This is a genomic window from Dyella japonica DSM 16301, assembly GCF_001010355.1.
GTDB lineage: Bacteria > Pseudomonadota > Gammaproteobacteria > Xanthomonadales > Rhodanobacteraceae > Dyella > Dyella japonica.
Map to the genome: position 1 here is coordinate 1 of NZ_JPLA01000001.1, position 198,983 is coordinate 198,983.

A 198,983-nucleotide genomic window follows, 5' to 3' on the forward strand; every position below is an offset into this window, starting at 1 on the left:
GCGCAGAACTCGCTCGATGCGATTGCCATCGGCACCCATGCAGTCGGTTACGGTCAGGGCTCGGTAGCACTGGGTACCGGTACGTATTCGATTGGCCAGGGTTCGACCGCCATCGGCGGCTGGATCGACACCAATGGCGACGGCAAGCTGCCGGGTCACGGCAGTGGCAACGAGGAAACCTGGGCCTATGGCAAGGGCTCCAATGCCTATGGTGCCGGCGCCGTGGCGTTTGGCGACTACGCCACATCGATGGGCACGCTCTCGTACGCAGGTGGTTCGCAGGACGCAGGTGATGGTGCGCTGAGCGGTTCGGTGGCGGTGGGCTACAAGTCGTCCGCCAAGGGCGATGGCACGGTGGCGATCGGTCGTGAATCGGTCACGCAATACGACGGTGCGACCGCGATCGGCTATGCCAGTGTCGGTTATGGCCAGGACAGCGTGGCGCTCGGTCACGGTGCCGTGGCGGCATACACCAACGATATGGCACTGGGCAGCAATGCCTGGGCGGGTGGCGGCTTCGGTTCGCGCAACATGGCGATCGGCGTGGGTGCGACCGCCGGCAATCCGGATACGGACGGCACCGATCCGACGCTGGACGTGAGCGATTCCATCGCCATTGGCGCCGGCTCGCTCGCCGACAAGAACCAGGCGCAGGCGATGGGCGTGAATGCGATTGCCGATGGTGTGCAGAGCGTGGCGATCGGCAACAACGCCTATGCCGCGAGTGATTACAGCACGGCGGTGGGTTCGGCGAGCTTTGCGCTTGGCACAGGTGCATCGGCGGTCGGCAGCGGCGCCACGGCGACGGGTCAGTTCAGCTCGGCGGTTGGCTACAACGCATCCGCTGTTGCGGACAACAGTGTGGCGCTGGGTTCCAACGCGATGGCCGACCGCGCCAATACGGTGTCGGTGGGCAGCGTAGGTGCAGAGCGGCAGATCACCAACGTTGCTGCAGGCACCGCCAGCACCGATGCGGTGAATGTCTCGCAGCTCAACCAGAGCATCGGTGCCGCCAACCAATACGTGGCATTCGGTCCGCACGATGGCCCTGGCGGCACGATCAACGGCGACTTCGCGCCGGCGTCCGCCTCGGGCATCGGCGCGGTGGCCGTGGGCATGAACTCCAACGCCAGCGGCGTGTTTGGATCGGCGTACGGCTTGATGGCCCGCGCCAACAATAGTGAGACGGTGTCGTTGGGCGACTTTACCGACGCCGAAGGCTTTGCCTCCTCGGCGATTGGCGGCAGCGCCAAGTCTGTGGGCAACTACTCGACCGCCGTGGGTTCGCACACCTCCACGCCAGGCAGAGACGCCACCGCCGTGGGTGCCGGCGCTACTGGCTTCGCTGACTTTGGCACGGCCATTGGCCAGGCCTCCAGCGTCGCCCTGGCGGCCACCAACGGCACAGCCATCGGCGCCAGCGCAAAGGTGAGGGCCACGGGCATCAACAGTGTTGCCCTGGGATCCAACTCGATTGCGGATCGCGCCAATGCCGTCTCGGTGGGTGCCGTCGGCAGCGAACGCCAGATCACCAACGTCGCGGCCGGCACGTCCGACACCGATGCTGTGAACGTGGCGCAGTTGCGCGACGCAGGTCTGGTCAGCAACACCGGCAGCACGCTGAGCGCAGTGACGTACGACGACACGGATCACTCGAAGATCACCCTCGGTGGTTCCAACGGCACCGTGCTGGGTCATGTCGCCGCGGGCGTGAATGCCGACGAGGCCGTCAATGTCGGGCAGCTCGGCTCGATCGCTTCCGTTATCGGCGGTGGTGTGGCGATGGGTAGCAACGGCATGATCACGGCGCCCAGCTTCATCGTGCAGGGCAATCCGTATTCGAACGTGGGCGATGCCTTGTCCGCACTCGACAAGAGCATGACGGGTGCACTCACCGACATCAGCACAATCAATACGCGTATTGATGGGCTGGCCAGCACACCGGCCGCGACCAGTGGCGGCAGCGTGCCGTCGGGCGACGGCGCCGGCCTGGCCGTCGGCAACGGCAGCCATGCGCAGGACACGCGTGACACCGCGCTTGGCACCAACGCCAAGATCGGTGCCGATGGCAGCGTGGCGATCGGCAACAACGCCACGGTATCGGCGGCAGCCACCAATGCCGTCGCGGTGGGTGCGGACGCCAATGTGACCGCCGCCTCCAGCACGGCAGTGGGCCAGGGCGCGAGCGCCACGGCGGCCAACGCGGTGGCGCTCGGCGCCAATTCGGTGGCCGATCGGGCCAACAGCGTGTCAGTGGGTAGTGCGGGCGCCGAGCGTCAGATCACCAATGTCGCCGCCGGCACATCGGCCACGGATGCGGTGAACAAGAACCAGCTCGACTCCGCGACCGCGCAAGCCATTGCCGCCGCCAAGACCTATGCGGACGCCGGTGACCAGACCACGCTGAGCAGTGCCAACGCGTACACCGACAGCAAGCTCAACAACCTGGTGACGAACGACAGCTTCAACTCGTTCAAGGATCAGGTGAACCAGCAGTTCCATCAGGTCAACACGCGAGTCGACCGCGTGGGCGCCATGGGTTCGGCGATGGCCGGCATGGCAGGTGCCATCGCCGCCGCGCAGAACACACCCAACCGCGTCAGTGCCGCCGCCGGTGGCTATAACGGGCAGGGCGCCCTGGCGGTGGGTTACTCGCACACGTTGCCGTCCAACGGCGCCGTGCTCGTCGGCGGCTCCATCGCAGGAGGCGGTGAATCGTCGGCCTCGGTCGGCGTCAGCTTCGGCTGGTAAGCCGGCTCGTTCCACGCACTTCATCGGCGCCACCCGACTTGCCCTGTCGGGTCGGGCGGGCGCCGATGACTTCCGGACCCATCGTCCACTTCATGCATTACCGGGGAGACACCATGTTCAAGTTCAAACCTTTCCAGACCTGCGCCCTTGCCGCGGCGCTCGCGCTGGCCCTGCCCATTGCCCATGCCGACACCGTGTCGGCCGATGTCGCCGCCAAGATCAACCTGCGTGTTTTGCAGGGACGTTCGCAGCAGACCTTTGATCGTTTCATCGTGACGTATCGCAACGGCACGACGGAAAATCTCAACGCTACGGCCGCCACGCAGAATGTCAGCGCCGCCGCCGCGCGCATGGGCAACGGCAAGGCCGCTTTGGCTGTCAGTCATCTGCGCAAGCTCGGCACGGGTGCGCACGTGATGCATACCTCGCGCAAGCTGAGCGCGACCGAGGCGTCGCAGTTCATGTCGCAGATCGCTGCCGATCCGTCGGTGGCCCATGTCGAGCCCGACGTGATGATGCGCCTCGTGCGCGATATCCCGGCGACCCAGGCCTTGGCCACCCAGACGTCCAAAACGCAGGCGGCGAAGGCGCAGGACCTGCTGTCCGGCGCGCCGAACGACGGCTACTACGCCAGCAATCAGTGGCACTTCCAGCCGCTCAGCAGTACCAACAAGGGTTCGGCGGATGTCGAAAAGGCGTGGACCGTTGCCGACGGCACCGGCGTTATCGTGGCCGTGATCGACACGGGCATCACCGCGCATCCGGATCTTGACGAATCGCTGGCTGATGCCGGCTATGACTTCATTTCCGATGCGCTGGTCTCGGGCCGTGCCGCCGATGGCCGCGCCGCCGGTGGCTGGGACCTGGGCGACTGGACCACGGGCAGCACGTATGCGGGCTGCCTGGATGCGGGCGACCCGGGCGAGGCCAGCAGCTGGCATGGTACGCACGTGTCCGGCACCATCGCCGAGCTGACCAACAACGGCACGGGCATGGCGGGTATCGCCCACGCGGCACGTGTGCTGCCCGTGCGTGCGCTCGGCCACTGCGGCGGCTATACCTCGGATATCTCCGACGCCATCACCTGGGCATCGGGCGGCCACGTGGATGGCGTGCCCGATAACCAGAACGTCGCGCAGGTGATCAGCATGAGCCTGGGTGGCCAGGGCGTCTGTGCCGCCGACGATGCGTTCGGTACGGCGATTGCCGGCGCCCTGTCGCGCGGCACCACCGTGGTGGTGGCGGCGGGCAACAGCAACGAAGACGCCAGCGGTTTCAGCCCTGCCAGCTGCCCGGGTGTGATCTCGGTGGCCTCCAACGGCATCACGGGCAAGCGCGCGTTCTACTCCAACTACGGCACAGGCGTGACCATCTCCGCACCGGGTGGCGGCATCTATGCCAACGATGCATCCAGCGGCACGCAGGCCAATCCGACCGGCTTCGTGTGGTCGAGCATCAATGCCGGCGCAACCGTGCCGACCACCGCCACTTACGGCGGCATGGCCGGCACTTCGCAGGCGACGCCACATGTCTCGGGCACGATCGCGATGATCCTCGCCGCGGAAAAGGATGCGGGCATCGCGGCTTCCACCCCGGCGCAGATCAAGACCATCCTGACGTCGAGCGCCCGTCCGTTCCCGGTGACCGAAGATCATCCGATCGGTGCCGGCATCCTGGACGCTTATGCGGCCGTTGAACTGGCTGTCGCCGGCTCGACCGGCGGTGGCGGCGACGGAAGCGCCACCACGCTCACTGCGAACACCACGCTGACGGGCCAGTCGGGCGCGGCCGGTACCTCGGCCGTCTATTCGATCGTGGTGCCGGCAGGCGCCAAGAACCTCAGCCTGCGCAGCTTCGGCGGCAGCGGTGACGTGACGATGTACGTCAAGGCCGGTGCAGCGCCGGCAACGAACGGCAGCGATGCGGACGTGACCTCGGCGCGTCCGGGCAATACCGAAACCGCCGTGATCGCCAAGCCTGCCACCACCACGTACTACATCCGCATCGTCGGCGTGGCGGCTTATAGCGGCCTGAGCCTGCTGGCTTCGTACTCGATGTAACCCCTGCGGACCATCGGGCGCGACCCGCTGGTCCGTGCATGTTGCGTCCGGCTGACAAGGAGGTCGGCCGCGGCGCTTTTTGAACCACCGTGAAGCGCATGACATCCACGACTTACGACACCCGTTTCGCGCCCGACCGTGCCTGGCGCATCGCCATCCTGGAGGACGACACGCAACTGAGAGAAGGCATCCTGGTTCCCGGCCTGCGCTATTTCGGCTTCGAGGTGACGGGCGTGGCGACAGCAGCGGAGCTCTATCGAGCGATGCTGGCCAAGGACATGGATATGGTAGTGCTCGACGTTGGCCTGCCCGGGGAAGACGGCATCAGCGTGCTGGCCAATCTGCGAGAGTTGTCCAATCTGGGCGTGGTGATGATTACCGCCGACGGCAATGCCAGTGGGCACGTGGCTGCGTTGGCACATGGCGCGGACGCCTTTCTGGCCAAGCCCGTCGACGTGGAAATCCTGGCTGCCACGCTACACAGCCTCGGGCGCCGGATGGCGATCGAGGAGAGGGATCTGCAGGCCGCCGCCCATTCCGGCAAGTGGCAACTGGACACCGAAGACTGGTGCCTGAGCACACCAGCGGGCAAGGCTGTGCCGCTCACCGCGCCGGAGCGATGCATACTGCGCATCCTCATGGCCAGCCGCGATCGCCCTGTATCGCGTGACGAGCTGATCGACGCCTTGCGGCGCGACGTCCACGACTTCGAACCCAAGCGCATCGAAATGATGATCCACCGTCTGCGACGCAAGGCGCAGGCGGCCTCGGGCGTGCAGTTTCCGCTGCTCACGCTGCGAGGGCATGGCTATCTTTTCCAGGAGCTCGTCGACCACTGAGCGCACCGGACAGGACCGCACGGGGCGATCAGGTGATCCGTCGTGCGGTGCCTGCGCATCGCGCAAGCATCAATGTTTAGAACGTTGATAGTACCTGCGCGATTTGTCGCGACTGCCGCAGTCCGCCATGTCACACCATCGACGCTGGCCGTTGCGTGTCTGGTCTTCGAACAGCCAGTCGCAGGAAGGGCAGAAGCGCAGGCGCTCATGCGTGCCGCTGGTCAGCAGTTCCGCCGCATCGAGCAGGATGGGCGACAGCGCCTCGGTCGCGCTGCGTGGCGCGGGCCAATGCCAGGTGAGCGTTTGGGGATCGATCAGGCGTGCCTGGTAGGCGTGGCCGGCCGCTTTGCCGATGGTGGCGATGGCGCTGGCCGTCGCCTGTTCGCCATGTGCCAGTGGCCGAAGTGCCGACGCCAGCATCCGTCGCGTCGCGTGCAAGGCGGACAGGTCGACCTCCTTGCTGCGCGGGAAGGGCAGGCCCACTGCGGCAAACCATCGCTTCGCATTCTCCGCCGACGACAGCCAGTCGTGCTCACGCTCCGTCTCAGGCCAGCTGACCGTATTGATGAAGTCGAGACTGGGGCGGCCACCTACCAGCTTGTAAGTGCCACCGTAGCTGCCGGGATCGAGGTTGAGTGCGTCCATGCATTCATATTACCAGCTATTTCGTTTTGACAGGTGATAATTGGCGGCGTATAAGTCTCACCATCATGAATGCATTGACTGGTAAGACGGATTCCGATGCACTGAGCCTGGCCGATCGCGTGCCTCCCTACGCATTCTTCGTCGGCAGCGCGATCTTTCACTATCTGGGCCCCTCGTTCGCCGTCCTGCTGTTTGCGCGGGTGCCGGTGGCGGGCGTGGCATGGCTGCGCATCGTGTCGGCGGCACTCGTGTTCGCCGTGTGGCGAAAGCCGTGGAAGGCATTCTTCGCCGCAACGCGCGGCGCGCAAGGGACTATGCTCGCGCTGGGCGGCGTTTTTGCCACCATGAACTATTGCTTCTATCGCGCCATCGCCGAACTCCCGCTGGGCACCGTCGCGGCGATCGAGTTCATGGGGCCGGTGGCGTTGGCGTTGATGGGGGCGCGTTCGCTGCGCAATCTTGCAGCGCTGGCGCTGACCGTCGCCGGCGTGTACCTGTTGACCGAGCTGCGTTTTGCAGGCTCGCCGCAGGCATTCCTCTGGGCCTTCGCCAATGCGCTGCTGTTCACCTTGTATATCGTGCTGGCGCACGCGGTCTCCCGTTCCGATCCCGCAACCAGTCCGATCGATCGCTTGGGGGCGTCGATGATCGTGGCGGGCTTGCTGATTTCGCCACTGGGGCTGAGCGAGGCCGCTTCGGCCCTGCTGGATCCGATCGCCTTGGCTGCCGGCTGTGCGGTGGGCATCAGCTCATCGGTGATTCCTTATGTGTTCGATCAACTGGCCATGCGGCGGCTGCCTCGATCGACGTACGCGCTGTTCGTGGCCTTGCTGCCGGCAACGGCTGTGATCATCGGGGTCATCGTGCTACGGCAGGTGCCCTCAGTGGTTGAACTGGCTGCCGTCGCGCTGGTGGTGGCCGGCGTGGCGCTGCATCGGCCTACGGCTTGAGCGGAGGCGCAGTGCAATACGTACAGCTTGGTCGCAGCGGATTGAAGGTGTCACGCCTGTGCCTTGGCGCCATGAGTTACGGCAGCCCGCAGGCGAAGGCATGGATCCTCGGTGAGGAGGAGGGCAGGCCCATCATCCAGCATGCATTGGAGCACGGCATCAATTTCTTCGATACCGCCGACATGTATTCCAGCGGCGAAAGCGAGCGCGTACTGGGTCGCGCCCTGCGGGACTTTGCCCGTCGTGAGGAGGTAGTAGTGGCGACCAAGGCTTACTATCCGACCGGTCCCGGACCGAACGACCGCGGCCTGTCGCGCAAGCACCTTTTCGACGCGATCGATGCCTCGCTGAAGCGCCTGGGCATGGACTACGTCGACCTCTACCAGATTCATCGCTGGGACGATGAGGTGCCGCTGGAGGAGACGCTCGAAGCGCTCAACGATATCGTGAGGTCGGGCAAGGTGCGCTATATCGGGGCGTCCAGCATGTACGCCTGGCAATTCCAGCGCGCGCTGATGACGTCGGAGCGGCATGGATGGGCCCGCTTTGTTTCCATGCAGAATCACTACAACCTCGCCTATCGCGAAGACGAGCGGGAGATGCTGCCACTGTGCCGTTTCGAGGGCGTCGGCGTGATGCCGTGGAGTCCCTTGGCACGCGGCTTCCTGGCGCGCTCGCGCAGCGAGGCGATGACGGTGCGCGCCACGCATGATGCCTTTGGGCAAAGTCTCTACTACAGCGAAGACGACTATTGTGTGGTCGATGCTGTGACAACGTTGGCCTCCGCGCGAGGCAGGCCGCAGGCGCAGGTGGCCCTCGCGTGGCTGCTGCGTCAGCCGGGCGTGACGGCGCCCATCGTGGGCGCCACACGCATGTCGCATCTGGAGCAGGCTATTGAGGCACTCTCATTGACGTTGACCGCGGATGAGTGCGCGCAACTGGAGGCCCCGTACCGCCCGCACAGCGTGCTCGGTCATGAGTAGACGTGGCAGCAAGTGCATTGACTCATGCATCCGCCTGCGCGCCGAAGCTCGGCGGTCGGTCCGCCAGCGCTGCGCCAAACGCCGGGTTGGGCTGGTCGCTCATCTGGAATAGCAAGGTGCCACCGGCAGTCAGCTCGGCATGCGTGATCCAGCTCTTGGTCCACGGCTTGCCGTTCCAGCTCACCGACTGGATATACGGACGGCCCTTGCCATTGCCCTGGGTCTGCACGATCAGTCGCTTGCCGCCAGCCAGCTGGACTTCGGCACGCTCCAGCAGCGGGCTGCCGAAGACGTAGTGCGTGCTCACCGGATCCACGGCGTACAGGCCGAGCGCGCTCATCACATACCAGGCGCTCATCTGGCCGCAATCCTCGTTGCCGGGCAGGCCGTCAGGGTCGGGCAGATACATCGTTTCCAGCAGCATGCGCACGCGCGCCTGGGTCTTGTGGTGGGCACCGGTGTACGCGTAGAGGTAGGGCATGTGGTGGCCCGGCTCATTGCCGAAGGCGAACTGGCCGACCATGCCGGCGATATCCGGCGGTGCGTCCGCCGGCAATTCGGAATCGGTGGTGAAGAGCTGGTCCAGTTTCTGCTCGAAGGCCCTGGCGCCACCGAACATCGCCATGTAGGTGTAGACGTCGTGCTGGTTGAGGAAGGTCGCCTGCCACGCATTGGATTCGGTGAAGTCGCGCCACTTCGCCGAATGCCCGATGGCGCGCGGATCGAACGGCTCCAGCCATTTGCCGTCGCTGCCGCGCGGACGCGCGAAGTTCACGGCCTTGTCGAACACGTTGCGGTAGTTCTGCGAACGCGCCTTGAGCGCAACGGCATCGTCGTGATGGCCGAGCTTCTCCGCGTAGTGCGCCATCACCCAGTCGTCGTACGCATACTCGAGCGTCTTGCTGACGGCTTCGCTTTCGACATCGCTGGGGATATAGCCGCGCTTGCGATACTCGGGCAGGCCGAAGTAGTCGTCCTCCATCGCCCGTTTGCGGAACACCGGCCAGGCGGCCGCATAGTCGATGCCGGTGAAGCCCTTGGCTTGCGCCTCGGCGATGACGACTGCCGAGTGGTAGCCAATCATGCAGACCGTCTCGATGCCCTGCAGCGGCCACACCGGCGGGCCGGCGGGGCTTTCCTGCGCCATGCGCACGAGGCCGTTGACGAGATCGGGCACGCGCTCGGGTTGGTATAGCGTGAACAGCGGATGCTCGGCGCGATAGGTATCCCACAGCGAGTAGGTGCTGTAGTTGTGCTGGCCCTTGGGCAATTGATGCACCTTCATGTCCATGCCGCGATAACGGCCGTCCACGTCGCTGAACAGCGTGGGCGCCAGCATGGTGTGATAAAGCGCGCTGTAGAAGGTGCGCCGGATATCGTCCGACGACGACTCGATGCGGATGCGGCTGAGTTCGCGCTCCCATGAGGCTTCCGCGGTAGCTTGCACGCCATCGAAATCCCAGGCGGGGATCTCGGTCATCAGGTTGCGCAGGGCGCCTTCGATATCGACGCCGGAGATGCCGACCTTGACCAGCAGCGGTGCGTCATCGAGCTTGTCGTAGAACAGCGCGGCCTTGAGGTTGGTGCCCTTGGCCTGCGTGGCGCCATCGGTCAGTGCGGTATCGTCGGCGTACAGCGTGCCGCGCTTGAACGGCCGCGAGACCTTCAGCGCGAAATAGATGTGGCGCCCGTTGGCCCACTGGTGCACGCGCCGCGCACCGACCAGGGTGTCATTGCCCACCAGTTTCAGTTCGGCGTCGGTGACGCTGGCCGGCTTCTTCGGGTCGTCGTGGAAGCCATGGGCGAAGTCCACCAGCAGATGCGCCTCGCCCGCTTGCTGGAAGGTGTAGCGATGGATGCCGGCGCGTTCCGTCGCGGTCAGCTCCGCGAGCACGTGGCTGTCCGTCAGTTGCACGCGGTAATAGCCCGGTCGTGCCTGCTCTCCGGTGTAGTGCGATCGATAGCCCTTGACGTGGGTCTTGTAGCCCTTGCGCTCGCCACCCTGGCCGGCGTGCACGCCGTCATAGCGCGAGTGGTAGTTGACGCCGTCGTAGTCGCGGTCGCCCGGCTGCAACAGCACGGGCCCCATGGCGGGCACCACCAGCACATCGAGCATGTCGGCGGCGCCCGTGCCCGACAGATGGGTATGCGAGAAACCCATGATCGAACCGTCGCCCTGGTGATAGCCCGAGCTGCCGTCCCATTGCGAGTCATTGGTGTCGGGGCTGAGCTGCATCATGCCGAACGGCATCGTGGCGCCGGGATAAGTGTGGCCGTGGCCGCCCGTACCCACGAACACGTCGACATGTTGCGACACGCTTTCAGCGAGCGCCGTCTTCTTGCCCGCGGCGGCCGGGAACGCCGGCAGCGCGTTGGCGCCACTACCAAGAACACCTAGTGCGGCCATGCCTTGCAGAAAACGACGACGGCTAACCATGATCTGACTCCTCAAAGCAAAACGTTGGCCGCGGGGTCGGCCGGATGGATGGTTGGGTGACTACGCCTTGCGCAGCACCTGCGGATGGCGATCGGCGAGCGTCACGATCAGCTCGCCGAACAAGGTGTTGGCCCAGGCAAACCACGAGCGCGTGAATTTGGCGGGATCGTCCTGGTCGAAGGCCTCATGCATGAAGCCGGTGCCGGCATGCGTGGCCTTGAGCCAGGCGACACACTGGGAAATTTCCGCCGCATCGTTGCTGGTGAAGGCGCGCAGCATGATCGACATCGGCCAGATCATGCGCAGCCCTTCGTGCGGACCGCCGATGCCCGACGCGGCACGCCCCTGGAAAAAGTAGGGGTTGCGCGTGCTCCACGCCTGCGAGCGCGTGCGCTGATAACGCGCATCGACCTGCGCGCAGGCGCCGAGATAGGGCAGGGCAAGCAGGCTGGGCACGTTGGCGTCATCCATGAACAGCTGGTTGCCGTAGCCATCGACTTCATACGCCCAGTAGTCGCCTTGCTCGCCATGGATGACGCCGTGCGTTTCGGCGGCGCGCTGGATTTCATCGGCCAGCGCGATGCACTCGCCAGCGGTGCTGTCGTCATGACGTATGGCGCGCAACATTTCGGCCAATTGGCGCAGGCTCGTTGCAGCGAACAGGTTGCCCGGGATGTTGAAGGGGTAGACCGTCGCATCGTCCGAGGGACGGAACATCGCGTGGATCATGCCGACCGGTCGCGTCGGGTTGCCGTAACCCTGCAGGAACTGCGATTCGCTGGGCGTCGGCGAGGTGCGCTGGAAGTGGTACGGTCCCGGGCCATCCTTGCGCTGCTGCTCGCGGAAGGTCCTGAGCACGATGCGCATGGCGGCGTGCCAGTCATCATCGAAGGGCGCCGTGTCGCCGGTGGCCTTCCAGTAGCCGTGCGCCAAGCGGATCGGGTAGCACAGCGAATCGATCTCCCATTTGCGCTCGGCCACGCCGGGACGCATGTCGGTGAGGTCGTGCTGCGCCCACTCCAGGTTCGACTTCGCGCCCGGGTCGGGCATGAAGGCATTGGCATAGGGATCGATGCTGATGCACAGCGCATGGCGATGGATCAGCCCGCGAAACAGCTGCTGCAAGGCCTTGTCCTGACTGGCCAGCTGCACATAGGGCCACACCTGCGCCGAGGAATCGCGCATCCACATGGCGTCGATGTCGCCGGTGACCACGAAGGTATCGGGCTTGCCGCGCAGCGTGCCCACCTGGACGGTGGTGTCGAGCGTGTTCGGGAAACAGTTCTCGAACAGCCACGCCAGTTCGGGATCGCCGATGCGCGCCTTGGTGGTGGCGATCAGCTTTTCAACGGCGGCGCTGGTGAACTTGCGTTGGCTCACCGGCGGACGCTTGCTTGCGAAGACAGTCTTGCTGGCGCCAGCCAGGACACTGTTCGACAGCAGGGCTGCTGCCGGCGCCATCGCCATCCATTTGAGCAGGTCGCGTCGCGTGGTCCTCATGGCTTGGCCTGCGCCTGCACGGCGTCGACCAGCGAGGTCAGCTTGAGCGCTGCCTTCAGTTGCGCCGCGCCCGCCGTACTCGTGATGGTGATGTCGATGTGCTCGCCAGGCAGCAAGTCAAACGCATTGTCGGAAAGCGTGGCGTCGATATTGCCGAAATCCAGCCAGACGCCACGCGCCAGCTGTTTGGCCCGAACGGTGACCACGAGGTCGTTGCCGGCCTGGTGCCAGTCTGCCGTGAGGCCGGGCTGAGCCAGCGCCAAGGTCTTTGCCAGTCCGAAATAGAGCAGGTGGTGGGCAATCACCTCGCCGTTCTCGATCACGTCGAAGGAGGCGACGCTGTGTGCCGGGCTCGCCCCGTGCAGCAGGTCCACATCGCTGAAGTCACCAACCGCAATGCTGCTGAGCGCGGCAGCGTCCACTGGCTTGCTGCTTTCGCTCAGGCGTTTGCCTGCCATGTCGTAGAGACGCGTGCGCAGCACAGCCTTGAACGGCGCCGTGCGATCGGAGACGAGATGGACCGTGGTGTGGCCGTCACGACGAATCGGCACCACATCCACCGGCGCGTAGAAGCGCCTGGCGTGGTACTGCAGCGCCTTCCAGCGACCGAAATAGTCGAGGCTGGACCAGGACGGGCCCGGCCACACATCGTTGAGCTGCCAGTAGAGCGAGCCCATGCTCTGCGGCCGCGCACTGCGCAGATGCTCGGCGGCCAACTCGATGCCCTCGGCCTGCATCAGCTGGCTGAGATAGACGAACGAAGCAAAGTCCCTCGGTTCGCCGTAGTTGCCGCGGATATAGAGCAGCAGGCGGTCGTTGCCATTGCCGTTGGCAAACTTCTGGTGCGCGCGCATCACCGGCGAGTTCGGCGTCATGTCGGCGGGCGTGGCGAAGCTTTCGATGGTGGCCATCACCGGGAACGACTGCAGGCCGTATTCGGACTGGAAGCGCGGCGCGACATCCAGGTAGTGCTCGATCGGCTCGGAGCCCGACCACACTTTCCAGTAGTGGTAGTCGCCATCGTTGAGCACGTTGGCTTCGCCATCGAAATCGGTGCTGGGCGAGCTGGCCCAGTACGGCACGTCGGCATCGTTGGCTTTCACCACCTCGCGCAGCGTGCTGCCGAAGAGTTCGCGCATGCCGTTTTCGATGCGCTGGCGCTCGTCGGTGCTGATGCTCTTCTTGAAATCCTCGCGATCAGGCCAGGACTCCCAGCCCGTCTGCACCTCGTTGTTGCCACACCACAGCACGATGCTGGGATGGTTGCGCAGGCGGCGCACCTGTTCCACCGCCTCGATCCGCGCGTTCTCGCGGAACGCCGGATCGTAAGGCGTGATCGCGCCGCCGAACATGAAGTCCTGCCAGATCATGATGCCCAGCTGGTCGGCCAGGTCGTAGAACGTATCGCTCTGGTAATAGCCGCCGCCCCACATGCGCAACATGTTCATGTTGGCGTCGCGGGTGGATGTCAGCAGCTTGCGCAGCTGCTCGGGCGTGGTGCGCTCGGGAAAGCTGTCGGTGGGGATGAGGTCGGCGCCCTTGGCAAAGATCGGCACGCCGTTGACCACGAAGGCGAAGCCGCGACCCCACTGATCACGGTCGCGGCGCAGCTCGACGCTGCGCAAACCGCTGCTGCGATCGGCGCTGGCGAGTGTGCTGTTGCCACGCTGCACGTCGACATGGAAGCGATAGAGATTCTGCTTGCCGTAGCCCAAGGGCCACCAGCGTTCGGGATGGTCGATGGCAAACGGCAGGCGCACAGTGTTGTCGCCTGCCGTGAGCGTGACATCCTGCGCCGTCTCGCCGTGGCTGCCATCCGGCGCCGTCCAGCTCAGTGCGATGTGCGCAGGACCAGGCTTGCCTGCCTGCAACGAGACTTCTGCCGCAAGGTCCGCCTTGTCCGCGTCTACGTGCGGCTGGGCGATGTGGAAATCCTCCAGGCGCGCATCGGTCCAGCTTTCCAGACGCACCGGCTGCCAGATGCCGAGCGTGACGAAACGCGGACCCCAATCCCAGCCGTACTGGTAGTTGGCCTTGCGCACATAGTTGGAGGTCTGCTTGCCCTTGGGCTCATCGCCAAAGGCCGAGTCGAATTCGCCAGGCAAGGCGTAAGGCTGCTTGAGCAACCAGGGCTGCAGCTTGGCGATAGGCGAATGCAGCTTGACCACCAGCGTATTGCTGCCGGCATGCAGCACGCCCTTCACCGGCACGCGCCAACGACGGAACATATTGCCTGCGCTCAGCAGCGGCTTGTCATTGACCGTGACGTCGGCAAACGTGTCCAAGCCATCGAACACCAGGTCGACGTGATCCTGCTTCAGCGTGGCGCCATCGACGTTGAAGGCGAGGCGATATTCCCAATCGGCCAGGCCGATCCACTGCAGCGTCGCTTCGTTGTCGCGATAGAACGGGTCAGCGATCTTGCCGGCCGTGAGCAGATCGGTCTGCACGCTGCCTGGTACGTGGGCGCTGGCCCACGCCGATGACTCCGGATGCTTGGCCGCCTGCGGCGTGCCCGGCAGCAGGCGAAACTGCCACCCTGCATCGAGCGGCGTCACTTGAGTGGCGTGGAGTTGGCTTGCACCAGCGAACAGGAGGCCGGCCAGCAGGCCGAGGGTAGGGCGGGTCAAAGGGGGCAAGGCAAAGCGCTCCGCATCGTCGTGGTTGGCACGTCGGCCGTCCGAACCGGCCGGCGTTGCAGGAAGGCGAGGCTTCCCGGCAACGGCATGGGGTGAGGGGTCAGTTGTCCAGCGAGGCCGTGGAACGATGATCCAGTTCGCCGGACACTTCGTTTGCCGCCTCGATCAGCAGCTTGGTGGTGGTCGCCATGGTCATCGAAGAGCCGCGCCGCTCGATGAAGGGGATGGTGATCGCGCAGATGGCCCGATCATGCTGCATCACCGGTGCGGAAATATCGGTCACGCCATCGACTACCTGGCTGGCGATGGTGGCAACACCGGCGGTGCGGATCTCGCGGATCGCTTTTTCGATCGGCGGACGTCGCAGCTGCGGTTCGTGCTCGATCATCATGCCGAACCAGCGCTCGCGCGTGGCGTCGTCCTGCCAGGCCAGCAGCACGTGGCCCGACGCGGAGTGGGAGATCGGGCGGCGATGACCCACGCGCACCACCAGGCCGATTTCACCCGGCGGATCGACGCGCGCGATGACAACGATCTGCTCCTGCGACGGGACCACCAGATGGCACGACTGGTCGATGTCATCCGAGAGTCGATGCATGATCGGCAGGGCGGTCTCCACCAGGCTCTTCACCGGCGGTTGTTCCATCCCTAAGCGGAACAGTCGCGGCGTGAGCGAGTAGCGGCCTTCGCCATCGGGGCGGCTGATGTAGTCGCGCTCTTCCAGCACCTGGAGCATGCGGAAGATCTCGCCGCGCGAACGGCCGACGCCTTCGGAGATCTCCGCGATGGTCAGCGGTGCGACGGCGCGCGCGAGCAGTTCAAGGATGTCCAATCCCTTGTCGAGGGCGGGCGCGCGATATTTGGGAGACTCTGCTGACATAAGCGTCCATGGTATTGAGTGGCTTGTCATGCAGACCATGGGCAGGTGTTTGAGGAGACCCCGCGCCCCGCCATGCTGCGCCGCAACTTGTGGTACATATAAACTATAAGTTCATATTTGCACAATTGTTGCGCCCTGGGCAGATGGGCGGACACTCGCCAACGGCCGGAGGATGACATCTATGCACCCACAAGCCGCGCCGAACACGGCGGGTGGTCGCTTTCGGGAGAGGGTCCCGCTTTTGCCCCTGGTCTTGATCGTAAGTCTTTTCTTTCTCTGGGGTGTGGCCAACAACCTCAACGATGTGTTGGTGGCGCAGTTCAAGAAGACCTTTACGCTGACAGACTTCCAGGCGGCGCTCGTGCAGGGCGCGTTCTACCTGGGGTACTTCGTCGTCGCGCTGCCCGCCGGTGCCTATATGCGGCGCTACGGCTACAAGTCGGCGGTGGTGCTGGGCCTGTGCCTGTATGGCGCGGGAGCCCTGCTGTTCTGGCCGGCCGCGGCGCTGGCGACGTATGGGATGTTTCTTGCGGCGCTGTTCGTGATCGCCTGCGGGCTGGCCTTTCTTGAAACCTCGGCCAACCCCTATGTCACCTTGCTCGGCCCTGCCTCATCGGCCGCCGCGCGCCTCAATCTGGCGCAGGCGTTCAATCCGCTGGGCTCGATCGCCGGCGTGCTGATCGGCCAGCAATTCATCTTTACCGGTGTGCAGCACACGCCCGCAGAACTCGCCGCGATGACTGCAGATGCGAGGGAGGCCTTCATGAAGAGTGAAGCCGCCGCCGTGCAGATGCCTTATCTGGTCATCGGCCTGGGCGTGATCTTCTGGGCCGTGTTGATCCTCATGACGCGATTTCCGGCAGTGGCCTTGCGCAAGGAGGGCGCCGCGATCGAGCGGGGCGTGCTGAGGCACTTGTTGCGTGACGGCAGGTTCCTGGGTGCCGTGGCTGCGCAGTTCTTCTATGTGGGCGCACAGGTTGCCGTCTTCAGCCATTTGATCCGCTATGCCGAGGCCGCGATGCCGGGCACGGCGGACAAGACGGCAGCGACCTACGTCACTGCCGGCCTGGTCTGCTTCATGGTGGGCCGTTTTGCAGGAGCGGTGCTGATGAAGCGCCTGAAGGCGGCGCGTGTACTGGCGGTATTCGCGCTGGCCAACGTGCTGCTGATGGCCATGGCAGCCCTGGCGCCGGGACGCGGGGGCGTTTATGCCGTGGTGGCGTCGAGCTTCTTCATGTCGGTGATGTATCCGACCATCTTCGCGCTGGGCGTGGAAGGCAGGAGCGACGATGAGCGCAAGTTCGGCGCGGCCCTGCTGGTGATGGCCATTGTTGGCGGCGCAGTGCTGACGGCGACCATGGGCGTGGTGTCGGACCGGATCGGCATCGCGCATGCCATGCTGGTTCCCGCCGTGTGTTTTGTGGCGATTTTCCTGTTCGCGCAACAGCATTGGCAGCGGGCCATGGCGAGCGTGCCGGCATGAGCTGGCAATGCCTGGCGCTGGACCTGCGCGACGATCCGGCGCTGATCGCCGAATACGAGCACTGGCATCGCCGTGAAAATATCTGGCCGGAGATTGTCGCCTCGATTCGCGCATCAGGCATCGAAGACATGCAGATCTTCCGCACCGGCACGCGCCTGGTGATGCTGATGCGGGTGGCGCTTGATTTCGATGCCCAGGCCAAGGCCCTTGCCGATGCGGCCAGCGAGCGTGTGCAGGCGTGGGAAGCGCTTATGTCGACGTTCCAGCAGCCGCTGCCCTGGGCGGGCGCAGGGCAGAAGTGGGTGCCGATGCAGCGGATCTTCGATCTGGCCGAATGCGTCGCCTGATCAGGCGTTGCGCCACAGGATGTCGCGCGAGATGCGCGAAGCGTCGCGCTGGCCGGTCAGCGCCATGGTGACACTCAGCTCGCGCCGGATCAGTTCGATCGCCTGCGCCACGCCTTGTTGCCCGTTGGCCCCCAGTCCGTAGAGAAAGGCCTTGCCGATCAGGCCGGCACGCGCACCCAGCGCCAAGGCCTTGATCAGATCCTGGCCGCTGGTGATGCCGCTATCGAACAGCACTTCGATACGGCCCGCGACAGCATCGACGATGGAGGGCAGCACGTCGATGGTGGCAGGGGCGCCATCCAGCTGCCGACCGCCGTGATTGGAAACCACGATGGCATCGACACCGTGCTCGACGGCCAGGCGCGCATCCTCGGGATCGAGGATGCCCTTGATGATCAGCTTGCCTGGCCACTCCTCGCGGATCCAGGCCAGGTCGTTCCAGTTCAAGGTCGGGTCGAACTGGTTGGCGATCCATTGCGCCAGCGTGGTCAGGCTGTCAGCACCTTGAATGCGTCCATCCAGATTGCCGAACGAGCGGCTCGGCGCCTTCAATACGCTCCACGCCCAGCGCGGCTTGCTGGCGATGTCGAAGATATTGCGCAGCGTCACCTTGGGCGGCACCGAAAGGCCATTCTTGATTTCGCGATGACGCTGGCCCTGCACGGTGAGATCGGCCGTCAGCATCAGGGCGGAGCACTCGGCGGCACGGGCGCGGCGGATCAGCTCGCGGGTGAAGCCGCGGTCGCGCATCACGTAGACCTGGAACCAGAACGGCGTATCGCAGGCGGCGCGCACCTGCTCGATCGAGCAGATGGACACGGTGCTCAGGCAGAACGGAATGCCCGCTTCGGCCGCCGCGCGCGCACCGAGGATCTCGCCGCTGCCATGCTGCAGCCCGGTCAGTCCGGTCGGTGCAATGGCCAGCGGCATGCTGACCGGTGAGCCGAGGATGGTGGTTCCCAGTGAACGGTGGTCCACGTTCTGCATCACGCGCTGACGCAGCTGCAGGCGCTCGAAGGCGCGCCGGTTTTCGCGCAGCGTCACTTCATCGTAGGAGCCGCGGTCGGCGTACTCGAAGAAGGCCCGTGGCACGCGCCGACGCGCGATCTCGCGGAGGTCGGCGATGTTCGTCACGGGCGTCTTCATGGTTTACCCCACCGCCGTCTTGGGCGCGTTCTTCCACACGATGCCGTCAGGGTAGAGATGGTCGCGGATCGAGGCTTCGTGCATGCGCGCGGAGAAACCCGGTGCCGTCGGCGCGAGGTAGCGCCCGGCCGCGATCGTCACCGGTTCCACGAAATGCTCGTGCAGATGGTCGACGAATTCGATCGCACGATCCTCCTTCTTGCCGGTGATGGCCACAAAGTCGGCCATGGCCAGGTGCTGCACCAGTTCGCACAATCCCACGCCGCCGGCATGAGGAAACACGCGCACGCCGAAATGAGCCGCCAACAACAGGATGGCGAGATTCTCGTTCACGCCGCCCACGCGCGCCGCATCGATCTGGATCAGGTCGACCGCCTGGGCCTGCAGCAGCTGCTTGAACAATACGCGATTCTGGCCGTGCTCGCCGGTGGAGATGGGGATGGGCGAGACGCCGCGACGGATCGCTGCATGGCCGAGCACGTCGTCGGGGTTGGTCGGCTCCTCGACCCAGGCCAGGCCGATGTCCTTCAGCGGCTTGAGCCACTCGATGGCCGTCTGGACGTCCCAGCGCTGGTTGGCGTCCACGGCGATGGCAATGTCCGGGCCCACCGCTTCGCGCGCCAGACGGCAGCGTCGCAGATCGTCCTCCATGCGCAGCCCGACCTTGAGCTTGATGGTGCGAAAGCCATCCGTCACGGCTTTCCTGGCGAGACGTTGCATCTTCTCGTCGGTATAGCCGAGCCAGCCGGGCGAGGTGGTGTAGGCAGGGTAGCCCTCGGTCTCCAACTGCGCGATGCGGGCCTGCTTGTGCGGCTCGGCCGCGCGCAGCATGGCCAGCGCCTGGTCAGGCGTCAGCGCATCCGTGAGGTAACGGAAATCGATTTGTGCGACCAGTTGCTCAGGCGTCATGTCGGCAATGAAGCGCCAGACCGGCTTGCGCGCCCTGCGCGCGGCCAGGTCCCATGCGGCATTGATTACCGCACCGATCGCCATATGCATCACGCCCTTCTCGGGGCCCAGCCAGCGCAGCTGGGAATCGCCAGTGAGCTGGCGTGCGAATGCGCCGAGATCATTGACGATGTCCTCGACTGCGCGGCCGACCACCATGGGCCGGAGCGCCGCCAGTGCGGTGGTCTGGATGTCGTTGCCGCGCCCGATGGTGAACACCAGCCCGTAACCGGCCAGGTCATCGGGGGCATCGGTCTTGAGCACGACGTAGGCGGCGGAGTAGTCGGGATCCGGATTCATGGCATCCGAGCCGTCGTGCGCCAGCGACGTCGGAAAACGCACGTCGAACGTTTCCAGGGCGGTAATTTTCACCATCGTGCCCGGCCTCCGGCGCCGGTGACTTGGTAAGAAGAAAGCAGGGACATCGTTCAGGCGCGCGTAGCGGGATAGGCGAGCACGTCTTGCCGCTGCCGGCCCAGTCCTTCGATGCCCAGTTCGATCACGTCGCCCGGCTTCAGATAGGTGGGCGGATGCAGGCCGAGGCCGACGCCAGCCGGCGTGCCCGTGCTGATCACGTCGCCCGGCATCAAGGTCATGTAGCGGCTGATGTAGCTCACCAGCTGCGCCACGCCGAACACCATCGTGCGCGTATTGCCGTTCTGGTAACGATGGCCATTCACCTCGAGCCAGAGCGCGAGCTTCTGCGGATCGGGGACTTCGTCCTTGGTGACCAGCCACGGACCGATCGGTCCGAAGGTGTCGCAGCTCTTGCCTTTGACCCACTGGCCGCCGTGCTCGAGCTGGAACTCGCGCTCGGACAGGTCGTTGATCACCGCATAGCCGGCAACATGATCGAGCGCTTCGTTGACGTCGACGTATCGCGTGACCTCGCCGATGATCACGCCCAGCTCGACCTCCCAGTCGGTTTTCACCGAGCCGCGGGGAATGACCACGGCATCATTCGCGCCGCCGATGGCGCTGGTGGCCTTCATGAAAAGCACGGGCTGCTCGGGTACGGGCGCATTCGTTTCAGCGGCGTGGTCGGCGTAGTTCATGCCCACGCAGATCATCTTGCCGACCTGCGCCACCGGCACGCCGTAGCGCGGCGCGCCCTCGACACGGGGCAGGGTGGACGGATCGATCGCCATCAGGCGGCGCAAGCCGTCGCGACCGAGCACGCCTGCAGAGATGTCGTCGATCACGCCCGACAGATCGCGCAGGCCGCCGTCGCGATCGATCAGTCCCGGCTTTTCCGCGCCGGGTTGCCCATAACGACAAAGTTTCATGCAGTGGCTTCCATCAGTTCGACCAGCCGCCATCCACGACGTGGATGGTGCCGGTGGTAAAGGAGGATTCGTCGGAGGCGAGATAGAGCGCGAGCGCGGCGATCTCTTCGGGCGTGCCGAGTCGCCCCATCGGCTGTCGCGAGGTAAAGCCCTGCCATGCGGCTTCCTCGTCGCCACCCAGGGCGCGCACGCGCTCGGCCAGCGACGGCGTCTTGACCGTGCCGGGGCAGATCGCATTGCAACGTATGCCGGCCGAGACGTAATCGGCAGCGATCGAGCGCGTCAGGCCAATCACTGCCGCCTTGGTCGCGCCGTAGGCAAAGCGATTGGGCACGCCCTTGATGCTCGAGGCGACCGAGGACATGTTGACGATGCTCCCGCCGCCGCGACTCAACATGCCGGGAAGCACCGCGCGGCACAGATGAAACATGCTGTCCACGTTGATCGCGAAGGAGCGGCGCCAGCTGGCATCGTCGGTATCTAGGATGGTGCCTGCGTGCACGTAGCCGGCGCAGTTGAACAGCACGTCGATGCGCTCAGTCGCACCCACCAGCGCCCGGATCGCGGCGGCGTCGGTGACATCGAGCATCTGCGTGCGGATCGAGGGATGGCTCGCGGCCAGCGAAGCGAGGCTGTCCTGCTGGATATCGGTGGCAAGCACGCTGGCGCCAGCCTCGGCAAAGGCGAGCGCGGTGGCGCGACCGATGCCCGCACCGGCGGCGGTGACCAGCGCATGCTTACCCGACAGTCGGCCGCTCATGCGCGACGCTCCGCGGCATTGAAGTGGCAGCAGGTGAACCAGGGTTTCATGGCGTAGTCCCCGAAGCGGTTGCCGGCTCACGGCTGGCGAGTGAATAGATCGTCGCGGCGTTGCCGCCAAACACGGCTGCCTCGTGGCGACGGGCGAATCGCCGCGTCAACTTTTGCGCGCAGTCCTTCCATTGCTGGTAACTCGCGTGCGTGGTGAGCACGGGCCAGTCGCTGCCCCACATCACGCGTTGGCCGCCGAAGCTTTCGAAGAGGTGCGCCACATAGGGCTCGATGGCGGCCATGTCGGTGTCCTGGCCAGTCAGGGTCAGCAGCCCCGACAATTTGCAGGCCACGTCAGGCACCTGGGCGACGCGCGCGATCGCGCCGGCCCACGAGGCGAATTGCCCATCGACGATGCCCGGCTTCGCGCCGTGGTCGACCACGGTGACCAGGCCCGAGTGCCGGGCCAACCGCTGGGACAAGGCGCGCAGATGTCGGCCATCGACCAGCGCATCGAACACCAGGCCGTGGTCGCGCAGGCAGTCGAAGGCGCGATCGAGCGAGGGTCGGGCGAGCCACTCGGTATCGGGAATGTCCTGCACCATGGGGCGGATGCCACGCAGCAGACCTTGTCCGCTCTCGACCAGGGCGGCGATGCGTTGCGCGGCATCGTCCGCTTCCATGTCGACCCAGCCGATGACGCCGAGCACGCCCTTGTTCTGCCGGGCGATCTCAAACAGGTAATGCGTTTCCCGCTCATCGGCTGCGGCCTGCACGAGGATGCAGGCGTCGGTCGTCACCTCAAGATCCGGCGGAAGAAATGCCCGCTGCAGTGCGGCCGGGGCCTGCGCCAACCAGCCGTATTCGAGCCGCGACGGATCCCAGTAGTGACGGTGCGCGTCGATGATCATGGCGTCGGCACACTCTTCTCGAGCAGGCCTTGTTCGATCAGCGATGCCCAGGTCGCATCGGGAACCGTGGCGCTGATGCGCGCGACGGCGTCATCAACCTCGGAGATCGAGCGCAGTCCGCACACCACCTTTGTCACTGCCGGGTGCGCGAGCGGAAACTGCAGCGCAGCCGCGCCGACGCGCGTGCCGGTGCGCGCGCACACATCGTAGAGTTGCTGCGCGCGCGCCTTGATGGCCGGCGATGCCGGTGCGTAGTCATAGGTATCGCCCGGACCGGCGTCCGCGCCGAGCAGGCCCGAGTTGTAAGGGCCGGCGATCAACACTGCGACGCCGTCAGCGGCAGCCCGCGCCATCACGGCTTGGCTGCGCGCCTGTTCGAACAAGGTATAGCGCCCCGCCAGCATGATGGCGTCCAGCGGAAAGCGATCCATCACCTCCAGGCAGACGGTCTCTTCGTTCACGCCCAGGCCGATGGCGCCCACCACGGCCTGGTCGCGCAACTCGACCATGGCCGGCAAGGCCTCATCCAGCGCTTGCTTCAATACCTGCGGATGACGCGAGCCATGGGTGAGCTCGCCGATGTCGTGCAGCAACAGCAGATCGATGCGATCGGTGCGTAGCCGGCGCAGGCTGCTCTCGAAGCTGCGCAGGATGCCATCGCGCGTGTAATCGAAATAGGCCCGGCGACCGTCGACTGCGAAGCCGTCGCTGCGGTCCTTGCGTTCTTCGTCGACATCGATGAGTCGGCCGACCTTGGTGGAGAGCGTAAAGCTGGAGCGTTCGACGCCTTGGAGTGCATCACCGATGCGCGTCTCGCTGAGGCCGTAGCCGTAATAGGGAGCGGTGTCGAAATGCCGAATGCCCCGGTCCCATGCGTGGGCGATGGCCTGATGGGCAGCCTCGTCGCCGACTCCCTCATACAGGTTGCCCGCCGGCGCCCCTCCAAAGGCGAGCGACGCGAGCCGGGCCTCGGCTTTGCCTGGCTGGCCGGAAAACCCCTGGTGTTCGTGCTGAACCGGCATCAAGACCCCCAAAACCCGCCTCCTGCAAGGCCGGATGACTACACGATCGGACGCCCGCCACCCGGGCGACGCCGCCTTTCGGTCATCGTACTACTTGTGCATAGATAAAAACTAGGTTTATATGTGAGCGGACGAGCAGGGCGGCAGACCTCGACTTGACGCGCTGGCGCGTCGCCGTTGGCCTGCTATTGAATCGATCGAAATCACCCGGTCTACTGGGTGGAGCAAGCACAGCATCGGGGTGGGTGATGACGCCGTTGTCGCATAAGGGGCTAGCGCCTTCGCAGATGGACCGCCTGCAGGAGATGGGCGGACCGATCGTCACGAGCGTCCTCGGACAGCAGGCACGCCCGGTGTCTCCCTTCCTTGCCGCGGATCTGGGCGGCACCCATGCACGCGTCGGCCTGGTCGTGCCCGATGCCGTGACGGGCAAGCCGGACATCGTTCTCTACAAGGTCTATCGCTGCGCCGAGCACGCCTCGCTGGTTGATATTCTCGGCAGCTTTTGCCGCGAGCACCGCGTGCAGCCGGATGCGTTGGTGTTGGCCTGTGCAGGATTCCTCGAGCATGGCGTGGTGATCAACGAGAGCCTGGCCTGGCCTGTGCTGCTGGACAGCCTATGCAGCGAAGGCGGGTTCGCAACCGTTGATGTGTTGAACGACTTCGAGGCGTTCGCGCATGCGGTGGGCCATTTCGACGAAGCGAGCAGCACCGCCATCGTGGATGGCGTCGCCAATCCCCATGGCGCCGTAGCCGTGATCGGTCCCGGCACTGGCCTGGGCGCCGCGCTCTGGTTGCCGGGCCGGCCGCCTCGCGTGCTGCACACCGAAGCCGGACATATGGAGCTGGCCGCGCGCCCCGGCATCGAACAGACCATCCGCGCACAGCTGGGACCCATCGACGGTTACGTGCCTTATGACCGCGTGCTCAGCGGGCCCGGTCTGCTGCGCCTCTATCGCGCCCTCGCTGCCGTGCAAGGCGTGCCGGCAACGCTCACGGAGCCCGGCGAGATCACCGCCATGGCACTGGCGGGCATGGACACGTTGGCCACGCAGACGGTCGATCAATTCTGTCGCTGGCTGGGCGCCTTCTGTGGCGACGTAGCGATCGCCTTCAACGCGAGCGGCGGCGTCTGCCTGGCTGGCGGCTTTCTTGCGCGGATCACCAACGTGCTTCGTTCCGGGCCGTTCACCGAGCGGTTCCTGGACAAGGGAGTGATGCGCTCGTTCTTGAACAACACGCCCGTCTTCGTCGTCGAGCACGGGCAGCTGGGCGTACTGGGCGCCGCGAACTGGCGCTTGGGTCACTGATACGGGGTTAGAGCAGGGGCGGGGGAATGACTTTGAGGTGGGGTTACGCGCTGGCGATGCTGTGCTCGATGCTGCTGTGGCCGGCCGCCGGCCATGCGCAGCTGCGCATCGACCTGGACCACGACTGGCGCTTCCGCACCGACGCGGCCGATGCCGGCGTCACCGCCGGCTGGCCGGGCGCCATGCCGGCCGAGACGCGGCAGGTGGACGTGCCGCACACCTGGAACATCGGCAAGGATGACGACTACGAAGGCGTCGCCTGGTACTTCAAGAATTTCACCGTGCCGGCGTCGATGCTGTCGTCCCACGTCGAACTGCATTTCGGCGCCACGTTCTATCGCAGCCGCGTCTGGGTCAATGGCGTGGAAGTGGGCGGGCACGAAGGTGGCCACACGGCGTACGCGCTGGACATCAGTCGGCAGCTACGCGCGGGAGAGAACCGGATCGCCGTGCGCCTGGACAACCGCCCCGGCGGGGCGACCATTCCCGGTTACGCGATGCGCCAGGCGGGCAGCGGCAGCGTGTGGTACGACTGGTGGCATTACGGCGGCATCGTGCGCGATGTGTGGCTCACCGTTTCCGACCACGCACTGATACGGCGACAACGCATTGCGAGCAAGCTTGGCGGCGATGCAGCCAGCGTCAGCAGCCAGGTGTACGTCGAGAACGTCGATGGCCATGACGGCAGCTACAGCGTCACCGCCAGCATCATTGATCCCGACGGCAGGACGGTGGCGCAGGCACGGCAGGACGTTTCGGCAAGGGCAGGGCAGCCTGCGACGGCGACGATTGCGGTCACGCTACCGCACCCACAGTTGTGGAACGTCGGCGACGCGCGGCTCTATCAATGGGTAACGCAACTGCACGCCGCCGACGGCACCGTGCTCGACTCGCGCAGCGACACGTTCGGGCTGCGCGAGATCGCCATTCGCGACCGCCGCCTCTACGTCAATGGCAAGCCGGTGCGGCTAAGCGGCGTCAGTCGCCACGAAGACTCGCCGTGGGAGGGATTGGCCGAATCGGCGGGAACGATAGACCGCGACTGGTCCGACATGGTCGCCCTGCATACGACGCTGACGCGCCCGGTGCACTATCCGCAGAACGATGAAGTGCTCGACTTCGCCGATCGGCACGGCATCCTGCTGGTGCCCGAAATCCCGGTGTGGCAGTTCAGCCAGGCGCAGCTGAAGAATCCCCGGTTGCTCGCCCTCGCCAAGAACATGATGCGCGAGATGATCGAGCAGGATGGCAATCACGCCAGCATCTTCGCCTGGAGCGTGTGCAACGAAAGCGATGCGTCCACGCCCGGCGGCCGGGCCTACGTGGACGCCATGGCTGCGCTGATTCGCGAGATCGATCCGGGCCGCCTGGTGAGCTTTGCCGATGCCGACATCAGCATCAAGCCATGGAAAGAGGCGCCGGTGATGCACGACGTCGACTTCATCATGGCCAATGCGTACTTCGGCTCGTGGAGCGGCTCGGGCAGCGACGTGGAACCCTGGCTGGATTTCATCGACCGCACCTATCCCGACAAGATGGTGATCATTTCCGAGTTCGGCTATCCCGGCGTTTTTTCGCACGACAGCGTGTCCGCCGACAAGGCGCGCGCCGAGAACCTGCTCCAGCAGATGGATGCCTTCCAGCGGCGCAGCTTCATCGCCGGCACGATCTTCTGGACCTACCAGGACTACAAGTCGCATCGCAATCTGTGGCCCGGCCAGACCGAAGGTTTTGTCGACCACGGGCTGGTCGATGCGTACCGCCAGCGCAGGCCGTCCTACGCTGTCTACGAAACGCGCAACGCGCCGCTGTCGGTGGCGACGCAGTGGCGGGTTGATGCTGGCGGGCTGCGCGGATTCCAGGCCACGGTAAGCGGCTACCCGGCTACGCACCTGCCTTCCTATCCCATGCTTGGCTATGTCGCCCACTGGCACGCCATCGACGATCGCGGCCACGAACTCGCGCACGGTGACGCAGTATTGCGTGACTTGTCGCAACCGATCCGATTTGAAGGTGCGTGGCCTGCCGTTGGCAAGGACGCGGCGGTACACCTTGCGGTGGACGTCATTCGACCCGACGGCGTGCGCGCCGGCGGTGTGTCCAGCGACTACCACCCGCTGGCCATCGGCAGCGCCCACTATCTTCCGAACAAGGACGACCAACCATGATGAAACCGGTCGCGCGTTGCGTGCTCGTCGCGGGCTGGTTGCTGGGCGCATCGGCGTGGGCACAGTCGGCCACGGCGCCCACGGCGGACAGCCTGTCGCCCGCAGCGCAGGATCAGGCCTGGCAGCAGGCCAGCGCCAAATTCGCGCCACAACGCAAGGCGATACTCGATCGCGTGGCCAAGGCGGAAGGCAAGGGGCCATTCCGCAGTGACTGGGCGTCCTTGCAGAACTACCGCTCGCCCGCCTGGTACGACGATGCCAAGTTCGGCATCTTCATTCATTGGGGCGTCTACTCGGTGCCCGCGTTCGGCAGCGAGTGGTATTCGCGCAACATGTACCAGCAGGGGACCAAGGAATTCGCCCATCACGTGGCCACGTACGGCCCGCAAGCAAAGTTCGGTTACAAGGACTTCGTGCCGATGTTCAAGGCCGAGCACTTCGATGCGAAGGCATGGGCGCAGCTGTTCCATGACGCCGGCGCGCATTATGTCGTGCCGGTGGCCGAGCATCACGACGGCTTTGCCATGTATGACTCTTCGCTATCGGACTGGACGGCGGTCAAGAAAGGCCCGAAGCGCGACGTGATCGGCGAACTGGAGCACGCCGTGCGAGGGCAGGGCATGCGTTTTGGCGTGTCCTCGCATCGCGCCGAGCACGACTGGTTCTTTGATGGCGGGCGCCGCTTCGATTCGGACGTCAACGATCCGCGCAATGCGGAACTGTACGGCCCGGCGGTGGCGCACCTGAGCAAAGAAGACGAGAACCTGGCGCAGGACTGGACTTACGTGTCCCAGGCGTGGCTGGACGACTGGCTCGCGCGCACCGTCGAACTCACCGACAAATACCATCCGGACCTGATCTACTTCGATTGGTGGATCGGCCATCCGACCTTCCGCAACACGCTGCCGACCCTGCTCTCGTACTACTACAACGAAGGCGCGAAGCGCGACGGCGTGGTGGTGAATTACAAGCTGGGCGACTTTGCCGAAGGCGCCGGTACGCTGGACGTCGAGCGCGGACAGCTGCAGGGCATTCATCCCACCCATTGGCAGACCGATACCTCGATCAGCAACGATTCCTGGGGCTATATCGAGCACGACACGTACAAGTCGCCGACCTTCATCATCCATCTGCTGGTGGATGTGGTGAGCAAGAACGGCAACCTGATGCTCAACGTCGGGCCGCGCGCCGACGGCACCATTCCCGATGGCGCGCAGGACACATTGCGCAGCATCGGCCGCTGGCTGAAGACCAATGGTGAGGCGATCTACGGCAGCAAGCCATGGCGCACGTTCGGCGAAGGCCCGACCGAAGTGGTGAGCGGCACCTTCCAGGACACCAAGACCAAGCCATACACCGCCGAGGATTTCCGCTTCACCACCGGCAACGGCAAGCTCTATGCGATCGAGCTGGATTGGCCCGGCAAGGCACTGGCCACGATTCATTCGATCAAGCCCGATGACAAGGTCACGCGCGTCGAGTCCGTGGCCGATGGCCAGGCCATCGCGTTTACGCAGGACGCCGACGGCCTGCATCTGCGGCTCCCTGCGCATCCGATCGGCAGCGATGCCTACGTCTATCGCATCACCTTCTCCAATCCCCGTTCACTCAAGGCTGCGCCATGAATCGTTGGATGTCCCTGGCCCTAACGCTGTGTCTTGCCTGTGCGTCGACCGGCGCCTTTGCGAAGGCGCCGACCGCGCTGTTCTATATGATCGAAATGCAGAAATCGATCAACTCGTTCGAGGCGCACGTCGACAAGGTCGACCTGCTGGTGCCCACCTGGTTTGGCGTGGACGGGAACGGCCTGGTATCGGGCGCACCCAACCTCTACGTGCTCAAGCTGGCCAAGGCGCATCGCGTGCCGGTGATGCCCATCATCTCTGCCGGTGGCGACCGCAAGAAGTTCCACGATCTGCTGGTCAACGAAACCGCCAAGAAGGCGATGATCGACGGCATGCTGGAGCAGGCGAAGCTTTACGGCTTCGTCGGCTTCCAGTTCGATTTTGAGAACATCGCCTGGACCGATCGCGACGCACTGACCCTGCTGACGCAGCAGACCGCCACGGCGCTGCACAAGCATGGTTTGAAGCTTTCCATGGCGGTCGTGCCGAACGCGCCGGGTTACTCGGGCCGCGGCCCCTTCGCCAAATGGATCTGGGAATACTGGAAAGGCGCGTACGATCTGAAGGCGCTGGGACAGGCGCTGGACCTGGTCTGCCTGATGACCTACGACCAGCACACCCGCTGGACCACGCCGGGGCCGGTCGCGGGCATGCCATGGGTGATGGCGAACCTCGAGTACGCCTTGAAGGTGGTGCCGAAGGAGAAGCTCTCGCTCGGCATTGGCCTGTATGGCTACCACTGGTTTGCCGGCGATCCGGTCGGTGCGGACGGCAAGGAGAGTTCGAACATCTCCGCGCAATACATCGACGCGGACGAATCGTTCCCGCTGGCCAAGCAGTTCAACGCCGCCATGCAGTGGGATCCGGTCGAGCACGAGTCGTGGTTCTATTTCTATCGCGACCAGATGCGCGAATGGGTGTTCCTGCCCGATGCGCACGCCTTCCGCGATCGCTACGACGTGGTCAAGCAATACGGCCTCGAAGGCTTCTGCGCGTGGGTGATTGGCGCCGAGGATCCCAACATCTGGGAGGCGCTGCCCGATGCGGTCCGCTAAGCGCGGCTTGCAGGGACCATTCGCATGGGCGTTGGCGTGCCTGCTAAGTCTGGCCATCGATGCCCGCGCGGCGGACACGCCGTCCATCATTCCGCTTCCTGCGCAGATGAGCGTGGAGCAGGGCAGTTACGCGATCAGTCCTGCCGCCGTCATCCATGTAGCAGCGGGTGATCGCGCGGCTGCCGATGCAGCCCACTACCTTGCGGATCTGCTGGTGCGGACACGCGGACTGTCGCTGCCGATCAAAGCGGATGCGACGTCGACCAGCCGGGGCGACATCGTGATTCGCAGCGATGCAGGCGCAAGCGTCTCGCAGCCGGAAGCTTATCTGCTCGACGTCGATGCGCAGGGCATGCGCATCACGGCACGGGACGCGGCAGGACTGTTCTACGGCGCGGTCAGCGCCTGGCAGCTGATGACGCCCGATGCGGCCAAAGGCGCCGTCTCGGTGCCTCTGCTGCATATCGTCGACTGGCCGAGATTTGCCTGGCGAGGACTGATGCTCGACTCGGCGCGCCATTTCCAGCAGCCGGCCGAGATCAAGCAGCTGCTTGATGCGATGGCGCAGCACAAGCTCAATGTCTTCCACTGGCATCTCACCGACGACCAGGGATGGCGGCTGGAGATCCGCCGCTATCCCAAGCTCACGCAGGTAGGCGCATGGCGTCAGCCGCCCGGCGATGGAGACACCAAGTACGGCGGCTACTACACCCAGGCCGACGTGAAGGATATCGTTGCCTACGCTGCCGCCCGCCACATCACGGTGGTGCCGGAGATCGACATGCCCGGCCACGCGCAGGCTGCCGTGGCGGCTTATCCGGATATCGGCGTGACCGGCGAGCGCCCCCCGGTTTCGATCAACTGGGGCGTCAACCCTTACCTGTTCAACGTCGACGAGCACACGATCCGCTTCCTGCACAACGTGCTGGACGAGGTCATGGAACTGTTTCCATCGACCTTCATCCACGTGGGCGGCGACGAAGCCATCAAGGATCAATGGCAGGCATCGGCTGCCGTGCAGGCGCGCATGCGCTCGCTGGGCATCAAGGACGAGAAGGCGCTGCAGAGCTGGTTCATCGAGCGCATGGGGCAGTACCTGGGGCAGCATGGACGTCGACTGATCGGCTGGGACGAAATCCTCGAAGGCGGCGTGCCGCCATCTGCTTCGGTGATGTCCTGGCGTGGCACGCAAGGCGCGATCGACGCGGCGCGACTGGGGCACGACGTGGTGCTGTCGCCGGCACCGACGCTGTACTTCGACAACCTGCAAAGTCATCGCGACGATGAGCCGTCCGGACGACTCGGCGTGCAGACGCTGGCCCGGGTCTATGCGTTTGAAGCCGTCTCGCCGGAGCTCACCGCCGAACAGGCCAGGCACGTACTGGGGGCGCAGGCCAACATCTGGACCGAGTACCTCACGGCACCCTGGCAGATCCAGCATGCGGCCTTCCCGCGTATGGACGCCCTCGCTGAAGCGGCCTGGACGCCTGCGACCGAGCGGCGCTTCGATGACTTCATGGCGAGGCTGCCCGCGCAGTTCGACCGCTATCGGAAAATGGGCATCTACTTTGCCGATAGCGCCTTCGCCGTCGAGATGCACGCGCAGCCATCGCCGCGCAACAGCGACAAAGTCACCGTGACGCTAGCTGCGCAGGAGCCGTCGGCCACCATCCGCTACACCATCGACGGCACCGTGCCGCAGGCGAGTTCGCCTGTCTACGCAGCACCGATCGAGGCGGCGCTGCCTGTCACCATCAGTGCGACGACGTTTGCGGTCAACGGACAGCCGCTCGCGCGCGTACGCACGCAGCGCTTCGACACGCGCACGCTGGCAAGCTACGACGGCAATGCGCTTGCGGCCTGTCCGAAGGGCGACCTGGGCCTGCGCGTGCCGCTGTTGCCCGATGCCACCGCGCCGGCGCCGGTCTACAACGTAGACGTGATGAACAGCTGCTGGCGCATGGCGAATGTGTCGCTGGACGACGTCGTGGCCATTTTTGTCGACGGCGCCTGGCTCGCCCGCAATTACGGGCTGGCGCATGACGCCTCGAAGGTGGTGGCTCGCGCATCGCACCGCGCCGCGGGCGAACTCGAAGTTCACCTCGATACATGCAGCGGCCCATTGGCGGCAAGCTTGCCCTTGCCGGCAGAAGCCTCGCCAGGCAGGACATACCGCGTTGCGGCCGCCGTGACGGCGCACGGTGGTACGCACGACCTGTGCATCCTGTCGACGGCGCCGATTCAAGGGCCGCTGGCCGGCGTCAGCCGCGTATCGTTCAACTATCCCGCGTCGCTGGGCGCAACGCAGTGATCCGGTGGAGCGGGCGCGCATGAGGCGGTTGCATCAGATCTTGGTGCTGACGAGCCTGCTGCTCGGCATATGGCCTGCGACACCCGCGCGGGCCGACGAGGCGACGGAGCGGGCCGCCAGCCTGGTGGCGCGCATGACGCCGGCCGAGAAGATCGCGCAGTTGCAGAGCGCCGCTCCGGCGATCCCACGCCTTGGTGTTCCCGCGTACGACTGGTGGAGCGAAGGCCTGCACGGTTTTGCGCGGCTTGGCGAGGCGACCGTCTTTCCGCAGGCCATTGGCCTTGCGGCCAGCTGGGACCCTGCGTTGCTTCACGCCGTAGGTGGCGTGGTTGCAGCGCAGGCGCGCAGCAAGTTTCTCGCGACGGGCCTGAAGGAAGATCATGGGCGCTACAACGGCCTGACCATCTGGTCGCCCAACATCAATATTTTCCGCGACCCACGCTGGGGGCGAGGGCAGGAAACCTATGGCGAAGATCCGCGCCTGACGGCAACACTTGCGGTGGCCTTCATCGAAGGGCTGCAAGGCGATGATCCGATGCATCCCACCGTCATCGCCACACCCAAGCACTTCGCCGTGCACAGCGGTCCGGAGCCTGGCCGACATGGCTTCGACGTAGATGTCTCCGCGCACGATCTTGAAGACACCTATCTGCCTGCATTCCGCGCCGCGATCGTCGAAGGTCGCGCGGGATCGATCATGTGCGCCTATAACGCGATCCATGGCGTACCCGTGTGCGCCTTGCCGTGGCTGCTCGGCGAACGCCTGCGCAAGGACTGGGGTTTCCAGGGCTACGTGGTGTCCGACTGCGATGCGGTGGACGACATGACGATGTTCCACCACTACCAGAAGGACAACGCCGGTTCGTCGGCCAGCGCCCTGCGCGCGGGCACGGATCTTGACTGCGGCTCGGCGTATGCGGGGCTTCGCGACGCACTGGCGGACGGCAGGATCAGCGAGCACGACCTTGATGTGGCTGCCACGCGCCTGTTCGCCGCGCGCTATCGGCTCGGCATGTTTGACCCATCCGCGCCAGCACCGCGGAATGCTCCCGATGCAGCGCGCGCGCTGGCGTTGCGTGCGGCTGGCGAATCCATCGTGCTGCTCAAGAATCGCGACAACATGCTGCCGCTGAAGCCCGGTGGCCGCATTGCCGTGGTCGGACCCAATGCCGATGCCTTGTCCGTGCTGGAGGCCAACTATCACGGCACGGCGCGGCAGCCCGTGACGCCGCTCGAAGGCATGCGCACGTTGTGGGGCGAACAAAACGTGCGTTACGCACAAGGTTCGACACTGGCCGATGGCGTGACCGTGCCCATTCCCGTGACGGCGCTGCGTAGTGATCGCGCCCACGGCTCGCCCGGTCTCAAGGGTGAGTACTTCCGAGGCACGCAGCTGACGGGCAAACCGGTGATGACGCGCTTCGACAGCAAGGTCGATCTGGATACGGACCACCTCTCGCCCTTGGACGGGGCCGCGGCATCCAAATATGCAGTGCGCTGGACGGGCCAACTGCTGCCGCCCGGCGCAGGCGACTACACACTGGCCGTGCGCGTGGATCGATGCTTCGATTGCCGCGGACACGATCCCGTCCATCTCTACCTGGACGGACATTTGATAGCCGGTACCGTCGGCAGCGAAGAGCCGCCCTCGGTGAAAGTCCATTTTGACGACACGCGTCCGCACGATCTGCGCCTGGAGTGGGAGCACAGCGGCGAGGACCAGGGCATCCACCTGGAATGGATCGCCCCTGCGGATGCGCAGCTCGCGGAGGCTGCCAAAGCGGCCACCGATGCCGACGTTGTGGTCGCCTTCGTGGGCTTGTCGCCGGGACTGGAGGGCGAGGAGCTGAAGGTCGATGTGCCAGGCTTCATGGGTGGCGACCGGACCGCCATCGATCTGCCTTCATCGCAGCAGCAGCTACTGGAAGCGGTCGCTGCCACCGGGAAGCCGCTGGTAGTCGTCTTGATGAGCGGCAGCGCCGTGGCCTTGAACTGGGCCAGCGAACATGCGGATGCCATCATTGCCGCGTGGTACCCGGGCGAGCAGGGTGGATTGGCGGTGGCGCAAACGCTCGCCGGCGTGATGAATCCCGCCGGGCGTCTCCCGGTGACCTTCTATCGCGACGTGCGCGATCTCCCGCCCTTCATCGATTACGGCATGAAGGGCCGCACCTACCGTTACTTCAAGGGCGAGCCACTTTATGCGTTCGGTGATGGCCTCAGTTACACCACCTTTGCCTATGACGCGCCGAAGCTGTCCACGCAGAGCCTCAAGGCCGGCGAATCTCTCGATGTCGCGGTGAACGTGCGCAACAGTGGCATGCGTGGCGGCGACGAAGTGGTGCAGCTCTATCTTGGATATCCCGATGCGCCCGATGCGCCGCTTCGGGCATTGGCGGGCTTCCAGCGCGTGTCCCTCGCCGCGGGCGAGCAGCGAACCGTGCGCTTCCACCTCGATGCGCGCGCCCTGAGCCTGGTGGATGCCGCTGGCGCACGTGCCGTCAGGGCAGGGCGCTACGCGGTGTTTGTGGGCGGCCACCAACCTTCAGCGGGTCAGCAGTCGGTAATGCTCACCATCGCAGGACACGCCGACGTGCCGCGTTGAGCATGCCCATGAATGGCATGAACAGCGCCAGCCGTTCAGTTCGATGGCAACGGGCCAGCGTCGAACACCTGGAATTCGCGGATGGATGCATCGCCGACGCTGGAGAGTATGTTCAGGCGCACGCGCTGCGCCGTGACCCGCGGAAAAACATCGATCTTCGTGTGACCGATGGCCTCGGCGCCGGCAACCGCATGCCACGCCTTGCCATCGAATACCTCGATGGCGTACTTGCGCACATGCTGACCGTCGTCCAGCCATTCCATGCTGAGCGTGCGATCGAAGCTCACCGGATGACCGAAGTCGACTTCGAGCGTGGCGTGCCGGGCGCCGGCGGGTGCGGACCAGAACGTATCCTTGTTGCCGTCCAGCGCCGCTTCGACGTTTTCGTCCGCGCCCACGTGATGACGCGCCAGGTTGCTGGCATCGCCGTAACGCGCGCGCAGCGCCTTGCCAAACGCGTCGAGGCGGGCGACGTCGGCGTCCGGCAGCCGGCCGTGGCGATCCGGCGCGATGCCCAGCATCAACTGGCCGCCGCGCCCGACGCTGTTTTCCCAAGTGTCGACCAGCTTGGCCACGCTCTTGAGCGTGGCTTCGTCGTTGGGATGCCAGAACCAGTGCAGGTCATGCAGGGGAGTGTCGACTTCCACCGGGCGCCAGCGCTGGTAGCCGTGGCGGTCGATGACGTTCCAGTTTTCGCCGCGGATATAGCCATCCTCCTGGCCCACCCAGCGAAGGTCGCCGTACTCGAACAAACCCATGTCGGCAAACACCATGGCGTTGGGCTGGTAGGTTCGCAGCGTTTCGATGTAACGCGGGAAATCGTAGACATGGCCGGCGCTGCCCGCGCCATCGAGCCACCATTCCACCAGCGGCCCATAGTGCTGGGCCAGCTCCTCCACCTGGGCGCGGTAATACACATCGTATTCCTGCGGCTGCTTGTAGCGCGGCTCATGCCGGTCCCACGGCGACAGGTACACGCCGAACTCCAGTCCCTCGGCACGGGCTGCATCGGACGCAAGACGAACCAGATCGCCCTTGCCATTCATCCATGGGCTGCTCTTCACCGAGTAGTCGCTCTGCGCAGTCGGAAACAAGGCAAAGCCGTCGTGGTGCTTGGCGACCATCACCATGTAGCGCGCTCCCGCTGCGCGACTGGCGCGCGCCCATTGCGCCGCATCGACATGGTCGGGATTGAACACCTTGGGGTCGGCCGTGCCGTCGCCCCACTCGCGGTCGAGAAACGTATTCGTGCCGAAATGCACGATCACGCCGAACTCCAGATCCTGCCAGTGAACCTGCTGGGGAGAAGGCTTGGTGTCCGCCGCGGTTTGCGCCGACGCTGCCTGCGAATAAAGGGAGAGCGCCAGGGCGGCGCCAAGGAAGGTTCGGACAAGTCGCTTCATGGGCCACCTTGGAGTCAAATCATTTAGACGTAAATACGTCTGTATGCAAGATTTCATTAGAGGACGGAAGACGCAGTCGTGTCAATAAAATATGGCGTCACGTTGCAGGCAGGATCGCTTGGATTTTGTCTCGCTTTCGCTTTGCTCCTCGCTATGCCGTTTCCTGCGGTAGCGGGTCAGTCGCCCGTTGTTTCGACGGAGTTCATTGCAACGCGCCCTCCGACCGCGCAATGCCATGCGGGCACCATCGTTGAAACGCCGACAGGGCTGGTTGCGGCATGGTTCGGCGGCAAGCAGGAGCGCGATCCTAGCGTCGGCATCTGGGTATCCCGACAACTTTCCGGCCGTTGGACAAATCCGCGCGAGATCGCCAACGGCAAGCAGCCGGATGGTTCGCGGCTGCCCGCATGGAATCCCGTGCTCTTCCAGGTGACTGCGGGCAGGCTGATGCTTTTCTACAAGCTCGGCCCGGACCCGCAGCACTGGTGGGGCATGTGGATGACCTCCGATGACGATGGCGCCACCTGGTCCGCACCACGGCGACTGGCGCACGGCATCCTCGGTCCGATCAAGAACAAGCCCATCGAACTGCCCAATGGCGACATCCTCAGCCCGTCCAGCACAGAACTGGGCGGCTGGCGGGTCCATGTCGAGCGATCGACGGACCATGGCCAAACCTGGACGGCCAGCAGCGATATCTCATCCAGCGGCATCGACGCGATCCAACCGAGTCTGCTGCGCAAGCAGGATGGCAGCATCGAGGCCATCGGCCGGACGCGGCAAGGACATTTGTTCTGGTCGCAGTCCCTCGATGGCGGTCGCCAGTGGTCACCGCTGCGCCTGCTGGACGTGGCCAACCCCAACTCGGGCATCGACGCCGTAGCGCTGGCAGATGGCCGATATCTGCTCGTCTACAACCCAGCCTCTCCTGGCCCGCAGTGGTGGGACGGGCGCGGAACACTGGCCGTGGCCATCAGCATCGACGGCCTGCACTGGCAGAGGGTGCTCACGCTCGAAGACAAGCCCGGCCAGGAGTACTCCTACCCGGCCGTGATCCAGGGGCGCGACGGACGGATCCATGTCCTATACACATGGCAGAGAACGCGCATGCGGCATGTAGTGATAGATCCTGCCTTGCTGCGCGCAGCGGTACTGCCGACCGGTAAGCCCGGCAAGTCGTCCGGCTCAAGCTCGAACCTTGAGCCTTTAAGCGGCCTCAATCAGACGGCCAAGTGAGACCCAGTCGTCGTAATGACAGCTCCGTGCAGGGTAGGGCGGACGAGCAGGAATCCCCGGGGAAAGAACCACTTAGATGGCAAGTTGCCGCCTGCAGCGCCGCTTTTTGTCAGCATTGTTGCAATGCAACTTGCATCGATCCAGATTCGGCTTATAAGTAAGTCAAATATGAACTACTAGTTCGTATATGAATCTCTTCTCGCAAGGGAGCGAGACGAGGAGCGGGGCAGGGATGGGGCGTGCGGGCAAGGGCTACGCGCGGCGACAAACGATACAGCCGTGCAGCATCCGCGATCTGCGTCACGGTGAACGAATTGGCCGATGCAGAGCAAGCGTCATGAATCGCTGTTGGCTGTCATTCACGCCCGGACATTGAAGAGGACACATGAGCAAGAGCTGTTCTTGCGCAGGAAGGACAGCGGCAACAACAGGCAGTGGATGGCATGCATCAAGCCGTCTCGCCGCCTGGTCATGGGCAGGATGCATTGAAGCGTCTGTTCCGGGATGGGGACCGCGTGAGCGGACCGGGACGGGCGAGTGAACACAGCGCACAAGAAGTGAATAGAGCTGCTGGGCGCAAAGCTCCACAGCAATCACACCATTGAAGCTTTACGGGGAGGGTTAACCATGAACAGAATCCGTTTGCGACGCAGCGTACTTGCCACTTCGATGGCGCTGGCGCTTTTCACGCCACTTGCTTTTGCACAGTCGACATCGGCCGGTAGCGATCAGTCGTCCTCGCAGCAGGCATCCGCGGATGCGAAGACATCCAGCAAGGCCGACAAGACCGTCGAATTGCAGGGTGTCACCGTCACCGGCTCGATGATTCCGCGCGCGCAAGTCGAGGGCCCGGCCCCCGTGGTTTCCATCACCGCGCAGGAGATTAAGGACCAGGGCTATACCACGCTGTGGGAGTTCCTTGATTCGTTGCCGCAGGTGGGTCAGCAGACTTCGGATCCGGCGTCCTGGGGTTCGAGCTCCGTCAATGCGCGCTCGGTCAACCTGCGCGGCGTCGGCCCCGGTTTCAGCCTGCTGTTGATCGATGGCCATCGCGTGGTGGATTACCCGCAGCCGCTCAACAAGCAGAGCAATTTCCAGAACTACAACAACCTTCCCATCGGCATGATCGACCATGTCGAAGTGCTGGCCTCCGGCGCCTCGTCGATCTACGGTTCGGATGCGGTGGCAGGCGTGATCAACGTGATCCTGAAGAAGAATTATCAGGGTGACGAACTGCAGATCACCGGCGGTGGCGCCACTCGCGGTGGCCGCGACTACGGCGACATCAATTTCTTCGGCGGCCATTCCGGCAGCAACTGGCACATCCTCTACAACCTCGAGCAGTCCAATCGCACGGCGCTGTGGGGCAAGGATCGTCCGTATCAGGATTCGGTGTCCGACGCCGGCTACGGTGCCTGGGGCCCGGCGTCGCGCATGTTCGGTTATCAGTACGACGCTGCCGGCGCCATCGCGCTCTCGGCAACGGATGCCAATGGCCACTACATCACGCCGCCGGCCGGCACCTGCTCGAAGTTCACCAACTCGCAGCTGAGTCAGTCGCATTCGGTCACCACCAACGGCACCCAGATCGCCAGCATCACCAACAACGGTTACTACTGTTCGCAGCCCGCGCTGTTCCAGAACTGGGTGCTGACGCCCGGCAGCCGCAGCCAGAACGGTTACCTGGCCGGTGAGTACGATTTCAGCAATGGCTTGCAGCTGTACGGTTCGGCCGCTCTCTACGACACCACCGGCATCTCCAACACCCAGTTGCCCGTGGAAGTGACCGGCCAGTTTTACGACCAGAGCACGGGGCAGGTGATCAACCAGGGCATTCGCCAGTTGACCGCGCAGGAGATGGGCACGGCGGCCAACACGCATGACCGCGAGCAGAACTGGAACCTGCAGGTGGGCCTGCGCGGCACGATGTTCGACAACCGGTTCAACTGGGATTTGAACCTCAATAGCCAGAAGTACACGGTGCGCGAAGACTATACGGGCATCAACGTCGCGGGCATGAACAACTTCTTCCTCGGCAAGCAGCAGGGCACCACCGCCGACGGCCTGCCGATCTACAACATGAACTGGCAGCAGTGGTGGAATCCGATCACGCCGCAGCAGTACGGCCAGTTCGCGGTCAACGGCGAAAACACCTCGTCCTCGTGGCTGGACCAGGCGCAGTTCCGCATCAACGGCGATCTGTTCAAGTTGCCGTGGGTGGACGAGTCGGTGGGTTGGGCGGCGGTGCTCGAAGCCGCGCACAACGGCTTCCTGCTTTCGCCCGATCCGCGCTCTGCTGATCCGACCACGTTCCAGAATCCGTTCGGCGCGTATCTCACCGGTGGCGGCACGCGCCAGCGCTTCTCGCTGGGCACCGAGTTCCGCGTGCCGATTCTCGATACCTTGACCTGGACCATTTCCGGCCGCGGCGACAAGTACAACGACGCCAGCATGGCCGACGTCGCCAAAACCTGGGGCACGGGCCTGGAGTACCGTCCGTACGAAGGCCTGCTGCTGCGCGGCAGCTACGGCACCAACTTCAAGGCGCCGGACATGCAGGCCATCTACCTGACCGGCTCGACCTCGCCGGTGGGTGATTACATCGACCCCCTGCAGTGCATCAACGCGATCAAGTCCGGCCAGTCCAACAGCACCTGGTGCAGCCTCGTGCAGCGCCCAACCTCGCAGTACTACAACTTGAACACCAACGGCAGCCGCCTGCTCGAGCCGCAGACCGGCCACTCCTGGACCTACGGTTTCGTGTGGCAGATCCCGGGCGTGCAGGGCTTGTCGGTGTCGGCCGACTACTGGCACATGGGCGTGGACAACGCGATCGAATATCTCGACAAGGACACCGTGCTGGTCGACGAAGCCGGTTGCCTTACCGGTCTGCAGGCCAACGGCACGTCGGCGCTTTCGCCGTATACGGCGCACGTGCCGGGTTCGGCGTATTGCCAGATGGTGACCCAGATGGTCCAGCGCAACGCCGCTGGCCAGATCATCTCGGAGGAGTCCGGCCCGATCAACGAAGCGTCGCTGTACGTCAGCGGCATCGATGCCTCGCTCGACTACAAGTTCCACACCGAGAACTACGGCAACTTCCGCGCCAACATCAACTACACCGACAACCTCTCGTACAAGCAGCGCGTGCTCGCGTCGGACCCGCTGCAGAACACCCGCTACAACAATGTGGCGAGCCGCATGACCTGGATCGCCGACTGGACCAAGGGCGACTGGAACGTGTCGATCTCCGGTGTGCGCGACGGCAGCATGCGCGCTCCGAACTACGCTGGTTGCGTGGTGCTTCCCAATGGCATCCAGCCGGGCATGGTCAACGTGCAGAACGGCAGCGAGTCGATCAGCACGGGCGTGTGCCAGGTCACCCAGGATGGCAATCCGGTCGCCGTGGATTCGGCCACGTATCGCGGCAGGACGCCGGTGTGGATCACCTGGAACACGGCGATCGGCTGGCAGATGAATCCGGACACGATGTTGAAGCTCACCGTTTCCAACATCTTCGACAAGGTCGGCGCGATCCCGTACTACGCCGGCGGCTTCGAGTTCGTCACGACCGGTCAGACCGCCGATGAATACAACGGCCGCGAGATCTTCCTCACGTTCGATTACAAGTTCAAGTAAGCCCGTGTTTCCCTGCCTGCTGCAGGCATGATTCTCCCCGCGTCTGACGGGCCGGCCTCGGCACTGCCGAGGTCGGCCCGCTCATGACCACGACGGCAGGGGAGGCGCATTCAAGATGACGGGCGCCTTCCGGTGTGGATCAAGGAGTAGGGCGTATGGCGTGGTGGAAGAAGGGCACTCGCGAAAGCCGTGCGGTCGTTTCACAGCGTGGCCACCGTTGGTTGGGCATGGCTTGCGCGCTATGCACGACAACCGCCGTCGCCGGCAATTCACCACCAGGTTTTGCGCCACCGGATGCAGTAACCATCGAACGACAATGGGAGGATGCGAACCGTCCGTTTGATGGCGCGCGCCAAGCCGTGCTTGCGCAAACACATAAAGCAGCCTGGCAAGGCCCCATGTCGCCGGACTGGAAAAGCCTCACCGCCTATCGCACGCCAGCGTGGTACCAGGATGCCAAGTTCGGCATCTTCATCCATTGGGGCGTGTACTCCGTCGCGGCGTACAAGGGCGAATGGTATCCACGCCATATGTACGAACGCAGCGGCGAGTACGCCAACTACTACCAGCATCAGGTCAGCACCTATGGAGCGATGCCGCAGGTCGGCTACAAGGATCTGATTCCACGCTTCAAGGCAGAGCATTTCGATCCGCAAGCGTGGGCAGCCTTATTCCACGCGGCAGGCGCACGTTACGTGGTTCCCGTGGCCGAACACCACGACGGCTTCGCCATGTACGACTCCAAGCTATCGGATTGGACGGCCGTCAAGATGGGACCGCATCGCGACGTGATCGGCGAGCTGGCCAAGGCGATCCGCGCGCAAGGCATGAAACTGGGCTTGTCGTCCCATCGCGCGGAACACGATTGGTTCTACGAATACGGCCGCAGCTTCGACTCGGACGTCAACGATCCCAAGTACGCCGCTCTGTACGGACCGGCACATCCGACCGAGTCGGCCAAGGGCGCCGATGGCAAGGACGTCGACTGGACCTTTGTTTCGGACGCCTATCTCAACGACTGGCTCGCACGCTCCTCCGAAATCGTGCAGGACTACCACCCGGATCTGATGTATTTCGATTGGTGGGTCGGTCAGCCGCGCTTCCGCGGCGCGCTCGCCGAATTTGCCGCCTTCTACTACAACCAGGCGGCGTCGCGTGACCAGGGCGTGGTGCTCAACTACAAGCTCGACAACATGATGCCCGGCACCGGCACCTTGAATATCGAGCGAGGGCAGGCCGCCGATATCCTCGCGCAACCATGGCAAACCGAAACCTCTGTCAGTCCCGACTCCTGGGGCTACGCCGAAGGCGACACCTACAAGTCACCCGACGAAATCGTGCAGCTGCTCGCCGACGTGGTGAGCAAGAACGGCAACCTGCTGTTGAACATCGGCCCCAAAGCCGATGGCACGATCCCCGACGAGGCCAAAAGCATCCTGCTGTCCGTGGGCCAATGGCTGAAGCTCAACGGCGAAGCCATCTACGGCTCCCGCCCATGGCAACACTTCGGCGAAGGCCCCACCCAAGTCGCCGCCGGCATCATGCAGGACACCAAGACCAAGCCGTACACCCCCGAAGACTTCCGCTTCACCACCCGCGACGGCCACCTCTATGCCATCGAGATGGAGTGGCCTGCGAATGGCCAGGTCGTGATTCACTCCATCACGCCAACCATGGCGGTTCGGAAAGTGACACTGTTGGCCACAGGTGCCGCGATCGCTTCCCAGCAGAAAGCGGACGGCTTGCATCTACAGGTGCCGAGCCAGCCTGCGGGCGTGCATGCGTATGTTTATCGCATTGACGCTCAGGCGGCTGGGCATCCGTAAGGCTTGGCAGAGCGACTGAGCTCGGACAAGATCAATAGATCTTGGATCTGATTAGAAAGGCGGCCAAGAGGCTGAGTGGCAACGGGAAACGCCTGGGGTGGCACGACCAGGCCGGGCCGCGAGGTAGTGTCTTCATTTCGCATGGCGCTGTCTGGTACACGATGCATTCTCTGCGAGCGACGGTCGGTCGGCCCAACCTGGCACACCCGGCCAGTCGCGCGCCAAAAGCGCAGACGACGATTTACGCCAAAGCGATTACGCCGCATGGATGAGGCCGCGAGTGAAGGGCATGCCCTGGACCGCGCCTGCGTACGACCAATTGCAGCCTCAGGGGGTGCCGGACCTGTTCTGCATCGCAGTGGATGACGGCCGCTGCACGTGCCACGCGGAACAGGGCACGAAATATGAGGTTGAGCCTGGCGTGTGTCGCGCTATCGCGCGTGATGGCGTCTACAACCCCTTCCGCAAGCCGCTGGAGCACGTCTCGCCGCGAACTGGGCGGCAAGGCGAGGACAAGGGGGAGGGCGCTACAAAGGAGCAGCCGACGGCTGTGGCTGGAGTGGGCGGCTACTGGCCTAAGCCGACGATCCCGCAGGACTACAGTCCGCCCGAACATCAAATCGCCACAGGGATGAACTAATGCCTATCGTTGTATTGCTGGCAGAACTTGGCCTCATCCCCGAGGCGGTAGCCTCGGTGGTCGGAGCAATCGCTGGCTGCTATGCCATCTTGCACGCGTGACGGGCGATGAGGACGGCATTGCAGGTAAGGCGATCCTGAGGGGAGGGGCTTCTTATCGCGCTCGATTCTAGCCCGAGACGAAAGGCAGAGCATGACGTATTATCTGGACCTAAATCAGGGGAGATTTACGTATGTCGCCGCTAAAGACAAGAGAGTGGATTCTTATTATTGCAATAATCGTCTGCGTGGAGGCGTTTATTGCCTATGTGAGCGAGATGCATCAGCGCTCGGTCTCAGCACTTAACTATGTAACCTTTGCGGCGACCATTGTATCGATCGTCCTCGCGGTCATTGCAATCCTCCTATCCGTAGTTACAACTTACGCCGACAAAAACACCTCTATTAGCCTCCGAGATAACGTGGATTCTCTCGGGAAGAAACTTGTCGTTCTGGATCAGATCTCCGAGAAAGTGGAGGGTCTTCGCAATGACAGCAAAGAGACCGCTCGACGCCTCGATAGCATTGAGAAGTCCCAACAAAGGGACTATGGAAAAGAGGTTGACGCGAACGTCCAGGGACCTGCTCCGAAGGCCGGGAAGGTTGGACTGAACTATCTGTTGGGCAACTCGACAACAAGCACGATCTATGCGTGCGCCTGCTTATATATCGCGCATAAGCACGCACCGCTAAAGGCAACGAGTTCTATTCCCACGGTGTTCGAGGAAGACTCGTCGATCAAGCACTTCGAGGGGAAGACGCTCGGAGAACTCTTGAAATACTACTCGCAGCCACTCTTCTACCTTTTGCTGATGCTTGAAATTTTGACACAGGACAGTGACGGAACAATTATTTTTCCTGGCGATTTCAAGGACATAGTGACTCGTCGACTGAAGCCTTTTTTGGATGATGATAATTTCGACAACATCCAGGAGGATGCGAAATATTTGCTGGACGAGCTCGCAAAGCTTTAGGTCGTGTAGGCGCACACGTTGGCCGGACGGCTTCTGCCGGACGCACGTCCGGATACGCTCTCGCAAAGAGTCGTCGGTCTAAACCCGCGTCATTAAGCCAACTTTGCGGGATCGCTGATCGAGCAGGCATCTGCCCGCCAAACCCGCTTTTGATACCCTGTCCGCAAGGGACAGGGGGGAAGGCAATGCGGAAGCTGGATATCGTCAATTACACGTTGGCCGTGCTGTTGCTGTTGGCAACGGTTCCTATGTATCGCTACCTCATCGAGAGATCGCACGAAGCCGATACTCAGCCAGCTGCATCACCTCGGCCCGCCGTCGCGGTTCATATGGCGCCTGCGAACCCTGTTGCGCGGACCTATCCGGCGCATCAAGGAGGCATTGATCGGGTGACGTGTGAGAACGGGCTTCTAGTCTGGCATCAGAATGATCGCTCTCAGGCTGTGCCGACGCCCCGGGGTGACGATCTGGCGCGCTGCGAAATTCAAGCTGAGCCTGCTCGCCATCGAAACTCCGAAGCCAGCGAGCAAACGCCCTGAGGTTCGTTGGTGTGATCTGGCTCTGGCGGAACGCCGCGCCGGGCGGAATTAGTCGGTTTTGGCGCATTCGCCAGCCCATCCAGGCGCCGGCGAAGTCGTGACGCGATTCGGTCTGATCCTGCAGCAGCTGGGCAATGTCGTGCAGGCTAACAATCCGGCCAGCGGGGGTGATGAACTGTTGTAAGTCGTTGTCGTAGTGCCACTTCAAGCGTTTTCGGCGTCGTGCCATGGGTGCTTTCCGTGCGTGGGGGCAAGCAGCCAAGCCAGCGTTGTGCCAATCGCCAGGCCCATCAGCAATTGCGCATAATGTATATTATGTCAAATATCAAATGTCCCGCCCTCAGCAAGCGAACGCGTCACTCGAATATCGCGACGTTCTGCCGGCTCAGCGCGATCGGCTTCCCCTCGGGGCTCCACAGGACGGCGCTTTGGTTCAAGTAACCGTCCCGTCCCGATTTCACGACAGCATCCATCAACCACAGTCCTTCGCGTGCGGGACCGCAGTCGTCGGTAAGCATCTCCAGCGTCCAACTGAGCGAACTGGCGTTGGTCGGTCGATTCACCAGCGAGAGGCCGGGCGATGGAATGGCGTCTGCGTAACCGATGATCTGGGCCTCACCCAACGCACCAGGTCCGGCATAGGGTTCATCGCGGAACCCGACGTATATCTGGGTCTTCGGCGCCGTCTCGCCCTTGAAGATGGTCACCCCATGCGACCAGCGCATCGTCATGTGCTTGACGAAGCGAGGCAGGACGCCTTCGATGTATGGCATCGATGCCCCTGCTTCCGCCGGCGGCGCGTCGGGCTTGGGCAATTGTATGTCGATCATCGAGTAACGCGATTGCCCGAAGGTGCCGATCACCAGACATGCCGTATGACCCCGATCGAGAATGCGCGCTTCCAAATGAATCACCGATTTGCCCGCGCGCAACACGTTCGCTTCGATGTGCACAGGCCCTGGTGGCACGGGAGCAACGAAGCTGGTCTGCAGTACGCGCAGCGGCACTGACAAGGGAATCAGTCCGCGCATCGCACGCACGGCGATGGCCGCCTGAAGGCCGCCAAAGATGGTGCGCCCCTGTGCCCATTGATCTGAAACGTCAGCGGTCCACATGCCCTCTATCGGTCGAACCGTGTCCAGCACCTGCGAATACAGCATGATGTCCTCATCACTCCAAAAGAAGAAATGGCGCTTTTAGGGCTTAGATGCGCACAAGCCCCAGAGCACGATAAGCACGGCGACCGTGATGGCCACCGAACCTCCAGCGATCAGTGCGGTGACCGCCATTTCACGCAATCGACTGGCCTGATGACCGGCACCGGCAATAGGCAGCGCTCGGCTCGCGCCCCACACGGCGGCGAGCAGAATGCTTGCGAAAATGGCATAGAGGCCGGCTGTGGCGGTGAATTGTGCGGTTCGCTGCGCGACTTCGGACAACACGAGGTGCTGCCACATCAATCCCATGGCCCACAGCGTCATGCCGCTTTGGAGGCCTGCAACGTGCACCGCCACACCCATGCGCGGATTGGCCAATACTGGAATGGCGAAGGCAACCAGCAGGCTGAGCAGGAACAGTACCGTGCCGGCAATCAACAGCTGTTGTGGAATCGGATTCATTGATGTTCTCCGGGAGACTGGAGCGATCGGTGTAGACGCGAGTGCGCGGACGGACTGCCGATTCATTGCGCGGGTCTAGTCCAAGATCATGCAGGTCTCGCTGCCATGGGAGAGCAACCTGCCGCGGTCGTCGAATAACCGGCCTTCACTCGTCGCGATCCTGCTTCCGCGATGAATCACCCTGCCCTCGCAACGAACGATGCCGCTCGACGGCATCACGGGGCGAACGAAGCTGATCTTCATTTCGACCGTCGTGTAGTTCTCGCCGACCTTCAACGTCGTGTGGATGCAATGAGCCATAGCTGCATCCAGGATCGTGGCCGCCCATCCGCCCTGGATGGTGCCCACTGGATTGAAGAAGCGGGCCGATGGTCTACCAGCGAAAACGACACGACCGTCCTCGACCTCGGCCAGATCCATATCCATGGCGGCGGCATAAGGTGCGCTTGGATGACGGCCCGACAGCATGCCGCGCAGGAACACCATACCGCCCTCAGCCAGCAGCACTTCGCGTGGAACCACGCCGACGTCGCGGCTCTCGTCGGGGAAACTGATCATCTTCATGCTCCAGCCGTTTGGGCTTGCTTGTTCATCGCGTCAACGCGGCAGTGATTTTCCATCCGCTCGCGTATGTACACAGTGACAGTTCATTGCGATTTGACAGGTACTGTTCGGAGGGAAAGCCGGTACAGACGATCATGCCAAGATCGATCAGACGGGAGCGCAAAAGGCCGGGTGTGACGCTCATCCTTATGCACCATCGCCGAACAGGCCGGAGCGAACATAGCGATCGCCCGTATCTGGCAAAATCGTCACGGCGGTCTTGCCGATCATCTCGGGTCGATTCAATACAACGCGGGAAGCGTGTATGGCAGCGCCCGAGGAAATGCCAGCAGAGATGCCTTCACGTCGCGCGAGAAGACGTGTTGTCGCGAGGGCGTCGTCATCTGAAACAGCGACAACCTCATCCACGATGCTCCGGTCAAACAGTGGCGGGACAAATCCGGCGCCGATGCCCGGTATGCGGTGTTGTCCCCCGGGGCCGCCGGACAACACCGTCGAGGTTGCCGGTTCCACGGCGACAATGTGCACGCCAGGCCGGCGCTCCTTCAACACACTTCCGACGCCCATGAGTGTGCCGCCCGTCCCCACGGTCGCGACGAAAATATCGATATTTCCCTCAGTATCAACCCAGATTTCCTCTGCCGTCGTCTGTCGATGCGTCGCGACGTTAACCGGGTTCATGAATTGATTGACCAGAAATGCGCGAGGTGTGTCGCGTTGCAACTGCTCGGCCAGACGAACGGCGTCGGCCATGAGAATGCCGGGCGTCAACCGAACGTCGACGCCAAGACGGCGCAGCACCACCACTCGCTCCTCCGACATCACTTCCGGCATGACAAGTATCAGGCGATAGCCTTTGACGGCGGCCACGCCGGCCAATGCCATGCCGGTGTTGCCAGCCGTAGCCTCGATCAATGTCGATCCAGGTGCGATCAGCCCTCGGGCCTCCGCGTCTTCGATTAGCGCCAGGCCGACGCGATCCTTGACGCTACCCCAGGGGTTTTGCATCTCAAGCTTTGCGAGTAGGCGACCGTTGATGCCCGCTGCGAGCCTGGGCAACTCGACCAGGGGCGTGCGGCCGATTGCGCGCGTTACATCGGGGTAAATCATGTGTGTTGCCTTTCGTCGACTTCCTTCTTGCCACTATTTTTCGCAGAAATGACTTCGACTCGGCAGTCACGGATCAGTACAATTCCACCAAACTGTACTGATCAAGGTCTAAGTACACATGGGCAGTCAGATCAAAGGGCCTACGCGCACCGAAACCGCCATGGCGGCGATCCGTCAACGCGTTGCTGCGGCACCAGGAACCCGCCTTCCGTCCATTCGAGGCCTTGCCGAGCAGCTCGAGGTTTCCAAATCCACGGTGGTAGAAGCTTATGACCGCCTGGTCGCCACCGGCGAGGTCGTCGCAAAGCCCGGCTCCGGCTTCTTTGCTGCTACCCGCACACGCCCGTTCCATTTGAAGGATGCCGGTCCTCAGTTTGACCGGGCGATCGATCCACTGTGGATAGCGCACCAGTCACTGGCCTCCCCTGCTCCAGCGTTGCTGCCCGGCAGCGGATGGCTGCCGGGTGATTGGCTACCCGACGACATGCTACGGAGCAGCATGCGCAGTGTTTCGCGTGAGCAGGGCGCCAACCTCACGAGATACAGCTCGCCAAAGGGATTCCTTCCCCTGCGCGAGCAGTTGGCGCGGCGCTTGAACGAACGCGGCATAGGCGCGGATCCCGGCACCATCTTGCTCACGGATTCGGCTACGCGCGCGATCGACACCATTTGTCGCTTTCTATTGCAACCCGGCGATACGGTGTTGATCGATGATCCTTGCTACTTCAACTTCCAGTCCACGTTGCAGGCGCAGCGTGTCCAGATGGTGGGCATTCCCTATACGGAGAGTGGACCCGATCTGGATCGCTTCGCTGCCGCGTGCATCGAGCATCGTCCCAAGCTCTATCTGACTACAGCGGTGCTGCACAACCCAACCGGCGCGAGCGTCAGCATCGGCACTGCGCATCGACTACTCAAGCTGGCCGAGGCGCACGACCTAGTCCTTGTAGAAGATGGCATCAGCGCGGACTTTGACAGTCGCCCCATGCCCGGATTGGCGGCACTCGACGGGCTTGACCGCGTGATCTACGTGGGCAGCTTTTCCAAGACGCTCTCCGCATCGCTGCGCTGCGGTTTCATTGCGGCGCGTAACGACTGGATCGAAGGGCTGACGAACCTCACGCTTGCCACGAGCTTCGGCACCAGCGACCTGTCCGCACAGATCACTTGCCGCCTGCTGACCAATGGACATTACCGACGTCACCTTGAGGCTTTGCGCCCTCGCCTCGCGCGAGCCATGGCCGTCACGACGACGCAGCTGGAAAAGCTTGGACTAGACCTTTGGACGCGCCCCGAGGCAGGTATGTTCCTGTGGGCTAAATTGCCCGGCGAACTGGACTCTGCGGAGATCGCCAAGTGCGCGCTTGAGAAAGGAATGATGCTCGCGCCCGGCAACGTCTTCAGCGTGTCACAGGGTGCGGGCCGTTACCTGCGTTTCAACGTCTCTCAATGCGCTGACAAGCGCGTTTTCGATGTGCTCGCCAGGTGCATGTCCAGGTCACCCGGGCGCGCTGGTCTGGATTGATCGACGCAGTGGCGAATTGCGGCAAGCAGAGCTTGGCAAGCAACATTCCTGCTGGCGAAATCGGATCGGTTAAATCTCTAGCGTGACCCGTCTGGTGCGCATCAGTCACTAGTGTGATCTCGTTTGCAGGCCTACTGCGCGGTGCCCTGCCTATCTACGCTGGCCCCTCGTCGTGAATCTGTGCCGAGCAACGTCCGGCGCTGCACGGGGACTTGCTGCCAGTCACTGGACTGGTTAGGCCTGGGCAATCGGCCCGTCTGTTTGGAGATGTCATGATGTTTTCCGTAGATAGCGCTTCGCACGTTGATGGCCATCGGTCCAACGAGTTGGTTCCGTCGCGTTACGCTTTGCAGATCGGCGAGATTGACGTGCTGGTAGTCAGCGATGGGGTGTTTCCGCTGCCGGCCACGACCTTGGCCACTAATGCAGACCCTGTCGCCCTGACGGCCTGGCTGGACGACCGGCTTCAGTCGCACGAGGTCTACAAGTGGCCGTTGAACGTGTTTGTGGTGCGCAGCGGCGACAGGACCATTCTCATCGATGCTGGCGTAGGCGCGGAGTTCCCGGATGCCCCGCAGGTCGGGCGATTGGCGATGCGACTGGACGCCGCCGGCATCGACCCTGCTTCCGTGACCGACGTGGTGATGACGCACTTGCATGTGGACCACGTTGGCGGCCTGCTCGCCGAAGGGCTGATGAGCAGGCTGGGGCCAGACGTGCCGATTCATCTGGCGGCTGCCGAGATCGAATTCTGGGCGTCGCCCGACTTCTCTCGCAATGCCTTCCCGCCGGGAATGCCGGATGTCCTTCGATCGGCCGCCAAGCGCTTCGTCGATAAGTACCGCAACCGACTGCGGCCGTTCGAGTCGGAATACGAAGTGGCGCCAGGGGTAGTAGTCCGTCGCACCGGAGGCCACACGCCTGGACACAGCGTGGTCCAACTGGCGTCCGGTGGCGCGCGGCTGGCGATCCTCGGTGATGCGGTATTCCCCGATCATTTCGAGCGTCCCGACTGGTACAACGCATTCGATCACGACCCCGAAGAGGCAGTCCGCGTCCGAATCCGTCTCTTGCGGGAACTGGCGGCGACCGGAGAGCCGCTCGTGGCCACTCACCTCCCCTTCCCATCCATCGGGCGGGTCGTGGCCAGTGGCGACGTGTTTCGTTGCGTACCGGGCAATTGGGAATACTGACCGCCCGACAGGCAGTTGCCCGAATGGGGTTCGGGCAGATGCCGATCTAATCGTCGAAGATCGTCACAACGGGCATGCGATGCATTGATGGCCGAGCCGACGGGAGCTGCACGCTGATGGCCCAACACGGTTGTTCGCCACTTGCTTGAAAAGGCTGCTAGTCGAGGCAGACTGCATCGCTCGATCAGCTCGCTCCTCTGCAGCTTCGAGCGGAACTAGATAAAAGCACCTCCAACCATTCAACGTCCAAGGACGTTCGAAGAGTGCCGGATTCCGGGAATATTCGTGGAGTCCGGCACTTCTCCCAAGGGCTTTCGCTCTGGGCAACCTACCCTAGTCGACCCGAACTCGCGGCGACCACGATCATCTTCCGAAAACCTTTAGCCCCGTGCATCTCGTGCCTCGCCCAGCTTGGTACGACGGTGTCCGGCCGTACGCGAGGTGACGTCATCAAAAAGGTAAGACTCGAGACTTTTACCGACGGCGTCTTTGCCGTGGTCATCACGCTCATGGTGCTCGAACTGAAAGTGCCCGCCTCACCGACCTGGAAGTCTCTCCTGGCAGAGGGCAGCGTATTTCTCTGCAACCTCATCAACTTCCTCTATGTCGGCATCTATTGGAGCAACCATCACCATGTGCTCGCCCTGATCAAGCGCATCAACGGAACCGTGATGTGGTCCAACCTGATCTTCCTCTGCTGCTTGTCGCTGTTCCCCTTCTCTATCAAGTGGCTTAACAACGCCACGCCCTGGCCCGCATGTGTCCCCACGGTCTTCTATGGATTCACTTTGTTGTTGACGATGTTTTCCTGGCAGTGCTTCTCTCGAACCTTGGTTGGCGCCAACAGCGGGTCGCGCTCGGACCTCCAGCGGGCCCTCGGGTGCGATCGAAAAATAAGGATATCCATAGGCACGCACATCGCGGCCATCGCGCTGGCCTTTCGTTGGCCCGGCGTGTCATGCGGCCTCTATGCCGTGGTCGCAGGAATCTGGTTCGTGTCCGACAGGCGAATCGGAGAAATTGCAGGGCGAGACTAGCGCCCGAGCGGCCCATGCTCGGCGCGACCAGGCCGGATTAGCCCCCTGCTACGTAAAACGATGTCACAAATGCATAGGCTGATCCGACTAGATCGCATGGTGCCCGCCAAGGTCTCCCTGCGCGCCGCCGCCCCATGTCAGGCAGGAATCCAGCAGGTAAGTCCCCTATGACTCTCCATTTTCATGACAAGCCGCAGGGCGATGCCGCAGACTCCCTGGCGTCCAGCTTTACGGCCAGCTACACCGGTGTCATTGCATTCATCGCCGTAGTCACCGAAGGGAGCTTCGCGCGTGCAGCCGACCGCCTGGGAGTTTGCCGCTCCGCGATCAGCCGAAATGTCCAGAAGCTTGAGGACCAACTCGACGCGAGACTCTTTCTTCGTACGACACGAAGCACGTCGCTGACGCGCGAGGGCGAGCTGTTCTATGCCAACTGTCATCCCGGGGTTCAGCGCATTACACAAGCCCTTGAGGACATGCGCGAGCTGCGCGCCGGGCCGCCGCGAGGACACCTGCGCATCAACGCTTCCACGGGGTTTGGCCGCCAGATCGTGGCGCCGCTGCTCGCGGGTTTTTGTGAGTGCTACCCAGAGATATCGCTGGATTTGCAGCTGGACGACCGACCTGCCGGCTTCACCGCGGATCGCGTTGATATCGCGATCAGAGACGGCCGGCCCGAGGACAGCGAGGTTGTCGCAAAGCGCCTTGTTCCCATGCAATTGCTAGTGTGTGCATCCCCGGCATACATCCAGCGATACGGCACGCCCAAGAACGTGGACGATCTGGCAAACCACATCTGCATCAACTTTCGAAATTCGTCGGGACGGGTTACCGACTGGGAATTCAACGTCGATGGCCAGCGGCGCAGGGTTTCACCGCCGTCAATCTGTACGTTCAACGATATGGGCTTGGTGCACCAGGGAGTCCGCGATGGCTTCGGCATCGCGCAACTTGCGGGCTTTCAAGTAGCCAGTGATCTGCGCAACGGTCAGCTCGTGACATGCCTTGAGTCAAGCGCGCCTGAAGATCGCGGGCACTACTTGTGCTATCAGAGCAGGCTACATCTGCCAGCTCGCATCCGGGTATTCATTGACTATGTCACCGAGGCAGTGCGCGCGCTGGACCTCAAGTAGGCCGCCCGCACCTACAACACCCTCCCTCGGAACGCGGGTGCGGATGACGGCTGCCGAGAGTAAGGAACTCGCCAGCCCCGAACCCGCCCAAACAGAGACGCAACCGATCGACCTGGTGGCACGCACCCCTGATCAGGCGATCAGGGGTGCGATGTCTTCGAACTTGCGAGCAATCCTGCCGATCTTGATGCTCCGCTGTGCCTTCAGATAGAAGGTCGGTCATCAGGTCGGGACACGACAAACTTCAAGCTCTGGCGCCGTCAAGAATGGTTCGAAGAAACGCGATCACCACTTCTGCGCGACCCGAGGCCACCAATTGCTCTGCAGTGAATTGACCCAGTTCTTCGATTGGCGTGTTGCGATACCACTCCATCACGGCAGCCGGACTCGACTCTACCTCGGCAGCTACCCGCAACACAGCAAAGGTCACGGGTATCAGTTGGAAAAATGCGCTGTAGCCGAGATCGCCGGCGGGCGAAATCAGTTGACCCGAAGGATTTATCGCATACGCCGCCATAACCAGCGATCGAAGCGAGGGCTCGGCGAGCGATGAATTCAAAGGCACTCCGGTCATGGCAACAAGCCTCCTCCAGCAAGGGTATTCGGATGGGTTCGGCCCTCAGCGGCCGCGAGCCAAGATCTATAGCTGATGGAAGGCGTCTGAAGACTCGCCTTCAGAGCATCAACAAGGCAGACGCCCCCGGATGCAATCGCGCGAAGTGATCTTCCTGCGCGTCATCACCGTGATCATGCCGATGTTTACGGCAGGCGTTCCATTGAAGACTCCAACCGTCATGGCAACGAAGGTGGGCTCTTGCCCAGGGCACAGCGTAGTTTTTCCAACTACCCGACGGTAGACCTGCTTAGGCGTTCGCAGTGTTGTTACGCGCGCACCAATAGCCAGCCGGACCGAGGTGTTCGTCCAAACAACCGCGTCGATCTCGGACAGCTCACGTTGGTTCTCGAATGGGAACACAGCATTACCTTGAGAAGACCTACCGTTTGCGGACGGCCTGGCTCAGCATGACAGTCAATTGCGCGATGAGCTCAATGAACTGTCAGCCATGATTCGGAAAGAGGCTTATGGAATTCAATTCAAATCGCGGTCGCGCACCGAACCATGGGCCTTTCATGGGGCCAAGGTTCCCCACGCGCATGCTCGCCAACGTCGCCATCCCGGATACACCCCTGGTATCTCGGGCTATCGAGTACGTTAGTGACCGGTCCGAACCCTACCTGTTCAATCACGTCATGCGTTCGTGGCTTTTTGCCGCCACCATTGCAGAGGTGCAAGGGGTGCCATACGACGCGGAGATCCTGGCGGTATCGGCACTCTTGCATGATCTTGGCCTGGTGGAAGCATTCAGCGGTCCTCTCCGATTCGAAGTCGAGGGCGCGAACGCCGCCCGCGCCTTTGCGCGAAAGGAAGGCCTGGACGAGCGACGCACCCAGGTGATCTGGGACAGTGTCGCGCTCAACTCCACGCCATCGATCGGGCTCCACAAAGAGGCAGAGGTCGCTCTTTGCACGATGGGCATCGGTGTCGACTGGGGTGGCGGCTGGTGCTATGACTTCATCGACGACATCAGGATGAAGTCGATCCTCGAAGCTTTTCCACGCCTAAGGATGAAAGAACGATTTACGCGGACCATCTGCGGAATCGTCGAGTGCCGACCCGAGACGACCTATGACAATTTCGCCCGCGATTTTGGCCTGCGTTTTGTCCCCGGCTACCACCCGCCCTCACTCGTGGACTCCCTGCTCAACTCTCCGTTCGAGGAGTAGAGCGCCCCTGCCCTGCGACGTGAGCCCGAAGGCCATTGACGCGCGCAAGGTGGCGCCGATGGTTGGTAGGCATTTCCGGGCAGTCGTTCGGTGATTGATGCGCCTTAGGCAACACCGTCATCACCCCGGTATGGCTAGCACGGCCCGCGGACTGAACCTACGCTTCGATCTACACGCGCAGCTGTTCTTCTTTTGACGTCCGTTTCCACGCCGGACTCCTGAAGCAGTTGCTCCAGCAAATCATGCACTGCTTGTCTGTCCTCACTGGAGCGCTCAGATGTTCTTCAAAACCGCATTCTTCGTAAAAAACATACCTGACTGGGAGAGGGCCATCCGGATCAGCCTCGCGATTACCTTCGCGATTGGAAGTGCTGCACTTCTCCCCTCACCCTGGGATTGGATCGGCGCCTTGACTTGCATTGGCTTCGGCATAACGGGTGTCGTGGGCTTCTGCCCAGCATGCGCGCTGGCTGGCCGGCGTCTCGCTCGGAGCCATAAGCGATTCGATGCTCGATGGTGACAGGCGACCGCGTCGCAGACGGCCTCGTGCCACTGCTCAGGCACTCGATCGTAGAGACAGGCTTGCTCAGCAGGCAATCAAAGCAGAACAAGGTCAACGAACGTAAACCGGGGCGTTAAATCGTCCGCAATCATCACGGTGTAAATCATGAATCAGTTCAACAAAGTCATCTGGGGCATGTCGCTTGTGGCCGCCTCCCTCGGGTCCGCCATGGCGTCCGACATTCCCCTTGAGCCGGCCACACAAAAATTCATCGACGGCCTGGCATCTGCAGGTGGACCACCGCTCTACACATTGACGCCTGAAGCGGCTCGCAAAGTCCTCGCCGGCGCGCAGGCATCCGTCCCCGTCAGCATGCCTGCCGCCGATGTGGTCCATCGCACGATTGCCGTAGGTCCCAAGGGTCGCACCAACATCGTGGTGGTCCGTCCGCAGGGCGCCAAGGGTGTATTGCCCGGCGTGCTCTATTTCCACGGCGGCGGCTGGGTTCTTGGCGACTTCAACACGCACGAGCGCCTGGTTCGTGAACTGGCCGTTGGCACTGGGGCAACCTTCGTTTTTGTGGAATATGACCGCTCACCGGAAGTGCACTACCCGGTTGCGATCGAAGAAGACTACGCCGCGCTCAAGTACGTCGCCGAACATGCGGGCGAATTCGACATTGATCCGTCGCGCCTCGCCATCGCCGGCGAAAGCGTAGGCGGCAATGCTGTTGCCGCCGTGGCGCTGCTCGCCAAGGAAAGAAAGGGACCCGCTCTGCGTGCACAGGCCATGTTCTATCCGGTGACCGATGCGAGCATGTCGACCGCATCGTATAGCCAGTTTGCCGAAGGTCCGTGGCTGACGGCCAAGGCGATGAAGTGGTTCTGGGATGCGTATCTACCCGACGTCGCGCTCAGGAGAGATATTCACGCCTCGCCTATCAATGCGTCCAAGGAACAGTTGAGCGGATTGCCGACCGCGCTGCTCCTGACGGACGAAAACGACGTGCTTCGTGATGAAGGTGAAGCCTATGCACGCCACTTGTCAGACGCTGGCGTGCGTGTGACAAGTGTCCGCTACAACGGCACAATTCATGACTTCATGCTGCTAAACCCGATCGCGAACACACCTGCATCGCGGGCAGCGATCCAACAAGGCGTGGACTTCCTCAAGCAAAACCTGAGCAAGTAGTACACCGGTTAAGTGGTCGATGCGTGCCACACGAGTGTTGGGGTGGCACGCATCGAGGATTGTCTTCGGGGATTGCCCGCTCATGGTCGAGACCTGAGGTGGGGGGAGCGGCAGGCGTCATGCCCTGGATGCCCTGCGATGAGTCGATCCATTCGTGAAGTGACAACGAAGGTACAGACCCTGCGGGCGATTGTCGGCCCATGCATCCCGCAACGCCCCTTCAAAGAGGTCTGCACGTCATTTCCACCCTGGTCCCGGCCCTAGACACCACCAACACCCCTGCGGGTGGGACAATGTCCCGCAGAAATTCGGATCGAAATACAAGGGGAAGCACGAAGGGCAGATCCAACTCTCCAGATAGTGGCTGCTATGAATCCCACCGACCGCGGAATGCTGTTTGGCTTTGGAGTCTTGCTTCTGGACTTCCTGGCGTGGCGCTTCCTGAAGCTCAGCCAGGAGTGGGCCCGTTTTGGGATACGACTGGGTCTGTTCTTGCTGCTCAGCTATGTTCTGTGGACCGCACGACTGAGTCCATTTCAGGTCGCTCCCTGGCCAGACCGAACCCTACGGCATCTCCTGGCACAAGCGGTCGAATTCCTCTGGTGGCTGCAACTGGCACAGATTTCGGCCGCCGTGCTTGGAAAAATCGTTCTTCCATCCGCACTGCAACGTGAGCGGTTGTTCCAGGACATACTGCGGGCAATCGTCTTCGTTGCCGCAGCAGTCGCTGCCGTGGCCTATGTTCTTGAGCTTCCGGTGGGCGGGCTGCTCGCCACCTCGGGCGCCATGGCCATCATCGTCGGCCTCGCCGTCCAGAGCACCTTGAGTGACGTATTTTCCGGCGTCGTGCTCAATGCGACCCAGCCGTTTCAAGTGGGCGACTCGGTAACCATCGGCGACACCCAGGGAAGTGTGATCGAAAGGACCTGGCGAGCCACCACGTTACTGAACAGTCGCGGCAATTACGTGCTGGTGCCAAACAGCGTGGCTGCCAAAGCCAATATCGTCAACTTGAGTCGCCCGCCTCAGATTCACGGCGTCACCGTGCGAATTCGTCTGTCGCCTGCCATTCGGCCTGCACTGGTGATTTCCGCCCTGGAAGACGCCATCAGCAGCACGACTGACGTCCTGGCTCATCCCGCACCCGTGGTCTCTGCGCTCGGGATACACAGAAAATTCACCGAATACGAAATCCTGGTCTACGTGGCGTCTGCCAACAAGAAGACGGGTGCGCAGAATCAGGTCATCGATCAGGTCCATCGGCATTTGAACGCCCATGGCATCTGCCTCGGGCAAGAACAGCAAGACGATGAGTTCACCGGCAACCCGGAGAGACTTCTACGCAATATCGAGATGTTCAAGTCGCTGAGCGCGGCACAGATCGAACAGTTGGCTGTTGCCTCTGTAAGGCAGGCGTTTTCCGCAGGAGAAATGATCTACGACGTCAGCGCTGATTGCCCGGATGACCAAAGAGCGCTCTGCATCGTGGCATCCGGAGTCGCCGTCCTGCTGGCGCCACGTGAGCAGGGCAACATCGAGCTGCGAAGATTGGCGCCGGGTGATGCCGTTGGCCGGTCCAGCATTCTTACGGGCGTTAGCTCCGGCATCAGGCTTCAGGCGCTGAGCGCGGTTTCGGTCATTCGGCTCAACAAGAACGCGGTCACTCCGCTGCTTCAAGAGTTTCCAGAGCTCGCCAAATCCATGCTCACCGACCTGCTCGCGTTTCAGGCGCAGGAGGCAAAACTGCTGAGGGAAAGCACCCATCAGGCAACCGAGAAGGAAGGGATATTCCAGAAGCTGATGGATGGCTTGCGGCGGCTGCATGGCGTCGCGCGCAAATAGCAGGCGATGTATCCACGTGAGGTCGCTGGTTGAGTCCCGTGGGTTACCCGTCCAGGTCGCAATGCCGGTCGCTTCGCTGGCTGCAACGCTTACAACGCCTGATCACTGCCCAGACGGAAGGCAATGGAGGCATCCGTCGCGATCGGTCGTGGGGAATCCATGGGCGTTTCAAAGTGTCCACCGAGCCGATTTCCGGAAGGGTCTTCCAACGTGCCTCGAATGACGAGTCGATAGCCACCCGGACGCCACGCCGAGTCTGGCGTGAACGCCCAGGTCGTTTCGCCTTTGCGCAATTCCGCCCTGCCTTCGACAAGTCGATCGCCGGCCCCGACCACGACCAGGTAATCAACATCGCGACCGTCGATCGGAGCATCGAGGGTGACGACGAGAGGCTGTCGTGAACCGGGAGTCACCTGCGATAGCCGCCACGCGGACGCGACCGGGCCGTTCGCGTCCACGGGGCCTACATGCCAATGCTGGATAGGTCGTCCGTCGAAAGTGAGGACCATGTCATCGCCCTCGCTCAGGATAGGGCCCCATTGTTCGCGCGCAACCAGACCAGTCTTCACGCGCCCAGGATGCAACAGGAGGGTCAGGATCTTTCCGTCGGGTGACCACAATTCCTGCGGCAGGAACGGTTCCCGCACCGATCGTCCATCGGCATGCACCAAGGCGATACGCGACAGCACTTCACCTTCGATCGGCGCCTCGAAAACAACCGACAGGCGCAGAAGATTGGCCGGAACCTCGGCGCCCGAGGGCTGGACGAGAACGACCTGCGGTGCTGGCTGCCCGGCCCTTGCGACCTGCCATGCCGCCGCAAGGGCCAGGGCCGAGAGCCATGGTCGCCAGCGCATGGCGTTAGTCCGAAGCCTTGATGAACTCAGGCAGCCCTTCATCCTTCAGCAGCATGTTGACGTACTGCTGCTGGGGCTTTTTGCCTTTGAAGCTGAAATCGGGAAACGTGTACTCGGAGATGTGGTCTGTCAATCGGAAGCTCAGGTCTTTGCCCATGGAGACCAGCTGCAGGGCATCGCGCTGGAGGTCACGACGAACGACCACGAACGACTTGTCGTCGAGATTGTCCAGGCGCATCACGCCAGCCAACGGGGCCTCCCCCACATTGAGCCCGGTGATCTGTCCGTACGGAACCTGCTTCTCAATGCCGGGGCGAGCGAGCGCTGCGTCCAGCTCGGACACTGGAATGACGTCGGCTATGCGGTTGTAGTTGACAAGCATGAGGAAGTCCTTGGCCTTCCCCTGCCCGGCACTCGTGAACGAGACCATATCGGCGGGTGTATTGCCGTAACCGAGTTCGGCCACCGTCTTGCCGCGCACGTGGGCGCCATCCTTCAGATCATCCAGCGGGATGATCACCAGTGGCGTGCACGTGTAGGCGGCAACGAGGTAGGGCTTCCCGCCAAGGTTCGCGAAACTCATCGCACGGATCGGCGCCCGCGTCTCGAGCTGATCGTGCCCGCCATGGAAAATCTCCAGCGATGTGATCGTCTGTTTGGCGTCGAACGGGTAATGGATCCGTCGCAACGTCGAGGCGAACTCCTGGTTCGACAGTCCTGCGACGAAAAGCTCTCCGTCATGCCACTTCATGTCGGTGACGGTATAGCTACGCTCAGGACTCTGCTTCCAGAATTTCTCGCTCGCCGTAGGGGCTTCGCGTAGCGCTATCGAGGTTGAATGCGCAGCCTTCAGGTCGACCTTGTGCGCCTTTTTGTCGCTAGTCACGAGAAACAGCGCCGGCGCCTTATCCGGACCGTAACTGATCGCGACGTAGACTTGGGCCGTTGTGGGACGAACCACCATGTCCTCGACGGTGACCTTTGCGCCGCCAACCTGCGGCGATAGCAGCGCCTCCAGGTCGAGGACATTGAACGTCGTCCCGACGGGCTGCGGCGACGCCGGCGCCAGCTCGATCGCATGAACCTCCGCGGCTTTCCAGTCGGCAACGAAGAGGATGTTGTCGGGCCCAGCCGCGAGTCTTGAGATCGACTTGACGTCTGCGGCGAATGCATGGACGGACAAGCCCAACATGCAGGCCATGGCAATAATTGAGCGACGCATAAAAACCCCCTCGACGCGACTGTGGAATGAAATTCCGGGTGAACCGAAGTCATCGCCCGTCTTGGCTTGCAAGCTCTGCAAGAGGTGGTCGGACAACTTGGTATCTTGCGCCGATGCTATGCAATCTCCAACGTTCGCCGCCAGGCGTGCTCAAGGAAACTCACTATTGATCAACTTGCACCAATGGCATTTCACGCGCCAGTAACGTACTGGTGTGGGGCGAGGCAATGGAAGAACCGGATCACCCGAAATTCATGCAGACGGCGAGCCTGCCGGTACATGAAAATGCCCAGCCACGATAGGCGATGTCTCTACGAGCCGAGTTGGCAACCGCGCCACGGACCTAAACATCATCAGTATTCACGTTGCCATCGTGCCATGCCGCCGCACCGCACGGCATGAACTTCCTCCACAGCCTAATCACTCCACCGTCGCGACATCTAAGACGCATGCAGCCAACTCGCAAGGACGCTCCTTCCGAAGTTCCTACACGATTGGCCGTGTGTATGCTCCGATAACAAGGGCGAAAATTTCGGACATTTCCGATTGTCTGACGTCAGCCGAGGCGTCGATACTGATGACCAGTTATCAGCGTGTTCCTAGGAAACGTCTGCACGTCTCGCCCTTCGCGAGCAAAGACTCAAGTTGAAGTCTTCATTGCACTCGTGAGCCTTTGATTGCTCGTCAGAGGCACTGGTGCAGGCCATCCTCAAACGTTCTCCTCTTCAAACCTTTTGTAATCGAAGCGGCATCACTTTCTGTTCGCGAGGTTCGTGCGGTGCATCCGTTTTCGGTTTTTGATCCACTCCGCCGGCACAGGTTGCTCCTGTGGGAAATGACAAAGCGTGACATTTCCGCCCGGTATAAAGGCTCTTATCTTGGAATGCTCTGGGCGGTGCTCATGCCGCTCGCCATGCTCAGCATCTATTCCTACGTATTTGGAACCGTGTTTAAGTCCCGGTGGAGCGCTGGCGATCCGCAGTTGCCGTTCCCGATCATCCTCTACTCCGGGCTTATCGTTTTCAACTTTCTTGCGGAGTGCGTGAATCGCGCGCCAACGCTCGTCACGCTCTCACCCAATCTCGTCAAGAAAACGGTCTTCCCTATCGTGATCCTGCCATGGATGGCGATGATTACCGCAACTATCAATTCCATCATCAGTGTCGCCATTCTGTTGGTGGGTGAATGGCTGCTTGTCGGACACGTGCCGGTCACCGCGCTGTTGTTCCCATTCGTATTGCTGCCTGTCGCGCTTGTCGCGCTCGGGACGGGCTGGTTTCTTTCGTCCCTCGGCGTTTATGTGCGTGATATCGCGCAACTGGTCGGGCTGTTGACGACCGCCCTGCTGTTCCTTACGCCAATCTTCTATCCACCCCTTGGGACGCCAGGTGCGCTTCGCGCATTCGCAGACTTCAATCCCCTCGCCACACAGGTGCAGTCCATGCGCGATGTCCTGCTTTGGGGGCAGCTTCCGAGTCTGACCAGTTTCGTGGTCGCCATGCTCGTAGGTTGGGCCGTGGCGTGGTTCGGGCTCGTGTGGTTCTCGAGAACCTCGGATGGTTTTGCCGATGTCCTTTGATCACGTCGTCCGCGTCGACCAGGCCAGCAAGTGCTTCCGCATTTACACGTCACCCTCCGATCGTCTGCGGCAGTATGGCGCGCGCTGGATGCAGCGGGCGCTGCCCAACATCGCGCAGCGTTGTCTTCCATCGGGCCTTGCGAACAAGACCTTTCATCGCGAGTTCTGGGCACTTCGAAATATTTCATTCGAACTGAAGCGCGGCGAAAGCGTAGGCATTCTCGGCATGAATGGCGCGGGCAAGTCAACGCTGCTGCAACTGGTGGCAGGCATCTTGAAGCCCACCTCCGGCCTCATTGAGACAAACGGGCGCCTCGCGGGCCTGTTTGAACTGGGGTCTGGTTTCAATCCTGAATTCACGGGGCGCGAGAACGTGTTTCTGAATGCGGCCATGCTCGGCTTTTCGCGCACGGAAGTGCTCGAGCGCTTTGCCGCCATCGAACAGTTCGCCGGCATCGGCGACTTTATCGACCGTCCTGTCAAAACCTATTCCAGCGGCATGATGGTGCGCCTCGCGTTCGCCGTGCAGGTCCAACTCGAACCCGATGTGCTGATCGTTGACGAAGCGCTTGCGGTCGGTGATGCGCTATTCCAGAAGCGCTGCTATGCGCGCATCGAGCGCTTTCTGGCAGACGGAGGCAGCCTGTTGTTCGTATCGCACGATCAGGAGTCGGTGCGCACGTTGACCGACCGGGCGTTGCTGCTAAGGGACGGAGCGACCGTCTGTGAGGGCACTTCGTCGGAGGTGGTGCTCGAATATCGCCGCCTGCTTCACGAAGCTGAAAATGAGCAAGCACGAAGCGTGCTGCAATACCTGTCGTCGGCGGCACGGGAGCGTGCTTCGGACATCGTCGCGACGCCAAAGTCGTCTGCCGAGCCTGCGGCAAAACCCGGCTCGACCCAAGCCAGCGCCGCGCTCGAACCAGGCGCACCGGCCCGCAGCCGAACGGGTGACATGTCGTTCGGCGACTTGGATGTAGAGATTCTGAGCACGGCAACGTTCGACGCGAAAGGTGCGCCCTGCGAACTGTTCTACCCAGGCGACGAGATCGATGTCAGGGTCCGCTACCGGGCCAACAAATCAGCCACGGGCTTGAACTTCGGCTTCCGGCTGCGCAACAAGGAAGGCGTAAAGCTGTATTCCGGCGGGACGTTCAACGAGGACCTGCTTGCATTGCCGGATAGTGCGACCCACCGAACCTGGGATCGAGCTTTCGAGGAAGGCGAAGTGATCGAGCTGTCGCAGCGCTTCGAGTGCCGTCTTGGCGAAGGCTACTACGAGATTCAGTCTTACGCGGCTGAGGAAAAAATGATGGCTCCAGGGCACCAGCGCATGCTGCACTGGGTCGACGAGAGCGCGTTCTTCCGCGTGTCGATGAACAGAGCCGAGCGCTGGTACGGCGGTGTCGCGGACATACGGCCGGTGTGCCGCGTGACTCTGGTGGCGAACCATCGTGACCAAAGCCAAGGAGAACAGTTTGCGAGACATTGATCTAGCTCGCCGTCTCCTGTTGGCGTTCGGAGCGACCCGATTTGTCATAGTCGGCAGGCTCCCGGACGCGAGTCGAGCCTTACTCAACGACGCGGGCAGCGAGCTGTGCGACGGGTGGATGAGCGCATCTATCGCGAGCGCGCCGACATGTCTCGTGTGCGTCGACTTGAGTGACGAGGCACTGTCCCTGGCCCTGTCCGACCCGGCGGCCGCCCAGGCGAGCGGCATCTATATCCAGCACCGCGCAACGCCACAGGCAAAGTCGCTCGATATGCTGGAGCGGCTCTGCTTCGAGCTGGGCTACCGCAAGCATCCGGCCTACCATCACCTGTTCGGCTATGCCGAACTGGAGTTGCAGTCGCCCGAGTTCGCCACGCTTTTGGAACCATTGGGCGGCGATACGCTGCCGCGCTTTCCGACGGCTCGGCTACTGGAAGAGCGCGATCTGCACATGGACATGTTGCGGGAAACCGGGCGCCGCGCGGATGCGCACATCATGCGCTACGAGTGGGCGTCACAGTTTATCCGCCCCAACGACACCGTGCTCGACGCGGCCTGCGGTCTGGGCTACGGAACGCACGTGATGCGGCACCGGTCGCGCGGTTCCCGCTTCTTCGCCATCGACGGCAGCAACTGGGCCATCGACTACGCGTCGGCCTGTTTCGCCAGGGCTGGCACGGAGTACATCGCGGGAATGTTGCCCGAGGCTCTGAGCCGCTTCGAGGACTCGTCCGTAGACGTCGTCGTTTCGTTCGAGACGCTCGAGCACGTGCCTGATCCGGCCGGCTTGCTCGCACAATTCAGGCGAGTCCTACGGCCGGGCGGCCGCGTCATCGTCAGCGTTCCGAACGACTGGAGCGACGAGACCGGCGAAGATCCCAATCCACACCATCTGCACGTCTACACCTGGCAACGTCTGCAGAGCGAGCTTGCGGCCGGCTATATCGTCGAGCACGCCGTCCGTCAGATCGCCAGTGGTTGCAAGCGCCTCGGCGCCGCCTGCGAATGGACCGAACGGCCGCGCACGCTCGAAGCTGTCGAGCCGGATGCCGCATCCGGGATCGAGGCCGAATGGTGGCTTGCTGTCGGCATGAAGTCGCCTGAAGAAGGGCTCGGCCTGCCCTATCGTGAAACCGTGCATGACGGTTTCGATGGCGCGACCCATCTCGTGGATTTCGGCGAGCACTACCAGAACCCGTGGTTGGTGCATGCCATGATCGAGATTCCATATCGTTTGCAACGTCCCGAAGAGCTGGGCAGGCTCGCCAGCGAATTGAGCCGCCGATGCCCGCGCGACTCGGCGGACAACGGCGCCGCGCTCGCCGTCATGAGCTATCGCGCTCTGGACGACCACGCGAGCGAAGAGGAACTGGTGGCGCTTGAGGCGCAGATCGGCGACTACCTCGCGCTGACTTCCGACAATCCTCATGTGCGGCGCTGGCAAGTATCGCTCGCCTATGCTCGTGCTCGCTTGCGCCTGCGGCGTGGCGAACGAGCAGCCGCTATCGAAGATTTCACCCGCGTCGCCCGCACCGAAGTTCGTTGGATCACACCGACACTTGGCACAAAAACGGTCGACGCTGCGTTCTGGCTCGGCCTGCTGTGGTGGCTGTCCAGCGAGCCGCAGAGCGCTCGACTGTGGTGGCAGCGTGGTCTTGAGTCGGCCTCTCAGTTGCTAGGTTGCGACTGGGTCGAGTTCTACGGCAATGCTAGCGCGCCACTCGTATTCCCGATGAACGATGCGGTCGAGATCTCCGACAGGGCTGCGGCATGTGCGCAAGCATTATCTATCACGCACAACCCGACGCCAGCGACGAGCGCCCTGCTTCATGCGATCAGCCAACAATCGCTGCGATCGGCGGTACGCCAGCAGAGCGCTGATTTGGCGTCATCGCGCGTAGAAGCAGGCAATCTGCGGAGCGAATTCGCGCGGGTGTGCCAGGAGCTTGAGGCGCAACGCGCGGACAAGGAGGGCATCGAAACCCTGTCCATCGATCGCCTCAGCCAGATCATTGCGCTCGAAACGCGCGTGGAGAAGACGGATGCCGCGCTCCGTCTCGTCGAGCGGATGTCGATCGAAAGGCTGGAAACGAACCGCGCGCTCGAAGCTCGCCTCAAGGAAACTGACGCGGCGCTCGATGGTGCGAAGGAGTTGACGTTGAAACGCCTCGAGGAGATGAAGGCGCTCGAATCGCGCCTTCAGGAGACCGACTCAGCGCTCGATGCTGCGAAAGAGCTGACAGTGCGACGTCTGGAGGAAATTAAGGCGCTAGAAACGCGCCTGAAAGAGACCGACGCAGCGCTCGATGGTACGAAAAAGCTGACTATGCAACGTGTCGGAGAATTTCAAGCGCTCGAAGCGCGCCTGGAGGCGACTGACGAAGCGCTCGATTGCGCGAAAGCGCTGACGGCGCAGCGGCTCGAGGAAATTCAGGAGCTCGAAGCGCGCTTGTTCGAGACCGACTCCGCGCTCAATGACACGAAAGAACTTTCACTGGAGCGGCTCGCCCGTATCCAGGAGCTAGAAGAGCGCATTAAGCGCACGGACGCCGGTTTGCGCGAGGCGCAGGCGCTCGGGATCGAACGGCTGAACCGCATTCATGAACTCGAGAGTCGACATGTCGCCGACGGCGAGCCTGCGTCGGCCGCGCCAGAACGTCACCAACCAGACGACTCCCTTAAGACCATGCCCACCATCATAGGGTGATCCGCTTTGAACGATCAGACAACGACCAAGAAGACCTGTGTTTTTACCAGCGCAGCATTGAACTACATTCCTAAAGTTCGGATGCTCTTCAAATCATTGCGTGAACTGCACCCGGAGTTCGAGCTGCACCTGGCGCTGTCCGACGTCCTCCCCGATGACGTTGACCTCAGCGTCGAGCCGTTCGACGAAGTTCATCCGCTGAACACGCTCGACATACCTGACGTCGATGGCTGGGCGTTCTGTCACAACATCGTCGAGCTGTCCACGGCGATCAAACCGTTTCTGCTCGAGAAGCTATTGCGTCGCGAGAATTGCGAGCGCGTCCTGTACTTCGATCCAGACATGGTGCTGTTCTCCCGCGTCGATGATCTGATCGATGCGCTTGGCGATGCAAACGTCATTCTAACCCCGCATCAGATCGAGCCGGAGTCGCGCTTGCGCGCCGTCATCGACAACGAAATATGCAGTTTGAAACACGGCATCTATAACCTTGGATTCGTGGGAGTCAAGGCGACAGATGAGGGCCTGCGTTTCGCTGACTGGTGGAAGCAGCGGATCTATCACTTCTGTCGCGCCGACATTGCGAACGGCCTCTTCACGGATCAGCGATGGATCGACCTGGTTCCGGCATTCTTCTCGGATGTCGCCATCATTCGCTCCCCCCGTCACAACGTCGCGCCCTGGAATCTCACGACACGCGACATCTCGGGCGATTTCGAGACCGGCTTCGCCGTCAATGGCGAAAAGCTTGGGTTCTATCATTTCACCGGCTTCGATAGTGGTGCGCATCGAATGATGGCTTCCATCAATGCCCGCCCGGGCTCGAACACCGGTGTGCTGATTGATTGGTACGAGCGCGAGACGGCCCTTCTCTCGGCCGATCCGCTCACCAATATCAAGTGGGCGTTCGGCTACTTTTCGAACGGCGAGAAGATCAACCCGGCGCATCGCCTGGTTTACCGCGAGCGCGTCGATTTGCAGTGCGCGTTCCCTAATCCTTTCGATGCGACGAACGGCGGCTACCACGGCTGGATCACCGCTCAGGGCCGGGTCGAATATCCTGGTATTGAGACTGGGTTGCCTGACCCGGCACTGCTGCAACTCAGGCAGCAATTGACAGCCGGCTTCCGTCCGAACCAAACGGAGCAATTTGACTGGCGTCGCGCACGCAACATGGCAGCGGATGCGATTTCCAGTCCGAAGCATGCGAGTCGCTACGCAAAGCGTGCGTGGGAAATCGTTCGGCAGGAAGGGCTGCGTGGCATTACTCGTCGCCTGGACTAGACCTTCCTTCGAGCTTAGTAGCGTAAGCCATAGACGTGCCGTTTCGTAAAAACCACACCGAGATCCGCTACGACCGGACCCGCCCGCCTGGCAATCGAGGCGTGCTGCTGTGGATTGGGCCAGAAAGGGATATCCAGACCTATGCCTTCATCAACTCTGCCAGACGTGCCTTCCGATGCCCAACTCATAGAGTTTCGATGGGCGGTGGATCATTTTGCGCTCACCGAGGAAGGCACACTGCTGTTCTTCGGCTGGGCCTTGCACGACAGGGAAGACATCATGTCGCTGACCATGATCCTGCGGTTCATGGACGGCACAGACCAGCGCTTCAACGTTGTCTACGGCACGGAGCGCACAGATGTCGCCAGCGCAATCGCTGACAACCCGCGGTCTCTGATGTGCGGCTACTACTTTTTTGGGCACGCGCGTAGCGCAGAGTTTCTTTCGATGTCGCTGGAAGTGCAGCTTGCCGACGGGTCACAAGCCCTGCTGCCGACAAACTGCGCGATGCCGCAATCCAAAAGCAAGACACGCGATGACCGCAGATCGCAACGCGTGCAGACGATGGCACGCCTAGTACGCCGGTCCTGGTTTTTTGCCCGATCGGGACGATTCGTCGACCTGGCTACCGTGGCGCGACGCTACCTGGCGGGAAAGCCACGCGTAATGGCAAACGGCATCGAGAGCATCGTCCAGACGCTCGCTAAACATTCACGTGCAGAACTGATCGTCGATCACGATCTTGGCGGCGGAGCGAATCACTTCAGACAATCGCTCACCGAGGAGCTCGTCTCCGCGGGGTGTGCGGTGCTGATTCTAACGTTCCATGTGCCGACGCTGCGCTATGGATTGGAGTGCCGCACACAGGATATGACAACACGCATTGCTATCGATCTCAATGAGTTCTTCGCAAAGCTACGCGAATTCCCATTAAGCCGAATTCACTACAACAACACCGTTTCCTTCACGAATCAGTTGGCGGTGATCGAGGCATTGTCGTCGGTTGGCATGACGGTGCCCGTGTCGTATTACATGCATGATTTCCATTCCGTCTGTCCGTCGCACTTCCTGCTCGATGTCGAAGGGCGATACTGCAGCGTGCCGGACGTGCACCGTTGCCAAAGCTGCCTGCCAAGGATGAGCGAAGGTCTTGTGTCGCTTTTCGCCGAGCGCGATATTCAACTTTGGCGCCGCCGCTGGTTGAGCTTTCTACTTAAGACCGACGAGATTGTCTTCTTCTCCAACTCCAGTAAGGAGCTATTGCTGCGTGCCTATCCACAATTGGGACGTCACTCGGCACTAAAACTCAAGCCGCACGACATTTCCGATTTCCCGTCCGCAACCGTGCAATTCGACCTCAAGGCGAAGTTGAATATCGGCGTCGTGGGACGAATCAATGCGCATAAAGGTGCGGCGATTGTCAATCAGATGGCGGCTGCGCTCGACGCGCGCGGCATGAAGGAGCAAATCACGGTATTCGGCGCGATTGACGGACGCCAAAGGTCGCCCTCGCTGGTTGTCACGGGATCATATCAACGCGGCAATCTCGCCAGCCTCCTGACCAAACACAACGTGAATATGATCGCGTTCACGTCGGTCTGGCCGGAGACGTTTTCCTTTGTCGTTGCAGAAGTCATGAGTTTGGGTTTGCCGATCATCTGCTTCGATCTCGGCGCGCCCGCTGAGCGCGTTAGTGCTTATCCCCTCGGCCGGGTCGTTCCATTTAGCGATGGCGCGACGCTGGTCGAAGCCACCGTCGCGTTTCGCGATGAGCTGCTGGAAAAAGCGGCAAAGTCGGAGCAAGGGGTGAGCCCGATCGTTGCGTCGACTCGCGGCGCTGAGCCGGCCGCCAGAGCGCGCCAGGACAAGCAAGCAGCCTCTGTGGCTCGGTCATAAGGCTAGCCAGGGAATCAAGCGCGACGAGCGTGGAAGGTCTTCCTGCACGTGTTGCAAGGAACACGGAACTACTGGCCTTCTCTGTTTTCTGCTGCCGCCGGCCAGCGTGGGCAGTGGACATCGAGCCTAAGTGGCGCAACTCTGCTTCAGGATGCTCGCCAACGACTCAATATTGCCGATCCAGGCGGAGAACAGACCGGCGTCCTCTTCCCACAGCTCCCGCAGTTCGCTGGACTTGGCGCATACGCGCAGGCATGCCTTCGAGCCGAGCTCGGCCAGAGCGGTGAAGTCGAGTGTGGCCAGGCCTTTGCGCCAGGCTATCCGGGCTTCGGTTTCGTCATCGTCCAGTGGTTGCCCGGTTTTCGCGGAGAGGATGACGGCGGCGGAAGCGAGAACCGCCTGGCCGGCCTCATAGTCCAGGTAGTCTGCGGCAAGCGCGGTCTTGAATGCTGCCTGCATGACGGGTCGTGGATCGGCCCTCGGAATCAGTTGTTCCTCGAGGAAATCCAACGCGGTGTCGTCGTCAAACACTCTCGCGGCCCAGGCACCCATCGGTCTCTCCTTACGTCAATAATTAGCTGAAACACCAAACCGCGACACGCTCATTCTTTCAGCTTGTGGCTGTCCTCGGCGGTCAGGTCCAGGCCGTACACCTCTCGCAGCTTCTGGATGTGCTGCAGCGTCTTCGTCGAAAATGGCTTCTTGTTTTCGAAAGCATGCAGGGCGATCCCTTCGATCAGGTCGCCCAGGGAGATGTCCATAGTTTCGGCGAGGCTCTTGAGCACCTTCAGGATTCGCTTTTCGATGCGTACGCCGGTCTGCACGCGGTCGATTTTCGTTTCATTGTTCATGGCGTGTTCGTTGGTCGCTCAAATTCAGGTTGGAAGCTGGCCAAGGATTTGCGGAACAAGAGGCTCCTTGGGCTCCGCTCCAGGAACGGCTTTTCCTTGTAATCCAAGCTTCGATAGAGGGCAACTGCAGGAATGAGATCCTGTCCTGTATCGAACTCGATGGCCTGGACGCCCTCCCCTGCCACGAAACGTTCCGCCTGCATCATCAGTGCACGCCCGATGCCTGAGCGGCGTGCTGACGGAACAATCCAAAGACGGTAGAGCCTGGCGGGTTCGGCATCCGCAGGAAGTCTCACCACGATCATGCCCAGTATCGAGAGTTCACGACACGCGAAGATCGCGTGGGCGTGCTGCAGGTCAGCGACAGTGAGTGAACCCTCTGGCTGGTCGTGGCCGCTCTCGCGAAGCTCGGCCGTCATGTAGGCACTGATGCGATGAAAGAGGCTGCAGTTCGCCGCCGTCTCGAGAAAGTCGATCGTGTCGTCCATCGAGGTAGCTCCACTTGGATTAGCGCGGTTGCGCAGCGGTGCGGGCCAGCATGCCGGTGATTGCGTCCCGCCACTCCGGCCCCTGTGCCGTGAAGAACTGCTCGAATTCGGCAAGATACCTGGGGTTCGCGCTTTTCAGCGGCGTGCGGCTACACCACACATGCACGTGCACGGTGGCTGGATCCTTCTGGCTCAGGGAAATGTCGTAGCGTGACACCCCGGTTTCGGGAATGAAGATGAGATAGCCGACTTTGCCCTGTACGGGCGCATAGTGGTCCATGACCCAGGTTGCCGTGCCCCACGGCGATTTCGTCTGGAAGACGGCGCCGACCTCCTGGCCGCCGCCCGTGGGGCGGATGAATTCAGGGCTCCAGTCGGGCGCCCACTCTCGCTCTTTGACGGGTCCAAAATACGGCGTGAGCGCCGCCACGGTTCCCGGCAGGTCGAACTCGAAGTCGCGTTCTGCATACATCTGCGCCGCTCCTGTCGAGGATGGCGCATGCAATGCGCCGTGCAATCCATGCGCACCAGGTGCGCCGTGACCACCCTGCGCACCGCTTTGCGAATGGGCCATGCCAACGCCCAAGCCGATGGCAAGAGACACGACCATGGAGCCGATCCACATGATCTTCACGTCCATTGGAAACCTCGCGTCCGGTCGGTAGCTTATAACGGTACCTTGGTACCACGGTAGATATTATGCCGCGACGGCCGACCGTGCAAGTGGCGGCCCTTTGCGGTCCCTGATTCATTGTCAGAACACTGGCTACCTTGTAGCTTGGGCACATGGCGCTGAAGCGGATGGACAACGTGGGCATCGTCGTCGAGGACCTCGACGCTGCGATTGCTTTCTTCCGCGAGCTCGGGCTCGATCTCGAAGGGCGGGCCACGATCGAAGGCGAATGGGCTGGGCGGGTCACCGGGCTGGAGGATCAGCGCGTCGAGATTGCCATGATGCGCACACCCGACGGCCACAGCCGGCTCGAGCTGTCCCGGTTTCTCGCGCCTCCTGTCGTCGCCGATCACCGGAACGCTCCGGTAAACGCACTAGGCTACTTGCGCGTGATGTTCGCCGTGGACGACGTCGACGGCACGCTTGAGAGGCTCCGCAAGTACGGCGCAGAGCTCGTAGGCGAAGTTGTCCAATATCAGGACACGTATCGGCTCTGCTATATCCGCGGTCCTGAAGGGCTGCTCATCGGACTAGCCCAAGAACTCGGCTGATAGCTTCGGCCGGTGAGTCAGCTCAACGCCTGCCAGGTGAGCGGACCGACGATGCCATCGGGCACCAGGCTGCGCGAACGTTGGAACGCACGCACCAGGGCCTCGGTGTGTGGACCAAAATAGCCGTCCGGATTAGCGCCGACTTTGCCCTGGATGAGCTTGACCAATTCGCCCACCGCACCGCGTCGCAAGGTTGGCCTTCCCTGCGCATGGCCAGCTTGACTGGGCTCGGCCGACGGTATCAGGGGACGCACCGGGAAACTGCCACTCATCACGCCGGCAACGGATTGGCGGAAGGCCGCCATATCGAAGGATGGATCGATTTTTCTGCCAGCCGGCAAGGCGTATTCCTTGTGGCCCGCACAGGCATCGGCTCCGCGCTGCAGCCTGGCAAGCAAGGCGGCCACGCCACGGCGAAAAGCGTCCAGCTGCACCGATGGCCACGGCTCGCCGGCACCTGAATTCTCCGCTTCGATGGCAATGAAACTTGAGTTTCCGGTGGTGCAGCCCTGCCACATGCCTTCACCGGCGTGATTGCAGCGGCCGGCTGCCACCACATAGAACGTGCCGTCCCGCCCCAGCCCCAGTTGCGCCAGCGGGCCGGCCAGATCCGGGCGTCCTTCGACCAAGGTGCGCAGTGTCGGCATATTGCCCGCCGTTGCGTTCGCCGTGTGGTGGCACATCACCCCTTCGACCTGCCCCATATCGCCGCGCCCACGCGTCTCCCAGCCGTCGACGATGGCTACTTTCAGGCCCGCATTGCGCAACACGGGTTGCAGCCAAAGCAGACTGTAGGTCATTGCGCCACGCCTCCCTGAGCGCAGGGAAGTTCCTGGTCCAGGGTCGGTGCCAGCGGGCTGGCACCGCAGCCATCGAGCTGAGGGCTCGTTGCGTCGTGCGCTGTGACCATCACTGGCGTTGCCACGACGCTGGCAAGTGGGTCGCTCGCGGGCGCCACGTCCTTGGCGGAGGGCTCCACCACGACATGCGTTTGCTCGTCTGAAGCAGCGGGTTTGAGGCTGCTCCTCAAGGTCATGATCTTGTTGAGCACGTCGAACCAGAACGGTGCGCCGAGCGTGACCGCAAAAGCCGTGAGCAGCCAACCCAGCGCCGGCGCCACGAAGGTGTGCCAGGCATATGCAGCGGGTCCGGCTGGGGGTTGCGCATGTCCGTTGGCAGGTTGCGCCCATCCAATCGGCAACGATGTCTGGGCGATGAGTTGCTGGATGGGGTCCGAGTCACCGGGTGTGCCATCCGAACTCCTGGCCGTCCTCTCGGCCTGGGCGACCAGCGCCTGGCGCACCGACGGGTTGCCATAGAGGTAGTCGGCCAGCGCGAGCGTGTTGATGTTGAAGCCGATCGCCAGGCCAAGCCCAAGCAGGAAAATGACCAGCTGACTTGCCCGCTTGTACATGCCGGAAATCCGGTCCATCGCGCTGTCGAACCACGCCTCGACATGCCGCACGGATGTCTCCAGGTCATCGCCTGCCGTGTTGACCGCCATGCTGACCACGCGTTGCAGGGTTGCATTCGGCAGGGTCGGGATGCCGGCGCGTATCGATGCCAGGGAGAGTTCCATGCTGTCCGCCAGCGTCGGGCCGGTGTCGCCCTTGCCGCTATTCGATGGTCCGCGCGCGGCCATGTCGAGCAAGGCCAGGGCGAAGTTACGCGAGGGAATATAGGACGGAAGGTTGTGCCCACGGCTGTACCAACGCGGATTCAAGGCCAGCGGCGCGATGGGATAGACGCCAAAGTAAAGCGGATCGATTAACGGGTGCTGATACAGCTGACGGGTCAGGCTGCCCGTATCCACGTCGCTCAACAGCTCGCGTATCCCACGCTCCAGATACGCCGCCCGCGTCTTGAGCCACGCCTCGATGCCTTCGCGGATCGTCGAGCACATCATGCTCAGGATGATGTAGATGAAGACGATGCCGATCGCCACATCGAGGATCGCGGAACCGAACATGAGTTACGCCCTCATCGCGTGCACATGGAGTCACGACCGATGGATCGAACCGCGCCATCGGCGCTTATGGTTTTCGCCGCCCATCCGCCCGCCGCTCCAACTGGCAGGCGACTACTTGGGCGCTTTTTTCCGCGTCGACTTCACCGCACTCTTGGCAGGGGTCTTCGCACTGGCCTTGGTCTTGGCTTTGCTTTTGACCTTGGTCGACGTGTTGGTGACGGCGAGTTCGCTCAGCGGTTTGGCAACGGGCGCCGTCGCGGGACTCGCCGCCGGAGCAGCACCGATCGCCGCCCCGGTGCTGTACGTCGGGCGCTGCAACAGCGCACATAGCGAATCGAAACGGCAACAGCACTCGGTGTACGAGCCGGCAGCCTGACTGATGCCCAGCGTCGCATAGTGGTGCATGCCACGAGACTTCAAGGCGCTGGGCTGGCCGTTGTTCTGGGGCCAGTCGAGGCTGCCATCGCCGGCTACGCGCGCGGGTATCAGCCAATAATCCCCCGTGGCGTAGACACCCCCTGCGGCGAAGGTGACTTCGATACCGTCCTCCAACGCGATCGCCGCACCCTCGATCAGCGGCACGCAGCCCTGCGCATTCACCCCGCTCTTTTGATCCCAGCGACGCATGAGCGGATGTTTCTGCGCGCTGTTGCTGACCGCATAAGCCGTCACCCCGTTGGGCGCAGCGAGGGTCACCAGGTGATGGGGTATATCGATCGCGGTGACCTGCAGCAGGGGGCTGGCCAGCTGGCCCAGCGTGTAGTCGTCGTCGACCAGCTCGACCCAGTCATTGACGGCGAGGCCCAGCCGCTGGTCGCGGCCAAGGCTCGCCACGGTCACGGCAATCAGGGCGCTGCCATCGGCTTGCGCAGTGGTGGCCGTCTGCAATACCGGGAAGATCACCGAGCCATTTTCGCGGGAAAATTTGAACGTGGCGCCACTCGCGCCGCCGACTGTACCTGCCAGGCCACCTTGGTGAACCTCCACGCGATAGAGCTGGTTCTCGCATCCGCGATAGCGAGCATCTGCCGCAATGACGCACGGATCGCTGTCCGACGGAGCCGGCCCCAGCTGGGCCTGCATGAGTGGCCATGCATAAGTGGCGCGGGCGCCCAGCACGCCGCCGATGGTCTGGCACAGATTGCCGCCATTGGCGGCGACCGCGGCAAACGACTGGCGTAGTGCATCGACCTGGGTGAGTTGGTTGTTGATCGCCGCTGATGCGCTGGCATCGTTGCCGGCCGCCTGCAGGCGCAGCTTGAGCGCGGCGGTGATGATGTCCAGCGGGCTGGCATCCAGTCCGAGCAGACGGACCTGCCAGATGGTCTGGGCGCGCGATGCCGTATCCACGCCATCCAGCGCCAGGTCAAGCAGCGACGGTGCCTCGATGGCCGACACATGGCGCTCCCACACATCGACCCATAAGGCGAAACTCGCCGGCGGCTGCGTCCAGCTGCCGGCGATGTCGAGCGGCGTGGGCGCATAGGGTTGGGCGCCCAAGGTGCAGTCGGCATCGTTCTCGCAAAGAATGCCATCGACGTAGAAATGCCCTGCCTTCAGCGGCCACCCCGAAAGACCGCCCTGGCCGGCCGTCACCTGGAAGCCGCTGCCGACGGCCCAGCACGGACCCACCAGGTCACGGATCAGCGTATGCAGTAGATGCAGCTGGATGCCGACCTGCTCGTTCCAATCCGCCTCCAGCAGCACCCTGCCCTGTTGCTGCAGCACGCGTGTCCGGTGTTGGGTCGGATCGAACGTGACGCGTGCGAAGTCACCTTTCATGGTCGATCTCCTAGCTCGCGTAGAGGATGCCGGCGTCGGTATTGGCCGGCACGTATTCCTGCAACCGCAGGGCGAGGTTGGCTTCCCGTTGCGGTTCGTACAGATCGTGATAGACGCCCATCGCCGAGCCATCCGATGCGCCGCTGCGGATCTCCTCGCAGCAGGCATCATGCAGGCGCACATAGTCGGGCCGTGCATAGCGGAGACTGCGCAGCAGCGGCACAACGCGAAGGATCCCTGAGGCGCGCTGAGTCTGCGGTACAGCCGCCGTCGCCAGATCGGGCTGGCAATGGAAGCGTTGAGGCGTGCGTGAGCCTGTCGGCACAAAGCAGAAGCGCATGCAGCCCAGCTGGCGGCGCAATACGCGCACCAGGCTCACGAAGATGCTGTCCTCGGCCAGCTGGATGCTGTGCGCCTGCACTTCGCCGATGACGGTGCAGCGCCGGATGCTGGCGTTCACATAGGCCACGGCCTCGTCGGGCGCGCCGATCGCCACGCGCTCGATGCCAGTCGCATCCAGGACGCTGTCGCACAACTGCAGCAGTGGCGGCTCGCCGCGGCGTGGCGGGCTGATCACGGAAATAGGCCCGATGATGCTGTGCTCCACGCGCAGCGACGCACGCGTGCCATCCAGTGTCACGCTCGGCTCGCCCGGACGCTTGGGATCGCATTCGCATTGCAGCGTCCAGCCAGGCACCAGGGTGCAATGGCGTATCACCAGTTCACACAGGTCCGGCGTTGGCGTGGCGCTTTCGGTGTCGTCACTTTCGGCGTGGACTTCGACGCCGCGACCGATGATCAGCAGTCCGTCCATCAGGAAGCGGCTGCCGGCAGCACCGCTGATGCTGAGCGCATCCTGCTGGTTGGCGCGGACATCGAGCAGGCGCAGCACGGGGCGCGTGCGATCGGCCGCGCGCAGCTGGATCGCTTCGCCAGCGGCCAATTGCAGGTCGAGGCTGCCGTCATACACGCCGCTCTCGGCCAGCTCGATCACCAGGGCACGAAGGCCCGGCGTCGCCGCCTTGGCAGTGGACCACGCGGCCAGCGCATCGCTGATGCTGGCGAAATGCCCTGGCGGGAGATTGCTCTGGATTCCGTCGCTGGTGGGCAGCACCGTATGCACGACGTAGCGCGTGGCGTTTTCCAGCTCAGGCGTGGTGCGCGCGTACTCGCCGCCGCCAAGGTTGGCCGCGAAACCGTACTGATAACTCACCCAGACACCATGCTTGGGGCGCGTATTGGCGGGAAACATCAGGCGGCCACGCTCGGGGTCGACCGCCACGCGCCCTTTTGGAATCTGGTAATGCCAGCCGGACAGGTCCGCCGGCATCAAGGCTTCGCGCGGCACTGGCAGGCCCTGCCCTTTGGATGGCCAATCCGGCGCATAGATGAGCACGCTCTTGCCATCGCCGTAGAGGGCCTCGGACACGCTGGCGTAGTCGGCGAGCGGTCCGCGCTCGGCAAAGCGGTAACGGCGCAAGGGCACCGGCAACTCGCTTTCCTGCGTCACTGTGGTCGCTGCCGCCGGACTCTCGGGGCGCTGAAACAGAGGCGTATCGTTGCCCAATACGCTGAAGGTGTAGCAGTGCGGCCCGATGTCTTCCACGCAATACGCTGCGGTCACCGTCACCGGATAGCTGCGCAGCCGGAACACGAACAAGCCCAGGTCGGGCACGCCATAGCGGCCGCGACGATGATGGCTGCTCATCCGCCTTATATCCACGCTGTGGGCCAGCGGATCGAAGGCGCCATTGGCCCAGCGGATCCGCTGCATCACGCCCGGATCGCGCACATTGGCCATACCGCCGCGGCTTCGATGCTGGTGATCGAGGTGTTGCATCCAACCCAGCAGCCGGTAGAACTCCACGGCCCGCGCGGGCCAGTCCGCGGCATCGCGCGCCAGGTCGTCGAGCAAGGCCAGTGTGCCCTTGCGGCGGCGTGCGTCTATCGTGTTCGCCACATCGGCGCGCGGAGCGAGTACGCGGCCCAGCTTCGCGGCCGGCGCGCCGTCCTCGCCCAGGGCTTGCGCCTCCGGCAACAAGCTGTAGCCGAGCAGGTCGCCGATGTAAGGCACGACCCAGTCATCGCAGGTCTCGATGAACCAGTTGTTGTACAGCCGCGTGATATCCGCCTCCAGCAGATTGACCTGGGTGGTCATGACGCGCAGGAAGTCCCTCAGCGGATAGCCGACCTGCGCGTCGCGCATGCGGTAGACGACAGGCATCAGATCGTAGAGGCGATCGGGGTTCGCGCTCATCACGAGGTCTCCTGCAGCAGCAAGGTGTCCGGCACATCGGCGAGGAAGTACGCAAGCTGGGCGGGCTTCAGCACGCCGTTGGCGTCGTAGCGCGCGCCCAGCACGGGCACAGAGGAGTTCACGCCACCCGTTGTCTGCGCCGCATTTCCTGACGATGACGTCGCCATTGTCGAACTGATGAAACCTACTCCGGCGGCGTTGTCGCCCTTGTCCGCGGTGTCGATGCCGAAGCCGGCCAGGATGGTGGCCTCGTCCAGACTGCCGAACGCATCCACGTCAACCCACGCCACCCCGCGTACGCCCTGCATGCAGGCTACGATTTCGCTGAGATAGATGCTCTGAGCCAGCTCGCGGCGCTCGAAGCCGAAACGCTCAAGCAGGCGCGCCCGCACCAGGGGCTCAACGGCATCCCAGGTGAAGTCGGCAAGCAACCCGATCTTTGCGCTGAGCGTCAACGCAAGCAGTTCGCGCACATTGAGACCGACCGACAGCGACGGATCGCCATAGCGCTGCATGGCCTGCAGCAGGTTTCCGTAGACATCGGAGGTTGCATCGATCGGCACATCGCCGGCACCAGCGATGGTGACCCACACCTGTGCGCCCAACTTCACCGCCGAGGCTTTGCCAATACCGCCAAAGGTGCGGGCGAAATCCGCATAGTCCGTCACGGAGACCAGGCGATCGAGCGCGAGCACGGCCAGCGGCACATTGCGCCGCGCCTGGTCGCGCGTTTCTGCATCCGCGCCGCCAGTCGCCGCCAGCGGATTGATCACGTCTTTCACGCCCAGCGGCTTGGTCGCCAGCAGGCTGATCTGGCCCGCATCGACGTTTCCGGGCGTGCCGATGCCGTTGCGGTAGGTGGCGACAAGATTTTCGACACCCGTAGGCACCCGCGCGCCGTGGACGCCGTCACCGAAAATCACGCTGGTCTTGCCGCCATCATCGGTTGAGGTGACGAAGCTGCGGTCGGCGGGTGCTGCGCCGGCCAGGCTTTCCACTTCGTGCCACTGCATGCCGTTGACGATCACCTTCAACGTGCTCTGCACGCCATCGACGGTCGGTGCGGAGACAAACGTCAGCGGCGCCTGTTTCAGCGCAAAGCTCGGCATCGCGACCGAGCCGTCGCCGTTGCCAAGCACTTCGTTGCGCGTCTCGCCGTTGGTGGCGTGGACCACGTTGGCATAGATGCTCACCGTGTTCCTCACGTACTGGTACGCCAGGCCCTTGTTGGCGAACACCAGGGTGCTGTGCACGGTATCGCCGGGAAGTTGGCTGCTGGCGCCCTGCTCGACGCCGGCGATCATCACCAGTTCGGCCGCGGTGACCGGGTTGGCGCCCGGTACATCGGCGCGCTGGCCCTGCACGATCACCCAGCGCCCCGCCTTGAAGCCATCGATGGCGCCGTCCAGCGTGAGTCGCGTGGCGCTGTCCGTCGGAACATTGGCTGGAACGACATTGCCGACCAGATCATTGATCGGTACGTCGGCCGGATTCAGCGCCTCGCTCTGCGCATAGACCTGGGTGCCGCGCAGCGTGGAGCTGTCGGTGTCATGGGAGATGTCCCACAGGGCCGTACCGGTATCGTTGGCGAGGGCGAGCGCCGTGGTCTTGCCGCTCATGCCGTAGTCGGTGCGTGGGTGCACTTTCACGTTGCGCACCCTGGCCACCACGGGCAGCGAGCCCGGATCATCGCTGGGCTTGCGGATCACCACGTAGCTATCTGCCTCGATGCTGTCGTAGGCGTTGTCCAGCTGCAGCACATCGGCGAGTTCGTGCTGGGTCGACGGCTTCCAATCCGGTGCGGGACCGGGCACGTATGGCAAGTCCTTCTTGGTCGCCGGGTTCTGATTGGCCTGCAGGCCGGTGGGCACGACGGCGTTGTAGCCAAACAGGCAGGCTGGCGTACGCAGGACATAGATGCCCGACAGCGCTGGCGACGGCGCACTCTGTGGCACGCCCGCCCAGCCAGCATAGAAGCTGCCGACCAGCCGGGCTTCGAAGTTGAGCAGCAATTGCGGCCGCGCGTCGCTGGCTGGCGCCAATGCGATTGCCGCACTTCGCGGCAGACGCAGACTGTTGACGGGCTGCACCTGGGGCGGCAGCTTCAAGGCCTGGTACAGCACGTTGATCAGCGTTCCGTACGTCGGCGATGGCGGTGGCGAATGCGTGCCGAACGCGTCATTCACCGCTTGCGTGAACGTAGCGACAGGCGGCGGCCCCGGAGGCGGCTGATCGTCCCCGAAGATCGCATGGGTCACCAGCTCGTGGTAACTCCCGCGGTTGTCGCCGCCGAGCAGGAGCATGCGGCGCACCCAGGTGATCGCGCTTTCCCACGTCGCATAGTTGGGATCGGATGTATACGCAGCCAAGCCGTCCAGCGCGATACCGGCCGCATCGATGATGGCCGTGGTGGCCGGATCAAGGGCCTGCAACGTGACCTTGGTGAGCTGGCTGGCCTGCTGCGGCTCCGCTGTCTTGACCACGCGCAAGGCTTGTTCGCCCGTGGCGAGGTCGCCGAACAGGAACAACAAACGATCGCCCTGCTTCAGATGCTGGTCGGTTCCGGTGATCCACAGCTGGTCCATGCTCGATATCACCGACACCGGAATGCTCTGCGTCGCCGCCGAGGCCGGTGCGCGGGCGCGGATGTCCTGCGGCCGGCTGAGGCGCGGCAGCAAGGCATTCCAATCGCTGCTTGCATCCAGTGCCTCGGCCGTTTCAAAGGTCTGCATCTGCTCGCCCGGCGCAGGCACCGACTGCGCCTTGGAGCCGGCGGGGATGGTGACCGGACCAGAGTTGCTATTGAGCGTATAGGCAAGATAAACACTCGCCGACACGCCTGGACGCAGCCGATAGTCGACCAGACGGCCCAGCTGCAACACCGAGCATCGCTCTGTCGCCGTGCGCAGATAGCCTTCGTTGGCGATGCGTTCCTGGTAGAAGCTGATGACATCCGCACCGATCGCCCACGCATCCAGCAAGGCCATCGAGGCGTCGCCGGGATCGCGCGTGCGCAGACCTTGCAGCGCAGGCAGGACAGCCGAGCTCAGGTCGATCTGCATCGTCGCCATGAAGTCGGCATAGGTGCCGACGCGGTAGCTCAGCGCATGCAAACCGGGACGGTTGTACAGCGGCAGCGGCGTGCGTGCCGGCTCGCCGCACCCGCAGGCACAGGCATGTTGACCACAGGCGCTGCAGCAGCTCATCGGCCACCTCGCATGGTGAAGGTAATGCTGCCGTGATCCGGATGGTCCGGATCGTTGTCGACTTGCGCGATTTCCATGCCCGCCAGATGCAATTCACCATCGGCTGGCACGTCGCCGGGCTGGCCGCCGTCCGCGCGCGTCAGGGTGATCACTTCCACGTGCGCCACGCCGGTGACCGCCTGCGCTTCGGCGAGCAAGGCACTTAGCAGCACGGGCTCGCCGAGCATCAGCCGATCCGGATGGAAGAATCCCGGCTGTCCGTCACTGCGAAGGCCGGCGCGGAAGCGATTGATCAGTTCGGCCTTGACGTGTGCCTGCAGGAAATCAGGCAAGACGCAGATCGACAGTTCGATGGTCAGCGGCACGTAGCGGGCGCCCAACACGGCCAGGTCGTGACCGATACGGCGATAAGGCCACAGCGCACGCTTGATCCCAACCGCCATCGCAGGATCGAGCACTTCCGTGCCCAGCGGATCGATCACCACATCCGCCTCGAACCAGCTGCCGGTCCAGGCGAGTTGGCAGGCGGCATCCTGCACGCCCGGCTGCTGGTCGGCAAACTGCGTGTAGTCGTCGGCGACGATCGCACGCAACGGTCTAGCGCGGAACGCGCCTGGCGCATATTGCTTCACTTCGCCCAGGGTTTCGGGAGCGGTGCCGCCGGCTGCCGCCAAGGGATTGCGTGGCACCACGCCTGATGGCGCCACGCCCGACTTCAGCGCAAACCAGACGATGCTGTCCCGGCCGACATTGCCTGCCGGCCCATTGCCGACGCGCACCAGTGCGCGGAAGAAATCGCCCGCGTCGGGCCGCTGCCCCAGTACGCCGTCGCCGAAGCGCAAGTGAGCGTCGCCGTCGTCATCCATCTCGACCACGTAGTGACGATCATCGGGACCGCTCGCCAGCAGATCCCGCTGCGCCTGCCACCCATAGGCATCCGCTGGTACGCCATCGACAAGCACCTCGGCCAGCGGGCCACCATAGACGCGCAACTGCGGCAACGCCTGGCGCGGGTCGCGCGCGAGCAGCTGGCACACCGGCGCATTCGGACCGGCAGGCAGCGGCTCGGCCCAGGTCAGCGGCGAGCCTTGCACGGTGTGGCCGGTATCACTCGGTGGCCGGGTCACGTCCTGCACGGCGCCCTCGCAGGTGCAACAGCCGTAGTGCGTGGCGCCGGGAATCAGCCAGCAGTCTTCGGTGAGTGTGCCGCACCGCGCGCAGGCATCCGGCACGGCGGCCAGTGCGGTATCCAGCCCCGGATAAGTCGAATCGTCCGCGCTGCCCGGCGGAACACAGAGCGCAGCGCACTGGCATTGCCCGGGTGCATGGTCGCCATGATCGACCAGCAGCACATTGCCGCGGGCCAGACTGACGTCGTGGACCCACGAACAATCCGGCGCCGGCATGCGCACGGACAGGCACAGGTCGAACGGCAAGGCATCGCAGCTGTCCCAGCTCACCTGCAGCAACAGCGTGCCATCGAGCGGATCGACCAGCTCCTGCACGGCGGTCAAGCGCACGGCATGACGATGCAAGGGATTCGCATCAGATGGATTGCCGGTGGCCGGACCCAGCACCTCTTCGAAGATCAGTAGATCGCCGACCTGCAACTTCAGTGCTCGCTGTGGCGCCGCGACCATCGCAACGCTACCGGAATCCTTGGGTGCCGCAGCTGCCACGGGCGCGACCGTCGCTGGCTGCCCATCAGACGAGGGCACGCCGGCTGGCGTCGGTGGCGCAGCGGGCGAAGGTGCAGGCACGGGTGGGCTGGACGGTGGCGGCAGCGCCGGCAGCGGTATCGATGAAGCATCGATCAGCACAGCCTGCGTGCTGCCCTTGGGCAGGCAGCACAACTCGCCACCCCAGGTGTAGAAGCGCATCGCGCTTTGCGCTGCCACGACGGTGATGGTGTCCTCGCCATCCAGTGCCATCGCCTCGAACACCATCGCGCCATTCGCCCGGGCGGCGGCCAGTTGCGTCGCATCGATGGCGCCGGCCGTGACACTGCCCTGCCCTGGCGGTGGCGCGAGCAGCAACAGGTTGTCCAACGCCAGGGTTGCCTCACCCGCTGCCAGCGACAGCGTCACCAAAGCTCTTGCATTGCAACCTTCGTGCATCCGGTAATCCACCAGACGCGCATGACGCCGCACCGAGATGCGACGCCTGGCGGTCTGCAGATAAGCCTCGGTGGCCACAGCATCCTGGTAGTAGCACAGGTAGTCGGCCACATAAGCCATCACCTCGACCATGGCGATGCCGATATCCGGCACATGGCGCTCCTGCCACGCCGGGATATTCAGCGCCATGCGATCCAGGAACAGTTGCCGGAAGCTCTGATAGTCACGCGCGAGGTAGTTGATCTCGGGCAACGGTATGGCTGGCTCCACGCATGGCGTTTGGGCGGCGCAATCCAGATCCCTGCCGCAGCCGAGGCGGAAGCGCAGTTCCGCGCAGGCATAGCGTGGATCGAAGCCGGGATAGGCGATCCAGCTTGCCGCATCCGCACCGGAGGCCGCATCCACCAGGCACAGGCAATACACACTGAAGTCGCCTTCGCGGTCCAGCACGACGCGCAGGCACACATCGTCGTGCATGTCGGGCTCGCTTTCCTCGCTGACGCTCAGGGCGTGCAGACCGACGATGCGGTCGCCGCCACTCACCCGTACATTGGCGACGCCAATATCCGCCGGCACGTCGCCGAATAAATGCACGCATAGGGTGACGCCATCATCCCCGACTTCGACGTAGTCGATGCCATTGAGATTTCCACCAAGGCGCACACGCTCACGCCGTGCATCCTCGGCGCACACCGGCAGCGATCGGCAACCGATGGGCGCGCGGCCTTCGGTGGATTCCACGGCGCTCATGACGCGCTCCGTGTATACGTGGCGCTGCGCGCGTCGCCTGTGGCGAGCACCACATAACTCAGCTCGACGGTCAGCGTGGCATCCGCGCTGGTGACTTCAAGCGTGTTAACCGTGATCACATCACCCAGGTAGCGCTGCAGCGCCGCCTGCAAGGCGAACTGCAAGGCGGCCGCCACCTCGGGACTATTGGGTGCGAACACCATCTGCAGCAGGCCGCTGCCGAAATCCGGGCGATTGACGCGCTCACCGGGGCTGGTGAACAGCAACTGCTCGATCATCTCCCTGACATGATCATCGTAGACCGCCGTTGCCGTGCGCCCGTGCCGGTCGAAGTGATAGGGGAAGTCGATGTAGATGGGCGTGACCATGGCCGCCTCACATCGCGCTTGCGCGCATCTGGCAGGCGACGATCAGCAGCGGCGTGCCGGTGGGCGCGCAGATCGCCTGGCTGTCCTGGCACAGCAGTGGCTGTCCGTTCGAGGTGACGCGTGTCGCCGAGCTCACGAACTGCGCGGTCACGCACGGCCCGTTCGCCGCGGGCGGCGGTGGCAGCGCGCAGCCGGCCACCATCCACGGACCGGTGATCGCCACGGTCGGCTGACCGCTGACGAGTACGCGTGGATTGGGCACCGTCGCCTGCGCCTGGCCGGCATGCGAGCAGAGGACGCTGGCGCCAATATGAAGCAGAAAGCCGGGCATCACGCATCTCTCCTAAGTGACGACGAGCGCGCCGTTGTTGATGGTGACGGTGGGGCCGGTGAGCACGATGGAGGCGCCCTTGCCGTTGGAAATGGTGATGCCGATGTCGTTGACCAGGATCATTGCGCCGGTCGTGCTGGTCAGCATGATCCCGCCCGTGGGTCCTGGCAGATCGCTGATGGCCAGGATGTTCTGCAGCGCCGATGCCAGCACGATGCTGGGGCTCGCCGGATTCCCCGCGAGCGCGAGCGCCGGCACCTCGGCGGCGCTGCCCCAGAAGCCGCCAGTCCACACCGGATAGTCAGGATCACCCTGCTCGAACTCGACCCACACGCCAGCGCCAATCTGCGGCACCACGAAGGTTCCGCTGGCCTTGCCGGCGATGGGCACGCAAGGCATCGCCCAGCTCGACGGCAGCAGGCCGGAGACATCCGGCACCATCACCTGGATGCGGGCCATCTGCTCCGGATCGACGTTCTGCAAAACCGTACCCCGGTACTTTCCGTAGTACTTGGTCATGGCGGCACCAGCGGCAAGGTGGAGATAAGTCCTTTGCGCGACAAGCTGAAACTCTGCTTGTACTCGCCTCGCTTGATCGTGTGCCGCACTTCGCTCACGTAGTGCAGCCCGTCAAACGCGGGCCCGACGCCGCGCACGCCGACCAGCTGGCGCGACTTGAGCACGCGCCCGTAGCGCGTGACGTCGAGCGAGCCATGCCCTGTGACGGTGTCGCCCGATTTGGCCGCCTCCGCCATGCCGAGCAGGAGCGCCCGCACCGGCGAGTACTTGGCGGTCTCGGGCAATGGACGGGTCTTCTGCGGTGGCGGGTCGATCAGGCCCAGCGGCGGATTGAGCGGCCCCACGTCGGGAATCGGCAGCGGGAGCGGCACCTTGGTCTGCAAGTTCTGCAGATAGACGATCGGCAAGGTGCGCGCATTGCCGTCGTAACTGAAACTGAGACTCTCGACATTGCCGATCGCATCCATGTCGCCGTTGAGCGCAGGCTGCGGCACGCCCACCTTGATCTTCGGCCCCCAGTACGCGGTGGTCATACCGGGCGCCGGGCCCGGATCGAGGTAGAACACATAGCCCACGCGCGATGCCAGAAGCCGGATGTACTCCAGATCGGTGCCTTGCTGTGTGGGGATATGCTCGGTGGGAATGGGCACATCGATGGCGACGCTTGGTATCACCAGCGGCACGATGCCCAGGAACGCGTACTTGGCCAGCAACAGCACCACGATGGCCTCGGCGGGCATGGCCGGATACGGCAGGCCATCGAGCCCCGAGAACTCCAGCTTCTGCATCACCGTGGTGAGATCGTCGCCACTCACCTGCAATTTGGCGTGACGCTGATCCGCGCCGGGCATCACCTGGGTCTTGGTGACCACGCCGTCGATCAGCACCTGCGGCATGCCATTGACCGTCACCACCACGATGACCCGCAACAGCGGCACCACGCCGCCGCCACTGAGCAGGAACAAGGTGTGCAGCGGCGATTGCACGCTGAGGGTGAATTCCAGCGTAAACGCACCCGCGGCCTCGTCCGGCTGCACCACTTCGACCTGGGTGAGCGCATCGAGCACGACCTGCGGCACCGGCACCGGTACTACCGGTCCTACCAGCAAGGTCAGGTGCACGCCCTTAAGCATGGGGTACTCCCGGGATGCCTTCGGGCAAGGTGATGGCGAGGCGCCGCCCGATGGTTTCGGTCAGCTCGTCCGGTCGCAGCGCGCGATTGGCATCGCACAGGCGCCAGAACTGTTCGGGATCGCCCAGGTAGTGGCCAGCGATATTGTCCAGTCGTTCGCCCTGCACCGCGCGATGCCACTGCAACAGGGAAAACTTTTCAGGCGCCGGCACCCAACGTCGCCTCAGATACGTCACCGGCGTGCCGTCGGCGCGCACAAACGTGCCCGTTGGCGTGAGCGCGTAACGACTGGTTGCTGGAAAGTTCGCAGCCATAAGTCCATCCGTCTTCCGCTTGCGTGGGAACACCACTCGTTCCAACTTGACCAACCACCACCTCTACCCTCACGGCACCCCGGTCAGGCCCAGCGCCGATAACTGACCCGCCGCCATGCCGGCCAGCCGCTCCTTCTGCTGCAGATAACTCATGAACAAGCCTTCCGCCTTGTGGCCGGTGGGCACGTCGTTCACCGACAACACGCGCATGCCCAGACTCACCTTCGCGCGTATCGGATTGAGTGAGGTGTCGAACGCCTCTTCGGTGATGCTCAGCTCCGTCACCCTTACCGGCAGGATGCGCGACCGGCTCCACACGAACAGCGCCAACGGCGTTTCCATCGGAATGATTTCCAGCGTGCCGATCTGCGCGAGCGTGTCGTTCAAGCTCAGCTGTGAGCTCGTCGGGTAGATCAAGGTTTCCAGCGCGGCGAGCTGGGAGAAGATGCCCGACTGCGTCGTCGTGCTGTTCTGGTCGGGAAACTCCAGCTGGTCCGTGGCGTCGATTTCCGCCTCGAGCTTGATCGACTCCACCGGCGGCCCCTTGAGCCGCAACACCTCGGAGCGGTCGCCACCGTCGGCGCTGATCGACTGCACCTGCAGCGTGCGCGTGATCGCATCGGGGTTGTACTGCAGCGCGATCACCCGCAGCAGCGCGGAGCTGTCCGGATCGATCAGCACGATGCCACCCTTGAGGATGCGCGGCGAGCCGGGGAAGCTGCTCACGACCGCCACCTCTCAATGTCGATGGTCGCCGTAGCATGCGAGCCGGTGATGGAGATTTCGATGATGATGCACATCGCCATGTCCCTAAGGCTTCTTCTTGCACACGGTGGCCTTCACCGTGCCGCCGTTGGCGCTCGCCGCGGCGTTGGACTGGTCAATGGTGAATCCGACGCAATCGGTCTTTTGCTCTGAGTAGCTCCGGATGCTGGTGCTGAAGGCGTCGGCAGCACTGAAGTACGTCGTCATGGCGCCCTTGAACGCGTTTTCGGTCATCCCCTTTCTGCCGGTGAAGGTGGGGAAGCGATGCGTCTCGAGGAAATCCTGGAAATCGACGCCGTGCTGACCTTCGTGGAATCCGAGCGAGGTGGTGCCGGCTGTCTTGTCGTCAACCGTGGTGCCGCGGCCGTAGCCGCTGGTTCCGCTCGCAGTGGCGCCCGGTCCGTAGGTCGTGCGGATGGTCGCCTCCGCCGGGCCAGGTCCGGTGAAGGTATCGATCTTGCCCTGCTTGCTGGTGAAGTGGATCCCGCCATGGGCGATGTCGATGGTAGTTTCGGCAGCGCCGGTCTTGGCGACGTCGGTGGTGGTGGTATCGGGCAGGAAGGTCACCACGACATTACCGACGGTGAAGTTGGTCGAACCGTCGGCACGCGCCTTGGTGCCGTAAGGCTGCGGCGAGGTGATGCCGGCGACTTGCTTGAAGCGCGGCCTTTCAGTCTTCTCCCCCAACACCTGTTCGCGGCAATAGTCGGCATTGTCTTCGCCCATGATGCGCGTGCACTCGAGCAGCTCGGTGGACTCGCGATAGGACAGCATGCCGTCGTGCCGGCGCCGCTCCTCGCCGCCCTGGCCACCGCCCAGGTCGGGCACGCGACGCAGAAAACCACGGCTGGCAGGGCTCGGCGCAAAGGCGCCTGGCATGCTCGCCGGCGGCACGAACCCTGGCTGCCGATCAATCATCGGCCATCGGTCTGCACCACCGCCTTCGACGATATGCGAGGCCACGCGGTCCGCCTCCTGTTCCAGCGGATCATCGACCGCGCCGATTTCCAGCTTGGCCTGCGCATTGACCGGCGCGCCCTCGCTGCCACCCTGCTGGCCGGCCATCGCCAGTGCGCGATTGGCGATGTCCTGCGTATCGGGTTCGACATTGGCCTGACCGGGCTCGTCGCAGAACGTGAACGTGCAGACGGCTGCGGACCTGCTGCCAACCAGCACACAGGCGCAGGTCTTGCCGTTTTCGCATTTGTAGATGCATACGCCGGGCGATACCGCGCCCGGCAGATTCGATGTCTTGGCGGAGTAGCAGTCGATCAGGCGACAGATGGACCCGCCGTACGCATACGGCGCCGGGCATGGCACGCCTTGCTCGCGGCAGCGCGTGATGACACCGGGAAACGGCGCCCGGCGCAGCTGCGCTGGGGCGGCGCTGCTTATGCCCATCGCGGGTTGGCCGCCGTGCTCGGCTGACGGGTGCAGTCCAGGGCGCTGCTGCAACACATGGGTCAGCTCGTGCGCGAGCAACAATTGTCCTGCTCGCGACGCCGGATCGTACTGCGACCTTCCAAACACAATGTGTTCGCCGACCGTATACGCGCGAGCCTCGACCGTCCGTGCCGACGCTTCCGCCCGCGCGTCCGCATGCACCCGCACCTGGCTCAGGTCATGGCCAAAGCGCGATTCAAAGTAGCCACGGACGCCGCTGGCCAGTGGCTGGCCGCCTTCGTTCAGTGCGGCGTGCACGTCCGGACCAGCCACGGCAACGTCGGCGCGGCCGCTGGGCTTGCGCTGCAGCTGCTGCTTCTTCTTGCACTGGTCGCATTCGCCCCCGCCGGCCTTCGCGCCGCAGGCGCATTTGCGCTGAAGCAGGTGAGCGCCGGCGGCGGATGGGCTGAAGGCCTTGCGCACGTGATTGAGCAGCTGCTGGGTCATCGTCAATCCTCAGGAACGCTTGGCATCGGTGGGCGTATGCAGCGCGTCCACGCCTTCGACATTCTCGAAATGCATGGAGTCCACGCCGCCGGGGTCCCATTGCGTGCCTTGGTCAAAGCCGTGTTTGGCCATCTCCTCGATGAAGTTCAGGTCGAAGCCGTGCAGTGGTGTGGGCGCTGCAGGTTTGCGCGCCGGTTTGGAGCCGGGTGGCGTCGTTGGCGCGCCGCCCGGGCTTGGCACGGGCACCGGTGTCGCAGCGGGCGCGGCATCGATATTGAAGAAGCCCCTCGAAAACAGCTGCACCAGCGATGGATTGCGCACCGCTCGATCGGCCTCTGCGTCGGCATCGCCAATCCCGAATACCAGGCGCGCGTCGAAGCCGGCGTCGCTCAGCCCGCGCTGCAGGTCTTCCAGGTGTTGCAGCCAGGTCCGTCGGCCCTTGGCCTTGTTTGCCTCGTCCAGCTTCGCGTCGGCCTGTGCTTGCTGCGTACCCGCCGTGACACGCTTGTTCGCGCCTGCGTTCACTGCCGCGATCGCACTGGTCTTTGCGGCATCCTCAGTTGCGCGTTGTGTCTGCAGGCGGGTGCGCTGGGTGTCGTTGCGTTCGCTCTTGATGCGTTTGTCGAGGCCAGCCTCGGCCTTGACGTGCTGGTCGAGCAACCGCCGCGCCTGGCTCAGTTCGCGATCGGCATCGGCCACGGCACGCTTCGCCGTTGCGCTGGCCTTGCCCAATTGATCCAGCGCGGCCCGATAGTCCTTGTCGGTATCCGTGACATGCGGCAGCTTGCTTACTTTGCGGATGTCCGCATCGGCCCGGTCGATCAGTCCATGCAATATCTCCCGCGTGCGGGTCACGATGGCGGCTCGCTTTGCCGATACATCGGCCGCTTCGGCGATCAGCCGTCCACGCTCGGTGGTGGTGTCCGGCGCCAGCATGGCGCGGATCAGGTCCGCCGCTGAGAGATCAAACGAGACGCCCGGGCCCGCCTTCTTCTTCGCCGCCTTGAGATGGGCGTCGAACGCCTTCTGCAGCTTTTGATAGTCCTTGTATCGCGTGCGCAGCGACTTCAGCTCGGCCAGATCGCTGTCCGGCAATTCGTGGGTGATCGCCTGATTGCCGGCCAGGTCTCGCTGCCCTTCGGCATGCAGCTGAGCGAGAAAGTCCTTGCGCACCTTGGCATCCTCGCCCAGCTCGCCCGTACCCATCTTGCGTATCGTGTCGCGTCGAGCCCTCCAAGCACCGGTGCTCTGGTGAAAGGTCGTGGCGTCGGTGGTGTACAACGCCTGGACGGCCACGAGCCGGTCATCCTTGATATGCGGATTGACGCCGGCGCGAAAGTCGATGGCATAACCCATCGCATGCACCATCATCCCCGGGAACGCCACCGCCGACTGCCGGATCAGGCTGCGCAAGGCGAAGCCGGTGCCCGACGACGGCATGTTCTTGGCGCCTATCACGGCCTGCACTGCTTCCAGCTTGGCCATCGTGTCCTTGTGCAGCGACAGCTTGGTGCCGTCGGCGAATTTGAACTGCACGATGTCCTTGAAGTGATCGACGGTATGGGGATGCGGTCCGAGGTAAAGCGAGCAGCGATAGAGAAATTTGCGCTGGTAGTCGATGTCGTTGCCCAGTTCGCTCTGCACCAGCGGCGAGGTCTGGGCGATCGCCGCCGTGACATCCTGACTGGTCGGATAGACCGTGGCCGTGTCTTCGATGGCCTCCGCTTCGTTGCTGGGCACCCGCGTGGGCAAGGTCGGTGGTGCGGCGGGAGTGGCGGGCGACGCCGACCCGGCGGAGCCGCTACCCGCGGCCAGACCGCCATCCGCCGAGGCATCAACCTGGCCAGCGTCGTCGGCGCTGCCGGCACCGGCGTCCACCGGCTGGCGTTGCAGCGCGAGCGGCATCGAACGTTGCTGCAACACATGCGTCAGTTCGTGCGCGAGCAGATGCCGGCCCGTATCACTGGCCGGCGCAAAACGACCTGGTCCGAACACGATATGCGAGCCCACGGTATAGGCCTGTGCTTGCCGCAGCGCTGCCGACGCCTCGGCGCGCGCGCCGGTGTGCACGCGCACGTGCGAGAAGTTGTGGCCGAAGCCCTGCTCCATCTCCTGGCGCAATGCCGCCGGTAGTGGCGCACCGCCATCCGCCGTCACGGCGGCGACATCGGCAGGCATGGCGGACATGGCGGGCGGCACGATGCGGGTGACCTCGGCCGCGCCTTCGCTCGATCGGCCCGCGTGCAGGCGGTCCGCCAGTCGATCGGCTTCGCGTTCATAGCGGTCAGCGTCACGCAATACCACAGGCTTTCGCTGCAGCATGGCCGGAGCCGGCGCGCAACGCGGACACGAACCCATGCCTCGCGAATGTGTGCCGCAAGCACAGCGACGCTGCCAACGCATGCCATCCGTGGGCGTCGACGCGGGCGACCACGATGACTTGGCCGCGATCGGGGCCTTGGCGGGCGTCATCGTGTGCCTCCCCGACCGACACCCAGGCCCTGCTGAATGCCCGAGGCGATGCGCGCGCCCAAGCCTTCGCCCGGATGGCTGGCCATCGGCAGCCTGCACGCAGGCAGTTCGGCCACCGCGCCGATACGTTGCAAGGCCTCGACTGTGCCGCCCTGCATCAGGCGCAACGACAATTCCCGCTCGATGCCTTCGCGCAGCGCGCGGGCCCCGCCCTCGCCGAGCAAGGCCTGATCGACTACCAGTCTGTCGATATGCAGGGTGATGCTCATGGCTGGCCTCCGGCACTTTCCAGCCAGCGGAAGTCGGCTTCGTTGATCGGCTTGTCGAGCTTGCGGAATTCCGCGCGCGCAGCCTCGAGGATCAACGGCATATTGATCTGCGCGCCGGTGGTGGCTGCACTGAACGCGGCGTTCAAGGCGATGCCCTGGATACTGCCGCCGGTAAGCGCGAGACGGGACAAGCGATCGATATCCAATGCCCCCGCTGCCGCCTTGGCCGGAAACACCGAGGCCCAGATCGCCTTGCGTTCGGCCGTGCCGGGAAACGGGAAATTCACCACGAAGCGGATGCGGCGCAGGAAGGCGCTGTCGAGCGCGTTTTTCATGTTGGTGGCGAGAATGGCCAGGCCGTGGAAGGATTCCAGTCGCTGCAGCAGATAGTTCACTTCGATATTGGCGTAGCGATCGTGGCTGTCCTTGACCTCGCTGCGCCGCCCGAACAAGGCATCGGCTTCATCGAAGAACAGGATCGCCCCGCCCTCCTCCGCCGCGTCGAACAGCTTGCGCAGGTTCTTCTCGGTTTCGCCGATGTACTTGCTCACCACCGCCGACAGATCGATGCGATACAGCGACAAGCCCAGTTCGTTCGCGATCACCTCGGCGGCCATGGTCTTGCCCGTGCCGCTTTCGCCGGCGAACAAGGCGCTGATGGACAGGCCGCGATTCATGCGCTCGCGGAAACCCCAGTCGTCGTAGACCGTGCTGCGCTGGGCCACCTGGTCGGCAATCTGGCGCAGCAGGCCCAACTCCGTCGCGGGCAGCTTGATGTCGTCCCAGCTCGCCTTCGGCTCGATCCGTTGGGCGAGCTGGTCAAGCGCGGGTCGCGTGCGCGCCAACGCGCCTTGCCACAGCGATGGACCCAGCGCGCCGGCATCCTGCGCGGTCGCTGCCAGCGCGGCATGCGCGACCTGTTCGATCTTGCCCAGGTTGAAATCGAAATGACCGGCCAGTTGCTGCGGGTGGCTGCCGGCCACCTCGCCCAGCAGGTGCTGCCACAGGCTGCGCTGTTCCACCGGCGTGGGTTTGGCCACGTCCGCGCTCAAGGTGTGCACGGCGCCGTTGTTCCAGGGCTCGCGTGTGTCGATGAAATTGAGCCCGCCCGCACGCATCAGGAAACGCTTGATCTGCGCCGACGCGGCATCGCCACGCTCGGTATCGGCGGCATCCACATACAAGGCGATCGGCAGCAGCAGGCTTTCGCGCTGCCACAGGCGCAGCAATGTCTCCTGCTCGGCGATCGCGCCGGGCATCAGCTCGGCCGATAGTCGATACGGATGCGCACCGAGCGCGGTGGCCACCGCATGGGCGATAGCCTGCTTGCTGGCACTGTCGCTGCCGATCAGCTGCACCGTGGGCAGCGCCTCGCCCGCGGCCACGTGATGCAGGTTGTCCACGATGCGGTCGGCCACCGCCTGTTGCGAAGGCGGCAAGTCGGCCGAAGACAACGGCACCAGCAAGGGCGCCAATCGGTCATCGAGATAGTTCATGCCCTTGACGAAGTTGACGATGCGCTCGTCGGCGCTCAAGGCGGCGCCGATCAGCGGCTGCGGACCCGGCTGGTGTATCTCCAGCAGACGCCAGTAGCGCAGCGGCCGCTCGGGCGACAAGGCATCCCAGGCGGGCTCGTCGAGCACGGCGAACGCCAGCGCAAACGTAGGCCAGGGTTTGCTCGCATCGTGCTGCGCCTGTGCGCACAAGGCGGGCATGCGCGTGTCCAGCTCCATGCCGACGCAGAGCAGCAGCAGCTCGCGCTCGAAGTCGCTCAGGCCAAGGCGCTGAGACAACAGCACCAGGGCGGGCACGGGTGCTTCGGCGGGAGCGGTGCGTCCATCTGCGCGGGGTTCGGCAGTCGCCGCGGCGACACCGTTCTGGCTGGATGCCTGGTTCGTGCCGGCGTCGGCATGCGGCGCAGCCTGATCAGTCGGCGTTGCCACGGGAGCTGCAGGATGCATGCGCGCCGCACGTGCGCCAAGCATCCGTCCCAGCCATGAAGCGTGCTTGCTTGGTGCCGCCGCCGTTGGCGGTGCACCGGTGACGGGCGCCGATGGCGCCGCCTGACCGGCGCTGCCGCTGGCCGTGCTCGCCGGCTGCATGGCGGCACGCTGCAGGCGATCACGCAACTCTGCCAGCGCAGTGGCGAGATATTGATCGTTGGCGGCGAGCCAGGCGGTGTAGTCGCTCATGACACCACCACCTGCTGATGATTGTCGAACACAGGCACGCTGCCGCTGAAATCCACCGGAATGCTGTCCGCGCCATCCACGCGCAGCCGTACCGTATAGGTGCCCTTGACCACGTTGGCCACGCTGAAACTGATCGACGTGGGTTGATGCAGATCGCCGGGATTGGTGATGCTCGACGGCGCCACCAACTGGTCGCCAAACAACAGGAACACACGCTGCCCATCGCGCACCCGCGGCAGACAATCAATGGTGAGGCTGATCGTGCCGGCCGAGGCAATCAGCGGGTTGACGCTGATCGTGGGCGCCAACGCCAGCGGCAGCTCGTTGCTCATGATGGCCGGCAACCCCGATGGCTGCAGCAACAACGCCACGGTGTAGATCCCGGGCGCCCAGCGCGATGGCGCATCCGGATCCTGCGACGGATCGGCAAGATGGACGCCCAACGTCCCCGGCGCACTACCCGCCACCGGCGCCACATCGACCGGCGCATCCAGGCGCAGGCTGCTGAAGCGCAGCAAGGCGTTCGCCGTGGTCAGCTGGCTGCCGCTCAGTACGATGTCGTCGCCCAGACGTGCGGCTGTCTGTTGATGCGCGAGCGTCAAAGCCGACAATACCGGCGCCGCGGACACCGAGCTGAAAACGCCTTGATCCTGCGCACCGCGCTTGAGCACCGGCAGGCTGGCCCTGGAGGGAGCCTGGCTGTCGATCAACACCACGGTGGCCTCGTAGGCCGACGACACCCGGTAGTTGGTCTGGAACGCGGTCCACAGCTTGGAGATCTCATCCACGCTTTGCGGCAGCGGCGTGAAACGGATGCGCTCGATCTGGTTGGCCAGATCGTTGTCGGGCAGCGCGTTGCGGATGTCATTGCCATCGAGCACCGGGCGATCGTGCAAGGTGCTCATGGCAGCGGCGAGCACGCGGTGGTTCACCGCGTCGGTATCGCTTTCGCCACGCCCCCACGCCGTGATGAGGTAGTGCAAATTCAGCGCCAGCGCCGGCTGCGCGGTTTCTCCGGGCCGCGTGCGGCCAGGCATGTCCAGGTTGCGCCACGCCGCGTTGAACACCACCTGGTAGAGGTACACGTTCAACTGCGCCTTGCTGATGCCCTTGCGCGCGACATCCAGCGGCTGCATGGTGACCTCGAGGTCGCTCAGGTCGCTGTCGAGCACGGGCATCTGCGACATCAGCAAGTTGCGCAAGGTGCGCGTGGCGGCGGCAATGGCGAGCACATTGCTCATGGCGATGCCTTGCCGCGCTGGCGCAGATAGTCATCCAGCGGGCTGGACCGCGGTGCGTCCTGGCGCGGCGCAGCCTTGGCAGGCGCCGGCGTCGCGCGTATCTCCAGCCGACCGATGCTCACGTGCACGGTCGGTTCGTGCGCTGCCGCTGGTTGCATCGCCTGCCCGGCTTGCGCAACCGGGGAGCGCGCGTGCGCGGTGGCAGGCGACGTGCGAAACACCGATGGCGTCGGCGTCAACAGGCTGCCTTCGTCGTGCACCGTGCGACGCTCCGTGGCGGGCAGCGCTTCCAGCATCAACTCCCGTTGGACGCGCGCGGGCGGAGCGGGTGGCTCCAGTGGCGCAGGCGCGGGCCGCGAAGATGAGAGTTGCGATACTTTAGGCACCTTCAGGTTGCTGCGCACGATCGGCGCAGCCACGGGCGGCTCATTGTCGAAGTCCTGCCGAACGGCTGAAGGTTGCTCGGGCTGCATGGCCGGGGGCACCTTCGCGACCTCCCGCATGGTGACCGTAGTCGGCGAAGCTGGGACATCCCGCCGTGTCACAGCCGGTTGTTCCGTCGATACCGCCTGACGCTCCGTCGGCGCCGCCTGCTCGCTGACCTCTTCCAGCCATCCCGTCGGCAAGCCCCGCTGCGGTTCGAACAGCGATGGCAGCCGCGGCGACAGCATGGACTCGCCGCCCAGCGCACGTGCGGTCACCCTGTCGAAGAAATCCTTCACGACACGCACTGCTCGAGATAGGCCTGGCGACGGCGCGGACTCATGGCGAGAATTTCCGCCTCGCTCCAGTGATACGAGCGCGCCAGCGTGTCGACGTCACGCAGCAGGCGCAAGGCCCAGGCATGCAGCTCCTGCCACAGGAAACGCGCCACATCGAACGCTGGCTCCCACTGCTGCCGGCAGTCGGGACAGGTGAATGCCAGCGACAGATCGGTCTGCGGATCGGCCTCGGCCATCGCACGGGCCAGAGCCAACTCCACGGCGTCCGATAGCGGCAAGGCATCCGCCTCGGATGCCTCATTGCCGGCGTCGATCACACAGCGCCGGATCAGCAGACGTCGTGCGCTGGCCGCGTCCTCGCTCGCCTGCATCGCAAGCAGGTCGCGGCTGTCTGGCAAGCGATAGCGAATCGGCTCCTCGCGCCCATCGACGTGCAACTCCCTGATCTCCCTTTCCTCGGTCATCGAGGTCCCGTCACTGGCCTGGGCTTCCTGCCGCAAGGCGTCCACATCCAGGTCCACCTCGGCGGTTGCGCCACACGCCGGGCAACAGGCCACGCCATGCATGCAGCGACCGAACAGACGCTTGCGCAGCTCCAGCAGCAGCGCATCGCGTCGCCCCAAAGGCAAGGCAAGCAAGGCCTGCGCGTCGAGATCCTCGCAGCTGGCATCGAGCAGCCACAGGCCGCGTGCGGCGGCGGAGGATTCCGCGCCGCGCTCCCACGCCTGCAGCAGCTCGCTGGCCGTCGGGGTGTGCATGGATCAGCCCGCCGGCACCGTGAAGCTGGGCTCGGTCGGCTCCTGCACACTGACATCGCGCTCCCAGCCCTCGTTTTCCAGCTTCAGATGCTGGATGGCCACGGCGTTCGCATTCGCATCCAGGTCCGGCAACGCCTGGTATTCGGAGACCCAGCAACGGAACAGCCGATAGGCGATCGCCAGCTGCCCGGCCTCGTTGTAGACCTCCAGGATCAGGTCCTTGCGAAAATCCTTCAGCGATACCTCGGCGCCCAGTCCCGCGCCGAAGTTCCACACTTTGTTCGCCCACTTTTCGAACTCAAGATCATGCGTGACGCCACGCTCGATCGTGATCGCCTCGAACTCGGTACGTCCCGGCGATTTGCGGCTGCTGCTGGGATCGCCTCCTTCGCGGTGCTTGACCACCTCGGTGGTGCGCTTGAGCCCGGAGACCTTGCTGACGCCCGCCACATAACGGCCGTCCCACTTCACCCTGAACTTGAAATTCTTGTAGGGGTCGAAGCGCTGCGCATTGACGCTGAACTGAGCCATGACATTGTCCTCAGGTCTGGATCTGGCCGGCCATCTGCTGCAGCTGGATGACCACGAATTCGGCGGGCTTGAGCGGCGCAAAACCGACCACGATGTTCACGATGCCGAGGTTGATGTCGTTCTGCGTGGTCGTCTCGCTATCGCATTTGACGAAATAGGCGTCGGTGGGCGTCTTGCCCTGGAAAGCCCCCTGGCGGAACAGGTTCTGCATGAAGGCGCCGACGTTGAGTCGAATCTGCGCCCACAGCGGATTGTCGTTGGGCTCGAACACCACCCACTGCGTGCCGCGGAACAGACTTTCCTCGATGTACAGCGCCAGTCTGCGGACCGGGATGTACTTGTAGTCGTCGGCAAGCAGGTCTGCACCGCGCAACGTTCGCGAGCCCCACACCACCGGGCCGCTCAGCGGAAAACTGCGCAGGCAGTTCACGCCGATGGGATTGAGCAGGCCGTTCTCATCATCGGTCAGTACGGTCGACAGGCCCTGCACGCCGTTGAGCGACGCATCGAGTCCAGCGGGCGCCTTCCACACCCCTCGCTGGCTGTCGGTGCGCGCCATGATGCCGGCGACGATGCCGCACGGCACGAAGGTATCGAGCTGGCTCTGCCGTGCCGGGTCTGATTCGATCACGCGCGGGAAGAACACCGCCGCATTGCGTGCCGATATCGAACTGAGATTGAGCGAGGGCAGATCGACCTTGCTCGCGCTGCTCCACGCCAACGGAGGATCCACGATCAGCATGGCCCGGCGGGCCACGCACAAAGCCAGGGCGTCCTGGTAGACCGCGCTCTCGGTTTCGCCACCGCGCACATCGGCGGGAATACACAGCAGATTGAACAGATCCGTCTTCTTCAGCGCATACATGCCGGTCTTGGCATTTTCGTCGCCGTCGTAGGTGGTCCGATCCAGCCCCGCACTGTCGACCGCCTGCCCCGTCACGCCGCTCGACGTGCCGTCCTGGTCCCACACCGTGCTGCCCTGTGGCGGATTGTTTGGCATGACCGCCGGTACGGCCGTCGCCGGCAGGCTGAGGCTGGCGGCAACGCGTATGAGCGAAGAATTGGCCAGCAATACGCGATCGACGCGACGCGGACTCTCCTTCACGCTGAGGTTGAGGAAGCTCTCCTGTGCGCCGGTGGTCATGTTGCGCACCGTCATGTTGAACAGGTCCGCCGCTGCCAGGCCATACTGGGCAGCCACATCGGGGGAGCCCTGGCTGTCGATGCGCACGCGCAGCTTATTGCCCCAGGTCCCCGCCGAGGCCGCCTCCAGCGGCAGGTTGGCGATGGCGAGCTGCGCCTTGGCCGTGCTGGCATCGCCTTTGTACAGACGCACGATGATCGCCTGCGAGCCGCCATTGAGATAGAAATCGCGAACCGCGTAGCCCATCGGATAGTTGGGATCGAGCGCGCCGAAATTCCGCTCGTAATCGCCGTAGCTGAAGATGGTCACCGGACCGTCGGGGTCCGTATCCGTGGCCCCTTGCGCGGCGCGTCCGATGAAGGCGGTAATCGAGGTGGCAACCCCGGTGATGGTGCGTACACCGCTGGGGATCTCTTCGACATAGACGCCCGGGTAACTCAGCGTGACAGGCATGGCTGTTTCCTCGTCAATGGCTTCGGTTCGAGCATCATTCCGGCGGCTTGCGGCCGGGATGATTGAGCGCGTAAAGCACGGCGCCATCAGGCAGGCGATCGCAGCGCAGCTCCCCACGCTCTACGAGTTCGCCTAGCGTTCGCTTGATGTGTTGCCGCTCCATCTCGTAACGCTGTTGCGGGAGCCACCAGCTGACGATGCCATCGAGGGTGTCGGCCGCGTTCGGATGACGTTGCAGATAGGTGAGCACGGCACTGGCCACTTCATTCCTGCCTGCATCGTCGCTGGCTTTCCTCTCGATCACTGGTGTCTCCACAGTCCGCCGTGAGCACGAGGCAAGTGGCATGCCACGCCTTGAACGCTGGCGAACGCGATCACATCGCGCTGTGGCGAGATCGGGCAAGCACGCTTCCCGGGTCATCTTTGACCCGGATGTCGTGGCGACTGGGTCTACCCGCACCCACGCGGACACCGGTGACGCCGCGAATGAACGCGCAAAACAGCAGCGTGCGGCGTCAACGTGATCCCGTGGCGGGAACGTGCGGCTACGGCTGCGCCCGGAAGCGCCGCGTATCGATGCCGTGCTTCTTGAGCAGCTTGCCCAGTTGCCGCCGCTCGGTGCCGGACAGGCGCGCCGCCGAGCTGACGTTGCCACTGGTGCATATCATCAGCCGCGTGAGGTAGCGGCGCTCGAAGGCGAGCATGGCATGGCCCTTCGCCACCAGATAGCGCATGTCCATCGGCTCCGCCGCGTGCGCATCGACCGCCTCGATCTCCTTGTCGCCGGTGATGTCGACCAGTTCGGCGATCGCCGACACGTCGACAACGGACTGATCCGTGCGCATGTACGCGCGCAGCGCCACGTTCTCGACCTCCCGCACATTGCCCGGCCACGGATAGGCGCAAAGCATCTGCATGGCCTCGTCAGTCCATGTCTTGCTCGGGCCATCGAGGCGCTGCGCCGCCAGCTTGAGGAAGTGCGCGGCGAGCAGCGGTATATCCCCTTCCCGCTCGCGCAACGGCGGCAGCCGGATGTACAGCGCGTTCAGGCGGTACTCCAGATCCTGCCGAAACTGGCCATCGGCCACGCACTGATGCAGGCTGCGATTGGTGGCCGCGATCACCCGCGCATTGGAAACGCGCGAGTTGCCGCCGCCGATCGGGCGGAACTCGTTGTTCTCCAGAAAACGCAGCAAGGTGACCTGGGCTTTGGGCGATAGTGCGTCGACTTCATCGAGAAACAAGCTGCCGCCGCGGGCATGATCGATCAGGCCGGGCTGTGCACTCTTGGCATCGGTATACGCGCCGCGTTCATGACCGAACAGCTCGTTCTCGATCAGGTTGTCGGGCAAGGCGCCGCAGTTCACCGGAACGAAGGGACAGTCGCGGCGACAACTTGCGTAGTGGATCTCGCGCGCCGCCAACTCCTTGCCCGTGCCGGTTTCGCCTTCGACCAGCACGGCCACGTCACATGCGGCATAGCGGCGAAATTGTTCGCAGGCAGTCAGAAACGCTGCGGATTGGCCGAGCATGGCACGCATCGTCACTTTCCCGGAACCCTGTTGGGGAAGGCCAGGCCAGCGCTATCCAAAGCAATCCACACCCTGAAAACTGCGGATGAGCGGCGGTACGTGCCGCAAATATAGGCGCGCGGGCGGAAGCCTCATATCTGCACTTGGTTATATTAAGCGAGACATCCATGGCTTTGTAGTGCTTGCAACCACGAAAACGCGATGTTGGATTTCATCGGTTATGACGCGGCAGCGGGCCGCCCGACGAGTGACATCGAACATCTACGCATAGCGTCGTAGGTAAATTCACCTAGCCTCGATGGCATATCGGGCGCACGCTGATGACATGAGCGCAAGAGCAAGCGTGATGCGTCACTTCAAACGCATCTGCGCTAGGGAAGCTTGAATTTGCGCGTGGCGCGCAGCGGCCAGATGGAAGTGAAACTGGCGCCGCCGGCCACGCGGAACGCCGCTGAAACGCCGTTCAGCAAGCCCAATCCCTCCAGCACATCTTTCGCGCGCCGAAACGAAAGTCGCGGGTCGGAGGCGAGCATGAAAAGATTGATCTCCTTCGGGCTGACGTCGTAGCCCTCCAGCTCGACGCCCTTGCCCAAGGCCTCCTTGAGCTTTGCCTCGATCGTCGCGAGGAAGGCTTCGTCGGCCAGGGATTTCCGCCAGAATTTGATGACAAGCTGATAGTCCATCGGTTGATTGTATGCCCGCACGCGCCGCTTCTGCCGAAATGAGCCGCGCGCCCAGGTGACAAGCCAGCCGGACAGCCAGGCGACCGGAATTTCTTGCCGCGAGTACACTGTGGCTATGCAGGCTGGCCAGTCACCGCGATTCCGGAGTGCACCGCCATGAACGCTTCCAGCGCCGTCGCGACCCGTGGCGCTTCCGTGACGCCCGAACCCTCAGGGACCGCTGCACGTCTGATTTACCGGCATACGCTGCCGATCCGGATCATGCACTGGATCAACGTGATCGCCTTGACGCTGATGCTGTTCAGCGGGCTGCAGATCTTCAACGCGCATCCGTATCTGTATTGGGGCAATCGATCCGACCAGGGCACGGCCTGGCTGGCAATGGATGCGCACCAGGATGCCGCCGGAAATCTCGTCGGCACCACGCGTATCGGCCAGCATCAAGTCAACAGCACCGGCGTACTCGGCGTATCCAAGGGCAGCGACGGGACACCCGTGGCGCGCGGCTTTCCATCCTGGCTGACGGTCCCCAGCGCCGGCTGGCTGGCGATGGGCAGGCGCTGGCATTTCTTCTTTGCGTGGGTGTTTGTGCTCAACGGGCTTTGCTATATCAGCTACTCGATCGCCAGGAGGCACCTGCAGCGCGACATGTGGCCCACGCGTGCGGACTGGCGCGGCATCGGCCGCTCCATCCTCGATCACATCCGTTTCAGGCACCCCCATGGCGCCGAGGCGCTGCGCTACAACATCCTGCAGCGGCTGGCGTACCTGACCGTGATCTTCATCTTCGGCGTTGGCATCGTGTTGATGGGACTGGCGATGTCGCCGCGCATGGATGCGGTGCTTTCGCCCTTGGTGGAAGCGGTGGGTGGACGCCAGTCGGCAAGGTCGATTCATTTCATCGTCGCCTGGGCGTTTGTCGCCTTCGTGCTGATTCATGTATTCGAGGTGCTGATCAGCGGCGTGTTCAACCAGCTGCGCGGAATGATCACGGGCTACTACAAGGTGGATGCGGTCGTACCCGAGCCAGTAGAGCCCGCCGTACCCGCCGATCCTGTCGTTGCCGAACCAGCGCCGATCGCGGAGGACCCTCGTCATGAGTGATCGCCGATCGTTTCTGCGCATGGCCGGCATGGGCGCTGTGGGCATCCTGCTGGCCGGTTGCGACCGTATCTCCCAGAGCGGCCTCGGCACCCGTGTGCTGGGCAGCGCCGAGGGCCTGAACCGTCGCGTGCAGGCGCTGCTCTCGCCTTCCAGCGCGATGGCGAAGGAATATTCCGAGGCGGACATCTCGCCGGTGTTCCATCCCAATGGCACCACGATGCCAGGCACGCCCGCCTATCAGGCCTTGATGGCGAACCAGTTCCGCGATTACAAACTGCAGGTGGACGGACTGGTCAGCCGTCCGGCGATGCTGTCGATCGCCGACCTCAAGGCGCTGGATGACCGCACCCAGATCACCCGGCACGATTGCGTGGAAGGCTGGAGCGCGATCGGCAAGTGGCGTGGCACCCTGCTCTCGGCCGTGCTCGACCACGTGGGCGTGAGCCCGCAGGCGGCCTTCGTCGTCTTTCATTGCTTCGATGAAATGGACGTGGATACGCCCTACTACGAGAGCGTGGACATCCGCGAAGCGAGGCACCCGCAGACCCTGCTCGCCTTCGAATTGAACGATCAGCCACTGCCGGTGCCCAATGGCGCACCCTTGCGCCTGCGCCTAGGCCGGCAGCTCGGCTACAAGCAGGCTAAGTACATCAGCCGCATCGAGCTGGTGAGCTCGTTCGAGGACATCGGCGACGGCAAGGGCGGCTACTGGGAAGACCAGGGCTACGAGTGGTACGCGGGCATCTGAAGCGCATACGACCACATCCGAACCTGCCCATCGAGCATGGACAGGTCCGGACCGCCGCATGACACTAACGCGGCGGCTATTACATCGGCGGCGCCGTACCGTTGAGCCCGACCGCGACCAATCCGGCTGCCACCGGATTGCCCGGCTTGCCGGCCACGAACACATGCGCACCCTTGACGATGGCACTCTTGTCGGCGGGAGCGAAGGTCACGATCGGCGTGCTCGCCGTCACCTTGATGGTCTTTTCACCCGAACCGTAATCGACCACCAGCGTGCGTGCGCCATCGCCCGCAGCCGTTTTCACCGTACCGTTGGTCATCGCCGACTGCATGACCGGCCTGCCGGACGCGTTGCTCTTGACGGTGCCATTGGTCATCGCCGACGACATCACGCTGCCGTTGGTCATGGCCGAGCCGCCGCCATGGGCCGGCAGATCCCAGGGATAATCACCCAGGCCCGTGCCCTTCATCGCCGGCGGAAACACCACCACCTCCAATGCGTTGGCAGCGCCGCCCTGCGGCACATTGGCCGAACCGATATACGAGCCGGGCTGGATCGCTTCCAGACTGCTCGGCACCACGCCGGTGATGCGGGTATCGGCCGCCATCGCGACATTTTGCGTGCCCGTCGCCGTCTGCACGGTAAAGCCGGTGGCCGTTACCTCAGTCACGGTGCCGCGCACATGCACGGCTTGCTCCGCGGCGATGGCAGGCACGGCGGCCGTCATGGCGATGGCCATGCCGGCCAGCCACAGTTTCTGTTTCAGGGTTCCATGTTTCATGACTAACAACCTCCAGTGGAAATAACGGATCAGGTGGTGATCACAGTTACTTCGCCACAGGTCGCCTGAAGGTTACTCGGCGATGTTGGGGCGGGATGTGAATGGCATGCGGTGCAGAGGCGCGCCGTTTGCACAAGGTTGACAGCCGGTTCACCGGCGACGTGAGACTGCTGTGCAATCACCAGCCGACTGCCGGGCCGCCGTGGCGCGCACCTTCAGACGTGCGGAAGCGGCGGCCAGACGTGGGAATGATCGTCATGTCACTACGCGACTACGCCCGCAAACGCCACTTCGACAAGACACCGGAGCCCCGGCCAGAGCAATCCGCCGGCAAGGCCAGGCGGGAGCTGTTTGTGGTGCAACTGCATCATGCGCGCCGACGCCACTACGACTTCCGCCTGCAGGTGGGCGACGTACTCAAGAGCTGGGCCTGCCCCAAGGGACCCAGCTACGACCCCAAGGTGAAACGGCTCGCCGTGGAGGTGGAAGATCACCCAGTGTCGTATGCGTCGTTCCAGGGCGATATTCCCGATGGCTACGGCGCCGGCCACGTTGACACTTTCGACACGGGCGTGTGGGCGACCTCGAGTGATGCCGAGGCGCAACTTGAGAAAGGACATCTGCGCTTCGAGCTGTTCGGCCAACGGCTCAAGGGCGGCTGGCATCTGGTTCGCGGTCATCGCCAGGAAAAGAAACCGGCGTGGTTCCTGATCAAGGACGATGACGCTTACGCGTCCAAGACGGAGGCGGACGATCTGCTCGACGCCACCATGGTTGCCAGCACCCGGCGGGCGGCCGGGAAAAGCGGCGGCGCGAAGGAAGTCGCGCAGAAGCTCTCGCACTCAGGGCGCAAGGCGCCCCCGGCCACACGCAAGCGACGCAGCTCGCCCGCCTCATGGGTCGCCAAGCTGGAAGGAGCCAGCAAGCGCGCCGCGCCCAAGGGCTACTTCAAGCCCGAACTCGCCACGCTGCGCGATGCGCCTCCTGCGGGCGATCACTGGTTGAACGAGGTGAAGTGGGATGGCTACCGCATTCTCACCTCGATCACTGCCGGCCAAGTCGAATGCTGGTCGCGCAACGCACTGCCCTGGACCGACAAGCTGCCCGAGATACGACAGGCCGTGGAATCGCTCGGACTTCAGTCGGCGCAGCTGGACGGTGAACTGATCGCGATCGTCGAGGGACGCTCCGACTTCAACGCCTTGCAGCAGACACTGTCGGGCGAGCGCGCATCGCCGCTGGTCTATGTGCTGTTCGACCTGCCCTATCTCGAAGGCTACGACCTCTCGCGCTCGCCCTTGATCCGCCGCAAGGAGGCCTTGCAGCGCCTGCTGCAGGACGGCCCACCCCAGCTTGCCTATAGCAGTCACCTCGTCGGTGGCGGCGAGGCCGCGTTCGAGAGCGCAAGCGCCCATCACCTCGAAGGCATCATGTGCAAACGCGTCGATTCGCCCTATCGTGGCGGGCGCGGCGACGACTGGGTCAAGGTGAAGCGCCTCGAGTCCGATGAGTTTGCCGTGGTGGGATATACGGCCGCCAAAGGATCGCGAAAAGGATTCGGTTCGCTGTTGATGGCCCGGCCCGCGCCTGCGGGCGAGTGGAGCTATGTCGGCCGCGTGGGCTCAGGCTTCACCGATGAGATGCTGCGTGAACTCAGCCGCTCGCTGGCACGCGCCGGCTCGCGCATGCCCACCATCAAGCATGCGGGCGAGGCGCCTCGCGATGCGCACTGGATCGCGCCGACCGCCGTCGCCGAGGTGTTCTATCGCGGCATCGGCAACCAGGGACTATTGCGACAACCCAGCCTCAAGGCGATGCGGCCGGACAAGTCGCCCAAGGATTTGCGCAGCAGCGACCGCACCGGCAAGCGCGGAGCACCAACGAACACGCGTAAACGCGGTACACAGAAGTCCGCCGATATCGTCATCACCCATCCCGATCGCGTGGCCTATCCGGGCGACGGCATCACCAAGCAGGACATCGTCGACTACTACACGGCCGTCATGCCGTGGTTCCTGCCCGGCGTCATCGACCGGCCGATGTCCGTGATTCGCTGGCCCGGCGGCATCGACAAGCCCAGCTTCTTCCAGAAGCACTTGCCCACGGGCGGCCTCAAACATGTGGGCTCGGTCCGCCTGAAAGAGGACACCGGCGCCTCCGTCGTCTACCTCTATCCGCAAAGCGCGGACTCGATCATCGAGCTGGTGCAATACAACGCAATCGAGTTCCATCCCTGGGGTGCGCATATTGACGATCCCGATGGCGCCGACCGCATCATCTTCGATCTGGATCCGGGCCCGGATGTCGAATGGACGCGCGTAAAAGCCGCGGCACGCCTGTTGAACAAGCTGCTGGATCAATTGGGCCTGGCGAGTTTCCTGCGCACCACCGGCGGCAAGGGACTGCACGTGGTGGTACCGCTGAAACCGGTCGTGCCATGGGACGAAGTGAAGACCTTCGCGCATGGCTTTGCGCAGGCGCTCGAATCGATGTATCCGCTCGAGTTCGTCTCGGTCAGCAGCAAGGCTCGACGCGCAGGCAGGATTTACGTGGACTATCTGCGCAACGGCCGCGGCGCCACCGCGGTGGCGTCCTATTCATTACGCGGCCGACCGGGTGCACCTGTCGCCATGCCGCTACGCTGGACCGAGCTGGGCCGCCTGAAAAGCGCCGCGCAATTCGACCTGCGCTCAGCCCTTGCGCGAGTGAAGCGACAACGTACCGACCCATGGGAAGGCATGGCCACGATCAGGCAGAGCCTGAAGACGGTGATGAAGGCGTTGGCGGCGAGATAGTCGATGCGCCATGTCCATCATGACGCACAGCCCATCATGCCGTCCTCAAGCGCTATCGTTTGCCGCCGACGCATTGAGTGCCGTCGCTACGGCGGCATCGCCATTGATGATGTCCTTCCATTGCAGTTCCGTGCCCTTGCGATGGCCGCGCGGCGTCAATTTCAAACCATTCGCATCGAGCACCAGGGTGTAGGTCTCGCCATCGATGGTGACTTCGCGGCGCAGGGTTTTGTCGAGAGGTGTCATGGAAGGCTCCGTGGGTTCTCGTTCGTGCCCGATGGTACTACCCCAGGCGCCCCATGGTTGTCGAGCGTGCAGCGCGTGTCGGCCACAGAACGTCGACAACATGGACACGTACAGCAGCGCAGCATCCATCGTTTCGCCAGCCAGCCCATGTCATGAAATTTTCACGTCGAGCTGCCCTGATCGTTTTGATCGTGGCCATGCTGGTCATACTTGCGGTGGGTTTCTTCCGCGCCGCGACGCACGAAGATTTGCAGCCAGAGCCTGCTCCTGCGACATCGGCGCAGCAGCCATAACAAGCCGCGATGGCAATTTACACGCCGTCGCAACGCACGATACGAAAGGATGCAGGCGCGATCCAACTGCGAGTCCGCACTACCCAGGCTGGATTCTCCGGCCGGGCAAGGACATCAAGGTTATTCGCACCGGGGCAGCGTCCATGCGGACCCACTGCCCCACTTCTTTTTACAGACCCCGGCACTCCTGTAGGAGCGCACTTGTGCGCGACCATGGGCTTACGTGGCGTTGCGGTCGCGCACGAGTGCGCTCCTACAAGGTTTTCGTGTCGGCTGCTCAGACTCGCTGCTGTCGACTGATGCGCTTGGCCTGCAGCCTTTCAATCATGCCGTCGACCTGCGACAACTCGGCAAGCACGGCGTCGCGGCGTTCGCTGACGCTCAGGCTGGGCGCGGGCTCCTGCAGGCCCATGCGCAGCAATTGAAGCGAGCCTGTGATGCGGTGGAGTACATCGCGCTGGGCTGCCGTATCGCCTGCCTCTACCGCCTGCTCGAATTTGGCGAGATCCGCCCGCCCCGCCTCAAGCAACCCGTGCAACAGCGTCTCGACTTGTTCTTCAGAACCGAAGATCGCGACCAGCTGGGTCACCGCGTCGTCACTGGCCTGATTTTGCCGGTCCACGACGTTCGCCAGGCTGCCGACCATGCTTTCGATCTTCTGCTGCAGCTCTTCCAGGCGAGCGGGCTTGGCGAGGAAGTCGTCCATGCCGGCCCGGCGACACTTGTCCACCTGCTCGGGCAGCGCACTGGCGGAGAGCGCGATGATGGGCAGATGCTTGCCCGTCTGGACCTCCGCCTCGCGTATGCGCTGCGACAGCGCGTAGCCATCGAGTACCGGCATGTGGCAATCGGTCAGCAGCAGGTCGTAGTGCGAAGCGCTCAAGGCGTCCCACGCACGCTGGCCATCCTCGGCCATGGTGCAGGCATAACCGAGCAGCTCCAGTTGTCGTTCGATCACGGCGCGATTGATGGGATGGTCTTCGGCCACCAGGATGCGCGCTGAGCGTGCCTCGCGGGGCGCGACGAAGCTTTGCTTGTCGCCGGCGGCGTCCAGGCCAAGCGCTGCGCGGCAAGCCTCCACCGCCGAGCGCCACAACAGTGGGCTGCCGCAAAGCATCATCTTGCCGCCTTCGCGATAGAACCCACGCGTATCGGTATCGGGTATCACATGGATGGCTGGCACGCCTTCCACGGTGATGCCTTGTTCGATAAGACGCGCATCGGCGATATAGACGTCCGCATCATCCTTGCCGAGTTCGGCAACGTCTTCCGCATCCGTCTCGATGACGCTGAAGCCCATGGCCGACAGCGCATTGGCCAACTCGCGCTCGAACATGCCGTCGCGCGTGCAGACCAAGGCCCGCTTGCCTTCGATGCCGGGAATGATGCTGGTGCCCTGTAGCACCGGCAGTACCACTTCGACGGTGGCACGCGTGCCCTCGCCTACCTTGCTTTCCAGTCGAACATCGCCGCCCATCATGCCCGCCAACCGGCGACAAATGCTCAAGCCCAGACCCGTGCCGCCGAAACGCCGGGTGGTCGACGCCTCCGCCTGGGTGAACGGCTGGAACAGGCGATTGAGCTGGTCGGGCGAGATGCCCATGCCGGTATCGGTGACGCTGAAGCGCAGGCGCTGTCCATCCTTGACCTCATCGAGCAGGTCGATGCGCAGCTTCACATGGCCCGAGGCGGTGAACTTGAGCGCATTGCTGATCAGGTTGTTGATGATCTGGCGAATCCGATTGGCGTCGCCCCGATATTCCGAAGCGAGGCGCCAGTCGAGCACGAGATAAAGACGCAGGTGTTTTTCCTGCGCACGTGCCGCGAAGGTGCCCACAGCACTGTCCGCCAGCAGGCGCAGGTCGAAGGCCTGTGGTTCGAGCTCGAGTTTTTCGGCTTCGATACGCGAGAAATCCAGGATGTCGTCGAGGATCTGCAGCAACGCCACCGCCGAATCCTGCGCCATCCCGACCATATGCGACTGCTCGGTGCTCAGCGGCGTCTTGGAGAGCAATTCCACCAGGCCCAGCACGCCGGCCATGGGCGTGCGTATTTCGTGACTCATCATGGCCAGGAAGGCGCCCTTGGCCGCCACCGCCGCTTCGGCCGTGGCCTTGGCTTCCACCAGTGCTCGCTCCTGTTCTTTTTCGACGGTGACGTCGGCGCAGTAGACGCTCCAGAAATAGCCGCCCTGCCCGCTGGGCTTGGGTTCGCCGCCCAGGGCGCGAATCCAGCGAGTCGCCCCGTTCACCCTGGTCCTGAACTCGACCACGCCCGAATGCTTCGATCGCAGGCTTTGATCCACCGACGCCTGCACCATCGCACGGTCTTCATCGACGGCCGACTCGAGCGGCCCCGCATGACCGGCGAGTATGTCTTCTCGTGACATGCCGAAGATCGCCATCGAGGGCCCGCTGACAGACTCGTACGTGCGACGGTCCACGGCATCCACGTGCAGGCGAATCACTACACCAGGCAGATTTTCGTTGGTGTCCACCAGGCGCTGCTCGGATGCGCGGGCGCGTGCTTCGGCATCGCGCATGCGCTTATAGGCGAACCCGATCAGGGCCACGATCGAACCGACCACCAGCAGGCCGATCAGCACCCAGTTCCACGGCACGCCGTAGCTGTAGTCGGCGCGCAGCCAACGCGTGCGTATGGCCTGCCGCTGGCTGTCCTTGACGCCCGCAATCACGCGGTCGATCAAACCCGCCAGGCGGGCATTGTCGCGGCTGACGCCAAAGGTGATGTCCTGGTCCAGTCCCGCCGGCGCCACCACGCGCAGCGTGGCGGCGTAGCGGTCGCGGATCAGCGCATCGATCGCGGGCAAGGTGCCGATATAGGCCGACACTTCGCCCTTTTCCACCAGTCGCAGGCCCGCTTCATTGCTGGCGACCGGCACCAGCTCGCTGCGCGGCAGCAGCATCTTGAGGCCGGCCAGCAGGCCCGCCTCCTCGCGGACGGCCACCTTCTTGCCGCGGAGATCTTCGGGCCCGGCGACCGCCGCTCCATGCAGCGGCGCCACAATGACTTCGGGAAACCGCTCGTAAGGCCGGCTGAATACCATGGCTCCCGCGTCGTAGTCGGCAGGCATGGCTGCAGCGACCAGATCCACTTCGTTGGCGGCGACGCGGCGCTGCAGTTCGTCCAGATCGCGGGCGGGCACCAGCTCGAAGCGCAAGCCCAGCTCTTTCTTGATCAGCGAGAGATAGTCTTCGGCCAGGCCGTCGAGCATGCCGTCCTTGTTGATGAAGCTATACGGATAGCGATCGGTTTCGTAACCCACGCGCAGCGTGCCCAGCCCGGCGAGCCATTGGCGATCGGCATCGGAGATCGAGGTGCTGCGCGGCAGCGGTTCGCTGAAATCCTCATCCATGCCCCATTGCTGGCGCAGGCTGGCGAGCTGGTTGGCCGGCACGGTGGCCTCGGCCTTGCGCAGGATGGAGGCGAGCAGCACGTGATCGCGAGGCACCGCCAGGGCGGCCTGCAGCGGCGGTATATCGGCAAGACGCTGGAGGATGGTGACGTCGTCGTGTTCGCGCTCAGTCAGCAACCAGCGTGTGCGTGCGGAGGAGCCGATGTATGCATCCGCCACGCCCTGGGCCACCATGTCCAGCGCCTCACGGCCGTCGTCGGTGAAGATGAGCGTGGCCTGCGGGAAATGATCCTTGATGATCTTCGTGTAGACGCGGGCGACGCGCTCCATCGCGATGCGCCCATGGATCACATCGGCCTCGGTACGAACCTTCATGTCGCCCTTGCGGGCAACCAGCACCAGGCTGGCTTCAACGTAGGGATTGAGGTATTCCAGGCGATCGCTGCGCCGATAAGGCTGACCCACCAGCAGGTCGAAGGGTATGGGCTTGCCCGAGTCGCTGAAGGTCACGGCATCCCAGTCCGTGAACGGACGAAACTGCAGCCTGAGCCCGACGCGGCCGGCGAGCAGCTTGGCGTATTCCACGCCGATGCCTTCCGCACCGCCCGCGACCCAGGCCTCGATGGGAAAGTGATTGCCGGCAAAGATGCCTACGTCGACCACGGGATGCTGCGCGATCCAGGCCAACTCCTCCGCGCTCAGCGCGACCCGGGTGTCCGGCTTGACCGGCACATCCGGCGGGACCTGCGTGGCGTGTGCCGCGAACGACAGCGATGCGCACAGCACGAACAGCGAGCACAGCACCCACCGCATGCATCCTCGCCACGACCCACTGCGGGTTAAGGCAATTGTGGTCAGGCCGTGAAAGCAATACATGTACGTGCCCAGCCTTGTCGATTCGATAAGTCAGATTAGGCGCACGCGATCGACAGCATCTATAAGAATAGTCTCAATTGCAGGCGGTGGCGGCAGTTAATTCCTAGACACCGCCTTGTAGGCCGATGCCTGGCACGCTCGGTATGGCTGCCGGCTTTCCACGCGTCTCCGTCACCGCCTTGCGACGCTTCAATTCAGACGTTTCGCACTCGTTTCGGCGGCAGCCAGCTTGGCGCCGCTACGCTACGCAAACCCTGGGAAACCTGAGGTATCGCCATGACTGCAGGTACGAAGACGCCGCTGGAACACGTCAACGATGTGCTGGCGCAGCTCAAAGAAATGCGTCACTACGCGAAGAACAATGTCGAATCCCTGACAGCGCAGTGGCTGCTGTTCGACGGCGAGCTGAAGAAGCTCAAGCAGGCCGGACCGATCGAGACTTTGATGACGCGCCAGAGCGAACTGCACGACGCGCTGAACGACCAGATTGCGGTGTTCGAGGATTTGGCCGCGACGCTGCAGCCTCCGCCGGAGGAGACCTGACCCCGCGGGATGTCGCACTCCTGCGTAAATGTCTCGGGCGACCTGTCGAATCCGCGCCCGGCCATTCGTCATGACAGTGAAGGCAGGCAATCCGCCCGCCACGAAGCCATCACGGGAGTCGACATGCCGCAGTATCTGGTTGCCATTCATCACCCCGACAACTACGACCCGTCGCTGGAAGACGAAGCGATGATCAACGACATCCATGCGCTCAACCGGGAGATGATCGCCGCGGGCGCCCGCTTGTTTGCCGGCGGCCTGGAGTCGCCCGGCAAGGCCCGCTCCCTGCGCAAGCAGGCCGGCGGCCAGGTGGTGGCAACCGATGGCCCGTACACCGAGGCCAAGGAGCACGTCGGCGGTTTCTGGATACTGGAAGCCGCCGATATCGATGAGGCGCAGGCATGGGGGCGCAAGGCCGTCATCGCCTGTCGCGCGCCGGTCGAGGTGCGGGCGTTTCTTCGTCACAGCTGACCACGTCGGCAACGGAGGTTTTCCATGGCGAAGCTAGTGTTCGGAATGAACCAGTCCCTCGATGGCTATGTCGACCACCAGGCGTTTGGGCCCAGCCCATCGCTGTTTCGTCACTTCGTCGAGCAAGTGCGCGAGCTGTCGGGCAGCGTGTACGGCCGTCGCATGTACGAGACCATGCGCTATTGGGATGATGACTCGCCCGACTGGAGCGCAGACGAACGCGACTTCGCGACGGCGTGGCGACGCCAGCCGAAATGGGTGGTGTCGCGCTCGCTCAAGTCAGTCGGCCCAAACGCCACCCTGGTCTCCGGTGATGTCGAAGCGGCGCTGCGTCAACTGAAAGCCGAACGCACTGGCGAGATCGAAGTGGCCGGACCGGAGCTGGCGCATAGCCTGACCGGACTTGGCCTGATCGACGAGTACCAACTCTATGTCCACCCGGTGGTGCTCGGTAGCGGCAAGCCACTGTTCGCGGGACCCCGACCACCGCTGCGACTGGTAGCCCATGAGGTCATCGACGGGAACGTGATTCGACTCACTTACGTTCCCGCCTAGCGGCGCAGCGCGACCCAGCGCTTCCTCGCAGGCGGGTGCTACGACGTAGGTAAAACTACTGGGTTCGCTTGATGGGTTTTACCGATGCAACCGGGAATGCTGCCGGCGCAAGCTGGGCACCTCGTTGACGCCAAGGGGTAGCTCATGACGCCGCGCATTCCCGCCTCGATCCTGACCACGGCCTTGACCGCAGCTGTTGCGACACTCGCGGCCTGCGGACGTCCGGAACCGGCGGTGACGACAGCGCCGCCGGCATCGCCCGCGGCGGCCTCCTCGGCTCCCATGACGAAAACGGTCGCCGGCCCGATGGCCGGCACGCGGATCACCGAGGCCTATGCCCGTTCCGTCGCTCGCAGCGTCTATGTGTGGGCCTGGCCGATGGTCAATGTCTATAACCGTCGCCTTGGATTTGCCGATCTCAAGGAGCCCGGTCGACTTGGCGGCGTGCTGCCGGCAGCGCCTCCGAACCGCCTGAGTATGCTGAACAACTATGTCGAGCCGACCGAGCGGGAGGTCGCCTGCCCCAATCAGGACGTCGTCTACGGCGGCGGCCCGGTCGCGCTCGACCTTGAACCCGTAGTGGTCCAGGTGCCCGATTTCGGCGAGCGGTTCTGGGTCTATCAGATCGTCGATATTCGTACCGACAGTTTCGTGGACCTGGGCAAGATGTACGGGACCAAGCCGGGCTTCTACCTGCTGGTCGGACCTGACTGGCATGGCACGGTGCCGAACGGCATCGCGCAGGTCTTTCGCGCCACGTCCAATACGGGCTTCCTCATACCGCGTGTCTTCATGGACGACACCGATGCCGATCGCGCGGCGATCCAGCCGCTGATCAGCCAGATCGACGTCTATCCGCTCTCGCAGTTCGACGGCAAGATGAAGCAGACCGACTGGAGCAAGACACCCTCGTTTCCCGCACCGCCGCCAGAACCCAATGGCGGCGAGTCGCCCAAGGTGATACCCGCCAAGTTCTTCGACGAGCTGCCGATGGTGTTGAAGGACGCGCAGCCCTTGCCCGGCGAGGGGGCGATCTATGCCCAGGCGCAGGCCCTGCTTGCAGCGGCCAAGGCCGATCCCGCCATCAAGGCGGCCATCGATGACGAGGCCGCCAAGACGGAGCAGGCCGTCATCGCGCCACTGCTGGAGTTCCGCAACTTCGGCATACCGCTGCCGCATCAGTGGACCACGGTGAGAAACGGCGCGAAGTTCGGCACCGACTACTTCACCCGCGCCGCGGTGGCGCGATCCAATATCTTCGTGAACAAGCCCAATGAGGCCACGTACTTCTATCAGGACCTGGACGATGCCGGCGCGCGCCTCAACGGCTCCAAGCGGTATACCGTGACGTTCGCCAAAGGCGAGCCGCCGGTGAAAGGGTTCTGGTCGCTCACTCTGTACGATGCGCAACACTTCTTCGCGCCCAATGCGATCCATCGCTTTTCGGTGGGCACCAAGAACAAGGACCTCAAGGTCAATGCCGATGGCAGCCTGACCATCTATGTCCAGGCCGACGAGCCGACCGATCCCGTGCAGCGCGCCAATTGGCTGCCCGCGCCCAAGGGCGGCGATTTCTCGCTCTACATCCGCACCTATTGGCCCGACGCGCCCGTACTCGATGGGCAGTGGACGCCACCGCCGGTCAAGGCGGGAAGCTAAGCATCTCGTGTTCGCCCCACACCAACATGGAATTGCCATGCACACGATGACCTCACGCACCGCGCTTATCATCGCCCTCCTCGGCACCGCATGCGTCAGCGCAGCTGAAGCACCGGCACCGACGAACGTCTTGCCTGTCACCGTGAACAATTTCGCCCGCGCCGAATCGGATACCTACCTCGCCTCCCTGGTCAAACGCGATGGCCTTGGCGTGTTTCATTCCGAACGCGAACCTGCCTCGATCGACAAACAGGACGTCATCCGCCTCAACCGCGACACGCTCTATACCTTCGGCGTCTTCGACCTGGATGCGGGCCCGGTCACCATCACCCTGCCCGACGCCGGCAAGCGCTTCATGTCGCTGCAGGTCATCAACGAAGACCACTACGTGCCTGCCGTGGATTACGGCGCCGGCAGCTACACCTTCGACAAGGAAAAGGTGGGCACGCGCTACATGGCTGTCGCCATCCGGACCCTGGTCGATCCCAACGACGCCAAGGATCTGCAGGCCGTCCATGCCTTGCAGGACGCCATCAAGGTATCCCAGGCCGGTCACGGCAGCTTCGATGTGCCTCACTGGGATCCGGTCAGCCAGAAGAAAATCCGCGACGCGCTGCTCGTACTGGCCGCCTCCACCGTTGGCTTCAAGAACGCCTTCGGCAAGAAGGGCGAAGTGGACCCGGTCGCGCACCTCATGGGAACTGCTGCCGGCTGGGGCGGCAACCCCGACAAGGACGCCACCTACCTGGGCGTCACGCCACCGAAGAACGACGGCAAGACCATCTACCACCTCACCGTCAAAGACGTACCGGTCGACGCCTTCTGGTCCATCAGCGTCTACAACGCCAAGGGCTTTTTTGAGAAGAACGCACTGAACGCGTACACACTCAACAACCTCACCGCCAAGCGCAGCGCCGACGGCTCCATCGCGATCCAGTTCGGTGGCTGCGACGGCAAGATTCCCAACTGCCTGCCCATCATGCCTGGCTGGAATTACACCGTCCGGCTGTACCGGCCACGGGAATCCATCCTCAGTGGCGCGTGGAAATTTCCGGAACCGACGACCTAGGCACCTGGCGATATACCGCACTGGCGTCGTGCGCACATTCCGTAGTGACACCAAACCACTTCCGTAAAAATCACTACATCATCCGTCGTATGCGGCTTTGAACTCCCTCGCCTGATCAGGGAGCCTGCTTCGCGTGCCCACGGCAACGCCGCCAGCACGCGCAAAGCACGACTTTTGATCGTGACATTGCCGAAGCACGCGCGAAGTCGACGCCACAGTGAACGACAAACCGACCTGCGCTGCAATGCAAGCCTCACCCGCGAAGCGTCTTTGGTCGACCTTACGTAGGTCGAACGGCAAATGTTGCCCGGCAAAAAAATCGAGGATGCTGGGACGTCATCGTGGAGTGTGTCGCTGGCCGCAGGGGCGATTGATGCGGCAAAGCATTCATCGTGAAACGACGGGGAGGACGGACCGTGGCCATGCTACTGATGAAGGACGCAACAGGGCCGGAGGTTGCGCAACTGCGCAAGAAGCTCGCCTCGGCATTGCAGGCGGATGCGGCGGCCTTCCCGGGCCTGGCCGTGGGCAGTACGTTCGATGCGCTCACCGATGCCGCGGTCCGGCGCTGGCAGTCCGGCATTGGCCTGGTCGCCGACGGCATCATCGGTCCGTACTGCCAGAGCGTGCTCGGCATGATCACGCTGCAGGCTACCGATGTACCGATCACACTCGATGCGGTGAAGCAGCTTTTCCCTGCCACCAAGGCGTCCAATATCGCCCGCAACCTGCCCTATGTTTCGGCCGCCTTGAATGTCGTTGGGCTGCGCGATCGCGCGATGATCTGCGCCGCGCTCGGCACCATTCGTGCGGAGACCGAAGGCTTCGTGCCGATCAGCGAATTCCCCTCGCACTTCAACACCACGCCGGGCATGCCAGCCTACAGCGCCTACGATGGACGCACCTCGCTCGGCAATACACAGCCCGGTGATGGCGCTCGCTACAAGGGCCGCGGCTTTGTGCAGCTGACAGGGCGAGCGAACTATCACACCTACGCGGCGCAGATCGGCCTGGATATCGAGAGCTTTCCGGACCTGGCCAACGCGCCGGAGCCCGCGGCCATGCTGCTGGCGGTCTTCCTCAACCACGCCGCTGACAAGATGCGCGCGGCGCTTGCATCGAACAACTACGCCGCAGCGCGCAAGCTGGTCAATGGCGGTACGTATGGACTGGACAAGTTCCGCAACGTGTTTCAGCTGGCCGAATCGGTCTGGCCGCTGGCTGCGCGCGCGGGACGCACGGCACGCGGACGCAAGGCCACTGCCGTCGCCGCGCCGGCCCGTCGCCAGTTCACGGCCAGCAAGGACCCCGTCGATCTGCGCGATCGTTCCTATACGCCCCCGCCGGTCAGCCTGCCCGACTGCTCGCCCAGCGACGAGTACGTGCAGAAACTTCTACCTGCCTATAGCAGCGCGGGCCTGATACTCGATCAGGGACAGGAAGGCGCATGCACCGGCTTCGGCCTGGCCTGCGTTGTCAACTATCTGCGTTGGCGCAAGGCCGGCATGCCGTCGAAGCTGGAATCGGTCAGCCCCCGCATGCTCTACAACTTCGCGCGCCGCTACGACGAATATGCCGGCGACAATTACGATGGATCGAGTTGCCGAGGCGCACTGAAAGGCTGGTTCTACCACGGCGTGTGCCTGGAGGATGACTGGCCCTACAAGGCCGAGGACACACAGCCGCCCAGCTTCGGTTACGCCGATCGCGCCACCGCCAACACGCTGGGCATCTACTACCGCATCGACCTGAAGACGATCACCGACCTGCAGGCCGCCATCCTCGAAGTGGGCGCCATCTACGTCTCGGCCAACACGCATGACGGCTGGCAGAACGTGCCGACCTCGCGCAAGAAGATCACCGGGCACGAGACCTTGCCCGTGATCGAGTTCGACGGACGCGCCTCGCAGACCGACGGCCACGCGTTCGCGCTGGTGGGATTCAATACGCGCGGCTTCGTCGTGCAGAACTCCTGGGGCAAGAGCTGGGGCTGCGGTGGCTTTGCGGTGCTCACCTATGCGGACTGGCTAGCCAATGGCATGGATGCATGGGTCGCCGCGATGGGCGTGCGCGGCCTGGTGTTCGGCCAGCGCGCAGCGGCCGTCCCTGGTGCAACAGGGCGCGCCGGCGCCGATCGCTCGGGCGCGTGGAACGAGGCGGATGCCTATGCGCACAGCGTCGTGCTCGGCAACGATGGACGCGTGACGCGCTACCTGACCCAGGATGCGTTGAATCGAGGCCTGCTTTACCAGGCGTGCACGCTGCCGGATCAGTGGTTCCGCCAACAGGCCTCTCCGACCAAGCGCCTGGTGATCTACGCGCACGGCGGACTCAACAGCGAGGCCGATGCGATCACGCGTGCGCGCATCATGGGTCCCTACCTGATCGGCAACGGCTGCTATCCGCTGTTCATGGTATGGAAGACCGGCATGCTCGAATCGATCGAGGACATCATTGCCGACCGCTTCCGGCCCGCGCCATCGCGCGTCGGCGGCGTCCGCGAAGCCCTGACCAACGTGACGGATGGCATCATCGAGCAAACCATCGGCCGGCCGTTCGCGCGTCCGATCTGGAGCGAGATGAAGGAAAACGCCGAAGGCGCCAGCCTGCCGACGCGCGGCGCGGATCTGCTGGTAACGGCACTGCAGAATCTTGAGCAGGCCTGGGGCGACAAGCTGGAGATCCATCTGATCGGCCACTCGGCCGGCTCCATCTTCCTTGGCTGGCTGGTCGACCTGCTGGCCGCGCGCGGACTCGATGCGCGGGCCACCTCCATCCACCTTTACGCGCCGGCCTGCACGGTGCAGTTCGCCAATCGGCACTACACGCCCCACGAAGACCTGATGAAATCGATGTATCTGGACATCCTGTCCGACGAGAACGAACGTGACGACGACGTGGCGGCGGTCTATCGCAAATCGCTGCTCTATATGGTTTCCGACGCGCTGGAGCAGGATGTGCGCACACCCATCCTTGGCCTCGCCAAGATCATGGACGCCAGCTACAGCGGCTGGGACGGCTCCTCAAGCACCGGCGAAGCGTTGGGCAACTGGCGCCAGGCTGCCAAGCAGAGCGGCCTGGACAAGCGCACAGACATCCTCGATGCCGACAAGGTCAAGACCAGCAGCTCCGGCACCACCATCAGCGCGAGCCATGGCAGCTTCGACAACAACATCGAGGTGGTCAGTCGCACGCTGGAGCGCATTACGGGCGGCAAGCTGGCCATGCCGGTGGATGATCTGCGCGGATTCTGAACACGAGTGTGAGACCGCGCACCGACCTCGACGGCTAGAGCAAGCCGTCGATGGGGAGCAAGCGTAGAAAGCTCACTTCGGCGCGCCGCTTGGTGCTCGCGCCAGGGTCGCGCTGATAGGCCACCGGCTTGCCATCGTCGTCGGCCAGCCAGATGAGCTGGTGGGAGGTCGACCCCATCTCTACCTGATAGGCGTTGGATGGCTGCGTCGCCGTCTGGAAGAAGTCGCTGATGGCTTTGGCCAATCCTGGCGAATCCACGATGACGCCCATTTCCGTGTTGAGCAGCTTCGAGCGCTGATCCATATTGAGCGAGCCGATGAAGACCTGGCGGCTGTCCACGACAATGGTCTTGGCGTGCAAGCTGATGCCCGACGACTGGCCCATCGAGGTGGAAGGCTGGCTCTGGCCGGATGATGGTTTGAGCTCATACAGTTGCACGCCGCCTTCGACCAGCGCCTTGCGCGAATGCACATAGCCCGCATGCGCCGCCGTTTCGTCGGTCGAGGCAAGCGAGTTGGTCAATATCTTGATGGACACGCCACTCTGCGCCAGGGAGACCAGGTGTTTTGTGCCGGCATCGCCGGGAATGAAGTAGGGCGTCGTCGCGATGATCTCGTGCTGGGCGCCATCCAGCATGGTCTTGAGCCGCGGACCGATGCGCAGCGCCGGCTCGTCGTGGGTGGCCTCGATCTTCTCCGGCTGATCGGCCACCAGCTCGGCATCGCCCCAGAACCACGCGCCGCGCTTGTCGGCGGTCGGCCCATCAGGCAATTCGTCCAGCACGGATTGCGCGTAGTCGGACTGCGCGAACGCACGCACGTCCTGTTGCAGCAGCTTGCGCGCTGCGACCAGCTGCTCGCCGGAACCGTCTGTCTTCTTGAGCTGGTTGAGCGGATAGGCGGCGTCACAGTTCCAATAGGCGTCGAACGCCTCGGACGCCTGCTGCACGACGGGACCGATGGCTACGACGTCGAGATCGCGAAAGTGCGTATCGCTACCCGCGTCGAAATAGGGATCGCCGATATTGCGCCCGCCAACGATGGCCACGTTGTTGTCGACGATGAAGGATTTGTTGTGCATGCGCCGATTGAGGCGCCGCCACTCCAGCATGAACTGGGTCGCGCGCGACAGCAGGCTGGGATCGCGCGTCTGAAACGGATTGAACAGCCGGATCTCGATATTGGGGTGAGAGTCCAGCGCTTCGAACAGATGATCCTTGTCGTCGAAGTTGTTGTCGTCGATGAGCATCCGCACGCGCACGCCGCGGTCAGCCGCCGCAAGCAGGTGCTGCATCATCAGATGCCCGGTCATGTCGTTGGCGAAAATGTAGTACTGCAGGTCGATCGAGTGCGCGGCGTGATCAGCCAGCGCCACCCGGCTGAGCAAGGCGTTGGTGCTCAAGGTCAGCAAGCGGAAGCCAGATTGTTGCTGATGCTTGTCTACTTCGGCGTGGGTGTACTGCGCTGACGCGGTATCGGTGGCGGGCGGCAGGTGATGCGTCTGCGCCTTGTCTGCACTGGGTGGCAGCGTGGAGCACGCCTGAAGGACGTGACAAAGAATGGTGAAGGACAACACGACGATCCAGCGATGCACACGCATATTTACATCCTCGGATCGGCCCGGCCGTCAACGGATCGTGGATCCGCCCGCATTCCACTTCCATCATTTAAGTAACATGGCGTAGCCCTATCCCTGCTGACTGCGGGCACGCTCAAGATCGTTGCGATGCACAGCCGTCGCTCTTCGTTCATAAAGGGCATTGACGCCCAGGCCTTCGACGTGTGCGTAATAGCTGCGAACCAGCCCGGCACAGGTCGCATCGCACGCCCTACTCATCGAGATGACGCCGTGAGACATCACCGATCGTTCGGCAATATCGTCATGGTGGTCGCACTGGTGCTCGCCTCAACCGGCGTGCACGCCGGACTGGACGCACAAGGCCAGCGCGAAGTGGCCGCCTTGCTTGGCTTTGTCGGCCAGAGCCACTGCGTCTTCATTCGCAACGGCAAGAGCTATAGCGCCGCCGATGCGAAGCAGCATCTTGAGCTCAAGCTCAACTACTTGCTGGAACGGGACAAAGTGAATTCCGCGGAGGAGTTCATCGACCGCGCAGGCACGCAAAGCAGCTTCAGCGGCCGGCCCTATCTGGTGAACTGCGGTGGCGCCGACCGGCCCTCGGCGGATTGGCTGAAAGAAGAACTTCAGTTGCTGCGAAAGACGCAGCCCTAGGCAGGGCCATCTCCCCCGACATGGTTGAAAGCAGGCGCGTCACGCGAGCCCGTCCTATTCGAACGGGCTCGCATCCACGAATACATCACCAACGCATGCGGAAGCCCAGCGTACCGTTCACGGCATGCGAGTCGCCAAAGTGCGACAGCCCAGTCTGCGCCTGCACTTCGCCGTACACCGAGTAGCGTCCGCCCGCCCAGTCGAGTGCGCCGCCCAGGCCGAAACCGCCCCACCAGCGTTCGTTGCGGGTGGAGAAGTCGGTGCCGGCCACGTTCACCTGCGCCGCGTCCTTGAAGTTGTCGTAGACGTTGGCGATGGCATACAGGTGCGTGACGACCGGACCTGAGTCGCCCGAATGCGTGCTCAGGTAGTCGATGGCCGTACCCGCACGCGCCGCAGCCGCGCTGCCGGCCTGCTGCGATACGCGTGCACCGAACGCGTCGTTGAAGCCGTCGAACGAGACCTTGCCCCAGGTCACCTGTGCCTGCGGCACGATCGACCATGCATCGCTCAGGTGGAAGCGCTGCCCCACTTCCACACCCGCCGCATAGCCGGCGGCCTTGTTGTCGTTCTCGGCCATGCCCAGCGTATTGGAGTGCAGGTCCGAATCCAGGTGCATCCAGCGCAACTGGCCGTCCACATAGAGGCCGTTGTTGGCGTACCAGGTGAGCGCCGCGCCCACGCCATAGGCGCGGGTGTTGATGCGGCCGTCGCCGTAGGCCGAACTCACGTCGGAGTTGTAGTGGTCGTAGTGCAGCGAGGCGCTGCCGACCAGCTTGCCCGAGCCGTTGTCGGCCAACGTCGCGTCCAGGCCCACTTCCGATTTCCAGTCGGAGATATCGTAGTTGGTGCCAGTGGTGCTGGACTCGGGCTTGATGGTGTGATCGCCGCCCTGAACGCGCGTCCACACGCCTTCGCCCGGCGTCATGGCGTCGCCGGACTGTCCATCCGCCCACTGGCGATCGCCGGTGCGCTGGACCAGCGTGTCGAGCGTGTTCGCCTGCTGCAGGATGCCGGCATAGGCTTCGTACAGCGGCACACCGGGCTGGTACAGCGGCGTCGCGCCACCCGTGCCCGTGCCTGGACCACCCGGATTGCCCGGATCCGACGGCGGATTGGTCAGGGCCGAGCGCAGGTACCAGTCGCCGTCCGCGGCGTCGACGCCGTTTTGATAGAGGCGATAGGCATAAGCGCCGGCGACCACGGCCTGCTGACCCTGGAATACGTAGTCGCCCCTCAAGGCAAACGTGCCGTTCGACGCACCTTGTACATCGATCAACTTGATGCCCTGCGTGGCGGCCGCGCCCGTGCCGCCCACATTGGTCACCTGCACCGTTGTCGTGCCCGAGGTGTTGCCGGTCACCACCAGCATGTCGGTGGCCGAGCCATCACCGCCCAGCGCGGTATTGAAGTTGAGCGTGCCACCCTGGCCGACGTAATCGCCCTGCACGGTCAAGGTGGTGCCCGGCGCATGGCCGAAGTTCACGGTGCCTGCGTTGGTGAGTGCGCCCGTGCTTTGCGCGAAGCCGGCAAGATCCAGCGTGGCGCCGCTCTGCACGGTCGTCGCAGAGGATGCATTGAATGCATTGGCCACGGCCGCACTCAACGTGCCGGCGGCGACGGTCGTGTCGCCGCTATAGGTGGACGTGCCGCCCAGCGTCAGCGTGCCGGTGCCGGTCTTGGTGAGACTGCCCGCGCCCTGGATGCCCTGGCTCAACTGCAGCGTGGTGCCGTCGTCGGTGTTGATGGTCGCCGCGCCGCCCAGACCGACGGTGCGATTGCTCTGGAAGCTGCCCGTGGTGTGCAGGGTCGCATCGTCGATGGAGAGACTGCCTGCGGCCAGACCGAGATTGCCATCGTTGGCGACCTGCAGCGTGCCGGCGTGCACGTCGGTGCCGCCGCTATAGGTGTTGGCGCCAGTGAGCACGAGCGTACCCAGATCGTCCTTCACCAGCATGCTGCCACCGGTGAGTGCAGCATCGATGGTGGCCGTCATGCTCGCGCCGGCCGCGGTGCCGTCACCCACGCGAATGGTGGACGCGCCGCCCGCAAGCTGGATGGCTCCGCCGGTGACGCGATAGCCATCCGACTGGAACTGCATGCCCGACGCACTGACCTGCCCGTTCGTGTTGTCCACCGTCACGGTGCCGCCGGTGCCGCCGAAGATCGCGAAGGAGCCGTTGGTGAACGGCGCATTGAGCGAACCGGTGGCGTCAGTCCAGTAGTCGTTGTCGGACAGGCGCCAAGTGCCAGTGCCACCGGTGATCGCGCCATCGTTCGCATGTCCAGGGCCGTCCCAGAAACTCAGCGTCAGGCCATCGGTGTTCACCAGGTTCACCTGGTTGGCGAGCGAGGTCTGCACGAACACGTTCGCTGACGGCGATGTGCCGATCGCCAGGCCATTGTCGGTCAGCGTGCCGTCGTAGTTGAACAGGCGATACACGCCCGCGCCGAACGTGCCGCCCGGTGTGGTGGACACATTGAGCGTGCCGTCCAGCGTGAGGTTGCCATGCACCACGGTGAGGTCGTTGAGGCTGCCACCCACCGTGCCGGCCTGACCCAGCTGATAGTCGACGACGGCGCCCGCATTCAGCGTGAGGTTGCCGTGGACCGTGAGCGTGCCTGGTGAATTGCCGGGGCTGAGCGTGCCGCCATTGGCTACCGTCACGTCGCCGCCGATGGTACCCGTGCCGCCCAGGGTGCCGCCGCTCTGCACCGTCGTTGCACCCGTGGCCGCCGACTGGTTGCCATCGATCAGCAGCGTGCCGCCCGATACCGTGGTGGCGCCGGTGTAGGTGTTGTTGCTGGTGAGCGTGGTGGTGCCCGCACCCATCTGCGTCACGCCACCGCTGCCGGAGATGGCGCCGCCGAACGTCTGGACGTCCGAACGATCGAACGCCAGGGTGCCGTTGTTGATCACGTCACCCGTGATCGAACCACTGGTGCCGCCCTCGCCCAGCTGCAACGTGCCGGCTGCGATGGTGGTGCCGCCGGTATAGGTGTTGGCACCCGCCAACACCAGCGTACCCAGATCGGACTTGGTCAGCCCGTTGCTACCGGTCAACACGGAGGCGATCGTCGCGGTCATGCCTGCACCAGCCGTGGTGCCGTCACCCACGCGGATCACCGGTGCGGAACCGACCAGCGCAATGGCGTCACCTTCCACGCGGTAACCATCGGTGGCGAACTGCATGCCGCTGGCGTTGACGGCGCCCAGGTTTGCGTCGACGGTCACTGTACCGGCGGCGCCGGCGAAGATCGCGAAGCTGCTGTCCTGGTACGGCGCATTGATGCTGCCGTCGATCAACGTCCAGTTGTCGTTGCCCGAGGCGTTCTGCCACACGCCGTCGCCACCCTGCACCTGGCCGTCGCCACGCCCGCCATTGCCGTCCCAGAAGTTCACCGACAAGCCGTTGGTGTTGACCAGGTTCACCTGCTGCGCGATCGAGGTCTGCAGGAAGTAATCCGGCGACGGCACCGAGCCGATGTTGAGACCATTGTCGGTAAGCGCACCGGTATAACCGATGATGCGGTAGATGCCCGGGTCGAACGTGCCACCCGAGGACACCGACACGTTGAGCGTGCCGTCCAGCGTGAGGTCGCCGTTGACCTGCAGCAGATCGTTGAGCGGACCGCCGACCACGTTCGCCTGGCCCAGGTTGACGTTGAGGTTGGACGTATCGCTCAGCGCCACGCTGCCCTTCACCGTCAGCGTGCCCGGCGCACTGCCCACGTCGCCCGGGCTGAGCGTTGCGCCATCGGCCACGGTCACGTCGCCGCCGATGATGCCCTTGCCGCCGAGCGTGCCGCCGCTGTCGACCGAAGTGACGCCCGTCGCCGCCGACTGGTCGCCGTTGATGATCAGACTGCCGGCGCGCACGGCCGTCGGACCGCTATAGCTGTTGGCCGCGCTTAGCACGGTGGTGCCGCTGCCTTGCTGCTCCAGTGCGCCGGTGCCGGAGATCGCGCCGGTGAAAGCGAGCGTGTCGGAACGATCGAACACCAGCGTGCCGTTGTTGGTCACGTTGCCGAGGATCGAACCCGTGGTGCCGCCGTTGCCAAGCTGCAACACGCCAGCAGAAATCGTCGTGCCGCCGGTGTAGTTGTTGTCTGCGGTGAATAGCAGCGTGCCGTTGTCGATCTTGGTCAACATGCCGGTTCCGCTGATGCCGCCGGTGAGCGTCAGATCAGCTGCCGTATCCAGCGTGCCGCCGCTGCCGCCGAGGTTCACGCTGCGGCCTGAGGTGAACGCCGCAGAGTTGGTCAGCGTGCCGCCATTGAACGACAGTCCACCGCCCGCATTGCCGAGGTTGGCGTCGCTGGACACCTTGAGGACGCCGCCGTTGATCGCCGTGCCACCGGCGTACGCGTTGGCGCCCGAGAGGGTCAACGTGCCGGGACCCATCTTGGTGAGTTCGCCGGCGCCGCCAATGATCTGGTTGACAATCAGAGCGGCGCCCTGGGTATCAAACGTCGCGCCGCCCTGGTTGATGGTCACGGGGTGCGAAAACACAGAGCTTTGCGTCGTACGCAGCGTGCCGCCGTCAAAACTGACCGCACTACCGGGCGCGCCGACGCCGTTGGTGCCCTGCACCTGCAGCACACCGCCATTGATGGCAGATCCTCCGGTGACGTTGTTGATGCTATTGATGATCAGCGTACCGAGGTCTTCCTTCACCAGCGTGCCGGCGCCATTCAATGGTGCAGTGATGGTGGCGGTCATGCCCGCGCCGGCGGCGGTTCCATCGCCCACGCGAACCACATCCTGGCCACTGACGAGCGTGATCGGGTCGCCGGTGACGGTGTAACCGTTCACCGCGAACTGCATACCGGAACTGGTGACCGTGCCAAGCGTGTTGTCCACCGTTACCGTGCCGGGCGCGCCCATGAAAATCGAAAACACACCGTCGGTGTACGACGCATTGACCTGGCCGGTCTGGCTGGTCCAGTTGTTGTTGCCGGCGCTGTTCTGCCAGACGCCGCTGCCGCCGTCGACGGTGTTGTTGGTGTGGCCGTTGGGGCCATCCCAGAAATTGAGCGTGAGACCGCCCGTGTTGACCAGGTTGACCTGGTTCGCCACCGAGGTCTGCACCTGATAGTTGCCGGTCGATGTGCCGCCCAGCGCCAGGCCCTGATCGTTGAGCGTGCCGTCGTAACTGATGATGCGATACAGGCCTGGGCCAAAGCTGCCGCCCGGCGTGGCGGACACATTGAGCGTACCGTCCAGGCTGAGGTTGCCATGCACCACGGTGAGATCGTTGAGCGCGCCGCCAACCACGTTGGACTGGCCGAACTGATAGTTCATGGTGGCGTTGGCGCCCAGCGTCAAGCCGCCGTTGATCGTGAGCGTACCGGCCGCGCCAGCATCGCCCGGGTTGAGCGCACCGCCATTCATCACGGTCACGCTGCCGCCGATGGTGCCGGCGCCACCCAGCGTGGCGCCGTTCTGCACGGTGGTCGCACCGGTAGCGGCGGACTGGTCGCCATCGATCAGCAGCGTGCCCGCCTGCACGTTCGTCGCACCCGTGTAGCTGTTCGCTCCCGTCAGCACGGCGGTGCCACTGCCGAGCTGGGTCACGCCGCCCGTGCCGGATACCAGGCCGCCGAACGTATAGACGTCCGAACGATTGAAGGCCAGCGTGCCGTTGTCGGCTACATTGCCAACAATGGTGCCGTTCGCACCGCCATTGCCCAACTGCAGCGTGCCCGCGCTGATCGCCGTACCGCCGGCATAGGTATTGGTAGCCGTCAGCACAGTGGTGCCCGTACCCGACTGCACCACATCGCCGGCGCCGGAGATGGTGCCGGCCAGGGTCATGGTGTCGGAACGATCAAAGCCCAGCGTGCCTGCCGTGTCGACGATGACGGTGGGGCTTGCAATGGAACCCGTGGTGCCGCCATTGCCGATCTGCAGCAGGCCGGCATTGACCACGGTGTTGCCGGTATACGTGTTGTTGCCGGTCAGCAGCCAGGTGCCTGCATCGTTCTTGCCCACGGTGGTGACGCCACCGGGGCCGTCGACGATGGTGCCGCCCATGGTGTTGTTGCCGGTGTTGGTGCCGCCCAGGCCCAGCGTGCGCGTACCGTTGCCGGCATACGCCGCCTGGCCGGTGTTGCTGAACACGATGGCGCCCGTGCCCGACGACTCGATCACGCTGGTGCCGGCCGACAAGGTAAACAGACGATCGGTGGTGTCGCCCGCGCCGGTGTAGCGCAGCGTCGCACCGTTGCCGATCACCAGGTTGGAAGCGGCATTGGACGAGTTGCCGATACTGCTGGCCTGACCGCCGTTGGTAAGGTGATCCACGCCAAGCACGCCGCCCGTGATGGTGGTAGCGCCGCCGTAGGTGCTGGCCGCGTTGCGCAGAATCCAGGTGCCGGTGCCGGTCTTGTTGACCGAGGTGTTGCCCGTGCCGTTGTTGGTGATCTGCAGCGCAACGCTGTTGTTGGCGGTACTGGTGCCGGTGAGCGTGACGGTCTGCGCCGAATTGGCGGCGCCACTGAACGCGACCGCGCCGGTATTGGTGAACTGCAGCGCGCCCGTACCGGATGCATCCAGTGCACTGGACGGCCCCAGCGTGAACAGGCGATCGGTGGTGTTGCCCGCGCCCAGGTATTGCAGCGTGCCATTGTTGAGCACGAGGTTGCTGGCGGCATTGCTCGATGCGCCGATGGAACTGGCCATGCCGCCGTCGGCAAGCACGTTCACCTGGAGCGTGCCGCCGGCGAGCAAGGTGCTGCCATCGGGCTTGAGGGTGCCGAGCGTGGTGGTGCCGGTATAGGTGCTGGCGCCACCACTGAGGTACTCGATGTTCGCACCCGTCTTGAGGAAGCTTCCCGTTCCCGAGATGGCGCCGAGATAGGTCGCCACGGCGGCCGAGCTTCCGTTGGTGACCGTCAGCGTGCCGCTGCCGAGGCTGATATTGCCGCCCGTGGTACCGCCGCCCGCCAGATAGCTCGCCTGGGTGTTGAAGCCATTGAGGTCGATCGACAGGCCAGCCACATTGTCCGTTACCAGGTAGCCGCTGCCGAACGCATTCGTGCTGCCAGCGCGCAGGATGCCGCCGCGCACGTAGGTGCCGACAATATTGCTGTTGGTGCCGCTGAGCACGAGCGTACCCGCGCCCTGTTTCTGGATTTGCCCATTGTTGATGATCGATCCGCTGATACCCAATGTCGTGCCGGCATTGCTGACGTTGAGTGCCGCGTTACCAGTGAGATTGATACCGCGGTCGATGTTGACGCTGGTGCCGGTGTAGGTCAGCGTGCCCGCTATGTTGAGGTTGCTTGGGGCATTGCTGGAGGCGCCGATGCCACTGGCCTGCCCACCGTTGGCGAGGCAGTCGGTGATGATCTGGCCAGACGAGATCGTGGTGGCGCCGGTGTAGCTGTTGCCGCAGCCGGTCATGGTTTCGGTGTGCCCAACCACCGTCACGCCACCCGGACCGCTGATCGCGCCCGTCCACGTACCATTGCCGTTGATGGTGAGGCCGCCACCGGCACTCATCGTGATATTGCCCGCACCGTTCAACCCGCCGACGCTTATCGGGAAGGTGGCCGTGTCCAGCGTGGCGCCAGCGGCGACAGTCATGACGCCAGTACCAAAGGCCGAGGCAGAGCCTGCGCGCAAGATGCCCGCATTGACGTTGGTACCACCGGTGTAAGTGTTGGCGCCAGACAGCACCAACGTGCCAGCACCATCCTTGTTCAACGCACCAGCGCCGACGACGGCGCCGCTATCGGTCAGCGTGGTGGCCGCCGAGTCGACGCTCACGTGACCCTGGCCACCGGCAAGCGTGAAGCCGCGATCGGTCGAGGTGGTGGCGCCCGTGTACTCCAGGCCGCCACCGGTCTGCAGTACCAGGCTGCTCGAAGCATTGCTGCCTGCACCGATGCCGCTGGCCACGCCGCCGTTGGCCAGCGTGCCGGTCGCCAGCAGACCGTTGCTGACCGTCACCGGGCCAATGAAATCGTTCGCGGCATTGGACAGCGTCAAGGTGCCGGCGCCGGTCTTGGTGAAGCCCGCATCGTCGGGACTGGTCACCATGCCGCTGAAAGTGAGGTTGGTGGTGCCGTCCACCTGGATCGTCCGCGACGGGCCGCCATCGACCAGGGTGAAGCCGCGATCGGTGCTGGCGGTCGCGCCGGTGTAGTGCAGCGTGCCGTTCTCCAGCACGAGGTTGGATGGATCATTGGTCGACGCACCGATGGCACTCGCCGCACCGCCATTGGCGACGCTGTTGAAGGCCAGCGTGGTACCGCTCACCGTGGTCGAGCCGGTGTAGGTATTGGCGCCGGTGAGCGACACCGTGCCCGTGCCCAGACCGTTCACGGCGAAGCTGGTGGCGCCGCCGTTGTCGACCACCGTGGAGCTGATGGTGAACGTGCCGGCAGCGTTCTGCAGCACACCCAGCGGGCTACCCGCGGCGCCGCCGGTGACCGAACCACCCTGGATCGTCTGGTTGGCGGTGCCCGCGGTCGGCGACACGATGATGCTGCCGTCCACGCTCAGCGTATTGCCCGCGCCGACGTTCACCGTGGATGCCGCCGCCGCGGCGACCTTCATGCCGCCCAGCGCGACATTGCCATTCACCGTGCCGGTATACGGCGTATTGGCGGCGCCGCCTTCATCGCTGACGATATCGCCGCTCAGCCAGGTGGCCGCATTGTCCTTGTCCGCGTAATTGGTGAACGCCGTGATGACGCCGCCGGTCACCTGCGCATAGTCCGACGAATTGACCGTGGCCCAGCCACCAAGTGCGCCGTCCGCATGCGTGGTGCTGATGGTGGTGCCGGTGTTGAAAGCGAAGTCGACCAGGCCGCTGCTGCGATTGATCGCGCCCAGCGAAATGCCCAGGCCGCCCGCGCCGGCAGTGGCGCTGATGCGGTTGTTGCCGCCGGTGATGTTCAGGCCGTTGAACGTCTGCGCGCTGGCCGCAGTCTTGCCCTTGATGGACAGCGTGCCGCCGTCAAGGTTGAGCGTCGAACTGCTGCTGACGATGTTGCTGGCCGGCGCGCCCGCGACGGAATAATCCAGCGCCAACGTGCCGCCGCCAATGGTGGTGGCGCCGGTGTAGGTGTTGGCGCCCGTGAGCGTCTGCGTACCCGCACCCAACTTGGTGAGGCTGCCCGTGCCGCCGATGCTGCCGGCATACGAGGTGCTGCCCGACGCGGCGTTGAGCGTGAGCGAGCCGCTGCCCAGATTCACATTGCCGCCGGTGCCTGCGAGCGACGGTGCGGTGATGGCCAGACTGTTGAGATCCAACAGACCGCCGTTGACGATCAGGCCCGTCGAAGCGCCGAAAGCATTCGTGCTACCGGCCGTCAGCGTGCCGGCCGTGACCGTGGTGGTACCTGCATACGTGTTGGCGCCGCTCAGCACCCAGCTGCCGCTGGTGTTGACTACCACGCTGCCGTTGCCGCTGAGGGTGCCGGAATCCGTATTGGTGCCGGTGTACGTGCCGCCCAGCGTGATCGAATTCGCGCCGGTGGTGCTGAAGGCGCCGATGCCGGTGAAGGAGAGCGCGCCCAGGCCGTTGTTGGCAATGGTGTTGGCGCCCAGGAAGGTGTACGTGCGATTGGTCGATGCCGCGCCGGCGCCGGTGTAGTACAGCTTGCCGTTGCTCAGGTTGACGTTGCCGATCGTGCCGACGCCCAGGGAGCTCGCGGTGCCGCCATCTGCCAGCGACGACGCGTACAGATTGATATTGGTGATGCCGACCGGGCCGCCGAAGGTATTGGCGCCCAACACGGTGATGTTTCGTCCCGCCGTGCCGGTGAAAAAAACCTCACCGGTGCCGCTATTGCTGATGACACCCCGCAGGATGAAATCACCATTGATCGCGCTGAAGGCCTGCGTGCTCGTGCCGCCACCGATGGCCATGTTGCCGCTCAGGTCCAGCACGTTGCCCACGACACCCTGGTTGATGAGCGATGTGCCGCCGTTGACGAATTGCCAGTCGCGATTGGATACGTCGCCGTCGCCGCTGTAGTACAGGCTGCCGTTGAGGCCGCCGCCGGACGCCACGGTGATGATGCCGTTCGCCTGCGTGGTCGGCGCGCCGAGCGAGCTGGCCTGACCCAGGTTGCCGACGGAGGTGAAACCGTAGCTGCCCCCGCTATTGAACGACGTGGTGCCGGTGTAATCGCTCGCGCTGTTGGACAACGTGACGCCACTGCCGATACGCAGGCCGCCCGCACCCGTAAAACGAACCGATCCGACGCCCGTACCCGTGATGCCGACATTGCCGCTGGTCAAGGTCACCACACGGGTGGCAGCCAACGCCGATGTCGCGTTGAGTTGCGTGCCGTCCGCCATGGTAATGCCATTGCTGGCGGCGCCGAGAGCTGCGTCACTGGCAAGTGACAGTTGCCCGCCATTGATGGTCACACCACCACTGAACGTATTGGCGCCAGTGAGTGTCAGCACCCCGCCTACGGTCTTGATGAGGCCCGCGTTGCCAGCGATCACCGAGTTGATCGTGGCTGCGCCTGAGATGGTCGGCGCGGTGCCGGCCAGCGTGAGCGTGCCGCCGGTCAGCGTGTAACCGGCAACACTAAACGTGACGTTGTTGACGGTGATGGGCCCGCCCAGCGTCACGGTGCCCGCGGTGCCGGCAAAGATGGCGTTGTCGAGGTTCCCGTTGTTCCACGTGGTGAAAGGGCCGGCCACGCCGTCGGCAGCGGCATTCCAGTTGGCCAACGTGGTATCCCAGACGCCCACGCCGCCGCTGCCGGCCGAACCGCCATTGACGTCCCAATACTTGTCGGCCGCCATCGTGGGCGCCGCATACAGCGAGGCCAGGCCCATCAGCACGCCGAGACGCAGTGTCCACGCACCGTTCGAAGTGCGGGTGGGTGATGACCGCTCATCGATCGTCGCCGATGCGGCGCATCCACGTCCCTTGCCGTGCTTGCCGGTGAGCTCGGAAGCCACCACCCAGGCGTTCTGCGCCTTGGACCAGACGATGCGGAATACACGGTTCATCACTTTCCCCTGTCGATGTGCAAACAGATGCAGTTGTTGTTGGCGATACGCTCGCCGCTGTCAGTCAGGCCGAATCCAGGCCTGTTCGTTGGCGCGCTGCGCGCCGGCAATCGGAAATCGGACGCACGCCCAGGTGCCGCGACAACGACAGGCGCGCATGCGCACGCCGACGCACGACGCAGCCATCGAGATTGAATCGATTCAAATCCATGGGAAACGTTGGTACTGGCATAGCCCCTGAGCCGGAGGGGGTTCTCCGGCCTATGGCCCGCTGACACGCGTGGATCGATCCCCTGTACCGTGCCTGCGGCGTCTTAAGGAAAGCTCGGCGCAAGCGTATGCAACCGATGCGACAGGAAATCGGCGTGGCGTCTCTTTTCGTTCGGCGCCACGTCTCATTTCAAACGATGACGTGGCCGGTGCTGCACACAGAACGCGGCAAGCGCGTCGGCAGATCTGTCGCTGTTTAGCGTTGCTCGCTCGCCCTGGCCTCGCTCGGCGTCACGCCAAAGCGCGCCCGAAAACTCCGCAGCAGCTGATTGCCGCTGGAAAAGCCGAGACCATAGGCAATTTCCGTGATGGAACGCGACGTGCCCAGCGCTCCCGTCAGTTCCCGATGCGCCGCGTCCAGCCGTATGTCGCGGAGGACTTTCGCCACGCCGCCATCGTTGGCGAATGCGCGGTAGAGATGAGCGCGGGATACGTTGAAACGTCGGCACAGCGTATCGGGCGACAACTCCAGCAGATGGACGTTGCTGGTGATGAATTCGATGATGCGTTGGCGCAATCCGGTGCCGAGCCGAAGATCGCCCGCCACTTCAGCCTGCACGTCACCTTTCAATGCGGCCGACAGCAAGGTGATGAGCGCTTCCTGCGCCGCCATGGCCTGCACCTGGGGCAACGACGTCGGGAGCGAACACAGGCCACGCAGCACGGCGGCGATCATGGGCGTCATCGCGCCGTTCGCCTTGAGCACGACGCCATGCAGGTTCCGCGAACCGATGGCCTGCTCCAGTGCCTGCCGCGGTAGTGCGATCGACGCCATCGAGGCCGGCCCCGTCGGGTCAACAGGCGCCTGCGCAAGATCGAAAATACCGATGTCGCCGACGTCGCCTTGCGACGAGTCCGTGGCCAGCAGTTGCAGAAGATAGTGATCGAGCCCACCCCGCGTCGCCGGACGGCGATCGCGATGGTGACGCTGACGATGGGATGGACCGGCGGCGCGCGAACTTACCGAACCGTTGAGCACGGAGCCGTCACGCGCCATGGGGGGCGCGATCTCAAACACGGGCCACGTCGAGTCGCGCAAGCCATCGCCGCACAGCTCCGCGTCAACCGCATCAACCGCCTCGACCGCAACAACCAACTCACCAGCCACAACGAATCGCCCCCTGTCGGCTTTCGATGGCGCCACCCAACCCATCCAGTGGACGGGTTGGTTTCGGCGCGCGATGCTAACAGGGAGGCGTTACATGCTTATGCAACAAGCATCACGGTTCGAGGGGCTGCAAGATCCTTCGCTCCGGCCTGCTCCGTCAACGCACTTTGCCGAATCCGCGAAACTGCCGCAGGGCGGCCCGGAAATAACCGGCATCCGCATCGGAAGCATCGGGCGCAAGCGACGGCAGCGCCGTCCACGGAAGCGTCGGATGCTGGTGATGCACGCGGTGCAGATGGTGATTCATCAGCACGGGATGCCAGATGGCTGGTGCGCGAAAATTGCGGGCGCGCGCTTCTTCGTCGAGCACGACATCGTAGTGCGGCAGGTTGTCGGCGACGGAGAGCCACAGTCCGCGCAGAAACATGGTGGCGGCAAGTGCAGGCCACCATGCGCCGTAGAGATAGAACGCGCCGGCGTGGAGTGCGACCGACAGCACCCAGTCACGACGTATCAGGGCGCGTCGTTCCGGATTTCCCGCAAACGCGACAAACAAGCGTTGGACTTCGCGGCCCGCAGGCTCTTCGCTGTGCAGCTTTTGGGCGACCAGTCGGCTGACCCAGGCGGCCGGCAGCAAGGTGAGCAGCGGCAAGGCAAGTTCCGCCAGGTACAGGCCGCCCAGCAGATGCGCGTAGTAGCCGATGCGGGCGAGCACCGGATGCGTCACGCCGTCATGCACGTCGGGCCGGTCAAAGGATTCGCGCGTATAGCGGTGATGCATCAGGTGACCGAAGCGCGCCGCGTCGAACGGCAGCATGAAGGCGATCGCCAACGCCCGCCCCGCCCACTCGTTGGGTCGTCGCCGGGGCAACAGATGCCCGTGGATCGCCTCATGGATCAGCCCCCAATGCATCGGGGTCAGCACCACCAACGGCAGCGCGATCCAGAGCATCGATGCCCCGTAGTGCCGCAAAAGCAATGGCCACGCAACAAATTGCATCAACATGGCGGCTGCGATGATGCCTAGCAGCGCCGAGTTGGCGCGAAGGTCGATGGGAACATGCCTGGACGTTCGTCGCTCGCTCGCCGCCTGAACGCCATCCAATCCTGCCGTCGCCTGTCGATCCATCTTCTACCCTTAAGTGCGCCATGGCCCCCGCCTAAGCTAGCGGCGCCTTTTGACATTCAGTGGTCGATCCGCAGCGATGGCAGGCGCTCCCTGGCAACACGTCGCCATCCTTCGCTATTGAAACCCAAATTCCTTGCAAAATCTCCGTTTGGGCTGAAGGGCGGATCGGTCGATATCTCACCTGCCGACCGGGGCGCGCCTGCCCTGCCCCGACGACGGCCGCTTCATCCGATCAGCGGCACACTACCGCTCTTGGCGTTCCCGCCCCGGTGCCGCTTACCGCCTAGTCGCGGCCACACCAAGGCCGCTTGCAGCCCAAGCCATCGGAGGTTCCCATGAGCACCCCTGCCGTCGAAACCCCGCAGCAGCGGGGCGTCGACATGAAATTCGAAATCGTCGTCATCCCCGTGTCGGATGTGGATCGCGCCAAGCGCTTTTATCTCAGTCTCGGCTGGCGGCTGGACGCCGATTTCGCCTCGGACGACGGCTACTTCCGCGTCCTCCAGTTCACCCCGCCGGGCTCCGGTTGCTCGGTCATTTTCGGCAAGAACGTGACGTCGGCCGCGCCAGGTTCCGCCCAGGGCCTGTACTTGATCGTCTCCGACGTCGAGACGGCGCGCAAGGAACTGGTCGATCGCGGCGTGGCGATCAGTGAGGTGTTCCACGGCGCTGGCGCCTATGCCGGCCAGGACGAGCCCTACCTGTTCGGACGCGTCCGCGTCAGCGGCCCGGACCCCGAGCGCAGCAGCTACCGCTCGTTCGCCTCGTTCCGCGACCCGGACGGCAATGGCTGGCTATTCCAGGAGATCACCCATCGACTGCCCGGTCGCGTGGACACCGGCGTGGCGACCTACACCTCGTCGGCCGAGCTCGCGGACGCGCTGCGACGCGCAGGCGCCGCACACGGTGAGCACGAGAAGCGCAACGGCGGCAAGCACGATGAGAACTGGCCGGACTGGTACGCCGAGTTCATGCTGAGCGAGCAGACCGGGAAAGAGCCACCCCTATGAGGATCGCGGTCTCGCCCGTCTGACGCGTCAGCGAGGCAAGCCAGCGGCTGTGCTTCGGCGCATCACCCACCCAGGGCGATGATCGCCATGGTCAGGCACACCCCGATCACCATCATGCCAAAGCCTGCCCGCCAGGCGCCCAGGCCCGCGTATTTGCCCAGGACGTAGCCACCGAAAAACAGCATGGCCAGGCTGAGCACGCGCGAGATCAGCAGTGCCTTGGGCACATCGTCGATCAGCATGAAAGGCAGCACGACGGGAAAGGTCGATAGCACGACGATGAAGAAGACGCGCGCGGCCCGCAGGAAATCGATGAAGTAGAGCCGGGGACGCTCCGGCAATGGTTCAAGGTTGACCAGCCTGCCCCGCAACGGCTCCAGGTCGGCGTCGGTCACCAGGATCTCGATAAACGAAGGCAGCTCGTTTCGAACCAGACCGATGCCGGTCGCCGCATCCGGTGCACTCTTCATGTCCAGCGCGAGGGTCAGCCGGTGACCGCGGCCGGTCAGCGTATGCAGGAGATACATCATGGCATCGGCCAGGCCCCAGGCGAGATTGCAACCCAGGGCGGCGCGCCACATGGTCGAGGGATCTTCGTGATCCGGGCCGACCGTCGACACGGCGCCGACAAAGGTCAACGCCATCAGCAGGCCAAAGCACATCTCCGACACGCGCTCCACCACATCCAGACCTGCGCCGGCGACCACGGATGGCTTAGGTGCTGTGGGGCTCTTCGCGTGGTTCATGTCGCACCTCCTCTAGGCGGGTCCATGCCTGGGCTATGCCGGGCGGGCACGTGAATCCGCAGCATGGAACTGCGATCGAAGTCCTGGCATACGCACCGGCCTCACCAAAAAGCCCGCGCGAACACCTCGATACGATGGCGGCTGAGATGGCCGCCCTATTTCTTCTTGATCAGTGCGAACAGCGGTGCCGAAAGCAGCAGGATGATGAGCGCCTTGCGCCCCAGTTCCGCACCCTGCCCCAGCACCACGCTCAGGCAATAGAGACAGGCCACGATGCCAACCACGATATAGAACTGCTGCCTGCCGGATGACATGTCGAGCTCGCGATTGAGTCGCCACATGGCCACGACGGAATAGAGGTACGGAAGCACCATCAGCACGACGGTGGCGTCGGTGATGTGGGAGAACTGCGTGGCCACGTCCGGCGAAGTGGTGATGAGCAACATCAAGGTCATCATCACGCCGGTCAGGACGAGGTTCTGAACCGGCATGCCCTGCTGGTTGGTCAAGGAAAAACGACGGGGAAACATGCCGTCGTGACCGGCCGCCTCGGCGGACTGGGCGGTAATGAGTATCCAGCCCACCAGGGACCCGGATGCCTTGAGGATGGCCGCCAGCGAAATGACGACGGCCGCCCAGGGGCCAAGCATCACCTGCGCCGCCTCCGCGAAGGGCGCACCAGAGATGCGCAGTTGCGCCCCGGGAATGATCCCCATCAGCACGGTGCAACAGGAAATATAGATCGCCGTCGAAATCAGCAGGCCGATGATGGTGGCCAACGGCACATTGCGTTTTGGATTCTCGATGACGCCCGCTGAAACGGCGGCGCTCTCCACGCCAAGAAACGCCCATAGCGCGATGGCGCCACTACGGCTGATCGCTGTCAGCGTCGGCACCTGCTCGGGATTCCAGCTCGCCACAAAAACATCGGGGCGGAACCAGAACCAACCGAGCAAGCCAACAAACGCAATCGGCAGGATACCGGCCAGCGTACTGACCGCCGTGAAGTGTCCCACCGCACGGGCATCGCGCGTGTTGAGCCACACAAACAGCCAGATCACGGCCGCGGTGCATGCGTTGGCAATCCACGGATTCTTCAGCACCGGGAAGAACACCGCCAGGTAGCCGGTCACCGAAACGGCGATGGCCACGTTGCCGATGACGTTCGCCACCCAATAAAGAAAGTTGGTCTGAAACGCCGGAAACGCGCCCATGTGATCACGCGCATAGGCATAAGGCCCACCTGCCTTGGGTTCGACCATGCCCAGGTGCGCAAAGACCAGGCCGAGGGCACTGGCGCCCAGGGCCGCCACGATCCAGCCGTAAATGGAAATGCTGCCCACATTGGCCAGGCTCGATGGCAACAGGAATAGACCGGTCCCCACCATATTGGCGACGACCAATGAGGAGGCCCCGAGTAGCCCCATTTTCTTGCCGCCACCTGTGCCCATAGGAGTACTCGCCTAGTAAGACCTCAGACACTGCAGGTAGTACTCCCCGTCTTCCACTTCGACGCCATGCGTGTCGTGGCCAAATCCCGGGAAGGTGTGATCCCAGCTCTGCAACGCCTTGAGGTAGCCCACATACGGGCCGTCGGCAGAACCGGCCACCTCGCCAGGCATCAGCATGGGAATGCCGGGCGGGTATGGCACCACGCTGGTGGCCAGCGTCCTGCCGGCAAGATCGGCCAGCGCCACGCGTTCGACCTGCACGCGCAGCAGCTGCTGATAGGCGTCTGCCGGCGACATGCGCACTTCCGGAAGACTCGAATACGCGTGCTGCAGATGCTGCGTCTGGCCCGTCCTCTTCATCTCCGCGAACATCTGGTCGCCCAGACCGCGCAAGCCCAGGCTGCCGTAACGATCCGGATGATTGGCCACCAGATCGGGCATCACCCGCTCCAGCGGCCGGTCTTCGTCGTAGTCGCGCTTGAAATCGAGGAAGGCCGTGATCAAGGTGCTCCATTTGGCCTTGGTGATGCCGATGGAGAACAGGAACAGCACGGCGAAGTCACTGGTCTTCTCCACCACGATGCCACGCGAGCCGAGGTAGGCCGTCAGCAGCGTCGCCGGGAAGCCGTGCTCGCCCAGCGTGCCGTCGTCCTGTACGCCAGGGGTCAGCACCGACACCTTGATCGGATCGAGCATGCAGTAGCCGTCTTCCAGATCGCCGAAGCCGTGCCAGTTGTCGCCCGGATGCAGCACCCATGCGTTGGCATCCTCGGCGAGCAATTCCGGCGCCGCATCGACAAAATCGATCTTCTTGCCGGTATTGAGGTCAGTGATCACTTCGGGATTCCAGGTGCGGAAGAACCACGAGCCCTTCTGCGCGAAGTCGCGATTCAAACGCCCCACGATCTGCCTGAAATGGATCGCCTCATCGATGCACTCGCGGGTCAGGCTCACGCCACCCAGGCCATCCATCATTGAGGCGGCCACTTCGTTCGACGCCATGATCGGGTAGAACGGCGAGGTGGAGCCGTGCATCATGAACGACTCGTTGAAGCGCGCGTGCGGGATGCTGCTGCGGCCGTCGCGTACGTGGATATACGACGCCTGCGAAAACGCGGCCAGCAATTTGTGCGTCGAGTGGGTGGTGAAGACTGTCGGCCCGTTCGGATCGTGCTCCGTGGCCGGGCCGTGCATGGCCAGACGTCCCGAGTAAAGCGGATTGAACCGGGCATAGCCGTACCAGGCCTCGTCGAAGTGCACGCGATCGACCCAGCTGCCGACTTCCTCAAGCACGCGGGCGGTGTTGTAGCAGAGGCCGTCATAGGTCGAATTGGTCACCACCACGAACACCGGCTGCTGATCGGCCAGGTTCTTCGACAACGGGTTGCCGGCCACCGCGCTGCGCACGCTGGCCTGCCTGAACTTGTCGGGATAGATCGGACCGATCAGTCCGTAACGATTGCGCGACGGCACCAGGTAGTGCGGTATGCCGCCGGTCATGGTCAGGCCGTGCTCGATCGACTTGTGGCAATTGCGGTCGCACAACACCACCTGATCGCGTCCCACGCAGGCCATGAAGATGATGCGGTTGGAGGTGGATGATCCGTTGGTGACGGTATAGCTGCGATGCGAGCCGAAAATGCGCGCGATGTACTTCTCGCTCTCGCCGATCGGCCCGGTATGGTCCAGCAGGGAGCCGATCTCGCCCACGCTGATGGACAGATCCGTGCGGAACACGTGCTCGCCATAGAAATCGTAGAACGCGCGACCGGTGGGATGCTTGAGGAAGGCGGTGCCACCGGTGTGGCCTGGCGTATGCCATGAGTATTCGTGCACTTCGTTGAAATTGGCCAGCGCCGCGGTCAGCGGGCCGAACAGGGTCCCGAGGTAGATCCGCATGGCGGCATGCACACGACCGCTGACAAAGGTTGCCGAGTCCTGCGACAGCCAGATCAGCTCGTTGATGGCCTGGACCGTCTCCACGCTCAACGTTTGCGCCTTCTCCGGCTCCGTCATGAGGAAGATCGGCACATTCTCGTTGCGCGCACGGATGCTGTTGATCAAGCCGATGGCCGCCGCATTATCCTTCTCCACACCCTCCGCATTGGGCAGCGACCAGTCGATCAGCATGGCGTGGATGGCCGCATCGGAGACGATGGAGGAGCGCGCGTCGTCGACGGTCGAGGCGGTGGTGGTCTCGATATTGCGATCGGCAAACTCCTGCTCCAGCGTGCGGCAGGCCCTGCCGCCGGCGCTGTCGGTACCGACTTTGGAGTGGACCAGCAACACGCGCAGCTTTTGACGCAGGTTACGACGCTCGAGCATGATGATTCTCCTGGTTGGCGGCATGCGAGTAGCCGCCGCCGTCTGGAACTTTCTGCGGGCCGTGATCGTTCGTCACCATCACGGTCCGACAATTCATTTTTTGCGCGCAGTCTTTGCCTGCTTGGCCGCAGCCGGTTTATCCAGCACGACCCGCACCCACATGTCGCCATTGGCATCGGCGTGCATGTTCTGCACTTCGCGCGCGAAACCGGGGAACTTGCGTCCATAGGCCTCCACGGCCTGCAGGAAGCGGAAGATCGGACCGCCTTTGGGATCCATGCGCTCGCCCGGCATCAGCACGGGTATGCCCGGCGGATACGGCACGATCATCAGGGCGGCGATGCGCCCAGGCATATCGGCAATGCGCACTTCTTCGGTGGTGCCATGAATCAGATGCTGATACGCCTCTGCCGGCGTCAACACCGGTTCGGAAAGCGTCTCGCCGGCCTTGTTCGCCATCGCCTGCAGATCCAGCTCGCTCATCGCCTCGTGCATCTCATCGCACAGCTGCGGCAGGGTCATCTCCCGATAGCGCTCGGGATAGGCATGCACCAGGTCGGGCAGTGCCTCTTCCAGCGTCGCATTGCGGTCATACAGCCGCTTGAAGGAGAGCAAGGTCTCCAGCAAGGTGCCCCACTTGCCCTGCGTGGTGCCCACCGAAAACAGCACCAACACCGTGTAGTCACCGGTCCGGGCAATCGCCTGCCGCCGCGCATCAAGGAACTTGGTCAGCACCGCGCCGGGGATGCCGCGCTTGGCCAGCTTGCCCTTGGCGTCCGTACCCGGGCACAGGATGGTGACCTTGGTCGGGTCGAGCATGCAGAAATCGTCCTTGACCACATCGTCGGGCAAGCCATGCCAGGCATCGCCCGCACGCAAGGTCCAGCACGCGGTCGACTCGGCCAGCACATCAAGCGGCGCCTCATGGAAGGCAACCTGCTTTCCCTTGATGGGCACGCGCGGCGGCTGGAACAGCGAGAAGAACCATTGACCCTCGTCCTTGAGCCGATGCTCGACCAGCGCGACCGTCCGGCGAAACGCCACCGCCAGGTCGACCGTCTCGCGCAGCAAGGCCGGCCCCGATGGCTCGTCCATCATGGCCGAGGCGATGTCCAGCGATGCGATCAGCGGATAGAACGGCGAGGTCGTGCCATGCATCATGAAGGCTTCCTTCACCGGCGCCATCGCCAGTTCGCCACGCTTGCTGTTGCTCACGTGGATATAGGACGCCATCGAAAAGGCAGGCAGCATCTTGTGCGTGGACTGCACGGCGAGCACGGTCGGGCGATTCTTGATGTCGCGCGGCACGCCCATGGCGAAACGATGCTTGTAGAGCGGATGGAATTTGCCGTAGGCATACCACGCTTCGTCGAAGTGCACGCGATGCACGCTGCTTGAAAGCAGCTCCACCACCTTGTCGACGTGGTAGAGCAGTCCGTCATAGGTTGGATTGGTGACGACCGCATAGACAGGCTCTTTCGACTTGGCGTTCGCCGCCAACGGCGAATCGGCGATCAGGCTCTGGATATGCGCATGGGTAAAACGCTTGGGCGGAATCAGGCCGATCATGCCGTAGCCGTTACGGCTGGGCTGGAAGTACACCGGCCGCGCGCCCGACAAGGTCATCGCGTGATTGAGTGATTTGTGGCAGTTGCGGTCGGCGATGACGATTTCGTCCTTGCCGATGCAGGCCTGCACCACGATGCGATTGGACGCCGAGGAACCGGCCAGTACATAGAACGTCCAGTCCGCGCCAAACACCCGCGCCGCCATGCGTTGCGAATCGGCCGGCGGCCCTTCGATGTCCAGCCATGACCCCAGCTCGGCATTGGAGATGCCGATGTCGGCGCGCATGATGTTCTCGCCGAAGAACTCGTGGAACTCCGCGCCGGCGGGATGTTTGAGATAGGCGGCGCCGCCCATGTGGCCCGGCGCGTCCCATTGGTAGGCGCCCTCTTCCGTCAGCTTCTTGAGTGCCTTGAAATAGGGGGGAAGCAGGCCGCTGTGATAGTCGTCGATGGCGAACTGCAGGCGGCGCGCGAAGAACTCAGGCGTCTCGCTGCCGACGTTCACGTATTCACGCACCTCCGAAACCAGGTTCATCGGCAAGTCGGGCGTCTCGATGCTGCGGGTCAGCAGAAAGATCGGCACCTTCAACGACTTTTCGCGCACGGCGCGCACGATCTTCATCGCCGACTCTTCCGCCATCGTCCCGGTTTCGCCCAGATCCCAGTCGATCGCCACGGCCGAATACGAGGGCTTGCCGCGCGCAATCGCCAGGCCGTCCTCTCCGCTCATGGCCTGCACGACCTGGATGCCGCGATCTTCGATGGCCTTACCCAGTCGAGACAAGGCCATCCGGAACGCGGATCCCTCATCCGGCAGATCGGTGGTGACAAAAAGTATCCAGGGATGATTCATCGACATGAGGTGCGTACTCCGGTGCCGTTCCAGCCTTGTCGATACCGCCGATCACCCGGCATCTGGCCAGGTCTCAGGGATTGAGGTCATACCGAAAAGTTGTCTGCAGACGCTGGCCCTGACCGCGCAGATCGGTCAGCGCAATGTTCTGGCCCCACAGGTATTCCACACCGAACATGGCCCGCTCGCTGAATTTCCAGGCCAGGTTGATGGAGCCGAACTTGGTGCTCTTGGGCTGGTCCGGATTGATCAGCATGTTCGATTGGGGACTGATCCGCAGATAGCCGTAGGCAAGACTGGAGGTCAGGTCTTCGCGCCAGGCATGCGTGTAGCCGGCGCCGTAGCCTCGGGCGCGGATCGCGCGCAGGTCGCCCTCGGTGGTGAAGGCAGCGTCCAGCCCCAGCCCTGAAATATCCTGCAGGAAGTTGGCGTAGCCCTTGCCGTAGCTGGCCCACCCTTGCACGCTGTCGTGTTCGAACAGCGCGGTGGTGCCGGTCAGCTGAGTCGCAAAGCCCGATGTGCTGCGAGTACGCGCCGTCGCGTTCTCCACGCGAAGATCACGGAAAATATTGGCCCACTGCAGATGCCAGCTGGGTGCCTGCCAGCGCAAGCCGAGCGTGATGTCCGGGCGGCGCGAATAGGTGTTGAAGCCCTCGATCACGCTGATATCCGCGTTGGGCTTCTCCAGCGACATCGGCAGAGTCAAGGCGCTCTCGCCACTCCGGTACAGCACGGGCGAAAAGCGGATCTGCGGCCCATATTTGAAGGTGAAGGAGTTCGGACCCTCGTAGTCGAGGGTATTGGGGAAGACATCGATATCGGTGAATGCCGAGATGTTGTAGCCGGCCAGCAGGGAGAAGCGATCGTTGTCCAGTTCGCCGTAGAAGGCCTGCAGGTTGTACGGCATGTCGCCGCTGCCGCTGCCGAAGAAGTTGTTCTTGTAGACGACCTTGAGCGTCCCGTAGTCGGTCTGCCGCTGGAAGTCCATGCGGAAGATGCTTTGCTTGGCGCTCATGTTGGAGCGCCGTCCACTGTCGTAGAGCGGCTGTCCACGTACCGGGATCGACGAGGGCACGAACAGATCCGCCGCGCCCATATAGGTGCTGTCGGCCATCGCATCAAGCTGCGCAACGAGATCGATCTTCAGCAGATTGCCCGTGTCGCCCAGTCGCACATAGCCCTCAGGCAGCGGCTCGTAGGCGCCGGCAATGGAAGAAGGTGGCCGGTAAGGCGGCGGCCCTGAAGGCGTGGCAGGCGGTTGAGCCGTCGCCGGGCTCGTCAGTGCCGGGGGAGCCGCCTTGGCTTGCGCGGCATTCGCTTCCTGGGTCTGCTCCTTCGCTTCAAGCTCCTCCAGGCGCGACTGCATCTTCTGCATCACTTGCTGCTGCGCCTGCATCTGTGCCTTGACCTGTTCGAGTTGCGCCTTGAGCTGCGCCGTCTCGGACGATTGCGCCATCGCCGCCGGACTGAAGGCGGCAAGACCGCCCAAGAGCAGTGGCGCGCAGCGAAGGGTCTGTTGCTGCATAAAGCCGAGAGATGGCCGAGTCATGCTGATGCCTCCAGTCAACCTAGTAGCACTGAACGGGAAGCTGGTGCCGGACACTTGGTCGGTATCCCAACGCTTCGATGACATCAGCTCAACCAAACAGAACAAGGTGACGCCGACGCATCGTTTGCGCCGGCGTGCTCTTCGCTTTACTCAGGTAACGCCGTATCGCGGAACCAGTCCTTCATCGACTGGTCGGGCTTGCCCATGTATTGCTCGTAGATCCCATTGATCTTTCCCGAGCGATAGAGTCGACTCAAGGCCTGGTCGACCAGCAGACGAAAATCCGGATCGTTGCGCGCCAGGGCCAACGACAATGGCTCATTGTCGAAGGTCCGGTTCAGCACGACGACCTCGCCTGTCGTGTCCTTCTTGGCCAGATCAAGCAGCACATTGCGTTCGGCAAAGAAGCCGTCGACCTTGCCGTCGAGTAACGCCTTGAGACCCGTATCAAGATCGGGCACCGAGGTAACGACGCTATTGACCTTGAGCTCGTCGCGCCGCTCCTTCAGCAGCTTTTCCGACAGCGAGCCCCCAATGACCGCGAAGTTGCGCTGCTGCAACACCGCCAGCATCGGCGAGCCACGCCATACCGGCCGCCCACCCGACTGCCCCGTCTCAAGCAGATCACGCAACGCGACCGGCGCGTCTTTGCGCAACATCACGCCGGTGCCGCCGGTCAGAATGGGAATGGAGAAACCGACGTCGGTCATGGCGCTCAACGACGGCGCGGACGGCCCGCACAGCAGATCGACCCGCCCTTCCGCCACGGACTTGAAACGGTCGGCCGCATCGACCGCCACGAATGCCGTGGCAATGTTGGGCGCATGCAAGGCCTCCTGCGTCGCCTCGACCACCTGGCGACACACGGCGATCGCATAGCCATCCGCGGACCCGGGCTTGTCCTCATAGGTGTACGGGCGAGCGTTGGCATAGTAGCCAATGGTGAACTTGCCGCTGGCACGGACGCGATCGAGCGTGGCGCTGCCCGGACTCGCGCTCTGCGCCAGTATCGCCGGCACCTGAACCACCAGCAGCCCGATCATCGCCCAGCGCAACAGGCTGCTACGCACAACCACTTTATTCATGCGCGACATGTCGTCTCTCCTGGAAAGCCTTGTTCCGCCTTGGCGAGTTATCCACGCAGGGGCTCTCCGGCAAAGGGGGCCGAAAAGCGAGGTGCCAGGAAGCCATAGATGGCGAAGGTAAGCGCCATCACGATGGTTGCGCCGAGCACGGCTTCCATACCGGATGCGTAAATGGCATAGGTGCTGTAAAGCATCGCCACAGTCACCACGAACGCATTGAGCCTGAAGGTACCTTGGGGAACCGACGCCTTGCGCATCATGATCATCAGCGCCGATAGCGCCAGGATGTACGGAATGACGTTGGTCACGACGGCAAGGTTGACCAGCACCGCGAACTGCTCGCCCAGACTCGGCGATGCGGTGGACAGCGCCATCAGGCTCTGCACCACGCCCATCACGATCATGCCGATGACCGGCGCCGTCATCTTGTTGGTCTTGGCGAAGAAGGTCGGGAACATGCGCCCTTCGGCCGCCGTCTTTGCCGTCTGCGCGATGGTGAACTGCCAACCCAGCAGTGAACCAAGGCAGGCAAGGATGGCCAGCGCACGGATGATCGCGCCCACGGTCGGGTTGAACATCTGCGAGTAAGCCAGCGCAAACGGCCCGGTGGACTTGGCCAGTTCCGCATTGGGCACGATGCCCTGGATCACGGTGGTGGAGAGGATGTAGATCACCGCGGCGCCAAGCGTGCCGAGCATGCAGGCCATGGGCACGTCGCGCTTTGGATTCTCGACGGCATCGGAGTTCTGCGCGGCCGATTCCATGCCAAGGAAAGCCCACAGGGTCAGCGCGATGCTCGAGTCCATGCCCTTGAAGAAACTCAGGCCTTGAGGATTCCACGCGGCAGCAAACGTCGAACCCTTGAACCAGAACCAGCCGATGATCGACAGGCCCGCGACCGGAACGATGACGCCCCAGACGGTGATCGAGCCAATCTTGCCGGTGACGCTCGGGCCGCCGAAGTTCGCCAGTGTCGTCAGCCAGATCAGTCCGATCACGCTGATGCAGGTGGCCATGGGCGTCGACGACAGCGACGGGAAGAAGGCCGCGAGATAACCCACCGCGGAGATGGCAATGGCCACGTTGCCGATGGCCAGCGAGAGGAAATAAAGAAAGAACGTGAGGAAGTAGCCACCCTTCCCATACGCCTCTTCGGCGTAGGCCGCCATGCCGCCAGCGCGCTGGCTAAGCAGGCCCGCCTGCGCGAAACCGTAGGCGATGGCCATGGATCCCACTGCCGTGACAGCCCACGACGTCAAGGAAATCGCACCGACCTGGGCCATGTTCGCGGGGAGCATGATGATGCCTGAACCCATCATGTTGACCGCCACCAGCACGGTCAGCTGCATCATGCTCATCTTCTTCGTGCTGCCGTTCATCACCGCCTCCCGATTCCGAATTTCGGAGTTAGCGCGACCTGCTACGCAAGCACCAGCAGCCGACCGAGACGACCGGCGATCTATCGATGAATTACCCCGACCCTGTGCAGACAAAACTCAAGCAATAGAAAAATCTTCGATCGATACTGGTCCACCATCAATCAAAGCAGCGTGAATCGTCGCAAATAATCACGCATGAAGCTTTGGAAGGCTATATGGCCAAATACCTAATCATTGGACAATTTCCAGCGAGCGAATCGAAGCCAAAAATACTGAGTAAGAAATACCTACTTTCTATGGGTAGTTTTAATGACTTCGACGCCGGCGCAGTCGCCATGGACGGCGGCTCTTCTTGTTCAGCCTGGCCTTGTTCTGATTGATGATGTCGAGCACCGAAGCGGTCATCACCGCCGTGGACAAGCCAAACATCAGGATGCCGTTGGCCGCCTCCAGCGGGCCGAGCATGCGCCAGCGCGGCGACATGACGACATCGCCATAACCCAGCGTGACGAAGTTGACCCCGGAGTGGTAAAGCGCCGTCTTGAAATCGTCGAACTCGCCCAACAGCATGAACAGCACGGCCCAGATCAAGGCCTCGGCGAAATAGGCCAGCGTCAGCAGCAGCAGCACGGTGTACAGCAGCATCACGTTGACGCTTGGCGTTTCGTGCTCGCGATGGGCATGCTTGAATCGGGCGTACTGACGCAGGCTGATGTTGAGGAAGAACGCCTGCAGCAGCAGGCAGATCAACATCACGGGCAGGCCGACCATCAGATTAATCAGCACCGGTGACCTCCTCCGTGTGGCGGCAGTGGCAGACGAAAGTACGAGGCGAGCGGGCTGGCTCAGACCTGCGTCGGCACCTCGGGTTCGTCACCTTGCGGCTGCTGCTCCACCCATTGCCAGAACAGCTGATATCCGACCGCCAGCGCCACCGGGCCGATAAACAGACCGATGATGCCGCCCGTGACCATGCCGCCCAGCGCACCAATCAACACCACCGGCATCGGCACATCGACACCGCGGCCGAGCAGCAGGGGTTTGAGCACGTTGTCGGCCAGGCCGGCGATGAACACATAGACCGCGAACACGATGGTGCCCACGGTCGCGCCTTCCGTCGCAAACACGTAAGCGATGGCGGGCACGGTGATCAAGGTGGCCGGCAGCTGCATGATGCCGAGCAGTAGCACCGCAAGGGCCAGCAGGCCCGCGCCAGGCAGGCCAATCAGCACAAAGCCGACACCCACCAGCAGCATCTGAATGAAGGCGATGCCGATCACACCCTGCGCCACGGCGCGAATGGTCGCCGTGCACAGACGGGTGATCTGCGGCCCACGGCCCGAGCTGAAGATGCGCGAGGCGATCTTGATCGCGCTGCGGTGCCCGCTCTCACCAAACGCCATCAGGATGCCCGCGATGATCAGGGCAGCAATGAACATCAGAAAACCCAGGCCGGCGTTGGCGAGCTTGCCCAACAGCCCGAGGCTGAAGTCCTTGAGCTGCGGCGCGAGCTTCTGCGCCAGGCCAGTCAGGTCGGTGGCCGCTTGCAGCCAGAAGCCGTAAAGCCGTTTCCCGATCAGCGGCCAGCTGGCGACCGACTCCGACGGCGAGGGAATCCGTACCTTGCCCTCCTTGACCACATCAAGCGACTTCTCCACCGACTCGGTGATCGAAGTCCCCAACAGGTAGACCGGCACCATCAGGATGACGATGGCGACGAAGATGATCAGCGTCGCGGTGCGCCCATCGCGATTGCCCAGTCGTGTCCTGAGTTTTCGCTGCAAGGGATAGAGGGTGATGGCAAGGATCACCGACCACAGCATCAGATGGAGGAAGGGGCTGAAAATTTCGAAGCAGAAGATCACCAGCGCCGCGATCAGGCCGGCGCGGATCAGCACGTCGAGCAGCCCGCGGGAAAAGGCTCTTTCGTACATGGGTCTTAGCAACATGGATTAGCCCCTTCAACGGTGGGAACTGCTCTATCCCTGTGCGACTGTGACCTGGGCTGCAACGTGAACTCGACGGACCCGACCCTGCCTGCTAGCTCGTCCATTCGCCGTTGGTGACAATGGTGGGCGGAAGCTCGGCCAAGGCCTCCGCAGGACCTTCAAGCTGCCAGATGTGTACGCAGCAGCTCCATCCGTAGTCCTCTGAAACATGACTTAGCGCGGGGCGCCACCTTGAGAACCATGCGTCTACCGCGGCGACTTCGTCGCGATCATCCACGACCACGATGATGTTGGCTCTAGGCATCGCATCCACCCGCGTCGTAACAACGCGCCGACTGCTCAGGCAAACCGACGGCACCGAACACCGACATCTGCTGCAAGTCGAATCGATGCATGGCGTTGCAAGGCATGGCGGGCCTGACCAACATGGCGTTGGCGTATCCGATTCAAAGAGCCCCATCAGCAACAACAAGCGCCGTGGTGCGCTTAAGAGAAAGAAGGAAGTGCGCTACATCCCCAGGCAACATCACGCAAAAATACTCACGATGATGTTGTCTTGATCTAATAAAACTATCTGCGTTCAACGAGCGTGAACACAAGACTGCCGGTTTCCGCCTGGATTCGATAGCTGGCAAAACTACTTAATCATTACTACGCACGGCCTGCCGCTGCGACCATCACGCGATCCGCATGCACTGACATTCCCGAACGAGCGGAACCATCTCGATCAGACCTGGGTGGCAACGTCGCGCCAGGTCAGGAGGAGCTCATGGGCCCCATTGATCGCAAATTGCACGCCGATGCACACCAGGAGAAAGCCCATGATGCGGCTCAATGCATCGACACCGCCCTCCCCGAGCAGGCGCAGGATGGTGGTGGCGCCGCGCAGGCAAGCCCAGAACTCCAGGGTAAACAGCACGGCAACCGTAAGGACGGCCAGATGCACTGAATACGAATAGTTGCGCGTGGGAATGGTGGAGGCAGCGCTGATGATGAAGGCGATGGTGCCGGGCCCCGTCGTGCACGGCATCGTCAATGGCACGAACGAGATATCGCGCATCTGGGTGGAAGGCGTGTCAGCCGAGAATTTTTCCTGGACACCCTCCTCCGTCATCCGCTCAGGCGGAAACAGCATGCCGAAGCCGATGTAGGAGACGATCAGGCCGCCGGCAAGCCGCAGGCCGGGAATGGAGATGCCAAACAGGCGCATCACCACGGCGCCCGCATAGAAGCAGACCAGCAGCACGATGAATACGTAGATGGCAGCGCGCAGTACCTGCCGATTGCGCTCCGCATCCGGATAGCGCGCGGTCAGCGCCAGCAGCACCGTGGCGCTGGTCACCGGATTGGCGATGGTCGTCAGGCCCAACAGTCCCACCGCGACGTCGTTGAGAAATCCTTGCATGGATGGCCATCTAAGCGGGCGGATTTTAGACCAGTCCTTATCCCCTTCTGCCGATGATGGGAGCGTGACCGGCAAACGAAATGAAGATCTACTCACGCCGACTGCGTGTTTCCACCTAATCATTTCATCGAATGGACGAGTGACGTTGTTTTTCCTACTTTATTAACGCCAATCAGGCGAATATTGCATAAACGTGATGAGACCCAATGAGATGGAAATGTCGGGCGAATCGACGATTCGCCTCCTTGATAAGACATCAACGCGAGGGAACTCCCATGATCAAGTTTCCGAGTCTGTGCGTACTAGGCGTGGCACTCCTGGCGGCAGGGTGTGTGTCTCAGCAGAAATATGATGAGTCCCAGCAGAAGAACGCCGAGCTGGAAGCGCAATATCAGCAGCTCAATGCGAGCATGGGTAGCGAGATTCAATCCCGCGACGTGCACATCTCTCGCATGCAGGACGCCATCAAGGTTTCGCTCAACGATCAGCTGCTGTTCCCCTCGGGCGGATGGGAGATATCCGAGCAGGCCAAGACCAGCATCGCCAAGGTGGCCAAGATTCTTGCTCCTCATCAGAAGAACAAGATCAATGTGAGCGGCTACACCGACAGCACGCCCATTGGCCCGGAACTGGCGAAGCAAGGCGTCACGACCAATCTGATCCTGTCCCAGAAGCGCGCTGACAACGTGCAGCAATTCATGATCTCGCAGGGTGTCAACCCGAGCCTGGTATCGGCCAAGGGTTATGGCGAAGAGCACCCCGTCGCATCCAACGACACGCCAGAAGGCAAGGCACAGAATCGTCGTGTGGAGCTCACCGTGGCCAGCCCAGGCACCAGCAACTGAGCATGCATGGATCGCTTGGGCCATTGCATGGCCCAAGCGATCGGGAACTGCCGCTGGCGCTGACTCTACTGCCGCACTCTTATCACGACGGGTTGACGGTGACCGCCAAGGCTTCGGCATAGGTGATGCGCACCATGTCGCCGACTTTCAGCTTGGACAGTCGGGCCTGGCGTGCCGGATCCTTCACTTCGATCACACGGGTTTTGCCATCGGCGCCCGTCAAGGTCACCGTGTGCTTCTTCAGGTCGACGGCCGTGAGTTTTGCCGTCACCGTCACCGCCTGCTCGGCCGTGCCGCCCGGCTTGCTGCTCTTCTCGTCACGGGTGATGCCGCCTTCGACTTCGGTACCCGCTTGCGCGCTGTCCGCCGGTAGCAATTCAAGCGCAACGGCGTGCTGATAGGTCATGGTGATCTTGTCGCCCACCTTGATCTGATCGAACCGCTTGGCCGCCGGCCCCACCTCGACCGTGTCTTCCTTGCCTGCGGCCGTTCGAAGGGTGACCAGGCGAGCCTGATAGTCGATCTGCGTCACGGTAGCCGTCACGGTCTCGGTTTCATTCGCCAGCTCGTGTGCCGTTGCCGTCACCGGCGGTGCCTGGGTAGATGCCTGGGCATGTACTGACAGGATCGGCACACCGGCCACAACGACAGCCAGGAGCAAGGAACGGGTAAAGTCTAAGGTATTCATGGAGCGATCCCTCTGTCGGCGACCAATGGAAGTGTGTCTGCCATGAGAGCGCCCTCGCCACAGGATGGCTCTCACCCTGCCGTTCTCAGCTGGCCACGCAATACTTCACCCTGCCCCGTGCGTGTGGCGTGCATAGGCTCTTACAAGCATGAGCTGCCATGGCCAGTATCTCCAGTGGCTAATTACCGATTATTTCCCCTGTATAAACACGCAGACTAAAAATGCACACGCATTAGTTCGCTAATTGCCCACGATCTAATTAGCGCGTAGATCTACTTAGGCCTTAAGTGCAACAAGTTTTTGCTGGGCATGGCCAATTAATTGCGCCAATATATTTCGTCGAATAGAGCCGAGGGGTCATCATGAGTGGCCGTTCCGATTCTCTTTTTGCCCGTGCCAAGCTGGTGACGGGGATCGTTTTGGCAACCAGCGCGACCTCGTTTTTTGCGACGCCGGCATTTGCCCAATCGGAAGATTATTGGGACGGAAACTGGCACGGCAGCATCACGCCGTACGGCTGGCTGCCTGGCGTGTCCGGCGAGACGCGATACCAACTTCCCAGCGGCCCGGACGTCACCGTCAAGAACAAGAGCGATCCCTTGAGCAGCCTTAGCGGAGCGCTACTGCTCGAAGGCGACATTCGCAAGGGGAACTGGGGCCTGTTCGGCGACATCGACTGGATCAAGTTTTCCAACGAGAAAGGCCGCTTCACTTCGCTTGGAGGTGAGCGCTTCGGGGCAGATGCCGGCCTCGATACACGCTGGGGCATGAAGGGTGGACTGATTACGCTGGCCGGGCTGTATACGTTAGGCCACGGCGCACTGGGTTATGCAGACCTGTTGTTCGGTGCGCGTTATGTGTGGCTGAAAGGCAACATCAGCTGGAATCTCAACGTGGTCAACAACCAGGATGCCTTGATCCTGCAAGGCAGCGGCCACTTGCACAATCAGACGCATGCCGGCAACGCCATTATCGGCGTGCGTGGCCGCTGGACGCCGTTTGCCGGCACCGGCTGGTACTTTCCGTACTACGCCGACGTCGGCACGGGTGATTCGGACAACACCTACCAGCTGAACATCGGCGTGGGCTACGCATTCCACTGGGGTGATATCGCGATCAGTTACCGCGATATCAAATACGAGCAGGGCGGCAGCGACAAGTTCCTCAAGGAGGCGAGAATCAGCGGGCCAAGCTTCAACTACACCTGGCACTTCTGACATCCGGAATGACAGGGGATCTTCTCCGGCAACCCGCCGAAAGGCACTGATGGATCGATGTCGCGTCACCTGACTGACTTCGAGCAGCGAAGTCCTGGAACGAAACGCGATCCAACCGTTGACTAGCGCCAGGCAAACGGCGATCGGTAATGCTGAACTTCAGCGCGAGGACTGTGTCGATCACTCCCTCACCAGGGTGACAGCCCCCCCCCCCCGCTGCGAGACCCGGCATTCGCTTGAATTCCTCAATCCATGAGGCTGTAGCAGGGAGATGTGCCACCATGACTGAGAACACTTCATTTCCGACAAGCGACACGCCGTCGCTGCGGGTGCTGCTGGCGGACGCAGACCAGGGCATCGCCGAGGAGATGGCCGGCGTACTGACGCCGATTCCCGGTTCCTTCGAGATCGCCCACGACGGAGTTTCCTTGGTCAAACGCGCACTCACGGGCGCCATCGACCTGATCGTTTCCGATATCTCGCTGCCACTGCTCAGTGGCTTGCAGGCCTTGCAGCAGTTGCGCGAGAAGGGATCCACCGTGCACTTCATCCTTCTTTCCGCGCACAGTGAGCCCGCCATCACGCGCGAAGCGCTGCTTTCGGGCTGCAACGGCTATGTGATCAAGCAACTCGCCAACGAGGAGCTTTGCCGCGCCGTAGAGGCCGTAGTGCATGGCTATCAGTACCTGAGCCCGAGCGCCCTCACCGCCATCATGCTGGCTCCGCCACCCGCCCACCGGCTCTCGCGCCGGCAAGGACAGATCATCAATTGCGTCGCCGATGGATTCCGTACGTCGGAAATCGCCTCGTCGCTGGGCATATCGCCGCGCACGGTGGAGAGTCATCGACAGGCCTTGCTGCGCCTGTTCGGCGTACACAACAGCATTGCCCTGATCCGTGAGGCGGAGAAACAAGGCCTCGTGCGACAAGGAATGGCCAGGCGCATGGCCGACGTCACCATGGATCCCGCGCTGAGCTGATTGGCGTACAACCCGCAGGTCCACGCCTGGATGGCGTCCCTGACACTGAGACTGGGAGTGATGATGTGAAGCCGTACATCGCACTTGGCGCGTGCATGGTTGCACTGATGCCTGGCTGCTCGACCGTGAGCGTCAACGATCAGTGGCGAGACCCCTCCTTTGCAGGGCCGCCGTTATCCAACGTGCTGGTCGTTGGCATCACCCGAAGCGACACCATGAAGCGCGTCTTCGAGGACGTGTTCTCCCAGCAACTGCAGGCAGCCGGCATCCGTGCGGAACGCAGTTATGCCCGGCTTCCGCAGGGAGCCACACAGCTGAGTCTCAGTGACCTCAAAACCACCGGCATCGATGGCGTTCTGACCACGCGCGTCGAGCGCGTCGAGCAAAAGGTCAACGTGACGCCGAGCGGCCCGAGCTATGGCGGGTTCTATGGATGGTATGGATCGGCCTGGGCATCCACCCCCGACGTACATCAATACGAAGTGGTCACGCTCGAGACCAGCGTATGGGACGTCAAGAGCGAGAAGCTCGTATGGACAGTGACCACGCAGGGCGTGCGAACGAACGATCTCACCCAGGCCACCAAGGACCTGGCCAGTACGCTGATTCCGAAGTTGAAGAGCGAGGGCGTACTCCGCTGACTGCTCGCAAGCGCGTCTGAGATACCACTCACCATTGGGGCCGGCTTGCTCTTGACTGGACTCAGGTCCAGCTGCGCTATCATGCCTGGGTCATGCGCGCCCGCTTTCACATCAGTCGCCGTCGCCGCCTCCTTTGGACAGGCGTGGTGCTGTTTTGCCTGCTGTTTCAGCAGCTCGCCATGGCTGCCTATGTCTGCACGCTGCCGTCCAAGCCCGCCGATACGGTGATGACGGGAGATTGCGCGGCCATGGGCATGGGCTCTGCGGGAAAGACCTCGCTCCAGCATCAAAGCCCGGATGCGCGCTGCGCCGAACACTGTGCAGGTAGCGCGACTTCGGCGCATGACCTGCGGCTGCCCGACGTGCCGCCGCTGCTGCTGCCGATGGTGTCCCCAACACTGCTGGGCACCATCGCGCATGCGCCCGAGCAGGCACGGCTGCCTGATGCCGCGCTGCTTCACCCCGATCCGCCGCCCACCTTGCGGTTCTGCTCCCTGTTGATTTAGCCCTCGATCGCTGACCACGAGTCGGCCATGCCTGCGCGCATGGCCCGTACGGTTTTGTGATCGGAGCTAAGCATGTTTTCGCATCAAACCATGACGCGCGCCTGCGTGGCGCGCCCTTGGCTGTGCCTCTTATGGGCCGCCATGATTTTTTTCGTCCCTCCCGCCAGGGCGGACGACGCTGCCCTGACGCTGGACGCGGCAACGCGTCTAGCCATGGCGCAGGCGCCACTTCTGCAGGCACGTCTTGCCCAGCAGGATGCGGCCCGGGAAGAAGCCGGGCGGGCCGGTGCCCTGCCCGACCCCCAACTCTCCGTTGGCATCGACAACCTGGCCATCGAAGGGACAGGTGCATTCACGGCCGGTGGCGACACCATGACCATGCGCACGCTGGGCCTCACCCAGGTGCTGCCGTCGCGCGCCAAGCGGCAAGCGCAACGCGACCTCGCAGGCGCAAATGTCGAACAAGCCGGATCGACCTCCGTGATGACCCGGCTCGCGATCGAGCAACAGGTCGCCGCCGCCTGGATCGGCGCATGGGGGGCTCACCATGAAGTCCAGATGCTGCAAGCCATGCGGCATGAATGGGCGATTGACGTCGCGGTGGCCGAAGCGCGCTTGCGCGGAGGTACCGGCTCTGCCGCCGACGTGCTGGCCATGCGCATGGACGCACTCGATCTGGAGAACCGCATCGACGATGCCGACTCACGCGAAGCTCAGTCACGAGCGGCCTTGGCGCGATGGCTGGGCAAGTCGGTGAACGAACCGCTGGCAGACGCACCCGACTTCACCGTGCTTGCCCACGACCAATCCTCCCTGCTCGCTCGCCTGGACGATCAAGGCAACCTGCTCGATTGGCCCGCTCGCGAACACGCCGCGGAGGCCGCGCTGGCGGTGGCCAAGGCAGAGAAGCATCCCGAGTGGAGCGTGGGACTGAGCTATGGATCCCGTGTTCGCGGCCTGTCCGACATGGTGTCGCTGCAGGTCGGCGTGAGCCTGCCCTTGTTCACGCGCAATCGCCAGGACCGCGGCATCAGCGCGCGTGCCGCCGATCTCGATGCGGTTCGCGCCGAGCACGACGATGCGCGGCGACAGCAGGCCGCCTCCGTGCAGGCAGCCTGGGCGCAATGGGATGCACTGGGACGGCAAGTGCGTCGCCATCTCGACCAACTGCTGCCGCAGGCGAACGATCGTGCCGCACTCGCTCTGGCGGCCTATCGCGGTGGCGGCGATATCCAACCCTTGCTCGACGCGCGCCGCGACGAGATCTCACACCACACCGACTTCGCCCGCATGCTCACCGACTACGGGCGCGCATGGGCCGCGTTGACCTATCTGCTTCCCGAGGGAGATACCCCATGAAACGCGCCATGCTGATCTCCTTCATGCTCGCGGCACTGCTGGTTACCGCACTCATCGCCTATTGGGCAGGCAACCAGCGCCATGCGCCAGCGGCATCGTCCGCAGCCACAGGATCCAACGCGCCCGAAGCCCATGCCAAGGTCCTGTATTGGTACGACCCGATGACGCCGCAGCAGCATTCCGATAAACCGGGGTTGTCGTCGATGGGCATGCAAATGGTGCCCAAATATGCCGACAGCGGTGCCGACGCGAACACCGTTCATATCGACTCGGCAACCGTACAGAACCTGGGCGTGCGCACAGCAACCGTGGAGCGTCGCGTGCTGCCCGCGACCATCGAAGTGCCCGGAACAGTCAGCTGGGATCTACGCCAGGCGACCGTCGTCAGTGCTCGCGTGGACGGAGTGGTCGGCAAACTGTACGTGCGTGCTCCGTATACGAACGTCGCGGCCGGCGCGCCGTTGGTGGGCCTGCTCGCACCGCAGTGGAGCAGCGCCGTGGCCGAATCCCAGGCCTTGCAACAGGTGCAATCGGCGGAGGCCAAAGCCTTGCGCGGCGCCTCGCAACAGCGACTGCAGGCGCTTGGCCTGTCGCCCGCAGACGGCGGCGCGCTCGGCCGCGGCGGCTTGATCACTCTGCATGCGCCGCAGGCCGGCGTGCTCAGCACGCTCGATGTGCGCGACGGGCAGCGGGTCAATGCCGGGCAGACGCTGATGACGATCAATGGCCTGTCCACGGTATGGATCGATGCGGCGTTGCCGCAGGCGGTGGCCGGTACGGTGCATGCGGATACCCCGGTTTCTGTTCGCGTCGATGCCCTGCCCGAGCGGGTGTTCCGCGGCCAGGTGGAAACGCTGCTACCCGATCTGGACATGGCCACCCGCACGCAGCGCGCACGCATCGTGCTTGCCAACCCGGACGGCGCATTGAGTCCCGGCATGTACGCGACGGTGCAGCTCGCGCCCCTGACAGGCAAAGCCTTGCCGGTGGTGCCGGACAGTGCACTGATTTCGACCGGCGACAACACCCGGGTCATCGTTGCCGAAGATGGCGGACGCTTCCGTGCCGTCGCGGTTCGCACCGGGCGCTCGGCAGGCGGTTACATCGAGATCCTTGACGGCCTCGATGGCGGCGAGAAGGTGGTGGTGTCGGGCCAGTTCCTGATCGATTCGGAAGCCAGCCTGTCCGGAGCGTTGGAACGTCTGAACGATTCTTCTGCGCAACCCGCACCCGCGAGCAGCGCAGCGTTGCCGGGCATGCCCATGCCGGGAGATCACCCATGATCGCCACACTCATCCGTGCCGCGATCGCGCACCGTGCATTCGTGCTGTTGGCCGCGCTGGTCCTGGCGGTGGGCGGTGTGTTCGCGGCCATCCATACGCCCATCGATGCCCTGCCCGATCTGTCCGACACCCAGGTGATCATCCGCACCAATTGGCCTGGCCAGTCGCCCCAGGTGGTCGAAGATCAGGTCACCTACCCGCTCGCCACGACCATGCTGTCGGTGCCTGGCGCGAAGACGGTCCGCGGCTACTCGTTCTTCGGCGACTCCTACGTTTACGTCCTGTTTGATGACAGCACGGATCTGTTCTGGGCACGCTCGCGCGTCCTGGAGTACCTGAGCCAGGTACGCGATCGCCTGCCCGCTGGCGTAAGTCCCTCGCTGGGTCCGGACGCCACCGGGCTGGGATGGATCTATGAGTACGCGCTGATCGATCGCACGGGACAGCACGATATCGGTCAGTTGCGCGCGCTGCAGGATTGGTTTTTGCGCTACCAGCTCAAGACCGTACCCGATGTTGCTGAAGTGGCCAGCCTGGGCGGCATGGAACAAGCCTGGCAGGTCGTGCCCGATCCACAGGCACTGGCCGCACGCCAGCTCACCGTCACGGCATTGGTCGAAGCCATCCGCGCCGCCAATGGTGCGAACGGCGGCTCGGTGATCGAGCAAGGTGAAGCCGAATTCATGGTGCGTAGCGAAGGCTATCTGCGCAACCGCGAGGACTTCGAGCGCGTACCCATCACCGTCAATACCAACGGCGTGCCAGTCCTGCTGCGTGATGTCGCCAGAGTGCAACGCGGCCCTGGCTTTCGGCGTGGCATCGCCGAACTGGATGGCCAGGGCGAGGTGGCCGGCGGCGTCGTTGTGCTGCGCACGGGCAAGAATGCCAAGACCGCGATCGCAGCCGTCAAAGCCAAGCTTGCCGAATTGAAGCGCAGCCTGCCAGCCGGCGTGGAGATGGTGCCGACCTACGATCGCTCCGAACTGATCGATGCGGCTGTCGAAAATCTGTGGGGCAAGCTGCTGGAGGAGTTCCTGGTCGTCGCCCTTGTCTGCGCCTTGTTCCTCGGTCATTTGCGCTCGGCCCTGGTGGCGGTGATCACGCTGCCGCTCGGTGTGCTGACGGCCTTTATCGTGATGCAATGGCAAGGCGTCTCGGCCAACCTGATGTCACTCGGCGGTATCGCCATCGCGATCGGCGCAATGGTCGATGCAGCTGTCGTGATGATTGAAAACACCCACAAGCACCTTGAGCATTGGAGGGAGGCGCACGATGGGCAGGAACCCCTGGGCGCAGCACGCTGGTCGCTGGTGGCAGAGTCGGCGGCGGAAGTCGGGCCCGCGTTGTTCATCAGCCTCCTGATCATCGCGCTGTCCTTCGTGCCGGTGTTCGCACTGCAGGGCCAGGAAGGCAAGCTATTCAAGCCGCTCGCCTTCACCAAGACCTACGCGATGGCGGCGGCTGCCGGGCTCGCCATCACCCTGGTGCCCGTGCTGATGGGGTATCTCGTGCGTGGCCGCATCCGTGCCGAACGCGACAATCCGCTCAATCGAGGCCTTATCGCGCTCTACCGCCCCATTCTGGAAACCGTACTGCGCTATCCGAAGACCACACTCGCGGCAGCCGGCATCCTGCTGCTGAGCGCCGCCATTCCCTTCAACCGGCTGGGCAGCGAATTCATGCCACCCATGGACGAAGGCACGCTGCTGTACATGCCCACGGCACTGCCGAGCCTGTCGGCCGGCAAAGCGGCGCAGCTGCTGCAGCTCACGGACCGCATGATCAAGACGGTGCCGGAGGTCGATCACGTGTTCGGCAAGGCCGGGCGTGCGGAGACCGCCACCGATCCGGCACCGCTGGAGATGTTCGAAACCACCATCACCTTCAAACCGAAGAGCCAATGGCGTCCAGGCATGACCATGGACAAGCTCAAGATCGAACTGGACAAGGCGGTGCGCGTGCCCGGATTGACGAACCTGTTCGTGCCGCCGATCCGCAACCGCATCGACATGCTCGCCACCGGCATCAAGAGTCCCATCGGCATCAAGGTGCTTGGCGCCGATCCCTCTGTCTTGCAAACCGTCGCCGATCGGATTGAAGCCGTCGCGAAGCACGTACCAGGCGTCAGCTCGGCCATCGGCGAGCGTGCCGACGGTGGCCGCTATGTCGATGTGCATATTCGCCCCGATGATGCGGCCCGCTACGGACTCACCCAGCAGCAGGTACAGGAACTGATTGCCACGCTGGTGGGCGGCGATCCGATCGGACAGACCGTCCAGGGACGAGAGCGCTATCCGATCGTGGTCCGCTACCCGCGCATCGCGCGCGATTCGGTCGCCGCCTTGCGCCAGTTGCCGATCGTCGCCGCCAGCGGCGCGCAACTGACCCTCAGCCAGGTCGCCGATGTCAGCCTGGACGCAGGACCGCCGATGCTCAAAAGCGAGAACGGCCAACTGGCCACCTACGTCTATGTCGATACCACCGATCGGGATCTCGGCGCCGTCGTGGCCGACCTGCAACGCACCGTGGCACGGCAAGTGACCTTGCCTCCAGGCATCACGGTGGCATGGTCCGGACAGTTCGAATATCTGGCCAGCGCGATGGAGCGCCTGAAACTGGTGGTGCCGATCGCGCTGCTGATCATCTTCGGGCTGATCTATGCCGTCTTTCATCGGGCCAGCGAAGCGCTGATGATCATGCTGAGCGTGCCGCTGGCCCTGGTTGGCGGGCTGTGGCTGATCCTGCTGCTCGGACACGCCGTATCGGTGGCGACGGTGATCGGTTTTATCGCCCTGGCCGGCGTTGCCGCCGAGTTTGGCGTGGTGATGCTGCTGTATCTGCGTCATGCGTGGGAACAGCACCTCGCGCTCAACCCGCATGCCGGACCCACCGAACTCGACGAGGCGATACGCGAAGGCGCCGTGCAGCGCGTGCGGCCAAAAGCGATGACCGTCGCCGTCATCCTTGCCGGCCTATTTCCTATTCTGCTCGGTCACGGCGCCGGCTCCGAAGTCATGCAGCGCATCGCCGCACCGATGGTCGGCGGCATGCTCACCGCGCCGCTACTGTCCATGCTCGTCATCCCCGCCGCGTTTCGTCTCTTGGTCCTGCATCGACTGCGCAAGACCAACCAGGCGAGCGTTGCACTCGCTCCCAACCAAGGAACCACTCCATGAAAAAGTACATGCTCGCTTTCGCGCTCATCGGCACGCTGGCTGTCGCGCCCGGTTTCGCCGCGGCACAAGCCATGGACCCAGACATGCCCGGCATGCAGCACGACGCGAACACCGCCGACGCGCAAGGGACCGGTATCGTCAAGGCGATCGACACCAGCAAGAACACCGTCACGCTACAGCATCAGGCGATCGCCTCGATCGGTTGGCCGGCCATGGCCATGGCCTTCAAGGTGGCCTCGCCGGAGCTGCTGAAGACCGTCAAGATCGGCGACAAGGTGCAGTTCTCGCTGCGTCCGGCAGGCATGGACAGCACGGTGACAGCGATCAAGTCCATGCAGCCCTGAGAACATCAGCTCAATGGCAGCAGGAACCTTCCTGCTGCTTCGGTGGACAGGGTGCCGTGCCGTAAGAACAGAACACGCAACAGTCGCCTGGCTTGGGGCGCAAGACTGCGCCGCAGCCCGAACAGTCGTAGAAAAACCAGCAATAGTCGGTGGGCATCGTCTCCTCGGAGCGATGCCCGCAATGCGGGCAAGTCACCGTGCTCTGCAAGACAAGTGTCTGCCTGGTATCCATGTTCATGACCCGGGCGTGATCAACCTCGAGCGGAACTGTGGCCACGCCGAGGTCAGTACGTCAATCCCGGTCCGCACAAACAGCAAGGCCAGCAGCGCACCGAATACCAGGTCGAGCCACGCCCAGCCGGTCCAGGCGATTAGCGCGGTCGTCAACAAGACGCCAGCGTTGCCGATCACGTCGTTGCGCGAGCACAGCCAGACCGAGCGCATATTGATGTCGTCGCTACGGAAGCGCGTCAGCAGCAAGAGGCAAGTCGCGTTGGCCATGAGCGCAATACCTGCAGCGATGGCCATCACCGTCGGCAGGGGCTCGGCACCGGCGATCAGCTTGTGCACGACTTCCACCAGAACGACAGTAGCAAAGGCGAGCTGGATGCCGCCCTTTACCATGGCAGCCCCGGCGCGGGCACGCAGCGACCGGCCCAGTACGACGAGGCTCAGTCCATAGACCAGGGCATCGCCCAGGCTATCCAGCGAATCGCCTTGCAGCGCCGTCGAGTCCGCCCAGAAGCCTGCACCAAACTCGCCCAGGAAGATCGCCACATTGATGGCCAGCACGATCCACAGGATCCGGCGCTGTGCCACCGATTGGGCAAGCGCCTTGCCGGTGGATTCGCAATCGCAGCAGGCCATGGTCTGGAACTCCTCAGGACAATGGCCTAGCCTAAAGTCCGTAGCTGCTACGGAGTCAAGCCATGCGCATCAGCGATCTGGCCAAACGAACGGGTTGTCACCTCGAGACAGTGCGGTACTACGAGCGCATAGGTTTGCTGCCGGAGCCTGATCGTTCGATCGCCGGCTATCGCCAGTACGGTGAGACAGATGTCGATCGGCTCCATTTCATCGTGCGCAGCCGGGCCCTGGGCTTTCATCTGGACGAAATCAAAAGCCTGCTGACGCTTGCCTCCGAGTCGAACCTGTCGTGCCGTGAAGTGGATGCGCTGGCACGCAATCATCTTGCTCAGGTCGAGGCCAAACAGAGGGAGTTGGCGGCGCTCGCCAAAGAGCTGCATCACATGATCGACACCTGCCACAAGGACACCCGCGAGACCTGCACGATACTGCGCGGCCTGTCGAGTCACCTCGCCGCCTAGGCGATGCGCTTGCGCGCTCGCGTGGAGCCCGTTCCGGCCTTGGCCTTGGATGACGGCGCACAGGACTGATCGCTCGCAGCGCAGCAGTGATCGGTGAGATACCCGACCAGGTCGCCCATGACCTCGAGGATCGGCGAGTAGTAGATGAATCGCCCGTCCTGCCGGCTCGCGATCAGCCCAGCATGGACGAGTTCCTTCAGGTGGAACGAGAGCGTGGCGTTGGCCAGCCCCAACCGTTCGGCGATCGCGCTGGCCGCCAGGCCATCGGGCGCATGCTCCACGAGCAGGCGATACACGGCCAACCGCGACTCCTGGGCGAGCGCGGACAGCACGGTGATGGCTTGTTTGGTCTGCATGGCGAGTCGGGGACTTCGGTCGGGAACCTTCAGTGTAAGAGCAATGCTGGTGTCACTGCCTGCTCAGGCCGTACGCGCTTCGTACCAGTGTTTGCTCACCGTCACGATACGAACCACCGACAACATCACCGGCACTTCGATCAGGACGCCGACCACGGTGGCCAGCGCCGCCCCAGAGTGGACACCAAACAGACCCACGGCTGTGGCCACAGCAAGCTCAAAAAAGTTGCTCGCGCCGATCAGCGCGGACGGCGCCGCGACGCAATGCGGTACGCCGAGCCTGCGATTGAGCAGATAGGCCAGGCCGGAGTTGAAATACACCTGGATCAGGATCGGCACCGCGAGCATGGCGATGATCATCGGCTGCGCGAGGATCTGCTGTCCCTGGAAACCAAACAGCAACACCAAGGTGAGCAGCAAGGCAGACAGTGAAATCGGCCCCAGCCTTGCGAGCAGGCGTTCGAGCGCGCCCTGCCCGCCATTGGCCAGCACGAAGCGGCGCAGCACGACACTGATCAGTACCGGAACCACGATATAGAGCACCACCGACAGCATCAGCGTGTTCCACGGCACGGTGATTGCCGAGATGCCAAGCAGCAGCCCAACGATCGGTGCAAACGCGAACACCATGATGGCGTCGTTCACCGCGACCTGGCTCAAGGTGAAATTTGGCTCACCGCCGCACAGATTGCTCCATACGAAGACCATCGCCGTGCACGGCGCGGCGGCAAGCAGAATCAGGCCGGCCACATACGAGTCGAGCTGGTCCGCCGGAAGCCACGCCGCAAACACGTGGCGAATGAAAATCCACCCCAGCAAGGCCATCGAGAACGGCTTGACCGCCCAGTTGATGAAGAGCGTGACGCCGATGCCCTTCCATTGGCGCCGCACGCCGCCCATCGCACTGAAGTCGATCTTCAGCAGCATCGGGATGATCATCAGCCAGATCAGTCCCGCCACCGGCAGGTTGACCTTGGCCACTTCCATCTGCCCCAGTGCTTCGAACGTGCCGGGCAGCGCGTGCCCGAGCAAGGTGCCGGCCACGATGCACAGCGCCACCCACAAGGTCAGGTAGCGCTCGAAGAAACCGATACGGGTGACTTTCGACGGCGGCGCGGCATCCATGGCAGTGGCTGCCTCGTTCATGCGACATCCTCGCTGTCGTCTTCGCCGGTGAGCGCGCCGATGCCGTCAAGCGCCCACTTGAGGTCTTCCGGGCTCATCGTCTCAACAGGAAGATTCAGCAACGCCATGAGGCGGTACGTGATCAGCATATGCGCCTTGCGGAAGGCTTCATTGATCGCCACGGGACTGCCCTTGACCGCAGCCGGATCGGGCAACCCCCAATGCGAGCGCACAAAGTCGCCAAACAGCACCGGGCACGGCTCGCTTGCCGCGCTGTCGCAGACGGTGATCACGATATCCAGCGGCGGCGCGCCCTCGCCCACGAAGCGATCCCATGACTTGCTGCTCAGCCCGTCGATGGGGATGCCCGCCGTCGCCAGCTCTTCCAGCGCATACGGATTGACCTTGCCGGTCGGCTGGCTGCCGGCGCTATACGCCTCGAACCGCCCCTTGCCCAAATGATTGAGCGTGGCCTCCGACAAGATGCTGCGGGCCGAATTGCCGGTACAAATGAAGAGAACGCGACAAGGATGCATGGCGCTGTGAATCCAGGTGGGATGGGCTGCGTTGATTGTAATTCTATATTTCCATAATGATGGAATCGTTACGTTGACGCAACTGGCTGGGAGACATCCCGCAGCGCGACTGCGCCTTCCGCACGCGAAATCTACGCTGCAATCTTGTGCGCGTAATACGGCCGCGCCCGATCGTCCAGGATCGCGTAGAGCGCCTCGAGATTGTTCGGGTCGGGACTGAGCCAGGCATCGATGTGCTCGGGCTTGATGGGAATGATGCAGCGGTCGTGACCCGCGGCAGCCACTTCCGGTGGCGGTTCGTCGGTGATCGCGGCAAACGAGAACAGGTCGATGCCGTGATCCGCACCCATGGAGATGTTCCACAGGCAGGCGACCAGCATGTCCTGCGGCGGCTGCGGATCGAATTCGAGCTTCACGCTCTCCTCCTTCTCGCCAGGCGCCAGCTCCCTGCCCTCCACCTTGTGTCGCGCAACGCTTTCGTAGAAGCGCGTGACGATCATGATGCCGTGGCGATAGCCGAACAGCTTGCCCCATGACTCCTCGAGCTTGTCCCGGCGCGCGTTGTACGTGCCTGGAAACCTGCGCTCGGTGGCATCGTTCCAGCCTGGCAGGCGACACTGGTAGCGCATGGGCACCACCAGGCGCTGGCCATCGCGCTCGATCATCACAGGGCCATAGCCGCCCGGATAGATCAGGGAGTCCTTGTCCTGCATCTCCTTGCGCTCGAGGTCTTCCAGGTTTCGACGCGTCGCCTTGATCTTGTTGGTGGCGATACGCTGATCCTCGGCGGCCTTCTTGGTGGGCTTGGGCCCCGCCAGGATGGCCTGGGCATTGAGCAGCCGCTCAGTCTGCTGGGTCAGCTCCGCCTGCAGCTTCTCCGCCCACTCCCGGTCACCCTCCGCCACGAGCTTGGCCAGCTCAAATCCCTCCTCGCCTCGCGGTTTGCGGAAAGGCTCGCGCATCGCCTTGGGGAGTTTGTTCCAGCCGCCATCCTTGCGCTTCTCCCAGAACAGCTCGACGAAGCGCTTCAGGCTGATTACGGCGCCGAATTCGCGGACAAACTTGTCGTAGTCGGCTTCGATTTGCGCGGAGTAGCACATGGCTTAGAGCTTACAACTGCCATGTATGGGGCACGTAAAGGCGTCGTCTCGCTTTTCGTGCCCGTCGCTGCTGCCCTTCGGATTCTGGTTACGCTGCCACAGCTTCCGCCCGGACCACGCGGGCAGACACGGCCGCGGCATCGAGCGCCGCACGCGTAAGCTGCCGAAAAATCGCACCGAGCGCGTCCATGCCCGGATTGCCCTTGGCGGACAGCATGCGGTGCAGGCTCTTTGATGGCGTACCCGTGGCCTTGGCCAGCCCTTCGAAGCCCATCAGGCCATGGGTGAGATCACGCATAAGCAAGCGGGCTGCCTCGGTCTCGCCGTTAAGCAGCATGGACGTTGCTTCGTCCAACAGGGCGCAGGCAAAAGCGGGGTCGCTTTGAATGCGGTTGGCGATGGTCTCGCGATAATCGACAGTCAGTGCCATGACATAGCGCCTCCGCGCCGAATCAGATTGTGGGTACTACTTTCTTTGACTTCGGTGCACCAGCAGCCCTCTTCCCCGTCACCCTCTTCTCGGTCTTGTATTCGGTTACCAGCGCACGGGCCATCGCGATCGCCTTTTGCTGATCCCCTTTGTCACTACCGGCCAGGAGGACAATCAGTTTCTCGCCATCCTGATGGACATAGATGCGAATACCGGGGCCCCAATCCAGGCGCCACTCGGCCAGCCCACCACCAAGACCTTTCAAGCCTGACGTATGTCCGGTTGCCAAACGGGCAATCACGGCCGCGACCTTCGCAGCCGGCACGGCCGCCAATGCATCGAAAAACTGGCGGTAATGGTTTCTCCCGTGCTTATCGATGAACTCCTTAACCTGTGGCACAAGGCGATCCTTTCCTTGTCGCATCAAGGTAACATATACGTTACCAATGATTCAAGATTGGCAGCACCACTCTTGCCCGTCCCATCGCCGGAAATCACCGCCGGCGCGGCGACGAATGTGGCGTCGCGATCTACTTCGCCTGGCTGCGCATTCGATTCACCCCCGGATTTCCGCGCGTGATAGGCGAAGCAGGCAATTCAAGGCTCGGATGGCACACTCGAAGCTCAATCTTTCAATGGTCACCAAGCCAGCGCGACTGGCGAACGACTTGAAAGCGCGTAGGCCACTCGCCGCCATCTCGAGTTCGACAACGGCGTCAGGTTCATTGCCATCGCCATCTATCGGTTCGAGAAGTGCACCTGAGCTGGTTTCCGGGAATCCTCGCGCAAGCGGGGCCGAGCCATCGCTGACTCGACCCCATCGGTGTTGCTGACGTCGCCGGAAACAGCGTTACGGCTTGATGCCCATGTTTGCCAGGCTTGGGTGCAGGTCAACCACCGGACTCAGGCTTTCCAGCAGCGAACCCAGGTGCAGGATCGTGGATTCCGCAAACCACGGCGCCACCAGCTGCACGCCGATCGGCAGTCCATCCTTGCTCATGCCAAAGGGCATCGACATACCCGGCAGCCCTGTCACACTCAGGGGTGCGGTTGCATCCATCACGTGCAGCGAAGAGACGGTCTGACCATTGATGACGAACTCCGCCGCGTCGTGGGCATGCGCCGGCACCGGCGTGACGGGACACAGCAGCGCATCATAGCGAGCGAAGTACTGAGCGAAGCCGTCGCGCATCGTCTCGATCTGCTGCTCAGCGATGACGAAATCCTCGATCGACGTGTCGGGCGTGTCGAACACGCCTTGGACATGCTTGTAGATCAGCTCTTCGTGCCCCGCCGTCGCCTTCCTGAAGGCGGGTTTGGTTTCCATCGCCTGAAGCTTCCAAAGAAGTTCGAGAGCGTTGATCTGCTCCAGCACGGGTATGCGCACTTCTTCCACGATCACGCCCGCGCTCTTCAGTGCCTCCGCCGCCATCACGACGGTTGCCGCAACATCGTTGTCGATCGCACCAAAGCCCGGCTCGACCAGCCAGCCGACGCGCAGCTCGCGGTGCGGCACCGCGCCAACGCCTGCGTCGAGGCTGAAGGGGCTGGTGGAGAATCCATCTGCGCCGTCCGGACCGGCCAGCAGTGCATAGGCCAGTGCAATATCGCGAACCGAGCGGGCCATCGGGCCGGCGTGCCAGAAGCGGCGCGGGACGCGCGGCCAGACACCGGTCATCGGGATACGCCCATGCGTCGCCTTGAGACCGATGACGCCAGTCAACGCAGCCGGACCGCGCACCGAGATCGCAACGTCCGTGGCAAGACCGATGGGCGACATGCCCGCCGCGATCGCCGCCGACTCGCCGCCACTGGATCCACCAGGGGTGCGATCAGGGTTCCATGGGTTGAGCGTGCGGCCCGAGAGCAAGTTGTCGCTCTCGATCCAGTAGGAGAATTCAGGGAGATTGGTCTTGGCCAGCAGAATGCCGCCCGCCTGCTTCATCCGTGCAATACCGGTCGCATCCGTGTCGGGGACGCGGCCCTTGAAGATCGGCGAGCCCAGTTGGGTGAGCACGCCGGCCGTATCGAAGGAATCCTTCGCCGTGAAGGGTACGCCATGCAGCGGACCCAGCTTTTCGCCCGCCAGTACGGCAATTTCGGCGTCCTTCGCGGCCTTCATCGCGTCGTCCGCCATGGTGACGATGGCATTGATCTTGGGATTGGTTTGGTGGATGCGGTCGATGTGCGCCTGCATGACCTCGACCGGTGAAACCTCCATGGTACGGATCAGCTCGGCGAGCCTGGTGGCATCCTGGTAGATAAGTTCGGTGCTCATAGGGGGGGATCTCGACATGTTGGACAGGGGATCAACAAGGTTAGAGAGCCGGCCTACCTAACGCTTGTTAGGTTGAAGGATAAGCATCATACTAAGCGCCCGTCAACCACTTTTCTTGCGGCCAGGTTTGGCCCTGGCTCAAGCGCTTGAGAGAATGGATCGTGAGAAGCACAACGACATCACCAAGCCTGCGCGATGGCCGCGCGGCTCAAGTCATCGAGGATAGATTTGTGGATAGTCAGGCAGGCATCAGCTCCAGGGACAAGATCCTCGACGTTGCGACGAAGATCGCGCAGGCGCATGGCTATGGCGGACTGAACCTGCGCACGCTTGCCGAAGAAGTCGGCATCAAGGCCGCGAGTCTGTATCACCACTTCCCGAGCAAGGCCGAGCTTGCAGCCGCCGTTGCCAAGCGCTACTGGGAAGACGCGGCCGCCGCGCTGGAGGTGCTGTCGTCAAAGACGCCCGACCCGGCCGATCGCCTGCGACGGTTTCCAGGAACCTTTCGAAAGTCACTGGAAAACGACAATCGCATCTGCCTGTGCAGCTTCATGACGGCCGAGTTCGACGACCTGCCCGACACCGTCAAGAAGGAAGTCGAGGCTTTCACCGACGTCAACGTTGCGTGGCTCAGCAAGACACTGGTCGCAGCGGGAATCGTGGGCACGAAGGACGCCAAGAAACGCGCCCATGCGATATTCGCTGCGGTAGCGGGCGCTCAGCTGATGGCGCGCGGCCGCTCCGATATCAAGCTCTTCGATGCCCTGATCAAGAACTACCAGACGGCAGGACTCTTGCCGTCGTAAGAGCGCCCTCGCCTGCCGAACCTGCGGGATCGACGAGGGCCATCAGCGACATGACATGCGGCGCGACTTATCAAACGCTAGAAAGGAATCCAAGCAAGTGGCGAAAATAGACCTCCTGGTCGTCCCACATGCACAGATGGCTGCCGTTGGGGCATAGCGCGAAGACCGCATGGGGCATGCTGATCGACGCGCTGACCGATGGCGGATCCAGGCAAGCCAGAGGCTAATGCGATCGGCAAGGCGCCAGATCGAAACCTATGCGTTGCCACGGCGGACTGAACCCCTCGCCCACTGATAGGCCTTTCCGTTCGGATAGGAAACCAGCTCCAGTTGCATGCCCCACGGACTGAGGAAATAAATCCAGGTTTCGCCAGCCGACGGTCCTTGCGTCATCACCGTCGGCTCGCCCATGACGGTCAGGCCGATCTGGTGCAGATAGGCCACCGCCGCATCCATGTCATCGACATAGAAGGCCAGATGGTGGCCGCCGATATCCGAGTTGCGGGGCGGCGTCTTGTGCTGGGTTTCGCTAGTGGCATAGCCGAAGATCTCCAGATTCGTATTGCCGGCGGTCATCATCACGATCTTGTCGATGACGGCATCGGCGGCAACGTTGAGATGGACGGCCATCCAGTCGTCGTTCGCTGCGAACGGGCCGAATTCATAGGCGACCTCGCAGCCGAAATGATCGCGGAAGAACGACACCGCTTCGTCGAGGTTGGGTACGGTAAAACCGACGTGATCCACTTTCTTGATGCCAGGAATGCTCATGTCTTTCTCGCGATAGTTGGATGCAGAGGACTTTGATCACTCTCCCCACACGCCACCGTCGTTGGCGTAAACACTTGGCAACGCGACAAGTCACCCGTATACGCCTGGGATGTTCTAAGTCGAGCGATGAAAGGAATGGCCAACAGCGCCAGGACGGCCATCGCCGTGGCCAGATAGCCAACCGCTGGCAGGCCCCAGTGCGGAATGACCAGGCCGCCGATCATGGCGCCCAACCCGATGCCGGCGTTGGCCGCGGAAACGTTGAGCGTGCCGGCCAACGCCTGGGCGTGCGAAGCCACGCGCATCACACGCACCTGGCAGATTGGAAACAGGGCCGTATAGGCAATACCCCAAAACACGAACGGCAGGTCAAACCAACCGCGCGCGCCTGCAAGCGACACGCTCGCCGCCATGCCGATGCCCAGGATCACCACGAAAAAGGCCGTGGCGCCAAGCGGACTGCGATCCACCGCGCGCCCGCCGAGCCAGTTGCCGATCAGGCCGATCGCGCCAAATCCCATCAGCCACCAGCCGACCTGCCCAGGCGCGATGCCGACCAGGGTTTCCAGCGTGTCCGCCAGGTACGTATAGGCGGTGAACATCGCCGTGAAGATCAGCACCGACAGACCGACATGGGCGACAAAGCGCGGATCCCTGAGAATGCGCGCCTGTTCGACGAGTCGCATGCGCCGCGGCAGCGCCAGCGTCGGCATGAAGGCCGCGATCAACATGGCCATCAACAGCGACAGGCCTGCCAATAGCGCAAAGGCGACACGCCAGCCAAAAGCGTGCGCGGCCAGCGTGCCCAGCGGTATGCCAAACAACAGCGCCGCCGAAATGCCCAGATACACCATCGACACCGCACGCCCGGCGCGCAGCGGTCCGGCAAGTTGTCCGGCAGTCTCGCTGGCCGTTCCCCAGAACACCGGGAGCAAAAGTGCAGCGATAAATCGCGCCAACGCGAGCACCCAGATATTCGGCGCCATGGCAGCGAGTGCATTGGACACGGCAAAGATCAGCAGGATGATCACGAACAGACGCTTGCGCTCGACATGCGACAGCAGGCCCGTCAGCAGCGGGCCGAACAGCATCACCGTGAACGCAAACAACGTCACCAGCTGCCCGGCGGCAGAGATCGAGATGCGCAGTTCATGCGCCAGCGCCGGCAGCAGTCCAACGATCAGAAACTCGGTCGTGACGATGACAAAGGCAGCGACCGCCAGGATGGCAATGGGCGCTGCACCACGCCCGGTCGGCGTGGCTGTTGGCAGAGATGGCATGAACGTCATCAGGCGTAGCAAGGGTTGGACTAGCTTATTGCGGATGCCGCATCTCTATAGCGGTATTATTTCCAGTGATTCTGGAATACATGTCCATAATGTGAGCGCAACATGACTCCCTCCGAGCGACTCAAAGGGCTTGAGGCCTTCGTCTTTACGGCGGACTCCGGCAGCTTCACCGCGGCAGCCGAGCGGTTGAACCTGACCAATTCAGCGGTCGGCAAAAGCGTGGCGCGACTGGAGGCGCGACTGGGCGTCCGCCTGTTTGAACGTTCCACGCGAACGCTGTCCCTCACCGACGCGGGCGCCGCGTACTACCGCACGTGCGCACGCGTGCTTACCGACCTCGCAGAAGCAGAGTCGATACTCGCCGCACAACGTGTGGAGCCCATCGGCCATCTGCGCCTGGATCTGCCTGCCGCCTTCGGGCGCATGAAGGTGTTGCCGCTGCTGTTGCCATTCTTCGCGCAGCATCCCAACCTGCGCCCGCATCTTTCGTTCACGGATCGCTTCGTGGATATCGTGGATGAAGGTATCGATGTGGCCGTGCGCATCGGTGGCGCGAATATCTGGCCTGATGCGCTGGGCCATCAATACCTGGGCGCCGAACGACTGAGCCTTTGCGCCTCGCCCGCGTACATTCAACGGCACGGCTCGCCGCAGTCGGCGGCGGAACTCCATCAGCACGACGCCGTCGTCTATGGTCGCGCCGATGGCAGCACCATCCCCTGGCTGATCGCGCAGGACGCCGGCCCGCCGGAACAATGGACGGTGGAAGCGACGATGGCGCTCGGTAGCGGCGAAGCCGTCGTCAGCGCCGTCAAAGCCGGCTGCGGCATCGCTCAGCTGGCCACCTGGCTGGTACGGGACGAACTGCAGGAAGGCACGCTGGTGAAGCTACTTCCGCAGCTCGAAGTGCAAGGCCTGCCGCTCAATCTCGTATGGCCACGCAGCCGTCAGTTGCAGCCCAAGGTCGATGCGATCCTCAAGCTGCTCACTGCCAAGTTGCGTATCGATTGAGTTCAACGCGCCCTGTACGGCGAACGTCTCACGCCAAGTCGATCAACCCGTGGCCGCCCTGCAGACGGGAAAATCGGTATAGCCCTTCTCACCGTCGCGTGTGTAGAAGTCCGAGCGCTCGGCCTCGGCCAGCGGCCAGTCATGCCTGAGGCGTTCAACCAGATCCGGGTTCGCGATGTATGGGCGGCCAAACGCTATGAGATCGACCAGGCCGCCATCCAGCGCGGCCTGCGCCGTTGTCCCGTCGAATCCGCCACACCAGATCAGACTACCGGAGAAACTCTCGCGCACTTTGCGCATCAGTGCGTCACTCAGATGCGGCTGATCAAAGTTGCCATCCTGTGCGTTGCCCGAGGGCATCAGCTGGTAAACCATGTGCAGATAAGCGATGCCGCGCCGGCTCAGCTCGCTGGACAGGTACAGCAAGGTTTCCTCGACCCGCGGATCAGCCGGCATGCTGCCATACCGACCGAACGGCGATAGCCGCACACCCACCCTGCCCGCGCCCAGAATCCGTATCGCGGCGTCTACCACTTCCAGTAACAGCCGGGTGCGATTCTGAGGTGACTGGCCGCCGTACTGATCCGTGCGTGTGTTCAACACCGAATTCATGAACTGATCGAACAGATAGCCGTTGGCGCCATGGATTTCCACGCCATCGAATCCCGCGCTCAATGCATTGCCGAACGCCGCCGCAAACTCGTCGACCACCACCGCCGTCTCCGCCGTCTGGATCTGCCGCGGCGTACTGGCGCGCAGGAAGGTGAGCCTGCCGCTGGCATCGTGGATAAACACATCCGATTCGCTTGCGCGCTCGGCAGTCGCACCCCAGGGGGCCTCGCCGTTGGGCAGCATCGAGGTATGCGCCAGGCGGCCGACGTGCCAGGTCTGGAGGAAAATCGTCCCGCCATGTCGGTGGACTTCGTCGGTGACCAGACGCCATCCGCGCACCTGCTCCTGCGTGTAAATGCCTGGCGTCCACGCGTATCCTTTCGTATGCAGGGACACGTCGGCGGCCTCTGTGACGATCAAACCGGCGCCCGCGCGCTGGCCGTAATAAGTGGCCATCATGGCGTTGGGCACATCGCCCGGGGATGTCCGGGTCCGGGTCATTGGTGCCATCACAGTGCGGTTTTTCATCACGATTTGATCGCCCAGCGCGTGGCTTTCGAACAACGTAGTCATTAGCGTTTCCTCGATAGGAAGATCCAATGCACGTACGTTAGGACGCTTGAATTCGACTATCTACACACCAATTGGTGCGCATCATGACCATCATCAAACGTCTACCCGGATTACCCATTGAACGTGCGCTCGGCGTCATTTCCGGACGCTGGAAAGCGGTGATCATCCACGTGCTGTTGCGCGGCCCGAAGCGCACCTGTGAACTTGAACAGCAAATTCCATCGCTGACTCAGAAAGTACTGATACAGCAGTTGCGCGCGCTGGAAGAACACGGCCTGGTTTATCGAAAGGTGAGCGCCGACGACACACGCTGCGTCGATTACGGGCTGACACCGCTGGGCTTGAGCCTCGAACCACTGATCGTGCAATTGCAGAAGTGGGGTGAGCACCACGCTGAGGCGCTGGGCGACACCGAGCGATTGCTGCCCTGCGAAGCGGTGGTTCGTCCGGTCCCGAAGACGGCAAAGAAATGAGCCCTTCGAAACCGCGATCGAGGCATGTCGGAAGCAGACGCCCGTGGCTCAAAGCCACATGCTGGCCACTCAGAACACCAGCCTCGCCCCGAACATCCACGTCCGCGCCGGCGCCGGCTCGTAATAGCGACCATTGCCGTCGTTGACGATGACCGACCCGACATAGCGATGATCGGCAAAGTTGTTCACGCGGGCGCTCAGTTGCATGCGTGCTGACTCCCCCAGCGGGAAGGCGTAAGTCACGTCGGCGTCGGCGATGACGTAGCCGGCTGCGCGCGCGGTGCCGAAGTCGTTTGCCGTCGTCGGGCCCGCAGCGGTGAGCGTAAGGCCCTGACTCCAATGCGCGTCGCCATCATGACGCAGCAGCAAGGAGCCGTAGTCTTCCGGCACGCCCGGCATGCGGCTGCCGGCGTGCACCGGCACGTTTGGCGCGAGGCATGGCGTGGCGGTGCAGGTAAGGAAGCTGCTGCGGAACTGTGCCTGCAGGTGCGTATAGCCGGCGACCAGATGCCAGGATGGAGCGATTTCGCCGTCCATCGACAACTCGACGCCCTGCCGCCTGGCCTCCGGCACGTTGCGATAAGTCGTGCGTCCATTAACGCTGGCATCGATCGCCAACTCGTCGCGCGTGTCGGCGCGGAACAGCGCCGCGTTGAAGAACAGCATCTGCGTCGCCTGCCATTTCGCGCCCAGCTCGATGTTGTGGCTGTGTGCAGGCCGCAGGTTGAAGGCTAGGCCTGGCTGGCCGTCGCTGCGATAACCCAGCTCGTTGTAGCTGGGCGTTTCGAAGCCTTCGCCGTAGCTGGCGTAGAGCCGAAGGTCGTCACCTGGACGCCATTGCAGGGCGACCACCGGCGTCGTGGCCGCATAGTTCACGTTGCCGCTGTCATCGGGATTGGATGGTGTTACGTAGTAGTCGTGCGCACTGAAGCGCACGTCGTCATGGCGCAGTCCCAGCATCAACGCCCAGGCAGGCTCGAAGTGCCAGTACCACTGCGCGTACGCATCGACGTTGTTGACGTTGTCGTCCTCGTCGCGACGCAGCGCGCCTTTCACGCCCAGCGTGTCGCCCACGAAATTCTCGTAACCAAGGCGATGTTGCCGCTGGTAATCGCCACCGCCGCCAAGCACGAATTCGTAGTCGCCGCCCAGCCAGTCGCCGCGATGCGTCCAGCGCAGGTCCGCGCCGCCATAGTGCGTGTCCGGCTGCACGACGCCGCCGGGCTGCAACGGATTGGCTTGAGTGGCGACGGGAATGGACTGGTACTGGGTGATTTCTCGCTGACCGTAGTACACCATCGCGCGCCATTGGCCGTCGTCGCCGGAAGGCCGTTCGTAGATCAGACCTAGCTGATCCTGGCGGGTGCTCTTGCGCGTGTCGAACTGCTCGGCCACGGGCGATGCCTGCCGCGGATCCGCCTGCAGCTGCGCCTTGGTGAGGCCCATGGGGTCCTGCGCCACGGGTTGATCCAGATGGTTCATCACCAGCGTGAGTGTCCGCCCCTGCCCCAGGTCAAAGCCCAGGCGCGCATGCGCCGTCTGGCGGTTGACGCGGCTGTGGTCGCGGTAGCCGCCGGAGAGCAGCTGCGAAGCGGCGACGTTGTAATCCATCGCGCCGACGGTGCCGCGCGTATCGGCGAGATAGCGGAAGCTGTCGTTGCTGCCGGCGTAGACACCCAGCGTCGTCTGCGGCGTGGCCGTGCCTGGTGCACTCCACAGCTGCACCACGCCGCCCGCGGCATTGCCGTAGAGCACGGAGTACGGGCCACGCAATACCTCCACGCGATCGGCCACGTCAAAATCGAAATGCGATACCTGTCCCTGCCCGTCCGGCAAGGTGGCAGGAATACCGTCGACATAAAGGCGAATGCTGCGCACGCCAAAGGTGCTGCGCGAGCCGAAGCCACGGATGGAGATCTGCTCGTCCTGCGCGTAGTTCTGCCGATCGCGCGCCAGGATGCCCGGCACGCCCACCAGCATCTCGGAAAGATTGATGCCGGGATTGCCGACCTGCGCCGGCGCCACCTTGACAACGCTGAGCGCCGCGGGAACATCCAGCGGCGGCATGTCGAGGCGACTGGCATTGACCTGCACGGCCGGCAGCGTCGCCTGCTGTGCGCTGGTCATCCACGGCCAAGACGTCATGCACGCTGCGCCGATCATCAGGTGGACACGCCGCAACTGCATCGCCCCTCCCGTGGCATCGAAGGCAGCAGACTATCATCACGAAAGCCTGTCGATGGATGCAAGTGACAAATATGTCATTCGCGACATGCACCACATCCACCTATGCTGGGGCATGCTTGTGCGTGGCCATGCCATCTGGACGTCCGTTTGATGTCCCATGACTCTTACATGACAGTGCTCCCGCCCTATCCCCGAGGAACGACATGAACGGCTCAAGGCCCGCCCCCAAGTCACGCCGCGTCAGAGCGCTCATGGCCATGGCTGCGCTGATCGGCATGGTTTCCATGCCTTCGCTGGCCCAGCAGGACGTGGCGCGTTTCCACAATGCGCCCGCCGCCACGGACAAGACGCCGAACCCCTACGCCGGCAAGGCGGACGCGGTCAACGACGGCAAGACGCTGTACGGCTCGTATTGCGCGGCCTGCCACGGCGTGGCTGCGCAGGGCAACGGCAACGTACCGCCACTGGCGAGCACGACGGTCAAGAAGGCTCCGCCAGGTGCAGTGTTCTGGTTCATCACGCACGGCGACGTGGCCAACGGCATGCCCGCGTGGGATTCGCTGAGCGAAGAGCAGCGCTGGAAGATCGTGACGTACCTCGATTCGCTGGAACCGGGCAAGCCCGCCGCCGGCGCACCGACGGCAGTGGCCTCCATGACGCCCGGCAACTGGCCCGCGCCAACGCCGCCATTCACCGATTTCCGTTACGAATCCCCGGGCACCAGCCGCAAGATCACCGCGGCCGATCTGCCCCAGCCCTACGCCACCAAGTCGGCCGGCAACGCACCGCAACTGGTGGCTCGCCCGGCTGATGTGTGGCCCAAGGCGCCACCGGGCTTCAAGGTGGAACTGTTCGCCACGGGGCTGGACAATCCACGCCTGCTGCGTACCGCGCCCAATGGCGACATCTTCGTGGCCGAGACCAAGGCCGGCCGCATCACGCTGTTCCGCGGCATCACCGCCGATGGCCATCCCAAGGAAACGCACGTCTACGCCACCGGCCTCAACCAGCCGTTCGGCATCACGTTCTATCCGGCCGTCCATCCGCAATGGATCTATGTGGGCAACACGGATGCCGTCGTGCGTTTCGCGTACAAGGACGGCGATGTGCAGGCACCCGGCAAGCCCGAGCACATCGCAGACCTGCCGCACAGCGATGGCGGGCACTCCACACGCGATATCGCCTTCTCGCCGGATGGCACGCGCATGTACGTGTCGGTCGGTTCGAAATCCAACGTGGACGATACCGATACCACGCCGGAAGAAAAGAACCGCGCGGACATCCTGGTGTTCAAGCCCGATGGTTCGGACATGCACATCTACGCCAGCGGCATCCGCAATGCGGTGGGGCTCGCGGTCGATCCCAAGAGCGGCGAGTTGTGGTGCTCGGTCAACGAGCGCGATGGCCTGGGCGACAACCTCGTGCCCGACTACATCACCCACGTGCAGGAAGGCGGATTCTACGGCTGGCCGTGGTGGTACATCGGCAACCATCAGGACCCGCGCAACGCCGGCAAGCATCCGGAACTGGCCAGCAAAGCCATCGTCCCCGACGTGCTGCTTCACCCGCACAACGCCTCGCTGCAACTCACCTTCTACGACGGCACGCAGTTTCCCGAGGCCTATCGCGGCGACATCTTCGCCGCGGAGCACGGCTCATGGAACCGTTCCGCACGCGTCGGCTATGAAGTGATCCGCGTGCCACGCCACGGCACCGCGCGCGCCAGCGGCGACTACGAAGACTTCCTCACCGGCTTCGTGCTACCCAGCGGCCAGGCCTGGGGCCGCCCTGTCGGCATCACCACGGCCGGCGATGGCTCGCTGCTGGTCAGTGACGATGGGTCAAATGTGATCTGGCGGGTGAGTTACGTGGGCGGCTGAGAGGAGCAACCTGTTACGCGCACGTTGCGGCGACCCGCAGTGGCAGGGTTGTCGATGTCCCTTTGGCTCGATAGCGGACCATACAAATCCCCCTGCTTCGCTTCTATAAACATGCGAACCACACGCAACGATAACGTCGTGACAAGGGAGTCACGCTCGCGGTGCTATTGAACGACGTTCACCGCCCGAGATGCAGGGGACAAACCACGCGAGGAGGTATCAGCGATGCCTACAATCACCACACCGGACGGCGTAGAGATCTTCTATAAGGACTGGGGATCCGGTCAGCCTATCGTCTTCAGCCATGGGTGGCCCCTGTCAGCCGACGACTGGGATGCCCAGATGACGTTTTTCCTTCAGCACGGCTACCGCGTGATCGCCCATGACCGGCGCGGGCACGGTCGGTCCGATCAAGTCGGCACCGGCAACGACATGGACCACTGGGTCGCCGACCTCGCTGCACTGACCGGGCACCTCGGCCTCCGCGACGCGATCCACATCGGGCACTCCACCGGTGGCGGCGAGGTGGCTCGCTACGTCGCGCGGCATCAGGACCGGGTCGCCAAGGCAGTGCTGGTGGCCTCGTTGACGCCCAACATGGTGAAAACCGACGCGAACCCTGCCGGTCAGCCGCAGGAGTTTTTCGACGCGGTTAGGGCAGGAATGCTTGGCAATCGATCGGAGTTTTACCGGGCAGTCCCGGAGGGTCCTTTCTACGGATTCAACCGTCCGGGCGCCAAGCCGTCTGAGCCGGTGATCGCGAATTGGTGGCGCCAGGGCATGGCCGGCAGCGCCCAGGCTCATTACGAGACCGTCTCCTCCTGGCTGGAGGATTACACCGAAGACCTGAAGAAGATCACCGTGCCGGTCCTGGTCATGCATGGCGAAGACGACCAGATCGTTCCGTTCGCCAGCGCGGTACCTCGCGCGGTCAACCTGCTCTCGAACGGTAAGCTCAAGACATACCCTGGCTACCCGCATGGCATGCTGACCACCCACGCTGACGTCCTCAACCCGGACCTTCTCGCGTTTATCAAATCCTGAAGGGACGCCGGCACGACCAGAACTGGGCAATTCGAGTGGCGCGCTCCAAAGGGTGCGCCACTCAATCTCTCGAGGCCGCCGCTGTAAGGAGCAACGACGACTGCACTTTACGGCTTCCAGTCCACCTTGTATTCCTCAAGATAGGCGTCGACGGCGGCGCCTATGGTGGGATATGGGGTGCCGAAGCGCTCCAGCAGCGAGAAGCGCTCCATTTTTTCCTTGACGGGATCTTTGATCTCGGCGAAGCGCAGTTCGATGCCAGATTCGCGCAGCGACCGTTCCAGCTCGGCAAGCATGTCCGCTGAGGTCACGTCGATGCTGGTGACCGGCTCTGCGGCGACGATGATTCGTCGTACCTGTGTTGGCGAATGCGCCACCGCCTCCAACAGGCGCTGATGGAACAGCTCGGCATTGGCGAAGAACAGCGGCGCGTCCCAGCGAAACAGCACGAGCCCCGGAATACGACGCGCGGCAGGATAGCGTTTGATATCGTGATAGCCCCTGATGCCGTCAACTCGGCCCATCACGGCATAGTGCGGGCGCCAGCCGTCCCAGAGAAATTCCATGATCGCTATGGCGATCGCGATGCCGATGCCGGGAATGACTCCCAAGACGGCGACACCGACGAAGCAAGCCATCGAAAGCCAGAATTCCCACGGCTGGATGCGAAGGATGCGGCGCAGGTCGTCAAACTCGAACAAGCCGATCGCCGCGGCGATCACCACCGCCGCCAGAGCGCTGCTGGGCAAGTATTCCAGCAGGTTCGGCGCCAGTAGCAGCAAGAGCGCCACCGCCAAGGCGCCGACCACACCCGCGAGCTGAGTCTTTGCGCCTGCGGCTTCGGCAACCGGTGTGCGCGACGAGCTGCTGCTGATCGCAAATCCCTGGAAAAGCCCAGCCGCCAGGTTGGCGGCACCCAGGCCGATCATTTCCTGATTGGGATCGACGACGGCACGGGTCTTGGCTGCATACGTGCGCGACAGCACACTGGTGTCAGCGAACGCCACCATCGCCACGGCGCAGCCGCCGATCAGCACCTGGCCAAGGTCAGCCACACCGATCCATGGCAGGGCGAACGATGGCAGGCCCTGTGGGAGTGGACCAAGCACCTTGATTCCCGCGCTCTCTGCCAGGCCAAACCAACCGACCACGATCGTGGCGGCGACCACAGCGATCAGGAGTCCGGGGATTCGCTTCCAGCGCTTGAGCAAGAGGATCATCGCCAGGGTGCCGATACCAACGAAGAACGCCACCCAATTGGCTCGACCTTCAACAATCGCCCGGACAATCCGCACGACGTTGCGCAGCGGCCCGGCGCTTTCGACGGAAAAGCCCAGCAACTTGGGTAGCTGACTGATGAGCACCGTGAGCGCAATCCCGTTCATATAGCCGTAACGGATCGGCTTGGACAGCAACTCGGTGACAAATCCCATGCGCGCAATGCCGATCAAAATGCACACCAGCCCAGACACGATCGCCATCAGGCTGGCAACGGCCACGGCACGTGCCGGGTCGCCTGCAGACAGCGGAAGCACCACTGCCAGAATCACCGCGGCGAGTGACGAATCGGGCCCCAGCACCAGAATTCGGCTCGGACCGAACAGCGCATAGACGAGCAACGGGACGATGGTGGCATACAGGCCATTGATGCCCGGAACACCTGAAGCCACGGCGTAGGCAATGCCGACCGGGACAAGCATGGTGGTCAGCACGAGGCCGGCCATCAAGTCGTGCGCCAGCCAAGCCGCTTGGTATTGGCGGGCGATTTGCACTCCGGGTAACCAACGCAGCCAGCCGCTCATGCTTGGTCCTTTGCCGATTGGGGTGGGTCGTAGGTGCGCATTGAACGATCGCCAGCTGCCGTCAGTAGTGTTCCTTTACGTACTTGATGGGGTAGTCCGGTTCGACGTAGTCGCCGATCTTCTGCCGTTTCGGGAACTTGATTTTTTCGAGCGGCACCTCTTTATAGGGCACTCGGTCGAGCAAGTGCCGGATGATGTTGAGACGTCCACGGCGCTTGTCGTCTGTGCGCGCCACGTACCACGGCGCATACGGGGTGTCGGTCGCGGCAAACATGTCATCGCGGGCTCGCGAATAGTCGTACCAACGGCCATACGACTTCAGGTCCATCGGCGAGAGCTTCCAGAGCTTGCGTCCATCGTTCGCTCGCTCCTTCAGTCGCCGGGTTTGCTCCGCTTCGCTGACTTCCAGCCAATACTTCAGAAGGACCACGCCCGACTCGACGATCGCCTTCTCCATCAGCGGCGCCACCTGCAGGAATCTGCGCACCTTGGCTTCCGGCGTGAACTCCATCACGCGCTCGACGCCGGCGCGGTTGTACCAGCTGCGATCGAAGATAACGACCTCCCCTGCTGCCGGCATGTGGGCCATGTAGCGTTGCATGTACATCTGGCTTTTCTCGCGATCCGTCGGCGCGGGCAAGGCCACCACCCGGAACACCCGAGGACTGACCCGCTCCGTCAGGGCCTTGATCGCGCCCCCCTTCCCCGCCGTATCACGCCCTTCAAATACCACACAAACCTTGAGCCCTTTGGCGACAACCCACAGCTGCAGTTTGACCAGCTCGACGTGCAACTTCTCGAGCTCCGCCTCGTACTCCTTCCGCTTCATCTTTTCCGGCGCCGCGCCGGCTGCTTTGTCTTCTTTGTCGCCCTTCATGTCGTTTGCTCCCATGTGGGTCGTGATCGCCTGCAGTGATCTCAACCGCTCAACCGCCACTTAGTGATTGAGGTACACGCTCCTCGCTGGGGAATTTCCAACAACATCAGCAACACATGGACCATCGAGCTCGGGCACGCGAGTAACGGACATCTATCCCGACGGCTGTGATGTGCCGTCTCCGCGACAATCTTCCGCGACACATAGCCAAGGTTGAGATGATGTCAGTCCAAGCGGAACAAACATCGCCCTGACCTAAGCCATGAACATCCGTGATCGCGTGGCCCGCAGTCGGATACCAAGCGCGCGCTTTATTGCCCGCCTTTCTCATTCTCGGTGGCTTTGATGATGATCTCGCCATAGAGCTGGACGATCCTCGCACCCAGGGTATGGAACTCCGGATTACGCACAACGAACTTCTCCGCCTCTTGAGCATCTCTGAGCGCCTTCTTCAGAAATTCGAGTTCGGAGTCACTTAGGCGTTCGCCGCTGTCGATTCGCTTCTTTATCTCGAGCGTTCGAGGCAGCCGGAACTTGACGAGCCGTTCGAGCAATGCCTGGATGGTACCCGCGTCATCTGCCTGGTCGGACATCAGGGGTCTCCTGCCTGCGAGCGAAGCCTAATTCTACTCTTCCACGCCGTGTCGCTTCGCCACCACGAAACCTTCATCGAGCGATGCAAGGCCGCGCGCCTGAAAATGGCTGTGACCACCCATGGCGCCGGAAATTGACGGCCGACCGTTGAGCACCGAAGAAGTGCCCGCCCCATCTACAAGGGCGCTGGCGACGGACACATTCAATGCTTGACTACGCAAAGCCAGACCAAGGGAAGTGCCTGTGCGCTTCGGTTTGTAGGCCGCGATTGACCCTCGCAGAACATCTTAAGTAGTTCTACTTACGCATAGGGCGTGAGTCTGCAGCTGCAGTCCGCTATCGAAAGCGGACCTTAGCCCAACGTTGCGGCCGCCCCCGATGAAGGGGATGGGATAGACGAGGGCTTCCAAAACAAGAAGTAGGCAGCAGGCACGAAGTAGAAGACCATCCAGTGACCGGAAAAGCCGCGCACCTCATTTGCCTTGAAGGCAGCGAATTGGGTAGCGGTGATCTCCCTGATCAGCTTTCCATGCTCCATCAGAACGTAACGTCCATTCTCAGCGACGGGATTGCCCCCACCCGTGTTGAGCATGAAGACCGCGAAATTGATCATCGCGTAGACAAAGATCACGCCACCGAGTGCAGCCACCCACCGAGGCAATCCCTTCGCCATGGCGAATAAAGATTTGTTGCCGGCGAAGTCTTTCCGGCTGAGCAAAACAAACGGCAGAAAAACGACAAAGATCCCGCCGTGGAGAAACCACACAGCAGGCATGGACGACGCAACATCGATACCCATCAGTGCCTGCAAATGCACCACAAGCGAGGCCAGGAACCCAACCAATGCCAGGCTACCCAGCGCGTATCGCAAAACCTTCATGGATCTGATCCGTCTGTCTTCGCATCGGTTGATGCGCCCCTTTTCTCGCCCGGAAAGCTGACGAGCCCCTTGTCTGAATAACAGTAGCTACGTCCCTAGGCAGGCACAACAACGTCGGCTGTGGAATCCGGGCCGGGATCGGCAACCACCGCCCAAGCCCAAGTGCGGCACAGTGCACAAACGGCCGTCCAGCTGGCTTGCTGAAACCACGCCTGCGTGGCTGAATGGCCGGGTCGACAGGGGGTTCGCATGTTTTTGCGCAGCATCGCTTCGCGGCTGTCTCTCTGGGTGCTCGCCGGCTCCGTATTGGTGCTGACGATTGCCGGCGGCGTGCTGTTCTACCGGGTGAGCGGGCAGATCCTCGAGAAAGCGCATGGCGAAGCGACAGCACTCGCCAACGAGGCGGGCAACCGGATCGAACAGCGCCTGGCTCGCGTGGCCGACACGGCGCAAACCCTGGCCGTGGTGGTGGGCGCCCATCCGGATGGCGCCGATCTCACGCTGCGCGGCGCTCTCGCACGCAATGCCGACCTTTCCGGACTGGCCGCAGCCTTCGTGCCCGCGGCCGGCAATCCACCCGAGTCGCCCTTCATCAGCCGCCAGGATGATGGCTCCCTGGATCGGCGCGACCTGCGCAAGGACATCAACCCGTACTGGCAGGCGAACTGGTTTCTGGCAGGCCTGAGCTGCTCGCAGGGTTGCTGGCAACGCCATTTCCATTCGCAGTCGCGCCAACGCGAGATGATCAACTACTCCGTCGCCATCAGTGCGGATGGCCGTCCGACGGGCTTGATCAATGCCGACGTCTCCCTGGATTGGCTCAGCCGCACCTTGAAGGAGTTGGGCAAGCCGGCGGGCGCGTATGCCTTCGTCCTGGACGAAAGCGGTACGTATCTTGCCCACGACAACCCTGCCCTGGTCGGCCAGCGCGGCCAGGCCAATTTGCTGGAGGCGCTGGCCACTCATCAGGCCAGCCACGTACGGCTCGCCGTTGCGCAGAACCCGCAGGCGCAAGGCAAACCGGTGTGGATCTACTTCGTGCCGATCGAGGGCACCCACTGGCGCTTCGGCCTCGCCATGCCGGAGAGCAAGATCTACGCCGGCGTGCGGCAGGCGTTCGTCCAGGCGCTATTGCTGGGCTTGCTCGCCCTGCTTGCCCTGGCGGTGATCACGCTGGCGGTGACGCGACGCATCCTGACCCCGCTGGGCACGCTGACGTCGCGCGCCGAGCAGGTGGCGCGCGGCGCACTGGCCTTCGAATTGCCCCCTGCCCGCTTCCCGGACGAAGTCGGCCGCCTCACCCAGGCCTTCGACCGCATGCGCACGGAGCTGGCATTGCATATCGCCGAGCTGACCCGCAATGCGAAGGAACAGCAGCGCCTGGCCAGCGAACTGGATATCGCACACCAGATCCAGACCGCGCTGCTGCCGGGCGAGCACTACCTGGACGCGCACTGCGAGAACTTCGAGCTGCACGCACTGCTTCGACCGGCCCGCGCCGTGGGCGGCGACCTCTACAGTTACTTCATGCTCAATGAGCGGCGCTTCTGTGTGATGGTGGGCGATGTGTCCGACAAGGGCATACCCGCCGCGCTATTCATGGCGCGCACCATCACGCTCGCCAAGGCGCTGGCGCCAAGGGCGCGATCACCGCAGCACTTGCTCTCGATGCTCAACGTCGAACTCTGCCGGAACAACGACAGCTGCATGTTCGTGAGCCTGCTGTGCGGCATGCTGGATACGGCGACCGGCGAACTGGTGATGGCCAGCGCAGGACACGAGCCGCCCGTGCTCTGCGACGCCGATGGCGTCCGCCTGATCGAGCTGGACACCGGTGCCGCGCTCGGCCTTGATGAGGAGGCCCGCTATCCGCCTCGGACGCTGCGGCTGCATGCCGATCAGACGCTGCTGCTCTATACGGATGGCATCACCGAAGCGACCGACACCGGTCAGCAGCTATTCGGCGTCGAACGCTTGCTGGCATGCCTGGGGCGCTCCCCGACAGGCTCCGCCGCCGAACTTGCTGCTGGCCTGCTGGCTGAGGTGGACCGCTTTGCAGAAGGCGCAGGGCAAGCCGACGACATCACCGTGCTCGCCCTGAACTGGCATCATGCCCTGGCCGACGGGAACGCACTCATGCTCGACCTGACCATCCATGCCTCGATGGACGATGTCTTCGACACGCTTGATCGCTGCGACGCCTCGCTGCGCGATCAAGGCGTGTCGCCCGCGGTCCGCGATGACGTTCGGCTGGTGCTCGAGGAACTCATGGTCAACATGGTGGAGCATGGTCACGCGGGCGGCACCGACCGCAAGATCGAACTGCATATGCGCCTGGGTGATGACGCTGTATTGATCGATCTGCACCATGATGGACACCCCTTCGATCCACTGCAGGTGCCCACGCCCGCGCTTACCGGCGACCTGGCCGACGCCGACGAGATCGGCGGCCTGGGCATCCACCTGGTGCGTGCCATGGCGAGCGAACTGAGCTACAGCCATGACGAGCATGGCAACCACTTGCAGCTACGCTTTCTCCACCCCGCACGACCGGAGCCAGACCATGACGTTTAGCTTGAACGTTGAGAACGAGTCGCCCAGCCGAACGACACTGCATCTCCATGGCCGGCTCGACGCCCAGACCTTCAATGAATTTGATCTGGCCATGCTGGACGTACTTCCGGGCCTGCCCGAGGGCGGCACCGTCGTGCTGGATCTTTCCGCACTGGCATACATCAGCAGCGCCGGCCTGCGCAGCATCGCCAAGATCCGTCGAACGATGCGCGCGCGCAACGGGCACACCCTGCTGCTCAATCCCCAGCCGCAGGTACGCAAGGTCTTCGACATTGTCAAAGCGGTGCCGTTGAACGAGGTGTTTGCGAACGCGCAGGAGCTCGATGAGTACCTCGATCACATGCAGCGCCAGATTACGGGCGACGAGCCGGCGAGCCATTCGTGAAGGGGCGGATGCCAGGGAGGCGTCGCGTGGAGTGATTTGTGCGCAGGTCGGTTATGGGTCGAAAGTGGATACCTCTACCGTCATGCACGCCCATGCATCGAGCAGGTCCTACTCGATGCCTTGGGTCGAACGCGAACATCCATGACTAATCGCAGGCTACCTGCCCCTTGTCAGCGTCAATGAAACGCGCGTTGCCCAGCACGACCTGAAAGACGGGTTCCGGCCACGACTCGAACGAAGATCCGCCAGCCATCACCGGGCAACTGGATGTCTTCAGAAGCTTGTCGCTATCCAATGGCATCATCCCCATGTTGAATTTGAGCGATTGACTGAAAGGGTTGGTCACCTTCAGCAACATGCTTCCGTCATCGGACTGATGAAGAGTCACGATGAGCGTCTTCTCAGGATGCGTGACTGCTTCGACAACCCGGAAGTCAGTCAGCCGATCGTTGGTCTTGTCGGCCTCGATATACAGAGTCTGCCCAGCAAGTATCGCCAGCCAATGGGGCTGCACCGCCCCTGGCATGACGTCGAAAGTGCGATCGAACATCGCACCATCCTTTTGCTTCAGCAACACGTGAACGTTGTGCTGGCAAACGGTTTCCCTGCACATCTCTTCCATCGTCTTTTGATTATTGGCCTGCGCAGAGAGCGACGGCTCGCCGGCAATGGCACTGCTGAAAGCCATCCAAAGACCGACCGCAATGACCAGCATTGAAAAACGCATGACGCTCCTTTGTTTTCTGAGATAGCGCACCCAGTCACCGCCGGGAACGCGTCATAAAGTCCGCTCCAAGGCGAAGGCGGACATTAGAACGTTGTGCGAACTACCCGCACTTGCTCGACGCCCAGCCGCCGCTCGTCAAGCCCACCCTGTATTGAACACGGCGCCCTTCGGACAGAAACGTGACTGCGCTTAACACGCCATTCCTGCAAAACCACATTTCACGAGGTGCACCGCTCCCTGGCACGTCTTCTCGCCACCCGCTAGCGACCAGGTGATCCCGGTAGAACTGCGCAATCTCGTTCGGGTCACCATCGACGACATAGTTCTGTTCCGCCGTTGCAATGGTTACCCGGTCAACCAGCTTCGGACCGCCTACAAGCACGCTGCCTGGCGGTATCGGAAGAGACTTCAAGGTCGCCTCCAAGACACCCACCGGGTTCCGGGCGTAACTGGAAGCACCTGTCCGCGCTTGCCAAAACATGTAGAAGGCAACCGCGCATACCGTCGCGAGAACCAGTCTGCCGATGAGTGGACTCACGTTTCTGTTCAACCGCATCCCCTACCTGGCTAGCCAGAACTTTGTACCCGATTGTCGGCTCTGGGTCGAAAGCGGACTTCAGCTAACCAACCATGGCCTCGTGCAAGAAGGTCGCAGGCACATAGACAAGCGCCGCTACGCCGATCAGGCCGGCAGTCAGAACTACTCGTCTCAGCCGCTTTATTGTCGACTCAATATCCGCTGGAACCGGATTGCGAAATAGTGGCTTCCAGTTAAGGGGTCCAATGCCGTAGAACGCCACATCCAGACTGGATGTATAAAGCGCCCCAGCAAACTCGGGATGGGCTTTGGAAATGCCCTTCCAGGCCCTCCCTGCGACCAGCATCAAGTACCACCGGCTCAGAATCGCCGCGAAAGCCAGCGTCACGGCAGCAGTCAAGTTCATCGTCCCCTCCATTGCCTCCTGCCGTCCCCGCTTTCGTTGGCTTTAGCGTCCGCCGTGGGTCGAAAGCAGACATACTCGTTCATTCCCGGATGCTACAAGACAACCTCGCGATCGGTATTTTTACTGATCCAAATAGCGTGGATCTACGCTTGTCTGGGCAGTAGCTGCCTCGGAAGATGTCCTCTCTTACGCGGGGCCTCTAGGGCCAGGGGGCATCCATGGATCGTCGCCAGTTCGTGAAATCCGCAGCTGCCGGCACGCTTGTGTCGGTCACCGGTTTGTCCCTGGCGGAAACCGCCTCGGCATCAGCCACTGCTTCCAAGTCAGTCACGCAGAGCATCTCCATGCCAGCCACGACCACCGAGCGCGAGCCGCTGGGCGGGCAGCCGCCGCCTGGATCGAAGCCATCCGTCAGCGACTTCGATGCGCAGATCAAATATCACCGTGCCTTTGAAGCCGTGCTGTGGAACATGCCGGCGATCGCCATCTATTCGTTCCGCCGGGCGGCGTTCGACAGCCTCGGCTTGAAAGACAACGACGTCATCGTCTATTCGGCGCCAGCCACGCCGAAGCTGGAGGCGATCACGGCCAACTCCACCACGCCCTACATCGCGGCCTATACGGATCTGCGCAAGGGACCCGTGGTGCTGGAGGTCCCCGCGGCCGGGCCCGACGGAAGCCTGTATGGGCAGGTGGTCGATGCATGGCAATTCACCATTGCCGACGTCGGACCCGCCGGTTTGGATCAGGGCAAGGGCGGCAAGTACCTGTTCACGCCGCCGGGCTACAAGGACGCCATCCCATCCGGTTTCATCCATGTCCCCTCGCCCAACTATCGCATCGCCTTCGCGTTCCGCTCCGTGCCGGCCGAAGGTAAAACCGCCACCGATGCGTACAAGTACGCCCAGCGGCTACGCATGCACTACCTGTCCGAGGACAAGAACCCGCCGAAGCAACGTTTCGTCGACCCCATCGACGAGCGCTACCCGACGCTGCCGTTCTACGACGAGCGCCACTTCCAGGACATGCACGAGATCATGAGCGTGGAGCCTGTGCACGAACAGGACAAAGTCATGATGGGCATGCTGGTGTCGCTGGGCATCGAACAGGGCAAGCCTTTCAACCCGGACGAGAAAACCAAGGGCATCCTGCGGCAAGCCGCCATCGACGCGTGGTACTACCTGCAATACTGGTACGACACACAGGTCTTCAAGAAAGCCTTCTGGCCGGATCGCCATTACGTTGCCTTGTTGCAGGCGGACGCCAACAAGCGATTCACCTTCGTCTATGACGATCGCATCGACCTGATCGAGCGGGCCGCCGAATACTTCTGGTGCACCTATATGCCCAAGGTGCTGGCGGATGTTCCCGCCACGCAATACCTGATGGCGGTGGCCGACAAGAACGGCAAGCTGCTGGAGGCGGGCAAGCTCTACAAGGTCGACGTGCCCAAGGACATGCCGATCAAGCAGTTCTGGGCGCTCACGGTGTATGACCGCGCCACCTTCTCCTTCATCTATACCGACTCCAATCGCACCACCTTGTCCTCGTACGACCTGGACAAGATGAAGAAGAACGCCGACGGCAGCGTAACGATTTACGTGGGCCCCAAGGCGCCTGCCGGCCTTGAAACGAACTGGCTACCCACCCGCGGCAAACGCCCACTGCCGGCGATGCGCCTGTACGGCGTCACCGAGGCGCTCAACAACAAGACTTTCAAGATGCCGGACTTCGAGGAGGTGGTGTGATGTTCGCGACGCCCTTATCCAAACGCCTGCACGTCCTTTCGTCTGCGCTGTTGATGGTGTTGGCCGCCCCGCTGGCTGGCGCTCAGACGCAAACTGGCAGTGCATCGCACGATGCCTTGGTCAATGCCAAGTTCGAGGGCGACTACCCCACCAAGGAGACTGCCGACACCTTGCGCGACGAGTTGTTCTTCCAGCGCGCCGTGCAGGTGTACCTGTGGTCGCTGCCGGCCGTGAACATCTACGCCATGAAGGAAGGCTCGGAGAAGACCTATGGCGCGGGCTACAACGTGCTGCCCATCTGGAAGGAACGCCTCAACGCCAAGACCAAGGTCACCACGCCCAACTCCGACTGCATCTACGCAATGGGTTACGTGAACCTCAAGGACGGGCCGATCGTGGTGGAGGTGTCGCCCAAGAACCAGGGCATCTTCGACGATTTCTATCAGCGCCCGCTCACCGGTCCCACCATCGACGGGAAAGCCTATCTCGGTGACTTCGGCTTCGCCGGTCCCGACGGCGGCAAGGGCGGCAAGTACCTGCTAGTGCCGTGGGACTACAAGGGCGACACGCCGGCCGGTTACTACGTCTACCGTTCGCGCACCAACAACGTGCTGGTGTTCTTCCGCGGCTTCTTCACCGACCCGAAGAATCTCGGACCCACCAACGAGCTTATCGAACAAAGCCGCATTTACCCGCTCAACAACAAGAGCGGCGCGAAGGCGATGAAATTCCCCGACGGCTCAAAGACGCCAGCCTTCATGCTGTTCCCGCATGACGGGACGTACTTCGACATGCTCAAGCGCTTTGTCGACGACGAGACCGTCGATCCGGCCGACATGGACTGGCGCGGCATGATGGCCGCCATCGGCATCATCAAGGGTCAACCGTTCCAGCCAACGGAACATCAGCGCCAACTGCTCGACAAAGCTGCCCGTACCGCCTTCAACATGAGCAAGGTGGAAATCTGGCACGACCTGATCGACCAGCCTCTGGCCCGTTACTACCCGGATCGGCAGTGGCAGAACGTGTTCGCCGGACAGAACCCGCAATTCCAGGCGAGCGGCTCCTTTACCAACCTGGTGCAACGCGACGCCTATTTCACCACCGCTTATGCCACCAGTCCCGGCATGGTGGTGGACATGGTCGAGCGCGGCGCCAAATATCCGTCGACATGGCGCGATGCCGAAGGCAACTTCCTGCGAGGCGATCACACCTATCAGCTCCACTTGCCGCCCAATGTGCCCGCGGCGAACTTCTGGTCGGTGACGGTCTACGACCCGATCAACGCCTCCGGCCTCGAAAACGGCCAGCCGCTGCCCTCGCTCAATTCCATGGACAAGCCGGTGCAGAACGCCGACGGCACCTACGACCTCTACTTCGGACCCAAAGCACCCGCAGGCAAGGAGCGCAACTGGGTACGCACGCTGCCGAACAAGGGTTACTTCATCATCCTGCGGCTCTACAGCCCGAAACAGGCGTTCTTCGACAAGACGTGGAAGCCCGATGATGTAAAGAAGATCAGTGATTGAAGGCCGACACGTTACCTAGCCTGCCAAGGTCACGGCATACAAGCTAAGTGATCCATCAAGCCCAGTCGCACCTCATGCGGTGCCGGCTGGGCTTTCGGTATCCGGCCTCGATGACCGGAACATCAGTCCGCCCTATTCCGGCACGCTGACCACCGGTACGAAGCCGCCGAAGATCATGCGCTTGCCGTCGAAGGGCATCTCGCCGGCGCCTGGCATGCGCGGATCTTCCATGAGTTTCGCCATGCCGGCATCGCGGGTGGCCTTGTCGGGCCATTCCACCCACGAGAACACCACGGCTTCGTCCTGCTTCGCCTGCACGGCCCGGCGAAAATCGGTGACCTTGCCTTCGGGCACGTCGTCAGCCCAGCACTCCACCACCCGGATCGCGCCGAACTCCACGAAAATGGGGTCGAACGTAGCGGCGTGATCGATGAATTGCTGGCGGTTGGCATTGGGTACGGCGATCACGAAACCATCGATATAGGACATAACCATCTCCTCCTAGGAAAGGGCGGCCAGCGTGGTCGCCTTCATGTTCGCGACGAACGAGTGCCCGCGGGATCGACACGGGGCCCTATGCGGCTCCCATCCAGGCAACGCCCGGCACTCGACGGACTGTCGAAGGATAGGCCAGGCTGCCTGGCGCTGGTCCACCTTGGGGCGCAAGCAGGCAGTCCCCGTACCCCGGCAGTAAGTAGAACTACGGCCTCCCCCTCGGCTCTACTACGGATGCGCATAAAAACCTGCCGAGGCAAGCTCGCGCGAGTCTGGATGGGCAACCGAGAGGAAGCCATGAACATGCGCGTATTTTTGAGGGCGAGCCGGGTCTTCGGTTATCGGTGGCGGTGCGCTTTGGTCGCCGCCGCGCTCATGTTCTTTTGCGGACTCCCCTGGGCACAGGAAGCCGCCTCCGTGACGCCATCCAACGGCTCCACGCTTCCATTCCCCCAGCCCGCATCGAAGAGCTTCGCCGCCCCGACGCTTCAGGACTCCAAGCTCGTACCGTTTCCGAAAGTGAATCACCTGCCTCAGGGGGCACCCAATATCGTCATCATTCTGATGGACGACGTCGGTTTCGGGCTGCCCGACACGTTCGGCGGGCCCATCCACACCCCGACACTGACGCGCCTGGCAAACGAAGGCATCAGCTATAACGAGTTCCACACCACGTCCATCTGCTCACCCACGCGTGCGTCGCTGATGACGGGGCGAAACCATCACCATGTTGACTCCGGCACCATCGCCGAACGCGCCGTCAACTGGGACGGCTATACCGGCGTGATACCCCGCAGCACCGCCACCGTGGCCCGGGTGCTGGGCTATTACGGCTACAACACGGCGGCCTTCGGCAAGTGGCACAACACGCCAGCCGTGGAAACCACGGCCATGGGCCCTTTCACGCTCTGGCCTACCGGTGACGGCATCGGTTTCGACTATTTCTACGGCTTCCTGGGTGGCGAGACGTCCCAGTGGGAGCCGCGGCTGGTTGAGAACCTCAACCCTATCGAGCCACCTCGCGATGAGCACTATCACCTCAGCTCGGATCTCGCCGACAAGGCCATTGCATGGATGGACAAGCACGCGGCCTACGCACCCGACAAACCGTTCCTGCTGTATTGGGCGCCCGGTGCGTCGCACGGGCCGCATCACATCTTCAAGGAGTGGGCGGACAAGTACCAAGGCAAGTTCGATCAGGGCTGGGACGTGCTGCGCCAGGAGACCTTCGAACGCCAGAAGAAGATGGGCTGGATTCCCTCCAATGCCGTGCTGACGCCACGCGACAAGACTATGGAAGGCTGGGACAGCATCCCGGCATCGCAGAAGCGATTCCAGGCGCGACTCATGGAAGTGTTCGCAGGCTTTACCGAGCACGCTGATGCGCAGGCAGGCCGGGTGATCGATGAGCTCGATCGCCTGGGTATCCGCAACAACACCATCATCTTCTACGTCTTCGGCGACAACGGCTCAAGCGCCGAGGGTCAGCACGGAACCATCAGCGAACTGCTGGCACAGAACGGCATCCCCACCACCATCGACGAGCAGCTCGCCGCACTGGACAAGCTCGGCGGCGTCGATGTGCTGGGAGGCCCCAAGGTCGACAACATGTATCACGCCGGATGGGCTTGGGCTGGCGATACGCCGTTCAAGGGAACCAAGCTGATGGGCTCGTATTTCGGCGGGACGCGCAATCCGCTGGTGATCGACTGGCCCGGGCACATCAAGCACGACAGCCACCCTCGTGCGCAGTTCCATCACGTGAACGACATCGTTCCCACCATCTACGACATTTTGCATATCACCCCGCCGCAGGTTGTCGATGGCTTCAAACAGGAGCCCCTCGATGGCGTAAGCATGGTGTCCACCTTCAATGATCCGAACGCCTCGGACAACAAGCACACGCAGTACTTCGACAACAACGGCAGCCGGGGCATTTATCACGACGGTTGGTTCGCCGGCACGTTTGGTCCCTTCATTCCATGGGAGGCGGCCGCTTCCGCTCCCAGGATCAAAGCATGGGATGCGAACAAAGACGTGTGGGAGCTGTATGACCTGAGCAACGACTACTCGCAGGCCAACGACCTGGCGACCAAGAACCCGCAAAAGCTTGCTGAGATGAAGGCGCTCTTTCTCGAGGAAGCAAAGAAGAACAAAGTCTTTCCCATCGGCGCCGACCTTTGGCTGCGCATCCATCCGGCGGACAGGGTCGCCCCACCCTATTCCCACTGGAAATTCAACGCCTACACCACGCGCATGCCGGAGTTCGCGGCGCCCGGCCTTGGCCGGCAAAGCAATCGCGTCGTGGTGGATCTGGACGCAGGCTCAAACGCAAGCGGCGTGCTTTACGCCCTGGGCGGCATCTCAGGAGGCCTCACCCTGTTCATGGACAAAGGGCGACTGGTCTATGAGTACAACATGATGGAAGTCGAGCGCACGTCGGTGCGTTCCAGCAGCGCCATCGGCGCAGGCAAGCACGAGATCACCGTCGACACGAACATTGCCAGACCCGGCGGCAAAGCCGATGTCGTGTTGACCGTTGATGGCAAGGAGGTCGCACGCACCACCGTCAAGCGCACGGTACCGGTGGCCTTTACCGCAACCGAAACGTTCGACGTCGGCACGGACCTGGGATCACCCGTGTCGCTGGAGTATTTCGACAGGCGGCCGTTCTCGTTCGACGGCAAGATACTCAACGTGGACGTCAGTTTGAAATAGAACGCCGCGTCGTTTGCGGCGCCCGTGTTTGGCCGGAGGCGGACATGGGTCCGTCATATCACCGCGCTAAAGGGCCTTTGTGCCCGCCATCACTGAGCCGTGACTTGGCAGATGCCATTCGCGCGATTCTTTCCAGTGTATGAAACACCCACCGATCCATCGGGGTTGTTGTTGATGGACACCACGGTGCCGGTCGCCTCGTCGCGTGCCTCGAAATAGTTCTCGTTGAACTTCTTCAACTTGGCTTCTTTGCCATTGATGTAGACGGGGCCGCCGCGATCCGCGTGCACGGCGATATGGCCGGGGCACGTGGCATTGACCAGCTGCAAGCCACCACTGGGCGCCGCCGAAGTGGACGCGCCAGTGTCCTTGGCGAACACCCCGCGACATCCACGCTCGACCCACACCGCGTGCTTGGACAAACCCCATGAAACGCCCTCGGTGCAGGGCGAGTTGCTGAGCTGCTTGACCAGGCGGACGGCGCCCTCGGTGTCCATCGGACACTCCGTGCGCTTGCTACCTTGAGACTCGCACGTCACCTCCTGAGCGAAGGCAGCACTGGCGCTCAACATGGACAGTGCAAGGACACATAGACGAATACCACGCATCACGGCTCTCCTCTCTACTGCTATGAGTCGACTCTCCCAGGGACGCGTAGCTGGGCACGGGCTTCGGCTCGCGGGCCGGACGCCCTTCACTCGCCTATCGACGACGCTACTTTCTGGAGAGACGCTTGCAAGAAGTTACGCCTATTGAGGATGCGTCCAAACGTTCTGCTTGGCGACCGCAGATCTACGGGCGACGCACTCCGTAAAATTTCGACGTGCCATGGAAGGTCAACATGCAAATGCGATGTCCGCTCAAGGTCAAAAGCATCCGCTATCGCTGCTCGATAGGTGGCAGCTCACCCAGCTTCCACGGGTCACACTGCTGCCACTGTTGTGGACGGGATGGCCAGCCGCAAGCTGGCTATTTGCCGGCCCCTCTCACCTCCTCTTCGCCGAGACACCCGTAATGTTACGCAGTTGCGCCACGGTGAAGTCGTTGCCGCGCGCTCGCCATACCCGACTACCCACGAGGAAGATGAAATGATCAAGGTGGTGCAGGCGTTTGATCGCCAACTGATGACTGAGCTGCCCAGCGATGACGCAAAGGCCTTGGAGGCGAAGCTTGCCACCGCGTACCGCTTGTTCAAGGACCGATCCAGTTGGCTCAAGCCGTATGAACGTATAGACATTCTGCACAAGCTCGCGACGCTGATGGAGGGCAAGCGCGAGCATTTTGGCAAGCAGATCGCACGGGAAGGCGGCAAGCCTTACGCCGATGCGCTGGTGGAAACCGATCGGGCCATCGATGGTGTCCGAAACGCCGCGGAGATCCTTCGAACCCGTGCGGGTCGTGAGATTCCCATGGGGATCACCAAGTCCAGCGACCGTCGCCGGGCGTGGACGATTGAGGAGCCCATTGGGGTGGTCGCCGCCATTTCAGCCTTCAACCATCCGCTGAATCTGATTGTTCACCAGGTGGCGCCAGCGATCGCGACCGGCTGCCCCGTCATCGTCAAGCCGGCCACAACCACGCCACTCAACTGTCTGGAACTCGTCCAGCTGGTGCACGAGGCAGGCATGCCGGAAGGCTGGGTGCAAACCTTCCTGCCCGAGGAGCGCGACCTCGCCGAAGCGCTCGCCACGGATACACGCGTGGCCTTCCTCAGCTTCATCGGCTCGGCGCGGGTCGGCTGGTACCTACGCTCGAAGCTCGCTCCCGGCGCCCGTTGCGCGCTGGAGCACGGTGGCGTGGCTCCGGTGATCGTCGACAGGAGCGCCGATCTGGACAAGATCATCGAGCCCATTGCCAAGGGCGGCTACTACCACGCCGGGCAGGTTTGCGTCTCCGTCCAGCGCATCTACGTCCATGAGGACATCCAGCAGGAATTTCTCGATCGATTCGCGCGCCGGGTGACGTCCTTGAATGTCGGTGATCCGGTGCTGCCGCAAACGGAGGTGGGACCGCTTATCCTGCCTGCTGAATCCGATCGCGTGCAAAGCTGGATCGACGAAGCAGTGGCGGCCGGCAGTCGCTTGATTGGAGGCGGCCGCGTCAGCGAAACAACGTTGAAGCCAGCCATCCTGGTTGATCCGCCGAAAGACGCCAAGGTATCCACGCTCGAAGTGTTCGGCCCGCTTACCTGCGTCTATCCGTTCGGCACTCTTGATGAGGCCATTACAGCCGCGAACTCCCTGCCCGTCGCGTTCCAATCGAGCATCTTCACGCGGGAACTCGCCCCCGCCTTCGAAGCCGCCGAACGCCTGGATGCATCGGCCGTGATGATCAACGACCACACGGCCTTCCGCGTCGACTGGATGCCGTTCGCCGGCCGCCATGTATCGGGACACGGCATCGGTGGCATTCCGTACACCATGCACGAGATGACGGCCGAGAAGATGATCGTCTTCAAGAGCTAGATGGCACGTGTGGCCGACGCGATCCTTGACGGTCTAAAAGAGCTGCAACAAGTGACGTCTCGCACCCGACTACCGAAGTGAAGCTGCCCTTCCCGAACCGCCAGCCTTCGGACCGATCGTTTCGAGAAGGGCTGCAACTCTACTTGTCTTCGGAAATCGTCAAGCCGCCTATGCTCACGCCCAGATCGATACCTTGACCCGCACCCGATAGCGCGAGGGAAACTTCGCCCTTGGTGAGCACCTGTGCCGTGCCCGATTTCACGGCGCCCGCACTGGCATCGGCCTGCGCGTAAGTGCCGAGCACATCGCTGATCTTCTTGATATCGCTGAAATTGCCGATGCCATTGTCAATGCGCGATTTGCCGGCCGTCAGTCCGCCACCATGACTTTCGATCTTGACCTTCATGGTTTGACCGTCGGTGCAGGTAACCACACCTTGACCGCTGGTGTGCTTGTAGATCACGGACCAACCGGACAGGCTGAACCGCATGGTGCATTCCAGGGCAGCGGCACTGGCGATCTGCGAGAGCGCTAGCGCGCACAGCACCAGGGATGTCTGAACGAGGCGTCGACCTTTCATAGGATGACTCCGTGACTGAGGGTGAAAGTTCCAGCGATCAAGCGCATGTCGGATGAGGTGACACCCAAGCCCTGATGGCGATGACCGGGATGAGGATCATCGGTTTTCCACGGCCCATACGACCGCAGCTCATCGTCCCGCAAAGGCGTGCCTGAGCAAACCGTAGTTTTACGGAAAGTCGCAGGCGTGGTGACTCTACTGGCGGCCAGGCCGACTGGTCGTCTGCTCAATGCCATATCGCATGGCGGCTTTGAGCGTCTCCATGCTGATGTCGCGCAGCGCTTTGAACTTGATGCAGTACCCGGTGATCTTGGCCTTGCCAAGATCCTTCCCATAGGCCTGCGCCAGGTACTGCTTGTCTTCGATGCCAAGAATGTAGACGGAAATGCCGGCGGTATTGGCGCTGATGCCGATCTGGTAGAACTCCCGGGTGTCTCCGTTGGCGTATCGCATCGTCTGGGTTCCATACCCTACGTTCGGGTTGGAGACGGTTTTGCCCGAAGCATCCTTGCCGTCCATGAACCACAACTTGCACTTCGGCATGAGGCCAAGGATGGCGCGGTGCAACTCCCTCATATCGGTGCGCTTGGGCTCGGGCTGGGCAGCGAAATAATCGTTGATCTGTTCGTCAATGCTCATACGGCCTCCTGCGTGACCGATCTACGTCAATTGCCTCGCCCAGCAACGTGTTTGAACGCGTTGGCCATCCCCTCTGCGCGGCGCCGCCTTTATCAAGCCATTTCCTATTGAAATCGAATTATGGCGCCCGCCCCCTTGAACTCGTCGCTGACCGCGCCCTCCCTGTCGATACAACGAACCCCATTAGCGCGCCGCAATATATTGCTATCTATCACGCAATTACTTGCGCTTGATGGTATATCTTGAGCGCCCGGGGGCGGGGTGGCGCGCTTGGCGTGCTGGGAAACCAGGGGTGTTGTGGGGAGCAGACGTATGCAGCTCAAGGACGCTGCCCGCATCGCTGGGAAATAAGGCCGTGCATGAAAGCTGGCCGGAGCACCCGTCTGCCCGGGTTTGGTCTCCAACAAAACGTTTCAAGGAGGAATAGATGAAACAGTGGCTTTTTCTGGTGGCGGCCTGCGTGCTGCTTGCATCTTGCAGTTCGCGCCCACTGTCCGAAACGGAGTGTCAGTCGATCGGCGAAAAGGAGATCGAATTCGCCGTTGCCCGAGTTTCGCCCGATGATGCGGACGACCTGCGAGAACATCTGCGGCAAAATATGGATGGCGGTAACGCCAGATGCATGGCGGGCAAAACGTATCGGCGCAGCGATTACAAATGCATGATGAAGGCGAACGATCCGGAAAGCATCGGCAAATGCATATCAGTCGTGAGCAAGCGGATGGGCCATTGAGCGCGACGTGCTCGCGTAAAAGCCGCTGATAGAACTTCGTGGGGCTGGCAGTTTGCCTGAAACTGCCAGCCTCTCTCAGGTGGTGGCCCATCGGGCCCAGCTATCCAGATCCAACTCGCGATGCCGCAGGACGCCCGCGAGGCAACCGAACGGTCGTACCGAGGCACTCACCAAGAGATTCGACACCGGCCGGCGCG

The 198,983-nt window shown here is 63.1% G+C and carries 154 protein-coding genes; 65 read left to right on the plus strand and 89 right to left on the minus strand.

Translation table 11 applies throughout. The features are described 5' to 3' along the window. The 3 genes from Y882_RS00005 to Y882_RS00015 form a co-directional block, all read left to right on the plus strand. The coding region (locus Y882_RS00005; protein WP_046969817.1) for a YadA family autotransporter adhesin at positions 1-2,751 on the plus strand (2,751 nt) is incomplete at its 5' end. Positions 2,752-2,864: 113 nt separating this feature from the next. Beyond that, positions 2,865-4,811: a S8 family peptidase gene (locus tag Y882_RS00010; RefSeq protein WP_046969818.1), complete on the plus strand. Its 1,947-nt coding sequence runs from the start codon at positions 2,865-2,867 to the stop codon at positions 4,809-4,811. A 98-nt stretch (positions 4,812-4,909) separates the two neighbouring features. Next, positions 4,910-5,650, plus strand: a complete 741-nt coding sequence (locus Y882_RS00015; protein WP_046969819.1) for a response regulator transcription factor — start codon at positions 4,910-4,912, stop codon at positions 5,648-5,650. A 69-nt stretch (positions 5,651-5,719) separates the two neighbouring features. Here Y882_RS00015 and Y882_RS00020 read toward each other — a convergent pair whose 3' ends face one another. Next, a complete protein-coding gene (locus Y882_RS00020; protein ID WP_046969820.1) occupies positions 5,720-6,295 on the minus strand; it encodes a CGNR zinc finger domain-containing protein in 576 nt (191 codons plus the stop codon). A gap of 65 nt (positions 6,296-6,360) precedes the next feature. On the opposite strand from Y882_RS00020, the gene Y882_RS00025 reads away from it, so the two are divergent. Continuing rightward, complete coding sequence (locus Y882_RS00025) at positions 6,361-7,245, plus strand: EamA family transporter (protein WP_046969821.1); 885 nt, start codon at positions 6,361-6,363, stop codon at positions 7,243-7,245. A gap of 11 nt (positions 7,246-7,256) precedes the next feature. Next, positions 7,257-8,228 (plus strand): aldo/keto reductase, encoded by a 972-nt coding sequence (locus Y882_RS00030; RefSeq protein WP_046969822.1) that lies wholly within the window; start codon positions 7,257-7,259, stop codon positions 8,226-8,228. A gap of 22 nt (positions 8,229-8,250) precedes the next feature. Here Y882_RS00030 and Y882_RS00035 read toward each other — a convergent pair whose 3' ends face one another. The 4 genes from Y882_RS00035 to Y882_RS00050 all read right to left on the minus strand — a co-directional run bounded on the left by Y882_RS00035 (position 8,251) and on the right by Y882_RS00050 (position 15,684). Next, positions 8,251-10,665, minus strand: coding sequence for a GH92 family glycosyl hydrolase (locus tag Y882_RS00035; RefSeq protein WP_046969823.1), 2,415 nt, complete (start codon positions 10,663-10,665; stop codon positions 8,251-8,253). A gap of 60 nt (positions 10,666-10,725) precedes the next feature. Further along, the gene (locus Y882_RS00040; protein ID WP_046969824.1) at positions 10,726-12,165 is read right to left on the minus strand and encodes a glycoside hydrolase family 125 protein; all 1,440 of its coding nucleotides are present in this window, start codon (positions 12,163-12,165) and stop codon (positions 10,726-10,728) included. Continuing rightward, positions 12,162-14,804 (minus strand): beta-mannosidase, encoded by a 2,643-nt coding sequence (locus Y882_RS00045; protein WP_082120853.1) that lies wholly within the window; start codon positions 14,802-14,804, stop codon positions 12,162-12,164. Before Y882_RS00045 ends, Y882_RS00040 begins: the two co-directional genes overlap by 4 nt. 100 nt (positions 14,805-14,904) lie before the next feature. Continuing rightward, on the minus strand, positions 14,905-15,684 hold the full coding sequence (locus Y882_RS00050; RefSeq protein WP_046969825.1) for an IclR family transcriptional regulator: 780 nt from the start codon (positions 15,682-15,684) through the stop codon (positions 14,905-14,907). A 181-nt stretch (positions 15,685-15,865) separates the two neighbouring features. On the opposite strand from Y882_RS00050, the gene fucP reads away from it, so the two are divergent. Beyond that, positions 15,866-17,167 carry an L-fucose:H+ symporter permease gene (fucP, locus tag Y882_RS00055; RefSeq protein ID WP_046969826.1) on the plus strand — a complete coding sequence of 434 codons (1,302 nt, stop codon included), beginning with the start codon at positions 15,866-15,868 and terminating at the stop codon, positions 17,165-17,167. Further along, positions 17,164-17,514 carry an L-rhamnose mutarotase gene (locus tag Y882_RS00060; RefSeq protein ID WP_046969827.1) on the plus strand — a complete coding sequence of 117 codons (351 nt, stop codon included), beginning with the start codon at positions 17,164-17,166 and terminating at the stop codon, positions 17,512-17,514. The genes fucP and Y882_RS00060 overlap by 4 nt, the downstream gene beginning before the upstream one ends. On the opposite strand, the gene Y882_RS00065 is transcribed toward Y882_RS00060, so the two are convergent. From Y882_RS00065 to Y882_RS00090, 6 genes are read right to left on the minus strand one after another with little or no spacing between them, the layout of a single operon-like run. After that, complete coding sequence (locus Y882_RS00065) at positions 17,515-18,660, minus strand: alpha-hydroxy acid oxidase (protein ID WP_046969828.1); 1,146 nt, start codon at positions 18,658-18,660, stop codon at positions 17,515-17,517. Positions 18,661-18,663: 3 nt separating this feature from the next. Continuing rightward, positions 18,664-19,983, minus strand: coding sequence for an enolase C-terminal domain-like protein (locus Y882_RS00070; protein WP_046969829.1), 1,320 nt, complete (start codon positions 19,981-19,983; stop codon positions 18,664-18,666). A 53-nt stretch (positions 19,984-20,036) separates the two neighbouring features. Next, the gene (locus Y882_RS00075) at positions 20,037-20,894 is read right to left on the minus strand and encodes a fumarylacetoacetate hydrolase family protein (protein ID WP_046969830.1); all 858 of its coding nucleotides are present in this window, start codon (positions 20,892-20,894) and stop codon (positions 20,037-20,039) included. Positions 20,895-20,907: 13 nt separating this feature from the next. Beyond that, positions 20,908-21,654, minus strand: coding sequence for an SDR family oxidoreductase (locus tag Y882_RS00080; protein WP_046969831.1), 747 nt, complete (start codon positions 21,652-21,654; stop codon positions 20,908-20,910). Between the two features lie 46 nt (positions 21,655-21,700). Continuing rightward, positions 21,701-22,555: an amidohydrolase family protein gene (locus Y882_RS00085; protein WP_046969832.1), complete on the minus strand. Its 855-nt coding sequence runs from the start codon at positions 22,553-22,555 to the stop codon at positions 21,701-21,703. Then, positions 22,552-23,577, minus strand: a complete 1,026-nt coding sequence (locus Y882_RS00090) for an aldo/keto reductase (protein ID WP_046969833.1) — start codon at positions 23,575-23,577, stop codon at positions 22,552-22,554. The genes Y882_RS00085 and Y882_RS00090 overlap by 4 nt, the downstream gene beginning before the upstream one ends. 353 nt (positions 23,578-23,930) lie before the next feature. Here Y882_RS00090 and Y882_RS00095 point away from each other — a divergent pair, with 353 nt between their 5' ends. Genes Y882_RS00095 through Y882_RS00120 form a run of 6 tightly spaced genes read left to right on the plus strand, consistent with a single transcriptional unit; the run spans position 23,931 to position 34,651 of the window. After that, positions 23,931-24,887, plus strand: a complete 957-nt coding sequence (locus tag Y882_RS00095; protein ID WP_162207374.1) for a glucokinase — start codon at positions 23,931-23,933, stop codon at positions 24,885-24,887. Positions 24,888-24,913: 26 nt separating this feature from the next. Then, positions 24,914-27,055: a glycoside hydrolase family 2 protein gene (locus Y882_RS00100; RefSeq protein WP_082120855.1), complete on the plus strand. Its 2,142-nt coding sequence runs from the start codon at positions 24,914-24,916 to the stop codon at positions 27,053-27,055. Further along, positions 27,055-28,680 carry an alpha-L-fucosidase gene (locus Y882_RS00105; protein WP_425479373.1) on the plus strand — a complete coding sequence of 542 codons (1,626 nt, stop codon included), beginning with the start codon at positions 27,055-27,057 and terminating at the stop codon, positions 28,678-28,680. The genes Y882_RS00100 and Y882_RS00105 overlap by 1 nt, the downstream gene beginning before the upstream one ends. Beyond that, complete coding sequence (locus Y882_RS00110; protein WP_046969836.1) at positions 28,677-29,735, plus strand: glycosyl hydrolase family 18 protein; 1,059 nt, start codon at positions 28,677-28,679, stop codon at positions 29,733-29,735. The genes Y882_RS00105 and Y882_RS00110 overlap by 4 nt, the downstream gene beginning before the upstream one ends. Beyond that, positions 29,722-32,046: a family 20 glycosylhydrolase gene (locus tag Y882_RS00115; protein ID WP_052949509.1), complete on the plus strand. Its 2,325-nt coding sequence runs from the start codon at positions 29,722-29,724 to the stop codon at positions 32,044-32,046. Before Y882_RS00110 ends, Y882_RS00115 begins: the two co-directional genes overlap by 14 nt. Before the next feature lie 19 nt (positions 32,047-32,065). After that, positions 32,066-34,651: a glycoside hydrolase family 3 C-terminal domain-containing protein gene (locus tag Y882_RS00120; RefSeq protein ID WP_046969838.1), complete on the plus strand. Its 2,586-nt coding sequence runs from the start codon at positions 32,066-32,068 to the stop codon at positions 34,649-34,651. A 35-nt stretch (positions 34,652-34,686) separates the two neighbouring features. Here Y882_RS00120 and Y882_RS00125 read toward each other — a convergent pair whose 3' ends face one another. Next, positions 34,687-36,054 carry an alpha-L-fucosidase gene (locus tag Y882_RS00125; RefSeq protein WP_046969839.1) on the minus strand — a complete coding sequence of 456 codons (1,368 nt, stop codon included), beginning with the start codon at positions 36,052-36,054 and terminating at the stop codon, positions 34,687-34,689. 153 nt (positions 36,055-36,207) lie between these two features. Between Y882_RS00125 and Y882_RS00130 the strand changes: the two genes are divergently transcribed. The 5 genes from Y882_RS00130 to Y882_RS00150 all read left to right on the plus strand — a co-directional run bounded on the left by Y882_RS00130 (position 36,208) and on the right by Y882_RS00150 (position 44,407). After that, the gene (locus tag Y882_RS00130) at positions 36,208-37,290 is read left to right on the plus strand and encodes a sialidase family protein (RefSeq protein ID WP_046969840.1); all 1,083 of its coding nucleotides are present in this window, start codon (positions 36,208-36,210) and stop codon (positions 37,288-37,290) included. 627 nt (positions 37,291-37,917) lie between these two features. Beyond that, on the plus strand, positions 37,918-40,929 hold the full coding sequence (locus Y882_RS00135; RefSeq protein WP_046969841.1) for a TonB-dependent receptor plug domain-containing protein: 3,012 nt from the start codon (positions 37,918-37,920) through the stop codon (positions 40,927-40,929). 227 nt (positions 40,930-41,156) lie between these two features. Then, positions 41,157-42,755 carry an alpha-L-fucosidase gene (locus Y882_RS00140; protein ID WP_046969938.1) on the plus strand — a complete coding sequence of 533 codons (1,599 nt, stop codon included), beginning with the start codon at positions 41,157-41,159 and terminating at the stop codon, positions 42,753-42,755. Between the two features lie 289 nt (positions 42,756-43,044). Next, the gene (locus tag Y882_RS00145) at positions 43,045-43,395 is read left to right on the plus strand and encodes a hypothetical protein (protein ID WP_156171261.1); all 351 of its coding nucleotides are present in this window, start codon (positions 43,045-43,047) and stop codon (positions 43,393-43,395) included. Positions 43,396-43,627: 232 nt separating this feature from the next. Continuing rightward, entirely contained in the window at positions 43,628-44,407 is a 780-nt protein-coding gene (locus Y882_RS00150) for a hypothetical protein (RefSeq protein WP_046969843.1), read from the plus strand. Positions 44,408-44,668: 261 nt separating this feature from the next. Here the strand turns inward: Y882_RS00150 and Y882_RS19870 are convergent, their stop codons facing one another. The 5 genes from Y882_RS19870 to cysK form a co-directional block, all read right to left on the minus strand. After that, positions 44,669-45,175 carry a hypothetical protein gene (locus tag Y882_RS19870; RefSeq protein ID WP_156171263.1) on the minus strand — a complete coding sequence of 169 codons (507 nt, stop codon included), beginning with the start codon at positions 45,173-45,175 and terminating at the stop codon, positions 44,669-44,671. Positions 45,176-45,302: 127 nt separating this feature from the next. Then, positions 45,303-46,106 carry an acyl-CoA thioesterase gene (locus Y882_RS00155; RefSeq protein WP_046969844.1) on the minus strand — a complete coding sequence of 268 codons (804 nt, stop codon included), beginning with the start codon at positions 46,104-46,106 and terminating at the stop codon, positions 45,303-45,305. Positions 46,107-46,142: 36 nt separating this feature from the next. After that, positions 46,143-46,565, minus strand: coding sequence for a hypothetical protein (locus tag Y882_RS00160; protein WP_046969845.1), 423 nt, complete (start codon positions 46,563-46,565; stop codon positions 46,143-46,145). A 75-nt stretch (positions 46,566-46,640) separates the two neighbouring features. Beyond that, positions 46,641-47,129, minus strand: coding sequence for a PaaI family thioesterase (locus Y882_RS00165; protein WP_046969846.1), 489 nt, complete (start codon positions 47,127-47,129; stop codon positions 46,641-46,643). Between the two features lie 186 nt (positions 47,130-47,315). Continuing rightward, positions 47,316-48,239 carry a cysteine synthase A gene (gene cysK, locus Y882_RS00170; RefSeq protein ID WP_046969847.1) on the minus strand — a complete coding sequence of 308 codons (924 nt, stop codon included), beginning with the start codon at positions 48,237-48,239 and terminating at the stop codon, positions 47,316-47,318. Between the two features lie 118 nt (positions 48,240-48,357). Between cysK and Y882_RS00175 the strand changes: the two genes are divergently transcribed. The 4 genes from Y882_RS00175 (at position 48,358) to Y882_RS00190 (ending at position 53,127) form a co-directional block, all read left to right on the plus strand. Continuing rightward, positions 48,358-49,764, plus strand: a complete 1,407-nt coding sequence (locus Y882_RS00175; RefSeq protein WP_046969848.1) for an aminotransferase-like domain-containing protein — start codon at positions 48,358-48,360, stop codon at positions 49,762-49,764. A 272-nt stretch (positions 49,765-50,036) separates the two neighbouring features. Further along, positions 50,037-50,957 carry an MBL fold metallo-hydrolase gene (locus Y882_RS00180; RefSeq protein WP_156171265.1) on the plus strand — a complete coding sequence of 307 codons (921 nt, stop codon included), beginning with the start codon at positions 50,037-50,039 and terminating at the stop codon, positions 50,955-50,957. 422 nt (positions 50,958-51,379) lie between these two features. Beyond that, the gene (locus tag Y882_RS00185) at positions 51,380-51,994 is read left to right on the plus strand and encodes a TMEM175 family protein (RefSeq protein WP_244466125.1); all 615 of its coding nucleotides are present in this window, start codon (positions 51,380-51,382) and stop codon (positions 51,992-51,994) included. A 167-nt stretch (positions 51,995-52,161) separates the two neighbouring features. Then, on the plus strand, positions 52,162-53,127 hold the full coding sequence (locus Y882_RS00190) for a LysR family transcriptional regulator (RefSeq protein ID WP_046969849.1): 966 nt from the start codon (positions 52,162-52,164) through the stop codon (positions 53,125-53,127). Between the two features lie 244 nt (positions 53,128-53,371). Here the strand turns inward: Y882_RS00190 and Y882_RS00195 are convergent, their stop codons facing one another. Continuing rightward, positions 53,372-53,701: a hypothetical protein gene (locus Y882_RS00195; protein WP_046969850.1), complete on the minus strand. Its 330-nt coding sequence runs from the start codon at positions 53,699-53,701 to the stop codon at positions 53,372-53,374. Between the two features lie 581 nt (positions 53,702-54,282). Between Y882_RS00195 and Y882_RS00200 the strand changes: the two genes are divergently transcribed. From Y882_RS00200 to Y882_RS00210, 4 genes are all read left to right on the plus strand, one after another. Then, positions 54,283-54,912 carry an HD domain-containing protein gene (locus Y882_RS00200; RefSeq protein WP_244466127.1) on the plus strand — a complete coding sequence of 210 codons (630 nt, stop codon included), beginning with the start codon at positions 54,283-54,285 and terminating at the stop codon, positions 54,910-54,912. 277 nt (positions 54,913-55,189) lie between these two features. Beyond that, positions 55,190-55,432, plus strand: coding sequence for a YgaP family membrane protein (locus Y882_RS20935; protein ID WP_082120858.1), 243 nt, complete (start codon positions 55,190-55,192; stop codon positions 55,430-55,432). A gap of 147 nt (positions 55,433-55,579) precedes the next feature. Next, on the plus strand, positions 55,580-56,605 hold the full coding sequence (locus Y882_RS00205; protein WP_046969851.1) for an alpha/beta hydrolase: 1,026 nt from the start codon (positions 55,580-55,582) through the stop codon (positions 56,603-56,605). A gap of 369 nt (positions 56,606-56,974) precedes the next feature. Beyond that, the gene (locus Y882_RS00210; RefSeq protein ID WP_046969852.1) at positions 56,975-58,447 is read left to right on the plus strand and encodes a mechanosensitive ion channel family protein; all 1,473 of its coding nucleotides are present in this window, start codon (positions 56,975-56,977) and stop codon (positions 58,445-58,447) included. An 89-nt stretch (positions 58,448-58,536) separates the two neighbouring features. Here the strand turns inward: Y882_RS00210 and Y882_RS00215 are convergent, their stop codons facing one another. Together Y882_RS00215 and Y882_RS00220 are read right to left on the minus strand one after the other, a co-directional pair. Beyond that, the gene (locus Y882_RS00215; RefSeq protein WP_046969853.1) at positions 58,537-59,304 is read right to left on the minus strand and encodes a hypothetical protein; all 768 of its coding nucleotides are present in this window, start codon (positions 59,302-59,304) and stop codon (positions 58,537-58,539) included. 4 nt (positions 59,305-59,308) lie between these two features. Then, positions 59,309-60,622, minus strand: coding sequence for a hypothetical protein (locus tag Y882_RS00220; protein ID WP_211259091.1), 1,314 nt, complete (start codon positions 60,620-60,622; stop codon positions 59,309-59,311). A gap of 739 nt (positions 60,623-61,361) precedes the next feature. On the opposite strand from Y882_RS00220, the gene Y882_RS00225 reads away from it, so the two are divergent. The 5 genes from Y882_RS00225 to Y882_RS00245 all read left to right on the plus strand — a co-directional run bounded on the left by Y882_RS00225 (position 61,362) and on the right by Y882_RS00245 (position 69,484). Beyond that, the gene (locus Y882_RS00225) at positions 61,362-62,105 is read left to right on the plus strand and encodes an ABC transporter permease (RefSeq protein ID WP_082120859.1); all 744 of its coding nucleotides are present in this window, start codon (positions 61,362-61,364) and stop codon (positions 62,103-62,105) included. Then, positions 62,095-63,597 carry an ABC transporter ATP-binding protein gene (locus Y882_RS00230; protein ID WP_046969855.1) on the plus strand — a complete coding sequence of 501 codons (1,503 nt, stop codon included), beginning with the start codon at positions 62,095-62,097 and terminating at the stop codon, positions 63,595-63,597. Before Y882_RS00225 ends, Y882_RS00230 begins: the two co-directional genes overlap by 11 nt. Beyond that, positions 63,560-66,304 (plus strand): class I SAM-dependent methyltransferase, encoded by a 2,745-nt coding sequence (locus tag Y882_RS18665; protein WP_156171267.1) that lies wholly within the window; start codon positions 63,560-63,562, stop codon positions 66,302-66,304. The genes Y882_RS00230 and Y882_RS18665 overlap by 38 nt, the downstream gene beginning before the upstream one ends. Before the next feature lie 6 nt (positions 66,305-66,310). After that, positions 66,311-67,588 (plus strand): hypothetical protein, encoded by a 1,278-nt coding sequence (locus Y882_RS00240; RefSeq protein WP_211259092.1) that lies wholly within the window; start codon positions 66,311-66,313, stop codon positions 67,586-67,588. Positions 67,589-67,729: 141 nt separating this feature from the next. Beyond that, positions 67,730-69,484, plus strand: a complete 1,755-nt coding sequence (locus Y882_RS00245; RefSeq protein WP_082120861.1) for a glycosyltransferase — start codon at positions 67,730-67,732, stop codon at positions 69,482-69,484. Between the two features lie 126 nt (positions 69,485-69,610). Here the strand turns inward: Y882_RS00245 and Y882_RS00250 are convergent, their stop codons facing one another. Genes Y882_RS00250 through Y882_RS00265 form a run of 4 tightly spaced genes read right to left on the minus strand, consistent with a single transcriptional unit; the run spans position 69,611 to position 71,463 of the window. Further along, positions 69,611-70,036 (minus strand): DUF4259 domain-containing protein, encoded by a 426-nt coding sequence (locus Y882_RS00250; protein ID WP_046969858.1) that lies wholly within the window; start codon positions 70,034-70,036, stop codon positions 69,611-69,613. A 50-nt stretch (positions 70,037-70,086) separates the two neighbouring features. Continuing rightward, the gene (locus tag Y882_RS00255) at positions 70,087-70,335 is read right to left on the minus strand and encodes a hypothetical protein (protein WP_046969859.1); all 249 of its coding nucleotides are present in this window, start codon (positions 70,333-70,335) and stop codon (positions 70,087-70,089) included. Further along, on the minus strand, positions 70,332-70,823 hold the full coding sequence (locus Y882_RS18670; RefSeq protein ID WP_052949520.1) for a GNAT family N-acetyltransferase: 492 nt from the start codon (positions 70,821-70,823) through the stop codon (positions 70,332-70,334). Before Y882_RS18670 ends, Y882_RS00255 begins: the two co-directional genes overlap by 4 nt. A 19-nt stretch (positions 70,824-70,842) precedes the next feature. Continuing rightward, on the minus strand, positions 70,843-71,463 hold the full coding sequence (locus tag Y882_RS00265; protein ID WP_046969860.1) for a hypothetical protein: 621 nt from the start codon (positions 71,461-71,463) through the stop codon (positions 70,843-70,845). A 146-nt stretch (positions 71,464-71,609) separates the two neighbouring features. On the opposite strand from Y882_RS00265, the gene Y882_RS00270 reads away from it, so the two are divergent. Beyond that, positions 71,610-72,047, plus strand: coding sequence for a VOC family protein (locus Y882_RS00270; protein WP_046969861.1), 438 nt, complete (start codon positions 71,610-71,612; stop codon positions 72,045-72,047). A gap of 17 nt (positions 72,048-72,064) precedes the next feature. Here the strand turns inward: Y882_RS00270 and Y882_RS00275 are convergent, their stop codons facing one another. The 24 genes from Y882_RS00275 to Y882_RS00390 all read right to left on the minus strand — a co-directional run bounded on the left by Y882_RS00275 (position 72,065) and on the right by Y882_RS00390 (position 101,444). Further along, positions 72,065-72,847 carry a peptidoglycan recognition protein family protein gene (locus Y882_RS00275; RefSeq protein WP_046969862.1) on the minus strand — a complete coding sequence of 261 codons (783 nt, stop codon included), beginning with the start codon at positions 72,845-72,847 and terminating at the stop codon, positions 72,065-72,067. Next, a complete protein-coding gene (locus tag Y882_RS00280; protein ID WP_046969863.1) occupies positions 72,844-74,016 on the minus strand; it encodes a hypothetical protein in 1,173 nt (390 codons plus the stop codon). Before Y882_RS00280 ends, Y882_RS00275 begins: the two co-directional genes overlap by 4 nt. A gap of 111 nt (positions 74,017-74,127) precedes the next feature. Beyond that, the gene (locus Y882_RS00285) at positions 74,128-75,798 is read right to left on the minus strand and encodes a DUF6519 domain-containing protein (protein ID WP_156171269.1); all 1,671 of its coding nucleotides are present in this window, start codon (positions 75,796-75,798) and stop codon (positions 74,128-74,130) included. Positions 75,799-75,808: 10 nt separating this feature from the next. After that, on the minus strand, positions 75,809-78,055 hold the full coding sequence (locus Y882_RS00290) for a hypothetical protein (protein WP_046969864.1): 2,247 nt from the start codon (positions 78,053-78,055) through the stop codon (positions 75,809-75,811). Next, a complete protein-coding gene (locus tag Y882_RS00295) occupies positions 78,055-81,261 on the minus strand; it encodes a putative baseplate assembly protein (protein WP_046969865.1) in 3,207 nt (1,068 codons plus the stop codon). The genes Y882_RS00290 and Y882_RS00295 overlap by 1 nt, the downstream gene beginning before the upstream one ends. After that, positions 81,258-84,128 carry a putative baseplate assembly protein gene (locus Y882_RS00300; protein ID WP_046969866.1) on the minus strand — a complete coding sequence of 957 codons (2,871 nt, stop codon included), beginning with the start codon at positions 84,126-84,128 and terminating at the stop codon, positions 81,258-81,260. Before Y882_RS00300 ends, Y882_RS00295 begins: the two co-directional genes overlap by 4 nt. After that, positions 84,125-84,496, minus strand: coding sequence for a GPW/gp25 family protein (locus Y882_RS00305; RefSeq protein WP_244466129.1), 372 nt, complete (start codon positions 84,494-84,496; stop codon positions 84,125-84,127). Before Y882_RS00305 ends, Y882_RS00300 begins: the two co-directional genes overlap by 4 nt. Positions 84,497-84,503: 7 nt before the next feature. After that, positions 84,504-84,827 carry a hypothetical protein gene (locus tag Y882_RS00310; RefSeq protein ID WP_046969867.1) on the minus strand — a complete coding sequence of 108 codons (324 nt, stop codon included), beginning with the start codon at positions 84,825-84,827 and terminating at the stop codon, positions 84,504-84,506. A 12-nt stretch (positions 84,828-84,839) separates the two neighbouring features. Next, positions 84,840-85,346 (minus strand): phage baseplate assembly protein V, encoded by a 507-nt coding sequence (locus Y882_RS00315; RefSeq protein WP_046969868.1) that lies wholly within the window; start codon positions 85,344-85,346, stop codon positions 84,840-84,842. After that, on the minus strand, positions 85,343-86,479 hold the full coding sequence (locus Y882_RS00320) for a hypothetical protein (RefSeq protein ID WP_046969869.1): 1,137 nt from the start codon (positions 86,477-86,479) through the stop codon (positions 85,343-85,345). Before Y882_RS00320 ends, Y882_RS00315 begins: the two co-directional genes overlap by 4 nt. Next, positions 86,472-86,792, minus strand: a complete 321-nt coding sequence (locus Y882_RS00325) for a LysM peptidoglycan-binding domain-containing protein (protein WP_046969870.1) — start codon at positions 86,790-86,792, stop codon at positions 86,472-86,474. Before Y882_RS00325 ends, Y882_RS00320 begins: the two co-directional genes overlap by 8 nt. A gap of 69 nt (positions 86,793-86,861) precedes the next feature. Further along, the gene (locus Y882_RS00330; RefSeq protein ID WP_046969947.1) at positions 86,862-87,518 is read right to left on the minus strand and encodes a hypothetical protein; all 657 of its coding nucleotides are present in this window, start codon (positions 87,516-87,518) and stop codon (positions 86,862-86,864) included. Between the two features lie 84 nt (positions 87,519-87,602). Next, positions 87,603-89,447 (minus strand): eCIS core domain-containing protein, encoded by a 1,845-nt coding sequence (locus tag Y882_RS18675; protein ID WP_052949522.1) that lies wholly within the window; start codon positions 89,445-89,447, stop codon positions 87,603-87,605. A 9-nt stretch (positions 89,448-89,456) separates the two neighbouring features. Continuing rightward, positions 89,457-91,769 (minus strand): eCIS core domain-containing protein, encoded by a 2,313-nt coding sequence (locus Y882_RS18680; protein ID WP_052949524.1) that lies wholly within the window; start codon positions 91,767-91,769, stop codon positions 89,457-89,459. A gap of 146 nt (positions 91,770-91,915) precedes the next feature. Continuing rightward, positions 91,916-92,188: a hypothetical protein gene (locus Y882_RS00345; RefSeq protein WP_046969871.1), complete on the minus strand. Its 273-nt coding sequence runs from the start codon at positions 92,186-92,188 to the stop codon at positions 91,916-91,918. Beyond that, a complete protein-coding gene (locus tag Y882_RS00350; RefSeq protein ID WP_046969872.1) occupies positions 92,185-94,380 on the minus strand; it encodes an ATP-binding protein in 2,196 nt (731 codons plus the stop codon). Before Y882_RS00350 ends, Y882_RS00345 begins: the two co-directional genes overlap by 4 nt. Further along, positions 94,377-95,621 (minus strand): Pvc16 family protein, encoded by a 1,245-nt coding sequence (locus tag Y882_RS00355; RefSeq protein WP_046969873.1) that lies wholly within the window; start codon positions 95,619-95,621, stop codon positions 94,377-94,379. The genes Y882_RS00350 and Y882_RS00355 overlap by 4 nt, the downstream gene beginning before the upstream one ends. Beyond that, the gene (locus Y882_RS00360) at positions 95,618-96,343 is read right to left on the minus strand and encodes a hypothetical protein (RefSeq protein WP_156171271.1); all 726 of its coding nucleotides are present in this window, start codon (positions 96,341-96,343) and stop codon (positions 95,618-95,620) included. Before Y882_RS00360 ends, Y882_RS00355 begins: the two co-directional genes overlap by 4 nt. Then, complete coding sequence (locus Y882_RS00365) at positions 96,340-97,101, minus strand: T4 family baseplate hub assembly chaperone (protein WP_046969875.1); 762 nt, start codon at positions 97,099-97,101, stop codon at positions 96,340-96,342. Before Y882_RS00365 ends, Y882_RS00360 begins: the two co-directional genes overlap by 4 nt. Positions 97,102-97,104: 3 nt before the next feature. Further along, complete coding sequence (locus tag Y882_RS00370) at positions 97,105-97,632, minus strand: phage tail protein (RefSeq protein WP_046969876.1); 528 nt, start codon at positions 97,630-97,632, stop codon at positions 97,105-97,107. Between the two features lie 10 nt (positions 97,633-97,642). Beyond that, entirely contained in the window at positions 97,643-99,229 is a 1,587-nt protein-coding gene (locus tag Y882_RS00375) for a phage tail sheath family protein (RefSeq protein ID WP_046969877.1), read from the minus strand. Between the two features lie 34 nt (positions 99,230-99,263). Continuing rightward, positions 99,264-99,533, minus strand: coding sequence for a hypothetical protein (locus Y882_RS00380; RefSeq protein ID WP_244466132.1), 270 nt, complete (start codon positions 99,531-99,533; stop codon positions 99,264-99,266). A gap of 241 nt (positions 99,534-99,774) precedes the next feature. Beyond that, positions 99,775-100,770 (minus strand): sigma 54-interacting transcriptional regulator, encoded by a 996-nt coding sequence (locus tag Y882_RS00385; protein ID WP_046969878.1) that lies wholly within the window; start codon positions 100,768-100,770, stop codon positions 99,775-99,777. A gap of 362 nt (positions 100,771-101,132) precedes the next feature. Continuing rightward, complete coding sequence (locus tag Y882_RS00390) at positions 101,133-101,444, minus strand: hypothetical protein (RefSeq protein WP_156171273.1); 312 nt, start codon at positions 101,442-101,444, stop codon at positions 101,133-101,135. Between the two features lie 156 nt (positions 101,445-101,600). On the opposite strand from Y882_RS00390, the gene Y882_RS00395 reads away from it, so the two are divergent. Together Y882_RS00395 and Y882_RS00400 are read left to right on the plus strand one after the other, a co-directional pair. Continuing rightward, complete coding sequence (locus Y882_RS00395; RefSeq protein WP_082120862.1) at positions 101,601-102,548, plus strand: cytochrome b/b6 domain-containing protein; 948 nt, start codon at positions 101,601-101,603, stop codon at positions 102,546-102,548. After that, a complete protein-coding gene (locus tag Y882_RS00400) occupies positions 102,541-103,296 on the plus strand; it encodes a molybdopterin-dependent oxidoreductase (protein ID WP_046969880.1) in 756 nt (251 codons plus the stop codon). The genes Y882_RS00395 and Y882_RS00400 overlap by 8 nt, the downstream gene beginning before the upstream one ends. A gap of 79 nt (positions 103,297-103,375) precedes the next feature. Here the strand turns inward: Y882_RS00400 and Y882_RS00405 are convergent, their stop codons facing one another. Further along, complete coding sequence (locus Y882_RS00405) at positions 103,376-104,077, minus strand: hypothetical protein (protein WP_052949526.1); 702 nt, start codon at positions 104,075-104,077, stop codon at positions 103,376-103,378. Positions 104,078-104,334: 257 nt separating this feature from the next. On the opposite strand from Y882_RS00405, the gene ligD reads away from it, so the two are divergent. After that, on the plus strand, positions 104,335-106,872 hold the full coding sequence (ligD, locus tag Y882_RS00410) for a DNA ligase D (RefSeq protein ID WP_046969953.1): 2,538 nt from the start codon (positions 104,335-104,337) through the stop codon (positions 106,870-106,872). Positions 106,873-106,917: 45 nt separating this feature from the next. On the opposite strand, the gene Y882_RS00415 is transcribed toward ligD, so the two are convergent. Continuing rightward, the gene (locus tag Y882_RS00415) at positions 106,918-107,118 is read right to left on the minus strand and encodes a hypothetical protein (protein ID WP_046969881.1); all 201 of its coding nucleotides are present in this window, start codon (positions 107,116-107,118) and stop codon (positions 106,918-106,920) included. Positions 107,119-107,688: 570 nt separating this feature from the next. Further along, positions 107,689-111,600, minus strand: coding sequence for an ATP-binding protein (locus Y882_RS00420; RefSeq protein ID WP_046969882.1), 3,912 nt, complete (start codon positions 111,598-111,600; stop codon positions 107,689-107,691). Between the two features lie 339 nt (positions 111,601-111,939). Here Y882_RS00420 and Y882_RS00425 point away from each other — a divergent pair, with 339 nt between their 5' ends. The 6 genes from Y882_RS00425 to Y882_RS00450 all read left to right on the plus strand — a co-directional run bounded on the left by Y882_RS00425 (position 111,940) and on the right by Y882_RS00450 (position 119,214). Then, a complete protein-coding gene (locus Y882_RS00425; RefSeq protein ID WP_052949528.1) occupies positions 111,940-112,206 on the plus strand; it encodes a hypothetical protein in 267 nt (88 codons plus the stop codon). Between the two features lie 123 nt (positions 112,207-112,329). Further along, positions 112,330-112,677, plus strand: a complete 348-nt coding sequence (locus Y882_RS00430) for a YciI family protein (protein ID WP_046969954.1) — start codon at positions 112,330-112,332, stop codon at positions 112,675-112,677. Positions 112,678-112,701: 24 nt separating this feature from the next. Continuing rightward, on the plus strand, positions 112,702-113,232 hold the full coding sequence (locus tag Y882_RS00435) for a dihydrofolate reductase family protein (protein ID WP_046969884.1): 531 nt from the start codon (positions 112,702-112,704) through the stop codon (positions 113,230-113,232). Between the two features lie 144 nt (positions 113,233-113,376). After that, positions 113,377-114,891 (plus strand): DUF1254 domain-containing protein, encoded by a 1,515-nt coding sequence (locus Y882_RS00440; protein WP_082120864.1) that lies wholly within the window; start codon positions 113,377-113,379, stop codon positions 114,889-114,891. Between the two features lie 37 nt (positions 114,892-114,928). Continuing rightward, entirely contained in the window at positions 114,929-115,960 is a 1,032-nt protein-coding gene (locus Y882_RS00445) for a DUF1254 domain-containing protein (protein WP_156171278.1), read from the plus strand. Positions 115,961-116,382: 422 nt separating this feature from the next. Then, a complete protein-coding gene (locus tag Y882_RS00450; RefSeq protein ID WP_046969885.1) occupies positions 116,383-119,214 on the plus strand; it encodes a C1 family peptidase in 2,832 nt (943 codons plus the stop codon). Between the two features lie 34 nt (positions 119,215-119,248). Here Y882_RS00450 and Y882_RS00455 read toward each other — a convergent pair whose 3' ends face one another. Then, positions 119,249-120,814 (minus strand): phospholipase D family protein, encoded by a 1,566-nt coding sequence (locus Y882_RS00455; RefSeq protein ID WP_046969886.1) that lies wholly within the window; start codon positions 120,812-120,814, stop codon positions 119,249-119,251. 249 nt (positions 120,815-121,063) lie between these two features. On the opposite strand from Y882_RS00455, the gene Y882_RS00460 reads away from it, so the two are divergent. Next, entirely contained in the window at positions 121,064-121,444 is a 381-nt protein-coding gene (locus tag Y882_RS00460) for a YfeK family protein (protein ID WP_156171279.1), read from the plus strand. 85 nt (positions 121,445-121,529) lie between these two features. Here Y882_RS00460 and Y882_RS19880 read toward each other — a convergent pair whose 3' ends face one another. The 3 genes from Y882_RS19880 to Y882_RS00475 all read right to left on the minus strand — a co-directional run bounded on the left by Y882_RS19880 (position 121,530) and on the right by Y882_RS00475 (position 134,761). Further along, positions 121,530-132,431, minus strand: coding sequence for an autotransporter-associated beta strand repeat-containing protein (locus tag Y882_RS19880; RefSeq protein ID WP_052949531.1), 10,902 nt, complete (start codon positions 132,429-132,431; stop codon positions 121,530-121,532). 466 nt (positions 132,432-132,897) lie between these two features. Continuing rightward, positions 132,898-133,854: a helix-turn-helix domain-containing protein gene (locus Y882_RS00470; protein WP_082120865.1), complete on the minus strand. Its 957-nt coding sequence runs from the start codon at positions 133,852-133,854 to the stop codon at positions 132,898-132,900. Between the two features lie 112 nt (positions 133,855-133,966). Continuing rightward, positions 133,967-134,761, minus strand: a complete 795-nt coding sequence (locus tag Y882_RS00475; RefSeq protein ID WP_052949535.1) for a fatty acid desaturase — start codon at positions 134,759-134,761, stop codon at positions 133,967-133,969. Positions 134,762-135,273: 512 nt separating this feature from the next. Here Y882_RS00475 and Y882_RS00480 point away from each other — a divergent pair. After that, a complete protein-coding gene (locus tag Y882_RS00480) occupies positions 135,274-135,948 on the plus strand; it encodes a VOC family protein (RefSeq protein ID WP_046969888.1) in 675 nt (224 codons plus the stop codon). 62 nt (positions 135,949-136,010) lie between these two features. On the opposite strand, the gene Y882_RS00485 is transcribed toward Y882_RS00480, so the two are convergent. The 10 genes from Y882_RS00485 to Y882_RS00530 form a co-directional block, all read right to left on the minus strand. Further along, positions 136,011-136,694, minus strand: a complete 684-nt coding sequence (locus tag Y882_RS00485) for a VIT1/CCC1 transporter family protein (RefSeq protein WP_046969889.1) — start codon at positions 136,692-136,694, stop codon at positions 136,011-136,013. A gap of 155 nt (positions 136,695-136,849) precedes the next feature. Next, a complete protein-coding gene (locus Y882_RS00490; RefSeq protein WP_162207375.1) occupies positions 136,850-138,121 on the minus strand; it encodes an amino acid permease in 1,272 nt (423 codons plus the stop codon). A 36-nt stretch (positions 138,122-138,157) separates the two neighbouring features. Further along, entirely contained in the window at positions 138,158-140,470 is a 2,313-nt protein-coding gene (locus Y882_RS00495) for an Orn/Lys/Arg family decarboxylase (protein ID WP_046969891.1), read from the minus strand. Positions 140,471-140,563: 93 nt separating this feature from the next. After that, entirely contained in the window at positions 140,564-142,897 is a 2,334-nt protein-coding gene (locus Y882_RS00500; RefSeq protein WP_046969892.1) for an Orn/Lys/Arg family decarboxylase, read from the minus strand. Positions 142,898-142,964: 67 nt separating this feature from the next. Continuing rightward, complete coding sequence (locus Y882_RS00505; RefSeq protein ID WP_156171281.1) at positions 142,965-144,440, minus strand: DcaP family trimeric outer membrane transporter; 1,476 nt, start codon at positions 144,438-144,440, stop codon at positions 142,965-142,967. Between the two features lie 146 nt (positions 144,441-144,586). Further along, positions 144,587-145,534 (minus strand): transporter substrate-binding domain-containing protein, encoded by a 948-nt coding sequence (locus tag Y882_RS00510; protein ID WP_052949538.1) that lies wholly within the window; start codon positions 145,532-145,534, stop codon positions 144,587-144,589. Between the two features lie 38 nt (positions 145,535-145,572). After that, entirely contained in the window at positions 145,573-146,904 is a 1,332-nt protein-coding gene (gene potE / locus Y882_RS00515; RefSeq protein WP_046969894.1) for a putrescine-ornithine antiporter, read from the minus strand. A 306-nt stretch (positions 146,905-147,210) separates the two neighbouring features. Further along, positions 147,211-147,690 carry a potassium channel family protein gene (locus Y882_RS00520; protein WP_046969895.1) on the minus strand — a complete coding sequence of 160 codons (480 nt, stop codon included), beginning with the start codon at positions 147,688-147,690 and terminating at the stop codon, positions 147,211-147,213. Positions 147,691-147,749: 59 nt separating this feature from the next. After that, positions 147,750-148,853: an AI-2E family transporter gene (locus Y882_RS00525; RefSeq protein ID WP_046969896.1), complete on the minus strand. Its 1,104-nt coding sequence runs from the start codon at positions 148,851-148,853 to the stop codon at positions 147,750-147,752. A 727-nt stretch (positions 148,854-149,580) separates the two neighbouring features. After that, on the minus strand, positions 149,581-150,258 hold the full coding sequence (locus tag Y882_RS00530) for a MarC family NAAT transporter (protein ID WP_046969897.1): 678 nt from the start codon (positions 150,256-150,258) through the stop codon (positions 149,581-149,583). A 275-nt stretch (positions 150,259-150,533) separates the two neighbouring features. On the opposite strand from Y882_RS00530, the gene Y882_RS00535 reads away from it, so the two are divergent. Beyond that, the gene (locus Y882_RS00535) at positions 150,534-151,103 is read left to right on the plus strand and encodes an OmpA/MotB family protein (protein WP_052949540.1); all 570 of its coding nucleotides are present in this window, start codon (positions 150,534-150,536) and stop codon (positions 151,101-151,103) included. An 82-nt stretch (positions 151,104-151,185) separates the two neighbouring features. Here the strand turns inward: Y882_RS00535 and Y882_RS00540 are convergent, their stop codons facing one another. After that, entirely contained in the window at positions 151,186-151,791 is a 606-nt protein-coding gene (locus tag Y882_RS00540) for a hypothetical protein (protein ID WP_156171283.1), read from the minus strand. 362 nt (positions 151,792-152,153) lie between these two features. Here Y882_RS00540 and Y882_RS00545 point away from each other — a divergent pair, with 362 nt between their 5' ends. The 8 genes from Y882_RS00545 to Y882_RS00580 all read left to right on the plus strand — a co-directional run bounded on the left by Y882_RS00545 (position 152,154) and on the right by Y882_RS00580 (position 161,297). Further along, a complete protein-coding gene (locus Y882_RS00545) occupies positions 152,154-153,008 on the plus strand; it encodes a hypothetical protein (RefSeq protein WP_046969898.1) in 855 nt (284 codons plus the stop codon). A 281-nt stretch (positions 153,009-153,289) separates the two neighbouring features. Further along, positions 153,290-153,988, plus strand: a complete 699-nt coding sequence (locus tag Y882_RS00550; protein ID WP_046969899.1) for a response regulator — start codon at positions 153,290-153,292, stop codon at positions 153,986-153,988. Positions 153,989-154,053: 65 nt separating this feature from the next. Next, on the plus strand, positions 154,054-154,629 hold the full coding sequence (locus tag Y882_RS00555; RefSeq protein ID WP_046969900.1) for a DUF4136 domain-containing protein: 576 nt from the start codon (positions 154,054-154,056) through the stop codon (positions 154,627-154,629). A gap of 92 nt (positions 154,630-154,721) precedes the next feature. Then, the gene (locus Y882_RS00560; RefSeq protein ID WP_046969901.1) at positions 154,722-155,135 is read left to right on the plus strand and encodes a hypothetical protein; all 414 of its coding nucleotides are present in this window, start codon (positions 154,722-154,724) and stop codon (positions 155,133-155,135) included. A 141-nt stretch (positions 155,136-155,276) separates the two neighbouring features. Next, complete coding sequence (locus tag Y882_RS00565; protein WP_244466134.1) at positions 155,277-156,494, plus strand: TolC family protein; 1,218 nt, start codon at positions 155,277-155,279, stop codon at positions 156,492-156,494. After that, positions 156,491-157,777, plus strand: a complete 1,287-nt coding sequence (locus Y882_RS00570; RefSeq protein WP_046969903.1) for an efflux RND transporter periplasmic adaptor subunit — start codon at positions 156,491-156,493, stop codon at positions 157,775-157,777. The genes Y882_RS00565 and Y882_RS00570 overlap by 4 nt, the downstream gene beginning before the upstream one ends. After that, on the plus strand, positions 157,774-160,953 hold the full coding sequence (locus Y882_RS00575; RefSeq protein ID WP_046969904.1) for an efflux RND transporter permease subunit: 3,180 nt from the start codon (positions 157,774-157,776) through the stop codon (positions 160,951-160,953). Before Y882_RS00570 ends, Y882_RS00575 begins: the two co-directional genes overlap by 4 nt. Beyond that, on the plus strand, positions 160,950-161,297 hold the full coding sequence (locus tag Y882_RS00580; RefSeq protein ID WP_046969905.1) for a copper-binding protein: 348 nt from the start codon (positions 160,950-160,952) through the stop codon (positions 161,295-161,297). Before Y882_RS00575 ends, Y882_RS00580 begins: the two co-directional genes overlap by 4 nt. Positions 161,298-161,307: 10 nt before the next feature. Here the strand turns inward: Y882_RS00580 and Y882_RS20705 are convergent, their stop codons facing one another. Then, positions 161,308-161,535, minus strand: a complete 228-nt coding sequence (locus tag Y882_RS20705; protein WP_484488289.1) for a GDCCVxC domain-containing (seleno)protein — start codon at positions 161,533-161,535, stop codon at positions 161,308-161,310. After that, entirely contained in the window at positions 161,532-162,164 is a 633-nt protein-coding gene (locus tag Y882_RS00585; protein WP_046969906.1) for a cation efflux transmembrane domain-containing protein, read from the minus strand. Before Y882_RS00585 ends, Y882_RS20705 begins: the two co-directional genes overlap by 4 nt. A 62-nt stretch (positions 162,165-162,226) precedes the next feature. On the opposite strand from Y882_RS00585, the gene Y882_RS00590 reads away from it, so the two are divergent. Continuing rightward, positions 162,227-162,625: a MerR family transcriptional regulator gene (locus tag Y882_RS00590; RefSeq protein WP_046969907.1), complete on the plus strand. Its 399-nt coding sequence runs from the start codon at positions 162,227-162,229 to the stop codon at positions 162,623-162,625. Here the strand turns inward: Y882_RS00590 and Y882_RS00595 are convergent. The 7 genes from Y882_RS00595 to Y882_RS00625 form a co-directional block, all read right to left on the minus strand. Further along, a complete protein-coding gene (locus Y882_RS00595; protein WP_046969908.1) occupies positions 162,622-162,981 on the minus strand; it encodes an ArsR/SmtB family transcription factor in 360 nt (119 codons plus the stop codon). The two genes, Y882_RS00590 and Y882_RS00595, sit on opposite strands and share 4 nt — an antisense overlap. 63 nt (positions 162,982-163,044) lie before the next feature. Continuing rightward, positions 163,045-164,127: an ACR3 family arsenite efflux transporter gene (gene arsB, locus Y882_RS00600; RefSeq protein ID WP_046969909.1), complete on the minus strand. Its 1,083-nt coding sequence runs from the start codon at positions 164,125-164,127 to the stop codon at positions 163,045-163,047. Beyond that, positions 164,124-164,642 carry an arsenate reductase ArsC gene (locus tag Y882_RS00605; RefSeq protein WP_046969910.1) on the minus strand — a complete coding sequence of 173 codons (519 nt, stop codon included), beginning with the start codon at positions 164,640-164,642 and terminating at the stop codon, positions 164,124-164,126. The genes arsB and Y882_RS00605 overlap by 4 nt, the downstream gene beginning before the upstream one ends. A gap of 131 nt (positions 164,643-164,773) precedes the next feature. Continuing rightward, entirely contained in the window at positions 164,774-165,742 is a 969-nt protein-coding gene (locus Y882_RS00610) for an SOS response-associated peptidase family protein (RefSeq protein WP_046969911.1), read from the minus strand. A gap of 88 nt (positions 165,743-165,830) precedes the next feature. Beyond that, positions 165,831-166,172 (minus strand): helix-turn-helix domain-containing transcriptional regulator, encoded by a 342-nt coding sequence (locus Y882_RS00615; protein ID WP_046969912.1) that lies wholly within the window; start codon positions 166,170-166,172, stop codon positions 165,831-165,833. Between the two features lie 22 nt (positions 166,173-166,194). Further along, positions 166,195-166,572 carry a type II toxin-antitoxin system RelE/ParE family toxin gene (locus tag Y882_RS00620; RefSeq protein WP_162207376.1) on the minus strand — a complete coding sequence of 126 codons (378 nt, stop codon included), beginning with the start codon at positions 166,570-166,572 and terminating at the stop codon, positions 166,195-166,197. Between the two features lie 450 nt (positions 166,573-167,022). Further along, positions 167,023-168,450 carry an amidase gene (locus Y882_RS00625; protein ID WP_046969914.1) on the minus strand — a complete coding sequence of 476 codons (1,428 nt, stop codon included), beginning with the start codon at positions 168,448-168,450 and terminating at the stop codon, positions 167,023-167,025. 146 nt (positions 168,451-168,596) lie between these two features. Between Y882_RS00625 and Y882_RS00630 the strand changes: the two genes are divergently transcribed. Further along, positions 168,597-169,256: a TetR/AcrR family transcriptional regulator gene (locus tag Y882_RS00630; protein ID WP_211259093.1), complete on the plus strand. Its 660-nt coding sequence runs from the start codon at positions 168,597-168,599 to the stop codon at positions 169,254-169,256. A gap of 255 nt (positions 169,257-169,511) precedes the next feature. Here Y882_RS00630 and Y882_RS00635 read toward each other — a convergent pair whose 3' ends face one another. Next, positions 169,512-170,027 carry a VOC family protein gene (locus Y882_RS00635; protein WP_046969916.1) on the minus strand — a complete coding sequence of 172 codons (516 nt, stop codon included), beginning with the start codon at positions 170,025-170,027 and terminating at the stop codon, positions 169,512-169,514. Next, positions 170,024-171,307 carry an MFS transporter gene (locus Y882_RS00640; RefSeq protein WP_082120877.1) on the minus strand — a complete coding sequence of 428 codons (1,284 nt, stop codon included), beginning with the start codon at positions 171,305-171,307 and terminating at the stop codon, positions 170,024-170,026. The genes Y882_RS00635 and Y882_RS00640 overlap by 4 nt, the downstream gene beginning before the upstream one ends. 111 nt (positions 171,308-171,418) lie before the next feature. Between Y882_RS00640 and Y882_RS00645 the strand changes: the two genes are divergently transcribed. Further along, positions 171,419-172,327 carry a LysR family transcriptional regulator gene (locus Y882_RS00645; RefSeq protein WP_046969917.1) on the plus strand — a complete coding sequence of 303 codons (909 nt, stop codon included), beginning with the start codon at positions 171,419-171,421 and terminating at the stop codon, positions 172,325-172,327. A 42-nt stretch (positions 172,328-172,369) separates the two neighbouring features. Here the strand turns inward: Y882_RS00645 and Y882_RS00650 are convergent, their stop codons facing one another. Next, on the minus strand, positions 172,370-173,512 hold the full coding sequence (locus Y882_RS00650; RefSeq protein ID WP_046969918.1) for an alkene reductase: 1,143 nt from the start codon (positions 173,510-173,512) through the stop codon (positions 172,370-172,372). Positions 173,513-173,595: 83 nt separating this feature from the next. Here Y882_RS00650 and Y882_RS00655 point away from each other — a divergent pair, with 83 nt between their 5' ends. Beyond that, positions 173,596-173,985 carry a winged helix-turn-helix transcriptional regulator gene (locus Y882_RS00655; protein ID WP_046969964.1) on the plus strand — a complete coding sequence of 130 codons (390 nt, stop codon included), beginning with the start codon at positions 173,596-173,598 and terminating at the stop codon, positions 173,983-173,985. Positions 173,986-174,054: 69 nt separating this feature from the next. On the opposite strand, the gene Y882_RS00660 is transcribed toward Y882_RS00655, so the two are convergent. Then, on the minus strand, positions 174,055-176,130 hold the full coding sequence (locus tag Y882_RS00660) for a TonB-dependent receptor family protein (protein WP_244466136.1): 2,076 nt from the start codon (positions 176,128-176,130) through the stop codon (positions 174,055-174,057). Between the two features lie 293 nt (positions 176,131-176,423). Here Y882_RS00660 and Y882_RS00665 point away from each other — a divergent pair, with 293 nt between their 5' ends. Both Y882_RS00665 and Y882_RS00670 read left to right on the plus strand, forming a co-directional pair. Beyond that, positions 176,424-178,052, plus strand: a complete 1,629-nt coding sequence (locus Y882_RS00665) for a PQQ-dependent sugar dehydrogenase (RefSeq protein ID WP_211259095.1) — start codon at positions 176,424-176,426, stop codon at positions 178,050-178,052. Positions 178,053-178,277: 225 nt separating this feature from the next. Continuing rightward, the gene (locus tag Y882_RS00670) at positions 178,278-179,096 is read left to right on the plus strand and encodes an alpha/beta fold hydrolase (protein ID WP_046969920.1); all 819 of its coding nucleotides are present in this window, start codon (positions 178,278-178,280) and stop codon (positions 179,094-179,096) included. A gap of 107 nt (positions 179,097-179,203) precedes the next feature. Here Y882_RS00670 and Y882_RS00675 read toward each other — a convergent pair whose 3' ends face one another. The 4 genes from Y882_RS00675 to Y882_RS00690 form a co-directional block, all read right to left on the minus strand. Beyond that, the gene (locus Y882_RS00675; protein WP_082120869.1) at positions 179,204-180,898 is read right to left on the minus strand and encodes a SulP family inorganic anion transporter; all 1,695 of its coding nucleotides are present in this window, start codon (positions 180,896-180,898) and stop codon (positions 179,204-179,206) included. A gap of 61 nt (positions 180,899-180,959) precedes the next feature. Then, positions 180,960-181,775 carry a polyphosphate kinase 2 gene (gene ppk2 / locus Y882_RS00680; protein ID WP_046969966.1) on the minus strand — a complete coding sequence of 272 codons (816 nt, stop codon included), beginning with the start codon at positions 181,773-181,775 and terminating at the stop codon, positions 180,960-180,962. Between the two features lie 311 nt (positions 181,776-182,086). Next, the gene (locus Y882_RS00685; protein WP_046969922.1) at positions 182,087-182,368 is read right to left on the minus strand and encodes a hypothetical protein; all 282 of its coding nucleotides are present in this window, start codon (positions 182,366-182,368) and stop codon (positions 182,087-182,089) included. A 353-nt stretch (positions 182,369-182,721) separates the two neighbouring features. Then, a complete protein-coding gene (locus Y882_RS00690) occupies positions 182,722-183,249 on the minus strand; it encodes a hypothetical protein (RefSeq protein WP_046969923.1) in 528 nt (175 codons plus the stop codon). A 249-nt stretch (positions 183,250-183,498) separates the two neighbouring features. Here Y882_RS00690 and Y882_RS00695 point away from each other — a divergent pair, with 249 nt between their 5' ends. Then, the gene (locus Y882_RS00695; protein ID WP_046969924.1) at positions 183,499-185,823 is read left to right on the plus strand and encodes a SpoIIE family protein phosphatase; all 2,325 of its coding nucleotides are present in this window, start codon (positions 183,499-183,501) and stop codon (positions 185,821-185,823) included. Next, on the plus strand, positions 185,813-186,208 hold the full coding sequence (locus Y882_RS00700; protein ID WP_046969925.1) for an STAS domain-containing protein: 396 nt from the start codon (positions 185,813-185,815) through the stop codon (positions 186,206-186,208). Before Y882_RS00695 ends, Y882_RS00700 begins: the two co-directional genes overlap by 11 nt. A 145-nt stretch (positions 186,209-186,353) precedes the next feature. On the opposite strand, the gene Y882_RS00705 is transcribed toward Y882_RS00700, so the two are convergent. Beyond that, positions 186,354-186,935 (minus strand): hypothetical protein, encoded by a 582-nt coding sequence (locus Y882_RS00705; protein ID WP_156171284.1) that lies wholly within the window; start codon positions 186,933-186,935, stop codon positions 186,354-186,356. Between the two features lie 620 nt (positions 186,936-187,555). Beyond that, the gene (locus Y882_RS00715; RefSeq protein WP_156171285.1) at positions 187,556-187,879 is read right to left on the minus strand and encodes a bromodomain-containing protein; all 324 of its coding nucleotides are present in this window, start codon (positions 187,877-187,879) and stop codon (positions 187,556-187,558) included. 218 nt (positions 187,880-188,097) lie between these two features. Here Y882_RS00715 and Y882_RS00720 point away from each other — a divergent pair, with 218 nt between their 5' ends. Continuing rightward, positions 188,098-189,627, plus strand: a complete 1,530-nt coding sequence (locus Y882_RS00720) for a DUF1254 domain-containing protein (protein WP_046969929.1) — start codon at positions 188,098-188,100, stop codon at positions 189,625-189,627. Continuing rightward, positions 189,627-191,156 carry a DUF1254 domain-containing protein gene (locus tag Y882_RS00725; RefSeq protein ID WP_046969930.1) on the plus strand — a complete coding sequence of 510 codons (1,530 nt, stop codon included), beginning with the start codon at positions 189,627-189,629 and terminating at the stop codon, positions 191,154-191,156. Before Y882_RS00720 ends, Y882_RS00725 begins: the two co-directional genes overlap by 1 nt. 132 nt (positions 191,157-191,288) lie before the next feature. Here Y882_RS00725 and Y882_RS00730 read toward each other — a convergent pair whose 3' ends face one another. Further along, complete coding sequence (locus Y882_RS00730) at positions 191,289-191,645, minus strand: DUF1428 domain-containing protein (RefSeq protein WP_046969931.1); 357 nt, start codon at positions 191,643-191,645, stop codon at positions 191,289-191,291. A gap of 525 nt (positions 191,646-192,170) precedes the next feature. Here Y882_RS00730 and Y882_RS00735 point away from each other — a divergent pair. Beyond that, positions 192,171-194,369: an arylsulfatase gene (locus Y882_RS00735; protein WP_211259096.1), complete on the plus strand. Its 2,199-nt coding sequence runs from the start codon at positions 192,171-192,173 to the stop codon at positions 194,367-194,369. An 89-nt stretch (positions 194,370-194,458) separates the two neighbouring features. Here the strand turns inward: Y882_RS00735 and Y882_RS20220 are convergent, their stop codons facing one another. Continuing rightward, the gene (locus tag Y882_RS20220; RefSeq protein ID WP_425479372.1) at positions 194,459-194,977 is read right to left on the minus strand and encodes a DUF3011 domain-containing protein; all 519 of its coding nucleotides are present in this window, start codon (positions 194,975-194,977) and stop codon (positions 194,459-194,461) included. A 480-nt stretch (positions 194,978-195,457) separates the two neighbouring features. Here Y882_RS20220 and Y882_RS00745 point away from each other — a divergent pair, with 480 nt between their 5' ends. Further along, the gene (locus Y882_RS00745) at positions 195,458-196,834 is read left to right on the plus strand and encodes an aldehyde dehydrogenase family protein (protein WP_046969932.1); all 1,377 of its coding nucleotides are present in this window, start codon (positions 195,458-195,460) and stop codon (positions 196,832-196,834) included. Positions 196,835-196,973: 139 nt separating this feature from the next. Here Y882_RS00745 and Y882_RS00750 read toward each other — a convergent pair whose 3' ends face one another. Then, entirely contained in the window at positions 196,974-197,414 is a 441-nt protein-coding gene (locus tag Y882_RS00750; protein WP_046969933.1) for a hypothetical protein, read from the minus strand. Between the two features lie 195 nt (positions 197,415-197,609). Beyond that, positions 197,610-198,053, minus strand: a complete 444-nt coding sequence (locus Y882_RS00755; RefSeq protein ID WP_046969934.1) for a hypothetical protein — start codon at positions 198,051-198,053, stop codon at positions 197,610-197,612. A 427-nt stretch (positions 198,054-198,480) separates the two neighbouring features. On the opposite strand from Y882_RS00755, the gene Y882_RS00760 reads away from it, so the two are divergent. Next, positions 198,481-198,786 (plus strand): hypothetical protein, encoded by a 306-nt coding sequence (locus tag Y882_RS00760; protein WP_046969935.1) that lies wholly within the window; start codon positions 198,481-198,483, stop codon positions 198,784-198,786. The last annotated feature ends 197 nt before the right edge of the window (positions 198,787-198,983 follow it).

What these genes read in the sequence shown, in the direction of transcription:
- Y882_RS00210 (WP_046969852.1), top strand. Translation starts at nt 56,975, where the DNA reads ATGAATCCCACCGACCGCGGAATGCTGTTTGGCTTTGGAGTCTTGCTT.
- Y882_RS00625 (WP_046969914.1), bottom strand. Translation starts at nt 168,450, where the DNA reads ATGAGCACCGAACTTATCTACCAGGATGCCACCAGGCTCGCCGAGCTG.
- cysK (WP_046969847.1), bottom strand. Translation starts at nt 48,239, where the DNA reads ATGATTTACCCCGATGTAACGCGCGCAATCGGCCGCACGCCCCTGGTC.
- Y882_RS00025 (WP_046969821.1), top strand. Translation starts at nt 6,361, where the DNA reads ATGAATGCATTGACTGGTAAGACGGATTCCGATGCACTGAGCCTGGCC.
- Y882_RS00440 (WP_082120864.1), top strand. Translation starts at nt 113,377, where the DNA reads ATGACGCCGCGCATTCCCGCCTCGATCCTGACCACGGCCTTGACCGCA.
- ligD (WP_046969953.1), top strand. Translation starts at nt 104,335, where the DNA reads ATGTCACTACGCGACTACGCCCGCAAACGCCACTTCGACAAGACACCG.
- Y882_RS00215 (WP_046969853.1), bottom strand. Translation starts at nt 59,304, where the DNA reads ATGCGCTGGCGACCATGGCTCTCGGCCCTGGCCCTTGCGGCGGCATGG.
- Y882_RS00285 (WP_156171269.1), bottom strand. Translation starts at nt 75,798, where the DNA reads ATGAAAGGTGACTTCGCACGCGTCACGTTCGATCCGACCCAACACCGG.
- Y882_RS00050 (WP_046969825.1), bottom strand. Translation starts at nt 15,684, where the DNA reads ATGTCAGCAGAGTCTCCCAAATATCGCGCGCCCGCCCTCGACAAGGGA.
- Y882_RS00525 (WP_046969896.1), bottom strand. Translation starts at nt 148,853, where the DNA reads ATGTTGCTAAGACCCATGTACGAAAGAGCCTTTTCCCGCGGGCTGCTC.
- Y882_RS00755 (WP_046969934.1), bottom strand. Translation starts at nt 198,053, where the DNA reads ATGAGCATTGACGAACAGATCAACGATTATTTCGCTGCCCAGCCCGAG.
- Y882_RS00475 (WP_052949535.1), bottom strand. Translation starts at nt 134,761, where the DNA reads ATGCTCTGGATCGCGCTGCCGTTGGTGGTGCTGACCCCGATGCATTGG.
- arsB (WP_046969909.1), bottom strand. Translation starts at nt 164,127, where the DNA reads ATGAACGAGGCAGCCACTGCCATGGATGCCGCGCCGCCGTCGAAAGTC.
- Y882_RS00115 (WP_052949509.1), top strand. Translation starts at nt 29,722, where the DNA reads ATGCGGTCCGCTAAGCGCGGCTTGCAGGGACCATTCGCATGGGCGTTG.
- Y882_RS00145 (WP_156171261.1), top strand. Translation starts at nt 43,045, where the DNA reads ATGCCCTGGACCGCGCCTGCGTACGACCAATTGCAGCCTCAGGGGGTG.
- Y882_RS00610 (WP_046969911.1), bottom strand. Translation starts at nt 165,742, where the DNA reads ATGTGCTACTCCGCGCAAATCGAAGCCGACTACGACAAGTTTGTCCGC.
- Y882_RS00400 (WP_046969880.1), top strand. Translation starts at nt 102,541, where the DNA reads ATGAGTGATCGCCGATCGTTTCTGCGCATGGCCGGCATGGGCGCTGTG.
- Y882_RS00585 (WP_046969906.1), bottom strand. Translation starts at nt 162,164, where the DNA reads ATGGCCTGCTGCGATTGCGAATCCACCGGCAAGGCGCTTGCCCAATCG.
- Y882_RS00020 (WP_046969820.1), bottom strand. Translation starts at nt 6,295, where the DNA reads ATGGACGCACTCAACCTCGATCCCGGCAGCTACGGTGGCACTTACAAG.
- Y882_RS00200 (WP_244466127.1), top strand. Translation starts at nt 54,283, where the DNA reads ATGCTCGCCAACGTCGCCATCCCGGATACACCCCTGGTATCTCGGGCT.
- Y882_RS00390 (WP_156171273.1), bottom strand. Translation starts at nt 101,444, where the DNA reads ATGGACTATCAGCTTGTCATCAAATTCTGGCGGAAATCCCTGGCCGAC.
- Y882_RS00300 (WP_046969866.1), bottom strand. Translation starts at nt 84,128, where the DNA reads ATGAGCGCCGTGGAATCCACCGAAGGCCGCGCGCCCATCGGTTGCCGA.
- Y882_RS00580 (WP_046969905.1), top strand. Translation starts at nt 160,950, where the DNA reads ATGAAAAAGTACATGCTCGCTTTCGCGCTCATCGGCACGCTGGCTGTC.
- Y882_RS00205 (WP_046969851.1), top strand. Translation starts at nt 55,580, where the DNA reads ATGAATCAGTTCAACAAAGTCATCTGGGGCATGTCGCTTGTGGCCGCC.
- Y882_RS00035 (WP_046969823.1), bottom strand. Translation starts at nt 10,665, where the DNA reads ATGGTTAGCCGTCGTCGTTTTCTGCAAGGCATGGCCGCACTAGGTGTT.
- Y882_RS00150 (WP_046969843.1), top strand. Translation starts at nt 43,628, where the DNA reads ATGTCGCCGCTAAAGACAAGAGAGTGGATTCTTATTATTGCAATAATC.
- Y882_RS00230 (WP_046969855.1), top strand. Translation starts at nt 62,095, where the DNA reads ATGTCCTTTGATCACGTCGTCCGCGTCGACCAGGCCAGCAAGTGCTTC.
- Y882_RS20220 (WP_425479372.1), bottom strand. Translation starts at nt 194,977, where the DNA reads ATGCGTGGTATTCGTCTATGTGTCCTTGCACTGTCCATGTTGAGCGCC.
- Y882_RS00280 (WP_046969863.1), bottom strand. Translation starts at nt 74,016, where the DNA reads ATGTTCGGTTCCGCGATCCTCGATGTGGCGATCGGCATCGTCTTCATC.
- Y882_RS00750 (WP_046969933.1), bottom strand. Translation starts at nt 197,414, where the DNA reads ATGAAAGGTCGACGCCTCGTTCAGACATCCCTGGTGCTGTGCGCGCTA.
- Y882_RS00065 (WP_046969828.1), bottom strand. Translation starts at nt 18,660, where the DNA reads ATGAAGACGCCCGTGACGAACATCGCCGACCTCCGCGAGATCGCGCGT.
- Y882_RS00040 (WP_046969824.1), bottom strand. Translation starts at nt 12,165, where the DNA reads ATGAGGACCACGCGACGCGACCTGCTCAAATGGATGGCGATGGCGCCG.
- Y882_RS00725 (WP_046969930.1), top strand. Translation starts at nt 189,627, where the DNA reads ATGTTCGCGACGCCCTTATCCAAACGCCTGCACGTCCTTTCGTCTGCG.
- Y882_RS00700 (WP_046969925.1), top strand. Translation starts at nt 185,813, where the DNA reads ATGACGTTTAGCTTGAACGTTGAGAACGAGTCGCCCAGCCGAACGACA.
- Y882_RS00615 (WP_046969912.1), bottom strand. Translation starts at nt 166,172, where the DNA reads ATGGCACTGACTGTCGATTATCGCGAGACCATCGCCAACCGCATTCAA.
- Y882_RS18680 (WP_052949524.1), bottom strand. Translation starts at nt 91,769, where the DNA reads ATGCTGCAGCGAAAGCCTGTGGTATTGCGTGACGCTGACCGCTATGAA.
- Y882_RS00550 (WP_046969899.1), top strand. Translation starts at nt 153,290, where the DNA reads ATGACTGAGAACACTTCATTTCCGACAAGCGACACGCCGTCGCTGCGG.
- Y882_RS00500 (WP_046969892.1), bottom strand. Translation starts at nt 142,897, where the DNA reads ATGTCGATGAATCATCCCTGGATACTTTTTGTCACCACCGATCTGCCG.
- Y882_RS00275 (WP_046969862.1), bottom strand. Translation starts at nt 72,847, where the DNA reads ATGACCTACAGTCTGCTTTGGCTGCAACCCGTGTTGCGCAATGCGGGC.
- Y882_RS00655 (WP_046969964.1), top strand. Translation starts at nt 173,596, where the DNA reads ATGACCATCATCAAACGTCTACCCGGATTACCCATTGAACGTGCGCTC.
- Y882_RS00350 (WP_046969872.1), bottom strand. Translation starts at nt 94,380, where the DNA reads ATGAGCGACTACACCGCCTGGCTCGCCGCCAACGATCAATATCTCGCC.
- Y882_RS00015 (WP_046969819.1), top strand. Translation starts at nt 4,910, where the DNA reads ATGACATCCACGACTTACGACACCCGTTTCGCGCCCGACCGTGCCTGG.
- Y882_RS00570 (WP_046969903.1), top strand. Translation starts at nt 156,491, where the DNA reads ATGAAACGCGCCATGCTGATCTCCTTCATGCTCGCGGCACTGCTGGTT.
- Y882_RS00080 (WP_046969831.1), bottom strand. Translation starts at nt 21,654, where the DNA reads ATGAGCGGCCGACTGTCGGGTAAGCATGCGCTGGTCACCGCCGCCGGT.
- Y882_RS00370 (WP_046969876.1), bottom strand. Translation starts at nt 97,632, where the DNA reads ATGGCTCAGTTCAGCGTCAATGCGCAGCGCTTCGACCCCTACAAGAAT.
- Y882_RS00565 (WP_244466134.1), top strand. Translation starts at nt 155,277, where the DNA reads ATGATTTTTTTCGTCCCTCCCGCCAGGGCGGACGACGCTGCCCTGACG.
- Y882_RS18675 (WP_052949522.1), bottom strand. Translation starts at nt 89,447, where the DNA reads ATGACCCAGCAGCTGCTCAATCACGTGCGCAAGGCCTTCAGCCCATCC.
- Y882_RS00510 (WP_052949538.1), bottom strand. Translation starts at nt 145,534, where the DNA reads ATGTCGCGCATGAATAAAGTGGTTGTGCGTAGCAGCCTGTTGCGCTGG.
- Y882_RS00325 (WP_046969870.1), bottom strand. Translation starts at nt 86,792, where the DNA reads ATGGCTGCGAACTTTCCAGCAACCAGTCGTTACGCGCTCACGCCAACG.
- Y882_RS00590 (WP_046969907.1), top strand. Translation starts at nt 162,227, where the DNA reads ATGCGCATCAGCGATCTGGCCAAACGAACGGGTTGTCACCTCGAGACA.
- Y882_RS00365 (WP_046969875.1), bottom strand. Translation starts at nt 97,101, where the DNA reads ATGCACACCCCGACGGCCAGCGAGCTGCTGCAGGCGTGGGAGCGCGGC.
- Y882_RS00435 (WP_046969884.1), top strand. Translation starts at nt 112,702, where the DNA reads ATGGCGAAGCTAGTGTTCGGAATGAACCAGTCCCTCGATGGCTATGTC.
- Y882_RS18670 (WP_052949520.1), bottom strand. Translation starts at nt 70,823, where the DNA reads ATGGACGACACGATCGACTTTCTCGAGACGGCGGCGAACTGCAGCCTC.
- Y882_RS00395 (WP_082120862.1), top strand. Translation starts at nt 101,601, where the DNA reads ATGAACGCTTCCAGCGCCGTCGCGACCCGTGGCGCTTCCGTGACGCCC.
- Y882_RS00100 (WP_082120855.1), top strand. Translation starts at nt 24,914, where the DNA reads ATGACTTTGAGGTGGGGTTACGCGCTGGCGATGCTGTGCTCGATGCTG.
- Y882_RS00485 (WP_046969889.1), bottom strand. Translation starts at nt 136,694, where the DNA reads ATGAACCACGCGAAGAGCCCCACAGCACCTAAGCCATCCGTGGTCGCC.
- Y882_RS00470 (WP_082120865.1), bottom strand. Translation starts at nt 133,854, where the DNA reads ATGGGTTGGGTGGCGCCATCGAAAGCCGACAGGGGGCGATTCGTTGTG.
- Y882_RS00295 (WP_046969865.1), bottom strand. Translation starts at nt 81,261, where the DNA reads ATGAGCTGCTGCAGCGCCTGTGGTCAACATGCCTGTGCCTGCGGGTGC.
- Y882_RS00155 (WP_046969844.1), bottom strand. Translation starts at nt 46,106, where the DNA reads ATGCTGTATTCGCAGGTGCTGGACACGGTTCGACCGATAGAGGGCATG.
- Y882_RS00125 (WP_046969839.1), bottom strand. Translation starts at nt 36,054, where the DNA reads ATGAAGCGACTTGTCCGAACCTTCCTTGGCGCCGCCCTGGCGCTCTCC.
- Y882_RS00225 (WP_082120859.1), top strand. Translation starts at nt 61,362, where the DNA reads ATGACAAAGCGTGACATTTCCGCCCGGTATAAAGGCTCTTATCTTGGA.
- Y882_RS00720 (WP_046969929.1), top strand. Translation starts at nt 188,098, where the DNA reads ATGGATCGTCGCCAGTTCGTGAAATCCGCAGCTGCCGGCACGCTTGTG.
- Y882_RS00345 (WP_046969871.1), bottom strand. Translation starts at nt 92,188, where the DNA reads ATGAGCATCACCCTGCATATCGACAGACTGGTAGTCGATCAGGCCTTG.
- Y882_RS00660 (WP_244466136.1), bottom strand. Translation starts at nt 176,130, where the DNA reads ATGACGTCTTGGCCGTGGATGACCAGCGCACAGCAGGCGACGCTGCCG.
- Y882_RS00405 (WP_052949526.1), bottom strand. Translation starts at nt 104,077, where the DNA reads ATGAAACATGGAACCCTGAAACAGAAACTGTGGCTGGCCGGCATGGCC.
- Y882_RS00010 (WP_046969818.1), top strand. Translation starts at nt 2,865, where the DNA reads ATGTTCAAGTTCAAACCTTTCCAGACCTGCGCCCTTGCCGCGGCGCTC.
- Y882_RS00245 (WP_082120861.1), top strand. Translation starts at nt 67,730, where the DNA reads ATGCCTTCATCAACTCTGCCAGACGTGCCTTCCGATGCCCAACTCATA.
- ppk2 (WP_046969966.1), bottom strand. Translation starts at nt 181,775, where the DNA reads ATGAAGGGCGACAAAGAAGACAAAGCAGCCGGCGCGGCGCCGGAAAAG.
- Y882_RS00530 (WP_046969897.1), bottom strand. Translation starts at nt 150,258, where the DNA reads ATGCAAGGATTTCTCAACGACGTCGCGGTGGGACTGTTGGGCCTGACG.
- Y882_RS00690 (WP_046969923.1), bottom strand. Translation starts at nt 183,249, where the DNA reads ATGAAGGTTTTGCGATACGCGCTGGGTAGCCTGGCATTGGTTGGGTTC.
- Y882_RS00425 (WP_052949528.1), top strand. Translation starts at nt 111,940, where the DNA reads ATGACTGCAGGTACGAAGACGCCGCTGGAACACGTCAACGATGTGCTG.
- Y882_RS00195 (WP_046969850.1), bottom strand. Translation starts at nt 53,701, where the DNA reads ATGACCGGAGTGCCTTTGAATTCATCGCTCGCCGAGCCCTCGCTTCGA.
- Y882_RS00085 (WP_046969832.1), bottom strand. Translation starts at nt 22,555, where the DNA reads ATGATCATCGACGCGCACCGTCACTACTGGGATCCGTCGCGGCTCGAA.
- Y882_RS00385 (WP_046969878.1), bottom strand. Translation starts at nt 100,770, where the DNA reads ATGCGTGCCATGCTCGGCCAATCCGCAGCGTTTCTGACTGCCTGCGAA.
- Y882_RS00135 (WP_046969841.1), top strand. Translation starts at nt 37,918, where the DNA reads ATGAACAGAATCCGTTTGCGACGCAGCGTACTTGCCACTTCGATGGCG.
- Y882_RS00165 (WP_046969846.1), bottom strand. Translation starts at nt 47,129, where the DNA reads ATGAAGATGATCAGTTTCCCCGACGAGAGCCGCGACGTCGGCGTGGTT.
- Y882_RS00450 (WP_046969885.1), top strand. Translation starts at nt 116,383, where the DNA reads ATGCTACTGATGAAGGACGCAACAGGGCCGGAGGTTGCGCAACTGCGC.
- Y882_RS00265 (WP_046969860.1), bottom strand. Translation starts at nt 71,463, where the DNA reads ATGGACGTGAAGATCATGTGGATCGGCTCCATGGTCGTGTCTCTTGCC.
- Y882_RS00640 (WP_082120877.1), bottom strand. Translation starts at nt 171,307, where the DNA reads ATGCCATCTCTGCCAACAGCCACGCCGACCGGGCGTGGTGCAGCGCCC.
- fucP (WP_046969826.1), top strand. Translation starts at nt 15,866, where the DNA reads ATGCACCCACAAGCCGCGCCGAACACGGCGGGTGGTCGCTTTCGGGAG.
- Y882_RS00315 (WP_046969868.1), bottom strand. Translation starts at nt 85,346, where the DNA reads ATGACCAAGTACTACGGAAAGTACCGGGGTACGGTTTTGCAGAACGTC.
- Y882_RS00695 (WP_046969924.1), top strand. Translation starts at nt 183,499, where the DNA reads ATGTTTTTGCGCAGCATCGCTTCGCGGCTGTCTCTCTGGGTGCTCGCC.
- Y882_RS00665 (WP_211259095.1), top strand. Translation starts at nt 176,424, where the DNA reads ATGGCCATGGCTGCGCTGATCGGCATGGTTTCCATGCCTTCGCTGGCC.
- Y882_RS19880 (WP_052949531.1), bottom strand. Translation starts at nt 132,431, where the DNA reads ATGAACCGTGTATTCCGCATCGTCTGGTCCAAGGCGCAGAACGCCTGG.
- Y882_RS00290 (WP_046969864.1), bottom strand. Translation starts at nt 78,055, where the DNA reads ATGAGCGCGAACCCCGATCGCCTCTACGATCTGATGCCTGTCGTCTAC.
- Y882_RS00160 (WP_046969845.1), bottom strand. Translation starts at nt 46,565, where the DNA reads ATGAATCCGATTCCACAACAGCTGTTGATTGCCGGCACGGTACTGTTC.
- Y882_RS00605 (WP_046969910.1), bottom strand. Translation starts at nt 164,642, where the DNA reads ATGCATCCTTGTCGCGTTCTCTTCATTTGTACCGGCAATTCGGCCCGC.
- Y882_RS00495 (WP_046969891.1), bottom strand. Translation starts at nt 140,470, where the DNA reads ATGCTCGAGCGTCGTAACCTGCGTCAAAAGCTGCGCGTGTTGCTGGTC.
- Y882_RS00430 (WP_046969954.1), top strand. Translation starts at nt 112,330, where the DNA reads ATGCCGCAGTATCTGGTTGCCATTCATCACCCCGACAACTACGACCCG.
- Y882_RS00650 (WP_046969918.1), bottom strand. Translation starts at nt 173,512, where the DNA reads ATGACTACGTTGTTCGAAAGCCACGCGCTGGGCGATCAAATCGTGATG.
- Y882_RS00490 (WP_162207375.1), bottom strand. Translation starts at nt 138,121, where the DNA reads ATGGGGCTACTCGGGGCCTCCTCATTGGTCGTCGCCAATATGGTGGGG.
- Y882_RS00090 (WP_046969833.1), bottom strand. Translation starts at nt 23,577, where the DNA reads ATGCCGGTTCAGCACGAACACCAGGGGTTTTCCGGCCAGCCAGGCAAA.
- Y882_RS00110 (WP_046969836.1), top strand. Translation starts at nt 28,677, where the DNA reads ATGAATCGTTGGATGTCCCTGGCCCTAACGCTGTGTCTTGCCTGTGCG.
- Y882_RS00505 (WP_156171281.1), bottom strand. Translation starts at nt 144,440, where the DNA reads ATGACTCGGCCATCTCTCGGCTTTATGCAGCAACAGACCCTTCGCTGC.
- Y882_RS00685 (WP_046969922.1), bottom strand. Translation starts at nt 182,368, where the DNA reads ATGTCCGACCAGGCAGATGACGCGGGTACCATCCAGGCATTGCTCGAA.
- Y882_RS00560 (WP_046969901.1), top strand. Translation starts at nt 154,722, where the DNA reads ATGCGCGCCCGCTTTCACATCAGTCGCCGTCGCCGCCTCCTTTGGACA.
- Y882_RS00375 (WP_046969877.1), bottom strand. Translation starts at nt 99,229, where the DNA reads ATGCCTGTCACGCTGAGTTACCCGGGCGTCTATGTCGAAGAGATCCCC.
- Y882_RS00635 (WP_046969916.1), bottom strand. Translation starts at nt 170,027, where the DNA reads ATGAGCATTCCTGGCATCAAGAAAGTGGATCACGTCGGTTTTACCGTA.
- potE (WP_046969894.1), bottom strand. Translation starts at nt 146,904, where the DNA reads ATGAACGGCAGCACGAAGAAGATGAGCATGATGCAGCTGACCGTGCTG.
- Y882_RS00250 (WP_046969858.1), bottom strand. Translation starts at nt 70,036, where the DNA reads ATGGGTGCCTGGGCCGCGAGAGTGTTTGACGACGACACCGCGTTGGAT.
- Y882_RS00545 (WP_046969898.1), top strand. Translation starts at nt 152,154, where the DNA reads ATGAGTGGCCGTTCCGATTCTCTTTTTGCCCGTGCCAAGCTGGTGACG.
- Y882_RS00675 (WP_082120869.1), bottom strand. Translation starts at nt 180,898, where the DNA reads ATGAGCGGCTGGCTGCGTTGGTTACCCGGAGTGCAAATCGCCCGCCAA.
- Y882_RS00480 (WP_046969888.1), top strand. Translation starts at nt 135,274, where the DNA reads ATGAGCACCCCTGCCGTCGAAACCCCGCAGCAGCGGGGCGTCGACATG.
- Y882_RS00070 (WP_046969829.1), bottom strand. Translation starts at nt 19,983, where the DNA reads ATGGTGAAAATTACCGCCCTGGAAACGTTCGACGTGCGTTTTCCGACG.
- Y882_RS00535 (WP_052949540.1), top strand. Translation starts at nt 150,534, where the DNA reads ATGATCAAGTTTCCGAGTCTGTGCGTACTAGGCGTGGCACTCCTGGCG.
- Y882_RS00305 (WP_244466129.1), bottom strand. Translation starts at nt 84,496, where the DNA reads ATGGTCACGCCCATCTACATCGACTTCCCCTATCACTTCGACCGGCAC.
- Y882_RS00730 (WP_046969931.1), bottom strand. Translation starts at nt 191,645, where the DNA reads ATGTCCTATATCGATGGTTTCGTGATCGCCGTACCCAATGCCAACCGC.
- Y882_RS00105 (WP_425479373.1), top strand. Translation starts at nt 27,055, where the DNA reads ATGAAACCGGTCGCGCGTTGCGTGCTCGTCGCGGGCTGGTTGCTGGGC.
- Y882_RS00715 (WP_156171285.1), bottom strand. Translation starts at nt 187,879, where the DNA reads ATGAACTTGACTGCTGCCGTGACGCTGGCTTTCGCGGCGATTCTGAGC.
- Y882_RS00140 (WP_046969938.1), top strand. Translation starts at nt 41,157, where the DNA reads ATGGCTTGCGCGCTATGCACGACAACCGCCGTCGCCGGCAATTCACCA.
- Y882_RS20935 (WP_082120858.1), top strand. Translation starts at nt 55,190, where the DNA reads ATGTTCTTCAAAACCGCATTCTTCGTAAAAAACATACCTGACTGGGAG.
- Y882_RS00540 (WP_156171283.1), bottom strand. Translation starts at nt 151,791, where the DNA reads ATGAATACCTTAGACTTTACCCGTTCCTTGCTCCTGGCTGTCGTTGTG.
- Y882_RS00255 (WP_046969859.1), bottom strand. Translation starts at nt 70,335, where the DNA reads ATGAACAATGAAACGAAAATCGACCGCGTGCAGACCGGCGTACGCATC.
- Y882_RS00420 (WP_046969882.1), bottom strand. Translation starts at nt 111,600, where the DNA reads ATGCGGTGGGTGCTGTGCTCGCTGTTCGTGCTGTGCGCATCGCTGTCG.
- Y882_RS19870 (WP_156171263.1), bottom strand. Translation starts at nt 45,175, where the DNA reads ATGGCACGACGCCGAAAACGCTTGAAGTGGCACTACGACAACGACTTA.
- Y882_RS00355 (WP_046969873.1), bottom strand. Translation starts at nt 95,621, where the DNA reads ATGAGCAATGTGCTCGCCATTGCCGCCGCCACGCGCACCTTGCGCAAC.
- Y882_RS00445 (WP_156171278.1), top strand. Translation starts at nt 114,929, where the DNA reads ATGCACACGATGACCTCACGCACCGCGCTTATCATCGCCCTCCTCGGC.
- Y882_RS20705 (WP_484488289.1), bottom strand. Translation starts at nt 161,535, where the DNA reads ATGAACATGGATACCAGGCAGACACTTGTCTTGCAGAGCACGGTGACT.
- Y882_RS00075 (WP_046969830.1), bottom strand. Translation starts at nt 20,894, where the DNA reads ATGAAACTTTGTCGTTATGGGCAACCCGGCGCGGAAAAGCCGGGACTG.
- Y882_RS00180 (WP_156171265.1), top strand. Translation starts at nt 50,037, where the DNA reads ATGATGTTTTCCGTAGATAGCGCTTCGCACGTTGATGGCCATCGGTCC.
- Y882_RS00415 (WP_046969881.1), bottom strand. Translation starts at nt 107,118, where the DNA reads ATGACACCTCTCGACAAAACCCTGCGCCGCGAAGTCACCATCGATGGC.
- Y882_RS00670 (WP_046969920.1), top strand. Translation starts at nt 178,278, where the DNA reads ATGCCTACAATCACCACACCGGACGGCGTAGAGATCTTCTATAAGGAC.
- Y882_RS00270 (WP_046969861.1), top strand. Translation starts at nt 71,610, where the DNA reads ATGGCGCTGAAGCGGATGGACAACGTGGGCATCGTCGTCGAGGACCTC.
- Y882_RS00455 (WP_046969886.1), bottom strand. Translation starts at nt 120,814, where the DNA reads ATGCGTGTGCATCGCTGGATCGTCGTGTTGTCCTTCACCATTCTTTGT.
- Y882_RS00060 (WP_046969827.1), top strand. Translation starts at nt 17,164, where the DNA reads ATGAGCTGGCAATGCCTGGCGCTGGACCTGCGCGACGATCCGGCGCTG.
- Y882_RS00320 (WP_046969869.1), bottom strand. Translation starts at nt 86,479, where the DNA reads ATGCTTAAGGGCGTGCACCTGACCTTGCTGGTAGGACCGGTAGTACCG.
- Y882_RS00120 (WP_046969838.1), top strand. Translation starts at nt 32,066, where the DNA reads ATGAGGCGGTTGCATCAGATCTTGGTGCTGACGAGCCTGCTGCTCGGC.
- Y882_RS00645 (WP_046969917.1), top strand. Translation starts at nt 171,419, where the DNA reads ATGACTCCCTCCGAGCGACTCAAAGGGCTTGAGGCCTTCGTCTTTACG.
- Y882_RS00130 (WP_046969840.1), top strand. Translation starts at nt 36,208, where the DNA reads ATGCCGTTTCCTGCGGTAGCGGGTCAGTCGCCCGTTGTTTCGACGGAG.
- Y882_RS00745 (WP_046969932.1), top strand. Translation starts at nt 195,458, where the DNA reads ATGATCAAGGTGGTGCAGGCGTTTGATCGCCAACTGATGACTGAGCTG.
- Y882_RS00190 (WP_046969849.1), top strand. Translation starts at nt 52,162, where the DNA reads ATGACTCTCCATTTTCATGACAAGCCGCAGGGCGATGCCGCAGACTCC.
- Y882_RS00575 (WP_046969904.1), top strand. Translation starts at nt 157,774, where the DNA reads ATGATCGCCACACTCATCCGTGCCGCGATCGCGCACCGTGCATTCGTG.
- Y882_RS00175 (WP_046969848.1), top strand. Translation starts at nt 48,358, where the DNA reads ATGGGCAGTCAGATCAAAGGGCCTACGCGCACCGAAACCGCCATGGCG.
- Y882_RS00760 (WP_046969935.1), top strand. Translation starts at nt 198,481, where the DNA reads ATGAAACAGTGGCTTTTTCTGGTGGCGGCCTGCGTGCTGCTTGCATCT.
- Y882_RS00595 (WP_046969908.1), bottom strand. Translation starts at nt 162,981, where the DNA reads ATGCAGACCAAACAAGCCATCACCGTGCTGTCCGCGCTCGCCCAGGAG.
- Y882_RS00310 (WP_046969867.1), bottom strand. Translation starts at nt 84,827, where the DNA reads ATGCCCGGCTTTCTGCTTCATATTGGCGCCAGCGTCCTCTGCTCGCAT.
- Y882_RS00705 (WP_156171284.1), bottom strand. Translation starts at nt 186,935, where the DNA reads ATGCGTTTTTCAATGCTGGTCATTGCGGTCGGTCTTTGGATGGCTTTC.